Source organism: Gordonia sp. CPCC 206044 (genome assembly GCF_048537895.1).
GTDB lineage: Bacteria > Actinomycetota > Actinomycetes > Mycobacteriales > Mycobacteriaceae > Gordonia.
Map to the genome: position 1 here is coordinate 401,867 of NZ_JBCLVL010000001.1, position 168,977 is coordinate 570,843.

Genomic DNA, 168,977 nt, shown 5'->3' on the forward strand with positions numbered 1-168,977 from the left:
ATCGCGGTGCCATCGCGATCGACGATTTCATGCGCACCAACGTGGACGGCATCTACGCCATCGGCGACGTCACCGCGAAGCTGCAGCTGGCCCACGTCGCCGAGGCGCAGGGTGTGGTGGCCGCCGAGGTGATGGCCGGTGCCGAGACGATGACCCTGGGCGACTACCGGTTCATGCCGCGCGCCACCTTCTGTCAGCCGCAGGTCGCCTCGTTCGGCCTCACCGAGCAGCAGGCCAAGGACGAGGGCTACAACGTCAAGGCCACCACGTTCCCGTTCTCCGCGAACGGCAAGGCGCAGGGGCTGGCCGAGACGGCAGGCTTCGCCAAGCTGGTCACCAACGCCGACACCGACGAGCTGCTGGGTGGACATCTGGTGGGCGACAACGTCTCCGAGATGCTGCCGGAGATGACCCTGGCTCACAAGTGGGACCTCACAGCCAAGGAACTCGCACGCAACGTGCACACCCACCCGACCATGAGCGAGGCTCTCCAGGAGACGTTCCACGGCGCGATCGGGCACATGATCAACTTGTAGAGCGCGCGTAGTGTCGTGGTGGCCACGGCGCGATCGGGCACATGATCAACTTGTAGAGCGCGCGTCGTGTCGTGGTGGCCACGGCGCGATCGGGCACATGATCAACCTCTGACCGGGCGCGCCCGGCCAGACCACAGCCGCGGACCCTCCAGTCAAATCTGTGTGAAGCTTCACCAGATTTTGTCGGGAAGGTCCGCGGCTTTGTTGTGGCTTCGCCGCCGGTAGCGTTGGGGCGTGAGTACCGCCGTAGTCCGAGAGTGGACACCACCGTGGCCGCTGGACATCCGGGCCACCGTCGGGCTGCATCGTCGCGGTACCGGGGACCCCGCATTCGCGTACGGCCGCGACGGATCGGTGTGGCGGGCGGTATCCACGCCGGACGGGCCGGGAACGTTGACGATCGCCTACGACGGCACCACGGTCACCGGCCGTGCGTGGGGGCCGGGTGCGGCCTGGCTGATCGATCGGCTGCCCGACCTTCTCGGCGCCCGCGACGATCCGCAGGCGCTGACCCCGCGCGATCCGGTGGTCGAACGCCTGGTCCGGCAATCCGACGGTCTACGGCTGGGGCGAACCGACCGCGTGTGGGAGGCGTTGGTCCCGGCTATCCTGGAACAGAAGGTGGTGGGTACCGAGGCGTGGCGTGCCTGGCGATATCTGGTGCGGCGCTACGGGCAACAGGCCCCGGGCCCGGTCCCGGACACCATGAGAGTGCCACCGGCGCAAGGCGAGTGGTCCCGGATACCGACCTGGGAATGGCATCGCAGCGGCATCGAACCGGTACGGATGCGCACGATCCGCGGCGCCACCGTGATGGATGTCGAGAAGCACCCCGAGCACCTGCGCCTGTTGCGCGGCGTCGGACGATGGACCGAGGCCGAGACGAGATCGCGGGCGGTCGGTGACCCCGACGTCGTCAACGTGGGTGACTACCACATCCCGAAGATCGTCGGATACACGCTGATCGGCGAGCCCGTCGACGACGACGGCATGCTGGAGTTGCTCGAACCCTATGCGGGGCAACGACAGCGAGTCATCCGGATGATCGAGCTGTATGGCTCGTGGCCGCAGCGCCGCGGACCGCGGATGTCGGTCCGCGACTACCGATCGATCTGACGCGGCCCCGCATCGCGAGGAAGACGCATCCGACGACGAACAACACCACAGCGACGCCACCGCAGTACACCAGACCCCCACTCGGGCCCCAGGGTGGGGTGAAGGCGAGTTCCTGTCCGGTGCCGTAGATCCCGTTGAGAAACGGCATGTAGCCCTGCGCGGTGTACCCGTTCGGCAAGAGGCTGATGGCGTTCTCGATGACGTAGGTCCAGCCGAGTAATCCCACGACGGCGCCGGCGGGATGGCCGACGATGGCGGCGATGCCGATCCCGATGCCGACGGCGAAGATCGCGTACATCGGCACCGTGACGATGAACCGGATTCCCTCTGGCGACGAGATATCCACTCCGCCATACACCTTCGGGTACAAGGAGGGTAGTGCGGCCATCACGACGGTCACGAGCACGGCGCTGCATGCGGCAGCTGCCACGCCATAGGCGATCCAGCGGGACATCGCGCCGGTCCACCGACGCGGGAAGAGGAAGCGAGCGGTGTCGCCGACTCCGCCACGTTCTGCGGTGGCCTGAGCGTAGGCGGCGATCACCGCCCACACCATCACCGTGAACGTGATGACCCAGTAGACGGAGTTGGTCGTCGTCACCGAGGTGACCTGGATGCTCCCCGGCATCGAGGCGAATCGTTCGGCAACCGTCGCCACCCCGAGCGTCACGATGAGTGGGAGTACCACGGCACCCGGCACCGCAGCGAACAGCAGAATGCTGCGTACACCGCCGACACGGACCGTCTCGGCCCGCACCCCTCGCCAGACCTGTGCGATCACGGCGTGACCGCGAAACCCCGCGGTCATGCCGTGGCCTCCACGGGATGTACGGTCGCGAGATACGCGTCCTCCAGATCGGCGTGACCGCCGACGAAATCGGTCATCGGTGCATCGGCCGCGAGCCGCCCAGCGTCCATCACCATCACTCGATCACCAGTGCGCGCGACCTCGTCGAGCAGGTGGGAGGCGATCAGCAAGCTTCGCCCCTCGTCGGCCAGATCGCGGAGAAGTCCACGTAGCCAACGGATTCCGTCGATGTCGAGGCCGTTGACCGGTTCGTCGAGGATCAGGGCGGGTGCATCCCCCAACAATGCGCCCGCGATACCCAGCCGTTGACGCATCCCGAGGGAATAGTCGGCGAATCGCCGGTCGGCGACGTCGGAGAGTCCGACGAGCTCGAGTACGTCGTCGACGCGGCCGTCGTCGGTGCCACCTGCCCGCGCCAGCCAGCGGAGATGACGACGGGCGGTGTGGCCCGGATGGACGCCGTCGGCGGCGAGGTGCACCCCGATCTCGGTGAACGGACTGACAGCCGATGCGAGGTCGCGACCGTTGACACGAACGTGCCCCGACGACGGGCGCACCATGCCGCACACGGAACGCAGCAGCGTGGTCTTGCCCGCTCCGTTACGGCCCAGCAGGTAAACGAGCTCGCCGCCGGCGACGGACGCCGTCACCCCGTCGAGAACAGGTCGCCCACCGAGCGTGACGGTCAGTCCGTCGATCTCGATCACTTGTTGCAGTAGATGTTCAGCCCGACCGTCTTGACACCCTGGCACAGGGAGCTCGCCGCGAGCTTCCAGTTGCCGTCGAGCTTCTTGAACTCGATGGTCATCCGGATGGTCGGACGTCCGGCCGAACCGCTGTTGAGCGTGGCGGTGGCGCTGTTGCCCTTCTGGACGAGGGGCCCGGTCACGTCATTCCAACCCTTGGGCGCCCGGAACAGACCGAGCGAGTAGACGGTCTTGGGGACGATCACCGCGTTCATCCCGCCCTCCACGTTGGCGGCCTTCGCCTGGTCGGATGCTGGTGTCTCCACCAGGAACTCGACGATGTCGTCGAGATCGGCGAGCGTCGGGCGGTCCTTGGTGACCGTGAAGTTCGCCGGGAAGGACTGTGCCGAGGCCGGCGCGGCGACCACTGCGAGCCCGGTGACCGCAATGGCGGTGGCGAAGAGCGCGGCGACGATTCGTTGAACGCGATGCATGAGTGAGATTCCTCCTGTCTCGAGGCGGGCACGAGCGCACCCCCTTTTGACGGAATCTAATCATTTAAATTAGCTGAGGCAACCCTCACCGAGCGGCTGGGGTGGAGATCACTCCCGCATTCCGGCGCAGTGGCGACAGGCGCAGGGTGATCTCGCAGTCCCCGCCGGACGGATCCGGGAGGACGTTCACGGTGTACTGCGACGCGAGAGCGGGCGAGCCTGCGGCGAGCGCCTGCTCGATGACGCCGCGCGCGACGCCTCGTGCCACCTCGGTGTGTGTCGCTGCGAGATCGCGCAGTGGACACGAACAGATCCGCAGTTCGTGCGTCCCCAATGCGCTCATCACGCCGGACACGCGAAAACCCAATTCCGACAATGTCTCCGACGCGACCGTCACCGGGTCGGGAAGGTCTGCGGCGACGGGGACGTGTGCGTGCCGATCGGCCCAGAGGCGACCGGCCTCGGCGGCGGCATGTTCGCGCGCCTGAGTGGTGCTGCCCAACTGTTCGAGGAGGTATCCCAACAACTCGCCGACGGGGGCGGTGGCCACCGGCAGGTATCCGACCCGTGGGCGTCCGACTCCTTCGGATCGCAGGGTGACCGTTCGGACCGTTCCCTCGTCGACCATCTTGGTCAGATGAAAGCGCGCGGTGGTGACGTGTACACCCACCTGCCGCGCGATCTCGTCGGCGCTCAACGGCTCTGGTGCGGCGACCAACAGCTCGCGAATCCGGTCGCGCTGATCGCTCGCCATCACCACTCCTCGTGTGCTCAGTCGGTGGTGTCGGTGCGTTCGAGCACCAGCAACGTCACCACCGCGTCGGTCGACGCCGCCAGGGCGTGCGTCACGTCGGGTTCGACGTGGATCGCCACGCCCGGTGCGAGTCGCGTCGTCTCGCCCTCGACCGTGAAGTCCACGTCACCGCGTTGGCCGACCACCAGGATAGGTCGCGCCGTCCGATGCTCGGCCATCACCTGGCCCGCGCGGAACGAGATGCGGACTACGTTGGCGCCGGTGGTGCGGGCCAGCACCTCGATCTGCGGACGGTCTCCGGATGGCGTGGTCGGTTCGTCGAGGCCGACGATCGCCGTCCAGGAGCTCATGCGACGGTATCCGGCTTCACTGCGATCACCTCGATGGCTGCGAGATTGGCCTTGTACTTGGTGAAGGTGGCGCGCATCCCAAGAATGCGTTTGCGGGCCTCGCCATCGCGGAGAACGTTCCCGACGAAGCGCAGCGTACGGCCGAGTCCCTCGTCGGCGATGACGCGACGCGGCTCGAGCAGTGCCATCTTGGTGAAGCGGACGGTCTCGACCTCGAAACCGGCGTCGGTGAGCAACTTTCGCCACTCCAGCTCGGTCAGTGGCCGCGCGTTCACCTTGATCGAGCGGGCCAGCGACTTTCTGATCTCGGTCTTCTCCTCGTCGTCGAGGGTGTCCGGGTGGACGGCGAGTTCGTGGATGGCGTAGCGGCCGCCGGGTCGCAGTACGCGGAATGCCTCGGCCACGATCGCGGCTTTGCCCCGATCGGACTGCATGGTGAGCATCGCCTCGCCGATCGCGACGTCGACGCTGGTGTCGTCGAGTCCGGTTGCCGAGGCATCGCCGCCGACGACCCTGCCGCGTGCTCCGACCACCTTCTCGGTGAGTGTCACCGCAGCCGGATCATCGTCGACTCCGGTGTAACTGCGTGGTCCGCGTTCGAGGATCGACACTGCGGTCTTGCCGAGCCCAGGTGCGATCTCCAGGACGTCGGCACCGGCGAGGTCGGCGTCGTCGAGAAGGTGCTCGGTCAGTTCGCGTCCTCCGGGACGCAGGACGCGCTTGCCGAGTCGGGCGAGCAGCCAGTGACCGGGCATGTCCTCGGTCTTGCGTTCGGCAAAGGGCAGGGTTGTGTCGCTCGGGCGATCGTCACTCATGTCGACTCCTTATTTCGAGGATCGACATTACTCTAAATCAGGGGCGTGGTTCGCCGGTCGTCAGGACGGTTTGGTGGCGAAGACGTACTGCCCCTGGCCGGTGATCGTCTGTTCGACATGCTCGGCTCCGTCCGCGCGGAGGCGGTCGACGATCTCGTGACGGTCGAAGATGTGGTAGCCCGAGAACCCCGCGACCTGGCGTACGCCGGGCAGTGCGGACAGTTCGGTGCGCACCGACGTGAAGATCACCACCTCGCCGCCCGGCCGGGTGACGCGCAGGAGTTCGTCGACCACCGGGAGCGGGTCGGGGATCAGATACAAGGCCGCGAGACAGGTGACGACATCAAAGGTGTTGTCCGAAAACGGGATCGCATGGGCGTCGGCGCGGACATAGCTGGACCGTCGCGACTGGTTGGTGCGGGCGGCCTGGCTCAGCATGGTCGGCGAGAAGTCGATGCCGACGCAGCGGCCGTCACCGGTGAGGTTCTCGGCGAACCGCCGGGTGTAATTGCCGGGGCCGCAGGCGACGTCGAGGACGAGACGGTCGCCGGGCCGGGACAGATAGGCGGTGAGTGCGCGGTCGACATCGGCCGTCCCGGTGCCGCCGAGGCTGAACAGTCGCGTGAAGACCGGCCGCCAGAGTTGTTCGTAGACACGGGAGAACACGGGATTGCGCATCATCTGCTGGGCTATCGAGTCCATTGTTGTCCCCGGGAATCGCGGTCAGACCTGCGTGTCGCGTTGTACGCGCAGGGTGCCGATGGTGGTGGCGAGCATGTCGTACTGCCCGACCAGCAACACGAAGGCGATCAGCTGTGCGTCGTCGAGATGACGTCCCAGCGCCGCCCACGTCTCATCGGAGATGTCCTTGGTGGTGACCAACTCATCGGCGGCGAGGAGCAACGCCCGTTGCCGGTCGCCCCAGCCTGCGTCCGGGCCCTCGACGATCTGCTCGACCGTCTCCGGTCCCACGCCGGCCCGGGCGCCGAGGCGCCGATGATGATCCAACTCGTAGTCGCAGCCGCGCAGATGTGCGACCCGGATGATCACCATCTCGGTTTCCTTGCGGGACAAGGCGCCGAACGGCATCAGGCGGGCACCGAAGTGGAGCCATCCGCGGAACAGGCCTTTCGCGCGACCGAGGGTGGAGAAGATCCGGGCATCGTCGACACCGATGACGCGTGCCGCACCCCGGGCGAACAGCCAGTTGATCGGGCCGAGCTCGCCGAAACCGCCGGGAGTGACGCGAGGAGTGCTCATGACGGCCACGGTATAGTACCGACACCATGACGAGCATCACACCGCGTACGTTCACCAGTGTCGAACAACTGACCGCAGCCATCGGCGAAGATCTGGGCTCCGGAGAATGGCTCGAGATCACCCAGGATCGGGTGAACTCCTTTGCCGACGCCACCGGCGACCACCAGTGGATTCACGTCGATCCCGAGCGCGCGAAGGACGGCCCGTTCGGCGGTCCGATCGCACACGGCTACCTGACGTTGTCGCTGTTGCCGGTTCTGGCCGGCGGCATCTTCACCGTCGAAGGTCCGAAGCTCGTCATCAACTACGGCATGAACAAGGTGCGCTTTCCCAGCCCGGTGAAGGTCGGCGCCCGCATCCGTTCCAACGCGGTCATCACCTCGGTCGAGGAGACCGCCTCCGGGGTCAACATGGTCGTGAAGAACACCGTGGAGATCGAGGGCGCCGACAAACCGGCATGTGTGGCCGAGAACATCCGCGTCCTGGTCTACTGACGCGGCGGGATCGTCGGAGTCACCGGGCTGGGCACTCGTCGGGTGCCGGTATGCCGCGCAGTCTCGTGTCGAGCCAGCTGATCGCCTCGGGGTAGCCGAACAACGCGGTGGTCACGTGCTCGCCGAACACCTCGCGATAGGCGGCGTGTGCCCCCATCCGGCACTGTTCGCGGAACAGATTGCGCGCACCGGCCGCCGGAATCCACCATTCGTAGGTCCCCTGATAGATGTAGAGCGGAACCACCGACTTGCGGTCGGCCATCTTGGTGACGCGGTAGATGCGTTCGGCGACATCGGAATGAAAGGGGTCCGGATCGTCGGAGAACAGCTGCATGGGCCAGAATGTCTGCCCGGCAAGGGCGGCCGGGACCGAGCAGGCATTCTTCAGCGGTGAGGTCGCAATCCATTCGGCGAAATGGTTGGCCATGGTGAGGATCTCGGTGCGTTCGCGTGCGATGCCGAAGGTCGCTGCGTGGAAGAACCCGGTCGCCAGGTTCGCGTTCATGCTGCCGACGAGCATGCGGAAATCGGCGGGGACTCCGCCGAGGGCGGCGCCGACGACCCGGTCGGCGAGCTCCGGGGCGTACTGACTCAACAGCTTCGTCGCGCCGTTGGTGGCGATCGCTCCTCCGGAGTAACCGGTCATCGCGATCGGACTGGAAGCGAACGCCTTTCGGTCCACCTGACCGGCCGCACGGATGGCATCAAGGATCACGTGACCGGCGACGACCGGCTCGGCGTAGGCCATCCGGGGACCCTGGTGATCGGGCACCACGACCGCGTATCCGTGTGCCAGCGCGAGCTGAGTGGTCGGCGGCAGCAGGTCGGTGAGGTTGGTGGCCACCGTGAATCCGTGCGCCAGAGTGTATCCGGGGTTGCACGAGGTTCCGAGGGCGTCGATGGGCAGATTGTTGACGACGATGGGGCGTGGTGTGCGCGGCGCCGGTGCTCGGGGGACGAGGAGGGTGGCGGTGCCGAACGACGGCGCCCCGGTGGCGTCGGTGCTCCGGAACTTGAGTAGACGGGCCGACCGGATCGGGGCGGTGACCAACGGCGCCGCGGTCGCGGTGACGTCGCGGGCCGCGATGATCTGACCGGGAATCATCGACCCGAGATTCCTCGGCCATCGGTCGAACATGGGATCTCCGCTCGGGGAGGGCAGGATCGCCTCCCGGAACTCCTGGATTCGTCGGGGAAATCCCTTGGCCTGTGCGCGAAGCGGGATGTCGCGCAGATGCGGGAACGGTGCGGCGGGCACGGCGCCGTTGATGGCGTGGGGTATCTGGGACGGGATCGGCATCATGTTCGGCGGCTCTGCGGCCGCCGGTCCCGACGCCATGGCCAGCACTGCGACTGCGGCGACGACGACGGCGATGTATGAGTGTGTCCGCACCATGGCGTACTCCCTCTGGCGTGCGGAGATCCCCATTGATCACCGCACTGTCAGGAGGCTACGTCCATGTTCGGGTCGATTGTCTGGGACACGCGACCCACACGACGACCGTTACGGTACTGATACTCCGCACATATCCGGGCTCCACCCGTGTCAAGCCTGAGCGACCGATCAGCTCGTCATGTAGGGCGACACGGTGCTGCGGTGCTCGTCGATCTGCAGCGTGGCGCCGAGCGCGGGAAATGCGCGCTGCGGGCAGTTCTGACGTTCGCACACACGGCAACCCGCGCCGATCGGGGTCACCCGGGCCTGCGGTCCGATCTCCAACCCATCGGAGTAGATGACCCTGCCCGCATGCCGCAACTCGCAACCCAGTCCGATGGCGAAGGTCTTGCCGGGCTGTCCGTATCGGGCGGCACGACGTTCGATGGTGCGGGCCACCCAGAAGTACTCACGCCCGTCGGGCATCTCGGCGACCTGGGTGATGATCTTGCCCGGCGACGAGAAGGTGTCGTACACGGCCCACAGCGGGCAGGTGCCTCCGCTGGACGAGAAGTGGAAACCGGTGGCGGACTGACGTTTCGACATGTTCCCGGCGCGGTCCACCCGGACGAACGACCATGGGATGCCGCGCAGGTTGGGGCGCTGCAACGTCGAGAGGCGATGGCAGATCGTCTCGTAGGACACCGCGTAGAAGGCCGACAGGCGCTCTATGTCGTAACGGAAATCCTCTGCGGCGCCGTGGAACTGGCGATAGGGGAGGACCACAGCGGCCGCGAAGTAGTTGGCCAGGCCGAGCAGCGCCAGCGAGCGGGCCTCCTCACTGGTGAAGTTGCCGTCGTCGACGAGTTTGTCCAACAGGTCGCCGTATTCGAGATACCCGAGTTCGGCGGCCATCTTCATCGTCCGCTGACCGGCCGACAATGCGGCGGAGTACTCGAGTCTGCGTGCCTCCGGATCGAAACGGTGCAGCGTGTAGTCACCGAGATCGACGCGTCGCACGATGCGGACCCCGTGCCGGTTCTCGAGTCGGTTCGAGACCTCCCGACGGATGTCGGCCGAATGCATCCGCATCCGGTCGGTCATCTCCTCGGCCGCCACATCGAGTTCGTGGATGTAGTTGCGGCGCTGATAGAAGTAGTCCCGCACCTCCTCGTGTGGCGCGGTGATGGAACCACGCATGCTGCGATCACCACGATCGTCGGTGGCGGCGTTCAATTGGTCGGTGACGATGCGATAGCGCTGGTGCAGATTGACCATCGCCTGGGCGATCTCCGGGTGGGCCGCGACGACCGAGCTGATCGCGTGTGGGTCGACCGCGGACGGGCCGGCCTCCACGTCGTCGTCGAGCAGAACCTCGCGTAGCTCGGCCACCAGACGGACGTTGTCCTGGGAGTCGAAGAACTCCTCGTCGATCCCGAAGACCTCGGTGATCTTCGACAGGACCGCGGCCGTGAGCGGGCGCGCGTCGTGTTCGATCTGATTCAGGTACGACGGTGAGATCGACAGGCTCTGGGCCAGCGCCACCTGCGACAGGCCGCGCTCGGAGCGCAGCTGGCGGAGCCGCGAGCCGACGTAGGTCTTGGTCATGACAGCCTCCTACGGTGTCCAGGGTACGGTGACCGCGTGGGTGTCCTGGGCTTTCGCCGGCGATCGACGTGGGCGGTCACGATGGCGGTCGGCGTGCTGGTGTCCGGGCTCGCCGGGTGCGGCGCCCAGGAGCCCACAACACCCGCCGATCACGCGGCACCCGCCGATCTGATCCTCGATCCCGACGACCTGCCGTCGGGCTTTCGTCCCACCCAGTTCACCGTGTCCGATCTCGTGGCAGGCAACCGCGGTCCGATCGACGCCGCGAAGTCGGCGGAGGTCACCCCGCCGGATTGCCGCCCGACGGCCGACGCGGATCTCAACCCGCAGTTGACCGCGGCCAACTCCGCCGTCCTCGGTGCGCGGTCGTCGTCGGCATCCCTGGTCGAACTCGTCACCACCGCCCGCCGCGACATCGAGGCCGACATCCGGGTGACCACCGGGCGGTGCGCCACCACCACGACGGTGGTCGGCAGCGGCAATCTGCGGGGTGCGCGGATCGTGACGCGGTACAGCGAGGTGCCCACCCCCGGCATCGGCACGGATGACCGACGGGTCGGCCAGTCGTTGGCTCTGCGATCGATGGTCTCCACCACGCTGCCCGACGGCGCGACGAGCACCCAGGTGGGCTATGCCGGATATGCGCTCGTGGAGCGTCCGGACGGGTCCTCGGTGACCGTACAACTCACGGTGTCGGGGGATGCGTCGCCTGCGTCCCGAACCCCCACCCCGCCGGTCGAACCGATGACGAGTGCGGCGTTCGCCGATGCCTTCGGCGATGCGGTCGAAGCCGCCCACAACTGACACCGAATCGCCCTCTCGATCGGCCTCGTGGGCCGTCGATCGTGTGAAAGCCATCACCTTGCGGCCGTCGTGGCGGCCGGTTTCCTCGGCGTGCACCGGCGACCGGCGCCCGGGGTCGTCGGCGATCTGCGATGATGAAATAGCAGTACGGACGTACTTTTTGGCGCATGTGGGCGGTTCTTGCACAGTTACATCTTCGCAAAGTTGGCAAACTCTTGCTGAATCCTGGCCCGATTTTGCATGTAAAAGGGATTGGACCTGCAGCTTTTGTCTGTGGCACTCTTGTCTCAGGCACCGCCGGAGATCGTGGATTTGTTCGCACAATTTGCGTTCCGATTCCTGTGAGACGGCATTGTTTGCCAGCCACACCGGCCCGGGCGCCACCGGGTCGTAGTAGGACTACGAAAGCGAAGTAGGCAATGAGCAACGTCGGAAAGCCCCGCACAGCCGCCGAGATCCAGCAGGACTGGGACTCCAATCCCCGCTGGAACAACGTCAAGCGTGACTACACCGCCGAGCAGGTGGCCCAGCTCCAGGGCTCGGTCGTCGAGGAGAACACCCTCGCCCGCCGCGGTTCGGAGATCCTCTGGGACGGCGTCACCAAGGGTGACGGCAGCTACATCAACGCTCTGGGCGCCCTCACCGGTAACCAGGCCGTGCAGCAGGTGCGCGCCGGCCTGAAGGCCGTGTACCTCTCGGGCTGGCAGGTCGCCGGTGACGCGAACCTGTCCGGTCACACCTACCCCGACCAGTCGCTCTACCCGGCCAACTCGGTGCCGAACGTGGTGCGTCGCATCAACAACGCGCTGCTGCGCGCCGACGAGATCGCGGCCGTCGAGGGTGACGACTCCGTGGACAACTGGGTCGTGCCGATCGTCGCCGACGGCGAGGCAGGCTTCGGTGGCGCCCTCAACGTCTACGAGCTGCAGAAGGCCATGATCGCCGCGGGTGCCGCCGGTACCCACTGGGAGGATCAGCTCGCCTCGGAGAAGAAGTGCGGCCACCTCGGTGGCAAGGTGCTCATCCCGACCCAGCAGCACATCCGCACGCTGAACTCGGCTCGTCTGGCCGCTGACGTCGCCGGCGTCCCGACCGTCGTCATCGCACGTACCGATGCCGAGGCCGCCACGCTGATCACCTCCGATGTCGACGACCGCGACAAGGAGTTCGTGACCGGCGAGCGCACCGCCGAGGGCTACTACCACGTGAAGAACGGCATCGAGCCGTGCATCGCGCGTGCGAAGTCCTACGCGCCGTACGCCGACATGATCTGGATGGAGACCGGCACCCCCGATCTCGAGCTCGCCCGCAAGTTCGCCGAGGCGGTCAAGGCCGAGTACCCGGACCAGCTGCTGTCCTACAACTGCAGCCCGTCCTTCAACTGGAGCAAGCACCTCGACGATTCGACGATCGCGAAGTTCCAGAACGAGCTGGGCGCCATGGGCTTCACCTTCCAGTTCATCACCCTGGCCGGCTTCCACTCGCTCAACTACGGCATGTTCGACCTGGCTTACGGCTACGCCCGCGAGCAGATGACCGCCTTCGTCGACCTGCAGAACCGTGAGTTCAAGGCTGCCGACGAGCGTGGCTTCACCGCCGTGAAGCACCAGCGTGAGGTCGGTGCAGGCTACTTCGACAACATCGCCACCACCGTCGACCCGAACAGCTCGACCACCGCGCTGAAGGGCTCGACCGAAGAGGGCCAGTTCCACTAGGAGCAATCGTCGGCTCTCCGGAACTCTTCGGAGAACCAGCCAGGCGGCCCGCGACAACAGTTGCGGGCCGCCTCGGTATATCGGCGGGGCTGGTCCGTACCCGGCCGCGGCGACCCCGGCCTCGTCACATCTGTTGTTGCGTCGGGTTTGTGAATATCTATCGAGGAGCGCGTCATGGCCAGCGACAGGATCTCCCGGGTCGGCGTGATCGGCGCGGGGCAGATGGGCGCGGGTATCGCCGAGGTGTGTGCGCGTGCCCAGGTCGACGTGCTCGTCTACGAGTCCACGCGGGAGCTCGCCGCGGCGGGGCGAGGCCGGATCCTCGAGTCGTTGGACCGGGGTGTGTCCAGCGGCAAGCTCACCGAACGTGAACGCGAGCAGGCCGCGCTGCGCCTACGGTTCACCTGCGACCTCGGCGACTTTGCCGACCGCCAACTCGTCTGCGAGGCGATCGTCGAGGACGAAGAGGTCAAGATCGCGATCTTCCGCGAGCTCGACAAGATCGTCACCGATCCGGATGCGGTTCTCGCATCGAACACGTCGTCGATCCCGATCATGAAGCTGGGCATGGCAACTGCTGACGCCGGTCGAGTGATCGGCATGCATTTCTTCAACCCCGTACCGGTGCTGCCCCTCGTTGAGGTGGTGACCACGTTGACGACCTCACCGGCCGTCAGTGCGCGTGCCGAGGAGTTCGCGCACGACGTCCTCGGCAAACAGGTCATCCGTTCGGCTGACCGTTCCGGGTTCATCGTCAATGCCCTGCTCGTGCCGTACCTGCTGTCGGCAATTCGCATGGTGGAGAGCGGCTTTGCCACCGTCGAAGACATCGACAAGGGCATGGTGCTCGGTTGTGCGCATCCGATGGGGCCGCTGAAGCTCGCCGATCTCGTCGGCCTCGACACGGTCAAGGCCATCGCCGACAAGATGTACGAAGAGTTCAAGGAGCCCCTCTACTCGCCGCCGCCGCTGTTGCTGCGCATGGTCGAGGCCGGACGGTTGGGCAAGAAGTCGGGTCGCGGCTTCTATCGGCACGACATCGCCGCGGTCGCCGCGAGATGAGTGTCCGACCGGTGTGAGGTGACTCCCACAATCGGCGCTAGCAAGCCGCTTGCATTTGCTAGCAGAGCGTGGATACTGGGTTGTGAAAGCCATCCACGGGCCGATTTAGGAGATTGCTGTGAGTGATACAACACGCACGCTGGCCAACCCCATCTACGCTGCTGTCGGCGCCGGAGACTACGTCGTGGCACAGTTCAACGACATCATCGCGCAGCTGCGCGACCGGACCGAGAGCGTCAGCGAGAACGCGCAGACCCGGATCGAAGAGACTCGGACCCGCTTCAGTTCGCTGCCGGAAGACGTCCCGGCGAGCATCGAGGAGCTGCGGACCAAGTTCAGCGGCGACGAGCTGCGCAAGGTGTACGAGGAGTACCTCGGCACCGCCACGGAGTTCTACAACTCGCTGGCCACCCGCGGTGAGGAAACCGTCGAACGTCTTCGCGCGCAACCGCTGGTCCAGGAGAATCTCGACCGCGCGGGCAAGGTCTACAGCGACGCCGTCGACCTGACCGAGGACACCCTCGGTGTGGTGTCGTCGCAGACGCGTCTCGTCGGTGAGCGGGCTGCCAAGCTGACCGGTCTCGTCAGCGGCAAGGTCGAGGACCTGGCTGTCGACATCGAAGAGGCCGGCGCGACGATCAAGTCGGAGACCGCCGAGGCCGCCGACGAGATCGACGGCGCGGCAGGCACTGTCGAGGCCAAGGGCCGCACCGCGAACAACTCGCCTGCCAAGCGCGTCGCGGCTGCCAAGAAGGCTCCGGCCAAGAAGGCGCCCGCGAAGAAGGCGCCGGCCAAGAAGGCCACCAGCTGATCGATCAGTATTCGGGCCATCGGCCCGACGACTACAGAATCCACCTTCGCCTCGTGCGCAGGTGGATTCTGTCGTTCGGGGGTGGGTTCTCGGAGTGAGACGCGGTCACGTGGGGGTGTGAATGGTGAGCACCGCGGTCGCGCCGTCGACGCTGCGATAGGTGTGCTCGGTGTCGCTGGTCCATTGAAGTGTTTCGCCTGCCGCCGCATGTGATTCGGCGCCGACGGGGCCCGCGACGACCTCGCCCGTCACCACCAGGACCGTTTCGGTGACCCGCGGCCCGTGCGCAGGCGACGTCCGGGTACCGCCCGGGAGGACGCGAAGCCAGACGACCTCGGTCGTCGCCCCGTCCGGGTGATGCTCGACGTGCAGGATCTGAGCGTGCAGGAACTCCCCGCTGCCCTCGGTGCCCGCCTCTTCGCCGAGGAGCGCGGTGAGTGGCACACCGAGTGGTCCGGCCACCGCGTAGAGGGTGTCGAGTGTCGGGTTACGTTGTCCTGCCTCGATTTCTGACAGCGATCCCTTGCCGATGCCGGCGCGACGGGCGAGTTCGGACAAGGACAGGCCACGGTCGCCGCGGAGGGCGGCGATCCGATGGCCGACGGCGCGTCGTCGGCGGCCATCGTGGGGAGTGGGCGAAGCGCTGATGGTGTGGTCTCCTCGCGAACGGCTGCCGATGTGCGCGACGATAGCGCCGCGGTGCAGCGGTGACCAGCGGGCAGCACTCGGATGTTCTGTTCAATCGGGTGTTCTGTTTACAGAACGATAGCGCTAGGCTGTGGTCCATGTCGACCGCCACGCAGCCGGACATCGGGCAGCCACTCATCGCCGGGGTCGTCACGGCGCTCGTCGGGTTCACGTCGTCATTCGCCGTGGTCATCGCCGGTCTGCGGGCCGTCGGCGCCTCCGATGTGCAGGCGGCTTCCGGCCTGTTGGCGCTGACCGTGGTGTTCGGACTCGGGATTCTGGTGTTGTGCCTGCGCAGTCGCGCTCCGGTCACGTTGGCGTGGTCGACACCGGGGGCTGCGATGCTCGCCGGGATGGCGACGACCTACCACGCGGGTTGGCAGGCGGCGGTCGGCGCCTTCGTGGTCTGCGGTGTGCTGATCCTGGCAACCGGACTCATCCCGGCGTTGGGCGAGCTGATCGGCCGCATCCCCACCCCGATCGCGCAGGCGATGCTCGCAGGCGTGCTGCTCACCCTGTGTCTCGCGCCGATGCACTCCCTGGTCGACGAGCCGTTGTTGACGGTGCCCGTCCTGCTGGTGTGGCTGGTGGCCACACGATGGTTGACGCGCTGGGCGCTGCCGCTGGCGTTGCTGACCGCACTGGTGGTCATCGGGGTCTACGTGGGTGTGCACGGCACCGGCGGTGCGTCACTGCACTGGGCGCCGTCGCTGTCGTTCACGATGCCCCACTGGGATGTCGGTGCGGTCATCGGCATCGCGGTGCCGTTGTACATCGTGACGATGGCGTCGCAGAACATCCCGGGTGTCGCGGTGCTCTCCTCGTTCGGATACGTCACGCCGTGGCGGGCCGCGATGACGGTGACCGGTGTGGGCACCGGGGTGGCCGCGGTCTTCGGTGGGCACGCGATCAACCTGGCAGCACTGTCGGCCGCCCTGGCCGCCGGCGACGAGGCCGGGCCCGATCGGAGCCGACGATGGATCGCCGGGATGTCGGCCGGGGTCACCTACCTGGTGCTCGCATGTCTGTCCGGGGCGCTGGTGACCATCGCCGCGATCGCTCCCGGAGGTCTCGTCGAAGCCGTTGCGGGACTGGCGCTTCTGGGCACCTTCGCGGCCGCCGTGGTCGGCGCCTTCACCGCCGCCGAGACCCGGGTGCCCGCAGCGCTGACCTTCGTCGCCGCGGCCTCGGGGGTGACGTTCTTCGGGATCGGCGGCGCCTTCTGGGGGCTGGTGATCGGACTGGTGGCGCACCGGGTGATGAAGTGAGTGGTCTCGCGTCGCTGTGACATCTCGACGTTCTTCCCCCTGGTTTGTGTTCTTCCCCCGCTGGTAACCGGGGGAGGAACACAAACCGGGCGGAAGAACGGGCCCGCCCGGGGGGTCAGTCGTCGAGCTCGGCGACCCGCTTCTTCTCCGCTTCGACGTCGAAGTCGGCTGCGGGCCAGGTGAGTTCGAGGTTCTCGAGGGCCCCGATGAGCAGTTCGCACACGGCCAGTCGCGCGAACCACTTCTTGTCGGCGGGAATCAGATACCAGGGAGCGGTGTCGTTGTCGCAACGATCGAAGATGGCCTGATAGGCGTCGAGGTAGTCGTCCCAGAAGGCGCGTTCGTCGATGTCGCCGGGGTTGTACTTCCAGTGTTTGTCGGGGCGGTCGAGACGTTCGGTGAGCCGGGCCTTCTGCTCGGCCTTCGACACCACCATCGCGACCTTGATGACGGTCGTGCCCGACGCGACCAGATCGCGTTCGAACTGGTTGATCACCTCATATCGCTTTTCCCACTCCGCCTTCGGTACGAGATTGTGGACGCGAACGGGGAGGACGTCCTCGTAGTGGGAGCGGTCGAAGATGCCGATCCGTCCAATCGGCGGTAGTGCCCGGTGGATGCGCCAGAGGAAGTCGTGGTCGAGCTCCTCCGGTGTGGGTTTGCCGAATCCCTTGATGGACAGTCCCTGTGGGTCGACGAGGCCGCCGACGTGACGGACGATGCCGCCCTTGCCCGCGGTGTCCATGCCCTGCAACACCAGCAGTACCGAACGGTGGTCGCCCGCACGGCCGTTGGCGAAGAGTATCTCCTGCAGGTCGGCGAGCGCCTCACCGCGTTCGGTGAGCAGTTTCTCCCCGGCATCCTTGTCGCCGGCGAAACCCGGTGTGCTGCCGGGATCGAACTCGGCGATCGGGCCGACCCGACCCACGCGCAGGGCCTCGGCCGCCGTCGTCGTCCATCCGGAGTTCTTCTGGTGCTTGGCCATCGACGTCACACCTGCGTTGCTGGGAGCTGCGCAGGTGGGAACAGGGGCCCGCCGCCGAATGCCTCGCGATGCGAGTCCGGTGGTGTGCCATCGTTGTTGACGATGCCGTGATCACGGCCGTACTCGGCGGTCACCACCGTGGCGCCGTTGTATTCGGGCAGTGCCGGATCCTCGGCCAGCGCAGCGATCACACGACCGACGAACTCCGGATCCTCGGCACGCTGCAACGAGAACCCGGCGAACTCGTCGACGCCGAGCGACAGCAGCAGTTCGGTGCGAATCAGACCCAGCCACAACGACACCGCGGTCACACCGGTGCCGGACAACTCGTGACCCATGTCGAAGGCCATCTTGTCGAGAGCGGTCTTGCTCATGCCGTACAACACCGAATGCAGGTGCCCGCGGGAACCGAACGACGAGATCGACGCGATCAGCCCATGGCCCTGCTCGACCATCAGCTGGGCGGCATGCACCGACGCCACATAGTGTGCGCGCAACCCGACACCGATCAACGTGTCCCAGTCGTCGACGGGGCGTTCCCAGAACTTGTCGGAGAACCCGCCGAAACCCTTGGGCGCCGACCATGCGTTGTTGACCAGCAGATCGAGTCCGTCGCCCGCACGTTCGATCTCGGCGAACACCTCAGCCACCGACGCGTCGTCGGTGTGATCGCACGCCAACGCCGTCGTGCCGTCCGGGCCGCTGCCCTTGCGAGAGGTGACGTAGACCGACCATCCGGCGGCGACCAACGCCGTGGCCACACCCTTGCCCACTCCGCGACTGCCTCCGGTGACCAGGGCGGTCCGACTCATCTGTTCTCCTCGGCGTTCTCGGCCCCGGTGGATCGGGGAGGTTCGGGTGGGTCGGGCAATGCCGGAGGGGCGGCGACGAAGGCTTCGCGTGAGCCGTTGTATCCGGCAATCCCGACGATCGCGCTCCACGACAGCATGGTCAGGTAGTCGATCAGATCGGCCACCGGGATCGCGCGGTCGGTCATCCACTGGTCCACGGCCCGCTGGATTGCGCCGACAAGGGCGTTGGACCACACGGCGGCACCGGAGGCGTCGGCGTCACGTTCGGTCATCCGCAGCACGATGACCCCGGTGAGCAACTGGGCGACCAGCTTCTCCGAATCCGCGGTCGCAGCCGCCGACGATCCGCTGGTGAGCGCGAACTTGTAGAGGTTCGGTTCGTCGGCTACCGCGTTGACATAGACACCGATGACCGTGCGGGTGAGCGTGTACTCGTCGACCTCGTCACTGATCGCGTCGGTGAGGCGCGGCAGCAGCGTGGTCTCGAAGAACCGTACAGCGGTCGCCACCGACAGGTCGTTCTTGTCGGTGAAGTAGCGGTAGAGCACGGTCTTGGAGACACCGATGTGCGCGGCGATCTCGTCCATCCCGACGTCGGCGCCGACGGTGCGTACCGCGTCGATCGTGCCGTCGGTCAGCTCGGTCCGGCGGGCGAGCTTGTGCTTCTCCCAACGTTGTCTGCGTCCGTCGGGCTTGACGTCGTCGGCGTCGGCCACGGTGCTCAGCAGCGCATGCTCGATACCCCGGGTCACGCTCGCCGCGGCCGAGACGGCGGCACGTGCAGCAGCGGCGGGACTGGGGCGATTGGCCATCACCTGGCCAGCCTAGTGGGTGACGGGTAAAACTGGTCCAATGCCGTCAACAGTCATTTCGGACGTCTCGGACGGTCCCGAACATCCACCCGCGGTACCGCCGTCGCCCACCTCGCTCGGCTTCGGTGGCGACGGTTCGTCGGATGCCGCGCGGCGACGCGACCTGCGCAGGATGAAGGTCGTCGCGACCGGATTCCTGCTCGCTGCGGCGGTCGTGTACCTGTTCACCCGATACCTCGAACATCGTGACGGGGCCGACGTCGCGGCGTGGGTCGGCTATGTGCGCGCCGCCTCGGAGGCGGGAATGGTCGGCGCGCTCGCCGACTGGTTCGCGGTGACCGCGTTGTTCAAGCATCCGCTGGGTCTGCCGATCCCGCACACCGCGCTGATCCGTAAGAAGAAGGACGACATCGGCGATCAGCTCGGTGGCTTCATCGAAGAGAACTTCATGACGCCCGACGTGATCGAGGATCGAGCGACGAGCCTGGAACTGCCGCGCCGGTTGTCCACGTGGCTGGCCGATCCGGCGAATGCGCCACGGGTCTCCGACGAAGCGGCGCGACTGATCTCGCTGGCCGCCGAGATGTTGCGCGACGAGGACATCGAGCAGCTCATCGAACACGCGATCCGCTGGGCCGGCGAGCCCGAGTGGGCGCAGCCGCTCGGTCGGATCCTCGAGCAGCTCATCGCCGAGGACCGACTCGAGCCGGTGTTCCAGCTGGCGTGCGACCGTGCACACGAGTGGGCGCTGGGCAGCCAGGACCTGATCGATCGCGTGGTCGACCAAGATGTCGGGCCGTCGTGGAAACCCAAGTTCGTCAACAACCTGTTGGGCGACAAGATCTATCGCGAACTCGTCGACTTCACCTACAAGGTGCGAACCGATCCGGACCATCAGTTGCGCCGGTCGATGCACACGTTCGTCGAGCAATTCGCCGACGACCTCCAGCACGACCCGGAGATGATCGCCAAGTTCGAGGAGATCAAGCAGGAGCTGATCGGTCGTGACGAGGTCTCCAACGCCGCCTCGACGGCCTGGAAGACCGGCAAGGCGGTCATCGAACAGATGCTGTCCGATCCCAACAGCACGTTGCGGAACTCGTTGTCGGATGCGGCGATCCGTCTCGCCGTCCGCATCCGTGACGACCGTCCGTTGCAGGAGAAGATGAACGGGTGGGTGGCACGTGCGGCCCGGCACGTCGCGGCGAACTATTCGCAGGAGATCATCTCGGTCATCACCGAGACGGTCCGCGGCTGGGATGCCGACGAGACGAGCCGCAAGATCGAGCTCCAGGTGGGCCGTGACCTCCAGTTCATCCGGATCAACGGCACCGTCGTCGGTGCGTTGGCCGGGTTGGCCATCTACACGGTCTCGGTCCTGATCTTCGGATAGTTAGCGGCCTGCTTGCACTTGCTAGCGCTCCTTGTCGATACTGGTCATCAGGACTGGACGGGAGAACCATGGAACCGGACGAGCAGGAACTGCCCGAGCACGCCGAGGACGCCGACCGGCCCTCCGATGACGACGACGGGGGTTCGACCGGCGCGGTCGAGACCGTGACCAACGCCGCACAGGAAGTCGTGACGAGTGCGGCGCAGGACATCGGTGCATTCATCCGTTCCCAACGCGTCGCGGCCGAGGTGTCGTTGCGTCAGCTCGCAGAGCGGGCCGGCGTGAGCAATCCGTACCTCAGCCAGATCGAGCGCGGGCTGCGCAAGCCGTCGGCCGACGTTCTCGCGCAGATCGCCAAGGGACTGCGCCTGTCCGCAGAGGTGCTGTACGTCCGCGCGGGCATCCTCGAAGAGCGTCCGGCCAGTCCGGTTCGGGACGCGCTGCTCGCCGACGAGTCGATCAGCGAACGTCAGAAGCAGATGCTGCTCGAGATCTACGAGTCGTTCCGACGAGAGAACACCGACCGATCGAACCCCGACGCCAAGGAGTGAACCCATGCCCGACAACCCGTTGAACACGGTCCTCGCGCAGGTGTCCGCACTGCTCACCGAACTGCGCGAGCGCAGTGAGGCGGCAGGTGAACAGGCATCCTCGCGGTTGCTCGCCACGGTGGGGGAGGCGCAGGCCCGTCTCGACGAGACGCGTGAACAGGCGCAGACCCGGGTGGACGAGACCCGGGCGTCGGCCCTGTCGCTGTTCGAAGAGGCGAAGACGAAGTTGTCGGCGCTGCCGGTGGAACTGCCGACGGAGATCGATGACCTGGTGACCCGCTTCAACCCCGAGGAACTCCGCAAGGTGGCCGAGGCATATCTCGCAGTGGCCGCGGGGCTGCTCACCGCGCTGTCCGAGCGGGGCGAGGAGGTGGTCGAGAAGATCAAGGCTCAGCCGCTCGTCGGCGAGAACCTGCCGCGGCTGGAGAAGGTCTACAACGACGCGGTCGGGCTCACCGAGGATGCACTGGGAACCATCTCCGGCCAGACCAGGGCAGTCGGAGAACGGGCGGCGGCGCTGGCCGGACTGGCGTCGAGTGCCTCCGCCGAGGATGCCGCTGCCGCACGTGTGGCACCTGCCGCGAAGGCTGCTGCTCCGAAGGCCCCGGCGAAGAAGACTCCCGCGAAAAAGGCGCCCGCGAAAAAGGCGCCCGCGAAGAAGGCGCCCATCAAGAAGGCCGCTGCCAAGAAAGCGCCGGTCAAGAAGGCTGCCGCCAAGAAAGCGCCGGTGAAAAAGGCGGCTGCACAGAAGGCCCCGGTGAAGAAGGCAGCTGCACAGAAGGCCCCGGCCAAGAAGGCAGCGGCTACGAAGGCAGCGGCCACGAAGACAGCGGCCACGAAGACAGCGGCCAAGAAGGCAGCGGCGCCCACGCCGGCCAAGAAGGCACCGGCGAAGAAGACCGCAGCGAAGAAGACCGCAGCGAAGAAAGCCGCGCCCGAGCAGCCGTGAGTTCTGTCCGACTCGCGGAGATCGTCGGTGTGTCTAAGCTGGAGTCGTGGATCTTCTCAGCGTGATGGCCTACGGGCAGAACCTCATCCTGTTGCTGCTGACCCTGGTGGCCGGTGTCGCATCGGCGGTGGCTCTCGTGCATGCGGCCGTGCAGCGCTCGGATGCCTTTCCCGCCGTCGACCGGCAGAGCAAGGTCATCTGGGTGTCGATCCTGGCGGCCGCAACCCTGTTCATCTGGCTGTTCGGCGCGGTGAACTTCTTGGGGCTGATCGGCGTCGTCGCCATGCTCGTCTACCTGGTCGATGTGCGGAAGCGGGTCGACGACATCCAGGGCAAGTCCTGGTTCAGCAAGAAGGCCTGACCGTCGGCGGGTCACCTCTCAAATACACTGGCGAGGTGGCCGAGTATCGGATCAACGACCTGGCGCAGGCGTCTGGGGTCAGCGTGCGCAACATCCGGGTCTATCAGGACCGCGGGTTGTTGCCGCCGCCGATCATCCGTGGGCGGACGGGCTGGTACTCCGACGAGCACCTGGTGCGGCTGAACCTCATCTCTCGGATGCTCGAACGGGGCTACACGTTCGCCACCATCAGCGAACTGCTGCACGCCGCGCACTACGGCATGAAGGTGGAGCAGGTGCTGCGCGGCACCCCGAAGGCGGGCCGGTTCCGCAACTTCAAGCGTGCCGCCACCATCACCATCACCGAACTGCGCAAAACCCTCAACGCCAGCGATCGCACCATCGCGCTGAGCCAGAAGCTGGGACTGCTTGCCAAGGACGGCGCCCACTATGCGATTCGCAACCCCGAACTGCTCGAGGGTGCCGAGACCCTCGTGAAGGCAGGCGTCGACATCGACGTCCTGCTGGACCGATGGGTTCGGGTGCAGGACGACCTGTCCGACGTCGCGAAGAGCTTCGTGTCGATCATCACCGACAAGTACTTCGACGAGAACCTGCCGGACCTGGGGGAGGAACAGGTCTCCAAGATGGCCGAGCTGATCCAGACGGTGCGTCCGATGGCGCACGAGATCGTCGAGACGACGTTCCGCAGGGCCCTCGACACACAGATCTCGCTGGCGATCGGAGAGGCCAGCACCTACTTCGACGCATCCGGGGAGCCGAGCGCCGCGCCCGGCGCCGACGGCGGGGATGTGAGTGTCGGCGACGTCACCGACGAGACGACTTCGGTCGACCGGTCCGAATGACCCGCAGGCGAGAGGTGAAACGATGAAGAAGCGATCCGTGGCCATCGCATCGGGGGCGGTGGCCGCCGCAGGCGCGGGTGCCGTCGCAGTGGGTGTGGGAACCATCGGCGTCGGCCTGCTGCGCGACGCCTTCCGGGCCGACCGAGCCGTCGACGACGGCCCCGACGAATTGCTCTCGGTGCCGTCGATGACGCCCGACCGGATGACGGTCGACACCGTCGACGGCGCGCGACTCAACGTGGCGAGCTACGGCCCCGACGACGGCGACTCCGACATCGTGGTTCTGGCGCACGGCTGGACCTGCAACATCGCCTACTGGTATCCGCAGATCAATCATCTCGCGAAGACCCACCGGGTGGTCGCCTATGACCAGCGCGGTCACGGCGCCAGCACCCTGGGACGCACCCGCCCCACCGTGGCGATGCTAGGTCAGGATCTCGACGCGGTGTTGTCGGCGGTCGTGCCGGAAGGCAGGCGCGTCGTGCTCGCCGGTCACAGCATGGGCGGCATGACCATCCTGTCGTGGGCCGCGCAGCACCACGACCGTATCGACGGTCTCGTCTCGTCGGTCGTGCTCACCTCGACGGCTGCCAAGGCGGTCCTGCAGAATCATCTACTGATCCCGGTGGACCTGCCGCGCTACGCCAAACCGTTCGAGTCCACGGTCAGTCGACTCGTGTTGTCGTCGCCGGTTCCTTTGCCGCACACCAACAATGGTTCATGGCTCTCGCATTACATCGCGCTCGGCCCGAACGCGCGCAAGGCGCACGTCGATTTCGTCGACGAGATGATCCTCGCCTGTCCGCCCCGGTCGCGGGCCGGGCTGGGGGCCGCGATGGGCAAGCTCGACGTGACCGCCGGACTCGAGGCGTTGTCGGTGCCGACCACCGTCGTCGTCGGCACGGCCGACCGGCTCACCCCGCAGGTGCACGCCGAACAGATGGCAGATGTGTTGCGCCGCAACGGCGTTCTTCGCGACCTGGTCGTCTATGAGGGTGTCGGGCACATGTCGAGCATCGAGGCCGCGGTGCGCTACGACGAACTTCTCGACGAGGTTCTCGCCGAGGCGGCGCGGGCGCCGCATCCCGAACTCGCCGAAGACCGGGGCTGACCGACGGACGAACTGCTCGCGGCCCATGGGTCACAGCGAGCAGTTCACCAACACCGGTTCTGGATGCAACGCGACGCCGAACGCCTGCGCCACGCCGTCGCGCACGTCACGGGCCAGATCGAGGAGTTCCTCGGTGGTCGCGTCGCCCCGATTGGTCAGCGCGAGAGTGTGTTTGGTCGACAAGCGGACCGGCGAGTCGGGACCGGGATAGCCGCGGGCGTACCCGGCACGTTCGATCAGCCAACCGGCGGACAGCTTCACCCCGCCGTCTGCCGGGTAGGTCGGGACCGTGATGTCGGCGCCGACGCGGTCACGGATCCGGGCCAGCACGGCGGGCGCATCGTCGGCACCGACGATGGGGTTGGTGAAGAACGAACCGGCACTCCAGGTGTCGTGATCGTCGGGATCGAGCACCATGCCCTTGCTGCGTCGCAGCGCGAGGACATGGTCGCGTACCGCAGTCGCGTCGGCCGTCTGGCCGGGCTCGACGCCCATCGCCGACGACAGCTCCCGATACCGCAACGGCTGACTGATCCCACCATCGTTGAGCCAGAACGACACCGCGACGACGACGAAGGCGTCCCGGTGCTTGAGATTGCTCGTCCGGTAACCCAAACCGAGCTCGGCCGGCGCCACCCACCGCAGGTTGCCCGCCCGTCGGTCGAGCACCTGCACGCTGCGCAGTAGGTCGGCGACCTCGACGCCGTACGCGCCGACGTTCTGCACCGGTGTCGTGCCGGCCGCCCCGGGAATCCCCGAAAGGCATTCCAGCCCACCGAATCCGGCCTCCAGGGTGGCGGCGACCAGCTCATCCCAGTCGACTCCGGCGTCGGCGGTGACATGGGTGCGGCCGGACTCGCGGCCGGTGCCGAACTCCACCCGCGAACTCTGCACGACGACGGCGGTGCCGTCGAAACCCTCGTCGGCGATCACGAGATTGGAGCCGCCACCGATGAGCAGTGCGCGTTCGCCTGCGTCGTCGAGGGCGGTGATCTCGTCGACCAGGGTGCGCGTATCCGGGCAGCGTACAACGGCGCGTGCCGGACCGCCGAGCCGCAACGTGGTGAGGTCGGCGAGGCGGGTGTGCTGACCCGGCGACGCGGTCTGATCCAGCCCTGTGTCGGTCACCTGAGTAACCGTAGCGGCAACCACGTGCTCGGGTACTCTCCACTGCATGGCCAGTACGTTGGAGCACTCGGTGACCTACCCCTTCTCGGTGTCGAGGCTCTGGGAGATCCTGACCACCGAGCAGTATTGGCGTGATCTGTTGGAGGCCATCAACTCCAGCCACGGAAAGCTCGAGTCCTTCGAGCACACCGGAGACACGGTCACCGTGACCATGCTGCAGGGCGTCCCGGCAGAGAAGCTGCCGTCGATGGTGTCCAAGGTGCTCAACGGAGACGCGCACATCCCGCGCAGCAGTACGTTCACCCTCGCCGGGGATCGCATCACCGGCACCATCACCGCATCGGTGTCCGGTGCACCGGCCAAGGTGACGGGGACGCTGGCCGTCGCAGGCGACCCGGCCACGGCCACCTACAGTGCCGACATCGATGTCAGCGTGCCGTTCGTCGGGGGCAAGATCGAGAGTGTCCTGGGCACCGAACTCGTGTCGCTGCTCGATGCCGAACACGACGAGACCGTGACCTGGGAGGCCGCGCACCGCTGACGGTGCCGCCCGGGCGGTCCGGGGCGGGCGGTCGACACCCCATTTCGGCAGGTGGCGAATTGGGGAGCGCATGCGCGCTCACGTAGCCTGGTCGCCATGGCACGACGGCTCAGCTATTCCGCGCGATACCCACAGCCTGCGGAGAAGCTCTACCAAGCGCAGAACACCCGGCAGTACTGGGACGACATGATGGCGGGATTCCAGATGATCTCGCCCCACTGTGAGGTCGAATCCTTCGTCTCCGACGAGACCGGTATGCGGGTGGTCCTCAAGCAGACCATCGGTCGCGACCAACTCCCGCAGCTCGCCCAGACCGTCCTGATGAAGGACATGGTCATCACGCGTGAGGAGTCGTTCGGCGTCTACGACCCGGACAACACCAAGGGCACCTACACCGCGTCCATCCCGGCAGGTCCGGGCAGCCTGAACGGTTGGCAGGAACTGTTCCCGACCGACGCGGGCTGCACGATCCGCAAGACCAGCGAGGTCAAGGTCTTCATCCCGTTCGTGAACGGCAAGCTCGAACAGCTCATGCTGGTGAATCTCGTGGACCTGTTCCGAGCCGAGGCGGAGTACGCCAAGGACTGGATCGACAAGAACCTCTGACCGCGCCGTCCGGGCTGCCGAGCGAGAATCGACGATCGGGGTGAGGCGCGAACGCGGTGAGGACGCTCGGGGCGACAGCGGATCCGGTGGCAAGACCGTCGGTCGGGTCACCCGTGGCACCACCAACATCAACCGGCTGCGCCGGGTCGACCGGTGGATGGCCCGTGACCCGCGGGTCCTCGCCGCGCTGACCGCCCGACCGCGCCCCCTCGTGATCGACCTCGGCTACGGGGCCCGTCCCGACACGACCGTGGAGATGGCCGGTCGGTTACGGACGGTTGCGCCGGACCTCGAGATGGTGGGTCTGGAGATCGATCCGGCCCGCATCGTCGAGGCACGCGACGGCGTGCGCTTCGGACTCGGCGGATTCGAACTGGCCGGACTGCGTCCCCAGGTGGTGCGCGCCTTCAACGTGCTGCGCCAGTACGACGAGGACGAGGTGTGGCCCGCGTGGGGACAGATGCAGGCCCAGCTCGGTCCGGGTGGGGTCATCGTCGAGGGAACATGCGACGAGATCGGTCGTCGATGCGCGTGGGTGTTGCTGGACGCGGACGGGCCGCGCAGTCTGACGCTGAGTTGGGCACCGGAACACACATCGCGGCCATCGGAACTCGCCGAGCGACTACCCAAGGTCCTCATCCATCGCAATGTGCCCGGCGAGCGGGTACACGACCTCCTCGTCGAGGCCGATCGATGCTGGGACATGGCGGCTCCGCACGCAGCCTTCGGCCCGCGTGCCCGATGGCGTGAGACGTTGCGGCTCATGCGTGAACGTGGCGCCGATGTCGCCATCCCGCGGGGCCGCAGCACCGACAACACGCTGACCGTCGGATGGGATGTGGTGGCGCCGCGATAGGCCCGGCCGACCCTTCTTCCCCCTGCTTTCTGTTCTTCCCCCATGCGCACGCGGGGGAAGAACAGAAAGCAGGGGGAAGAAGCTCGTGACACCACACGATGTCCCCACATCCACCGATCGGACGACAGTCCGCGACCGGTGGCTACCCTGGTGCCATGCGAATCGGTATGGCGCAGATCACGTCGGGGACCGACCCCGACGACAACCTGCAGCTCGTGGAAACGGCGACCGCCGAGGCCGCCGCCGACGGCGCCGATCTGGTGGTCTTTCCGGAAGCGACCATGTGCCGCTTTGGGGTTCCGCTCGGCCCGGTGGCGCAACCGCTCGACGGCCCGTGGGCATCGGGTGTGGCGGAGGTCGCGGCTCGGCACGGGGTGAGCGTCGTCGCCGGTATGTTCACCCCCGACGGTGACCGGGTGCGCAACACACTCGTCATCGCACGCCCGGACGGCAGTCGCCTGGGCTACGACAAGATCCATCTGTACGACGCCTTCGGTTTCACCGAGTCGCGCACCGTCGCACCGGGGACCGAACCGGTCACCGTCGAGGTCGGCGACGTCACGGTCGGGGTGGCCACGTGCTACGACATCAGATTCCCCGCGTTGTTCACCGAACTGGCTTCTCGCGGCGCCGAGTTGATCGTGGTGCCTGCGTCGTGGGGAGCAGGCCCGGGCAAGGTCCATCAGTGGCAGGTGCTGGCGGCCGCGCGGGCACTGGACTCCACTGCTTTCGTCGCAGCCGTCGGCCAGGCTGTGCCCGAGGATCCGGAGGTGCGCGCGTCGTCGGCGCCGACCGGAACAGGTCACAGCCAACTCACAGATCCCTTCGGTACCGTGGTCGCCGCATATGACGAAGGCGTGCAGATCGGCGTCCACGACGTCGACATCAAGACAGCAGAAAAGGCCCGCACGACCCTGGCTGTGCTGAACAATCAGCGTCGGATTCCCGCGGGTGTCTACCCAGATGCCGAACTGAGGACCTCCCTATGAGCGACAGCGAGAAGCCCGGGCGTCCGGACCCGGAAGCCGGTGGGGAGCAGCCCGCCGGCACCGCCGACGACACGGCCCAGTTCGACGCGCCACGCACCGACGAGGCGCCACGTGCCTATTCGCAGTCACCGCGACCGGAGACGGCCCGGTTCGACGAGTTGCCGCCGACCGATCAGTACCCCGCCGGTGACGGCTTCCAACCGATCCCGCCCGGCCCGCCATCGGGTCCGCCGTCCGGTGTCGTCGCGTCGTCGCCGGCCAAGCGTGGTCGCGGCAAGATCATCGCCTTCTCGGCTCTGGCAGTGATCATCGTGGTGATCATCGGTCTGGTCGGCAGCGAGCTCTACCTGCGGAACAAGACGCAAGACTGTCTGCAGAATGCCTTCTCCGAACTCACCGGCGCCGAGACCTCGGTTTCCTTGAGTCGCAAGCCGATCCTGCTGCAGGGACTCGGCAAGGACATCCCGTTCGTCCAGGTCGACACCAAGGACCAGCCCGGACAGATGCGGTTGCACGGGCGCGCCGAGAACATCAAGGCCGACGGCGACAACTCGACGATCGGATCGCTCGTCGGGACCGGCTACGTGCCGTTCGACCGGGTGGAGACGATGAGCAAGTCGGCGGCGACGGGGGCGGACACGTCCGGCAACGGCACCGATCCCTCGGGTACCGGCCTGATGCAGGGCGCATCCATCGACTCCATCACCGGCAACGCCGCCGACGGCACGATGGAGGTGAACTCGACCGTGCAGATCGCCATCCTGCCGGTCCCGGTGTCCACCACCATCCGCCCGACCCTGAACAACGGACGCGTGCATTTCGAGGTCGTCAAGGCCAATGCGTTCATCTTCGGCATCCCGTCGGATTTCGCCCAGCAGGTCGTCGACAGTGTCACCACATCGATGTTCGGGCCGTTCTTCGACGAGGTGACCGTGAAATCCCTCAAGGTCACCGACCAGGGCGTGGACTTCGCGGTCGACGGACGTGACGTCGCACTCCAGGGACAGATGTCCGGAGACTCCGGCAACTGTTCGGTGGTGTAGCCGTCACCTGCGACGACGGACCGAACCCGAAACGGCCGGTACTCTCGGAGATGTCCGATTTGGCCAATTCGACTGGCCGGTCGTAGCGGCTCCCCAAAGTGGGTGAGACGCACCCAGACGGAGGAGAACATGGGCGCACTGATCCTGATCGCACTCGTCGTGTTGATCGTCGTCGGCATCGTCGTCGTCTCGCAACAGCGGTCCGGCGCCAACGCCGCTCGATCACTCGACGATGCGAAGGCCGATGCCCGACAGGTGATCGAGCGCCTCGGCGGGCAGGTCTTCATGCTCGTCGGCGACGGTCCGGCATCCAAACAGGCCCTCGCTGATGCGGGCGAGCGATACACGGCGGCGGGCGGACAGATCGAGCAGGCGAACTCGCCTGCGCAAGCACGTCTCGCCAAGCAGACCGCCATCGAGGGGCTCTACTACATCCGGGCGGCCCGCACGGCGATGAACCTCGATCCGGGTCCGGCCGTCCCCGAACTCGACGGACAGAAGAGTGCGGGCTCGGTCACCGAGGACCGCACCGTCGACTTCGAGGGCCGACAGGTCGAGGCATCACCCGCGCCGTCCGAACGCACCCCGAACTACTACCCGGGCGGCCGCGTCGCCGGACGTCCGGTGCCCGCGGGCTGGTACTCCGAGCCGTGGTGGAAGCCGGCCCTGGTCGCCGGTGCCTGGGGTGTCGGATCGATGTTCCTGTTCTCGGCGTTGTTCTCCGGGATGCACGGCGTCCCCTACGACGCGAACGCCTTCGAGAACGGTGCCGGTGACGGTACCGACGGCGGCGCCCTCGAGGGTGGCGACGGCGGTGGCGACGGAGGAGACGGTGGCGACTTCGGCGGCGACGGCGGAGGCGACGCCGGAGGTGGAGATGGTGGCGGCTTCTTCGACGGCGGGGGAGACGGCGGCGGCTTCTTCGACGGCGGCTTCGGCGACTTCGACTTCTAGCTGAAGACGACCGTCTTGCGGCCGTGCACCAGCACCCGGTCCTCCAGGTGCCAACGCAGCCCGCGGGAGAGCACCATCGTCTCGATGTCACGACCCTGACGCACCATGTCGGTGACCGTGTCGCTGTGATCGACACGGATGACGTCCTGCTCGATGATCGGTCCCGCGTCGAGGTCGGCGGTCACGTAGTGACACGTTGCGCCGATCAGCTTGACGCCGCGTGCAAAGGCCTGGTGATACGGGCGTGCGCCGACGAAACTCGGCAGGAAGCTGTGGTGGATGTTGATCGCCCGGCCCGCCCAGGCCTCACACAGCTGCGGCGGCAAGATCTGCATGAACCTGGCCAGCACCACGGCATCGGGTCCGTAACCCTCGACGATCCGAGACACCTCGTCGAAGGCGGCAGCCTTACGGTCCGTGGGGGATGCCGAGCCGGCAGCAGCAATCGGCCCGCTCGCTGCGCTCCCGGCGCCGGTGACATTCGGCCCGCTCGCTGCGCTCCCGGCGCCGGTGAAGGGGACGTGGTGGAATGGCACGTCGAACCGAGAGGTGAGTTCTTCCAGATCGCGATGGTTGCCGATGACCGCGGAGACGGTGGCCGGCAGCTCACCCCGATGTGCCCGACCCAGCAGGTCGACGAGACAGTGGCTCTCCTTGCTCACCAACAGCACCACCGACTTGCGCACCCCGGTGTCGGTGAGACGCCACTCGGTCTCCGGGCCGATCTCGGCGGCCACCTCGGTGGCGAACCGGGTCCGCAGTTCGTCGACGCCCATCGGCACCGACGCCGCGCGTACGGTCTGCCGGGTGAAGAACCATCCGGTGTCGGGATCGGAATGATATCCGGCCTCGGTGATCCACCCGCCGACGTCGGCGAGGAACCCGGAGATGCGGGCCACGATGCCGGTGCGGTCCGGACAGCCCAGCGTCAGCACGTACCGGCGATCGTCGGACGTGCCGGATTCGGAACGGGTCACCTCTGGAGCTGCCACCCGTCCAGTGTGCCAAGCTCGTCTGTGTGATCACGAGCGACCTGACCCGCCGCGACGTCGCGGCCATCATCGACCACACGCTGCTCAAGCCGGAGGCGACCCGCGCCGACGTCGAGGCCACCGTCGCCGAGGCCGCCGACCTGGGCGTGTACGCCGTGTGCCTGTCGCCGTCGATGCTGCCCATCCAGACCGGCGACCAGGTGACCTGTGTGGTCGCCGGCTTCCCGTCCGGCAAACATCATTCGCTGGTCAAGGCGGCGGAGGCGCGCCTGGCCGTCGACAGCGGGGCCCGCGAGATCGACATGGTCATCGACGTGGGCGCTGCCGTCGCGGGCAAGTTCGACGAGGTGTTCGCCGACGTGCTGACCGTGCGGGAGGCCATCGGCGACGCCGCCGTCTTGAAGGTCATCATCGAATCCGCGGCTCTGCTCGAGTACGCGGGACCCGACACCGTCGTCGAGGTCAGCCGCCGAGCCGCGCAGGCCGGGGCGTCGTTCGTGAAGACCTCCACCGGCTTCCACCCATCCGGCGGCGCGAGCGTCGAAGCGGTGCGGCTGATGCGTTCGGCGGTCGAGGACCGGGTCGGGGTGAAGGCCAGCGGAGGCATCCGCACCGCGGATTTCGCGGCCGAGCTCGTCGCCGCGGGGGCTACCCGGCTGGGCTTGTCGTCGTCGCGTGCGGTGCTCGACGGTTTTCCCGACTGACCGCACGACGCGCGTCGTCGAGGATCAGGTCCATGTTGATCGCGGCGCCCGCGTTGGTGCCCGCGCCCATGGACACCGACACGGTGGCGGCGAGGTCGGCGCAGTTGCCCGCGGCCCACACCCCGGGCACGTCGGTGGCGCCCATCTGCCCGGTCGGGATGAAGGTGCCACCCATCGGGTGGTCGGCGAGTGTGCCGCCGAGCCCCGTATAGATCTCGGACCGGACAACGAACCGGGGAGCCACCACCAGCGCGTCGCGCTCGATCGCCCGACCATCGGAGAGCACGACCGCGCCGAGAGCGCCGTCGACCACGTCCAAGCGCTCGACCACGCCGTCGACCACCGCGACACCCAGAGCCGAAAGTCGTTCGATCTCCTCGTCTTCGGGCGTCGGCATGGTGTTCGTGAAGAGCGTGACGTCGTCGCTGAGCTGTGCGAAGAGCATGGCTTGATGCGCCGACATCGCGCCGGTGCCCAGTACGCCGATCCGTTGTCCGCGCACCTCCCACCCATGGCAGTACGGGCAGTGCAGCACAGTCGATCCCCACAGCTCCGACACCCCGGGCACGTCCGGGAGTTCGTCGACGAGGCCGGATGCGAGGAGGAGTCGGCGTGCGTTCACCGTGTCGCCGTCGTCGAGCTCGATGACGAACAGCCCGTCGTCGTCGCGTCGGGCGTTGACCACCTCGCCCGGCCGGATGCGTGCGCCGTAACCGGCCGCCTCCGCGCGCCCCTTGGCGAGTAGTTCGAGTGGGCTGATGCCCTCGTGGCCGAGGACGTTGTGTGCACCTGCGGCGGGGGCGTTGCGCGGCTTGCCCGCATCGAGCACGACGACGCTGCGCAACGACCGCGCCAGGGTGGTCGCCGCACTGAGGCCTGCGGCGCCTCCGCCGACGATCGCGACGTCAAAGGTGTTGGTGGTCATGGTTTCACTCCGATCCAGATGATGCGGGCGGCCCGCACGGTGAGGTCTTGTCGGTGGTGCAGTGAGTTCGGGTGGTCGTCGGCGAGGAGTTCGTCGACGACGGCGAGGTCGTCGTTCGAGATGCTCTCCCTCAGGCCGTCGCGAACCCGCGCGAACCAGGTGGCCGCGTACTCGGCGGTCGCCGACGGTGGATCGGCGAGATCGGTGACGATCTGTCGGTGCTCGACCAGATCGAACCCGGCGGCGGTGATCGTGTGCCCCCAGTCGGGATACGCGTTCCAGCCCTGCTGTGCGGTCAGGTCGTGCAGACGTCCTTCGACGACACCCTCAGGTGAGTCCGGCGGCAGGAACGACGGCAGCGCCGAGATCTCGAGCACCGCGATCACGCCGCCCGGACGCAGCGCGGCGAACGTCGAGTGCAGCAACGCCTGCGGGTCGGCGAAGTGGTGCAGCGTCGAGGACGCCCATGCGATGTCGGCGCCGTCGAGGTCGCCGGGCACCGCGGTGTCCAGGTCGGCGATGCGGGTCTCGACGCGATCGGCGCAGCCCGCCGCCTGCGCGGTTCGGGACAGTCGGCCGAGGAGTTCGGGGGAGTTGTCGAGCGCGATCACGCGCGCGGTCGGGAATCGTCGGGCCAGGGCAAGGGTGCCCGCCCCGGTGCCTGCGCCCAGATCGAGGATCGTCTGCGGTGTGGCGACCCGCGCGCTGATCACGTCGATCGCCTCGTCCCGGTAATGGCCGGTGACCGCGGCGTCGAGGTCGAGGATCGTGGCCATCGCGGCGGGGTCGGGCGCGTCATGGTCGCCCTCTCTCTGGTCGCGGTGGTGGGCGTGGTGGTGCCGATGAACGGAATCTGCCATGTCTCCGACGGTAGCCAGGAAATGCGTCAGAGGCATATGATCTTGCGTATGGAGCAAGAAGTCGAAGCGGTCGTCAGGCAGCGCATCCGGGGTCTGCGGCTGGCCCGGGGCTGGACGCTCGATGCGTTGGCGGCACGCTGCTATCTGAGCCCGTCGACGCTGAGTCGGATCGAGACAGGCCATCGGCGCATCGCGCTCGATCAGTTGGTGCCCATCGCGCGAGCCCTCGACACCACACTGGATCAACTCGTCGAACCATCCAACGACGAAGACGTGGTCATCCGTCCCGAACCACAGACCGCGATCGGGTACACGATCTGGAAACTCTCCCGCGACAGCGCGCCCGGCGGTGTGACCGTGGCGAAGATGCGGGTCGGCGCAGAACTCGCCGTAGACCCGGACAACCTGCGTGTTCATCCCGGCCGGGAGTGGTTCCTGGTGCTGTCCGGGACCATCCGGCTGCACCTCGGAGAACGGATCATCACGGTCCCGACCGGTGAGGCGGCCCAGTTCTCGACGATGATCCCGCATGCGATCGCCACCGACGGTGGGCCGGCCGAGGTCATCTCGATTCTCGACCACGATGGCGAACGAGTGCACCTCGCGGACGCTTTTTCGGCGACATCACAGCAGGCAGAATGAGTTTTCCCAGCTGACTGTCGGTATCGTGGACAACGTTATGAGCGTGAACCCTTCCTTCAGTCGTCGCACGGTCCTCGCCGCGGCCGGTCTCGGTACCGTCGGCCTGGCCGTCGCGGCCTGCACCAAGGACGATTCCGTCACCGACGACGGCAAACCCGCCGAGCCCACGGTGAACGTCGTCTACACACCGTCCCTCGACTCCGACGACGCGCCCAACCCGACGGCGGAGGTCTCGGTGCGAGCCGAGAACGGGCAGCTCAACCCGGACATCAAGCTCACCAACCCGAACGGCAAGGTCGTCGCGGGCACGATGTCCGAGGACCAGAAGACCTTCACCATCACCGAACCGCTCGGCTACGGGACGAAGTACACCTGGAGCGGCAGCGCGATGGGCATGGATCGGATCGGCACGCCCGTGCAGGGTTCGTTCACCACGTTGGCCCCCGAGACCCAACTCAACGTCGTCGTGAACATCGGCGACGGCCAAGAGGTCGGGATCGCCGCGCCGATCATCCTCAAGTTCGACGGCACCGTCGAGGACAAGGAGGCGGCAGAGAAGGCGCTCACCGTGACCACCGAACCGGAGACCGAGGGTTCCTGGGCCTGGCTCGGGGAAGACAACGGGTCCCGGGTGCACTGGCGTCCGAAGGAGTACTGGACGCCGGGCACCAAGGTGCACATGACGGCGAAGCTCTACGGCGTCGATCTCGGTGGTGGAGGCTACGGCGCGGCCGACGTGACCAGCGACTTCGGCATCGGCCGCTCCCAGATCGTGAAGGCCGAGGCGTCGTCACACCAGATCAGTGTGGTGCGCGACGGCGGGGTGATCATGACCTTGCCGTGCAGCTACGGGGAGGGTGACCTCGATCGCAACGTGACACGCTCGGGCATCCACGTCGTCACCGAGAAGTACGAGGACTTCTTCATGAGCAACCCGGCGGCCGGGTACTTCAACATCCGTGAACGTTTCGCCGTGCGGATCTCCAACAACGGTGAGTTCATCCATGCCAACCCGGAAACCCTTGGGGTGCAGGGATCGTCGAATGTCACGAACGGGTGCATCAACCTGTCGCTAGAGAATGCGCAGCGGTACTACGAGACGGCGGTCTACGGCGACCCGGTGGAGGTGACCGGGACACGGATCCCGTTGTCGGAGGCCGACGGCGACATCTTCGACTGGATCTACGACTGGTCCACGTGGAAGGGGATGTCGGCGATCAAGGGCGACCCGTCGCAGGTCACCGCGCCGGCCACCCCGTCCGGTGCACCGACGTCGAACGCCCCGGCGCCCGCACCCGCCGGGTGACCACCTCGCCGGCGCGGACCCCGTCGTCGCACGTGACCCCGCGTAAACGCGGAACGCCCACGAAAATCAGTGTGTAGCAACATCCGCGCATGCACGGTGGGTCCGCGTCCACCGGTGCTAGCCGGTCTTGATGTTGCGGCGTGCCGACGCCTGATCGCGGGGTTTGACGACGATCTGGTCGAGGTTCACATGCGGCGGCCGGGATGCGACGAATCCGATCACCTCGGCGACATCTTCGGCGATCAACGGTGTCAGGCCCTGGTACACGGCATCGGCGCGTGTCTGGTCGCCCTCGAAACGGACCAGAGAGAAGTCGGTTTCGACCATGCCGGGCGCGATCTCGGTGAGCCGCACCGGTTTACCGAGCAACTCGAACCGCAGGGTGCGGTGCAGCACCCCCTGCGCGTGTTTGGCCGACGTGTATCCGGCGCCGTTGTCGTAGGCCTCGATCGCCGCGATCGAGGTGACCGTGACGATGAGCCCGTCGCCGGAGGCGATGAGGGCGGGGATGAGCGCCTTGGTGAGCCGCAACGTGCCGATCACGTTGGTCTCCCACATCCATCGCCAGTCGTCCAGGTCGGCGGTCGCGACCGGGTCCAAACCCTTTGCGCCACCGGCATTGTTCACCAGAACGTGCACCCGGTCGAGTCCGTCGACGAAGGCGGCCACGGAGTCCTCGTCGGTCACGTCGAGTTGCCGGCCTGTCCCGCCGATCTCGGCGGCGAGTTCGGCGATCCGGTCGGTACGTCGGGCGCCGAGGACCACGTGGTAGCCCTGCGCCGCCAACCGACGTGCTGTCGCGGCTCCGATACCCGAACTGGCTCCGGTGACGACTGCGACCTTCTGCTCCGCTGACCCTGACTGTCCCGTGCTGCTCATGACCTCAGCTTAGCGACGCACCCGCGTTGCTAGATTGTCTCCATGTCCTTCACCGGTGTCGTGCCCGCGGCGCTGGAGGTCGGTGCCGCTCCGGCGGCGGCCGTGCTCCAGGCGATCCGCGTGAACGGGCCCGTCACCCGCGATCACCTCGCGACCGCGACTGCGCTGTCGCCGGCCACGATCAATCGGCAGGTCACCACCTTGTCCAGGGCGGGGCTGATCGTGGAACGTCCGGACCTCGTCGACCCGGGCGGGATCGGCCGTCCGAAGAACCCGCTGACCCTCGACCGCGACAAGCTGTGCGTGGCGGGTATGCACATCGGTGCGCGCCGGACCCTGCTGGCCATCTCGGATCTGGGCGGGCGCACGTTGTACAGCCACGCCGTGCGGACCCCGCGCGAGGCTGCCGAGGTCGGGGATCTCTGCATCCAGCTGCGGGACCTGGCCGCACGTTTCAGCGGACGGCGTCTCCTGTGGGCCGGGGTGGCCGCGGGTGGTGTCGTGGACTCGTCGGGGATCATCGACCATCCGGTGCTCGCCTGGCAGCGGGTGCCGGTGGGTCCCATGCTGGCCGACGCGCTCGGTGTGCCGGTGTCGGTGTGCGAGCACGTCCAGGCGATGGCCGCGGCCGAACTGCTGCTGACGTATCCCCGCGAGTTCGAGGGGACCGGACTGTTCTTCTATGCGCGCGAGACCGTCGGCATGGCGCTGACGATCGACGGCAAGGTGCACATGCCGCGCCAGGGGGCGGGGTCGATCGGCCATCTGCCGGTGCGTGCGCCGATCCTCGCGCCCGACGGGGTCGCGACCATCCAAGAGGTGGTGGGCAGTGCACCCGCGCAACGCGCGGCGCAGCGGCACGGCATCGAGCCGCATTCGTCGGCGATCGTCGACGAGCAGGCGCAGGTGCTCGGCGCCACCGTCGCCATGATGCGTGACGTGATCAACCCGGACGCGATCGTGGTCTCCGGTGACGCATTCGCCGCACACCCGGACGGACTGGCCCCCGTCCAGGCGGCGTTCGACGCGGCGACAACCCATCGTCGTCCGCTGGAACTGAGCCCGTCCCGCTTCGGGATTCGCGTGCAGGAGAGTGCCGCGGTGGTGGTGGCACTCAGCGTGATCTACGCCGATCCACTGGCCGCCACGGACTGACGCGGCCGGGCGATCCCGTCACGGCGGGCATGGCCGCATGCCTTACGGTGGGCGCATGACCACACCTGCTCGCCATGTCGCCGCCGAACTCGAGGTCTACGTCTCGGCTGCCACCGAACTGGAGATGCAGGTCACCGTCGCGAAATCACCCGGGCTCACCATGACCGAGCAGTTGTCGCTGACCCTCGACGGTGAGCCGGTCGAGGCCGAGGAGATGGTCGGGGAATGCGGAAGTCGTATCCATCGTCTGTGGATCGAACCCGGATTGTTCGTCATCGACTACTCGGCGGACATCCACACCCCCGCCGACCCGGTTCCGGTCGGCGTCACCGACCGCTCGATGTATCTGCGCCCCAGTCGATATGCCGAATGTGACAAGTTCTTCGGGTTCGCCGCAGGGCAATTCGACACGTCGCTTCCGCCCGGCAGGTTGCTCGACGACGTGACGGCGTTCGTCGAGGACCGATTGAGTTACATTCCGGGCGCCAGCGATCCCATCGACGGCGCCACCGACACCCTGCTGGCCGGTGCCGGGGTGTGCCGCGACTACGCGCATCTCGTCGTCGCGCTGTTGCGTGGTCTGGGTATCCCGGCGCGACTTGCCGCGGTGTACGCGCCGGGCTGCGATCCGATGGATTTCCACGCCGTGGCCGAGGCGATCATCGACGACGAGTGGGTCGTCGTGGACGCGACACGACTGGCGCCCCGCCAGACCCTGGTGCGCATCGCCACCGGACGCGATGCCGCCGACACCGCCTTCCTCGACAACCACGGCGGCTCGATCAATCTCAACTACTACAAGGTGACCGCCACGGTGGACGGCGAATTGCCCACGGACACGGGAACCGAACGCGTTCGGATTCGCTGACCGGACGGGTCAGCGGTTGTGCACGTGAGAGCGTCGGGCCGCGACCAGGGACTCGAGAAGCGTTGCGACATCATCGGTGTCGTCGATGCGGTACTGCGCGATGGTGGACCCGTCGCCGACCTTGACACCCACGTCGCCGTCGCGCAGATGGGCGAATGCCTTCTCGTCGGTCACATCATCGCCCAGGTAGACCACGGTGTCGGCCCCGAACCGTTCTCGCAGCACATCGAGGGCATGGCCCTTGCTGGTCTCGATCACCGCCAGTTCGATGATCGACTTGCCCTCGGTCACCTCCACGCCGGGCAGACCCGCCGGACCGGAGCGGGCGAGCCGTAGCGCGGCCTCGGCATCGTCGGGCGTCGCGTTGCGGACGTGCAGGGTGGTGCTCGCAGGTTTCGTCTCCACCATGGCGCCGGGATGATCGGCTGCGATGGAACGCAGTTCGCCGACCAGACGATCGAGCAAGGCGCGTCGTTCGTCGGTCAACTCGGTGACGAACCCGGATTCGAATTCGCTGCCGTGGCTGCCGACCAGCACCACAGGCGGTGTGAGACCGGACAATTCGGCGAGGACCGCACGCTCTCGTCCCGAGACGACCGCGGCCATGGTGTCCGGCAGTGCGCCGAGGGCCTCGAGCGCGGTGATCGACGCGCGATCGGGTACCGCGTCTTCGGGTCGCGAGACCAGCGGCGAGATGCAGCCGTCGTAATCAGACGCGACCAACAGGCGCCGGGTGCGGGCGACATCGGGTAGGGCCGCACGTACGTCGGCCGGGATCCCGTTGGCGCTCATGTGTCCTGGCCCGACTCTCCGCGGCCGACCAGGTGCACGCCGCGGTTGGCGTCGGGTGCGGTCTGCGTCGTCGAGTCCAGGGTGCCCAGGAAACTCTCCGCCCACTTGGCCACGTCGTGTGCCAGCACCTGTCGTCGCAACGCGCGCATCCGCCGCCGACCTTCCTGCGGGGTCTGCTCCACGGCCACTTCGATGGCGTCCTTGACGCCCTCCAGGTCGTATGGGTTCGCCTGGTATGCGGTACGCAATTCGGCTGCGGCGCCGGTGAATTCGCTCAACACCAAGGCGCCACCGAGGTCGCTGCGGCAGGCGACGTACTCCTTGGCGACCAGATTCATACCGTCACGCAGCGGGGTGACGAGCATGACGTCGGCGGCGACGAAGAAGGCGATCAACTCGTCGCGCGGTATGGGGCGGTGCAGGTATTCGACGACCGGATGCCCCACCGCACCGTAGGAGCCGTTGATGTTGCCGACGAGCTGTTCGATGCCTGCGCGCATGCGGACATAGGAGTCGACACGTTCGCGGCTCGGTGTGGCCAGTTGGATCATCACCGTCTCGGACGCCTCGAGGCGGTTCTCGGCGAGGAGTTCGGAGAGCGCCTTGAGCCGGACGTCGATGCCCTTGGTGTAGTCGAGACGGTCGACGCCGAGCATGATCGTCTTCGGGTTGCCCAGCTCCGCGCGGATCTCCGCGGCCCGAGTGCGGATCTCTTTCGACTTGGATTTGGTGTCGAGGTCGCCGGAGTCGATGGAGATGGGGAAGGCGCCCACTCGCACCGTCCGGAAGCCCACCTGCACCACGCCGAAGCGAGAGCGGACGCCGATGGTGCCCTTGCTGGTGGCCTGACCGGCCAGCCGACGGGCGAGGAACAGGAAGTTCTGTGCACCACCGGGCAGGTGGAATCCGATGAGATCGGCGCCGAGCAGGCCTTCGACGATCTCGGTGCGCCACGGCATCTGCATGAACAGCTCGACCGGCGGGAACGGGATGTGCAGGAAGAACCCGATCTTCAGATCCGGTCGCAGCATGCGGAGCATCTTCGGCACCAACTGCAACTGGTAGTCCTGCACCCAGACGACGGCACCCTCGGCGGCGGCCTGCGCGGCTTTCTCCGCGAAGCGCCGGTTGACCTCGACGTAGGTGTTCCACCATTCGCGGTGGTACTCGGGCTTGACGATGACGTCGTGATAGAGCGGCCACAGGGTGGCGTTGGAGAATCCCTCGTAGTATTCGGCGATCTCGCGTGTCGACAGCGGGACCGCGAAGATCTCGATGCCGGGGATGTCGTCGGGGTTGTCGTCGGAGTCGGCGATACCCGACCAGCCGACCCACGCTCCCGTCTTCTCGCGCAGGATCGGTTCGAGAGCGGTCACCAGACCGCCGGGACTGCGCTTCCAGTGAACCGTGCCGTCCGGCAGGATCTCCTTGTCGACAGGCAGTCGATTGGCGACGACGACGAACTGCGCGTCGCCGGAAATGTGGTCGGCGGGGGTCCCGCCGTCAGGTACCTCCGCGGACTCCGCCATCTGCGTCTAGGCGTTCTCGCCCGGCGCGATCCCCAGCATCGCCAACAGCATCCGGCATTCGTCGGCGTCGGTCGCGTAAGCGGCGACGACGCGACGCGCCGAACTGGCGGTCTCGTCGGCGACTGGCTCCAGCTCGTCGTCGGTGATGTCGGTGGTCTTCGCAGGCATGTGTCCTCTTCGATTCCCGGTCGATAACCGTCGTGTGATCGTCGGCAGCGCCGCCGACGACGTGCGTGCGCAACGGCACGCGATACCTGATTCTACCTGCTTGTCGGAGCAGGCGGAGTCTCAGACCGGCGGCCTGGGCGGTCGGCGATAGATGGGCGGTCGTGCATAGGCGCGGTTGCGACGCAGCATCGACATCCAGGCGGGCCGGACGGCGAGTTGTGGTCGGCGCAGCGATCGGGCGATGAACTCGCCGAGCGTGACGCCTGCCGCCAGCGCGCCCCCGATCGCCAGCGCATTGGTCATCCAGGTGAACCCGTCGAGGGACTGCTCGTTGAGGATGCCGAACAGTCCGCGATAGACGGCGAGGCCGGGCAGCAGCGGGGTGATGCCCGCGACCGCGACGACCAGTGGTGGCGTGAGCGCACGGCGGGCGAGCAGACCACCGACGAGACCGACGACGGCGGCGGCGACCCCGTTGGAGATGACGTCGCCGATCGCCGGGACGAACGTCGCGGAGGCGACCACGGCCGCGCCGAGCGCGCCACCCATGAACGCCACCGGCAGTGCGCGGCGCTCGGCGTAACTCGCCAACGCGAACGCGCCCGCGGCCACCGCACCGGCGAGCACACGAGCCGGCAGCTCGACGGCGGGAAACGACGTGTTGGGTGTGATGGACGGGAGATCGATCCCGAATCGTGCGAGTAATCCGATCGCGATACTGACCCCACCCATGAGGCCCGCGGTCATCAGGACGAGTTCGAAGAATCGTGCTGCGCCGGTGATGGGGGCGCCGGTGATCGCATCCTGCACCGAACCGACCAGCGAGAGACCGGACAGCAAGACCACGATGCCTGCGGCGATGACGAGCGACGGCGCCAACTCGACCGGCAGGTGTTCGATGACGCCGTAGACGAGGGCGGCCGGGACGACGGCGATGAAACCGCCGACGAACTGCTGGAAGAAGACCGGGGTGCCGATCCGGTTCAGGCGCCGGTTGACCAGGATGATGATGACGGTCGTGATGAAGGCGATCACCGCGCCCAACACACCGGCGCCGAGGAGCACCGAGATGCCGGTCGCCATCAGACCCCACGCGGTGGTCGCCACCCAGTGCGGATACGGGTGGGGGGCGGTGATGATCTCGTCGACCATGCGGTGTGCGGTCGCGGGGGTGAGCGCCATGTCACGGATGCGCCGCACCAGGCGGTCGATCTGTGCCAGCCGCGTGAAGTCCAATGACCGGTAGTAGACCTGTTCCATCGTGGTGATGGGCGGCAGCGTCGCGCCGCGTCGCGCGCTGACGACGATCGTGTTGTACGTGACGTCCACGTCGACGTCCTCGAGACCGTAGATACCTGCGACGAACTCGATCTGACGTTGCGTGTCCGTCGCGGCCGTGCCCGAATCCAGTAGTACAGCACCGATTTTGGTGGCGAGATCGAGGACCTCGGTGATGGCTGCCACATCGAACCGGTCGATCGGTTTCCGTGGCGACACCATGATGCTGCCGGGCTCGATGGTGTCGATGGTCGCCTGGCTGTCACCGATCAGGCGGATGGGGTTCAAGAACCCCAATGCGCGGCCGATATACTCGCGCAAGCAGGCCTCCTTAGCTCAGTGGTAGAGCACTCGCCTTGTAAGCGAGCGGTCGTCAGTTCAATCCTGACAGGGGGCTCCACGAACGGGGCACCAATGGTGTTCTCGCCGGCGCACACTCAGCAGACGCATCGGAATCCGAGGTGTGTGGTCGCCGAGTCGTCCGACTGCGCCGACCGCGCGGCCGGTCGATACCGAAAGCAGTACTCCGGTGCACACAGGTGCGAACCGCCCTTGGTGACCCGTCTGACCTGCGGCGAGGTGGTCGCTGCCAGCAGATCGGGTCGACCGTCCGCGGTGACGCCACCGCTGTCGTCGTCGGGGCCGCGGTGGCGGGGCAGATAGACATCCGAGCAGCGCTCCCACACGTTGCCGATCAGATCGACGAGTCCGAATCCGTTGGCCGGATAGCTGCCTACCGGAGACGTCGAACCCCATCCGTCGTTGCGGTAGGGGAATCGCCCGGCCCAGACGTTGGCCATGTCGACGCCGTCCGGGCGCGGGTCGTCGCCCCACGCGAACTCGCCCTCGTCGATGCCGCCGCGGGCGGCGAACTCCCACTGCGCCTCGGTGGGCAGTCGTCGCCCGGCCCATTGCGCGTAGGCGACGGCGTCGCGGTGGGCGATCTGCACCACCGGATGGTCGGCGCGGCCGTGCAGGGTGGAATCCGGTCCCTCGGGGTGGCGCCACGACGCACCGGGCTGCCAGCGCCACCACCGACGCCAGTCGCGCAGGTCCACCGGTCCGGTCGTCGGTGTGAACACCAATGCGCCGGACACCAATTCGGCGGGGTCGGCGTCCGGGAAATCGGCCGGGTCGATCGGTTCCTCGGCAACGGTGACGTATCCGGTGTCTGCCACGAACGCGGCGAACTGGGTGTTGGTCACCGGGTGCCGTTCCATCGCGAACGCAGCGACCGTGCGCCGGTGCGCCGGTCGCTCCTCCGGGTAGTGACGGTCCGAGCCCATGCGGAACGCCCCGCCGGGTACGGAGACGAGTTCGGTGAGAGCCACCCGTCCGAGCGTAGTGATCCGATCCGACTGCCGGGTGGTGGCGAAACCCGCCACCATGGAGTCATGTCGCACGACCATCTCGTCGTCAACACCACCTACGGTCCGGTGCGCGGATCGGCGAACCCCGCGGTCGAGGTGTGGAAGGGAATCCGGTTCGCGGCACCGCCGACCGGCGATCTCCGCTGGCGCCGGGCACGACGACCGCAGCCCCACGACGACGTGGTGGACGCTCGTCGGTTCGGACCGATCAGCCCACAGGAGCGAAATCCGGGGATCCTGCTGGGCAAGGACGTGGTGATGGACGAGGATTGCCTGTTCCTCAACGTGTGGCGCCCGGTCGGCGCCGACGACACCTCATCGCTGCCGGTGATGGTCTGGCTGCACGGCGGCGCCTACGTCTTCGGATCCGGTAGTCAGCCGCTGTACGACGCCACCGAGCTCGTATCCGGCGGTGATGTGGTGGTGGTGACGCCGAACTACCGCCTCGGTGCGCTCGGATTCGCCGACCTGACCGCGTTCGACCTGCCGGGGTGCGAGACGAATCCGGCTCTGAGCGACGTGTTGATGGCGCTCGAGTGGGTGCGCGACAACATCTCCGGCTTCGGTGGTGACGTCGACAACATCACGGTGTTCGGGGAGTCCGCCGGCGGCGGATTGATCACCACGTTGCTGACGATGCCGTCGGCTCGCGGGTTGTTCCACAAGGCCATCGTGCAGAGTTCGCCCGCCACGTCGATGTACGACCATGCGCGCGCAACCCGTGTCGCACAGCGGTTCCTGACCGCGGCCGGTATCCGCGACACCGACGCGGCCCTCCTGCAGACCCTCGACGTCGAGCACATCGTCGCCGCGACGATGCAGGCGTTCAGCGATGTCCCGGCACGGAATCCCGGCACGATCGCATTCAGTCCGGTGATCGACGGTGATCTGGTGCCACAGCATCCGCTGGACGTGTTCCGTGATGGGGCGTCGCTGCCGGTGCCGTTGCTGATCGGTACCAACAAGGACGAAGCGGCGTTGTTCAAGTGGATGAAGCCGCCACTGATGCCGATCACGCCTGACGACATCGAGCGCATGTTCGCCGCGCTGATGGTCGAGTATCCGGATGTGGCACTGCCGCAACGGGCGCGGGTGACCTCGGCATACGCGGGCGCGGAACCCGAGGTGCTGGGACTCGGCGTCGCCCGTGACATCGCGTTTCGCATGCCGACCGTGTGGTCGGCCGAGGCGCACAGTCGGCACTCACCGGTGTACCTCTACCGATTCGACTGGGCGACAAGGATGTTGCGTGCTCTGCGGATCGGCGCCACGCATGCGACCGAGTTGCCGTATGTGTGGGGAAACCTCGTGGCGGGGCCCGCCGACATCACCTTTCTGTTCGGTGGACGCAAGACCGGTGACGCGATCTCCGAGCGGATGCAGCGGCGCTGGGTGGCCTTCGCGCGTGATGGCGATCCCACCGGGGAGCCTGCTCTCGACTGGCCTGCCTACGACGAGACGACCCGGGCCACCCTGCTCATCGACGCCACCGACCGGATCGTCGACGACCTCGACGGCGACATCCGGCGTGCCTGGGGCGACGACGTGCTCAGCTTCCGATGACCGGGGGCAGGAAGACAGATCGATCGTCGCTGGTGAATGCTCGATGTCGGTTCGCGAACCGAAGGATGCAGTCTGGTCTCAGTCATGTGACTTGGACCATGTCGATGCGCGCCGTCCGGGGTCGACCGCCTACATTGGGATGCTGCAGACATTCATCACGACTTCCGCGACGTGGTGCCGGGGGAACGGTCGACGACGTGGTCCGGAGAATTTTAGGAGTGAGCATGCATCGTTCGGGACGTAGCATCGGCCGTCGGGTCATCGGCGGAGCCATCATCGGAGCAGCCATGGCCGGTGGCCTGGCGATGGCGGCAGCGCCGGCCGGCGCGCAGCCGCTGCCCAAGGTCGAGCCGACCGTGGAGAACGCGGCGCCGACCCTCGACAACATCAAGCTGGCGATCGACCGTTTCGTGATCGTGAACCCGGATCTCGCTCCGGCAGGCGACATCGCGAAGAACCTGTTCCCCAAGTACTGACACCGACGTCGCCCGCGAGGGCGAGTCGGCACTGACGACAACACCCGCCGGACGTCCGGCGGGTGTTGTCGTGTCTCGGGCCGTTGCAGGCCCCTGTCGGTCCGGTGGCACGTGGCGTGTCAGTCGCACTCGTCCGGGATGTCGGTGTGCGGCAGATACATCGACCGTTGATCGGGGGTCAGCTCTGCGGTTGTCGAGCAGATCCACCGCTGTGCCGACGCCGGGTCGGTGGTCTGCAGGTGGATGGTGCCGGTCACGTCGCCGCCGGTGATGATCTGATCGTCGCGCGCCATCCGGTCGGGCAGTTGCCACGTCGTGGTGGTGTCGGTGGTCTTGATCAGCGGCACGATCGCCTGATCGTCGTCGAGATGGCCGTCGGCGTCGAGCGCGTAGGTCATCAGATGGTGCGTCGCGGTGCCGACCACGAGCCGCGTCGACGAGAGCGACAAGGTGACCGCGTGGGTGTCGGGTCGCCGGTCGATCGGGACGGCGCGACCGTCTCGGACGTCCCAGGTACGCAGGTCGCGGGAGGCGACGATCAGCGTCTCGCCGTCGGCGGTGAACAATGCCCGGGTGGCCGGCGCGGAGTCGGTGATGACCGTCACCGGGCTGCTCCCGGTGTCGAGGTCGTACAGGTAGGTGCGTTTGTCGTCCGAGGTGACGGCCAGTCGGCGCCCGTCCGGACTGAACGCCACGCTGCGGATCAGATCGCCGGGACCGGTCAGCGGTACACCGACCCGGGTCGGACGACGTGGATCGGTGGTGTCCCACAGCTGCACGGTGGTATCCGTCGCGCCGGTCGCGAGCATGTTGCCGACAGGGGCATAGGCGACGGCGTTCGTGTACCGGGTGTCCACGGCCAGTGTGGCGGCCTCGACCGGACGGTTGCGGTCGGTGACGTCCCAGATCTGTACGCGGCCACCGTTGTTGTTGGCCGTGGCGGCCTGCGTGCCGGTCGGGTTCATGGTCACCGACGGATGATCGTTGACGCGACGCTCGATCGGTGTGCGGGAACGCTGCCGCCAGCCGTCGCGCCCGTCGGTCCACACGTTGAGGGTGGTGTCGGTCCCCACGCTGGCGAGGACCCGACGATCCGCGCCGGTGGCCAGCCCGGTGACGGTGCCGCCCCGGTCGGGGATCACGGCCGGCGGCAGATGCCACAGGTCGATGGTGCCGTCCGAACGACCCGCCAGCAGACTGTCGCCGTCGGGGCCGAACGTGGTCGAGAAGGTACGCACCGAACCCTGCTCCGGCGTGCCCTGACCGCTCGACGACTGCAACGTCCACTGGGTCACCGGGGCCGCCGGGTTGACCGTGTTCCACACCATCAGCGAACCGTCGGCGCGGGCCGATGCGGTCTGGTCGCCGCGGGGACCGTACGCGATCGACCACGAGCCCGCGGTGGTGTCCGGCAGTGACCCCGACAACGGGGTGGCGTGCGCGGGATCGGCGACGTTCCACAGCTGCGCGTTGGGGCTGTCGCCGGTGACCGCGAGCGTGCGGCTGTCCGGACTGAAGGCGACCGAGTGGGTGATGCTGGGGAACCCGGTGATCGGGGGCCCGGCCGGTACCGGGTGGTCGGGGTCGGTGGTGTCCCACAGTCGCACCACGCGGTCGTCGCCCCCCGTCGCCAGCAGTCGTCCGTCGGCGCTGTAGGAGACCGTGCGCGCGGCGCGCACGTGTGCGGTGAGCACGGACGTCTCGCGAAGCGATCCGTCGTCGGCGACGGCGTAGATCGTCACCGTGCCGTCATCGGACGACGCCGCGAGGTGCCGGCCGTCCGGGGAGAATCGCACCAGGTACACGGTGCCGTGCCCGGGGGCCACCGAGATCGTCTGTCGTGGGCTGTCGGGTCTGCTGATGTCCCAGATCCGGACCGTGCCGTCGCCACTGCCGGTCGCGAGAAGTCCCCGCGTGGGATGGAACGTGGTCGAGGTCAGGTAGTTCCCGTACCCGGTCAGCGTGGCCACCGACCGGAACGAGCCGTCGTCGGTGCGCTCCCACAGGCGGGCCGTGCGATCACCGCTGGCCGATGCGAAGTGGCTCCCGTCGGCGTCGAAGCTGACGTCGTAGACCGGTCCGGTGTGCCCGGTAAGGGGACGTGACAGGGGGCTGGTGGCCGCGCCGAGCACTCGTTGGCGCACGGATTGGTCGTCGGGATAGAGGCCGTCGGCCACGAGGAGCAGGCGTGCGGCCAGCGACGGATTGGTTTGCTGCAGGCTGTCGATGTGTGAGAGCAGTGCCGCCCGCTCGGCGTTGTTGCGCTGGTGTTCGAGGTCGTGCGCCTGTCGGAAGGCGAAGACCGCGGTGATCGTCGAGACCACCGCCAGCACCACGACGACACCAATCGATGCGACGCGCACCATCCGGAGGCGACGCTGCTGGGCGAGTGCGGCGTCGAGGAAGGCCTCGTTCTCGGCCGAGAGCAGGTGCTGGTAGTTGCGCCGCAGCGTCGCGCGGTGGGAGCGGGCGGTGTCCAGCCGCGAACCGGTGTAGAGGAACGAGCGGCTGCGTCCGGCCGCCACCCACGCGGTCGTGTCGGTGTCGAGTTGCTGGCGCCACAGGTGGATGCCGGAGTCGGCGGCGATCCACTCGGCCAGCCGTGGCCACGACGTCAGCACCACGTCGTGGATCAGCATCACCGAGTCCGACGAGACGATGATCAGGCGGGCTTGCGCGAAGACGTCGATGATCCCCGACACCCGAGTGCCGAATCGATCCGCGATCGTGTCGGTGTGCAGCGGCATCCGCAGCGCGATACCGGCGGGTCCGACGTGCACCAATGCCATCAACAGGGCGCGCGCGAGGTTGTGGTCGGCGGGGTCGACCGCCGACCATGCCGCCTCGGCGGTGTCGGCGACCGCGCGGGCGATACCGCCCGTCGCGCGGTACCCCGAGATGGTCATCCGATTGCCGGAGCGTCGCGACCAGGTCGCCGCCAGGACGTGCGCCAGCAGCGGAAGCCGACCCGCCCGGTCGCCGACGGTGGAGGCGGCGTGCAGGTCGGCGATCATCACGTCGGCGAGACCGGATTCGATCCGACCGCCGGCCAGCCGGACCGGACCGGTGATGACCTCGCGCAACTGCGTGCCGGTCATCTCCGACACGATCACGCAGCGCGTCTGCCAGGCCTGCGCGAGGAGCGGGAACTCGACACACTGCCCGAAGAAGTCGGCACGGACACCGAGGACGACCACCGCTTCGTCGGCGAGCGCCGCGACCTCCTCGATGCATCCGACCACCAGATCGTCGGACAGCGAGAAGACATCCTCGAACTGGTCGAGGACGATGACGTCGGGGACGGCTGCCGTGTCGTCGGCGTCCCGGGGTGCACCGTCCTCGACCCGCACGCCCCCGGCGGTGATCCCGGCTCGGCGTGGGGTCGGCAGCCGCGGGTCGCGGGCGAGGCCCGCGTCGAGCAGTGACGACTTTCCGGAGCCGGACACCCCGGCCACGATCACCAGACGTGGCCCCGACGATGCAGCGGCGTCGAAGATCGTGTCGACGAGGGTGTGGACGAGATCGTCGCGCCCGAAGAACAGCGCACGGTCGGCGGCGGTGAGCGTGGCCAGACCCGCATACGGCCGGGCGATGGTGGTGGGCGTGGAGGAGCCCGCGCCGGCGTTGTCCGTTTCGGTCAGGTGTTGGTCCCAGAGATCCTTCCACTGGGGTATCGCCAAGACGTCCTCTTGACCGTCGGAGACGGCCCGTGCGGTGAGCCACACCAGCAACGGTTCGACCGTCGCGAAATCGCGCGGCAGATGCCGCCCGTTGCGCCAGTCACTGATCCTCTGCGCCGACACCGTGGAGCGCGCCGCAGCCGCCCGTAGCGTCGGACGCCCGGCCTGTACGAACAGGCGGGCCAACGCGTCACCGAAGTCCACTCACCATCACCGAAATTCCCCGACCGAAAAACCCCACCAATGATGCTCCGCACCGGCGCGCCGCCGCCAATCGACGTGAGCACGAACACTCGTCGGCGTCGGTGCCACGGGGCGTCCACCGGCGCCCCCATCGCGCTCGCGTCGCACCCCTGCCGACGCCGCTTCCGGCGCCGCGACGGTGCGCCGGAGGGGCTGCGGTGTCCGGTCCGGAATGTTCGATCGAACCCTGATCAGCGGGTTTTCCGCCGGTGCTCCGGTACCGGCTGGATTCGGGGCCACGGCTGGGGTGGACTGGTCCCAGCGTTCGGCGGCCGCCGAGCGCGCTGGCTGCAGCCGCGGCAGGACACGCGGGTGGTGCGACGGACACCACTTCTGTCGGGGGTACGTGTCGTACCGCGGCTGCAGCCGATCCTGTCGGTCCTCGACCGTAGGATCGCGATATGTCGCGAGTCCGCCTACATGGTTCATCCGCACTCCACGACGGTGGTTTCGCCTACAGCGCCGCGGTGGCACCGGGCCCGCTGTTGTTCACCGCCGGGATCAGTCCGCTCGACGCCGACGGTGCGATCGTCCATCCCGGCGACGTGGTCGCGCAGACACGCACATGCCTGGAGCATCTGCGCACGGTCCTCGCCGAGCGAGATGCCTCCTTCGACGACGTCGTCAAGCTCACCATCTATGTGGCCGAGCAGTTGCAGGCCGATCTCGTCGTCGCCTGGCAGACGGTCGCCGCCGAGTTCGCCGCCCCGGTCCCGCCCGCGATGTTGATGGGTGTCTCGGTGCTTGCCTACGACGGTCAGCTCGTGGAGATCGAGGCGATCGCCGCGCCGTCGGAATGACGAGGCAGCGATGACCGCCCGTCCCGCGATCTCCGATGCGCAGCGCCGGGCACGGTTGCTGCGTCGGCACCGGCTCGCCCCGCTGCACCGCGCGACCGATGTCACCGACCTCGCCGACTCGCTGGTCGGTTTTCACGCGACCACGCCGTCGACGGTGTATCTGTCCGCCTGGGCGCGGATCGACGGATTCGTCCCCGATGCGATGGACGGTGCGCTGTACCGGGACCGTTCGCTCGTCAAACAACTCGCCATGCGGCGCACGCTGTTCGTCGTGACCCGACCGGTGCTCGCCGCCGCGGTCGGTGCCGTCGGCCCGCGGGTCGCCGCATCCGAGCGCACCAACATGCTGCGCGATCTGCGCCGTAGTCCCGACTTTCCCGATCCCGAGGGCTGGATCGACACCGCGCGGGCCGCCGTCGTCGAGGATCTCGCCGACGGCGCGGCGCGGACCTCGAGCCAATTGCGTGAGCGGTTGCCGGCGCTCGACGGATTTGTGGTGCACGGCGTGGGCAAGAGCTGGGGAGGACGTGCCCCGATGGGGCCACGGGTGCTGAACATGCTCAGTGCGGCCGGTGAGATCGTGCGAGGACCCAACACGTCCGAGCAATGGGCGCTGTCGAGGCCGTCCTGGGTTCTGATGGAGCACTGGTTGGGCGAATCGCTGGCACAGATCGGTGTCGAGGACGGGCATCGCGCGATGATCGAACGTTGGCTGCGTGCCTTCGGGCCGGGGACCGAGACCGATCTGGTGTGGTGGCTGGGCTCCACCAAGCGAGCGGTCCGCGACGCGCTGGCGAACCTCGACGTCGTCGAGGTCGACCTCGACGACGGTGAGACCGGCTACGTCCTCGCCGATGATCTGGACCCCGACGACGAGGTCGAACCCTGCGGGTTCCTCCTCCCGGAACTCGATCCGACGACGATGGGCTGGAAACGACGGGACTTCTACCTCGGCGCGCACGCGGAACGGGTCTTCGACAGCAACGGCAACGGTGGTCAGACCGTCTGGTGGGATGGCCGCATCGTCGGCGGGTGGCGACAGCGAGGCGACGACGGCGTGATCGACCTGCACCTCCTGGAGCCACTGCCGCGTGCGGCACGCCGCGCTCTCGACGCCGAGGCACAGCGGCTCGGCGCGTGGTTGGGCGAGGTGCGACCCAAACCGGGTTACCCGGCGCCGTTCATGCGCGGCCTCAGATGAGACGCCCCAGGCGCGGATGACAGCGCAGGCGAGGGCGGCAGCGCCATCGTCGCAGGTCGGGATTCACAGAAAGCTCACAGCGATGCCCCAGACTCGTGGCAGTCTGTGCGGAGAGAGTGATGGCATGAGCGAAGCGGTGCGTGGCGAAGCGGCGAAATCGACAGGTGCGAAGATCCTCGTGGTCGACGACGAGGAGAACATCCGCGAACTGCTCTCGGTATCGCTGAAATTCCAGGGATACGAGGTGTCGACGGCTGAGAGCGGCCCGTCGGCCATCGACCGGTGCCGCACCTTCAAACCTGATGTGCTGATTCTCGACGTGATGATGCCGGGGATGGATGGATTCGGTCTGCTCCGGCGCCTGCGCGCCGACGGCGTGAACGCGCCCGCGCTGTTCCTGTCCGCACGCGACTCGGTGGAGGACAAGATCAACGGGCTGACCATAGGCGGCGACGACTACGTGACCAAACCGTTCTCCCTCGAGGAAGTCGTGGCCCGGCTGCAGGTGCTGCTGCGGCGCAGCGGCTTCGACGAGGAGGAGAAGCGTTCGTCGCGGATCACCTTCGCCGACATCGAGCTCGACGACGAGACACACGAGGTGTGGAAGGCGGGGGATCTCGTACAGCTCTCGCCGACGGAGTTCACGCTGCTCCGCTATTTCATGGTCAACGCGGGCACCGTCCTGTCCAAGCCACGCATCCTCGACCACGTCTGGAACTACGATTTCGGCGGTGAGGTCAACGTCGTGGAGTCCTACGTCTCCTATCTGCGTCGCAAACTCGACACGGGCGACAAACGCCTCATCCACACCCTGCGCGGCGTGGGTTATGTGATGCGCGAGCCACGCTAGTGACCGCGGCGGCGCCCGAAGTCGTGCGCAAACGCGGTGTCCCGCTGCGTTTGTCGCTGGTCGGCCTGACGCTGGTCCTGGTGGTCTTCGGGTTGCTGGCCTCGGGACTGGCGGTGACGTCGGCGATGAAACAGGATCTGATCTCGCGCACCGACGACGGTCTGATGAATGCGCTGGAGACGTGGGCGCGCCCCCGCGATCCGGGCAGCTTGCCGCAAGTTGGGCCGCCGCCGGGGCCGCGACGGCCGCCGTCGCAGTACTACTCGATGATCACCATCGGTACCGGCGACACCATCGTCAACAACGACTTCGCCGACGAACCCGACATCGACGCGCTGCCTGCCGGGTCGACCGGACCGGTCACCGTGTCGTCGGCCGACGGCGACGGACCGCAATGGCGGGTCGCGAAGGCGTCGAACCCGAACGGGGAGTCCGTCGTCGCCACGCCACTCAGCGACGTGCACGCAACCCTGTCACGGTTGATGTGGCTGCAATTCGGCATCGGCGCACTGGTGGTGGTGGCCATCGGCGTGCTGAGTTATCTCCTCGTCCGCTCGAGTCTGCGGCCGTTGCGTCGTGTCGAGGAGACCGCGCATGCCATCGCCGCAGGCAATCTCAACATGCGAGTGCGTGCGGCGCCGGAGAACACCGAGGTCGGCAGCCTGTCCAACTCGTTGAACACCATGCTGGGGCAGATCCAGCGGGCGTTCGCACGGACGGCGGCCTCCGAGCAGGAGGCGCGTGCCTCGGAGGAGAAGATGCGGCGTTTCGTCGCGGACGCCAGCCACGAACTGCGTACTCCGCTCACGTCCATCAAGGGTTTCGCCGAACTGTACAAGCAGGGTGCGGTCGGCGATGCCGGTGACGCGATGCGGCGTATCGACACCGAGGCCGGCCGCATGAGTGTCCTCGTCGAAGATCTGTTGATCTTGGCCCGGCTCGACGCCCATCGGCCCATCGCTGCCCAGCCGGTGGACGTCCTGGCGCTGGCCGCCGACGCCGTGCAGAGTGCGAGAGCTGCTGCACCGCAACGCGACATCAGCATCCACATCGGGGTGACCGACGAACCGCCCATGGTCACCGGGGATGCCATGCGCCTGCTGCAGGTGTTGCGCAATCTCGTCAACAACGCCGTCGCGCACACGCCCGAGGACGCGTCGATCACCGTCGGCGTCGACCTCGACCGGTCCGTCGGACGCGACGACGTGCTTCTCACCGTCACCGACACCGGACAAGGACTCACACCCGAGGAGGCCTCGCACGTGTTCGAGCGTTTCTATCGCGCCGAGGCGTCGCGGTACCGCGGCGACAAGAGTGGCGGCAGCGGCCTGGGTCTGTCGATCGTGGCCGCTCTGGTCAACGCCCACCACGGCACCGTGGGCGTGGATTCCGCCCCCGGCGAAGGGGCGACATTCTGGGTCCGGTTGCCGCGACGAGTCGAGTGAGTCCGGCGCGTTCGCACCGATGAATTCTGTCGACGTGGCCGGTCGGTATGAGTGAGGCGAGAGGAGATCCCCATGACCGATGCCCTGCCACCCGTCGTCGACGAACAGACCTGGCGTACCGCGCTGGCCGACCTGCGCGTTCGGGAGAAGGCCGCGACGCGCGAACTCGATGCGGTCGCCGCGCAGCGTCGCCGACTGCCGATGGTCGAGTTGCCCGACTACACGCTCGTCGGACCCGACGGTCCGATCCGGCTCGTCGACGTCTTCGACGGCCGTTCCCAACTGATCGTCTACAACCACATGTGGTCCGACGGTGCGGAGTTCCAGTGCGGTGGTTGCACCGGCTTCACGTCCCAGTTCACCCGGCTGGACTTCCTGGACAACTACGATGCCCGCTTCGTGATCGTGACCAACGGCCCGATCGACCAGGCGCTGGCCTACAAGGCCAAGGTCGGCAACCGGATGGACTGGTTCTCCTCGTCGGACAGCAGCTTCGGCGCCGACGTCGACGCCCCGCCCGGTGGGGGTTTCGCGCTCAACGTGTTCCTGCGCGACGGCGACACCGTGTACCGCACTTGGCACACCACCGGGCGCGGTGTGGAGCAACTCGGCCACACGTTCGGCCTGATCGACTCCTTGCCACGCGGTCGGCGTGAGGAATGGCAAGACCTGCCCGACGGCTGGCCGGTCACCCCGACCTACTCCGGATGGCTCGACTCGCCCGACATCGCGCGGCTCTACGGCGCTTGATCGCCGATGGTCTTGTCGCCGCGTAGGTTCCCACCGCTGATTGTTTGTGGCTGTGCAGGTTTCGCCACCGCCGATGGATTTGTCGCCGCGTGGGGTTCTCGACCGCGGATGGTTTGTGGCTGCGTGGGGTTCTCGCCCGCGGTGGGTTTGTCGCTACGTGGGTTCGTTCCCACCGCTGATCGAGTAGCCGACGAACGGAGTGAGGAGGCGTATCGAGATCAGATCAGCCGGCGCAATTGCGCGAACTCGCGGACGTCGGCCCGGAAGCGATCGAGGCTGACCAGCGTGTACATGCCGTCGATCTGGCGGTCAGCCCACAGCTGATGGATGCGTCGCAGGTCGGATTGTCTTGACTTCCAACCGATTCCGTCGATCACCGCGAGGACGAACTGACGCGGCAGCCGTACCTCGGCCATCTCCTCGATCTCGCGGACCGCGTCCGTGAGCTTGCTGCCGGTGGAGTCGAAGCCCTTTGCGGCGACGACGATGTCGGCGGTCTCGGGGTCGCCGATGATCAGATCGGCGGGCGCCGTACGTCCGTTGCGCCCGGTGAACCGCGATCGCGTCACGTAGTGCACGCCGAGGTCGTGGGCGATCGCCTCGATCTCATCCTCGATGCGGCGCCCCGAGGCGCCCGCCCGGGTGGCGGTGACGCGGGTGCCGGCGCGCGCGACCAGGATGTCGGCGAACGTGTAGGTGCGGTCGAGCTGGGTGCGCAGCATGCGGACCAGGTCGAACTCGGCGTCCAGCCAGGTGACCAGGTCCACCGGGGCCGTCTTGGCCAGGCCATGCCAGCCGGTGGTGCCGAACCTGTCGCGCAGTACGTTCTTCAGCTTCTCCTGCGACAACCCGACGGCAAGCCCGAGCACCGGGACGTCGGCCGGGTGATCGCGTACCCAGGCGGCGACTCCCGGGAGGTCTGTGTCGAGGAGCTCGCCGAGGCTGGCGGTGGCGTCGATGATCCGCTCCGCCTCCGGTGTCGATGCCGTCGGATCGACGTGAGAAGTCAAGCGCCCCAACGTCGTCAGATAGTCGTCGAACGACTCGGCATCGCCCATGGTCAGTCGCGTCCGATGAACAGGTATTCGCTCACATCGCGGCGGGTGGCCGCGGCGTGGGTGCCGAAACTGTACTTGTGATCGATGGCGATCACCTCGACCGAGGGCTTGACCTTGCCGAGCAGATCGGTGATCCGTTCGGGACCGGGCAGAGCGTTCGACGAGTACGACAGCACGATCGCCCCTGCCTGCTCGAAGTGTTCGAACGTACGGACCAGTGCGTCCTCGATGGTGTGCTTGTACGCGAACGGCGTGTACCGCTTGGTGAGTTTCTTGGTCTTGGTGTGCTCCATGATCGTCATCCCGCGCCAATACGCGCTGAGCCCCTCGAGGAAGTGATAGCGCTTGATGTAATCGTTGTCGTCGGTAGGCGGGGCGTAGGGCGGATCGAGATAGACGAGATCCGGCGGACCGTCGATCGAGCCGAGGTTCAGATCGAAGATGTCGCCGCACGTGCTGCGACTGTGATGACCGTTGCTGAACACCGTCGCGTTGTACTCGGCAGCCGACCGCAGCCGGAAATGATCGCGCAACGACATGCGCAGATCGCGTCGGCCATCGGCGTACCGAGACGAATCGGTGAACGTGAACACGCCACGCGGTTGTTTGCGGGCCGCCGACAACACGAGCGCCGAGATGGCCAGATCGCGGCGGTAGCCACGGAGACGATCGATGTGTGACCACGCCGAATCCAGGAAGGCGCGGTCCTCGGACGTGAAGTAGAGGCCGTCGAACGTGGTCTGGATGAAGTCACGGTCGTCGGCGGGCGGACCGCAGATCTCCTCGATGAGATCGGGTTCGAGACGCACACTGGAGTTCGCGACGGTGGCGCGGGTGATGATGTGTGGGAACGTCAGGAAGTCGTTGGCGAGAACCCGGAAACCCTGCGCCTTGAGCAGATACGACACCACACCCGAGCCGGAGAACGCGTCGACCGCGGTGGTTCCGCCGATCTCGGCGAAGGTGCGCTCGAGGTGCGGGATGAGCCGATACTTCGAACCCATGTAGCGCAGCCGCGGAAAACGCTGGGCGGCGGCGACCACATCTGTCGACTGCATCTCCGATCGGCTCACAGGAGAAAGGATGTCATGGGCCCCCGACAAGATCGTCGGCAACACTCTGCACGCACGTCCTAGACTTGCCTCATGTCTTCTGTCTTCACCAAGATCATCAACGGAGAACTGCCCGGACGGTTCGTGTGGCGCGATGGTCAGGCCGTCGCCTTCCTCACCATCAACCCGATCACTCCGGGACATGTGCTGGTGGTGCCGCGCAAGGAGGTCGACCACTGGGAGCAGATGGACACCGCCTCCTACACGCATCTGTCCGACGTCGCACAGAAGGTGGGTCGGGCCGTCAAGAAGGCGTTCGACGCACCGCGGATCGGCATGTTGATCGCCGGGTTCGAGGTGCCGCACGTGCATCTACACGTCTTCCCCGCGGTGAGCATGGACATCTATGACCTGTCCACCGCCGCCAAGGACCCCGACCCGGCCGAACTCGACGCCGCCGCCGAGAAGATCCGCGCCGCCCTACGCGAGACCGGCTATCAGGAGTACGTCGCCGAGGCGTGAATCACGCAGGGGTCGATTGCGGTCCGTCATCGGCGCGACGCGCCGATGACGCGACGTCTCACACCGTCCGGTGGATCAGCAGGGGCATCACCGCGCTCGCCCCTGCTTCACGCAACGCCGCCGCCGCCAGGGTGATCGGCCATCCCGACGCGTTCTCGTCCACGACGAGCAGCACGTTCGCGCCGGCCACGTCGGGCATCTCGCCCAGATGCTCACGCCAGTAGACCGCCTCGGTGGCGCCGGTGGCGTCGCGGCCGGGACCGTCACCGGCGCGCACCGGAACCGTGAGACCCGGCCGTCGGCCGACCGTGCAGAGGTGTTCGGCCACCCGTTCGGCCAGAACGGTCCCGGTCAGACGCAGGGAGGCGATCACGTCCGGTCTCACCCCGGTGTCACGCACCCACGACGACAACGTGGCCACCGCCGCGTCGCCGAGGTCGGTCACTGCGTCCGCCTCACCGCGTCGCGCGGCGGCCAGCAACTCCACCCACTCGGGGGCGTCGGCGTGCGCGAGCACTCGCCCCGGCTCGGCCGCCGACGACGCCGGAATCCGTCCCCTGGTCCCGAAAGCGCCGCCGGGCCACATCTTTCGCGGTTCGAGCAGCTGGGCCGTACGGCGTAACGAGCCCGTGATGGTGCGTACGGTTTCCGACTGGACCTGTGACGACAACGGTTCGGTGAGCTGCCCTCGACACACCGAGCAGCGCCCGCAGGGCTGTGCCTCCGGGTCGTCGAGCGATGCGGTGAGCAACTGCATCAGGCACTGTCGGCCCGCGACGTAGTCGCGCATGATGTCGGCCTCCCGACGACGCACCGCGAGTACCCCGTCGTAGTGTTCGGCGTCGAACGTCCACGCACGCCCGGTCGCCACCCAGCCGTCGGGTCCACGTTCGGTGGCACCGTCGACCGCCAACTGCTTGAGCATCAATTCCACACGGCCCCTGCGGAATCCGGTCGACGACTCGAGTTGCGGTACCGACATCGGTCCCTCCGCGTCGCCGAGGGTGTCCAGAAGTCGGCGCATCCGGTCGGGGTCGGGGATGGTCGCGGTGGCGAAGTGTTCCCAGATGGCGTCGTCGGTGCGGGCGGCCAGCAACATCACCACCGCGTCGTCGAGGGCGCGTCCGGCGCGGCCGACCTGCTGATAGTACGACACCGGCGACGGCGGCGAGCCGACGTGGACGACGAACCCGAGATCCGGCTTGTCGTAACCCATTCCCAACGCCGACGTGGCCACCAGCGCCTTGATCTCGTTGTGCAACAACGCATCCTCGAGTTGGTGGCGGCGATCGGCGTCGAGCCGGCCGGTATAGGCGGCCACCGGGAGATCGTCGCCGTGCACCGCACGGATCGCGTCGACGAGCCGATCGGCATCGGCCACCGTGAGCACATAGACGATGCCCGACCCGGGCAGATCCGGCAGATAGCGTGCCACCCACGCATACCGTTCGATGGGTGACAACCCATCGATCACGTTGAGATGCAAGGATTTGCGTGCCAGCGGACCGCGCAACACCAGCGTGCGGCCGCTCGCGCCTCCGGGCCCGCTCGTTTCGCTCCCGGCGCTGTTGTTGTGGGGCCCGCTCGCTTCGCTCCCGGCGCTGTTGCTCTGGGGCCCGCTCGCTTCGCTCCCGGCGCCCAGCTGCGCGGCGACGTCGTCGGTCACCCGGGCATTGGCTGTCGCGGTGGTGGCCAACACCGGTGTCCGCGGGTTCAGGGTCTGTAGCACGTCGGACACCCGTCGATAATCCGGACGGAAGTCGTGTCCCCAGTCCGAGATGGCATGCGCCTCGTCGATCACCAACAGACCCAACCTGCCGGCCAACGCGTCCAGTACCCGGCGGCCGAACCCTGGATTGGCCAGCCGTTCGGGAGAAACGAGCAGCACGTCGAGTTCTCCGGAGCGCAACTGCTCCTCGACCGCCGACCACTCGTCGAAATTCGACGAGTTCAACGTGGCCGCGTGCAGCCCCGCGCGTTGCGCCGCGCTCACCTGATCCCGCATCAAGGACAGGAGCGGCGACACGATCAAGGTGGGTCCGCCGCGGGCGCCGTCGGCACCGACGGTCTCTCGGATGATGGCGGTGGCCGCCCAGTAGACGGCGGATTTGCCCCACCCGGTGGCCTGCACCACCAGCACCCGAGCGGCCGGTTCGACGAGCGCCGACACGGCCGTGAGCTGATCGTCGCGCAGCCGCGCGCCGGGTCCGGCGAGGCTCTCGATCACCCGCTCGGCAGCCGAGTGCTGTTCGGGACGCAGACGTGTCATGGGGGAGGACATGCCCCGAATGTATCGGTCGACGGCGACATCGTCGGTGGACCGTCCACAGGTCCGTCGCCGGGGCGCGACTCGCCGGTCGAACAGCGACAACGCCTCACAGGAACCTGACAGCGTCGGCGCAGAGTCGGTGAAGTTTGGCGTCCGATAGTCGTACACATGACAGCAGAAGCACTCCCGACGGCGGCATCCGCCTCGGTGATCGTGGCCGACAGTTCGCAGCCGGCGCCCGTCCTCGACATCGTCGTGCCCGTGTACAACGAAGAGGTCGACATCGCGGGTTCGGTCCGCCGCCTGCGCGATCACCTGCACACGCACGTTCCCTACACCGCGCGGATCACCGTCGCCGACAATGCGAGTACGGACGCGACGCTGTCGATCGCGAGTGGACTCGTCGACGAGATCGACGGGCTGCGGGTGGTCCATCTCGACGAAAAGGGCCGAGGCCGCGCGCTGAACGCCGTATGGCGCGCCAGCGATGCGGAGATCGTCGCCTACTGCGATGTCGATCTGTCGACTGATCTCAATGCGCTGATGCCGCTGATCGCACCGCTCATCTCGGGCCATTCCGATCTCGCCATCGGCACGCGGCTGTCGCGGGCCTCGCGTGTGGTGCGTGGGCCCAAGCGGGAGTTCATCTCGCGCAGCTACAACCTGATCCTCAAGACCGCGATGCGCGCCAAGTTCTCCGACGCGCAGTGTGGCTTCAAGGCGATGCGCACCGACATCGCCCGTGAGGTCCTGCCCTACGTGGAGGACACCGGGTGGTTCTTCGACACCGAGCTGCTGGTGCTGTCCGAGCGGATCGGCCTGCGGATCGCCGAGGTCCCGGTGGACTGGATCGACGACCCCGACAGCACGGTCGACATCGTCGCCACCGCCATGGCCGATCTGAAGGGATGCGCACGGGTGGCCTACGCGCTGGGGACGGGCCGCCTGCCGATCGCCGACCTGCGCGCCGCCATCGGCCGCGACCGGGCGCCCGGACCGCACATCGACGGTGTCCCGCACGGCATGGTCGGTCAACTCGCTCGGTTCTGTGTCGTCGGTGTCGCGTCGACCATCGCCTACGCGGTCCTCTACCTGATGTTGCATGCGGTCCTCGGTGCACAGGTGTCGAACTTCGTCGCACTGGCCATCACCGCCGTGCTCAACACCGCCGCCAACCGGAAGTTCAGCTTCGGCATCTCCGGTCGTGAGGGTGCGGTCAAACACCAACTGTTCGGTCTCGGGGTCTTCGTGTTCGGCTGGGCGGTCACCGCCGGATCGCTGGTCATGTTGCACGCGTTCGCGCCCGAGGCGTCCAAACACGTCGAACTCGTCGTGCTGGTGGTCGCCAACCTCGTCGCGACGGCCACCCGCTTCGTCGGGCTGCGCTGGGTCTTCCGCGGTCATACGAACACATCGATTGCCGACGTCGCTATCGAAGGGGCCGGCGAGTGAGCACCGTCGTCGACCATCGCAGCGCCGCAGCCGTTCCGCCCGAGGCCACCGAGCCCGGGCGGAACGCCCGTGTGTGGGAACGTCTTTCGCTGGCCGCGCTGCTCATCGGCACCGGCATTGTCTACCTCGTGAACCTGTCCGCAAACGGATGGGCCAATTCCTTCTACTCCGCCGCGATCCAGGCCGGATCGCAGTCGTGGAAGGCATGGTTCTTCGGGTCGTCGGACATGGCGAACTCCATCACCGTCGACAAACCGCCCATGTCCCTGTGGATTCCGGGGATCTCGGTGCGGATCTTCGGGCTCAATTCGTGGGCGATCCTCGTGCCGCAGGCACTGATGGGTGTGGCCGCGGTCGCAGTGCTGTACGTGATCACGAAGAAATGCTTCGGGCATTGGGCAGGCATTCTCGCCGGTGTGGTTCTGGCGCTGACGCCGGTCGCCGCGTTGATGTTCCGGTTCAACAACCCCGAGGCGTTACTGATCCTGCTGATGGTCGCCGCCGTGTGGGCGATGCTCAAGGCCGTCGAGGACGGTCGGTTGCGGTGGATGATCCTGGTCGGCGTCTTCGTCGGATTCGGCTTTCTCACCAAGCAATTGCAGGTGATGCTGATCGTTCCGCCGCTGGCGATCACCTATCTGGCGTTCGGGCGACACACCTGGATCACGCGAATCGGTCATCTGCTCGCCGCGCTCGGTGCGATGATCGTGAGTGCAGGCTGGTGGATTCTCGCCGTCGAGCTCTGGCCCGCATCGTCGCGCCCCTGGATCGGTGGCTCGCAGGACAACTCCATCCTGGAACTCACCTTGGGCTACAACGGCTTCGGGCGGCTCAACGGTAACGAGACCGGCAGCGTGGTGCCCGGCGGTCCGAGTGGATACGGCGCAGGTGCAGCCGGATATCTCGGTACCGATGGCGGTCCCGGTTTCGGTGGCCCGCCCGGTGGTGGACCAGGTGGTGGCCCCGGTGGCGGTATGTGGGGACAGACGGGATGGCTCCGGATGTTCGAGCCGGCCCAGGGTGGGCAGATCGCCTGGCTGATCCCCACCGCGCTCGTGCTCGGTGTGGCAGCGCTGATCGTCATCGGCAAGGCCCGGCGTACCGACCCGAGGCGCGCGTATCTGGCCGTCTGGGGGCTGTGGTTGCTGGTCACGATGGGCGTGTTCAGCTTCATGGCCGGCATTTTCCACAGCTACTACACGGCGGCCTTGGCCCCGGCGGTTGCCGCGGTGCTCGCCGGCGGTGCGGCGGTGTGCTGGTCTGCGCGCGAACGCCTGTGGGTGCGGATCGCCCTGGCCGCGGGGGTCCTGATCGCGGCGATCTGGGGATTCGCGCTGCTCGACCGGTCACCGGATTTCGTGCCGTGGCTGCGGTGGATGGTGCTGATCGTCGGCATCGTCGGCGCCCTCGTCATGCTGGTGGCGCACCGGCCCTATCTGTCGGCCGTGGCGATGATCACCGCAGTGGCCGCCGGTCTGGCCGGTCCGATCGCCTACACGATCGACACGGTCTCGACCGCCAAGCAGGGATCGATCATCAGTGCAGGCCCACGCGTCGACGGCGAATTCGGTCCGGGCGGTGGAGGTCCCGGTGGACATCACCGGTGGCGAGGAACGCCGGGCGGTCCGGGCGGCATGCCCGGCATGGCACCGGGCGGCGCCGGTGGTGCGATGACCGCGCCGAACGGTGCGGGCGGACCCGGGGGAGCGGGCGGCGGCATGCCCGGCGGGATGGGCATGCCCGGTGGTATGGGAGAAGGCGGCCCCGGTGGTCTGCTGATGGGCTCGCGGCCGAGCGCGCAGATCGTCGCCCGGCTGCGTGCGGACGCCGACGACTTCACCTGGGTCGCCGCTGCGGTCGGTTCCAACGAGGCATCGGGTTACCAACTCGAGTCCGGATACTCGGTGATGCCGATCGGCGGGTTCAACGGCACCGACCCGTCGCCGACACTCGAGCAGTTCGAGAAGATGGTGGCCGACAAGCAGATCCACTGGTTCATCGGTGGTGGGCGTGGATTCGGCAATTCCGACGAATCGCAGCCGTCCGCCCAGATCGCGGCGTGGGTGCGGGAGAACTTCACCGCGCAGACGGTCGCCGGCACCACCCTCTACGATCTGACCGCGCCGGTGAGCTGAGGTCTGGCACCGGTCGACCCATGCACCTCACTTGTCCGGATTCACCTTCGGCTTGGGCGAAGGTGAATCCGGACAAGTGAGGTGGCTGCGCTCCGTCGTACCGTCGACGACGGGCTCGGCACCCTAGAGTTCGACTGTGACTTCCTCGATCGGACACTCACTGCGACGGATGACCGGTCGCGACCCGCACCAGGAGGGGCGCGTCGCAACCAGTCTGGAGCTGTTCTACGACCTGGTGTTCGTGGTCGCGTTCTCGACGGCGGGTACCCAGGTCGCCCATCAGCTGGCCGAAGGGCACTACCAGGTGGCCGTCTTCGGTTACCTGCTGTGCACCTTCGCCGCCATCTGGGCGTGGATCAACTTCGCCTGGTTCGCATCCGCGTTCGACACCGACGACTGGTTCTTCCGGCTGGTGACGCTGGTGCAGATGATCGGCGTGGCGATCATCGCCCTCGGCATGCCGCCGATCTTCGAATCCCTGAATCATCACGAACACGTCGACAACCGGGTACTCGTCATCGGGTACATCGTGATGCGTGTCGGCATGGTCGCGCAGTGGCTGCGGGCGGCGGCCCAGAGCGAGCGCTACCGGCGTGCATGCCTGATCTACGCGGGCATGACCCTGCTCGCACAGGTCGGGTGGGTTGCGGTGCTCATCGCCGACATGCGGCCCCTCTACACACTGTTCGCCATGATCGCGTGCGTGATCGTGGAGTTGGGCGGACCCCTGATCGGCGAGACGATCGGCGGCGGCACACCGTGGCACGCCCATCACATCGCCGAGCGCTACTCGTTGCTCACGATCATCACCTTGGGGGAGGGTGTCGTCGGCACCGTTGCCGTGCTGGGTGCCCTGATCGAGGTCGAGGGCTGGTCGGTGGAGACCGCGATACTGGGTCTCGCCGCGATGGGGGTCACCTTCGCGATGTGGTGGATGTACTTCATCGTCCCCGTCGGCGACGCCTTGCACGCCCATCGGAACAAGAGTTTCTGGTGGGGATACGGCCACATCGTCATCTTCATGGCCGCTGCCGCGGTGGGTGCCGGCCTGCACGTCAGCGCCCTCTACTTCGAGCACGAGGTGCACATCGGGCCCGGAGCCGTCGTGGGCACCCTGGCCATCCCCCTCGGCGTGTACTGCGTCGGTGTGCTCGCGATGTACAACTACCTGCTCCCGTTCGACGTCCTGAGCGCCCTGCTCGGCCTCGGTGTGATCGCCCTTCTCGCGATCGCGGTGTGGTTGGCCGCCGCGGGGGTTTCGGTGATCGTGGCGATCGTCGTCGCGTCGTGCGCCCCGGTTCTGGTGGTGGTGCTCGACGAGGTCTTCGGGGTGCCCCGGCGTGCACAGGTGCTCGCGTCGATCTGACGGGCGCGACCCCACTGTCCGCGTCAGCTCTCCGCAGCCGAATTCCGAGTGCGATCACCCGGCAAGTAATCACTTGCCAGGTGATCGGAACCTGTCTACGCTGATGGCAAGTGTTCACTTTCCTCAGGGAGGTCGTCGCGATGAAGGTCCTGCTGGCCGGATCCACCGGCGCCATCGGTCGTCCACTGACCAGGGCTCTGCGTGCGGCGGGCCACGAGGTCGTCGGTCTGACCCGAGAGCGTGAACGGGCGCGGACGCTCGTCGCGGCCGGTGTCGAACCGCTGGTCGCCGACGCGCTGGACCGCGATGCGCTGCTGGGTGCCGCGGCCGACTGCGGACTGCGCATCGATGCGGTCATCCATCAGATGACGGCGCTGAGCAAGCCGCCGGCACGACACAGCGGGATGAGCCGCACCAACGAGTTGCGGATCACCGGAACCCGCAATCTGGTGGATCTGGCGACACGGTCCGGCGCGCGACGATTCGTCACACAGAGCATCGTCTTCGGTTACGGGTACCGCGATCACGGCACCGATCTCCTGACCGAGGATGCGCCGTTCGGTCGTCCCGCGGGCGATCGGACCGACCCGCACATCGAGGCGATGGGTGTCAACGAACAGCTCGTGATCGGCAACGACGACCTCGACGGTGTGTCTCTGCGCTACGGACTCTTCTATCGCCCCGACGACGCTGCGATGCGAGACATGCTGCGCGCGAGAAAGATTCCTGTTCCACCTGGCGGCGGGGGAGAGCTGGCATGGGTGCATCTCGACGATGCGGCCGAGGCCGCGGTGGCCGCCGTCGAGCGCGGGCGCCCGGGTGCCTACAACATCGTCGACGATTCGCCGGCGACGTGGGGAGAGGTCACGACGGCGATGGCCGCGGCATATGGCGCGCCGACGCCGCGCGTCTTGCCGGGATGGCTGATCCGGATGGCCGCCCCCTATGTCGGGGCGATGGTGCTCGACACGTCGATGCGGGTGTCTGCGGCCAAGGCGCGGGAGGAGCTGGGCTGGCGGCCGATGTATCCCACTGTGCGCCAGGGTGTCCGGGCGTCAGCCGGCTGACCGGACGGCCATCGTGGCGAAGGTGGCGATGGCCTTGACGAAGCGCTCTCGCGACACTCCGGCCGGATGCTCGCCGAAGAGGTCTTCGAGGAGCCAATAGTGCGCGGTGGCGCCTTGGAGGACGGTGGCCACGGCGTCCCAGTCGGTGTCGGCGTCGCCGGTGTCGCCTGCGAGTTCGGCCAACAGGCTCGCGGTGTCCTTCTCGATCCGGCCGATCTCGTCGGTGCCGAAGCGCTGCAACAGGTCCGGAAAGGCGTCGAGCCCACGGAACAAGAGTCGATTCAGGTCGCGGTCGTGGTCCATGCGGGCGAGCCCGGCCCGGGCGGCGGTGTCGAGGTCTGCCGTCGTCGTGTCGGGTGGCCCCGGCGCGAGTTCGGGAACGGGCGGGCCGTCGGTGCGCAGCAACTTCTCGAGACCGGCCTCGAGTACCTGCCGCTTGGACCGGAAATGCTTGTACAGGCTTCCCGACCCGGGTGCGAGGCCGGCCGCCGCTTCGATCTGTGCGATAGACGTGGCGGCATAACCCTGCTCTCCGAACAGTCGCATGCCCTCGGTCAGGATGCGCTCGCGCCGTGACTCCATCAGGGGATCGCGATCGTCGAGATCGGGCGGACCGTGTCGTCGGCCGGCCGACCGGTCCTCCATCGGCACGAAGGCCGGCCGGATGTCGAGGCGAAGGGGAGTGCACACCGAGGCATACCAGGAGAGTAGAGGCCCTGAGCCGCTGGTGTGGCAAGTGGTCACTTCCCGATGCTCTCCCTGTCATTTGCCCTGTTCGTGGTCGGCGCAGGTTCGGGTCGGGCCGTCCGGTCACCGGGCGCACGCACACGCACCGCCGGGCATTAGAGTCATCACCGTGCGCGTACTCGTGATCGGCTCGGGCGGCCGCGAACATGCCCTGCTCATCGGACTGTCCAAGGACCCGTCGGTCACCGAACTCCACGCCGGCCCGGGTAACGCGGGTACGTCGTCGGTCGCGACCAATCACCCCGTCGATCTCGCCTCGTCCGACGCCGTGGTCTCGCTCGCGCAGAGCGTCGCCGCCGACCTCGTCGTGATCGGACCCGAAGTGCCGCTGGTGCTCGGGGTCGCCGACGCGCTACGTGACGCCGGGTTCGCCACCTTCGGGCCGAGCGCCGCCGCGGCACAGATCGAGGGCTCGAAGGCGTTCGCCAAGGACGTCATGGCCGCCGCGGGTGTGCGCACCGCGCACGCCGAGGTGGTCGACAATCCGGCCAAACTCGACGCCGCTCTCGACAGATTCGGGCCGACATGGGTGGTCAAGGACGACGGACTCGCCGCGGGCAAGGGTGTGGTGGTGACCACCGATCGTGCCGTCGCGCGCGATCACGCCGCCGAGTGTCTGGAGAGCGGACACCCGGTGCTCCTGGAGAGTTTCCTCGATGGTCCCGAGGTCTCGCTGTTCAGCCTCGTCGACGGCACGACAGTGGTTCCGTTGCTGCCCGCGCAGGATCACAAACGGGTGGGTGACAACGACTCCGGACCCAACACCGGTGGGATGGGCGCCTACACACCGCTGCCATGGCTGCCCGACGAGGTGACCCGGCAGATCGTCGACGAGGTCGTGACGCCCGTGGCCGCCGAACTGGCCGCTCGCGGCACCCCGTTCTCCGGTCTCCTGTATGCCGGTCTGGCGATCGGTGCAGACGGCCCCGCGGTGGTCGAGTTCAATTGCCGGTTCGGCGACCCGGAGACCCAGGCCGTCCTCGCACTGCTGAAATCCCCACTGGGACAAGCACTCAACGCGACCGCCACGGGAACGCTGGATCAGTTGCCGCCGCTCGAATGGGAGCAGGGCGCGGCGGTGACCGTCGTCGTCGCCGCGGAGAACTATCCCGGCAAGCCGAGGACGGGGGATGTCATCACCGGCGCCGACGGCGCGGGTGTCCTACACGCCGGCACGGCACGCAACGCCGACGGCCAGGTCGTGTCATCGGGTGGACGGGTGCTGGCCGTCGTCGGAACCGGGTCGGATCTCGCCGAGGCGCGCGCACAGGCCTACGAGCGCATCTCGACCGTCAAACTCCCCGGGTCGCATTTCCGGACCGACATCGGCAAGGCCGCACTCGACGGGCGCATCACGCTCTGACACCACGGTCCCGACGTCGGGCCCCCGACGCCGACGCCGGTTTCGCTCCCGCGGAGCCTCCAGGCAAACGCGTGCATTGCTTCACACAACTCTGCTTACAGGTTCCGCGGAAGGTATCGGTCCACCCGAGCCGGCGAGCGGACCGTCAGGTCAGCGCGCGAGGTTGCGGCCGAGGAACTCGACCTGGTCGGGCAGGACACTGCGCCAGTAGCGGTTGGTGTGCCCGCCCGATGAAGTGCCGAACGCGGCAGGTGGGTGCAAGCCGGCCGCCCACTGCCGGGTGTAGGTGAAGAACTGATCACTGGATCCGATGGAGATCATCAGAGGGATCTTCGCGAAGGCCGGTTGCTGTCCGAACAGGGAGTTCGCCTGGTAGTCGGCCAACGAGTCGAACGCGCGCGGCGGGAAGTTCCGCGGATCGGCCCACAGTGCGGGCGAGCTCACGGCGATCGCGGCGATTCGCGGTGAGCCGAGCAGCGCGCCGAGGCGTAGCGCTCCGTAGCCACCCATCGACCAGCCGAACAGGCCGATGCGCTCGGTGGACAGGTTGAGATCGGCGTTCGACGACAGCATCGGCAGGAACTCGTCGACGATCATCGCGGCACCGTCGGTGCCGTCGGACCGCGGATGGAAGTAGTTGCGTCCGACATCGGCGGCGGCGAGTGCGAACGGGGTACCGCCCGCCCGGACGTAGCGCTGCACGACGTTCTGCATCTCCAGCTTCGACGAGAAGATCGACTTCTCGTTCGTGTTCAGCGCGTGCAACACGACGACGACGGGCAGCGGTCCGGTCACGCCGTTCGGACGGGCGACGGCCCATCGCGTATCGCGTCCGCGCATCTTGGCCGAGACGAAACTGCCGGTGACCAGTGGGGGTCCGCCGGGGATCTGTGGTCGGGTATCCGAGGGCAGCTCGTCGTCGGCGACGCCGGACTCCAGTTTGCGTGGCCGCACCGTGGTGGGTGCGTCGTCCGAGCATGCCGCCAGTCCGCCGACCACTGCGGCACCGAGTCCGCCGGCCAGCAGCGCGCGTCGGGTCACCGGGCCACGGTTGTGGTGGCCCGGTACGTGCAGTCGCGTCGGGGAGTCGTGTTCGGGGATCATCGCTTGCCCAGATTACTGGGGCCCACGGACTGTTCGAAAACTCGCCGATGAGCCACGCCGCGGCTGTGGGCGATGCGTCGCAACGAGACTCGGCGCCACGGCGCGACGGGATGCGTGGGCTGCATCACGTGGCGTCCGCAATCGGCCGACGTCAGTTGGTGGCGCCCGCGGTCTCGGGGTGGCCCGGGCACCACTGTTCGGGCGGCACGGATGCCTTCACCTCGTCCACGTGTTCACCGCAGCCGTCCCAGGTCGTCGCACCGCATTGCCGGCATGGGGTCGCGTAACACATCTCGGTGGTCCCTTCGGTGGGCTGCCGTAGTCGGCAGCGTCGTGATCGTGGCCAGGATTCCGGCCGGGCATCGGTGACGTCGCCGGAGACCGGGACGTCGGTGACGGTCACCATGATGTCAGGACCCGCGCATCGACGTCGACGCCGTCATGGGCGGCAGCCGCGTCCCCGACGTCGACATGCTTCTCGGCACCGTTCTCGGCACCCGGGGCCTCACCGTCCCGACGTGCACGGTGTACTGCGGGACGGTCCTCGGTCGCGCACACGCGGCGCCTCGTCAATCGGTGGCGGTCATGGCGCGCAGGTCGGCGAGGCGTCGGCCGATGACCGCGGAGAGCTCCTGATCTGCGGCCTCACCCACCCAGTGGGCGAACGAGACCTTGAAGATCGCGACCCCCGTCTCGGCGGCCAGACGTGCGGCCGTGTCGTCGGCGCCGCGCCCGCGTAGTCCGTCGGCGATCGCATCGGTCAGGGACGCCATCTTGAGCAGTTCGCGTTCCTGGAGCTCGGGGTTCGCGTCGATCACCGATTGTCGGGTGCGGGAGAACGGTCGTCGGTCGGCGAAGAACTCATCGGTGGTCGTCTGCAGCGCCCGGATCACCGAGTCCAGCGGTGGGACGTCGGGGGGACAGTCGGCCAGGTGCTCGACGATCGAGGACTCCAAGAGGTGCCCGCCGTCGAACAGGACCTCGCGCTTCTCTCCGAAGTGTCGGTAGAAGGTCCGCTCGGTCACCCCGGATCGGCTTGCGATGTCGGCCACCGAGGTCTGTTCGTACCCGCGCTCGACGAACAGCGCCAGCGCCGTCTGCTGTAGGCGCTCGCGTGAACCGGTCGGCCATCGTCCCACAGGTGCAGAATACGTGATGACAGGTTCTGACATCAGGGGTATGGTCAGTGATGTCAGATCATGACATCACTCAAGGAGAAATCTATGCGGGTCTTCATCACCGGGGCATCGGGTCACGTGGCAACGGCACTCATCCCAGAACTGTTGTCGGCGGGCCATCACGTGGTCGGTCTGGCTCGATCCGATTCCGCGGCGACCGCGGTGACGGCGTTGGGCGCCGAGGTGCGTCGCGGCGATCTCGACGATCTCGATACGTTGGCCTCGGCCGCCGACGACGCGGATGCGGTCGTTCATCTGGCCTTCAAACACGATGCGATGCGCAGCGGTGATCTCGCCGCGGCCGCGGAGGCCGACCTCGCCGCGGTGCGTGCGATGACCGATGTGATGCACGGCACCGACAAGGCCTTTGTCGGGACGTCGGGCACCGCCCTGATCCCGATGATGGGTGTGACCGGGCGTCCGGGGCGCGAATCCGACCGCTTCGACTCGGGGTACCGGATCGACGCGGAGAACCTGGTCGTCGGACTGGCCGACAACGGCGTCCGCTCGTCGGTGATCCGGTTGACGCCCACCGTGCACAGCGACCTCGACCATCACGGATTCGTCCCCGCGCTCATCGGGTTCGCACGACACAACGGCTTCGCGGGCTACGTCGGGGACGGGGCGAATCGATGGCCCGCCGTGCACACCCGCGACGCTGCGCGCCTGTATCGACTGGCACTGGAATCGGCACCGACTGGATCGGTGCTGCATGCGGTCGGTGAGCCCGGGGTCGCGTTCCGCGACATCGCCGAGGCGATCGGTCGTGGACTCGGAGTGCCAGCCAAATCTGTTGCAGCCGAGGAGGCTACGAATGTGTTCGATTTCCTCGCGTCGTTCGTGACGGTGGACAACCCGACATCGTCCGAGTTCACCAGGCGGTCGCTGAACTGGACACCGGAGTATCCCGGCCTCGTCGAGGACATCGACTCCGGGCACTACTTCCGGGAGTCGGTGGGCTGACCGTCCCGAGATCTGTCACGCCGACAGGTAGGATCGTCCGATAATCGGACGAGGAGGATCGGCGTGGCCGAGGTGTCGAAGACCGCTGACCAGGCTCTCGAGGTCCTGGAGTACCTGGGGCAGCGGGATTCGCTGTCGATCGCCGAGGTCGCCCGGGAGTTGGACATGTCCCGGACCGTCGCCTACCGATTGCTCAGCACGCTCGAGCAGCGTGGCTTCGTCAAACGCAGTGACGGCGCATATCGATTGGGGCCCAAGCTGTTCGCGCTCGCTCACCACATCGAGTGGGCGGTCCGCGACACCGCTCACCCGTACATGCAGCAGATCAGCGACGATTTTCGGGAGACCGTGGTGCTGAGTCTGCGTGACGGCCGTCAGACCCTGGCCGTGCATCGTGTCGCCAACCGTGAGCAGTTCGTGCAGATCGCGTATCCGCCGGGGCAGCGGCACCTGCTCACCGACACCGTAGGCGGTCGGGTGATCCTGGCCAACCTCGAGCCCACCGAACGCGACGGGTTGTTGGGTGCGACGCCGTCGGAGATGACCTTGGGGCTCAACAAGATCCGACGGCGCGGTTTCGAGGTGTCCCGAGACGAGGAGGCCGCGGGTATGTCCGGGCTCGCGGTGCCGATCCGGTCGGTCGACGGTGTGATCGCGGCGATGATCGTGTACACCCCGAACGACCGTGCCGCGGCGGTGCGCGAACGCCGCGACGAGATCATCGCCGCGGCACAGGCCGTCGGAGCCGAACTGCGGGGTTGAGCGCGACCCAGGGCGACGTGCGTCGACGCCGACTCACTGGCTGTACAGGTCGTCGATCTGGGCAGCGTACTTGTCCGCGATCGCGTGCCGACGCAACTTCATCGTCGGCGTCAATTCGGTACTGCCGGGCTGCCATTCGTCGCCGAGCACGTGGAATCGTTTGACCTGTTCGACGCGCGACAGCTTGGCATTGCCGCGTTCGACGGCGGCCGCGATCTCGTGACGCAGGTCGTCGTGCCGGTGCAGGTCGGTGACGTCGTCGAGGTCGCGGGCATTGGCCCAGGCCCGGGTGTGGTCGGCGTCGAGCACCACGAGCGCGACGTTGTAATTGCGCCGATCCCCGACCACCACGATCTGGCCGATGAGCGGCGACTCGGCACCGATCGCGTCCTCGATGGCGACGGGGGACATGTTCTTGCCGGAGGAGTTGATGATCAATTCCTTGATCCGGCCGAGAACGTGTACGTAACCGTCGTCGTCGATGCGGCCGAGGTCTCCGGTCCGTAACCAACCGTCGTCGCTGAACGCATCCGCGGTCTGCTGCGGCAGGTTTCGGTATCCGACCATCGTGAACTCGCCGCGCAGCTGGATCTCGCCGTCCTGGATGCGGATCTCGACGCCGGGCATCGCCGGCCCCACCGAGCCGATCTTGACCGCGTCGGCCGGGTTCATCGTCCCGGCCGCGCTGCTCTCGGACAGTCCCCACAACTCACCGATGTGCAGACCGAGGGCATGGAAGAACTCCGCGACCTCTCGTGGAGTGGCGGCGGCGCCGGTGAACAGCGCGCGCACCTGGTCCAGACCCAACCGGTGGCGAAGGGGCGCAAAGTATTTGCGGTCGGCATCGTCGGCGAGGGACTGGGTCTCGGCGGGCACCGTCGTCGCGTTCTGGGTGTGGCGGACCACCGACAGCGAGGCCTCGAGGCCACGCGCGAGCTCGTCGCGATCGTCGTCGGGCAGGTCGAGGAAGGAGACCTCGATACCCGACTTCATCTTCTCCCACACGCGGGGTACGGCGAAGAACCAGCATGGGCGCACCTGTGCGACGACCGCTCCGATCTCGGCGACGTCGGGGCAGTAGGTCACCTGCAGTCCGTACATGATCGCCATGTAGTAGTGGGCGACGCGTTCGGCCATGTGTGCTGTCGGCAGCCACGAGATCACCCGGCCCGCGTCGGGTAGACGCAGGTACCCGTTGACGCATTCGCAGGACGTCAGCACGTTGTGATGGGACAGCTGAACACCTTTGGACACCCCGGTGGTGCCGGAGGTGTAGATGACGACCGCGATGTCGTCGGGACCGGTGGACGGCAATGTCGCGCCGGCGGCGAGTGCCTGCGCACCGAGGGCGAGCAACCTCGACAGGCCGATGAGTTCGACGGAGTCCCGGACGGATTCGGTGTCGTCGTCGATGACGACGAGGTGTGACAGTCGTGAGTTGGCGCCGGCCAGGATCTGGTCGACGTATCGTCGCTCCGTGATCGCCACCCGGACCGCCGAATCGGTGATCATGTGGTCGATCTGGTCGGCAGCGCTCGTGTTGTAGATGGAGAACGGGGTGGCGCCCGCGCACATCACCGCGAGGTCGGCCGCCATGAACTCAGGTCGGTTGGTGAGCAGCAGTGCCACCGAGTGACCCCGTCGCACGCCGAGACACCCGAGACCGGCGGCTGCGCGATCCACGAGGTCGCCGAGCTCGGCCCACGTCCACGACGTCGAACCGTCGCGGGACCTCGCCGCCACCCGATCGGCGCATCGGGCGGCGGTGTAGCGAAGCGCGTCGGGGATGCTCACGGTGCCGACGTCGGAGATGCACGGCGCGAGTGCCTCGTCCGGGTGGGGGATGGTCGTCGTCATCGAGCCTCCTGACAGCCTGGTGAATCAGTGTCCGAAAATCGGACAGACTCGTCCGATTATGGGGTGGCGACCCGATCGGGGTCAACAGGTTCGGACGTCGGCGTCGAAAAGCCGGAGCGTGGGAACTCGGACGCGTGGCGTCAGGCTCGCCAGAATCCTGCGTGCACCTCGCGGGCAGCGGGGATGTCGAAGGGGCCACGCACCGTCGTCGGGTGCGCGCCCCGGGCGAACACCTCCCGACACGGCAGGTCCAGCGAAGGATTCTTCGGGTCGTCGCCGGTCATCGAGCGCAGCTCCGATTCGGCCAGTGCGTAGACGACGGTGCCGATGCACGACCAATAGATGGCACCGGCGCACATCGCGCAGGGTTCGGTGCTGGTGTAGAGCGTCAACGGGCGGCGCTCGTCGGGAGCGAAGCGACGACCGGCGATTCGGACGAGGTTGGTCTCGGCGTGACCGGTCGGGTCACCGTCGGTGTCCACCGAGTTCAGCGCGGTCGCGACGACCTCTCCGTCGGGATCGACGAGCAGCGCGCCGAATGGATGGTCACCGCGGGCACGTGCGGCAGCGGCCAGATCGATTGCGTGATGCAGGAATGCCTCGTCGTCCACCCCGTCGATGGTCTCATCCCGGCGCGAACCCGGCCGGGTGATCCGACGATTCGGGCTCCGACGTGGCCTCGATGGTGGTGTGGAACTCCATCGCGTTGGCCCGGTCGTCGAAGCTGATGACGACGTTCGACGTGCCGTCGGTGACGTGGCAGGACGGGATTGTCCGGGGGCCCTGGGCATTCCAGCTCACCTGCCAGCCGCGTCGCAGCACCAGACCGTGGACCGCGAGGCGGGGGTCGGTGACCTGCAGACCGGGGAGCAGTCGCGGTGCTTTCGCGGCGAAGTCGGCGAACGACGGTTCGGGCAGTTCGAGGTCACGCAGCACGAACACGGCCCGTCCGCCGCCGGCGATGGGCGCCGAGTAGTAGGGGCTGATGCCGGTTGCCTCCACGCCTGCGGCCCCGATGACGTGTGCGAGATCCGCGGAGTACGACTCGGCCTCGGTCTCCGAGCGCAACACCGGCAGCCCGAGGCTCGATGCGCGCAGGTCGGAGATGCCGTGGCGATGTCCCAGATCGCGCAGTCGTGCGGCCTCACCGTTCGGGTCGCCGTCGGGATGGGCCCACCCCCACAGGATGGACCCGGCGTCCGGGGCGATGGTCGCGATCAACACGGTGGTCGCGGTGATCGTGGTGTCGCCGTCGCGAGAGGTGAATGCGATCTCGCCGGAACCCGTGTCGCAACCGAAGGTGTACTCCCCGAGCTCGCGTTCGAGTCGGTCGCCGAGTTCCTCCTGACGGAGCGCGGCATAGAGCGCCGCGTAGTCGGCGACGGAGTGGAGTCCTTCGAAACGCATGGTGCTCACCGTATCGGGCCGGTGAGATGAAACGGTGCCTCGTCCTATCGGTGTCGCAGAACAGGGCTCGTCGGGTTGACACCGCTTTCGCCAAAGCAACCCGTTGCAGGCAGCCGCTTTGGCAGCATGTTTCCATGACTTCGGCGGCGACCCCGAAGGGACTGCGACGACGGTCTCGACTCATCGAGGCTGCCGGTGAACTGCTCTTGGAGGGCGGGTTCGACGCGGTCCGACATCGCGCGGTCGCCGAGCGGGCTGCACTCCCGCTCGCATCGACGACCTATTACTTCGGTTCGCTCGAAGATCTCATGGCCGAGGCGGCCACCTTTGTGTGCCGGCGAGACGAGGATTGCATCGCGGCGCGACGCGACGCGTTGCCCAAACGCCGCCGGGGCGGGCACGCCACCGCGGACGCCCTCGCCGAGGTCTTCGTGGGTCCGGACACCACGATCCAGGCGCTCTCCGCCCGCTACGAGACCTTCGCCCTCGCCGCGCGCTATCCGCGACTGGGCGAGGTCGTCGCCGATCGCCGGGTGCTGTTGACGCAGATGCACTCCGACGTCTTGCACAAGTCGCATCGCAAAGCCGATCCCGCACATGTCGAACAGTTGATCGCGGTCGAGGACGGGGCGGTCGTCGGGGCCATCGGATTGCGCGCGATCACGCCGTACGCCGCAGCGCGCGATGCGCTCAACGAGGTGATCGAAGTGCTCGCACCTCGCGAGTAGGCCACCGGACCATGCGTCACCGGACCATTACAGGGGAACCGTTCACAATCCACGGGGAGGACAGATGTCGAGCAGGAGTCGTGTCGGGACAGGGGGTCGGGCGGTGCTCGCCGCGACGATCGGGTCGATGGCGGCTGCGATCGCGATGGTCGCCGGGACGGGGACCGCATCGGCCGCACCGGTCGGGACGGTCGATGCCGGCGTCCCGTTCTCGTCGGTGGTGTACGGCACCGGATGCCGGTACAACCTGACCGTGCAGGTCGACGCGTCCGGGCCGGTCACGTTCTGGGAGCGCGCTCAGGGTCATCCCGAGCGGTTCCTCGGGGCCGCGCAGGCCGACGGGGCCATCGCGACCATTCGGTGGGTTCCGCAGCGCATCGGAGATCGACTGCTGTACGCGAAGCAGAACGGTGTGACCGGCCCGACCGTCGTGATGCGGGTACACCAGGGATACGGATCGGGCTGGGCCTGCTTCGCGCTCTGAGTGCCGTTGTCACACGCCCCTCGTCCAGCGGCCGTGTGCTGCGGTAACACCGGCCCGACTACACTGTCCCCGTGCCCAAGCCTGTCATCTCCAACGTCCTGGCCGGGCGCTATGCGTCCGCCGACCTCGCCGAGATCTGGTCGCCCCGTCACAAGATCGCGCTCGAGCGCCAGCTCTGGATCGCGGTGCTCAAGGCGCAGCGCGACCTCGGGATCGACGTTCCCGACACTGCGATCGCCGACTACGAGAAGGTCGTCGACCAGATCGATCTCGAGTCCATCGCCGACCGTGAGCGGATCACACGTCACGATGTGAAGGCCCGCATCGAGGAGTTCAACGCCCTCGCCGGTCATGAGCAGATCCACAAGGGCATGACCAGCCGCGACCTCACCGAGAACGTGGAACAGCTGCAGATCCTGCGCTCGCTGGAATACGTGCACGGCCATGGCGTGGCGATGCTGGCCCGGATCACCGATCGAGCCGCGCAGTACTCGTCGGTCGTGATGGCCGGTCGCAGCCACAACGTCGCCGCGCAGGCCACCACGCTCGGCAAGCGATTCGCCAGCGCGGCCGACGAACTCATGATCGCGCTGACCAGGGTGCGTGAACTCATCGACCGGTACCCGCTGCGCGGGATCAAAGGGCCGATGGGAACGTCCCAGGACATGCTCGACCTGCTCGGTGGAGACGCCACCAAGCTCGCCGATCTCGAGGCGCGAGTGGCCGATCACCTCGGGTTCGCCCGGTCGCTGACCTCGGTCGGCCAGATCTATCCCCGTTCGCTCGACCACGACGTCGTGTCGGCGCTGGTGCAACTCGGTGCGGGCCCGTCGTCGTTGGCGCACACCATCCGGCTGATGGCGGGCCACGAACTGGTCACCGAAGGGTTCCAGCCCGGCCAGGTGGGATCGTCGGCGATGCCGCACAAGATGAACACCCGCAGCTGTGAACGGGTCAACGGCCTGCAGGTGATCCTGCGCGGATACGGCTCGATGGCCGGCGAACTCGCGGGCGCCCAGTGGAACGAGGGCGACGTCTTCTGCTCGGTGGTGCGCCGCGTGGCTCTGCCCGACGCATTCTTCGCCATCGACGGGCTCATGGAGACATTCCTGACCGTGCTCGCCGAGTTCGGTGCCTATCCTGCGGTGATCGCGAACGAGCTGGATCGTTACCTGCCGTTCCTGGCGACCACCAAGGTGCTGATGGCTGCCGTGCGCGCCGGCGTCGGTCGGGAGACCGCACACGAGGCGATCAAGGAGAACGCGGTGGCGGTCGCCTTGGCGATGCGCGAGGAGGGTCGGGAACCGGACCTGCTCGATCGCCTCGCCGCCGACGACCGTCTCCCCTTGGACCGGGTACAGCTCGACGACGCACTCTCGGACAAGACGGCGTTCGTCGGTGCCGCCGAACAGCAGGTCGCCGATGTCATCGCCGCCGCGGAGAAGATCGTGGCCCGCTATCCCGACGCCGCCGGTTACGCCCCCGCGCCGATTCTGTAGCGCACCGTCGGCGACGCGCTCCAACGGTGGCCTTCGGGCTTCTCGGGAATCGGCGGCTCACCGCTGCAGTGGTGTCGCCCGAGTGTGGTCGACCGGGCGCGGGTGTTCCGCGAGCGTCAGGACGGGTCCGCGTGTCCGAGATGCCAGTCCGGCAGCGCGACATCGCGGACCAGTTTCTTGAGCGTGACCGCGTCGGGGAAACCACCGTCGCGCTTGCGTTCCCAGACGTCGGTGCCGTCGACGTCGATGTGGAACACGCCGCCGGTCCCGGGGACGAGCGTGACCGATCCGAGTTCGGCCCCGAAGGTGTTCAGCAACTCCGACGCCATCCACGACGCACGGAGCAGCCAGTTGCACTGGGTGCAGTAGGTGATGGTGATCGCCGGCCCGCTCATGCCGGCGTCGCCTCGGCCTGGTGCCGGGTGTCGCCACCTCGGCCGAACATCGTGATCCGGGGGCGTGGTCGCTTGGTCATGAAGACAATCATCGACAACGCGGCCAGCGCTGACAACGCGCCCACAAGCAGAGCCAAGGCGGTGCGGTCGGAATTGTCGACGGTCGAGGCCACCGGGGTGTCGGTCTGCGGGGTCAGATTGGTGCTCGCCGAGTTCAGGTTGTTCGTGATGGACGAGAGCACACCGATGAGTTGCCCGACCCCGTCGGAGACCTTCTTCGCCGCCGCAACGGTGTCGGCACGGGCCGAGGCGAGCGTGCTGAGTCCGCTGTCGAGCTGGCGTGCGGCGGTGCGCGCCTGCGAGATCCCCTCGTCGACATGAGCGCCCGCGGTGCCCAACGACGAGGTGATGGTGTCGAGCTCATGCCGCAGTGAGCCCAGCGCAGCGGTCTGTTTCTGGACGTCGCGGCTCGCCGAGCGCAACGACTCGAGGCGGTTCAGCAGATCGTCGCTGCCCGGGACCTTGTTGGTCTGCACGAACGTGATCAGAGGCGTCACCAGCTCGTCCATCTGCCCGGCGGTGCGCGACAGGGTCTGCACGTCGTCGATACCGCTCGACACCGAGCTGGTCAGGCGCTCGACCTCGGCGACCGCCGACGACGTCGACGGAGCCGACCGCAGGCCGTCGACGATCTGCGTCGAGGCAGACCGTGCGGTGTCGACGGCGTCGAAGACCTCGGTCGCACTGCCCGACACCGACTTGATGGAACCGGTCGCGCTGTTCAGCGCCGATGACATGAGCGTGAACATCATCTTGGCGGAGTCGACGGATTCGCGTGCGGAGTCGACCCGTTGTGGTGAGGGATCGGCGGGTGCGGCGGCCCGGCTGGTCGGCGCGAGGAGGAACGTCGCACTGCCTGCGATCAGACCGACGGTGACGACCACCAGGAACACCGGTGCGGTGCCGAACAGTCGACGGACGGTCGGTGCCGACACCGCCCGCATCCGTCGTGCCCCTGTTCGCAACTGTCGTCTCACGTCGCCGCCCCTGTTCTGTCGTACCCGGTGACCGTTCTGTCGTGCCTGGTGACGGCCCCGGACGCTACCAGCGGAAACTGAGAGCGAGCCCAACACACCTGTGAGGATGCTGGGTGTGCACGCGCGGTGGGACACCTCCGACGGCGAGGTGCATCCGCTCCCGGTGGCCTCGACTAGGGTCGAGTCATGCGTCCTGAACTGCATTCCTACACGCACCTCGCGTCGGGGAAGGTCCGCGAGATCTACGAGATCGACGCCGACACCCTGCTGCTCGTCGCCACCGACCGGATCTCGGCCTACGACCACATCCTGAGCCCGGCGATCCCCGACAAAGGGCGCATCCTCACCGCGATGAGCTTCTTCTGGTTCGATCTGCTCGAGGTGCCCAACCATCTGGCGGGAGGGCCGACAGACGAGCGCATCCCGGCGCAGTGCGTCGGCCGGTCGATGGTGGTGCGCAAACTGCCGATGGTGCCGGTCGAATGCGTCGCCCGGGGGTACCTGACCGGATCCGGCATGATCGACTACGCGGCAACGGGATCGGTGTGCGGGGTCGCGCTGCCCAGCGGGCTCGTCGAGGCGTCGAGACTGCCCGAGCCGATCTTCACGCCGGCCACCAAGGCAGATCAGGGCGATCACGACGAGAACATCAGTTTCGAGCGGGTCGTCGAGCAGGAGGGTGCCGAGCGTGCCGAACAGTTGCGCGCAGCCACCCTCGACATCTACGGACGTGGTGCTGCGCTCGCGGCAGAGCGCGGAATCATCTTGGCCGACACCAAGTTCGAATTCGGGATTGGTGATTCCGGGGAGCTGGTCCTGGCCGACGAGGTGCTCACCCCGGACTCGTCGCGGTACTGGGAGGCGGCCTCCTACCGCGAAGGCGAGGTCCAACCCAGCTTCGACAAACAGATCGTGCGGAATTGGTTGACCGGACCGGATTCCGGCTGGGATCGCGCCGGGGACCAGACCCCGCCGGCGCTGCCCGCGGACGTCGTCGACCGCACCCGTGCCCGATACATCGAGGCCTACGAATGGATTTCGCAGAAGTCCTTCGCCGACTGGCCCGACCATGACGAGGAGAATGCGTGACCCCCGAACCGAAGACAGCCGCAGCGGATCGCACCGAGGAGGTGGCGGCCCCGGTCGCCAAGAAGGTCCATCACGAGCGGGTCCATCACGGCGACACCTTTGTCGACGACTACGAATGGCTGCGCGACAAGGACGATCCTGAGGTCGTGGCCTATCTGGAGGGGCAGAACGCCTTCACCGAGGCGCACACCGCGCAGCTCGACGGTCTGCGCAAGCAGATCTTCGGTGAGATCAAGAGCCGCACACAGGAAACCGACATGTCGGTGCCGAGCCGCCGTGGCCGGTTCTGGTATTACGCCCGTACCGAAGAGGGCAAGCAGTACGCGATCCGGTGCCGCTGTCCGATCCGTTCCGACGACGATTGGACGCCACCCGAGGTGGTCGCCGATGCGTCCCTCGACGGCGAGGAGATCCTCCTCGACGCCAACGTCGAGGCCCAGGGCCACGATTTCTTCAGTCTCGGTGCGCTCACCGTCAGCGACGACGGCGACTGGTTGGCGTTCAGCACCGACATCGTCGGCGACGAGCGATACACGTTGCGGTTCAAGAACCTTCGGACCGGCGAACTGCTGGCCGACGAGATCGCCGATACCGCGGGCGGGGCCGTGTGGTCGGCGGATGCCCGGCACGTCTTCTATCAGACCGTCGACGACGCGTGGCGGCCGGACACGGTGTGGCGCCACGACATCGGTGCGGGCACCGAGGACGTCAAGGTCTTCCACGAACCCGACGAACGGTACTGGGTCGGCATGGGGTCGACCCGTAGCGATCGATACCTGATGATCGGGGTGGGTTCGAAGATCACCTCGGAGGTGTACGTTCTCGACGCGGCCGAGCCGACCGGCGAGTTCCGCAGCGTCGCACCGCGGGTCGAAGGGGTGGAGTACAGCGTCGAGCACGCGGTCATCGGTGGCGAGGACTATTTCGTCATCGTCCACAACGAGATCCGCGACGGTGCCAAGGCGGAGAACTTCGCCATCGACATCGCCCCGGTGGACGACATGGCCGCGCGACGTGAACTCATCGCCCACGACGAGGATCGTCGGATCGAGGATCTCGACGCCTTCCGGGACTATCTGGTGTTGTCGTATCGGCGTGCCGCGCTGCCCAAGATCGCCATCGCCGATCTGCGACGGATCGACGGGATTCCCTCGCTCGCCGATTTCCATGAGGTGGAGTTCGACCAGGAACTGTTCTCGGTGGGCCTCGGCGGTAATCCGGAGTGGGTCACCCCGCGTCTGCGTATCGGATACGCGAGTTTCATCGAACCCACCGAGGTGATCGACCTCGACGTCACCACCGGGACGCGCACACTGCTGAAACGTCAACCGGTGCTCGGTGGCTACGACGCGGCCGACTACGTCCAGTCCCGCGAGTGGGCGACGGCCCAGGACGGGACGCGGATCCCGCTGTCGATCGTGCGGCGCAAGGACGCCGCCGACGGCCCGGCGCCGCTGCTGCTCTACGGATACGGCTCGTACGAGAGCAGCATAGACCCGTCGTTCTCGGTGTCGCGGCTGTCGATGCTCGACCGCGGTGTGGTGTTCGTGCTCGCGCACATCCGTGGCGGCGGTGAGATGGGCCGGTACTGGTACGAGAACGGCAAGACGCTGACCAAGAAGAACACCTTCACCGATTTCGTCGATGCCGCCAGGTATCTGGTGGATACCGGATGGACGACGCCTGCGCAGATGGTCGCCGAGGGCGGTTCGGCGGGCGGTCTGCTGATGGGTGCGGTCACCAACCTGGCGCCCGAACTGTTCAACGGGATTCTCGCGTCGGTGCCGTTCGTCGACGCCTTGACGTCGATCCTGGACCCGTCGTTGCCGCTCACGGTGATCGAATGGGACGAGTGGGGTGATCCACTGCACGACCCGGATGTGTACGCCTACATGAAGTCCTACTCGCCGTACGAGAACGTCGAGGCCAGGGCCTATCCGGCGATCCTGGCCGAGACATCGCTCAACGACACGCGTGTGCTGTTCACCGAGGCGGCCAAATGGGTTGCGCGACTTCAGGAGAAGAACACCTCGGACAACCTCGTCCTGCTCAAGACGGAGATGTCCGCGGGTCACGGGGGCGTCAGCGGACGGTACAAGCAGTGGGAAGAGGTCGCCTTCGAACTCGCCTGGATTCTGCAGCAGACCGGCGCCTGGCACCCCGAGCCTGCCGCCTGACCCACGCGACAGCAACCAAAAAACCGCCGACAGCAACCACATATACGCCGACAGCAACGGGATCTTCTCGATTCCCGTTGCTGTCGGCGTTATTTCGGTTGCTGTCGGCGGCCGTGGCGGACGCCGCGAAGCGGCGCTTCGTCAGTGCATGATGATCGGCGCGCGGTCCATGTCCTCTTCGACGAGCGGGGACTGGATCTTCTTGCGGGGCAGGAAGAACGCGGGGATCAGGGTCAGGGCGATCAGAACCGCGGCGACCACGAACGTCGACCCGAAGGCGTTGGCGGCGGCGTCGAAGAACGACTGCGGCAACGGTGCATCCTGCATCTGCGGAGGCAGGCTGTCCGGGGCCGTGTTGGACGCGATGGCGAGCATGCCCTCCGGTGCGTTCTTCAGGTTGGTCGCGAGGATGACCGCGATGACCGCGGACCCGATCGACGAGGCGGTCTGCTGGACCACGTTCACCAGCGTCGAACCGTCGGGCACCTGGGTGTTGGTCAGGGTGGCGAGAGCCGCGGACATCATCGGCATCATCGTCATACCCATGCCCAGACCCTGGACGAACAGGGCGCCGCACAAGATCCAGTACGAGGTCCCGGCTCCGAGGAACACGAAGGTGCCCATGCCGAGGAACATCAGCACGATGCCCGCGAGAACGAACTTTCCGGGGCCTATCCGGTCGGTCATGCGGCCGGCGATCGGCATGGTCAACATCGCGCCGATACCCTGCGGGGCCAGGAGCAGACCCGCGGAGAGCGTGGACTCACCACGCACACCGATGAAGTACTGCGGGAACAGCAGTGACGCACCGAAGAACGCGATCATGAAGAACGTCATCGAGATCACCGCGATCGACAGTGTGCGGTTGCGGAACAGTCGCAGGTCCAGCAGCGGCTTGTCGGCGCGCAGGGCATGCACGATGAACGCGGCGATCAGGACGGCGCCGATGATGGCGGGGATCAACACCTTGCCGGAGACGAAGGTGCCTGCCTCCGCGCTCGACGAGATCCCGTACAGGAACAGGGCCAGACCCGGTGACAGCAGGAGCAGCCCGACGAAGTCGATCGATGGTCGTGCGGTCTCCTCGTCGTCACGAAGTGCGAACCACGAGTAGACGATCGCGATGATGGCGATCGGCACGTTGATGAGGAAGACCCAGTGCCACGAGGCCTTCTCGATGAGCAGGCCGCCGAGGATGGGGCCGGCGATCGGGCCGAGCAGCATGGGGATACCCAGCACGGCCATCACCGAACCGACGCGCTCGGGTCCGGCTGCCTTGGTCAGGATCATCATGCCGATCGGCATGAGCAGGCCACCGCCGAGGCCCTGGATCACGCGGAACGCCACCAGCGCACCGATGTTCCAGGCCAGCGCACACAGCGCTGAACCGATGGCGAACAACACCAGAGACGTCAGATAGACCTTCTTGGTGCCGAAACGGGCTGCGGCCCAACTGGACAGCGGGATCACCGCGGCCAGGGCGAGGGTGTAGCCGGTCATCGTCCACGCGGCGCCTGCGGCGTCGGTGTTGAATTCCTGCTGGAAGGTGTTCTGCGCGACGGACACGACCGTGACGTCGAGGATCGACATGATCGCGCCGAGCACGACCACGCCGGCGACGACGAGGACGTGCCGGTCGAGTTTGGTGTCCGGCGACCCCGCGTGTGCGTGGGCCGGTGTTGACGAGGTCATGAACCGACTTTCTGTGAGTTGTCCGATGGCGAGCCCTCGTGTGATGCGCTGGGGGAGGCGCATACCTGGGCGAAGTAATCGACGTCGCTGTCGACGATGGGGGACAGTGCCGAACACAGTCCGTCACGGAGTCCGACCGGAAGCCCGGCCACGAAGGACCGGAGCATCTCCCGCTTGATGGTGACCTGTGACGCGACGACGTCGGCGCCCTCGGCGGTCAGCGACACCCGTTTGACCCGACGATCGGTCGGGTCCTCCCGACGATCGACGAGGCCGGTGCCGACCAGCTTGTCGACGGTGCGGCCCGCCGCGGCCAGGGACAGATTGACCTGGCCCGCGATCTCGTGCACCGACATGGACTCGGAATCCTCGCCGTGGGCGCCGAGGGCGAACAGGACACGGATCTGCGAAAACGTCAGGTCCGCTGCTGCGAGGGTGTCCATGGTCTGTCCCTTGGCGATGCAGGCGAGCCGGTCGAGGAAGCCGGTCAGCGTCGCACATGTGGTCTCGACCGAGGCGTCGTCCACCTGGGACGATTGCGGAGACGGCGACGCGGAAGAAGGCACTCAGCAAAACTAACCGACTTGCAACTATTTCGACAGCGCAAGCAATGGTGAGATCCGACATACGTCTCGCGAAATTGTGACCGACAACACGCTCGGGCGATGGGCGCGACCGGGTGCGGGCCGGCGGGAGGGTCGCTTTCGTTCAGTGTAGGCTTCCCTAACTATGCTCGACCTCGCGTCCTGTCGGACCTGCGTATCCCGCTTCGTGATCGTGATGATCGTGGTCTTGTCGTGCGTTGTGGGATCGACCCTCAGGGGATCGAGTCCGGCAGGTGCGACCCCGGCGGCCGCTACCGACGAGGTCCGTCGGACCGCGGGTGTGGAGTCACTCGTGCAACGCAACGACACCGTGTGGGAAGCCGTCGTGCACGCCCCGACGATGCACACCGACATCCCGATGCACATCCTCCGCCCGAAGGGTGCACCGTCGGGCGCGCCGATCCTCTATCTCCTCAACGGCGCCGGTGGCGGCGAAGACGGCGCCAACTGGCTGGCGCAAACCGATGTCGTGGACTTCTTCGCCGACAAGTTCGTCAATGTCGTGATCCCGGACAAGGGGATCGGCAGCTACTACACCGACTGGGTCGCCGACGATCCGGTCGTCGGCCGGCCCATGTGGCAGACGTTCCTCACCGAGGAACTGCCCGCGGTCCTCGACAACGCGCTGGGAGCCAACGGCCGCAGCGCGATCGCCGGGTTGTCGATGTCGGCGACCTCGGTGCTCAACCTGGCCATCGCCGCTCCCGAACGGTATCGGGCGGTCGCCTCCTACAGCGGGTGCGCGCAGACCAGCACGCCGGAGGGCGAGGCAGCCGTCCGCGGCATCGTCTACGTCGCGGCCGGCGCCAACGCCGACAACATGTGGGGACCGGCCGGTTCGCCGCGGTGGGCACGTAACGATCCCTACCTGCACGCGGAGAAACTCCGCGGCACCTCGCTCTACCTGTCCAGTGGCAGTGGTGTGGCCGGGCAGTACGACACCCGCGAGAACCAGGCGCCCGGCGCTCCGCCGGTGGAGAACCAGATCCTCGTGGGCGGTGCGCTCGAGGCCGCGACCCGGCACTGTACCGAGGCGATGGCGCACCGCTTGGCCGCGTTGAGGATTCCTGCGGTGGTGCACCTGCCGTCGACCGGCACACACTCGTGGCAGTACTGGCGCGACGAACTGCACCGGTCGTGGCCGACGATCGACGCCGGTCTGCGGTCATGACCGCAGAGGTCGATCACGACGTCGAGGCCAACCGCACCGGTATGCCCCGGACCGCCGTGGCGCATTGGCGTGCGATGGCCGTGGCGCGTGGTGACGCCACCGCGGTGCGATCACCAGACGGCTCGATCACCTTCTCGTCGGCGCTGTCGCACGCCGACGACCGTGCGCGTGCGATCGCGGCCGCGGTCGTAGAGCCTGGCCGGCCGGTCGCCGTGGATGTCGAGTCGGATGTGGAGTCGGTGCTGTCGGTGCTCGCGGTGTTGTGTTCCGGGCACCCGGTCATCTTTCTCGATCCGCTGCTGCCCGACGACCGACGTGAGCACATCCTGCGGATCTCCGGGGCACGTCGTTTCGCCCCCTCCGACATCGCAGCACTGCCTGCGAGCGATGCCCCGGTCGCCGAGCCGCAGCCAGGGGACCCGGCGGTGATCATCTTCACGTCGGGCTCCACGGGTGCGCCGAAGGGCGTCGTGCACGCCCAACAGGGCTGGGTGAACCAGGCGGTGGACGGACGTGAGGTCCTGGGATTCGGTCCCGGCGACCGTGAGGCAGTGCTGCTGCCGCTGAGTTTCGGTGCGGGCTTCGACTGTCTGATCATGGGGTTGCTCAACGGCGTCACCCTGCTGCTCTGGGATGTCCGCCGCCGCACCACCACCGGACTGCGGGACTGGCTGGCCGACTCCGGTGCCACCACGATGCACTGCACGCCGTCGCTGCTGCGCTCGTGGCTCCCGGAACTCGACGCCGCCGCGGCACTCGGTGACCTGCGGTTGCTCACGACCTGCGGCGAGCCGGTTCACCACGACGACGTCGAACGAACGCGGTCGACCGTGCTGCCCGACGGTGTGTTCTGCAGTTGGTCAGGTTCGTCGGAGATGGGGAACCTGGCGTTCAACCGGTTCCCACGCACTAGGGCTGTGCCGCCGGGGGCGATCCCGGTGGGTACGCCCGCATCCGACAAACACGTGCGCATCCTCGACGAGGACGGTGTCGACCTGCCTGCCGGAACCGCAGGCGAGATCGTGGTGGAATCGGCCAACCTCGCCCTGGGCTATCACGACGATCCCGAGCTCACCGCCGGCAGGTTCCGGCCGCTCGAGGACGGCCGGACGCGGCTGTACACAGGCGATCTCGGGCGTTTCGACGAATCGGGACAGTTGCATCTGCTCGGCCGTCGCGACGATGCGATCAAGGTCCGCGGCTACCTTGTGGAGCCGGTCGAGGTGGAGGCTGCGATCCGGGCGTTGCGATGGACCGTCGATGCGGTCGTCACCGCCGACAGGGAATCCGGCCGACTGACCGCACACGTCGCGGTGGATCCGGACCGGTGGCATCCCGCACCGGCCGAGATCCGGATAGCGCTGGGGAAGACCTTGGCGCCGTGGATGATTCCGCAGGATGTCATCGTCATGGCGCAGCTGCCGCGTAACGAACGGGGCAAGGTGGACCGTGCTGCGCTGCCGCCACCACCGGAGCGCACGCCCGAACCCGTCCGTGGTCCGACCGAAGCGGCTCTGCTCCACATCTGGTGTGGACTCCTCGGTCTCGACACCGTCGGCCGCAACGAGGACTTCATCTCACTCGGTGGCGATTCCCTGGCCGCAGCGCGACTGCTCACCGAGATCCGCGACCGGTGGTTGGTGGACATCGCAACGGCGGATTTCGCCGCGGCGCCGACCATCGCGGCGCTCGGGGAGCGCATGGATCGGGCACACCAGGAGCGCGCGCAGACCGCGGCGGTCCGGCCGATCACCGAATTACGTTCGGGCACGGGTGAACCGGTGTTCTTGGCGGCAGGGGCGGGCAGTCCCGCGGCCGGCCTGCTCCCGCTCGTGCGTCACCTCGACGGCGAGTTCCCGGTGTACGGACTCCAGGCGCACGGCCTGGAGAGTCGAGGTCGTGCCGATCGGTCGGTCCGGGCGGCGGCCCGACGCGCGGTGCGCGACATCGTCGCGGTGCAACCGGCCGGCCCCTACCGCTTGGCCGGCTATTCGTTCGGTGCGTTCGTCATGTTGGAAGCGGCGTCCATGCTTCGGGCACGCGGAGCGCGCTGTGAGGTCGTCGTGCTCATCGACGCACTCTTCGAGCCGGAACTGCGGGCGCGGGTCGAGAGCCTGTATGACGCGCGTGGGCTCGCTCCTCGTGGGCGCGGCGCCGTCGATGAGCCCGGCGGGGCAGCGGCGTCGGCCGGTGTGGCTGCGGGTGCCGGTGTCGGTCTCACCCACGTGCTGCCCGACCGGAGCGCGGTGGATGACGCAGCGGCACATCATCTGTCGCCGATCCGTCAGCGGATGAAGCTCCTGTGGAACCGGTGTGCGATGCAGTTCCTGGTGGCCACCGCGGGCCTGCTCCGGTTGCCCACGACCCTGCAGTGGACCGTGTTCTGGGATCTGGGCAGGCAGTTGCTCAGCCGGCATCGACCCACGCCGTACCCGGGTCGGGTCACGCTCATCATGGCCGACACCAACCCCGACGACGAGTGCCTCTGGTCCGGGCTGGCCACCGGAGAACTCGACATCGTCCGGGTGGTCGGCGACCATCACTCGATGATGCGGGCACCGCACGTGTCGGGGACCGCGGCGGTCGTCGACAGCGCGCTGCGCGACTGCGGTCAGGAAGTCCCGCGGTGACTGCGGTCGTCGCCGTCGTCGCGTCCTTCGAACCGGCACCCGAACTCGTCGATGTCGTGAAACGCGTTGTCGGCCAGGTCGAATCGGTCATCGTTGTCGACGACGGGTCGCCGTCGCTGGTCACGTCGCCCGACGGGGGAGTCCGTGCCGTGTTGGACGGTTGTGTCGCCCTGGGCGCGTCGCTCCTCGAATCGCCGTCGAACGACGGGATCGCGGCCGCGCTCAACCGGGGGGTGTCCGAAGCGCTCGCGCGTGGGGCAGACGCGGTTCTCACCCTCGATCAGGACACGTTGCTCGACGACGACTACGTCGCGCGTGTGGTGGACCATCTCGCACTGGCTACGTCGGTGGGGCTGACGCGGGTGATGTTCTCACCCAGCATGATCAACGACGACGTGGCGCCGTTCTGGTTCGCCGCACGAGGATTGACCCTCGCGTTCGAGCCTATCCAGTCGGGGCTGGTGATCACCCGTGACGTGTTCGACGCGGTGGGACTCTTCGACGAAGATCTGTTCATCGACTGCGTCGAGACGGAGTTCTACCTCCGCGCGCGAGCGCAGGGCGCGCACGCACTCATCGTGCCCGGCACCGGGATTCGGCATCGGCTCGGCCGGCCCGCACGGTGGACGCCACCGTGGCCGCTACGTCGACTGACACGGGGCGCGACGATCGAGTTCTCGGAGGACGCGCCCTTCCGGCACTACTACATCGCGCGCAATCGGTTCGTGCTCTACCGTCGCCATGCGCGCAGCGAACCACTCTGGTGCGCGGTGTCGATCGTCAAGGACGTGGTCAGCCGGGGCCGAGCGATGCTGATCGGAACCGAGCGCCGTGCTCGGGTGTACCTGACCTGTGCGGGGATCGCTGCGGCATGTCGCGGTCGGATGGGTCCGATCCCGGATCGAACGCGCCGACGCGCGGAAGGATGGTCATAGATGTTGCGTCGCAAGAACACGGTGCCGGTCGGTGAGCGCCGAGCCGACGTCGCCCGCGCTGCCCCCACGTCGGTGTCGGTGGTCATGCCGGTGCGCAACGTGGTGAGCACCATCGACCAACAGCTCGATGCCCTGGCCGCACAGACATATTCGCGTCCGTTCGAGGTGATCATCGCCGACAACGGATCGACGGACGGCCTGCGCGCCCACCTCGAGGGGCACCGCCTGGCCGACCGACTGCAGATGAGATGGGTCGACGCGTCGGCGCGCAAGGGCGGGTCGTACGCCCGCAACGTCGGTGTGGCCGCCGCAGACGGGGAGTTCATCGCGTTCTGCGACGGCGACGACCGGGTGCATCCGGAGTGGCTGGCGGAGATGGTCGTCGCCGCTCCGTGGTGCTCACTGGTCAGCGGCGCGGTGGAGACACACAGCCTCAACACCGCGCAGACGCAGAGCTGGCGGCACATGCTGCCACCCGAGATGCCCTACGAGTTCCCCGGGTTCCTGCGGGTCGCCACCGGCTGCAGCATCGGTATCTGGCGGGACATGTTCGAGAAGGTCGGCGGTTTCGACGTCACCTACGATCGTGGCGCCGAGGACGCCGACTTCTCGTTCCGCGTACAACTGGCCGGTGGAGTTCACGCGCACGCGTCGAAAAGTCTTGTCGCCTACCGGTTGCGTGACACCGAGCGGGGGATCTGGGATCAGTCGGTGATGTGTGGAGAGGGCGATGCCCGCCTCTACTCCGACTACCGTCACTACGGCATGCCGCGGCGGCCCTGGTATGCGACGGTCGACCTGATCGCCTATCTCGTCCTGCGTAACCCGCTGCTGCCGACCGCCCTGACCCGGGTGCCCACCGGCCGTTGGCTGTTCCAGGCGGGCAATTTCGTCGGCCGCATCCGGGGTAGCGTGCTGCACCGCTGTTTCTACATCTGAGGACCGTGCCGGCTCAGCTGCGAATCGTGGCAGCCGTGCGGTACCCGGCCAGGGTCGGACCGGTGAACGCGACGAGCAACAGCACCGACCACGCGAGTGTCAGTGCCAACGGCTGGCCCCACGGCACGTCGTTCGCGAACCCGCGGATGGTGTCCACCGCACAGCTGAGCGGCTGGTAGCGGACGATCGGCTGCAGCCACGCCGGATAGGCGTCGGCGGGAACGAATCCCGTGTTGAAGAACATCGCGAGATTGGTGCCGATGGCCACCCATTCCACGATGTGTGAGTCGCGGCTGCGCAACGCCAGTGCCGTCACCATCATCGAGAACGACAACCCGAAGATCACCGTGACGGCGAGGATCGCAAGCGCGCCACCGACACCGGTGTGGATTCGGAAGCCGATCACCGCACCGACCAGCAGAACGGCGCTCACCGTGACGACTATGCGCACCGCTTCGGCGGCCAACCTCCCCACCATGGCCGAGGCACGGTGTACCGGCAGCGTCCACATCTTGCTGAGCAGACCGGACATACGTTCGCGGCGCAGCCCGAGCCCGCTGATGGACGAGCCCGACATCGCGCCCACCAGAGCCACCATCGGCACCATGCCGAAGACGCTCGACGACCCCGAGTGTGCGCTGACCGAACGGTCGAGGACCAGCCAGAACAGCAACACCATGAGCGCCGGGAACAGCAGCGACTGCAAAAGGGTGGCCGGATCCTTCGCCCATTTGACCAGGATGCGTTCGGCTTGCAGTGCGGAGCAGCGGAGCAGCGCCCGGGTGGTGGACTCGGCGGCCCGCTCGTCGCGGCGCGGGAACCGCAGTCGCGCCGTGTCATCGTTCGCTTCGGTGTGTCCTGGGGCGGTCACGGGTACAACCGCCGATGGGTCTGGGTGTGATGGGCGAAGGCGACGAACGACACGGCCAGCGCGGCAAGCCAGATGAGGGCGGGAGCGGCGGTGTGCCAGGTCGGTTCGCCTGCGGCCAGTTCCCGCATGGTTCCGGCGAAATGCGAGATCGGTTGGTTGCGTGCGAACGGTTGTGCCCAGTCGGGAAATCCGGACTCCGGCACGAATCCGGTGGACAGCAGGCCGAGGACGAGTTGGGGTAGCACGAGCAACTGTGAGGTCGCCTCGGGGCCACGGGTGATCAATCCCAGGGAGTCGGCGCCGATGGCCAACACCAGACCCACGGCCAGCGCGAAAGCCACGAACCCGAGTGTGTCCAGAGGGCCGCCCGCGAACGAGAAACCCAGCAGCACACCGATGATCAGTGCGGCGGCGATGGAGATCATGGATCGGATCATCGACGTGCTCATGCGTGCGAACAGCGGGACGAGGGGGCGAACCGGCATCGAGGCGAGTCGTCGGTTCATGCCGCGCATCTTGTCCAGCGTCGCGCGCTGCGCCGCGGCGACCGCGGTGAACGCCACCGACTGCAACACGATGATGGGCATCAGGAACTGTGCGTAGTCGATGCCACGATCGGCCATGATGAGCCGCAACGGCAGATAGAAACCGAGTGCGAACACCACTGGCATCACCACGGCGATGACGAACTCGCCCTCACCGTATGCCGACCGCACCGCTCGCTCGGTCATGGTCAGCCACTGTCGGCCGAACGCCGCCCCACCGGCGGAGACGGTGGGGTCGTCGCGGTCGGGCCAGGCGACCGTCTGCGGCCCGGCGGTATCCGGCGCGGCCCCGGGAGCTGAGGCGCCGGTCGTCGTCGCGTCGTTCGATGACCGGTCCGTCGACGACGTGGTGATCGAAGACGTGGTGATCGATGACTGCCCGGCCGACGGCAAGGCATTCGACCCGGACCCGGTCGACACCGTCATGACGCCTTGTCCGGCATCGGGGTGTCTCCGGTCAGAGTGAGGAACACGTCGTCGAGTGAGGGGGTGCGCAGGCCGACGTCGGCGAGACCGATGCCGGCGCTGCGTGCCAGATCGATCACCTGTGCCATGGTGTCGACACCGTCGGGTGCGGTGAGCGTGACCGTGGCGTGCTCACCGACCGAGACGCGGCGTTGTGGTCCGAGGCCGTCGCGCAGCACCGTGCACAGGTGCGCGGCCTGTGCGGTCTCGGCGGGCACCGCCTCGCAGTACCTTCCGCCGACCTTCTGTTTGAGTTCGTCCGCGGTTCCCTCCGCCACCACCCGGCCCTTGTCGAGCACGATGATGTTGTCGCTGAGTCGATCCGCTTCTTCCAGATACTGCGTGGTGAGCAGTGTCGTGATGCCGTCGGCCTTGAGGGATTCGACCAGACCCCAGACCGCCTGGCGGCTTCGTGGATCCAGTCCGGTGGTGGGTTCGTCGAGGAACACCACCGACGGTTGCACCACCAGGCCGCAGGCGATGTCGAGGCGTCTGCGCATCCCACCGGAATAGGCGTACACGGGCCGCTTGCCGGCGTGGGTGAGGTCGAAAAGATCCAGGAGGTGCTCGGCACGTTCCCGAGCCGCCGGACGCCGCAGCCCCTGCATACGCCCGAAGAAGATCAGGTTCTCCCGCCCACCGAGTGTCTCGTCGAGGGCGGCGTACTGGCCGGTCATCGAGATGGTCGCGCGTACCGAAGCCGCATCGCTCACGACGTCGTGGCCGGCGACCGTGGCGGTACCGGAGTCCGGTGGCAGCAGGGTGCAGAGGATGTCCACCAGCGTGGTCTTTCCCGCGCCGTTGGGCCCGAGGATGCCGAGGACCGAGCCGCGGGGGACCTCGAAGGAGACACCTCGCAGGGCAGCGACCTCGCCGAAGGACTTGGTGACGTCGTCGACGCGAACGGCGGTTCCGTGATCGGCCGGAACGATGGATCGAGCGCTCATGAGGTCATCGGGCTCTCCATCGGGCGGGTACGGCGAGGTACTGAGTGGCTGTGGCGACGTTAAGGTTAGCCTGTGCTAATTTAGCGTAGCCAATCCGTGCTCGTGCGGTGCGGCGCTCACTGTAGACGATGACCGCCGGTGCGAGCGAGATCGTGCCGGGCCCCATCGGGCGCGTTGCGCCCCGCGGGTGGCCGTCGGATCGGCGAGAGTGATCCGTTCCGCCCTCGGGATCGTCGTCACCGGGTTCACCAATCCGGTGGAGGCGTGCTCGAAGCCTGGTTAGAAAAGTTGAAACACTGTGACGGTCAACGATGTTCACGCTGTTGCGCCCGATGGTGGGACTCCAGGGGAGGGGCCCGAGGACGAACTCGTCGTGCCGTTGTCGGCGGCACAGCGCAGTATCTGGTTCGCGCAACAACTCTCACCGGACACGCCGCTGTCCATCGCCCAGTACGTCGACATCGACGGTGACCTCGACACCGAGTCCCTGAGCGCAGCAGGCCGTCAGGCCGCTCGTGAGTTCGGCACGGCGATGGTCCGTCTGATCCCCGCCGAGGCATCCGACGTCGCGGCCGAACCCGTCCAGTACTTCGACGATTCGCTGCGCGACGAGACGATCCATCTGGACTTCCGCGGTCGCCGGGATCCGGTCGCCGCGGCGCATGTCTGGATGGACGACGAGTTCCGCCGACCGCTGGACCTCTTCGCGGACAGGCTGATCGAGTCCGCGACTCTTCGTGTCGCCGATCGCCGATGGTTCTGGTACACCCGCGTCCACCACATCCTGCTCGACGGCTACGGAGCATCCGAGTTCGTCGGACGAATCGTTGCGCTCTACAGCGCACGCGCGACCGGTGCGGACCCCGCGCCGTCGCGCGCGGGCACCCTGGCCGACCTCCACGCCGACGATGCCACCTATCGCTCCTCGACCCGATTCGGGCGGGACCGCCGACATTGGGCGCAGCGGCTTCGCGACCTGCCCGAGCCGGTCCGTCTGGCCGATCCGGTCGAGGGCGCCGGGACGCGGTCGCGCACGGTCGGGGACTCCCTCGACCCGGGTCTGCAGGCCGATGTCGACGCGTTCTGCGCCGAGCACTCGGTGACCGTGGCCGCGCTGGTCACCGCCACGGCGGCACTGTACGTCGCCCGAATGTCGGGCGTCGACGAGATCGCGTTGAGCCTGCCGGTGTCGGCCCGCACGAATGCACTGTTGCGCCGGTCGGGCGGGATGGTCTCCAATGTCGTACCGATCCGCGCGCGGGTCACCGCGCACACCACGATCGCCGAACTCGTCGCAGCCGTGACCGGAGAGCTGAGTGGTGCCTTGCGTCATCAGCGATACCGGTTCGAGGACATGCGCCGGGAGCTGACCGACCGGACCGCTGTCGGGAGAGGCTTTTTCGGCCCCGCCGTCAACGTGATGATGTTCCGTGACCAGGTCCGCCTCGGCGACTGCACGGGCCGCAGCTACATTCTCAGCACCGGCCCCACCGAAGACCTCGCCTTCACCGTGTACTCGGGGACCGGTGGCGTGCGCATCGATCTCGAGGCGAACGCCGCCGCCTATCCGGCCGACGACCTGGTCGCCCATCATCGCCGGTTCGTGATCCTGCTCGGCAATCTCGTCCGGGCCGGTCTGCACACGCGAGTCGCCGAACTCGACATCGTGACCGACACCGAGCGTGCTCGCTTCGTGCCGGCGCGCGGCCGACGGGCGGTCGACGCCACGCCGCTTCCGGACCTGTTGTCCCGGACGGCCCTCCGCCATCGGGAGTGCGCGGCGTTGGTGGCCGGTGACAGGTCACTGCGTTACGGAGAGCTGTGGCAGCATGTGACTCTGTTCGCGCGCGACCTGATCCGTCTGGGCGTGGGGCCGGGGACCATCGTCGCCGTGCTACTGCCCCGAGGGATCGACTCGGTGATCACCGAACTGGCGATCCTCGCGGCGGGCGGCGCCTTCGTGCCGATCGACCCCGCACTGCCCGACGAACGCATCACGCACCTGCTCACCGACAGTGGAGCGCGGCTGGGGGTGACCGGGCCGGGCGGTAGCGGCCGGTCCGACCGTCAGGTCGGCGAGAACCGCGTGCGCTGGCTGAACGTCGACGAACGGCCGACTGCTGCCCACGGTGCGGTGCATACCGAACCCGTCACGGACGCGGACCGACTGCGGCCGTTGCTCGTCGATGATCCCGCATACGTCATCTACACCTCGGGATCGACGGGCACACCCAAGGGGGTGGTGACCTCCCACCGCGGTCTGGCGTCCTTCGCCGACGAACAGATCCGACGCTACGGTGTCGGACCAGGCTCGCGGACACTGCATTTCGCCTCCCCGAGCTTCGACGCCGCGGTGCTCGAACTGCTGCTGGCCTTCGCATCCGGTGCGACGCTGGTGGTGGTGGCGCCCGATGTGTACGGCGGTACCGAACTCGCGCACGTGTTGCGCTCGGAGCGCGTCACGCATGCGTTCATCACTCCCGCGGCTCTCGCCTCGGTCCCGCCCGACGGGCTCGAGGATCTCGGGACCGTCATCGTCGGGGGCGAGGCGTGCCCGCCGGAACTCGTCGCCCGATGGTCGAGCGGGCGGCGGATGTTCAACGCATACGGACCCACCGAGACGACGGTGATGGCGACGCTGGCCGGTCCGTTGCACGCAGACAGGGCCCCGGACATCGGTACGCCGATAGCGGGGACGGCCGTGGTCGTCCTCGATCATCGCCTGCAGCCTGCGGCGATCGGAGCCACCGGCGAACTCTACATCGCCGGATCCGGTGTCGGACTCGCCTATCACCGGCGGCCGGGACTCAGCGCGGCCCGATTCGTCGCCGATCCGTTCGGCGTCCCCGGTTCCCGTATGTACCGGACCGGAGATCTCGTGCGGTGGACTGCGTCTGGCGATCTCGAATATCGGGGGAGAGCCGATCGACAGGTCAAGGTCCGTGGCTTCCGCATCGAACTGGGAGAGATCGAATCGGCCATCGCGGCCGTACCCGGCGTCGACGTCGCGATCGCGGAGGTCCACACGTCGATCGAACAGACACACGAGCAGCGGCGAGCAGGTCTCCGGCAACAGCGGATGCTCGTCGGCTATTTCACGGGCAGTGCCGACCCGGACGCCGTCCGCGAACGGGTGCGCGCCGGGCTGCCCGCACACATGGTGCCCGGCGCGATGGTACGGCTGGACACCGTCCCGCTGACCTCGTCGGGCAAGGTGGACCGTGCGGCCCTGCCCGCGCCAGACGTACACGGTGTCGCCTACGAGGCCCCTCGTTCGGATGCGGAAAGAACTGTGGCACAGGCATTCGCTGCAGCCACCGGCGTCGATCGGGTCGGGCGCGACGACGACTTCTTTGCTCTCGGGGGCAACTCGCTGAGCGCCACACAACTCGTCGCAGCCCTGGCCGCTGATCTCGGCGCCGACATCGCGGTCCGCTGGGTGTTCGAGTCTCCGACGGTGCGGGCGCTGGCGGGGCGTCTCGACGACGCGGTGACCCGAACGGTCCCGCCGCTGCGCACCGGAGGTGTCCTCGACGCCGTCCCGGTCTCCCCGCAGCAGCAGCGGATGTGGATCGTCAACCAGGTCGACACGGCTTCGCCGATGTTCAACATCCCGCTGGCAGTGCGCTTCCGTGGCGCGCTGGACGCGGCCGCGCTCGCCGCTGCGGTCGCCGACCTGGTGGAACGCCACGAAACACTGCGCACCACGTATCCCGACGGACCTCACGGGCCCACCCAGCACGTCCTGGCGGCCTCCGCGGTGGACGTCTCGGCCGTGCGGGAACCGGAGACCATCGACTCAGGCGCGGTGGAATCGCGCCTGAGGAGCCTGGCGACAACGGGTTTCGACGTCACCACCGAGGTGCCTCTGGCCGTGCGTCTGTTGCGGCTCGCCGCGGACGACCACGTCCTGGTGTGCGTCGCTCACCACATCGCCGCCGACGGATCCTCGACCGCCCCGCTGGCCCGGGACCTCGGTGTCGCCTATCACGCCCGCCGTCGGGGCACCGCTCCGGGCTGGGCGCCGCTGCCGGTGACCTATCGCGACTACACCGTCTGGCATCGCGCGATGATGGGCAGCGAAGCCGACGCAGAATCGGTGTCCGCTGTGCAGCTGGAGTATTGGCGCCGCAGGCTGTCCGGTCTGCCCGACCTGCTCGCCCTGCCCACCGATCGGCCCCGACCTGCCCGGGCCGGTGGCCGCGGTGGAGAGCTGCGCACCACCGTCGACCCGGATGCCGTTCGTGGTCTGCGCGCCGTCGCGGCCGCGACCGGGACCACGCCGTTCATGGTCGCTCACGCCGTACTGGCGGTGACCCTCTCCCGGCTCGCCGGCAGCACCGACATCGCGGTCGGCACACCGGTTGCCGGGCGAGGCCATCGAGACCTCGCCGAGCTCGTCGGCATGTTCGTGGGCACGGTCGTCCTACGCACCGAGGTCCGGCCGGAGATGACGTTCGCCGAGTTCCTCGCCGACGTGCGCGACACCGACCTCGAGGCGTTCGAGCACGCAGACATACCGTTCGACCGGCTGGTCGATCTGATGCGGCCGCGACGCTCGGGTGCCCACCACCCACTCTTCCAGGTCGGCTTCTCCTACCAGAACATCGCCGCCGCCACCGTCGTCGTCGACGGTGTGGACGTCGAGATCCTCGAGCCGTCCCTGGGCGTGGCGAAATCGGACCTGCACCTGACGATCGTCGAGGACGGCGCAGGCAGCGGCGCGATGCGCCTGCAGTGGGACTACGACCGAGACCTGTTCGACCACAGCACCATCGAACGATGGCATGACCTGTGGCTGGCCGTGCTCGCGGCCGTCGTGGACGCCGGGGACACGCCGATCGGAGACCTGGCGCGGACCGCGGGTGACGGCGCTCTCGCCGGGGCCCGCAGCGGCCGTGCCGATACCACTCTGGTGGCACTGCTCGAGTCGGCCTTCGAGCGACACCCCCATGCGCCGGCACTGCTGCCCGACGGCGACGCGGTCGCGGCGACGACGTATGCCGAGACCGCTGTGCGGGTGCATCGACTGGCACGCAGGCTGATCGAGGCCGGGATCGGGCCGGAGGTGCGGGTGGCGGTGGCCATCGCGCGGTCGACCGACCTGGTGGATGCGGTGTTGGCGGTGTTGTGTGCCGGTGGGGCCTACGTGCCGATCGATCCCGCCGCATCCGCCGAACGTAACCGGATGGTGCTCGACTCCTGCTGCCCCGCGGCCGTCCTGACCGTCGGGAACGATGTTGCGGGCCTTGATGACCTGCCGTTTCCGGTGATCGACGTGCGCGACACCGGGCCGGGCTCGGCCTGTGTCGCGGACGGGGGACCGATCGTCGATGCCGATCGGACGGCACCGCTTCGACCGGCCAACACCGCCTATGTCATCTACACCTCCGGATCCACCGGGACGCCCAAAGGCGTTGCCGTGTCACACCGTGCCATCGCCGCCCAACTGCGGTGGAAATCGCGGGCCTTCCCGGTGGATGCCGGCGACACGCTGATCCTCAAGACACCGCTCACCTTCGATCTGTCGGTGTGGGAGCTGTTCTGGCCGTTGATCAACGGTGCCCGACTCGTCCTGGCAGCGGCGGACGGACACCGCGATCCGCGTTATCTGGCAGCGCTCGTCCGGAAGTCGGGGGTCACCGCCGCCCACTTCGTGCCGTCGCTGCTCGACGCGCACCTCGACGCGACGGCCGACAGCGGTGTGCCCGCGCGCCCACTGCCCCGGATCCTGTGCATCGGTGAACCCCTGGGCCGCGCCACCGCAGAACGCGCGGCGCACACCCTGGCAGGTGAGGTCGTCAACCTCTACGGTCCGACGGAGGCGGCTGTCGGCATCACCGTCCACGAGTGGGACCGCGGGCACCGCGCTGCGGCGACCGTACCGATCGGCGTCCCGGTCGACGACTCGGCCGTCGTGGTCCTCGACGCCCGTCTGCACGAGGTGCCGATCGGCGTCGTCGGCGAGTTGTACCTGCGTGGCATCCAGCTGGCGACAGCCTACGAGGGACGCGCCGATCTCACCGCCGAACGGTTCATCGCCGATCCCGCCGGTGGGGGAGATCGCCTCTACCGCACCGGCGACGTGGGGCGGATCACCGCAGACGGCGAATTGGAGTTCCTGGGCCGCAACGACTTCCAGGTCAAGATCCGAGGTCAGCGGATCGAACTCGGCGAGATCGAGGAGGCCGCCACACGCGATCCCCGGGTGGCCGCGGCAGCTGTCACCGCACACGCCGACACCTTGGTGATCCACCTGGTACCGGTCGGAGAGGTGACACCGCAGGCGTACACCCGAGACGTCCTGCGTGAACTTCGTGACCGGCTGCCCGCCTACATGGTGCCGACCGCCGCGGTGGTGCTCGCCGAACTCCCTCGCGGAATCCACGGAAAGGTCGATCGCGCCGCGCTTCGGGCGCCTGCGCGGGTCTCGACGGGGTACGTCGGCGCGCAGACCGACACCGAGCGGACTCTGGTGGCACTGCTCGACGAGTTGCTCGACGCACCAGAGCCGATCAGCCGCACCGACGACTTCTTCGACCTCGGTGGCAATTCTCTTCTCGCCGCGCGACTCTCGGCGCGGATGACGGACACCTGGAATGTCGCACTGCCCGTTCGCGTCGTGTTCGACGCCCCGACGGTGGGCGAACTCGCGCACCGGATCGATGCCGCGACGGCCGCCGATCGTCCACCGATGGGCGTCGCGACACGGCCGAGTGTGCTGCCGCTGTCGCGCCCGCAGCGGCGCATGTGGCTGCTCGATCAGATCGAGCCCGGCACCGCCCTGTACAACCTGCCGTTCGCACTGCGAGTCGTCGGCCCCCTCGACCCTGATCGTCTGGAATCGGCGCTGCGGTATGTGCTCGATCGCCACGAGATCCTCCGCACGACGTATGCGGCCGTCGACGGTGTTCCCACCCAACGGATCCACACGACCGCGGATGCGCTGGCGCGTGCCGACATCGATCTGAGTGGGTGCGACGACGACGTCTCGGCGATCGATGCCGATGTGCCCGGCCTGGTTCTGGCAGTCGCCTCCCGCGGATTCGACCTCGCCGCCGAGATCCCTTTGCGCCTGTCGGTCATCCGCATGGGTGCCGACGTCCATGCGGTGATCGCCGTGGTCCACCACATCGCGGCCGACGGCTGGTCGGTCCGACTGCTGGTCGCCGATCTGCTGGCCGGATACGCGGGGCACACGCGGACGCAACCACGGCTCCAGTACGCCGACTACGCGGTGTGGCAGTCGGCGATGCTCGGTGACGACGGAAACGACCGCCACCCGTCCGTCGTCCGTCAGCTCGATCACTGGCGTACGACTCTCGCCGGGTTGCCCGGACCGCTGCCGTTGCCGACGGATCGCACGCGTCCGGCCCGCCCGACGCACCGCGGCGCGACCGTCGAGTTCGTGGTGGAGCCGGAGTTGGTCGGCGCTGTCGTCGAGTTCGCCCGTGCCCGCCGGGCGACGCTGTTCCATGTGGTGCACGCCGCGCTGGCCGTCGTCCTGGCACGATTGTCCGGCGCTGCCGACATCGTGGTCGGGACACCGGTCGCCGGCCGCGCGAGTGGGATGCTCGACGAGGTCGTGGGCATGTTCGTGGAGACGGTCGTCCTGCGCACGCAGGTGGACCCGGACATCACTCTGGACGAGTACATCGGGAACGTCCGAGCGGTCGACCTTGCCGCGCAGACGAACTCGGAGATCCCGTTCGACGAGATCGCCGACGAGTTCGAGCCGGATCGCGGTGGCGCCCACCACCCGGTGTTCCAGACGATGCTCGCCTTCGGCGAACCGACCCCCGACGCCCTACACGGTGGCGATCTCACCGCGACCCCGATCCCGGTCGAGATCGCGTTGGCCCGCTTCGATCTCCACCTCACCGTCGACGTGCCGGAGACGACTCCGGACGGGGAGTCGCTGCGGGCTCGGTGGACCTATGCCACCGACCTGTTCGATCACACGACGGTGACCGGATTCGCCGACATGCTGCTCCACGTACTGCGCAGCTTCGTCGCGGCATCCGACATCGCTTCCCCGCGCCTGCACGACATCGACGTGCTCACCGCCGACGATCGCCTCACGATGCTGCGACGGTGGGGGACAGCACCGCGGACGCCGACCGACCCGTGCGTTCGCACCTTGCCGGAGTTGTTGGCCGCCAACGAATCCGGTGTCGCCGACGCTGTCATCGTCGACGAGGGGTCGACGATGACGGTACCCGACTTCCACCGATGGGTGGCACGCACCGCCCGCGCCTTCATCGCCGCCGGGGTGGCGCCGGAACGTACCGTCGCGATCGCCGTGCCACGGTCGGTCGAGATGCTCGTCGCCATCCACGCGGTGGTGGTGGCGGGCGGCGCGTACGTGGCGATCGATCCGGCACAACCGGCGGCGCGTGTGGCGGCGATGATCGACATCACCGATCCGGTCCTGGTGGTGGGCGACGAGTCGATCGCCCCGAAGCTGCCGCCCCGCTACGCCGACCGCGTGATCGACCCGACCGATCGGCATCTGGGCCGAGACGACGCGGTGATCGCCGACGGCGATCGCCGTGCACCGCTGCTGCCCGCCCATCCGGCCTACATCTTGTTCACCTCGGGATCGACCGGCGTGCCCAAGGCGGTCACCGTGAGCCACGAGGCGATCGTCAACCGGCTGGACTGGATGCAGACCCGACACCCGATCGGCGCCGACGACGTGGTGTTACAGAAGACCCCGATCACCTTCGACGTGTCCGTGTGGGAGTTGTTCTGGCCGTTCGCCACCGGAGCCGATCTGGTGATCGCGTCACCGGATGCCCACCGTGATCCGATGGTGCTGGCCGAATTGATCCGCGCACACCACGTCTCGGTGATCCACTTCGTGCCCACCATGCTCGACGCATTCTTGGCGGCGGACACCTCGCCGGCCGACGTCGACTCGCTGCGGCTGGTGTTCACCAGCGGCGAGGCACTGGGCGCGGGAACTGCGGCGGCCGTGTTGGCCGGCACATCGGCAGAGTTGCACAACCTCTACGGGCCCACCGAGGCCGCCGTGGACGTCACCGCGACGCAGGTGCTGCGCGACGCCTCGGATCTGTCGATACCGATCGGACGGCCGACCGCGGGCAACCACGTCCACGTCCTCGATCACCGGCTGCGTCCGGTGGCCGCCGGTGTGGTCGGCGAACTCTACCTCGGTGGGCTGCAACTCGCCCGCGGCTACCACGGACGCGGCGATCTCACCGCGGCCCGCTTCGTCGCCTCGCCGTGGGGCGACGGTGGTCGCCTGTACCGCACCGGCGATCTGGTCAGGTGGCGTCGCCCCCGCGACCGGGAGACCGACCCGGTGCTGGAGTACCTGGGACGCAGCGACTTCCAGGTGAAGATCCGTGGACAGCGGGTCGAACTCGGCGAGATCGAGAGTGTCCTGCATGCGCATCCGGGCGTGGCCGCCGCCGTGGTGGTGGTGCACGACGACCCGCGGTCGGGAGCGCAGCTGGTGGCACACGTCGTGCCCGCCGAGACCGAGCCGGAACCGGTGGCCGCAGCCCTGCGTGCACACTGTGCACACGCCCTGCCCGATCACATGGTGCCCGCGCACGTGACGATCGTTGCGGCCCTGCCCATCACGAGCAGCGGAAAGGTCGACCGCGCAGCGTTGACTCCGCCGGCGTCGTCTCATGGCACCGGTACGGCGGCACGGACCGAGACCGAAGCGGTCGTCCTGCGAATCATCCGGGGGTACCTGGGTGAGGATTTCGGGGTCGACGACGACTTCTTCGAGGTCGGCGGCAACTCGTTGGTCGCAACCCGCGTGGTCGCCGACATCGCGCGAGAACTGGGTGTCCGGGTGCCGGTGCGCGCGGTCTTCGAGGGCCGCACAGCGTCGGCGGTCGCCGCGGCCTCCGACCGTGCGATGGCCACGCCGTCGGCTCCGGTGGCCCGGCCGTCGGAGATCCCGTTGAGTCCGGTCCAGACACAGATGTGGCTGCACAACCGGCTAGATCCGACATCGTCGGCCTACCTGATCGTTGCGCCGGTGCGCATCCCGCAGCGCCTGGACGCCGACGCGTTGCGCGCGGCGATCGGCGACGTCGTGGATCGACACGAGATCCTGCGGACGGTGTACCCGGAGGGACTCTCCGGGCCGCATCAGCAGGTGGTGCCGATGACGCGTGTGCGGCCCGGCGATCTGCTGCGGATCCTCGAGGGTGCGGACGCGCCCGGGGACGCGGCGCAGGCCGATGCGGTCGCCACGGCGATGTCGATGACCTTCGACCTGACCGTCGATCTGCCCATGCGTGTGGTGGTCCGGGAGACGGGCACCGAGACCGTTGCCGTGCTCGCCGTCCACCACGTGGCAGCAGACGGCTGGTCGCTGCGCGTACTCGCCGCGGATCTGCATCGCGCCTACACGGCCCGGCTGTCCGGTCGCGCGCCCGAGTGGGCGGCGTTGCCGCTGCAGTACGCCGATCACGTCCTCGCCCGTGCCGCGCGACTCGGGAGCGCCGACGATCCGGACTCCGAACTGTCTGCGCACCTGAGCTACTGGTCGCAGCGGTTGGCCGGCGTGCCCGCGGTGTCGGCGCCCGAACCCGATCCCCGGATCGACGAACCGTCGCGGGTACACCACCGGGCGTTGGAACCCGCGGTGGTCGAAGACATCCGTGCCCTCGCCGGACGCACACACAGCACCGTCTTCGCCGTCCTGCACGCCGCACTCGCGGTGGCGCTCGGCCGCTCGGGTGTCGGGCGTGACATCGTCATCGGTACGCCGGTGTCGGGGAGACACGAGGCAGAGGTCGCCGATCTCGTCGGCATGTTCGTCACGATGATCCCGCTGCGCACCGCCATCGACCCGACACAGGGATTCGGCAGCGCGGTGCAGAGCTCCCGCGAGGCGATCGTCGGTGCCGTCGACCACGGCGCACTCGACGTCGAGGAGATCGTCGACCGACTCGGGATCACGCGTGACGGGGCCGGCGCCCGTCACCCCCTGATCCAGGTGACACTGACCCTCGACGGTGACGAACATCCCGCCGCAGAGGCATCCGTCGTCGGTGCACCGCTGCGCCTGGACATCCCGATCGCTCGTTTCGATCTCGAGTTCACCGCCACCACGACGTCCGACGGCGGCGTGGACCTCGCCGTGGTGAATCGGCCAGAGGTCTACCGGAGCGAAACGGGGGCCGCGGTACTCGATCGGTTCGCTCGGGTGCTGCGCCAGGCCGTCGCCGATCCGGAGATACGGCCGGTCGACGGGGACCTGCTCACCGACACCGACCGGACGACGATCGCCGCCCTGAGCGGCGCTGCGCCGGCCGAACCCGTTCTGCTGCACGATATCCTCGCACACGCCGGTCATCGGCTGATCGGTCGAGACGAGGGAACTCACGGCCGGGAGCTCGGTGCGTCCGAGCTCGCGGCCCGCGCGAACCGTTTGGCGAGGGTACTCATCGCGCGCGGAGCCGGCCCCGAATCGGTGGTCGCGCTGTGCATACCGCGATCGGTGGAGTCGGTCATCGCCCTGCGAGCGGTGGCGGCGACGGGTGCCGCCTTCGTCCCCGTGGACCCGGGATACCCGGCCGACCGGATCGCCTTCATGCTGGCCGATTCCGGCGCCTCGCTCGTGGTCACCACCGTCGCGGCCCGGGATGCGATGAGCGACGTGGTACCCGAAAACGTGCACAGCACAGTACTTCTCGACGACCCGGTGCTGCGTGAACAGATGGACGCGTTGCCGCACACAGATATCCGTTCGACCGAGTTGCCTGCGGCTCGCCATGTCGACCAGCTGGCCTACCTGATCTACACCTCCGGTTCCACGGGGCGGCCCAAAGCCGTCGCGATGACCCACCGCGGCCTGTCGTCGTTCGTCGCCGAACAGCGACGGCACGGGGTGCGACCGGACAGTCGCGTCCTGCACTTCGCATCGCCGAGTTTCGATGCCGCCGTACTCGAGATCCTGTTGGCGGCTGCAGTCGGAGCGACCACCGTGATCGCGCCCACCGACATCGTGGGTGCCGACGACCTCACCGCATTCCTGCGGTCCGAGTCGATCACGCACGCCTTTCTGACACCGGCCGTCTTGGACTCGATCGACCCCGGGCCGGATGCCGACGACCCGCTGCCCCGGCTGCAGACGGTGATCGTCGGCGGCGATGCCTGCGCACCGTCGACCGCGCAGCGCTGGATCGGGTTGGGCAAGCGCTTCTTCAACGCCTACGGCCCGACCGAATCCACGATCATGGCCACCATGTCGGGCCCGCTGCACGACGTCGCGGCGGCGGTGCCGATCGGTCGCGGCATCGCGGGGGCCGACATCAGGATCCTCGACGAGACCCTGTCCGACTGCGCGGAAGGGGTGCCCGGCGAACTCCATGTCGCCGGTCCGGGATTGGCGCGTGGCTATCACGGGCGCCCCGGCCTCACCGCGGCGACCTTCGTGGCCGATCCCTACGGCCCGCCGGGCTCGCGTCGGTACCGCACCGGTGACCTCGTCCGCGCCGACCGCAGCGACTCCGAGGTCGAGCTGATCCACCTGGGCCGCACCGATCAACAGCTCAAGATCCGCGGACACCGCGTGGAAACCGGGGAGATCGAGGCGGTGCTCCGCTCGTATCCCGGTGTCGCGGCGGCGGTCGTCACCGGGCGACCGGGTGTCGACGGGACGACGGTCCTCGTGGCATACGTGGTGTCCGAGAAGGGCAGTGCACACGGAGGGTCGACACCGGATCTCACCGGACTCGACGCGCATGTGCGCGCGTCCCTTCCGGTGTACGCCGTCCCCGCCGTCACAACCGAGATCGGCTCACTGCCACTCACCCCGGCGGGCAAGGTCGACTTCCGGGCCCTGCCCACACCGGAGTTCGCCGTCGCCGGTTATGTGGCCCCCACCACCACAGACGAACTCGTCGTCACCGAGGTGTTCGCCGGGCTGCTGGGCCGGGAACGAATCGGACTGGCGGACAACTTCTTCGATGCCGGTGGGAACTCGCTGAACGCAGCTCAGGCGGTGGCGCGGATCCGTGCCGAGACCGGACGTGAGCTGTCGGTGCGCGACCTGTTCGACGCGCCCACTGCCGCGCTCCTCGTCGACCGTCTGCGTGCGGCGTCCGCGTCACACGGCCCGACGGTCGGCGACCTGCCACGGCCGGACCGGATTCCGCTGTCGCCTGCGCAGCAGCGGATGTGGTTCCTGAACCGCTACGATCCCAGTGCTCTCACCGAGAACATCCCTGTCGTGCTGCGCATCTCGGGCGATCTCGACGTGGACGCCTTCACCGCGACGATGTCGGATCTCGTCGAACGGCACGAGGTGCTTCGGACGGCCTATCCGGATGCGGGCGACGGGCCCCATCAGGTTGTTCGGCCCGCGCCCGCCGACGCGCTGCGCCTGACGCCGGTGTCGGAAGCCGACCTGCCCGAGGCGATCCGCCAGATCACGCGTACGGCCTTCGACGTCACCGCCGGCCCACCCGTGCACGCCGAACTGTTGATCATCGATTCCGTGCGCGCCGAGTACGTGTTCGTCCTCGTGGTGCACCACATCTGCGCGGACGGATTGTCGATGGTCACCCTCGCCGCCGAGCTGACCGCGGGGTATTCCGCACGGGTGCGGGGTGATGCGCCAGCGGTGTCGAACCCTGCGGTGTCGAAAACTGCGGTGCAATACGCGGACTTCGCCGTCTGGCAGCGTGCGCTGCTCGACGCCCCGGACGGACCGTCGGCGAGGCAGTTGCAGGATTGGTCCCGACGACTGCGTGGAGCGCCGCCGGTGGTCGATCTGCCGACCGACCGACCACGACCGGCCCGACCGAGCGGTCGCGGCGGACGCATCGATTTCGTCATCGACACAGATCTACGGACGAGGATCGCCGATCACGCCGCCGCACGCGGGGCGACGCCGTTCATGGTCGCTCACACGGCACTGGCGATCCTGCTGGGACGGCTGGGGGACAACCGTGACGTGGTGATCGGTACCCCTGTCGCCGGACGCGGTGAGCATCGTCTCGACGGTGTGGTGGGCATGTTCGTCAACATGCTGGCGCTGCGCACCGACATCGATCCCTCGACGACCGGTGACGCGGCTGTCGCGGCGGCCAGAGACGTGGCCCTCCACGCCTTCTCGAACACCGACGTCCCGTTCGATCGGATCGTGGAGTCGCTGGACGTGCCCCGCGGCGTCGCCCACCACCCGGTGTTCCAGGTGGCGCTGTCCTTCCAGAACATCGGACCGCTCGAGATCTCGTTGCCGGGTCTCGACGTCGAGGTGATCGACGATCATCACGAGATCGCCGAGTTCGATCTGCATCTGACCCTTGCAGACCGGTGGACCGCAGACGGGACCCCGGACGGCCTGATCGGTCAGTTGGTCTATGCCACCGACCTTTTCGACGACGACACGGCCACCGACTTCACTCAGCGATACGTCCGGATCCTGACAGGTCTACTCGACGAGCCCCACCGGCCCGTCGGAGACCTCGACCTCCTGACAGATATGGAACGTTCTCGAATCGACACCGCTGCAGCGTATCCGACACATCTATCGCATGGTCTCGCCGACGGTTTCCTCACACAGGCCCTGCGGACCCCGGATGTCGACGCCGTGGTGAGCGGCGACCGCATCCTCAGTTATCGCCAGATGGCCCAGCGGGTGACTGCGTTGGCCGTCACGTTGATGGAGCACGGAGTCGGACCGGAAGACCGCGTTGCCATCACCGCACCGCGCGGTCTGGCGCAGCTGACCGCGATGTACGCCGTGGCGATGGTGGGTGCTGCCTATGTCCCGGTCGATCCGGTTGCGCCGCAACGGGCTCGACTCATCCTGGACACCGCGGAGCCCGTACTGGTCCTCGGTGTCGGCGGTGCGGCACCCGACCATCGTCGATACCTGGATCTGGACGTGCTCGACCTCGACGCCGGCCAGGGGACGATCGGGGAGTCCCGAACCGCCGCGAGCCGTCCGGCGAACACCGCGTACGTGCTGTTCACCTCCGGATCGACGGGTGTGCCCAAGGGGGTGAGCGTCTCGCATGCCGCAGTCGGCGAACAACTGCGATGGATGCAGGAACGCCACCCGATGGGCCCGGGCGACTCCGTGCTGGTCAAGACGTCTGCCGGCTTCGACCTGTCCGTCTGGGAGTACTGGTGGCCGTTGCAGACCGGTGCTCGGGTCGTGCTGGCCGATGAAGGGGCCGAGCGTGACGGCCGCGAGTTGTCACGCGCCATGACGACCCATCGCATCACGGTGCTCCCGACGGTCCCGTCGGCGCTCGCAATGGTGCTCGATGCCGGCACTCCTCCGGAATCGCTGCGTACCGTCCTGTGCATCGGTGAGGAGCTGCCCGCCGAACTGGTGCATCGCCACCGCGACAGCGGCTCGCGTGCCGAAGTCCACAATCTGTACGGGCCCACCGAATGTGCGGTGAGTGCGACCGGTCACGAGGTGACCACCGTCGGTGACCGGATCCCGATCGGCAGACCACAACCATCGGTGACGCTCCGGGTGCTCGACAGGCGTCTGCAGCCGGTGGCCCCGGGAGTCGTCGGTGAGCTCTACCTCGGCGGTGTGCAGCTGGCACGGGGCTACCACGCCGATCCGGGTCGCACCGCGGCCTCGTTCGTCGCCGACCCGATCGACGGGACCCGGATGTACCGTACCGGTGATCTGGTGCGCTGCAACCGCAACGGCGAACTCGACTATCTGGGACGTAGCGATCATCAGCTCAAGTTCCGTGGTTTCCGGATCGAGCCCGGTGAGATCGAGGCGGCGCTGCGTCGATGCGCCGGTGTCGAGGATGCGGCGGTGACGGTGATCATGGAGGGCGGCGACGACCGGCGTCTGGTCGGCTTCGTGACGGGGGACGCTGCCCGGCCGGGTGACGTCGCCGCCGAGATCTCCACCTCGCTGCCGGGATATCTGCGGCCCGAGATCCACGTACTCGACGCCCTCCCCTACAACGACAACGGCAAGGTCGATCGTGCTCGGCTGCCCCGACCATCCCGGATGCGCAGCGTCTATCGCGCGCCGCGAACCGACACCGAGCGACGCGTCGTCGACGTGGTCGCCGAGGTCACCGGTGCCCCACGGGTCGGGCTGTCGGACAGTTTCTTCGATCTCGGTGGGAACTCGTTGTCGGCGACGCGGGTGGCGTCACGCCTGGAGGCCGATCTCGACTGCCGAATCCCGGTGCGGCTGCTCTTCGACAGTGCCGACCTGGAAGAGTTCAGCGCCCGGCTGACCGGACTGCCGACCGACGAGCGGAGCGATCCGCGCCTCACCCGGGGCACTGACGACGGCTGGACCGGACCGGCTTGCGACCGGCCGATCCCGGCCTCGGCGCCGCTGGCGCCTGCGCAGCGACGCATCTGGGAAGCCGTTCGCGCCGGCACCGGACGGGACTGGAATGTGCCGATCGCCGTGCGGTTCACCGGCGAACTGGACCTCGACGCGGTCGCGTCGGCGCTCCTGGACCTGCTCGACCGGCACGACGCTCTGCGCACCTGTCATCGTGATCGCGGAGATGGACCGGAGTTGGTGGTGCTGCCGACCTCGTCGTTGGCGGCCACGATCTGTCGCGGTCTCACACCGATGCCGATCTCCCCGGATGCGTTGTCGACGGTGTTGTCCGGGCTGGCGTGGACCGCGATGGACGTCGAGCACTGGGCGCCGATTCGGGTGCACCTGCTGGCACTGGACCGCCACACGCATGTGCTCCTGCTCGTGGCGCATCACCTCAGTGTCGACGGCCGGTCGATGGCGGTGCTCGGTCGAGACCTGATCACGGCCTTCGTCGCGCGCAACAGCGGGGTCGCACCCGTCTTGGCGCAACCGCAGGTGCGTTTCGTCGACTATGCGCGCTGGCGGACCGAGTTGCTGGGTGACCGGTCGGCCCGGACCGACGAGTTCCGGCGTCAGCTCGACCATTGGCGTCGACTGTTCGGTGCGGACGAGGCCGGACTGTCGGCGAGGGCTCAGCTGCGTACCGATGGCCGTCGTGGCGAGGTGTGGGATTCGTCAGGCGCCGCACTCGAATTCGAGATCGATCCGACCCTGCACGAGGCGATCGACACCCTCGCGCGGGATTCGTCGGTCGGCGTGTTCGCGGTGCTGCAAGCGGCGTTCGCGGTGCTCCTCGCCGACCGCGCCGGTCACCCTGATGTCCATGTCGGCACGGCCAACGCGAACCGAACCCATGTCGCTGTCGACGGTGTGATCGGCAACTTCGCCGAGGACCTGCCGATGCGACTCGACGTCACCGACACCCGGACCTTCGGCCAGGTGATGCAGCAGGTGCAGGAGCAACTGCTCGGCGGGCTCGCCAACCCGGATATCTCCGTGCCCGACCTCGTCGACGAGTTCGGACTCGTCCGTGACCCCGGCGGCTCGGCAGGCCATCCATTCTTCGCCACCACCCTCATCCTGCAACAGACGACCGTCGAGGAGGCCGCGATGTCCGAACTCGATCTCGCCGGGGTGCGGATCGCCCGAGAACCGTTGGCCAACACGGTCGCCAAGCATGAACTCGAGGTCACCGTGCTCGAACTGCGAGACGGGCAGACGCAGCAGAGACCGGCCGGTATGCGCGGCACCCTGCTCTACCCGGTCGCCCTGTTCGAGGAGGCGACGGCGGAGGAGATCGTGCGTGGACTCCTCATGGTGCTGAGGTCCGTGACCGCTGCCGCGGGTACCGCAGCCGGGCGGGCCGCCCGGTCCGTCGATGTCGCCACCCTGAGGAGGTCGCTGCGGTGACCGCATCCGTCGTGATCGCCTACCACCGGGGTCTGCCCGACCTGGAGGTCCAGCTGAATGCACTTGCACAGCAAGACCATCCAGGGGCGTTCGAGGTCATCGTCAGCGACAACGAGGGCAGCGCCGAACTCCGGCGACATGTCGACGACCACCCGTTGCGTGACCGATTGGCGCTGCGCTGGGTCGACTCGTCGGACATCGCAGGCACCTCGCACGCACGTAATGTGGGCACCCGCTGCGCTGCACACGATTTCATCGTCTATTGCGACCAGGACGACGCGGTCCATCCGGGCTGGCTTCGGGCGATGGTGACAGCAGGACGCGACGCCGATCTCGTCGGGGGACCGTTGGAGTCCGAGACCCTGAACGATCCGATCGTCGCCGCCTGGCGGGCGCTGCCGGATCCGGAACGTCCGGTGGTGCTGGGACGATTTCTGCCGATGACGTTCGGCTGCAACCTCGGAGTGCGTCGTGAGGTGTTCGACGCCGTCGGTGGATGGGACGAGTCCTATCCGACGGCCGGTAGCGACGTCGAGTTCTGTTGGCGTGTACAGGTCTCCGGTCACAGGTTCGCATTCGCCCCCGAAGCGATGGTCGCCTATAGGTACCGCACCGGAGTGCGGGAGACCTTTGCCCAGGCGGTCGACTACGGGCGCGAAGAGGCCCGCGTTGCCGAACAGTTCGGCGCTCCCGGCCGCCAGTGGTGGTGGTTCCCGATCCATGCGGGGGTGGTGGTCGCGCTGTGCCCGGTGTGGCCGTGGGCCTGGTCGCGACGACGACGCGGCGAATGGTCGTGGGTCACCGGCAATCTCGTCGGCCGCGTGTGGGGCAGTCTGCGCCACCGGGTGATCTACCTCTGATCTGATCCGAGCGACCGAACTGCTCAGGGTCGTCGGGCCGCGCTCGTGGTCGGAGTCCGGTCGGCGCGAGATCCGCTCGGCCCTGCGTCTTTGTGTGCCTGTGCACCCAGCCCGGTTCCCGATGTGTCGTCTTCGCGCAGGCACAGGTCGCGGATCACGTGATGGTAGGTCTCCAGACCGTAGGTCAGGGGAACCCCGAGCAGCGTGGATGCGATACCCACCGGGCTCAACGGGGTGGTGATGCCTGCGGCCGAGAGTAGTGGGCCCTGCAGGAGTCCGCCGATCGTGCTGAACAGATGCAGCGCCAGATGGTAGGCGTAGTAGGACGCCGTCAGCGACTTCGTGACGGTGAGGTCGGCCAGCGGAACCGTTGCCCGCGGATCACCACCGGCGTTGATGTTGTGACCGAGCCCGATCGCGATGTTCAGTGGCGCCCCACCGATGTAGGAGAGCTGTCCGCCGAGCAGCGATGCGAGTGCCTCACCCTGGGTGAAATCGGCCGTGTCGGCGGGAATCAGGTTGTGCGGGATCGGTGTCGAGCGCATCGAGCCGAGGATGCGTCGCTCCTCGGCCCGGATGCGAGCCTTGGCGGTGTCGTCGTCGACGAGTCCCTGGGCGTAGCCGGAGGTGCGCTGCACGATCCGACGCAGTGACAACGAACCGATCGGGGTGCACGTCTCGGAATCGGCTAGCGCCACCTGATCGGCGATTTCCCGGATCATCGGCGGGATGGGAATGTCATAGGCGGCGTTCGGATCCGGCATTCCGGCGCGAGATCTCTGCGCCTCGGTGATCCGCGCGACACACGAGTTCAGCAGCGACCGAGCGGTGTTCTGATACAGCTGCTGCAGCAGGTTTCGTGAGGCGAACACGAAGACCTTCAGGATCGAGTTGTAGGTGAACGAGCCGGCCAGCGCTTCGAGTCGGGTGCCCGACAGTGGACTTCCCATGTCCGGCAGCACACCGAGGCCGACCTGCAGCGGTGCGAAGACACCGGCGAAGAGGTAGAGCCAGGCCGTCTCCACCGCCTGGACCATCGTCAGATTGCCGACCGGGATCGCCTCGTTCTGCTTGCCGTCCCGAATCTTCAAGAGCGCCACGACGATCCACTGCGAGATCGGCGTGCGGTACTTCACCACGGGATCGTCGCTGTCGGCGCCCATGGCGAACGGATTGTCGGAGACGGCGAGGGTGGACACGTGCAGACGCTGCATGTCGCGGCGTGCCGCGGCCGCCTGTCGGCGTGCGGTGTCGCGGAACTGGGCGGGGATGGTGGGCAGCAGCGACTCGAAAAGGGAGTCGTAGACCACCGACAACGTGACGAAATCTCCACTGGCGCAGGTCTTGCGGCCCGCCTCGGTGCCGCTGTCGCCGAGCAGGGGTCGATTCGATCGGGCGATCCGGTCGGCTCGTTCGCGGTAGTCCTCGGGTGAGTCGGTCTCGGCGGTGGGGGACTTCGGCGTGGCCCGTGTCGTCGAGGCCGACGGTGCAGTGGTGCCCGACGGCGTGCCGGTGGCGACGGCCCCGTGCCCCGACGTGGAGGTCGCCGTGAGGGCGACGAGGGCAACCATCGCGACCGCGAGTGCCCTCGGTGTCCATCGCATCGGCGTCGATGACGCGCGTCGTGTCCCGTGCCCGGACTGCACCAGTGGATCCCCGTATCTCGACAGTGCGACGGCTTGCTCGTTCGAGCCGTTCGGCACGGAAGGTTAGCATGACCTAACCTGGTCGGCTCGCTGTGGCATCGCGCCGATCAGCGTGGGCCCAGCACTCCCCGGCGGCGTCGGTCTGCACTAACGTCGTGTGATGTGAGCAACGTCAAGGACATCCCCGTCAAGGCGCTCGACGGCAGCGCACTGAACCTCGCCGATTTCACCGGACCGTTGCTGGTCGTCAATGTCGCCAGCAAATGTGGTCTCACCCCGCAGTACACGGGTCTCGAAGAGATCGCCAAGAAGTACGAAGACCGCGGACTGACGGTCGTCGGCATGCCGTGCAACCAGTTCATGGGCCAGGAGCCGGGAAGTGCCGAGGAGATCGCCACGTTCTGCTCGACCAACTACGGCGTGACGTTCCCGCTGCTGGAGAAGGCTGACGTCAACGGCGACCACCAGCATCCGCTGTACTCGGAACTGACCAAGGCCGCCGACGCCGACGGTGAGGCGGGCGACGTGCAGTGGAACTTCGAGAAGTTCCTCGTCGGAGCCGACGGCACCGTCGTCAACCGGTTCCGTCCGCGTACCGAGCCGACGGCACCCGAGGTCATCGACGCCATCGAGAGCGTTCTCTGACGCCGGTCGGAGTGCCGCTCGCACCTCACCCGGTCGCGCCTTCGTCTCGGGGTTCTCTCCTCTGATCGGGGAGCGAACACGGGACGGGGGAGCGAACCCGATCGGGCATCGGGTCGACGCCGCGCGAAGCTCGCGGGTCCACCCGGTAAGCTGGGGCGGAGTTTCAGCGCACCAGTGAGAACGGAGCAACTGCCCATGGCGCGAGTGGTGGTCGATGTGATGCCGAAGGCCGAGATCCTCGACCCCCAGGGGCAGGCGATCGTCGGTGCCCTGGGGCGGCTCGGATTCTCCGGGGTCGCCGACGTCCGGCAGGGCAAGCGGTTCGAGATCGATGTCGACGACACGGTCGACGACGTGACGCTCGAGCGCATCGCCGAAGAACTCCTCACCAACACGGTGATCGAGAACTTCAACGTCTCCCGCGTCGCGGACTGAGGCCGACGACATGACAGCGCGTATCGGCGTCATCACGTTCCCCGGCACCCTCGACGACGTCGACGCTTCCCGGGCTGTCCGACTCTCCGGTGCCGAGCCCGTCGAGCTGTGGCACGGTGACGCCGACCTCAAGGGCGTGGACGCGGTGATCGTGCCCGGCGGTTTCTCCTACGGCGACTACCTGCGCGCCGGTGCCATCGCGCGTTTCGCGCCGGTGATGGGTACCGTCGTCGAGGCGGCGGGCAAGGGGATGCCGGTCCTCGGGATCTGCAACGGTTTCCAGGTGCTGTGCGAGGCAGGCCTGCTCCCCGGCGCCCTCACCCGCAACGATGGTCTGCATTTCATCTGCCGCGACCAGTGGCTCAAGGTGGAGTCCAACACCACCGCCTGGAGCAGCCGGTTCGAACTCGGCGCCGAGATCCTCATCCCGCTCAAGTCGGGTGAAGGACGCTATGTCGCGCCTGACCGCAAGCTCGAAGAACTCGAGGGCGAGGGCCAGATCGTGTTCTCGTACGCGGGGGACAATCCGAACGGCTCGTCGCTCGACATCGCGGGCATCTCGAGTCCGGACGGCCGTATCGTCGGCCTGATGCCACATCCCGAGCACGCCACCGAGGCACTGACCGGCCCGAGTGACGACGGCCTCGGTCTCTTCTACTCCGTCATAGATTCCGTCCTGGCCTCTGCCTGATGACGTCGCTGATCCTGGCACTGATCGGGGTCGCCATGCTCGCGCTGTGCGGGCTGGCACTCCGGCTGTGGACGCGGGTCGGCTCCATCGCGCTGCTGCTCGCGGCCATCCTCGTCGGACTCGCCTATGACAACCTCGCCATGGCGATCGGCCGATTCGTCGGCTACGGCGACGTCCTGCTGGCACTCAACGTGCCGCGCTTCTGGATTCACGCCATCGCTACGCCGCTGGTGATCATCGTGGCCGGCAATCTCGTGGAACGTCTCGGCGTCGGGCAGATCCACGGCCGCAACATCACGCTCGGCGGATGGGCACTGGTCGCGATGCTGATCCTGATCGGCATCGTCGAGGCGGCGCGTGCCCAGCTGGTGCCGGAGAACGCCGGTGACGCACTGCGATACACCGACGCCGCGACATCGGGCCCGCCGCTGCCGGCGATCATCACCGTGCTCGCGGTCATCGTCGTCGGCGTGATGGCATTTCGTTACGCGGGCTTCCCGTGGCTGTTCTTCGGCGGGCTGGTGATGCTCGTCGCGGCTGCCGTGGGCGGCGTCGTGTTCTGGATCGGCAATCTGGGCGAACTCGTACTCATGACATCGGTGATGGCCACGCTGGCCGCCGTCGCGGGGTATCGGGTGCCGTCGTTCGCTTCGCTGGGAGGAATCAGGTGACCGCACGACCGACCATGAAGACCACCGCCACGGCCGAGGGGCTCGGAGCGTTCATCGACGCTTCCCCGTCACCGTTCCACGTGTGCGCCACCGTCGCGGCCGAGCTCGCGGCAGCCGGGTACACGCGTCTGTTCGAGGATCAGGACTGGGGGCAGGCGACGGGCCGCAACTACGTGATCCGCGGCGGTTCGATCATTGCGTGGGACTCCGGCGACGACAAGGGCTTTCGTATTGTCGGCGGCCACACCGACAGCCCGAACCTGCGGCTCAAGCAACGCCCGGACAAGACGTCGGCCGGACTGGGGATGGTGGCGCTCGAACCCTACGGTGGCGCGTGGCTGAACTCGTGGCTCGACCGTGACCTCGGTCTGTCCGGACGACTGGCCTTTCGGGTCGGATCGGGCGTGGACCACGTCCTGGTGCACGTCACCGAACCGGTGTTACGGGTGCCGCAGTTGGCGATTCACCTCTCCGATGATCGCAAGGGCGTCTCGCTCGATCCGCAACGCCACGTCGACGGACTCTGGTCGCTGGACCCGGACGGCCCGGACATCCTGGACTGGGTCGCGTCCTATGCGGGGGTGGCGCCGGGTTCGGTGCTCGGCTGGGAGTTGATGACCCACGACGTCACTCCGTCGCGGCTCATCGGCGCCGAGCGTGAGTTGCTCAGCGCGCCTCGACTCGACAATCAGGGCACCTGTTACGCGGGGCTGCGGGCGCTGCTGGACGGCGCACCGTCGGCACACACCCGAATGCTGGCGCTGTTCGATCACGAGGAGGTCGGCAGCGGGTCCGAACGCGGTGCGGCATCGGACTTCCTGGGGACCATCGTCGAGCGGATCGTGTTGGCACGCGGGGGTTCGCGCGCCGACTACCTGGCCGCGATGGCCGCCAGCGTGTGTGCGTCCGGTGACATGGCCCACGCCACGCACCCGAACTATCCCGAACGACACGAACCGTCCCATCGGATCACCATCAACGGTGGCCCGGTGCTCAAGGTCAACCAGAATCTGCGCTATGCGTCGGATGCGGTGGGGGAAGCCCTGTTTGCGGTTGCCTGCGACACGGCCGGGGTGCCGATGCAGCGCTACACCCATCGTGCCGACCTGCCGTGCGGCTCGACCATCGGGCCGATCACCGCGAGCCGGACCGGCCTGACCACCATCGACGTGGGCGCCCCGCAACTCGCCATGCACAGTGCCCGCGAGCTCATGGGCGCCGCGGACGTGCCGATGTATTCGGCTGCCCTGCAGGCATTCCTGGCCGCGTCCTGATCGGTCGGCCCACCTGGCCAGTCGGCTCCGAGGCGCTGGTCGAGGTCGTGTTGATGCCTGGTGTGTGATCTCGATACGGGTCCTCGCTACGCTCGGTCCCTACTCGATCAGCGGGTGGTGGGGTTGGTCCCTACTCGAGCAGCGGGTGGTGGGTCGGTCCCTACTCGATCAGCGGGTGGTGCGGTCGGGTGGTGCGTCAGTTCGGACGCAGCACCGTGAGCGTCGTGCCCTCGCGAACCACGAGGTAGCCGTCGACGGACTGCGCCGACCCGATCACCGGGCGGGTCCAGGCGATACGCCCGGCACGCGCGTCGAATGCGGTGATCTGGTTCGGATTCGCGAACACGACGGTGTCGCCCGAGGAACCGACACACGACAGCTGGTCGATGTTGGCATCCGGATCCTCGAACGACGGCGGATCGAGGCGGCCGATGCGCTGTCCGTCGCGCAGTGTGTAGAACAGGCGTGACCGATCCTTGAGTGCCAAGGCGACCATGGTGCCGCACGGCTTCGTGTTGGCCTTGGACAGTTCGGGATCGGTGACCTGCCACAGCGCTTCGGCGCGTGCCGGATCGCGGATCTGGTATCGACCTTGGGCGGCCTGCACCTGGCCGTCGCCGGTGCCGGTGAGCACCGGGAGCGTCGACGGCCCGTCGAGGACGCGCAATCCCTCGGACACGGCGACTGGCCGATCAGCAACGGTGCCGTCGTCGATCGGGTAGGACGCGACACGTTCGTGGCCGAATTCGTTGTACTGCACGGTGATTCCGCTACCGAAGGCAGTGATCGAACACTGGCTGCAGGAGAGTCGGTCGCGCCCGGTCGCCGGGTCGACGACGAACTGTGTCCCGTCTGCGGTGGCGATCGACAGCACGTCGTCGGTGTTCGACGACACCTTCGCCGCCGAAGCGAAGGTCCGCGACCAGATCTCGCGACCCGTGGTGGTCTGCAGCGTCGCGCGGTAGCCTGCTGCGTCGATGCGCAGGAAGTCCATTCCGACCGCCGCCACCCGCTGGGTGTCGTCGAGCGCGGTGGACGACGTCGTCGACCCCGAACCGTCGATCAGATAGAAGCCGTCGGGATGATCCCCGAGTTTGATCGCGCACCCGACCTGTCCCGCCTCGTTGATCGCACACGAGCCGAGTCCGGCCAGGACCGGCGCGTCCCACGTCGGTTGCCCGTCGGAACGGTCGACGAGCAGATAGGCCCGCCCCATCCCGGACGGATAGGACAGCAGCCACTGGTCTCGCCACGTGTCGACGACCTCGATCCCGGCCGCGTCGCGATAGCCGGGCAGGGTGTCGCTCGATTGGGTCCACGCGACCTCGGGTGCGTCGTGATAGGCACGCAGTCGGCCGTCGGTGTACTCCGACGACGCGCCCGATGGTGATCCGGTCGCGAGCACGACCCCGACGATCGCGACGAGTGCGGCGACGAGAACCATGGTGACCGTGCCGATACCGAACGGGAGGCGCCGCGCGAGGCCGGTGAACGTCGAGCGGACAGACATGGCATCAGTGAATCACGTGGGCACGCGGGCATGTGTGGGCGCGGTCACGGTCCGCCGACGAAAGGCGGTCGGGGCGACACCGCGATGCCGTTTGAACGCGGTGCTGAACGCGAACGGACTGCTGTAGCCCACCTGCCGGGCCACCGACGCCAGCGATCGGGTCTCGTCGACGAGCAGATCTGCGGCGACCGACAGCCGCCAGTTGGTCAGGTAGGCCATCGGCGGCTCGCCGACGAGTTCGGTGAACCGGCGCGCCATCACCGCTCGTGACACACCGACCTGTGCAGCGAGCGCGCCGACCGTCCACGGTTGATCGATGGTGTTGTGCAGCAGTCGCAACGCCTGACCGACCACCGGGTCCGAATGCGCCCGATACCATTGCGCGCCAAGAACTTCACCGGATTCCATCGCACGTCGCAGGCCGGTGATCAACAACAGGTCGAGCAAACGGTTCAGCACGGCGTCCTGCGCTGGCGCATCCCGTTCGATCTCGGTTTCCATCACCGCCACGAGGGGGTCGTCGCCCATGCCGACCACGGTGATGCGGTCGAGTGCCTCGACGAGCCGTCGGTTCACGTCGCCGCTGCCGTAGGTGCCCACGAGCATGACGGTGTTCGCGGTGGTGACGTCGGAACAGTTACCCCACGATCGGGCACCGAAGGTCATGGTGTCGGCGACGCTGAGGGTTCCGGTGGGATCGAAGCAGTTGCCGTGGGCGTCGATGCGGGCCACCCATTCATGCGTCGGGTCGTCGGCCACCGTGTACGGCGCCGTGCCGCGCAGCAGCACGACATCGCCGCGGGAGATCCGATGACCGGTGCCGTCGTCATAGGTCACCACCGACGTTCCACGCGTCACCGCCAACACCGTCAACGGTGCGGTGTCCTCGATGCGGACCGACCACGGGTCGCGCATCACCATGCGCAGCATCGTGGGGTTCTCGGCCCGTGGACCGGTGATCAGACTGCCGAGCGCATCCATGTGTCGAACCTTACTGTCGGTCGCCGAGACGATCGCGTATGAAGTCGAGCCTCTCGACTATGGATCGTCTGTGTCCGGTGGGCTGAACTGGGACGTACAACACCGAGCGCACCACTTTCCGGAGGTCCCGTCATGAGTTCGTTCCGAGATACCGTTCTCGTTCTCGCCGTCACCACCGTCGGCCTGGCCGCGGGACTGTTCGCGGCATTCGCCTATGCGGTGATGCCCGGTCTGCGTCAGGCCGGCGCGACGTCGGCGGTCGCGGCGATGCAGCGCATCAACGTCGCCATCCTCAACCCGGTCTTCGCGCTCGTGTTCGTCGGCGCCCTCGTGTTCGGCGTCGTCGCCACCGCGCTGTGGTGGGGTGATGGCCTGCGCTGGTGGCTGGTCGCCGCGGTCGCGCTGTACGCGGTGGCCCTGCTGATCACGGCGGGTCTCAACGTGCCGCTCAACAATCGGCTCGACGCCGCAGGCGCGGTCACCGGAACACAAGCGGTCGCGGCCTGGGCCGACTTCATCGGGCCGTGGGTGCAGTGGAACATCGTGCGGGCCGTGGCCTCGACCGCCGCCTTCGTGGTGGCCCTGGTCGGGGTGCTCCAGACCCGCGGATGAGACGACCGGTACCCGGCGTCGTCCCCCGCACCCTCGGGGGACGACGTCGGGTACGTGGCCGTCGTCAGTACAACTGCCCCAGGTAGAACCGGGCTCCCTGATCGTCGGTGCAATAGGCGCTGATCCCATAGGCCTGCCGCTCGGGTTGCTCGATGATCCTGCCGCCGGACTCGACGACCCGGGCGACGGCGAGTTCGATGTCGGCGACGTTCCACATCGGCACCGTGGTGGCGTCGTCGGCGCCTCCGGCGATGCCGATCTGCGGCCGGACGTCGTCGACCTCCCAGCCGTCATCGATCCGGCCGCCGTGGAACGTCCACCCGAATGCGGCGCCGTAGAAGGCGCGGAAGCGTGCACTGTCGGGGGTGAGGACGGTCAGGTACGACATCTCTCCGACACCACGCGGGTGTTGGTCCGGACGGGGCTCGTCGGCGGCGGGCACATGCACCGAGAACGGCACGCCCTGAGCGTCCACCGCGTCGAGTACCTGTGTGCCGTCACGGGACACCTCGGTGATCTCCGATGCCTGTCCACCGGCGGCGAGGATGGACGCGCGCGGCGTCGAAGTCCTCGACCGCATACACGCAGTACACCGAGCCGGGCGTCCCGTAGCCGGGTACGTCCGAAAGGCCCAGCCGGTGACCGAGATTGGTCACCTGTCGCGTGGCCGGGTCGTACTCCCACCCGAGCACCGCGGCATAGAAGCGGGCGGCGCGGTCGAGGTCGGGGGTCTGCAGCGACATGTAGACGAGGTCGCCGGTGTGGATTCGATCCTCGGCGACACCGGACTTCGACGGTCCGGCCAACATCCACCGGTGACCGAACGGGTCGACCACGGTGCCACGGCGCTGACCGTATCCCTCGGAGGGTTCCTGGACCACCGCCGCGCCGCCACGTTCGGCCGTCGCCACTGCGGCGTCGGTGTCGTCGACGGCGAGCATCAGGCTCACCGACACCTGACCTGCGGCGGGTGCGCGCAGGCCCAGTTCGGGGAACTCGTCGGCCAGATAGATCGCACCGCCGCCGATCTCGAGTTCGGCATGTCCGATCCGGTTGTCATCCATGACGATCGGGTCGCCGCGCAGTCGGGCACCGAGATGCGTGACGTACCAGTCGATCGCGGCGCGGGCGTCGGACATGGCGAGGTAGGGGAGCGCACCCGGGCGCTCCACGACCGGTGTGGTGATGGTGTCGTGTTGAATCGTGCTGGTACTCATGACAACTCCTTGAGGAAGTGTCGCCCCGCGCTCGAGTCGGTCACGCAGTCGGTGTGCGAAATCGGCGTCGGGGGCGACCGGTTCGTTCCAGCCCGGGGTATCGGCGGCCCGCAGGACGACGAACGGATCGGGCGGTGTGACGCGGCCGCGGTTGTCGGTGCTGTTGTGCTCGCTCATGCGTGACCTCCTTTCCCGGTGCCGTGGGCAGGCCCGGCGTGGGCCTCCTTCTCCGGATAAGCCGCGCGGAACGCTCGCTTCGCGCGGGTGAGCAGCGCCTCGGTGGCCCCGACCGTCCGGTCGAGGACGGCCGCACAGTCGCCGACGGGGAGGTCGTCGACGTAGCGCAGGGTGAGCACCGCGCGATGGGTCGGCGACAGTTGCGCGAGCGTGTGGTGGGCGACCATGCGGTCGAGCAGCACGTCCCAGTCGTCGTCGGCGGGCTCCGGGATCTCCTCGACGGGTTCGGGCGTCCGTTGCATCGATCGCCAGTGGTCGGCCAGTTTGTGCCGGGCCACGCCGATCAGCCACGGTGTCGTCGGCCGGGCCGTGCCGTCGCGGCGCACCGTGTCCATCGCGGCGAGGAACGTCTCCGATGTCACGTCCTCGGCGACTCGCCGGTCGGAGCATCTGCGCAGCAGATACCCGTATACCGCCGGCAGTGCATCGTCGTACACGGCCAGCAAGGCGTCGGGTCCGCCGTCGGACGGATCCTGTTGGTCACCGCTCACGTCTTCATCGTCGTACGTGGCCGCCGGAATCCGACGCCCTCTCGACGAATTCGTCGGAACCGGTCCCGTCGCCCTTGGTTCGGTCCGGTGGACACGAGCCGGCCGGCGGGTTGGGTTCGTGCGTCAGACGTTGCTGTGCGGGCGTTGCCCGATCCTGACGATGGCATCGGCGAGTGCGTGGGGCTGGTCCATCGCCACGAAGGTCCGGGAATCGGGCACCTCGGTGAAGGTGGCCTGGTCGAAGACGCCGGCGAGACGTCGCCCCAGCGCGGGTCGAAACGCGCGATCGGCCATTCCCCACACCACCGCCACCGGCGCGCTCACCCGGGCCAGACGTGGGGTGATCGCGGCCAGTTCGTCCGGATGGATCGAGCGGACGAACGCGGCCAGGTTCGCACGGATACGGGCATCGGTGCGCAGGGGTTCGAGGATCGACCGGGTCAGGTCGGGATCCGGGTCGGTCACCAGCAGGCCGACTCCCAGCGGTGAGTGGCGCAACATTCGCACCTGCATCGGTCCGGCGATCAGCCACCGGGTCAGCCGTGGCCGGGCGAGGAGTCCGAAGACGATCGGAAACGGTTGCGGCGGAAACTGATCGAAGCAGTCGCAGTTGGTGAACACCACTCGTGCGACGAAGTTCGGATCCTGGTCAAGGGCGAACTGGCACAGTGCGCCACCGGTGTCGCAGCCGACCAGGGTGGCGCCGTCGAGGCCGAGTTCCGCGACGAACTCGCGGAGCGCGCGGGCCACGCCGCGGGGTGATCGGTCGGCGTCCTCACCCCACGGAATCCGGTGTGCTCCCAACGGGAGAGTCGGTGCGTAACTGCGGTATCCGGCATCGGCCAGCAACCGCGCGACGTCCGTCCACATGCGGTTGTCCACGCCGACCCCGTGTACGAAGACGATGGGTGGGTGCGGTGAGTCCTCGGGGCCGTCGGCGACGTACTCGACGGGCCCGGAGGGCAGTGTGATGGTGGTCGGTTCGGATGTGGCCATGGTCGCGTCCTCACGTCTGGGCGGGTGATGCCGACCGCCTCGTGACGGTCGATGTCGTCGGCGGCAGTACTGACGTGGGGTTCGGATGGGTGAGGGCGACGTTCCGCCCTCGTTCGAGATCTCCCCACGAAGGTGTGGTTATGTGGAACTCGGAAACTTACGAACACTCTGTATGAAAGTTACGTGCACGCTGTATGAAAGTCAATCGTCGTACTCAGGCCGAACGCACGGCGGCGACCCGGGCGGCGCTCGTCGCGGCCGGGCGGACGTTGTTCGGCGAACACGGGTACTCGGAGGTGGGCACCCAGGCCGTCGTCGAGGCGGCGGGTGTCACCCGCGGTGCCCTCTATCACCAGTTCGACGACAAGAAGGGGTTGTTCACCGCGGTCTTCGACGAGGTAGAACAGGCCATCACCGTGCAGATCGCGGAGCAGGTCGGTGAGCGGGCGGTCACCGACCCGATCGGGGCGTTGCGGGCGGGCGTCCGGATCTTCCTCGACCTCGTCACCGAGCCGGCCGTCCATCAGATCACCCTGGTGGACGCACCGTCGGTGCTCGGCTGGCAGGAGTGGCGCGCGCGGGGCGAACAGTTCGGTTTCGCCCTGATCGAGGCCATGGTGCAGGCCGCGATCGACCTCGACCTGGTCGAACGGCAACCCACTCGACCCATCGCACACGTGGCGATCGGCGCGCTCGACGAATCGGCTCTCTACGTGGCGGCCTCCGACGACCGGCAAACGGCGACCGATGAGGTGGTCAAGGTGCTCGACCGGATCATCGACGGAATGCTCAAGTGACGACCGGGCGGACCGCCGACGGCCGGGCGCGTCGTCAGCGTTCCAGGGACGCCCGGTCCCACTGCGCCGCGTCCGCGGCGGCGGCGTAGGTCGTCTGCAAGAAGTCGAGCAGCAGCGCGTCCGGGTCGTCGGCCTCGCGGACCGACCGGTAGGGCAGCACGAACTCGCCGAGGTCTTCGGCGAAGTACGCGGCCGCCGGGGCCACCGCGGCGGTGCGGAAACCCGACGGTTCGGGGTAGGCGTACGAGTAGAAGTTGCCTTCCGACGAGGCGTCGTCTGCCTCGCCCTGGCCCGGCCAGTAGCCGGCGCTGCTCACCTCGTGAGAATAGGCCTCCCACATGACCTCTGGGCCGCAGTTCGGTGCGCCACCGGGGTGCGGAGGTGCCGGCCGACCGGAGAATCGAGTGACGGCGAGGTCGCACGCTCCCCAGAAGAAATGACTGGGGCTGACCTTGCCGGTGAAGCGGGAGCGGAAGACGTCGAAGACGCGGTTGATCTGCACCAGTGCCAGCCAGAAACAGTGCGCGGCGTTCGGATCGTATGCGGTGTGGTCGAGATCGGCGGTGAAGCGGATGGCGTCGGGGATCTCGACGGGCATCGTCCAGATCGAGGTGGACAGGCCCAGTTCGTCGAGCACGGTCATCACGTCGCCGTAGAAGTCCGCGATCGGGCGGGGCCGCAGGCCGATCGTCCTGCGGGCGCCTGCCGTGGTGCTGAAGACGAGTTCGTGATCGACGAAATCGAACTCGATCGAGAAGCCGTCGGGATCATGCGGGATGAGACCCGTGGTCAATCCGCGCGACGACACATAGAGCACCACGTTCCACCAGTGACTCGTCGTCGGGGTGTTGGCCATGCGGATCTTGCCGACGATCTGCGTCATCAACTGCAGGGTGTCGCGAGTCTCGGACCAGTCCGCGATGCGGAGTTCGGGCCAGCGGGAATCAGATGTCATGGGCACCTCCTCGTGTTCCGATGGTGGCACCCGAGGGTCGTGAGCAGGGGCGGTTCGGACACCTCGGGCGCCGGGAGGCGGATGCGGGGTGAAAGATCGAGGTCCGATCGAGGTCCGTTCGCTCTGGGCGTATCAGATGCCGACGATCGTCGGAACAGGCGGCCTACGTGCGTCGTTGTATCGCGCAGACCCCCGCCGTGACCGTCACGGAAATGATTCCTGACCGACGTTAACTGTAGCTGCACTGAAGGCGACCACTAGAGTGGAAGCAGGCTGGTCGTCACCCAGACACCACTGGGACCGTGCTGCAGTTCACGCCACTGCGGTCACCGACGGCCGGGGCGCTAGCAATGTGAGGGAGAACAATGTTCGAACGGTTCACCGACCGCGCACGTCGTGTCGTCGTCCTGGCGCAAGAAGAAGCGCGGATGCTCAACCACAACTACATCGGCACCGAGCACATCCTCCTGGGTCTGATCCACGAGGGTGAAGGCGTGGCCGCCAAGGCACTCGAGTCGCTCGGGATCTCGCTGGAGGGTGTCCGCAGCCAGGTCGAGGAGATCATCGGCCAGGGTCAGCAGGCCCCGTCGGGACACATCCCGTTCACCCCGCGTGCCAAGAAGGTGCTCGAGCTGTCGCTGCGCGAGGCGCTGCAGCTCGGCCACAACTACATCGGCACCGAGCACATCCTCCTGGGCCTCATCCGTGAGGGTGAGGGCGTCGCCGCGCAGGTGCTGGTCAAGCTCGGCGCCGACCTCAACCGGGTGCGTCAGCAGGTCATCCAGCTGCTGTCGGGCTATCAGGGCAAGGAGCCGCAGGAGGCCGGTACCGGTGGCCGCAGCAGCGAGTCGGGCACCCCGTCCACCTCGCTGGTGCTCGACCAGTTCGGCAGAAACCTGACCGCCGCGGCCGGCGAGGGCAAACTCGACCCGGTCATCGGCCGGGAGAAGGAAATCGAGCGGGTCATGCAGGTGCTGTCCCGCCGCACCAAGAACAATCCGGTGCTGATCGGTGAGCCCGGTGTCGGCAAGACGGCCGTCGTCGAGGGGCTCGCCCAGGCGATCGTCAACGGCCAGGTGCCCGAGACGTTGAAGGACAAGCAGCTCTACACCCTCGACCTCGGGTCGCTGGTGGCGGGCAGCCGGTACCGCGGTGACTTCGAGGAACGCCTGAAGAAGGTGCTCAAGGAGATCAACACCCGCGGCGACATCATCCTGTTCATCGACGAGCTGCACACGCTGGTCGGCGCAGGTGCCGCCGAGGGCGCGATCGACGCCGCCAGCATCCTCAAGCCGAAGCTCGCCCGCGGCGAGCTGCAGACAATCGGTGCCACGACCCTCGACGAGTACCGCAAGTACATCGAGAAGGACGCCGCACTCGAGCGTCGGTTCCAGCCGGTCCAGGTCGGCGAGCCGTCGGTGGAGCACACCATCGAGATCCTCAAGGGCCTGCGCGACCGTTATGAAAGCCACCACCGCGTGTCCATCACCGACGGTGCGCTGGTGGCCGCCGCCACCTTGGCCGATCGCTACATCAACGACCGGTTCCTGCCGGACAAGGCCATCGACCTCATCGACGAGGCCGGGGCGCGGATGCGCATCCGTCGGATGACCGCGCCGCCAGACCTGCGTGAGTTCGACGACCGGATCGCCGATGCTCGCAAGGAGAAGGAATCTGCGATCGACGCGCAGGACTTCGAGAAGGCCGCCAATCTCCGCGACAAGGAGAAGCAGCTGGTCGGCGAGCGGGCCGAGCGTGAGAAGCAGTGGCGCAGCGGTGACATGGACGTCGTGGCCGAGGTCGACGACGAGCAGATCGCCGAGGTCCTGGGTAACTGGACCGGTATCCCGGTGTTCAAGCTCACCGAGGAGGAGACCACTCGTCTGCTCCGCATGGAGGAGGAGCTGCACAAGCGGATCATCGGCCAGGAGGATGCGGTCAAGGCCGTCTCCAAGGCGATCCGTCGTACCCGCGCAGGCCTGAAGGACCCGAAGCGTCCGTCCGGTTCGTTCATTTTCGCCGGCCCGTCCGGTGTCGGTAAGACGGAGCTGTCGAAGGCGCTGGCCAACTTCCTGTTCGGCGAGGACGACGCGCTCATCCAGATCGACATGGGTGAGTTCCACGACCGGTTCACCGCGTCGCGTCTGTTCGGTGCGCCTCCCGGCTACGTCGGGTACGAAGAGGGTGGGCAGCTCACCGAGAAGGTGCGTCGCAAGCCGTTCTCCGTGGTGCTGTTCGACGAGATCGAGAAGGCCCACTCGGAGATCTACAACACGCTGTTGCAGGTCCTCGAAGACGGCCGTCTCACCGACGGTCAGGGACGCACGGTCGACTTCAAGAACACGGTGCTGATCTTCACCTCGAACCTCGGTACCTCGGACATCTCCAAGGCCGTCGGACTGGGCTTCACCAGCGGTGACGACTCGACGTCGAACTACGAGCGGATGAAGCTCAAGGTCAACGACGAGCTCAAGAAGCACTTCCGGCCCGAGTTCCTCAACCGTATCGACGACGTCATCGTGTTCCACCAGCTGACGCGCGACGAGATCATCGAGATGGTCGATCTGATGATCAACCGTGTCGAGGCCCAGCTGAAGAACAAGGACATGGCGATCGAGCTCACCGACAAGGCGAAGGCGTTGTTGGCCAAGCGCGGGTTCGATCCGGTGCTCGGTGCCCGGCCGTTGCGTCGCACCATCCAGCGTGAGATCGAGGACCAGCTCTCCGAGAAGATCCTCTTCAACGAGCTGACCCCGGGTCAGATCGTGCTGGTTGATGTCGAGGGCTGGGACGGCGAGGACGACGGAGAGGATGCCAAGTTCACCTTCGTCGGTTCCGAGAAGCCGCGTGAGGTGCCCGACGCCCCCGCCGAACTGACCAAGGCGGGCGAGAGCAAGGGCGAGGCCGGCTAGGCTCCATCGCGCGAACACGACGACGGCGGCGTCACCTCTACGGTGGCGCCGCCGTTTCGTTTCTCCCGCTGGCCCTTCCCGCTGGTCGAGTCGCATCCGGGCGGCGTATCGAGACCGCCCCTTCCGCTGGTCGAGTAGCAGCCGAGGCGCCAGCCGAGGCAGCGTATCGAGACCACTCCCGATACCCCCGACCGATACCCCCGACCGATCGCTCGGTCATCGAGTAGGTTGAAGCGGTGACCTCACTTACCGAGCAGGGCGACGAACAGCCCATCATCATCGAGCGCGACGACGAGATCGCGATCATCCGACTCAATCGGCCCGATCGTCTGAACGCCTTCACCTTTCAGATGGGGGAGGACGTGCAGGCCGCTCTCGACGAGACCGACGCCGACGATTCGGTGCGGGCCGTCGTCATCACCGGTACCGGTCGCGCCTTCTGCGCCGGCGCCGATCTCGGCGGTGGGGCCTCGACCTTCGAGTTGGAATCGCACGCACCCGGTGAGATCCCGCCGGACTCGGGCGGCAGGCTGACGCTGCGCATCTTTGCATCGCTCAAGCCCGTGGTGATGGCGATCAACGGTGCCTCCGCCGGGGTCGGTGTCACCATGACGCTGCCCGCCGACGTGCGGATTGCATCGGAGGACGCGAAGTTCGGCTTCGTCTTTGCCAAGCGAGGGTTGGTGCCGGAGGCCGCATCGAGTTGGTTCCTGCCCCGACTCGTCGGGCTGCCCACCGCGTTGCAGTGGACGATGGGCGCCAAGATGGTCAGTGCCGCCGAGGCGCTCGAGCACGGGCTCGTGCAGCGCGTGGTGCCGAAGGAGGACGTCCTGTCGACAGCGATCGCGGCCGCCCGCGGGATGACCGCCGACACCGCGCCCGTGTCGGTGGCCCTGACCCGCCAGCTGTTGTGGCGGATGGCCGGCGCCGCCAGCCCGTATGAGGCCCACGCCGCGGATTCGAAAGCGATCTACTATCGCGGCACGATGGCCGACGTGGCCGAGGGCGTGACCGCGTTCCTGGAGAAGCGCGAGCCGGAGTTCACCGACCGCGTGTCGACGGACCTGCCGCACATCTTCTGACCGGGGCATCGGCGCACTCACAGGCGACCTCTGCGCACCGGGGATGCGGCACCGGGGACGCCCCGTGCCGGAGTTCCCGAGATGGTCAGGCGGGCAGCGGTTGCGCGTCGCGGGCACGCAACAGCAACGTCATCTGGCCGATCTCGTCGCCCTGTTCGCCCATCAGTGTGAGAGCCAGACGTTTCGTTGGCGCGCTCGCACGCGGGTCGTTGTGGGCGGCCTGCGACATGGTCAGTCCGCCTCGGTGATGTCGGATCATCAACTGCAGGAACAGGATCTCCGCGGCACGCCCCCGTAGGGCGGCGAGACGCGTGAGTTCGTCGACGCTCGCCATCCCCGGCATGGGCGGGCCGCCCGGGGGCGGCGAGTGGTGGTGCTGCGAGACCGACATCCACGACATCGGATGGTCCGACGTCGGGGCGGCGCCGAACCACGACAGTCGGCCGCGCATGGTCGCGGTCTCGGCGGTCTGGGCCGCGACGATGCGGTCGGCGAGCCCTCGGATCTCCGGCGCCACATCGGGCGACAGGCTGCGCGCCATCAAGATGGCCTGGTCGTGATGCGTGGACATGTCCTGGGCGAACCCGACGTCGACGACGCTCGGTGTGGGGGTGGCGTCCGGTGCGGATCTCGTGCTCTGCCATGCCATCCCGACGACGACTCCGATCGCCACCAAGAGGATCGCAACGCACGACGATGCCGCGACGAAGACGCCGCGACGATACATCGCGGTCATCCCTGGCCCAGGGTGGACGCCTGGTTCGCCGGCGGGGTGTAGGCCGCGCGACTGAGCTCCAGCGCATAGAAGCCGCCGTCCGAGCACGACGTCCAGAGTTGGCGACCGTGGAACTCCGGGGGAGACAGGCACCAATCGGTGGCCATGTCACCGCCGACGATGCGCCCGCTGCGCGGGCCGATCATCTGCTCGAGGCGGACCTTGCCGTTGGCGATGGACATGCCGAGGCTGAGGAACTCGATGGCGGGCACACCGAGCAGCGATCCCAGGACGTGTGGGGAGTTCGGCGCGCTGGCGACCGTGGCACCCGTGCGTGCGGGCGGGTTGAAGTAGGCGATCTCCTTGATCCGCTTCAGGTTCCGGATGTCGAAGACCCGGATTCCCGACGACTCCCATCCGCAGGCCAATGCGGTGGGATCGACGGGGCGATCGACCGAACAGTAGTGCGGGTTGCTGCTGAAGATCGATCCGCCCATCGACGACCGCAGATTGGTGTCGAGATTCTTCGGGAGGTTGATCTGCAGCTTGATCTGCGCCGCATACCGGGGCCGGTTCACCGAGGTGACGTCGAAGATCTTCACGCCACCGGAGCCGGCCTCGTCGGCGGTGATGATGTGCGGCCGTCCACGGTAGGTGATGGGGATGGTGTGTTGGTTGACCTGCCCGTCCGGCCACAGGTAGGCGGCGACATGTGGCACCTGGGGGTACGGGTCGCGGCGTTGGACGGCGCTCACGTCGAGCACCGTGACCCCGGCGGCGTTGGACAGATACATCCGATTGCCGTCCGGTGTGATGCCGAAGCCGTGGCCGAGGAAGCTGTGCAGCCCCTGCCAGATCACTCGCGGCGTCGTGGGATCGGAGACATCGATCGCGGTCAGGTGGCCGGGAAAGATGCCCGACGCCCAGTACGTCCGACCATCCGGCGAGAATCCGCCCTCATGCGAGTCGAACGGGAGGGGATAGGCGGTGCCGGGCCCCTTGTTCAACAGTCGCGGGTGCTCACAGTCGGAGATGTCGTAGACGGAGAAGAAGCCGCCGCCCCAGTTGAGCGGCACCGACGTCGCGGCCAACAGCTTGCGTTTGCGGTTGACCTTCAGGGTCTCCCAGGTGCCGCCCCGCATCGCCGGTTCGGCCAACGACCCGACGACCCGCGGAGCGCGCGGCCGCGATGCGTCGATCACCTGTACACCCGGTTGCGACATCACGTTGTTGCCGGGGAACAGGCTTCCGGTGTAGCTGCAGTGGTCGAAGGTGACCGACAGGATGCCGCCACCCGAACCGCGGACACCGCCGAGTTCGGCGACATTGCAGCGGTATCCGCGACGGCTTCGACCGGAGTCCCGGTCCTCGGCGCTCACGTCTCCCTGCAGTCCCGGTTCGGGCAGTGATCCCGGACCACAGGTCGCCTTCGGTACCGACACCTCCGAGATGTCCGGAAAGTAGTGGGTGGCCGCTCCTGCGGGCGCGATGGCGAGTACCGAGATGGCCGCGGTCGTGACCGCGATGACTGCTCCGAGCCGTCGACGCACCAGGCGTGGTCGGTGCCGGCGATCTCCGGACACGAAACGGTCTGACATGCGCGAATCCCCCAGGTTGTGGCCGTGTGGTGCGCTCACCCTAGACGTCGAACGTGCGCCGACTCGGCGCTTTCGGGTGAGAACGTCCGACCGGACGACATTATGTGGCGAGCACAACGCGTGGCCGACGAAGTGCCGGTGGGTGGGATGTGTGACACTTCCGTCATGGGCCGTGCCATCCTCACCCGCGTTGCGACCATCGTCGCGTCCGGTGCCGCCATCGCCGCGATCGTGATCCCGGGCATCGCGGCCACGGAGGTGGCCAGCCCACCGGCCAAGGCGCATGGGACCTCACGGACCGAGATTCCGGTCAAAGCCGGCAAAAAGTATGTCGCGCTGGGAAGTTCATACGCCGCGGGGCCGGATGTGAGCCCGATCGTCGACGTCCCGTGCCTGCGGACCGGGAACGACTATCCGCACCAGGTCGCCGCCGCGGCCCGGATGCGACTCACCGATGCCTCCTGCTCCGGCGCGACGTCGGCGAACGTCTTCACCAAACCGCAGCGTCCCGCCACGGTGCCGCAGATCGATGCGGTCACCCGCGACACCTACCTCGTCACGATCACCGTCGGCGGCAACGACATCGACTACATCGGGCGCGTCACGTCCCTGAGTTGCGGGAACATCCTGCCCGCACACGCCGGGTTCGCGAAATGTGGTCACCGCCGGCACATCCGCCCCGAACCGGGGCCCGCAGCATATGCGGCCGTCGAGAAATCGCTGACGGGATTGATCCGTGCGGTGCGTGCACGGGCACCGCACGCGAGGATCCTCGTCGTCGACTACCTGCCCGTTCTCGATGCTCGCGCAACGGTCTGTGCCAAGGTTCCGCTGACCCCGGCGGAGGCCGCTCAGACCGTCCGCGTGGCCGGCGGACTCGCACGTGCGACGGCCGCCGCGGTACGCGCCACCGGAGCCCAACTGGTCAGGGCCTCGAAAGCCGGTGCCGCGCATACGGTGTGCTCTCCGCAACCGTGGCTGTACGGTTTCAAATTCCCGGCGCCCTATCATCCCAACCCGAGTGGTAAGGCCGCGGTCGCACGGCTTGTTCTCGACGCCCTGCGGACGCCGCCGAGTCAGGTGTCCTAACCGGTAGGCGCCGAAGCCACGGGGCTCGGTATCGACGAGTGCATCGTCGGTGACCCGGGCGGCGTCACCGTCGTGTCACCCACATCGTGGACGGGCCTCTGCCGTCGCTCGGTCGCGGTTCTCGGAAATCGTTGTCGGACTACCGGGCCGAGGGGGAGTCGGCGGCCACCTCCGGCTCGACTACCGGCGGTTCGACGGCGGAGAGCTGACGGTCCGACCACTGGTGCCAGAACACCACCGCAGCCGACCACATGAGCACGATCCCGGTGCCGGCGAGCAGGTCGCCCGCGGGGATACCGAGGAACCCGCGCACGACGATCCCGATCGCCACCCCGCCCATGCCGACGAGCATGCTGCGGGTGGGATTCTGCTCGCGCCAGTCGATCGTGCTGCGGCCGGTGGTGATCAGGCTGATCGGGCTGCGCCGCAACGTCTCGGCCATGAACACGGTGAGTGCCACCGTCGCCACGAACGAGATGGTGATCAACAGTCCCGGTGACATGTCCAGATGCTTGCGGATGGTCGGTTCCAGTTCCGCGAGCGCAAGGGCGTGCGCGAGGTAGATCACGAACGAGCGGTCCGCGGCCGTGCGCATCATCCGGTCGGTCACCGAGCCGGCGCGTCGACGGTCCTGCCACAGCGTGCCCAACGCGTAGAGCATCAGGATGATCGCGATGTAGGCGAACGAGTTGTGCACCATGAACACGTTGGTGGCACGGAACACGCTCTCGCCCTGATCGACGTCGTGGACGTAGTAGACGGCGGTCCCGGCCATGACCACCGCGCCCAGCGGCAGGATCACATAGCGCCACCGCACCATGAAGCGCTGGAACGCCTCGTAATGCATGGCCGCGACGCAGCCGGCGAGGACGAAGAACTGGTAGGGGATCAGTGTCACCACCAGGTGACGCATCAGCACCTGCTGCGGGCCGTGGGTGAAGAACGGCAACGGCGGATGCACCATCACGTACATCACGGTCATCTGGAAGGCGAAGCTGACGGCGAGTAGGTATCGGTGGTACCCCCAGGTTCGTCGCAGGACCCAGAGGATCAGCGGGAACACGAGATAGATCTGCATGCTCACCGACAGGAAGTACAGGTGGTACCAGGCGTTTCCGGTGATCAGGTCGTAGACGATGCTCTTGGCGGCGAGCCAGATGCCCTCCGTGGTCGAGAAGATGTCGCGGAGACCGCCGAAACCGCCCACCTCGTAGCGCCCGTAGACCCAGTAGAACAGACTCCACACCACGAACGGCAGGCCGATCAGCTTGAATCGGCGCCGCCAGAAGGCGATCGGCCGCAGATCGCGGTTGCGGTACTGGTAGGTGAGCACGAAGCCGGTGAGCGCGAAGAATGAGTAGCGCGTGTAGCGCAAGAACAGTCCGACCCCGCCGGCGGCGACGTTGAGAGGTGTCGCGATGCCGAGGACAACGTGGTCGAGGATGACTCCGGCGAATGTCACCAAACGGACGAGGTCGACCTGATACAGATGTTTGTCACGGCGGGTCGTCGGCGGCGTCGGAACGTCGAGTTCCGATGCTGCGCTGACCTTTTCGTCCGGATTGTCGGGTTTGGGAGTTGCCGTGGCGGGTTGCTCGGTCACCATCGGCGCCTCCTCGAGTCGTTCGCGTCGTCGTGGATTTCTGACGACGCATCCAAGCCCGGGGGGACTGTACTCCTCGTTCCTGTGAAAACCGGGTGCGGGCTCCGAGGATGTCAGACGTGTTGGGTGGTATGGCGATTGGTTCGGCGGCGCCAGGCCACCACACTCAATCCGGCGGCGACGAAGCATGCGACCGCACCCACCGCCAGCCCGACGCGCGCCCCCGCGGCTTCGCAGATGGCGCCGATGATCGGACCGCCGATCGGGGTCGAACCCATGAATGCCACCGACCACAGCGCCATGACCCGACCGCGCATCTGTGGGTCGGAGTTGAGTTGTAGTGTGGCGTTTCCCGTCGACATGAACGACACACTCAACCAGCCGACGAAGAACAGAGCGATGATTGCGACGGTGAGGTTCGGCGCGACGGCGGTGATCGCGATGGTCACGCCGAAACCTGCGGCCGCGATGGTCAGCGGTCGTAATCCGGTGGTGCCTCGGGCCGCGACGAGGAGGCCACCGACCACGGCGCCGACGCCCATCGACGATGTCATGAATCCCAGGGCCTGCGGTCCGCCGCTGAAGGTGTCCTTCGCCGCGGACGCCAACGACACCTGGAACTCGTAGGCCAGCGTGCCCACGAGAGCCATCATGGCCAGCGTGATCCACAGGGTCGGGATGCCGGCCACATACCGCAATCCCTCGCGCAGTTGACCTTTGGCGCGCGCGACGGGTTTCTCGTAGACGATCGTCGCGGTGTTCATCGCGATCAGGGACACAACCACGGCCACGAAACTGGCCGCGTTGATCGCGAAACACCAGCCTGCGCCGACGGCGGCCAGGATCAGTCCGGCGACGCCTGGACCGATGGCGCGCGCGGCGTTGACCATCACCGAGTTGAGTGTGACGGCGTTGCGTATCAGCGACACCCCGACGATCTGGTGGATGAACGCTTGTCGCGCGGGGTTCTCGAAGGCGTTGTTCAGTCCGAGGAGAAGCGCCAGCACCCCGACGTGCCACACCTGAACCCAACCGCCGAGCGTGAGGACCGCGAGCACCGCGGCGAGCAGCCCCATCACCGACTGCAGCATGATCATCAGTCGCCGACGATCCACACGGTCGGCGACCACCCCGGCGTAGGGGCCCAGCAGCAGGACCGGCAGCGCCTGCAGCGCCACGATCACCCCCAGCATGGAGGCCGAGTCGCTCAAGGTGAGAACCAGCCACGCCTGCGCCGTCCCCTGCATCCATGTGCCGATCAGGGAGAGCGCCTGCCCGCCGAAGTAGAGCCGATAGTTGGCGTTGCGCAGCGAGGCGAACATGCCGCTCGGCGGCAGTTGCGGCGTGGGTGTTCCGGGGGTGTCCGCCGGTTCGGGCGGCTCAGGTGGCGGAGACGATGGCCCAGACAGTGACTCAGACGGTGACTCAGACGATGGCCGATCGCCCGTGTCGGTGAGGTCGGGCGATCGGTCGTCGGTCATCGATTCCATCGTATGCCCGGGCGGTTGCGGCCTGCCCGGACCCTGCCCCGGTGGGGTGTCCGGGGGCTCGATGAGTTCGCCGGGGGGGGGGGGCAGAGTGCGCTCACCGCACCCACGGTCAGAGTGCGCTCACCGCACCCACGCCTCCGACGGGCGTCCGCCCCAGTTCGCGAGACGTTCGGTCGGTCCGGCGTCTGGTCGTGGTTCCACGACCTGGGCGAACGGAACGTTCGCGTCGCTGCGGATGTCGGCGGTGATGAATTGGCGGGCGATCGTCAGTGTGGGTTCGACGATGGCCGGGTCGGCTTCGGAGGCCTGGCCGGTGGCGACGGCCAGGTCCCAGCAGTGCACCAGGGTCTCGTTGACGTACCCCCACAGTGCTCCGGCGCCGGGAACCTCACCCCACGGGACCTTGACCACGGTGGTGAGCCTGGAGTCGTCGGCCCAGAGGTCGATCGCTCGTCCGACGGTGCGGGCATAGGTCTCCGCGTCATGATTCTCGGCGAAGGGCGACACCGAGAACAGGTCGGCGCCCTCGCCGAGGGCGACCACTCGGTTGGCGACGCCGACGATGTGTGACGCGAGGGTGCGGACATCGAACTCGGCACACGGGGTAGGGGAGTCGAGCTGGTCGTCGGTCACCGACGACAGCAGCTGTGTCATCCAGGCGGTCGCGGCGGCGTAGACGGGGCGGGGGTCGGTCGGAGCACTCATGGCGGGGTCCTTTCGGGGTGGCGATCAACTGACGCAGACCAGTCAAACGCGAAAACACGACATCTTCTGTCATGTTTTTGAGAGAAGATCGACGGGTGCGCGCGGAACGACTCCTGGCTGTGCTGATGCTCCTGAAGAAGCACCGGCGGATGACCGCTGCAGCGTTGGCCGCCGAGCTCGAGGTGTCCGAGCGAACAATCCTTCGGGACATCGACGCGCTGTCGTTGTCCGGTGTTCCGGTGTATGCCGAGCGCGGCCGCAAGGGAGGCTTCGCCCTGGTGCCCGACTATCGCACCGACCTCACCGGTCTCACGGTCGACGAGGCGACATCGCTGTTGGCGGGCACCGGACGTCTGGACTCGCCGGCGTTTCACAGCGCGATGCGCAAGGTGGCCGCCGCATTGCCGGAGGCGCATCGCTCGCGCGCGGTGCGGGCGGCGCAGCGGGTTCTGGTGCGTCCGGAGGGTTTCGTCAGTACCCCGGAGTCGCTGGATGCACTCGCACCGGTGCAGCAGGCCGTGTTCGACGGCAGGCGTATCCGCGTGATGTACCGCAGGCGCGATGGCCCCGAGCGTGAGCGTGTGCTCGATCCGGTCGGTCTGATCGTCGCGGGCGGTGCCTGGTACCTGGTCGCGAATTCCGAAGGGGTCGAACGTGTCTACCGGGTGTCGAGGATCACCGATGTGGAGGTGATGGACACAGCGGCGGATCGTCTCGACGAGGTCGATCTCGAAGAGGTGTGGACCCGCCATCGGGAGAGGTTCCGGAGCTCGTTCGAGTCGGTCGAGGTGCTTGTCGAATGTGGCGCGGCCGATGTCGAGCGCGTCTCGACGATCACCGCGCTCGCCGCCGAGGCGGTGCTCTCGGTCGGTTCCCGCCGGCGGGTGCGACTGCAGTTCGCGGGGCGCAGGCATGCGGCCGGTGCGCTGTGGAATGTGATGGTCGAGGTCGACGCGACCATCCTCGAGCCGTCGTGGTTGCGAGACGAGGTCCTGCAGCGCGCGGAGGCCGTCCGGGATCGGCACCGGTCGGTGTGAGGCACTCGCCTGGCCCGACCGGTCAGGTCACCAGGTTCGCGATGGCCAGCGTTGCGGCCGCCAGCAGGGCCGCCGCGGGGAAGGTCGTCACCCACGCGGTGACCATGTTCCCGGCGACGCCCCAACGAACGGCCGACGTCCGTTTGGTACTGCCCACGCCCATGATCGCCGAGGAGATCACGTGTGTCGTCGACACCGGCGCACCCATGCCGACCGAGGCCACATAGAGAACTGAGGCGGCGGTCGCCTCGGCGGCGAATCCGTGGGGCGGGTCGAGTTCGATGATCTTGCGCCCCAGCGTCCGCATGATCCGCATGCCGCCGGTTGCCGTCCCCAGCGCGAGGACGGCCGCGGTGAGCAGGAGGGTCCAGATCGGGATCGAGTAGTCGTCCTGATACCCCGCGACGACGAGTGCGAGCACGATGATCCCGACGGTCTTTGCGGCGTCCTGCATGCCGTGGCCGAATGCCATGGCGGCCGCCGAGAATGTCTGTGCCCGGCGGAAGCCGCGGCTCGTGCCCGACGGAGACGATCTGCGGAACAGCCACAGGATGGTCAGCATCACCGCGGCGCCGAGGAAGAACCCGATGATCGGCGAGACCACCATCGGGATCACCACCTTGTCGATGATCCCGCCCCACAGCACCGACATCCCGCCGACGAGCGCGGCGCCGACCATGCCACCGATCAGCGCGTGTGACGACGAGGACGGCAGTCCGAGCCACCACGTGAAGAGGTTCCAGCCGATAGCGCCGACCAGCGCACATCCGACGATCAGCATCGCTTCGGGTCCCACCTCCAGGGAGATGATGCCCTCTCCGACGGTGGAGGCGACCTTGGCGCCGAAGAACGACCCGGCGAGGTTGCCGACCGCGGCCATCGCCAGGGCGGCCCGCATGGTCAGGGCGCGGGTCGACACCGACGTCGCGATGGCGTTTGCCGAATCATGGAACCCGTTGGTGAAGGTGAACACCATGGCCAGCGTGATGACCACGATCAATGCCAGCACGCTGGTGTCACGACTCCTTCAGCACGATGGACTCGACGACGTGGGCCACCTTCTCGAACGCGTCCACGGCATCCTCGAGCTCGTCCCCGATGTCCTTGAGCTTCATCACGGTCAGGGCGTCGAGTTGTCCGTCGAACAGTTCGGCGAGAAAGGTGCGGTAGATGCGGTCGCCCTGGTTCTCCAGGCCGTTGATCTCGATCCAGTACGGCTCGAGGTTCTTCATCGACGACAGACGGGGCATCGCATCCGAAGTCTGCTGGGCGCATTTGTCGAGGATGTCGATGACCTCGCGCAGGTGTGGCGGCAACTCGGTGACCCGGTACAGCGCCATCAGGTGGACCGCGGCCTCCATGTGATCCATGACGTCGTCGAGGCACGAGCCCAGCAGATAGATGTCGGACCGGTCGAACGGCGTGATGAAACTCGAGTTCAGGGTGCGGAACAGCTCGTGGGTGACCATGTCGCATTGGTGCTCGAGCTCGACCATCATCCCGGATATCTCCGGGATGTCGGGTTCGGGTTCGAGGAGCTGGCTCAATACCTTCGTCGCGTTCGCCAGCTCGGCACCCGATGACATGAACAGCTCGTAGAACTGGTTGCTCTTCGGTTTCAGACGTGAGAACACCGAGAAGAGTCCCTTTCTGGGTACTGCGTGGACCGGCCGACCGGGTCTGGTTCCCCTGCTGCTTCGTCGGGCATTGTCAGGGGAACTCGCCGACCGGCCTGCAGGCCTGTCGGGGCTCGGTGATGCGCCATGGTCACCGATCGTCTCACAGAGCGATGTGGTGGCCGCGCGCCACCGAGCATCACGGCTGCTCCCAGGGTTGCGTGTACGGGTGCGGTGGACGCTAGGTGTTGGCGCGCCCGGTGGTGGCCCGGACCACCAGTTCCGGTAGCAGAGTGGTGGTGACCCGCTCGGTGCGCTGCCGATCGAGGCGTCCGACCACGGCGTCGATCGCCTGCTCGGCCTGGGCCTTCGGCTGCTGGCTGACGGTGGTGAGGTCGATGCTGGACATCCGGGCCAGCACGCTGTCGTCGAATCCGGTGACCGAGATGTCGTCGGGGACCTCCAGCCGACCGCGGCGCAGCACGTCGAGCACGCCGACGGCCAGGCGATCGTTGGCGCACACCACGGCGGTGGGTCGGATCGGTGCGGACAGCAGTTGTTCGGCCGCCGCCATCCCGGCCTCTTCGGTGAAACCGCCCGCGTCGACGATGACGGGATCGTGGACACCGTGTCGGTGTAGGGCGCGGAGAAAACCGTTGCGACGATCGGACGCGATCACCCCCTGTCCGGCGGCGACGTGGACGATCCGCCGGTGTCCGAGTGCGACGAGGTGATCGACGACGGCCCCGATCCCCCTGCTGTCGTTCGTGCGTACGACATCGACGGACGGCACCGTTGTCCGTCGTCCGATCACCACGGTCGGCAGTTGGTCGCCGAGTCGAGAGATGGTTGCCGACTCGAGTTCTGTTCCGATGAGAAGCATTCCCTCGCAACGGAAGTCCATCAGAGTTCCGATCACGCGCTGCTCGTCGTGGGTGGGTGTCACGGCGCCGAGCACGATCTCGTATCCGGCGAGATCGGCTGCGGCGACGATGTTCTCGACCACCTCGGCGTGAAAGCTGTTGCCTATCTGCGCCACCGCGCCGATCAGGTGTGAACGACGGGCGGTCATGAGGGCGGCCGCGCGGTTCATCCGGTAGCCGAGTTCCTCGGCCGCCTCGAGGACCCGACGCCGGGTCTGCTCGCCGACACCGGGGGCCCTGCGGAACACCAGGGACACCGTTGCCTTGGACACGCCGACCTTGTCGGCGACGTCCTGCATGGTCGGCCGCGCAGATGTGTTGGCCACCTGCCCTCCTTTCGTGGACGGCCGCCAATCCCGGAAAGGGGTTGACAGGCCCTTGTGACGCGGCCCATAGTACCGGAACTAGACCGGTTTAGTAGACCGGACTAGTTCACACGGAACCGCTGGGGCGACGACACCGGCGGCACAATGGCAAAGGAGCTGGTCTCGATGGCCAACACATCTCTCGGCGTCGCCGTCATCGGCGGTGGGATGGCCGGACGCGCGCATGCTGCCGGCTATCGGATGGCGACCACCCTGTTCGGCACCGACCGGCCGGATGTGCGACTGGTGGCGATCGCGGACGCCAACGCCGCGGTCGCCGACGACACCGCGAAGCGATACGGCTACGAGCGGGCGGAGTACGACTGGCGGGCGATCGCGGCCGCCGACGACATCGACGTGGTGAGTGTGGTGGTCGCCAATCACCTACATCGCGAGATGGTCGAGGGGTTGCTCGCCGCAGGCAAGCATGTCCTGTGCGAGAAACCGTTGGCCGCATCGCGGGCCGACGCCGAGGCCATGGTCGAGGCGGCGGCCGCGGCCGACACCGTCACGGCGGTCGGCTACACCTACCGCCGTTCCCCCGCGGTCGAGCAGATCCGCCGCGAACTCGCGGCGGGCACGATCGGCGACCTGGTCCACTTCAACGGTCACTACTGGTGCGACTACGCCCTCGACCCGGGTTCGCCGATCACCTGGCGCTACCGCGGCGGTCCCGGAACGGGCGCACTCGCCGACGTCGGCAGCCATCTCGTCGACCTCGCGGAGTTCATCTGCGGTCCGATCGCCGAGATCTCCGGCGCCCGGTTCCACACGGTGATCACCGAGCGCCCCGTCCCGATCGGCACCACCTACGGACACACGAGAGCGGCCGTCTCCGACGAGATGGCGCCGGTCGAGAACGAGGACGTGGCCACCTTCACCGCGACATTCGCCGGCGGGGCCGCCGCCACCTTCTCCGCCTCTCGGGTCGCGCACGGCCTGGCCGATGGACTGGGCTTCGAGATGTTCGGGACAAGTGGTTCTGCCGCATGGGAACTGGCGCGCATCGCGGAGTTCCAGATCGCGACCGAACTCGCGCCCGTCGACGTGCCAACGGCCGGTTCGGCCCCGGAGGAGCACCGGCCGGGAGTCGTGTCACGACGGGCGGTCAACGGTCCGCGCCGTGTGACCATCGGACCCGAGCATCCCTACATCCGCGGCGGCCTCCCGATGGACGCAGGCGGAGTCGGGCACGGCAAGGCCGAACTGTTCGCCTACCAGGCGCGTGCCTTCCTCGATCAGGTCGCCGGCATCGACGAACTCGGCCCGCTGCCCGGCTTCGACGTCGGCGTGCACAGCATGCGGGTCGTCGAGGCCATCACCGAATCGGCCAGGGGTGGCGGCGCAACGGTCAAGGTCGTGTGACCGCACCTTCCCGATCGCCCCTGCGGCAACGAAAACCATTGAACGACAAGGATATGAACTCATGAAACTCGGCGTCTACACCGCGATCCTGCACTCGGTACCCCTGCGCGAGGCCCTCGAGGTCATCGGCTCCCTCGGCCTCACCGGTGCCGAGATCAATGCGGGCGGATTCCTCGGCACCCCGCATCTGCCGGTCGCCGACCTGCTCTCCGGCGAGGTCAGCGCGCGGGACTACCTCGCGACCTTCGACGGCACCGGCGTGCAGATCGCCGGACTCAACTGCAATGGCAATCCGTTGCACCCAGATCCCGAGGTCGGCCCCGACGACGCCGACGACCTGCGCAACGCGATCAGAGTCGCGGGACTGCTCGGCGTCGATCGCGTGGTCACCATGTCCGGTCTGCCCCAGGCTCATCCGGGTGGCCGGTGGCCTGCCTGGCATGTGAACACCTGGGACTCGGGATATCTCGACTCGCTCGACTACCAATGGGACGAGGTCGCCATCCCGTTCTGGACCGAGATCGACGCCCTGGCGCGGGACAACGACGTGAAGGTCGCCATCGAGATGCACCCGCAGAACCTCGTGTTCAACCCGCCGACGCTGAAACGGCTCGTCGACAAGGTCGGCGCCACCAACGTCGGCGCGGAGATGGACCCGTCTCACCTGTTCTGGCAGGGCATCGACCCGATCGCCGCGATCGAGTGGCTCGGGCCGCTCGTCCTGCACGCGGCGGCCAAGGACACCCGGATCAACGACAGCTGCCGAATCCACGGCGTCCTCGACGAGCGGTTCACTCGGATTCCACTGTCGGAGAACCCGACCGGACTCGGTGGCAAGCATGTCGTGAACCGTTGGCCGATGACTCCGCATGGGATTTCGTCGCCGTCGGACGCGGTCACGACGTGGACTTCTGGACACGATTCCTGCGGGCGCTGGAGAAGGTCGATCCCGACATGGCGGTCAACATCGAGCACGAGGACGTGGAGTTCGGTCCGCTCGAAGGTCTGCGGGTTGCCGCGGAGACGCTCAAGGCCGCCGACTCGGCAGTCCTCGTCTGACCACGACGCGATCGCGCGATGCGCTGACGCTGCGCCGCCTCGACCTGCGCACATCGTGGCTGATCGAGGCGGCGGAGAGGGGGCGTGGCGTGGTGCTATACATACTGGAAGGCGTCGTACCCCAGGTGTGACCGCTCGACGCCGGGAAGGTATGTGTCATGGGATCGCAGATCGTGCAGGGGTTGCCGTCGACGCACGGGGACCGCTACCAGCTGAACACGACCACCATCATCCGGCACGCGGCGCGCACCTACCCCGAGCGCGAGATCGTCTATCGCGCGGCGAACGGGGAGTGGGAACGCTACTCCTACGCGGATGCGTACGACCGGGTGGGGCGCGCCGCAGGCGCACTGCGGGCCATCGGGGTCGGGCCTGCCGATGTCGTCGGTGTCCTCGACTGGAACAGCAAGCGCCACTTCGAACTCTATTGGGCGATACCAGGTGTCGCGGCGGCCATGTTGCAGATGAACCTGCGCTTGGGGACCGAGGATCTCGGTTATGTCGTGGCCCATTCGCGAGCGTCGGTCATCCTGGTCGACGAAACGCTGATCCCGGTCGCGGAAGCATTGGCGCCGAACGTATCCGATGACATCACGTGGGTGATCATGACCGACCGGCCGCTGTCGGCGATCGCCACCACGCTGCCCGACGTGCGGCACTGGGAAGACCTCGTCGCCGCGGCCCAGCCGGTGACGCAATGGCCGGTGATCGACGAGAACTCCACCTACAGTGCGTGTTACACAACCGGTACCACCGGCCGGCCGAAGGGGGTCTACTACTCCCATCGCGGCATCGTCTTGCACACGATGATGCAGGTCGGGCAGCTCGGCATGAACAGCGACGACGCGGTCATGCCCATCACGCCGATGTTCCACGCGCAGACCTGGGGGCTCGTGCAGTCGGCCATCTACAGCAATGCCAAGCTCGTCTTGCCCGGCCGCTACAGCGCCGAGGACACGGCGATGCTCGTCGACGCGATGATCGACGAGCAGGTCACGGTCGCCAACGGTGCGCCGGCGATCTTCGCGCCGATGATGGATTACATCAAGACATTGGCCGCGCCCCCGGATTTCTCCCGTGCGCGGCTGCTGTCCGGGGCAAGCGAACCACCGCTGTCGTTGATGCGTGACTTCGACGAGCTCACCGGTGCCGACATCATCCACGCGTACGGGGCCACCGAGACCACTCCCATGGTCACCATCAACGGTGCGCTCAAACCTTCTCTGCGCGCATCGTTCTCGGAGGACCAGAAGTGGGACCTGAAACGTAGTCAGGGACTGCCCATCACCGGGATCGACATCCGCGTCGTCGACGCCGAGGACAACGACGTTCCGCGCGACGGGGTCAGCCAGGGGGAGGTGCTGCTGCGCGGACCGTGGATCACCGAGCGCTACCACGACCTCGACGACGATGCCGACAAGTTCGTCGACGGTTACTGGCGCAGCGGCGATGTCGGACGGATCGACGAACACGGATATCTCAAGCTGACCGATCGCATCAAGGATGTGGTCAAGAGCGGCGGAGAGTGGATCTCGTCCATCGACATGGAGAACGCACTGGTGGCGCATCCGAAGATCCGTGAGGTCGCGGTCATCGGCGTCACCCACCCGAAGTGGCAGGAGCGGCCGGTCGCGCTCGTCGTCACGGTCGACGGGTCGCACCTGCCGCTCGACGATGTCACCGCTGTGCTGACCGGAAAGTTCGCGAAATGGCAGCTCCCCGACACGGTGCTGTTCCTCGACGAACTACCCCGCACCAGCGTGGGCAAACTCGACAAGAAACGCATGCGTACCGAGTACGGCGATCTCTACCAGGAGGACAGATGACCGAGTGCCACGACCTGACCGCCACCGGAGTCGTCCACGGTGACGACCTCGTCGTCGGGCTCGAGTATCACCTCGGCAGCCACACCATCTCCGAAGACGAGCTCGTCGACTTCGCCACCGAGTGGGATCCGCAGAGTTTCCACATCGACGCCGACGCCGCTGCCGGCGGTGCCTTCGGGGGCCTGATCGCGAGCGGTATCCACACCATCGCGGTGTACCAGCGATTGTCGGTGCACGCGCAGTTCGACCGCTGGGCGGTGATCGCGGGTCGCCGCCTGACCGACGTCCGTTTCCTGTCGCCGGTACGTCCGGGCGACACGCTGACCGGCGTGAACGTCATCGACGGTCTGTCGTCCGACGACCGCAACCGCACCCTGGTCACGATGTCCTCGAGGGTCACCAATCAGAACGGTGAGGCCGTCCTCTCCCTCGTGGTCGAGGTCCTGGTACGCAGTCGCGCCCTCTGAGGTGGCCCGCCGGAGCGATCGGCACCACCGCTGTACTCCATTACTAGGATATGCAAGTATCTGTGTGGAGATTCCCGGAGGACGAGGAGCTGCAGGCATGGTGGACGAACCGTCGGTGCTGTCCGCGGTCGAGGGTGGCGTCGCGACACTGACGCTGAACCGGCCGAAATCGATCAACGCACTCGACCATCCGATGGTCACCGCGATGGATGAGTTGTTGCGTGGCTGGGCGACAGACGCGACGATCGCGGCGGTCGTCCTGGAGGGCGCGGGAGAGCGGGGACTGTGCGCCGGTGGCGACATCATCGCGATCCACCGCGACGCCGCCTCGCTCAGCGGCGACCAGGCCGCCGGTGACGCGCAGGCCGCGGCCTGTCCGTCAGCCGTGTTCTGGCGCGACGAGTACCGGCTCAACGCCGACATCGCCGGCTATCCGAAGCCGTACGTCGCGATCATGGACGGCATCGTCATGGGTGGTGGCGTCGGTATCTCGGCCCACGCCAACACCCGGATCGTCACCGACCGCACCCGGCTTGCCATGCCCGAGGTCGGAATCGGTTTCGTGCCCGACGTCGGCGGCACTCATCTGCTGGCCCGGGTGCCCGACGGTCTCGGTACCTATGCCGCGCTGAGCGCGGGCTCGTTGTCCGGCGCCGACGCCATCGCGATGGGACTCGCCGATCATTTCGTGCCCGCCGACGATCTCGACGCGTTTCGCCGGACGATCGGCGAGCGTTCGCTCGACGACGCCATCGCCGCATTCGCACAGCAGCCACCGGCGTCGGTGCTGGCCGGCGAGCGCGACTGGATCCGCGACGTGTTCGCCGCGGAGTCGGTGGTCGAGATCATCGAGGGCTGCCGTGCGGTAGGTACCGAGTTCGCGACCAAGACCGCGGCCACCATCGAGGCAAAGAGCCCCACGGCCCTGGCCGTCACGCTGCGATCGCTGCGCGACGTGCGACCCACGCTGGCGCAGACCCTGACCCGTGAGTACCGGGTGTCGTTGCGCAGCCTGCTCCATCCCGACATGGCCGAGGGGATCCGTGCCCAGGTCGTCGACAAAGACCGCAATCCCTCGTGGCAGCCCGCCCAGCACTCGGCGGTGTCCGCGGCCACCGTCGAGGGCTTCTTCGACGCATTGCCGGACGGGCTCGAGCTGGCCATCGACGTTGCACAACAGGAGGATTCCAGTGTCTGACCACGAAACGATCATCGTCGCGACCGAGGGGCGCGTCGGCATCATCACGCTGAACCGGCCCAAGGCGCTCAACGCACTGAACACCACGCTGATGACCGAGGTCGTCGCCGCGGCAACCGCATTCGATCGCGATCGGAAGATCGGTGCGATCGTCATCACCGGATCGGACCGTGCATTCGCGGCGGGCGCCGACATCAAGGAGATGTCGTCGAAGTCCTACAGTGACGTGGTCTCCGAGCAATTCTTCGGAGCCTGGGACGATCTCTCGAGACTGCGGACACCGATCGTCGCATCGGTCACCGGCTACGCACTGGGCGGCGGATGTGAGTTGGCGATGCTCTGCGACATCATCATCGCCGGCGACAACGCGGTCTTCGGACAACCGGAGATCAACCTCGGGGTGATTCCCGGAATCGGTGGCTCGCAACGCCTCACGCGGGCCGTCGGCAAGGCGAAGGCGATGGACATGGTCCTCACCGGTCGACAGATGAAGGTCGACGAGGCAGACCGGCTCGGTCTGGTGTCGCGAGTGGTGCCCGCCGACGAGGCGCTCGCCACCGCCAAGGATGTCGCCGCCACGATCGCGGCCAAGTCCTTCATCGCCGCGTCGCTGGCCAAAGACGCCGTCAACCGTGCCTTCGAAACCGGTCTCGCCGAGGGCGTCCGCGCCGAACGCGCGCTCTTCTACTCCACTTTTGCCACCGACGACCAGACCGAGGGTATGGCCGCATTCGTGGAGAAGCGCGACCCGACGTTCACTCACCGCTGACAGCAACCCATTTCCCGCCGACAGCAACCGGTATCCCGCCGACAGCAACCACCAAGTCGCCGACAGCAACCGATATCCCGGCGACAGCAACCGGTTTCGCGCCGGCAGCAACCGGTTTCGCGCCGGCAGCAACCTCTTGGGGTCCACAGACGTCCGGGCAACGGTTGCTGTCGGCGGAACTCCGGGTGCTCTCGGCGGCTGGAATGCGACGCTACGACGCGAAGATCCGTCGTAGCGCCGGTGCGACACCATGGTGATCGACGATGGGGATGCACCGTCCATGGCCGACGTCGGCAAGGTCGCGGCCCAGGTCGGCGTCGTGCTCTCCGGACGTGTCCAGCAGGACGTCGAGGCGAGGCAGCGTCGAGGCCATCGTGCGTGGGTCGGGACCCGCGTTGTGCACACAGTCGCTGAGCAACAGCACACGTGCGTCGGCGCGCGGCGCGCCACGCAGTTCGTCGGCCGCGGTGGACAGTGCGAACGCCACGTTGGTCAGCCCCTGGGCGGGCAGGGTGAGGAGTTGGTCGACAACCCGATCGGGGACGACCGGTTCACCGAGCGGGGAGATCAACGCGGCATCGGACCAGAACGCGATGACACCGACGCTGTCCCGCGACAACTCGCCGACGAGGGCGCCGACCGTCGCGGCCGCCGTCCGTACCTGTTCGCCCCTGGCCGACCCGGAGATGTCCACGACGATCATCACCGACCGATGCCGACGGACCCGCTGGCGGACGAGGATGTCGTCGTCGGTGGGTAACGGGTTGGCGGCCACCGCCTCGAGGGTGGCGTCGAGGTCGATCTCGTCGGAGTCGCCCCGCCATCGTCGGGTCACCAGCGTCCCGGTCGCCGATCGTGGTGCCCGACTGGTATGCAGTACCTGCGCCAACGCCAGTTTCCGGGCGATCTGACGGGCCCGCACACGGGCCTGCTCATCGACCGCGACTCGGTCGTCCGTCCGGTCGAGGTCACCGGCCTCGTCGGTGATCGCCGTGGTGCCCGAACCGCGATGGTGCGGGGGCCGCCGGGGGTCTCGTCCCCGATCGCCGGCCACCACCATCCCCGACCCGCCCGCGGATGCGACGAGCAGATCAGGTTCCTCGTCGAGCTGTTTCGGTTTGCGCCGCAAAGGTTTCAGGGTTCGAGGGCCGGAGGGCCGCGCCGAGGGGCGGGTGAGCGGCGAGTCGGCCTCGACCTCTCTTCAACCCGGTTCGGCCGCTGCGGGGCGCAGCAGGAAGTGGTCCTGCCAGATCTCGGTGAGAATGCCCTCCGCGGTGGTGAACGCTGTGTCGTCGAGATGAATACGGCCCGAGAGTGCCACGAGCATCGCGTCGAGGAAGGCCGACGTGTAGTCGGTGGGCAGATCGCGCGGCGGGTCCACGACGTCGGTCGCGGGCACCTCGACACCCCGCATCGCGCACAGCTGGGTGCCGACCATGGCGAGGTCGATCGCACCTCGAACACTGCTGCCCTGCCGGATGTCGTCACGACGTCGCGTCATCCTCGTGACCGCCACCGCGTCGGCCGCCATCCTGGGCGTCACCGGGTGTGCTCGGCGCGAGACGATCTCCCGTTCGGCGGCCGCATCCTGATAGTCGACGACCAGGCGGCACATGCGGTCGTGAACAGAGGTCGACAGGCGTGTGGTGCCGACGTTGTCGTACGGGTTCATCGATGCGACCACGCGAAAACTCGGGTGAGCGGCCACGACACCCACCCGTGGCACGGTGACGACGCGCTCGGCCATCGCGGTCAGCAGGGTGTCGATGGTGTCCTCGGGTGCCCGGTTGAATTCTTCCACGTAAAGGAAGCCGCCGGAACGCATGGCCTCCAGCAGCGGGCCGTCGACGAAGTTGTCGGCGCTGTAGTCCTCGCGCAGCACCCGGGACGGATTGTGGTGTCCGACAAGGCGGCTCGGCGTCAGGTCGGCATTGCCCTCGACGAGGACCAGCGGGATTCCCCACTCGGCGGTGATTGCGCGGAGCACCGTGCTCTTCGACGTCCCCGGAGGTCCCTCCAGGATCAGGTCACGACCGGCGGCCACCGTGGCGAACACCAGGTCGAGTTCGCGCTCGCGACCCACGACCTGCATCGCGATGCGACGACGGAGCGCGGCCAGATCGTCGGATGTGTCCATCCGGTCGGCGGCCTCGGTGTGATCGACGGTCGGTACGGCGGTGCCGTCGAGAAGTCCCATGTGTGTTCCTTTGCGTCGGGGAGCGGTGCGGGAGAAGTGACTACAGGCGTCCGCCGGCATCGACGACATGTGTCGTCCCGGTAACGTACCGTCCGTCGTCGGAGACCAGATAGAGAACCGCATGGGAGATGTCGATCGGCTCCACCATCGCGACCGGCAGACGGTTCATCTCGATGGCGGCTTCCTCGAAGTCGGCGCGCGTGGGGTTGTCCAGATCCGGTCGGAAGAGCTTGTAGGTGGCGTCGTTGAGGATCATGTCGGTGGCCACGGTGGTCGGATGCACGGTGTTGACCCGGATGTTCTGTGGTCCGAGTTCCTTTGCGAGTACTCGCATCAGGCCGATCAACCCGTGTTTGGCCGCCGAATAGTGGGCGATGTTCTCATTGACGGTGATTGCCGCCAACGAACTGGTCAGGACCACCGACCCTCCTCGACCGCCCTCGACGACGAAGGGAACCGCCGCCCGAACCGTCTTCCACACGCCGGTGAGGTTGATGTCGATCATCGTCTGCCAGGTCTGCTCGTCCATCTCGATCGTCGGCGCCATCGTGCTGATACCGGCGTTGGCAAGCACGATGTCGATACGGCCGAGTGCCGCGAAACCGTCGGCCGCGGCCTTCTGAAGGCCGGCGAGATCTCGGACATCGACCTCCGACGCGATGATGCGGCGGTCGAGTGCCTCCACCTGCTCGATGGTCTGCTCCATGTCGCCGGGGCGCGCGGTGTCGTAGGGCACCGTCGCGACTTGGTCGGTGACGTCGACGGCGATGATGTCGGCGCCCTCTTGTGCCAGCCGCAACGCATGACTGCGTCCCTGCCCGCGTGCGGCTCCGGTGATGAAGGCGACCTTGCCCTCGAGCTTGCCCATGGTGTGACAACTCCTCAGGTCCCGACCCTGTGATCCACGTCTCAACGGCGACGATATGTCACGGTGTGTCATAAATCCAGACCCGAATCGTGCGGTCTCCGGTGTGGGTCGTGCGACCATGAGCGCATGCGCGAGGGGAGTCGGACCGACGTGGAGTCGGCAGAAGCGGACCGCGGTGGTCGTCCGGCGAGCACCAGTGCCCGAGCACTTGCCGCGGCCGCTCAACGTCTGTTCCTCCGCGACGGTTTCGACCAGACGAGCGTCGAGGACATCGCCGCGGCGGTCGGCGTGAGCCGACGCACGTTCTTCCGGTACTTCGCCACCAAGGCCGACGTCGTCTGGGTGGAGTCCGATGCCGAGCTCGCGCATTTCCGACGGATGCTCGCCGACGCGCCGGTGTCGAGTGAACCGGCGCGCGTGGTCGCCGATGCCTTCATCTCGGCGATCGATCATGGCCGTGACGAGGACGAATGGGCCCGGCAGCGGGCCCACCTGATCGTCTATGCGCCTGCCGTGCAGGCACAGGCGAGTGTGGTTTTCCGACGCTGGCGGATGGCGATCGCGGAGTTCGTCGGGCAGCGGACCGGTGACCGGGCCGACGGCGCGCACCCGGTCGCCTTCGCACATGCGGCGATGGCGGCTTCCACCGCCGGACATGAATTGTGGCTGGCCGATCCGGAGCGGGACCTCGGCGAGTGTCTGCGCACCGCGTTCGACCTCATCCTGCCCCGCGTGGGTCGACCCGACACCGACGTCTGACGGCGCGCGCCGCACCGTCGAAACCGCGCCGGTCGTCGGCTCCGCGGCACCGGTTTCCGACTCGACCGCACGTCACAACTGCCTAACAAGCAGGCCGCTCGACTTGGGGTCGACAGGCTCACTGGATACGATTTGTGAAAATTGGTTATTAAAGTGATCAAAGGGGCAAATGGTGCGTGCGCGGATGGGGCGTCGATGCTGGGCGTGGTTCGGAGCCGGTATGGCTGCCATGCTGGCCGTCGGTGCGGGATCGTCAGCGGCGTTGGCTGCACCGCAACCGGATCCGGCGGTCTCGCGGATCGACACCGTCATCCAGGACACGAAGCAACAGGTCACCGCAGTGGTGTACTCGGCATCGATGCGCCGCATGATCCCGCTGAACATCCTGCGGCCACGCGACACCAGCAAACCGCGGCCGACGTTCTATCTGCTCAACGGCGCCGGCGGTGGCGAGGACTCGGCCACGTGGGCGGCCAAGACCGACTACGTGAAGTTCTTTGCCGACAAGAACGTGAACGTGGTGACGCCGATCGGCGGTGCGTTCTCGTACTACACGGATTGGGCCGCAGACGATCCGGTGCTGGGGCGTAACAAATGGACGACCTTTCTCACCAAAGAACTCCCGCCGCTGATCGACAAGGAGTTCAACACCACCAAGGTGAACGCGATCGCAGGCATCTCGATGGCCGGCACCTCGGTCCTCAACCTCGCCATCGCGGCGCCGCGGCTCTACCGCTCGGTGGCCGCCTACAGTGGATGTGCGCGCACGAGTGATCCGTTGGGGCAGGCCTATATTCGCATGGTCGTCGCAGACCGGGGGCAAGGCGATCTGAACAACATGTGGGGCCCGGTCGGGGGTGCGGGGTGGCGCGCCAACGATCCCTACATCAACGCCCCGAAACTGCGTGGGACCAAGGTCTACATGACCTCGGGGACCGGTCTGCCCGGCCCGTACGATCAGATGAACGCGCGGCTGGTGGAGGGAAATCCGCTCACCCTGGCCAACCAGGTGGTCCTCGGGGGCGCGATCGAGGCCGCGGTGAACGCGTGCACCCGGGACATGGCCGCGCGGATGCGGAGTCTGCGTGTGCCGATGAAGCTCATCGATCGTCCGACCGGTACGCACTCGTGGGAGTACTGGGAATCAGACCTGCGACGCACCTGGCCGATGATCGCCGGCGATCTCGCCGACCGGGCGCCCGCCCGACCGTCGGCTGCTCCCGCGGGCCGCTGAACGGACTTCTGTAGTTCCTTACCGTAGATCTTTCGGGAAGTCGGTTCCCTGTCCTATGGTGAGTGCATGATCTCCAAAGTTCCGTCGGGATATGAGGACCTCCTGGAAAGGCCCATCGTCGGAGTGCTCGGGACCGTCAGTCCGGATGGTTCCCCGAGCCTGTCGCCGATGCGCTTCAAGTGGGACGGTGCCCATCTGCGCATGAGTCACACCATCCCGCGCAAGAAGTTCGTGAGCTTGCAGGCGAATCCCAACTACGCCTTCATGATCACCGATCCGGAAGCCCCGTCACGAGCGCTCGAGGTGCGTGGTTGGCTGGTGACGGTCGAGGAGGACAACGAAGGGTCGTTCTTCGTCGAACTCGGCAATCGATACGGAGTGGCCGACACGCAGCCGCCGGCCGACGTCGCTGATCGGGTCGTCATGATCCTCGACGCCACTCGGTTCACGGTGAGGTGACGTCGCGGGCCCGTCCGGGCCCGGCTCGAGCGATCTCGTGGTTGACGCCGTTGTCGGCGCTTATTACTGTTGGGCATACGGTAATACCGTCGGGCCAGCCCTGCCCAATCCTTCTGACCGAATCGAGGAGCCGCGGATGAGTGCACCGACCATCGAGGAGGCGGCGGCCGCCGTCGCCGATCCGAACGCCTACGCCGACGATGATCGGATACACGCTGCACTCGCGCACCTGCGCAGGACGGCGCCGGTCGCCTGGGTGGAGGCGCCGGGTTACCACCCCTTCTGGGCGATCACCCGACACGAGGACATCATGGCCGTCGAACGTGCCAATGATGTGTTCACCAACTCGCCGCGCCCGGTCCTGATGACGGCGGCCGAAGAAGAGCTGCAGGCTGCCGTCCAGATCCGGACCCTCATCCACATGGATGACCCCGAGCATCGCGTCATGCGCGCCGTCGCGCTGAACTGGTTCCGGCCCAGGGCGCTCAAGGCGATGAGGTCCCGGATCGACGAATTGGCACGAATCTACGTCGACAAGCTGGCCGCCGCCGGGGGTGAGTGCGACTTCGTCCAGGAGGTCGCCGTGAATTTCCCTCTGTACGTGATCATGTCGCTCCTCGGGGTCCCCGAGGCCGACTTCCCCCGCATGCTGACGTTGACCCAGGAACTCGTCGGGTCGGCGGATACCGAGTTGGCGCGGAGCACGCCACCGGACGAGCAGATGAATGCGTTGCTGGACATGTTCGACTACTTCAGCAAGCTCGCGGCCCGACGTAGGGAACATCCCACCGACGACATGGCCTCCACCATCGCGAACGCCGTCATCGACGGCGAGCCACTCGGTGACATCGATGCGGTGTCGTACTACGCGCTGATCGCGACGGCGGGCCACGACACCACGACCTCCAGCATCTCCGGTGGGATGCGCGCGTTGATCGAGCATCCGGAGCAACGGCGCAGGCTCACCGACGATCTCGAACTGCTGCCTGCCGCGACCGAGGAGATGATCCGGTGGGTGACGCCGGTCAAGGCGTTCATGCGCACCGCGACGCAAGACACTGAAGTCGGTGGTGTTCCTGTGGCGCAGGGAGATTCACTCCTCTTGTCGTACGTGTCGGGAAACCGTGACGACGAGGCGTTCGACGAACCGTTCCGCTTCGATGTCGGTCGTGAGGTCAACAAACACGTCGCCTTCGGGTTCGGGGTGCACTTCTGCCTGGGTGCCCCGCTGGCACGGATGGAGATCAGCAGCTTCTTCAACGAGCTGCTGCCGCGACTGCGATCGATCGAACTGGCCGGGGAGCCCGAGCTCACCGCGACGACGTTCGTCGGTGGGCTCAAACATCTTCCGATCAAGTACACGATGGTGTGACGGGTGGGCGGGGTCGGCCGAACTCGACCCCGCCGCCGCGTTCGTTGCGCGGCTGTCGGCGATCTCCTATGGTCGACGAGTTCGCCGAGGTCTCGGTGACCGCGACGCTCGAGACTGTCACGGTCGAGACCGGGTGTTCAGTCCCCGATACCGGCGGGTGACGGGCTACCTGCCGGCGAACAGAGTTCCGAATCTCTTGATGTAGTCGACTGCGGCCCGGGGACCGGACCCGTCGACATGGATCACCGCCCACGTCGCGCCGCGTCTGGCCATGTCGTCGAGGAAGGCCCGGGCCGACGCCACCGATGCGGCGTCGTCGAGATCGATTGGTGGACAGACGACCTGCACATCGAATGTCTCAGAGTCGCGACCTGACTGTGCCATTCGGGTGCGCAGGATCGCGAGTTCGTCGGAGTACTGGTCGGGGGTCTCGATCGCCGTCGTCCGGATCGACGAGGTCTTGGCCGGGTCCACGATCAGCGGCATCCACACCGTCACCGTGGTCGACGACCCGACGCAGCGCGGCCCGACTGTTCCCGCCGATCCAGATCGGCGGGTGCGGTTGTTGACGGGGCGGTTGCAGTGCGACTGGACCGATGGCCTCGAAATCGTCTCCACGAACCGGCTTCTCGGGAGATCGCCAGATCGATCGCAGCGCCGCGAGCCCCTCGTCGAACAGCGTCGCGCGACGGTCGAAGTAGGCGCCGAGCGCGGTGAACTCCGAGCGGAGATATCCGGCCCCGACCCCGGCGATCACCCGGCCACCGGCCAGTATGTCCAGACTGCCGAGCGCCTTCGCGGCGAGATATGGCGTGTGAAACGGCAGCACGTAGAGATTCGTGACAAGGGGATCTCGGTGGTCGCCGCGGCCATGGAACCCAGCGCGGCGATGGGGTCGAGGGTGTTGTGTACGCCGTTGTTGCGCCACTTGAGCGATGGCGCCGGATGCTCGCTGAGGGCCACACCGTCGAAGCCCGACTCCTCGCTGCTCCGACGACGTCTCGCACGACCTCGGGACGGAGTAAATCGTCTGGCGCAGTGGGTAGTTCGCTCGGGTATTCCAGGACGAACCGGATGTTGTCGCGTGTGGTCACGGTGCTTCGGGTTCGGATGGGTCGGTGTACCTCCGGGGATGACCGTGTCTACGCGTGGGTCGACGGCACGAGAGACACCGAATGGCCAACTATTGAATTTACAATAGCTTACCGTGCGAGCGAGCGAGTGGAGTGTTCCCGCCGCTCGGTGACGAGGACTCCGCACCGATCATGCGCAGAAAAAGGCCCGTCCACGTCGAATCCGACATGGACGGGCAAGGGATACGGATCAGCTGCCGGCAGCCTTGACGTTGGTCCGTTGCGTCGACTTCGCGGCCGTCTTCTTCGCGACGGCTTTCTTCGCAGCGGTCTTCTTGACGGGGGCCTTGGTGGCCTTGCGCGGCTTGGACCCGGCGCCTTGCCGGTCGACCAATGCTGCGATGTGGTCGAGGATGCAGTTCAGGCCGTACTCGAAGTTGCGATCGTCCGGGGCGCCGCCGACGCGTCCCATCGCGGCGGCCTGGGCGAGCAGCGGGGTCTTCTCGGGTGTGATGATCAGGTTCTCGTAGTACGCCTGGGCGGTGGCATCCTCGGCTTTGCTCTTCTCGTGTAGCCGTTCGAGCACGATCGTTCCGCGGACGTGCAGCTGCACCGCCGAGTAGCTGTCGTACGCGTCCTCGAGTGGTAGTCCGGCGTCCACCAGGCCCTCGACGATCTTCTCGATCTCCTTGGCGCCCAATGCTGCGTTGCGAGGACTGAGGGACGACCGGATCAGTATCAGGTCGCACAGGATCGGGTTGGCGGCGAAGACGTCACGCATCTTGTGCGCGTGCTCGTGAAGTCGATCGCGCCAGTTGCCGGTCGCGGGCTCGAGCGCGGCGGCGAGGCCGAACCGCTCGAGGGCGCGATCGGTCATCGCGTTGAGTAGATCGTCCTTCTTGCGGAAGTACCAGTAGATGCTGGTCACGCCTACCCCGAGGTGCTTGCCGAGCAACGGCATGCTCAGGTTGTCGACACCCACATCTTCGGCGAGTTCGAAGGCGCCGTTGATGATTTCTTGAGGGTCGATGGAACCACGTTCGCGCCGTTCGCGCTTCGGTGCGTCCCCTTTGCGTGGCATTCTCGTACCACCTTTCCTCACGACTCGACTCCGACGACGCCGCGCTCGACCGCACCCGGACCTCGCCGAGGATGCCGACCGGGCACGGCGCCGTATTGCGGTCACTGTAGCGCATACCGGATCACCGCACGGGCCAGGTCCCGGCGGGTGAGACGATCGCGTCGTCTGGTGAGGTCAGGGGTCGACGGTGAGCGCAGCCGACGGGCAGCCCAGTGCTGCGGCTCGCAGATCGTCGGCCGATGCCTCGGTTGCGGCATCGGTGTCGATGTCGACGTAGCCATCGTCGTTCACCTCGAACACCGCGGGCAGGCCTGCCTCGCAGATGCCGTGGCCGACACATCGACTGGTGTCCACGGTGATGTGCATGTGGTCCCTTCTCTCGGATGTCGCCGGTCGGCGACGAACTGCCTGGACGACGGCCGTCAGCCGGTGCGGCCCGGACGACCTCCGTTCGGCCCGGTGAGGATCGCGAAGTCGACGGTCGCGGTGACCGCGAGCTTCTCCGGCCGTGTCCCGAAGATGTTGACCTGGACGATGACCGACCGGCGTCCCGAGTGCAGGACTCGCGAGCGGGCACGCGCGGCCCCTTCGGAGATCGGTCGCAGGAAACGGATGTTCATGTCGGACGTGACGACACCGGTCTCCGCGGGGCGTCCCTCGACGGCGTGTTGCCCGGCGACGATGTCGACCATCGCGGCGAGCAGACCGCCCTGGATACCACCGCGTGTGTTCACCACATGCGGTGCGACCGGTAGCTCGACCACCAGTTCTGCGCCATCGTGGTGGGCCGGGCCGTAGCCGATCTGGGCGAATGTCTCGAAGATGTCCGCCGGTCCGGTGACCGGGTTCGGTGTGGCCGGGCCGGTTTCGTGGGATTCGTCGACGGTCATGACCGCTCTGCGTGTCCGGCGGAGGCGGGGGCGCGTTCGGCGACCTCGACGGGAGTGCTCAACAGCGCTCGGAGCGCCCGGGTGTCGACTTTCCCGGTCGACCCGCGCGGCACCTCGGCATCGTCGATCAGTCGCCAGATGGTGGGAATCTTGAAGGAGCTCAGCACATTTCTCGCCTTCTCTTGGATGTACTCAGCGGTGAGGTCGCCGCGTCCGACGATCGCGGCGGCCACGCGGGTGCCCGCCTCGCCGTCGACGCGGGTGACGAACGCGTTCTCGACTCCGTCGATGGTGCGCAACGCGGTCTGTACCTCGCTCGGATACACCGTGGCCCCACTCACCTTGAACATGTCGTCGGACCTTCCGTGATAGAAGAGGAATCCGTCGTCGTCGAGGTGTCCGAGATCGCCGGTGGGGTAGTAGCCGTCCGGAGTGAAGACCTCCTCCCGGCTGCGGCCGCAGATGCCCTGCATCACGTGCGGTCCTCGAAGCTGGATCTCTCCGGTGACGCCGGTCGCGACCGGCGTGCCCGCGGTGTCGTCGACGATCCGGACCTCCATGCCGGCAAAGGGCTTTCCGCAGCTGCCCCACGCCGAGCGCGGCATGTCGGTGTCGGCCCGATACCCGCAGTAGGGGCCGAAGGACTCGGTCATCCCGAACAGGTTCGCCCGGGCACCGGGTTCGGCGCGTCGAGCTGCCGGCAACAATGCTTCGAGGCTGCCGGGACGTAGCGTCGAGAGGTTGATGCCGGTCGACTGTGCCTGCCGGGCAAGGGCAACGGCCTGATCAGGCCACCCACGGAAAAGCGTCACCTTCTCGCGATGGAGCAGGGCGAGGGTCGTCTGCGGCGCGGGGGCCTCCTCGGTCACCAGGGTGGCGCCTGCGATCAACGCCGACAGGATGCCTGCGCCGAATCCACCGACCCAGAAGAAGGGCATGGGGAGATAGAGCCGCGTGTCGGCATCGATGCACCGGGCCTCGAGGCCGGCTGCAACCGCACCGAGCGCCCCACCGTGGGAATGGATGACACCCTTGGGGATTCCGCTGCTGCCTGAGGTGAAGACGATGACCATCGGATCGCCCGGGGTGACCGAGTCGCCGAGAGCGTCCACCACGGTGCGTGTATCCGGGAAGCGCTGGGGGCGGAACACCTCGTCGAGGCCCCAGATGCGGCGCAGCGCGGGGAGTTCCGGATTGGTCATCCCGCCGGCTCGAGGTCCGGGACATCCGAGCGCGTCACCGAGGTCGTCGAGGTAACGGTGGCCCCGGAACTCGTCGACGGTGATCAGGTGGGCGACGTCGGACACGCGCAGTTGATCACGCAGTTCGCGACCGGTCAGCAGGGTGCTGAACGGCACCAGGACGGCACCTATCCGGGTGAGGGCGACGGCGATCTGCACCCACCCCGAACTGTTGGGCATGATCAGCCCGACGCGGGTACCGGGGCCGATGCCCGCGTCGACGAAGGTCGCGGCCATCGTGCGGGAGGTCACGTCGAGTTCTCGGTAGCTCACCTGCCCGGTGGGGTCGATCACCATCGGTTTGTCGGGATGTTCCTGCGCTCCACGGCGGATCAGTGCCCCGATCGTCGAGGCGGGAGATGCGGAGACGTTCATGCGTGCGTGTCACCCCCATCGAGCCGAACGCGAACCGCCGAGAGGTCGGCCTTGCCAGACGGTGTGCGTGGGATGGCGTCGACGATCTGAATCGCGGTCGGGATCTCGTACCGAGCCACTCTGCCCGACAGGTGCGCGATCAGGTCGTCGACGGTGACCACCTGTCCGGGGCGGGGTTCCACCATGGCGACGGGGGTCTCGCCCAGACGTGGGTCGGATCGCCCGACGACGCACGCACCTTCGACCGCGGGATGGCTCTCCAGCGCAGTGCGGACGTCTTCGGGGATGATCTTGAAGCCCCCGCGGATGATCGCTTGGTCGGCGCGCCCGAGAATCCAGAGGAATCCGTCGTCGTCGATTCGTGCGATGTCGGTGGTGCGGATCCACGTGGCGGCAGCGCCCAGTTGTCCCGGCTTGACCTCGAGCAGACCGGTCTGGTCTGGCCCGAGGGCGGTGCCGTCGTCATCGACCACACGCAATTGTGAACCGGGTTGCGCCCGACCCACGCTGCCGCGCTTGGACATCCAGAACTCGCGATGGTCAGCTAGTGTCCATCCGGCCACCCCGCCACCGAATTCCGTTGCTGCATAAGAGGTGAGCACCGGGATACCGAACTTCTCGGTGAACGCGTCGGCGTCGGCCGCCGACAGGGGAGCGGTGCCGGAGGTGACCGCCTTGATCGACGCGAGATCGTCGCGGGTCAGATCCGAATGCAGCACCATGCGTAGCGCCGTCGGAACCAGTGAGACCGCACGCGGCCGATGCCTGCGGACGGCGTCGGCCCAGGTGGTCAGTTCGAAGCGGGGTAACAGCATGAATCTGCGTGCCGCGACGATGCACTGGAGTATTCGGAACACACCGCCGATGTGTACGAGCGGGGCGTTCACGATGGCCACCCCGCTGCTCAGCCGCGAGGGTGGGGCGGTGTCGGTTGGACCGATCACGCTGTGGGCGAGCATGTCGTAGGTCAGGGCGACGCGTTTGGGCGGCCCGGTGGTGCCACTGGTCAACATGTGTACGGCCACGTCGGGGCGTTGGGCGCCGGACACGTGGTCGCCCTGCGACGACACCGACCTGACGCTCGGATCGGTCGTCATGTCTTCGACCGTCACCGTGGTGCAGCGCTGCGCGTCGACGTTCGTCGCCAGATCCTCTGCGGTCCCGACGATCACCGACATCTCGAGGTCGTCGACGTCGGCACGGTTGCGGACGTCTCCGCGTGCAGGGTTGATCACCACGACGCAACCGCCGGCCAACAACACGCCGAGGAAGGCGGCCACGTGAACCGGACTGTTGCGCAGCACGATACCCACCTGCGGTGCGGGACCGCCGTGTTCGCGACCGATCGATGCGATCCGGCCGGCGACGGTGGCGAGTTCTCCCCAGGTCACCGAGTCGCCGTCGAATTCCACCGCTTCGGAGTCGGGTTGCAGCGTCAGTGCTGCGGCGATCCGTGCCACCAGGCGGTGATCGATCGCGGCTTCGGCCAGGACGGTGTCGGTCATCAGCGGATCCTCGGGTTCGACGACGGTGATGTCGGGGAGGCGCAATCGCGTAGTTCTGCCGTTGCGATGGGATTGCCCAACCTGGTGTAGATCAGCCCCTGGTCCATCGCCGCCCGATAGGGCTTGTCCAATGACTCCCAGATGGCCTTCACGGTGCCCTGCGTGGCCGTCGGCGGCTTGGCGGCGATCGTCGCCGCGATCACGTGCGCTCGATCCCAGAGTTCCTCGGGGGTGGTGACCTCTGATACGAGGCCGATTCGCAGGGCGGTATCGGCGCCGACACGTTCGTCGTTGCCCATCAACGCGATCCGTAGTGTCTCGCCGAGACCGACACGTCGCATCAATCCCACCGGTTCGAGCGCCGAGACGAGCCCGGCGGTGACGTGGGAGTCGAAGAAGGTCGCCGCCGACGAACAGATCACCACATCGGACTCGTTGACGAAGTAGAGCGCCCCCGCGGTGCACATACCCGAGACGGCGCACACGACCGGCTTCCACATCTTCTGCCACTTGGGGCTCAGCAGCTCGCCGGGATCCTCGTGGTTCCAGATGTTGTCGGGTTGCCCGTACGGTGTCTTGACGTCGAGGCCTGCGCTGAATGCGCGGTCACCGGCCGCACGCAACACGACCGCGTGGACCCGGTCGTCGGCCTTGATGCGCTGCCAGGCCTGCTGCATCTCACGGCACATGGTCCGGTTGAAGGTGTTGAGCCGGGCGGGCCGGTTGAGGGTGATCGTCGCGACGCGATCGTGGGGGTCGACGTCGAGCAGTATTGTCTCGAAATCGACGGTCTTCGCGGGTTTCACGGTCATCGGCACTGCCATTCCGGTGCTCGTTTGTCCACGAACGGGCGTGGTCCCTCCAAGGCATCCTCGGTGCGCGTCACCCGTTCGCGAAACGACTCGGCGAGCATCTCGGCCTCGTGTAGCGGCAGGTCGAGTCCCTTCAGGATGGCCAGGCGAGTACCACGTACGGCCAGCGGGGCATTGGAATTGACGATCGCGGCGATCTCGTGGGCGCGGTCGAGCAATCGGTCTGGTTCGACGACCTCGCTGATCATCCCCAGCTGGAGCGCTCGTTCGGCGCCCATGCGTTCGTGTTTACCCATCAACGGCATCCGCAGCGCGACCGAACGAGGCAACACGCGAGCCAGTCGGACCACTTCGCGGCCGGCGACGAGACCGATGCTGACGTGCGGGTCGAAGAACGTCGCCGTCGAGGAGGCGATGACTATGTCCCCGGTGGTGACCCAGTCCAGCCCTGCGCCACAGCAGATCCCGTTGATCGCGACGATGACGGGCTTGGCCATGGTCCGGAACGGTGGAGTTCCCTCCTGCGGCGCTTCCCACTGATCGTAGGTGGACAGGTACGGGCGTTCGTTGACGACTTTCCCGTCGCCGGGGATCTCCTTGACGTCGGCCCCGGTGCAGAATGCCCGGCCGTTTGCGGTGACCAGAAGCAGCCAGACCTGATCGTCGTCCTCGGCCGCGGCGTAAGCGGCACGCAGTTCGGTGATCATGTGTGGGCTGCGTGCGTTGAGCGCGTCGGGTCTGTTGAGGGTGATGGTGGCGGTGTGCGCGTCCACCTCGTATTTTGATGGTGTCGTAGGACATTCTGTGTGGTTCCCTTCGGTCGGTCCGGATCGACCAGATGTGGTCAGTGGCCGCAGAACTCCGGGTCCCGACGATCTCGGAACGCTGCGAGTCCTTCTTTGAAATCGGCAGTCCGGCAGGACAGTTCCAGGCCGTGCAGTTCGGTGTCCATGGCGTCGGCGAGTACGGCGCTGTGATTGCGCCTGATGGCCTCCTTGGCGAAGCCGATCGCCACGGTGGGACCCGATGCGAGCCTCGCGACGAGATCGCCGCTCGCCGTGTCGAGGTCGGCGGTCGGCACCGCTCGATGGATGAGCCCCCAATCCTGGGCCTGTGCGGCGCCCACCTTCTCGCCGAGCAGCAGCATCCGGCGGGTCCGCGCGAGGCCGATCAGACGAGGCAGCAGCCAAGTCGATCCGGAGTCGGGACTGAATCCGCGGGTCAGGAACGGTTCCCAGAACACCGCATCGTCGGCGGCGACGGTGAAGTCGGCGGCAAGCGCCAGGTTGCAGCCCAGCCCGACTGCCCAGCCGCGGACGCTGCAGATCACCGGGAGGTGGATGTCGTGTACCAGCTCGACGACCCGATGGGCAGCATGTGGGATGCGCCGCACCAGATCTCCGCTGCGGGGGCGTTCACGGCCCGCGCTGTTGGTCGCGACCCAGTCGGCGCCACCGCAGAAGTTGCTGCCGCTGCCGGAGATGTGGACGGCGCGCAGCGTATCGTCGATCGCCGCCGAGGTGAGTTCATCGATCAGTGTCTCGACCATGGGGGCGGTCAGCGCGTTGCGCGCCCGCGGTCGATCCAGTACGAGATGCAACACCGACCCGCGTCGATCGACGTACACCCTTCCGGCCTCTGCCGCCGTGCCGCTGTCTTGGGTCACCGTTGAAACCACACCTTCCACGGGATACTGTTAGCTATACGGTAGGTAATACCGTTAATACTTTCCCAAGTTAGCAAGTATTCGCGACCAGCGGTACCGGGTGCGGCAAGAAGGGTTCACATGACACAGCGCGACCACCCCGATCTCGGCATGTCGCCTCGGTCGTCGGCAGGTTTCGGAGAGCGCCCGCTGACCCAGACCACGGCCGCTGCCGCAGTGATGCGCCGACTGACCGGTCACACGAGCACGCCACCGATGCCATGGTCGAACCGGTATTCGGGGAAGCCGGGATTGAACGCGCCGATGTCGAAGGCATGGTCGAGATACACCCGCTGCGCATCGCTGCACTCCGAGCCGATACGCGGACTCGGATCGGCCGGTGCCGAGGTCGCCAGTTCACTCTCCCGGCGCGTCAGCTGTTCGACGATGCGCAGATTGAGCAGCTTGTTCGGCCGATCCGGTTCGTAGGGGATGAACCGATTCGACCCGTCCGGTCCCCAGCGCCAACCGTGGAACGGGCACTCGATTGCAGTCGTCGATGACCTTGCCGCCGTGCCCGAGGTGGGCGCCGAGATGCTTGCAGTGCCCGGTCATCACGTGGAGTTCACCCGACTGGTCCCGATAGGCGACGAGGTCCTAACCGAAGTACCTCAACGCCGCGATTCGCCGACCGGGAACTCGGGAGACCTGCCGATGACGAACCTTCCGGTGACCTTCCAGGTGAACGGTACTTCCATGGGGCTTCTCCGTGACGGTCTCTTGTGTGCAGGCCTCGTCGCGAAGGGCTGAACGAGGCTCTGCCTGTTGCTACTGTAATACTTACGGTAGCAAAGTCCAGGGTATGTCGCCCCTTCTAGTGGAGGAGTCCTCGGTGACCACCAGTCCTGTCACAGATCAGTTCACTTTTGTCGGACGCTATGAGGACGACGAGCGGCTGGCCGACCTCGTGGGACCAGGGTGTCCCTTCGAGGTGGAGACCGTCGAGATCGACGGTGTGCCGGTGCGTTCGTTCGCTCATGCGCCTGCGACGCTCGTCGACCTCTTCGAGATGGCGGCGGCGCATGACGACAAGATCTATCTCGTCCTCGACGACGCGCGTCTGACCTACGGCGAGATCCGTCGTCAGGCCGCGGGTCTGTCACGTGCTCTGCGGGATGTCCACGGCGTCAAGCCGGGTGATCGCGTGGCGGTCGCCATGCGAAATCTCCCGGAGTTCGTGACCACGTTGTGGGCGGCCGCGTTGTCGGGCGCCATCTTCGTCCCGCTCAACGCGTGGTGGCAGGGACCCGAGCTCGCACGGGCGCTCGACGAGGCCCGGCCCTCGGTCGTCATCGCCGATTCGGAAAGGGCCGACAGGCTCAGAACAACTGGCTACGAGCTATCTCCGATGATCACCGTCGGAGCCGGGGCATCAGACGAGCATGCCTTCGACGTCCTGACGAGCCATCCGCCGCTGACCCGTGACGACTACGCGGTGCCTGCGCCCGATGATCCCAACGCCATCCTGTTCACCTCCGGGACCACGGGAAACCCGAAAGGCGTTGTCACCACACATCGGGGCACCATCGCGAACATCTGGAACATGATGTTCATGCCGGTCCGCGACATGACCCTGAACGGCGGGTTGCCCACGGCCACCGCGTCGTCGGGGCAACGTTCGGGGATTCTGACCACCCCGCTGTTCCACATCGGAGGTCTGGCCGCGGTGCTGGGGGCGGCGATATCGGGCGCGAAGACCGTTCTCTTGCGCCGATGGGATGTGGACGAGGCGATGCGGATCGTCGCCGACGAGAACGTGACCGGCCTGGGCGGCGTGCCGACCATCGCCCGAGAGATGCTGGAGCACCCCCGGATTCGGCACTTCGCGGATCAGATAGCCACCTTCACGATGGGAGCGGCGAGTGTGCCACCCGATCTGCCACGACTCGTCCATGACGTGCTCGGTGAACAGACGCAACTGTTCAACGGGTACGGATCGACGGAGACCACCTCGTCGGTGATCAGCAATGTGGGCGCGGAGTATGCGAGCCGCCGCGACAGTGTGGGACGGCTCAACATGACCGCGGAACTACGTGTGGAACGCATCGGTGGCGGATTCGTCGGGGCCGGCGAACTCGGACAGCTGTGCATCCGCTCGCCGCAGACGACTCGTGGATACTGGAACAACCCCGACGCGACGGCAGATGCCTTCGTGGACGGCTGGTTTCGCACCGGCGATCTCGGCTACATCGACGAGGCCGGTTTCGTGTACGTCGTCGACCGGGTCAAGGACGTCATCATCCGCGGTGGTGAGAACGTCTACTGCGCCGAGGTGGAAGGCGTGCTGTTCGAGCATCCGTCGGTAACCGACGTCGCCGTGGTGGGGATTGCGGACCCCACGATGGGCGAACTCGTCTGCGCGGTGGTGATCCCACGCGCCGGCGCCTGCCCCGAGCTGTCGCAGTTGCGGGAGTTCGCCGGTGCGCGCCTGGCGGCGTTCAAATGCCCGGAGGCGATGTACGTCACCGACGACGTGCCCCGTACGGCGACCGGGAAGATCGCGAAGAAAGAGCTGAAGAAAAAGGTCGACGCCGATCTCGCTGCGGTGGAACGCAGCCGGGAACCCTCGCGTGCCCCGAACCGGAGGAACTGATGAACGAAACAGACCCGACCGCATTGCTCGTCGACTCCGGTGTCGCCAGCAGGCTGACCGATGCGCCGAGCGCCGCAGCCCAGGTGGAGGCGAGTGGCTTCGACGGCTGCTGGGCGGGCGAGACCAATCACGATCCCTTCCTGGCGCTGACCCTGGCCGCCGAGCACACCTCCCGGGTGGAGATCGGCACGAACATCGCAGTTGCCTTCGCCCGCAATCCGATGTCGGTCGCACAGCTCGCATGGGATCTGCAGGACTTCTCGCAGGGCCGGTTCAATCTCGGCCTCGGCACGCAGATCAAGCCCCACATCGAGAAGCGATTCGCGATGCCGTGGAGTGACCCCGTGCCGCGGATGCGGGAGTTCCTCGAAGCGCTGCAGGCGATCTGGTCTTCGTGGCGGGACGGCACGCGGCTGCGCTTCGAGGGGCGGTACTACACGCACAAGATCATGTCGCCGCTGTTCACCCCGGACCCGTCGCCGCAGTCGTTCCCCAAGATCTTCGTCGCCGCCGTGGGCGGCTCGATGACCGAGATGTGCGGAGAGGTCGCCGACGGTATGCTGACCCACCCGTTCACCACGAAGGCATTCCAGGAGCAGGTCACCCTACCGACACTGCAACGGGGTCTCGACCGTGCGGGTCGCAGGCGCGCAGACTTCCAACTGACGTCACCGCTCTTCGTCGTGACGGGGGAAGACGAGCGGTCATGGGGAGAGGCGGCCGAGATGTGCCGCCGACAGGTCGCGTTCTACGGTTCTACGCCGGCCTATCGAAAGGTGTTGGAACTCCACGGATGGGGCGACCTGCAGACCGAACTGCGAGAGCTCTCGTTGCGCGGCGAGTGGGATCGTATGGGGGACTGCATCACCGACGAGATACTGAGCACGTTCGCCGTCGTGGCGCCGGTGGACGATCTCGCCGAGCGGCTCCGTGCGCGATGCGTCGGGGTCGTGGACCGTGTCATCCCTGCGTTCCCGAAGAGCTTGTCGGCCGAGGCGATCACGTCGATCGTCACCGACCTCAAGAACACGACGGTGACGACACGATGAAACCCTTCCGGGGAGTGATTGGCTCTCGCTCCCCGGAAGGGCTCATAGTGTCCGAGACCGCTAGGCTTTCGACCGCTGCATACCGGTCGCGGCCTTGATCTGCTGTTCCCACGCCGCGAGCTTCTGCCCGGCATCCGATTCGTGCTTGCTCAGAGCGCGGATGCTGACGTCGTGATCGACCGCGGAGGCCCGCTGGGCACCGACCGTCGCCTGCTCACGTGGGACGTGCTTGAACGGGTCGAACGAATACCAGCGCATCGCATTGAGATGCGTCATCTTGTCGATCTCGTCGTCGGGTACCTGTTCGTCGTCGAACACCCCGCCCAACTCCTCTGGCGCTCCGGGCCACATGGAGTCGCTGTGCGGGTAGTCCATCTCCCAGGAGATGTTGTCGATCCCGATCTTGTGACGAAGCTTGACTCCCAACGGATCACTGATGAAGCAGGTGAGGAAGTGCTCGCGGAAGACCTCGCTCGGAAGCTTGCCGCCGAAGTCCTGCAGCGTCCACGTCGCATGCATGTCGAAGGTCCGGTCGACCCGTTCCAGGAAGTACGGAATCCAGCCGGTCCCACCCTCGGACAGGGCGATCTTGAGATCCTTGTACTTCTTCACCGGTTTCGACCAGAGCAGGTCGGCGGCCGCCGACACGATGTTCATCGGCTGCAGAGTGATCATCACGTCCGGTGGCGAGTCGGTGGCCGGGATGGACAGCTTGCCCGACGAGCCGATGTGCACCGACAACACCGTGTCGGTGTCCACGAGCGCCTTCCACAGCGGGTCCCAGTAGTCGTCGTGGAAACTCGGGTACCCCAGGGCAGCTGGATTCTCGGTGAATGTCAGGGAGTGGACGCCCTTCGCGGCCACCCGCCGGACCTCCTGCGCGCATAACTCCGCATCCCAGATGACCGGCAACGCCATCGGTATGAAGCGCCCCGAGTAGGCGCCGCACCACTCATCGATGTGCCAGTCGTTGTAGGCCTGTACGAGAGTGAGCGAGAAGTCGGAATCCTCGGTGGCGAACGGGCGGGCGGCGAATCCCGGGAACGACGGGAAGTTCATCTGTGCGAGCACTCCGCCCGCGTTCATGTCCTTGACTCGGTCATCGACGTTGTAGCAGCCGGGCCGGATCTCCTCGAGCCCCTCGGGTTCGAGGCCGTACTCTTCCTTGGGTCGACCGGCCACGGCGTTGAGTGCCACGTTCGGGATGATCCGGTCGCGGAACTTCCACATGTCCGCACCGTTGTCCATATGGACCAGCCGGGGCGCGTCATCGGCATACTTCGCCGGCAGATGGTTGGCGAACATGTCCGGCGGCTCGATGATGTGATCGTCGACGCTGATCAGGATCATGTCGATCGACGATCCGAACGTGTACACCGGGCAGCGATCGTCCGACGCTTCGCGGCTTGTCGGCGCCGAACAGCCGATGATCCTCGGGTGTCCACGCACAGACCGAGCCGGCGAATTCTGTTGCGCCGTAGGCCCAGAGCAACGGTATCCCGTAGGTTCGCTCGAATTCCTCGCGGAGTTCGGGTTCCAACGGGCCGGAGCCGCCGGGCAGATACTCGAGCGACGCGAGGTCTTCTCTGGGCACCCCGGAATCGAGGATCATCCGCAGCAATGCCGGTTGCACGCCCGCCCGTCTGATCCGATAGGTCTTGACGGCGCGCACCCAGTCCTCGACGGAGAACTTCTCCAGCAGCACCATGCGTTTGTCGAGAAACGGGGCAGCCAACAACTGGCAGATGCCGACACTGCCGAACGGCCAGTAGACGAGTTCGGGTGGATCGCGGTGGCACCCGGTGGCACCCATCGTCATCGTGGTGACGGTGTGTCGGAGCACCTCGATCCGCAGGTGGGTGCGCTTCGGCGGACAGGTGGTCCCGCTGGACAAGATGTGCAGGCCGGCCGCGTCGCGTGTCGCGGATGCTCTCGCGAGCATTTCGGCCGAAGGCGGCGCGATCACTTCGGCCGCCAACCGTGGGTGCAGTGTGAGGGAGATGCCGAGGCAACCGGTGCGCCGGGCTGCCGCGACGGTCGGCTCCGTCCAGTCCTCACTGTCGGCGACGACGACGGCGGGTGCCAGCGTCTCGATGTCGCGCCCGATGGAGCCCGGGGACTGATACGAGTAGATCATCGTGACCGGCCGCCCGTCGGCGATCAGGCCGAGAGCTGCCGCCGCATGCGGAACCCGGTTGCGTGCCACGAGCCCGACCGTCGCGTGTCCGGGGATGCCGCATCGATCCATCTCTGCCAGGAGGGCATCGGCCAGACCGGTCACCTCGTCGCCGGAATACCATCGACGCGCGTACTCGATGAATGCACCGTCGCGGTAGGAGCGGAGATGTCGGTCCAACTCGGCGGCGAATCCGGGCGCTTCGGTCTGCGGCTCCGGCGCCTCATCTCCCATTCCCGTCCCCTCTCATGTGTCGCGTGAACGATGATACTGGAAACATTACGGTAGAAACATCTCGCTCCGGCAGGCCGCAACATCAAACTGGATGGCGTCGGCACCACTCCTCAGGTGAACGCGGACCCACCGCCCATGCGCAGACGTTGCTCGTCGGTTGCCAGGATGGTGGTGAGACACCTCGTGGCGGTGGGCGTGGGGATGGAGTAGACGT

The 168,977-nt window shown here is 67.2% G+C and carries 145 protein-coding genes, 1 tRNA gene and 3 pseudogenes (1 of these 149 cut by a window edge); 75 read left to right on the forward strand and 74 right to left on the reverse strand.

Going from position 1 to position 168,977, the window contains the following annotated elements; all coding sequences use genetic code 11:
* Both lpdA and AAFP35_RS01800 read left to right on the forward strand, forming a co-directional pair.
* Window positions 1–536: the 3' portion of a dihydrolipoyl dehydrogenase gene (lpdA, locus tag AAFP35_RS01795; protein WP_419219804.1), read on the forward strand. It extends 850 nt beyond the left edge of the window; 536 of the gene's 1,386 nt are visible here — the last part of the coding sequence; its start codon lies off the left edge, out of view; its stop codon occupies window positions 534–536.
* Window positions 537–770: 234 nt separating this feature from the next.
* Window positions 771–1,652, forward strand: coding sequence for a DNA-3-methyladenine glycosylase family protein (locus AAFP35_RS01800; protein ID WP_419219805.1), 882 nt, complete (start codon window positions 771–773; stop codon window positions 1,650–1,652).
* Here AAFP35_RS01800 and AAFP35_RS01805 read toward each other — a convergent pair.
* The 8 genes from AAFP35_RS01805 to AAFP35_RS01840 form a co-directional block, all read right to left on the reverse strand.
* The gene (locus AAFP35_RS01805) at window positions 1,570–2,460 is read right to left on the reverse strand and encodes an ABC transporter permease (RefSeq protein ID WP_419219806.1); all 891 of its coding nucleotides are present in this window, start codon (window positions 2,458–2,460) and stop codon (window positions 1,570–1,572) included. The genes AAFP35_RS01800 and AAFP35_RS01805 overlap by 83 nt on opposite strands.
* Complete coding sequence (locus AAFP35_RS01810; protein ID WP_419219807.1) at window positions 2,457–3,167, reverse strand: ABC transporter ATP-binding protein; 711 nt, start codon at window positions 3,165–3,167, stop codon at window positions 2,457–2,459. Before AAFP35_RS01810 ends, AAFP35_RS01805 begins: the two co-directional genes overlap by 4 nt.
* On the reverse strand, window positions 3,164–3,640 hold the full coding sequence (locus tag AAFP35_RS01815; RefSeq protein ID WP_419219808.1) for a hypothetical protein: 477 nt from the start codon (window positions 3,638–3,640) through the stop codon (window positions 3,164–3,166). The genes AAFP35_RS01810 and AAFP35_RS01815 overlap by 4 nt, the downstream gene beginning before the upstream one ends.
* Before the next feature lie 85 nt (window positions 3,641–3,725).
* Entirely contained in the window at window positions 3,726–4,394 is a 669-nt protein-coding gene (locus AAFP35_RS01820; RefSeq protein ID WP_419219809.1) for a helix-turn-helix transcriptional regulator, read from the reverse strand.
* 17 nt (window positions 4,395–4,411) lie between these two features.
* Entirely contained in the window at window positions 4,412–4,744 is a 333-nt protein-coding gene (locus AAFP35_RS01825) for a cupin domain-containing protein (protein ID WP_419219810.1), read from the reverse strand.
* On the reverse strand, window positions 4,741–5,559 hold the full coding sequence (locus AAFP35_RS01830; protein ID WP_419219811.1) for a class I SAM-dependent methyltransferase: 819 nt from the start codon (window positions 5,557–5,559) through the stop codon (window positions 4,741–4,743). The genes AAFP35_RS01825 and AAFP35_RS01830 overlap by 4 nt, the downstream gene beginning before the upstream one ends.
* Before the next feature lie 60 nt (window positions 5,560–5,619).
* Window positions 5,620–6,261: a class I SAM-dependent methyltransferase gene (locus tag AAFP35_RS01835; protein ID WP_419219812.1), complete on the reverse strand. Its 642-nt coding sequence runs from the start codon at window positions 6,259–6,261 to the stop codon at window positions 5,620–5,622.
* 21 nt (window positions 6,262–6,282) lie between these two features.
* Window positions 6,283–6,819, reverse strand: a complete 537-nt coding sequence (locus AAFP35_RS01840; RefSeq protein ID WP_419219813.1) for a carboxymuconolactone decarboxylase family protein — start codon at window positions 6,817–6,819, stop codon at window positions 6,283–6,285.
* A gap of 26 nt (window positions 6,820–6,845) precedes the next feature.
* Here AAFP35_RS01840 and AAFP35_RS01845 point away from each other — a divergent pair, with 26 nt between their 5' ends.
* The gene (locus AAFP35_RS01845; RefSeq protein WP_419219814.1) at window positions 6,846–7,313 is read left to right on the forward strand and encodes a MaoC family dehydratase; all 468 of its coding nucleotides are present in this window, start codon (window positions 6,846–6,848) and stop codon (window positions 7,311–7,313) included.
* A 19-nt stretch (window positions 7,314–7,332) separates the two neighbouring features.
* Here the strand turns inward: AAFP35_RS01845 and AAFP35_RS01850 are convergent, their stop codons facing one another.
* A complete protein-coding gene (locus AAFP35_RS01850) occupies window positions 7,333–8,709 on the reverse strand; it encodes a lipase family protein (RefSeq protein ID WP_419219815.1) in 1,377 nt (458 codons plus the stop codon).
* Window positions 8,710–8,877: 168 nt separating this feature from the next.
* A complete protein-coding gene (gene ramB / locus AAFP35_RS01855; protein WP_419219816.1) occupies window positions 8,878–10,296 on the reverse strand; it encodes an acetate metabolism transcriptional regulator RamB in 1,419 nt (472 codons plus the stop codon).
* 36 nt (window positions 10,297–10,332) lie between these two features.
* Between ramB and AAFP35_RS01860 the strand changes: the two genes are divergently transcribed.
* The 4 genes from AAFP35_RS01860 to AAFP35_RS01875 all read left to right on the forward strand — a co-directional run bounded on the left by AAFP35_RS01860 (window position 10,333) and on the right by AAFP35_RS01875 (window position 14,688).
* Window positions 10,333–11,100 carry a hypothetical protein gene (locus tag AAFP35_RS01860; RefSeq protein WP_419219817.1) on the forward strand — a complete coding sequence of 256 codons (768 nt, stop codon included), beginning with the start codon at window positions 10,333–10,335 and terminating at the stop codon, window positions 11,098–11,100.
* 419 nt (window positions 11,101–11,519) lie between these two features.
* Window positions 11,520–12,815: an isocitrate lyase gene (gene aceA, locus AAFP35_RS01865; protein ID WP_419219818.1), complete on the forward strand. Its 1,296-nt coding sequence runs from the start codon at window positions 11,520–11,522 to the stop codon at window positions 12,813–12,815.
* A gap of 174 nt (window positions 12,816–12,989) precedes the next feature.
* Window positions 12,990–13,877, forward strand: coding sequence for a 3-hydroxybutyryl-CoA dehydrogenase (locus tag AAFP35_RS01870; RefSeq protein WP_419219819.1), 888 nt, complete (start codon window positions 12,990–12,992; stop codon window positions 13,875–13,877).
* A 118-nt stretch (window positions 13,878–13,995) separates the two neighbouring features.
* Window positions 13,996–14,688 (forward strand): heparin-binding hemagglutinin, encoded by a 693-nt coding sequence (locus tag AAFP35_RS01875; RefSeq protein ID WP_419219820.1) that lies wholly within the window; start codon window positions 13,996–13,998, stop codon window positions 14,686–14,688.
* 105 nt (window positions 14,689–14,793) lie between these two features.
* Here AAFP35_RS01875 and AAFP35_RS01880 read toward each other — a convergent pair whose 3' ends face one another.
* Entirely contained in the window at window positions 14,794–15,336 is a 543-nt protein-coding gene (locus tag AAFP35_RS01880) for a helix-turn-helix domain-containing protein (protein ID WP_419219958.1), read from the reverse strand.
* 137 nt (window positions 15,337–15,473) lie between these two features.
* On the opposite strand from AAFP35_RS01880, the gene AAFP35_RS01885 reads away from it, so the two are divergent.
* The gene (locus AAFP35_RS01885) at window positions 15,474–16,643 is read left to right on the forward strand and encodes a benzoate/H(+) symporter BenE family transporter (protein ID WP_419219821.1); all 1,170 of its coding nucleotides are present in this window, start codon (window positions 15,474–15,476) and stop codon (window positions 16,641–16,643) included.
* A 115-nt stretch (window positions 16,644–16,758) separates the two neighbouring features.
* Here AAFP35_RS01885 and AAFP35_RS01890 read toward each other — a convergent pair whose 3' ends face one another.
* Genes AAFP35_RS01890 through AAFP35_RS01900 form a run of 3 tightly spaced genes read right to left on the reverse strand, consistent with a single transcriptional unit; the run spans window position 16,759 to window position 19,252 of the window.
* Window positions 16,759–17,628 carry a polyphosphate kinase 2 family protein gene (locus tag AAFP35_RS01890; RefSeq protein WP_419219822.1) on the reverse strand — a complete coding sequence of 290 codons (870 nt, stop codon included), beginning with the start codon at window positions 17,626–17,628 and terminating at the stop codon, window positions 16,759–16,761.
* A gap of 5 nt (window positions 17,629–17,633) precedes the next feature.
* Window positions 17,634–18,440: an SDR family NAD(P)-dependent oxidoreductase gene (locus tag AAFP35_RS01895; RefSeq protein WP_419219823.1), complete on the reverse strand. Its 807-nt coding sequence runs from the start codon at window positions 18,438–18,440 to the stop codon at window positions 17,634–17,636.
* Entirely contained in the window at window positions 18,437–19,252 is an 816-nt protein-coding gene (locus tag AAFP35_RS01900; protein WP_419219824.1) for a TetR/AcrR family transcriptional regulator, read from the reverse strand. The genes AAFP35_RS01895 and AAFP35_RS01900 overlap by 4 nt, the downstream gene beginning before the upstream one ends.
* Before the next feature lie 40 nt (window positions 19,253–19,292).
* On the opposite strand from AAFP35_RS01900, the gene AAFP35_RS01905 reads away from it, so the two are divergent.
* From AAFP35_RS01905 to AAFP35_RS01930, 6 genes are all read left to right on the forward strand, one after another.
* Entirely contained in the window at window positions 19,293–20,645 is a 1,353-nt protein-coding gene (locus AAFP35_RS01905; RefSeq protein WP_419219825.1) for a DUF445 domain-containing protein, read from the forward strand.
* Between the two features lie 68 nt (window positions 20,646–20,713).
* The gene (locus AAFP35_RS01910; protein WP_419219827.1) at window positions 20,714–21,196 is read left to right on the forward strand and encodes a helix-turn-helix domain-containing protein; all 483 of its coding nucleotides are present in this window, start codon (window positions 20,714–20,716) and stop codon (window positions 21,194–21,196) included.
* Window positions 21,197–21,200: 4 nt separating this feature from the next.
* Complete coding sequence (locus tag AAFP35_RS01915; protein ID WP_419219829.1) at window positions 21,201–22,145, forward strand: heparin-binding hemagglutinin; 945 nt, start codon at window positions 21,201–21,203, stop codon at window positions 22,143–22,145.
* 64 nt (window positions 22,146–22,209) lie between these two features.
* Window positions 22,210–22,506, forward strand: coding sequence for a DUF2516 family protein (locus tag AAFP35_RS01920; RefSeq protein WP_419219959.1), 297 nt, complete (start codon window positions 22,210–22,212; stop codon window positions 22,504–22,506).
* Window positions 22,507–22,541: 35 nt separating this feature from the next.
* On the forward strand, window positions 22,542–23,351 hold the full coding sequence (locus AAFP35_RS01925; protein WP_419219830.1) for a MerR family transcriptional regulator: 810 nt from the start codon (window positions 22,542–22,544) through the stop codon (window positions 23,349–23,351).
* Window positions 23,352–23,373: 22 nt separating this feature from the next.
* Window positions 23,374–24,462, forward strand: coding sequence for an alpha/beta fold hydrolase (locus tag AAFP35_RS01930; protein WP_419219831.1), 1,089 nt, complete (start codon window positions 23,374–23,376; stop codon window positions 24,460–24,462).
* Between the two features lie 30 nt (window positions 24,463–24,492).
* Here the strand turns inward: AAFP35_RS01930 and AAFP35_RS01935 are convergent, their stop codons facing one another.
* The gene (locus AAFP35_RS01935) at window positions 24,493–25,590 is read right to left on the reverse strand and encodes a UDP-N-acetylmuramate dehydrogenase (RefSeq protein WP_419219832.1); all 1,098 of its coding nucleotides are present in this window, start codon (window positions 25,588–25,590) and stop codon (window positions 24,493–24,495) included.
* Window positions 25,591–25,636: 46 nt separating this feature from the next.
* Here AAFP35_RS01935 and AAFP35_RS01940 point away from each other — a divergent pair, with 46 nt between their 5' ends.
* The 6 genes from AAFP35_RS01940 (at window position 25,637) to AAFP35_RS01965 (ending at window position 30,579) form a co-directional block, all read left to right on the forward strand.
* A complete protein-coding gene (locus tag AAFP35_RS01940) occupies window positions 25,637–26,131 on the forward strand; it encodes a DUF2505 domain-containing protein (RefSeq protein WP_419219833.1) in 495 nt (164 codons plus the stop codon).
* Between the two features lie 96 nt (window positions 26,132–26,227).
* Complete coding sequence (locus tag AAFP35_RS01945; protein WP_419219834.1) at window positions 26,228–26,737, forward strand: DUF2505 domain-containing protein; 510 nt, start codon at window positions 26,228–26,230, stop codon at window positions 26,735–26,737.
* 157 nt (window positions 26,738–26,894) lie between these two features.
* Window positions 26,895–27,593, forward strand: a complete 699-nt coding sequence (locus AAFP35_RS01950; RefSeq protein ID WP_419219961.1) for a class I SAM-dependent methyltransferase — start codon at window positions 26,895–26,897, stop codon at window positions 27,591–27,593.
* 155 nt (window positions 27,594–27,748) lie between these two features.
* Window positions 27,749–28,582 (forward strand): carbon-nitrogen hydrolase family protein, encoded by an 834-nt coding sequence (locus tag AAFP35_RS01955; RefSeq protein WP_419219835.1) that lies wholly within the window; start codon window positions 27,749–27,751, stop codon window positions 28,580–28,582.
* Window positions 28,579–29,625 (forward strand): LmeA family phospholipid-binding protein, encoded by a 1,047-nt coding sequence (locus tag AAFP35_RS01960; protein ID WP_419219836.1) that lies wholly within the window; start codon window positions 28,579–28,581, stop codon window positions 29,623–29,625. The genes AAFP35_RS01955 and AAFP35_RS01960 overlap by 4 nt, the downstream gene beginning before the upstream one ends.
* 129 nt (window positions 29,626–29,754) lie before the next feature.
* Window positions 29,755–30,579 (forward strand): DUF1542 domain-containing protein, encoded by an 825-nt coding sequence (locus tag AAFP35_RS01965; RefSeq protein ID WP_419219837.1) that lies wholly within the window; start codon window positions 29,755–29,757, stop codon window positions 30,577–30,579.
* Here the strand turns inward: AAFP35_RS01965 and AAFP35_RS01970 are convergent.
* The gene (locus AAFP35_RS01970) at window positions 30,576–31,571 is read right to left on the reverse strand and encodes a formyltetrahydrofolate deformylase (protein ID WP_419219838.1); all 996 of its coding nucleotides are present in this window, start codon (window positions 31,569–31,571) and stop codon (window positions 30,576–30,578) included. The two genes, AAFP35_RS01965 and AAFP35_RS01970, sit on opposite strands and share 4 nt — an antisense overlap.
* Before the next feature lie 26 nt (window positions 31,572–31,597).
* Here AAFP35_RS01970 and deoC point away from each other — a divergent pair, with 26 nt between their 5' ends.
* Window positions 31,598–32,275, forward strand: a complete 678-nt coding sequence (deoC, locus tag AAFP35_RS01975) for a deoxyribose-phosphate aldolase (RefSeq protein WP_419219839.1) — start codon at window positions 31,598–31,600, stop codon at window positions 32,273–32,275.
* On the opposite strand, the gene AAFP35_RS01980 is transcribed toward deoC, so the two are convergent.
* Window positions 32,220–33,200 (reverse strand): NAD(P)/FAD-dependent oxidoreductase, encoded by a 981-nt coding sequence (locus AAFP35_RS01980; protein ID WP_419219840.1) that lies wholly within the window; start codon window positions 33,198–33,200, stop codon window positions 32,220–32,222. The genes deoC and AAFP35_RS01980 overlap by 56 nt on opposite strands.
* Window positions 33,197–34,060 (reverse strand): class I SAM-dependent methyltransferase, encoded by an 864-nt coding sequence (locus AAFP35_RS01985; protein ID WP_419219841.1) that lies wholly within the window; start codon window positions 34,058–34,060, stop codon window positions 33,197–33,199. The genes AAFP35_RS01980 and AAFP35_RS01985 overlap by 4 nt, the downstream gene beginning before the upstream one ends.
* Before the next feature lie 48 nt (window positions 34,061–34,108).
* On the opposite strand from AAFP35_RS01985, the gene AAFP35_RS01990 reads away from it, so the two are divergent.
* A complete protein-coding gene (locus AAFP35_RS01990; protein ID WP_419219842.1) occupies window positions 34,109–34,702 on the forward strand; it encodes a helix-turn-helix domain-containing protein in 594 nt (197 codons plus the stop codon).
* A 37-nt stretch (window positions 34,703–34,739) separates the two neighbouring features.
* Complete coding sequence (locus AAFP35_RS01995) at window positions 34,740–36,008, forward strand: Ig-like domain-containing protein (protein ID WP_419219843.1); 1,269 nt, start codon at window positions 34,740–34,742, stop codon at window positions 36,006–36,008.
* 117 nt (window positions 36,009–36,125) lie between these two features.
* Here the strand turns inward: AAFP35_RS01995 and AAFP35_RS02000 are convergent, their stop codons facing one another.
* Complete coding sequence (locus AAFP35_RS02000; protein WP_419219844.1) at window positions 36,126–36,887, reverse strand: SDR family NAD(P)-dependent oxidoreductase; 762 nt, start codon at window positions 36,885–36,887, stop codon at window positions 36,126–36,128.
* A gap of 42 nt (window positions 36,888–36,929) precedes the next feature.
* Here AAFP35_RS02000 and AAFP35_RS02005 point away from each other — a divergent pair, with 42 nt between their 5' ends.
* Window positions 36,930–38,042 carry an ROK family protein gene (locus AAFP35_RS02005; RefSeq protein ID WP_419219845.1) on the forward strand — a complete coding sequence of 371 codons (1,113 nt, stop codon included), beginning with the start codon at window positions 36,930–36,932 and terminating at the stop codon, window positions 38,040–38,042.
* A 55-nt stretch (window positions 38,043–38,097) separates the two neighbouring features.
* Window positions 38,098–38,910: a transglutaminase-like domain-containing protein gene (locus tag AAFP35_RS02010; protein ID WP_419219846.1), complete on the forward strand. Its 813-nt coding sequence runs from the start codon at window positions 38,098–38,100 to the stop codon at window positions 38,908–38,910.
* A gap of 9 nt (window positions 38,911–38,919) precedes the next feature.
* Here AAFP35_RS02010 and otsB read toward each other — a convergent pair whose 3' ends face one another.
* From otsB to AAFP35_RS02030, 4 genes are all read right to left on the reverse strand, one after another.
* A complete protein-coding gene (gene otsB, locus AAFP35_RS02015) occupies window positions 38,920–39,702 on the reverse strand; it encodes a trehalose-phosphatase (RefSeq protein ID WP_419219848.1) in 783 nt (260 codons plus the stop codon).
* Window positions 39,699–41,231: an alpha,alpha-trehalose-phosphate synthase (UDP-forming) gene (locus AAFP35_RS02020; RefSeq protein ID WP_419219849.1), complete on the reverse strand. Its 1,533-nt coding sequence runs from the start codon at window positions 41,229–41,231 to the stop codon at window positions 39,699–39,701. The genes otsB and AAFP35_RS02020 overlap by 4 nt, the downstream gene beginning before the upstream one ends.
* A 6-nt stretch (window positions 41,232–41,237) precedes the next feature.
* On the reverse strand, window positions 41,238–41,399 hold the full coding sequence (locus AAFP35_RS02025) for a hypothetical protein (protein WP_419219850.1): 162 nt from the start codon (window positions 41,397–41,399) through the stop codon (window positions 41,238–41,240).
* A gap of 120 nt (window positions 41,400–41,519) precedes the next feature.
* The gene (locus tag AAFP35_RS02030; protein ID WP_419219851.1) at window positions 41,520–42,998 is read right to left on the reverse strand and encodes a threonine/serine ThrE exporter family protein; all 1,479 of its coding nucleotides are present in this window, start codon (window positions 42,996–42,998) and stop codon (window positions 41,520–41,522) included.
* A 4-nt stretch (window positions 42,999–43,002) separates the two neighbouring features.
* Between AAFP35_RS02030 and AAFP35_RS02035 the strand changes: the two genes are divergently transcribed.
* Window positions 43,003–43,077 (forward strand) — tRNA-Thr (locus AAFP35_RS02035).
* A gap of 37 nt (window positions 43,078–43,114) precedes the next feature.
* Here the strand turns inward: AAFP35_RS02035 and AAFP35_RS02040 are convergent.
* Window positions 43,115–43,963, reverse strand: a complete 849-nt coding sequence (locus tag AAFP35_RS02040) for a formylglycine-generating enzyme family protein (RefSeq protein WP_419219962.1) — start codon at window positions 43,961–43,963, stop codon at window positions 43,115–43,117.
* A gap of 108 nt (window positions 43,964–44,071) precedes the next feature.
* On the opposite strand from AAFP35_RS02040, the gene AAFP35_RS02045 reads away from it, so the two are divergent.
* On the forward strand, window positions 44,072–45,610 hold the full coding sequence (locus tag AAFP35_RS02045; protein WP_419219852.1) for a carboxylesterase/lipase family protein: 1,539 nt from the start codon (window positions 44,072–44,074) through the stop codon (window positions 45,608–45,610).
* A gap of 218 nt (window positions 45,611–45,828) precedes the next feature.
* Window positions 45,829–46,086: a hypothetical protein gene (locus tag AAFP35_RS02050; protein WP_419219853.1), complete on the forward strand. Its 258-nt coding sequence runs from the start codon at window positions 45,829–45,831 to the stop codon at window positions 46,084–46,086.
* A gap of 119 nt (window positions 46,087–46,205) precedes the next feature.
* Here AAFP35_RS02050 and AAFP35_RS02055 read toward each other — a convergent pair whose 3' ends face one another.
* The gene (locus tag AAFP35_RS02055) at window positions 46,206–49,970 is read right to left on the reverse strand and encodes an NACHT and WD repeat domain-containing protein (protein WP_419219854.1); all 3,765 of its coding nucleotides are present in this window, start codon (window positions 49,968–49,970) and stop codon (window positions 46,206–46,208) included.
* A 440-nt stretch (window positions 49,971–50,410) separates the two neighbouring features.
* Between AAFP35_RS02055 and AAFP35_RS02060 the strand changes: the two genes are divergently transcribed.
* The 5 genes from AAFP35_RS02060 (at window position 50,411) to AAFP35_RS02080 (ending at window position 55,055) form a co-directional block, all read left to right on the forward strand.
* Window positions 50,411–50,809, forward strand: a complete 399-nt coding sequence (locus tag AAFP35_RS02060) for a RidA family protein (RefSeq protein ID WP_419219855.1) — start codon at window positions 50,411–50,413, stop codon at window positions 50,807–50,809.
* Window positions 50,810–50,819: 10 nt separating this feature from the next.
* Entirely contained in the window at window positions 50,820–52,010 is a 1,191-nt protein-coding gene (locus tag AAFP35_RS02065) for a winged helix DNA-binding domain-containing protein (RefSeq protein ID WP_419219856.1), read from the forward strand.
* Between the two features lie 124 nt (window positions 52,011–52,134).
* Window positions 52,135–52,860 carry a response regulator transcription factor gene (locus tag AAFP35_RS02070; protein WP_419219857.1) on the forward strand — a complete coding sequence of 242 codons (726 nt, stop codon included), beginning with the start codon at window positions 52,135–52,137 and terminating at the stop codon, window positions 52,858–52,860.
* Window positions 52,860–54,305: a sensor histidine kinase gene (locus tag AAFP35_RS02075; protein ID WP_419219858.1), complete on the forward strand. Its 1,446-nt coding sequence runs from the start codon at window positions 52,860–52,862 to the stop codon at window positions 54,303–54,305. Before AAFP35_RS02070 ends, AAFP35_RS02075 begins: the two co-directional genes overlap by 1 nt.
* 72 nt (window positions 54,306–54,377) lie before the next feature.
* Window positions 54,378–55,055: a DUF899 family protein gene (locus AAFP35_RS02080; RefSeq protein ID WP_419219859.1), complete on the forward strand. Its 678-nt coding sequence runs from the start codon at window positions 54,378–54,380 to the stop codon at window positions 55,053–55,055.
* Between the two features lie 218 nt (window positions 55,056–55,273).
* On the opposite strand, the gene AAFP35_RS02085 is transcribed toward AAFP35_RS02080, so the two are convergent.
* Together AAFP35_RS02085 and AAFP35_RS02090 are read right to left on the reverse strand one after the other, a co-directional pair.
* Complete coding sequence (locus AAFP35_RS02085) at window positions 55,274–56,113, reverse strand: hypothetical protein (protein ID WP_419219860.1); 840 nt, start codon at window positions 56,111–56,113, stop codon at window positions 55,274–55,276.
* Window positions 56,114–56,115: 2 nt separating this feature from the next.
* Window positions 56,116–57,171 carry a DNA adenine methylase gene (locus tag AAFP35_RS02090; RefSeq protein WP_419219963.1) on the reverse strand — a complete coding sequence of 352 codons (1,056 nt, stop codon included), beginning with the start codon at window positions 57,169–57,171 and terminating at the stop codon, window positions 56,116–56,118.
* 87 nt (window positions 57,172–57,258) lie between these two features.
* Here AAFP35_RS02090 and AAFP35_RS02095 point away from each other — a divergent pair, with 87 nt between their 5' ends.
* Complete coding sequence (locus AAFP35_RS02095; RefSeq protein WP_419219861.1) at window positions 57,259–57,687, forward strand: HIT family protein; 429 nt, start codon at window positions 57,259–57,261, stop codon at window positions 57,685–57,687.
* Between the two features lie 58 nt (window positions 57,688–57,745).
* On the opposite strand, the gene AAFP35_RS02100 is transcribed toward AAFP35_RS02095, so the two are convergent.
* Window positions 57,746–59,968, reverse strand: a complete 2,223-nt coding sequence (locus AAFP35_RS02100; protein ID WP_419219862.1) for a DEAD/DEAH box helicase — start codon at window positions 59,966–59,968, stop codon at window positions 57,746–57,748.
* A gap of 156 nt (window positions 59,969–60,124) precedes the next feature.
* On the opposite strand from AAFP35_RS02100, the gene AAFP35_RS02105 reads away from it, so the two are divergent.
* The 4 genes from AAFP35_RS02105 to AAFP35_RS02120 all read left to right on the forward strand — a co-directional run bounded on the left by AAFP35_RS02105 (window position 60,125) and on the right by AAFP35_RS02120 (window position 65,976).
* Window positions 60,125–61,408 (forward strand): glycosyltransferase, encoded by a 1,284-nt coding sequence (locus AAFP35_RS02105; protein ID WP_419219863.1) that lies wholly within the window; start codon window positions 60,125–60,127, stop codon window positions 61,406–61,408.
* Window positions 61,405–63,543, forward strand: coding sequence for an ArnT family glycosyltransferase (locus tag AAFP35_RS02110; protein ID WP_419219864.1), 2,139 nt, complete (start codon window positions 61,405–61,407; stop codon window positions 63,541–63,543). Before AAFP35_RS02105 ends, AAFP35_RS02110 begins: the two co-directional genes overlap by 4 nt.
* A 169-nt stretch (window positions 63,544–63,712) precedes the next feature.
* On the forward strand, window positions 63,713–64,909 hold the full coding sequence (locus AAFP35_RS02115; RefSeq protein ID WP_419219964.1) for a low temperature requirement protein A: 1,197 nt from the start codon (window positions 63,713–63,715) through the stop codon (window positions 64,907–64,909).
* 110 nt (window positions 64,910–65,019) lie between these two features.
* A complete protein-coding gene (locus AAFP35_RS02120) occupies window positions 65,020–65,976 on the forward strand; it encodes an NAD-dependent epimerase/dehydratase family protein (RefSeq protein WP_419219865.1) in 957 nt (318 codons plus the stop codon).
* On the opposite strand, the gene AAFP35_RS02125 is transcribed toward AAFP35_RS02120, so the two are convergent.
* Window positions 65,965–66,666, reverse strand: a complete 702-nt coding sequence (locus tag AAFP35_RS02125; RefSeq protein ID WP_419219866.1) for a TetR/AcrR family transcriptional regulator — start codon at window positions 66,664–66,666, stop codon at window positions 65,965–65,967. The genes AAFP35_RS02120 and AAFP35_RS02125 overlap by 12 nt on opposite strands.
* 166 nt (window positions 66,667–66,832) lie before the next feature.
* On the opposite strand from AAFP35_RS02125, the gene purD reads away from it, so the two are divergent.
* The gene (gene purD, locus AAFP35_RS02130) at window positions 66,833–68,086 is read left to right on the forward strand and encodes a phosphoribosylamine--glycine ligase (RefSeq protein ID WP_419219867.1); all 1,254 of its coding nucleotides are present in this window, start codon (window positions 66,833–66,835) and stop codon (window positions 68,084–68,086) included.
* 150 nt (window positions 68,087–68,236) lie between these two features.
* Here purD and AAFP35_RS02135 read toward each other — a convergent pair whose 3' ends face one another.
* The 4 genes from AAFP35_RS02135 to AAFP35_RS02150 all read right to left on the reverse strand — a co-directional run bounded on the left by AAFP35_RS02135 (window position 68,237) and on the right by AAFP35_RS02150 (window position 70,362).
* Window positions 68,237–69,190, reverse strand: coding sequence for an alpha/beta hydrolase (locus tag AAFP35_RS02135; RefSeq protein ID WP_419219868.1), 954 nt, complete (start codon window positions 69,188–69,190; stop codon window positions 68,237–68,239).
* A 151-nt stretch (window positions 69,191–69,341) separates the two neighbouring features.
* A complete protein-coding gene (locus AAFP35_RS02140) occupies window positions 69,342–69,596 on the reverse strand; it encodes a hypothetical protein (protein WP_419219869.1) in 255 nt (84 codons plus the stop codon).
* Window positions 69,590–69,748 (reverse strand): hypothetical protein, encoded by a 159-nt coding sequence (locus AAFP35_RS02145; RefSeq protein ID WP_419219870.1) that lies wholly within the window; start codon window positions 69,746–69,748, stop codon window positions 69,590–69,592. The genes AAFP35_RS02140 and AAFP35_RS02145 overlap by 7 nt, the downstream gene beginning before the upstream one ends.
* An 11-nt stretch (window positions 69,749–69,759) precedes the next feature.
* The gene (locus AAFP35_RS02150) at window positions 69,760–70,362 is read right to left on the reverse strand and encodes a TetR/AcrR family transcriptional regulator (protein ID WP_419219871.1); all 603 of its coding nucleotides are present in this window, start codon (window positions 70,360–70,362) and stop codon (window positions 69,760–69,762) included.
* 51 nt (window positions 70,363–70,413) lie between these two features.
* Here AAFP35_RS02150 and AAFP35_RS02155 point away from each other — a divergent pair, with 51 nt between their 5' ends.
* Together AAFP35_RS02155 and AAFP35_RS02160 are read left to right on the forward strand one after the other, a co-directional pair.
* A complete protein-coding gene (locus AAFP35_RS02155) occupies window positions 70,414–71,331 on the forward strand; it encodes an SDR family oxidoreductase (RefSeq protein ID WP_419219965.1) in 918 nt (305 codons plus the stop codon).
* 63 nt (window positions 71,332–71,394) lie between these two features.
* Complete coding sequence (locus tag AAFP35_RS02160) at window positions 71,395–72,093, forward strand: IclR family transcriptional regulator (RefSeq protein WP_419219872.1); 699 nt, start codon at window positions 71,395–71,397, stop codon at window positions 72,091–72,093.
* A 33-nt stretch (window positions 72,094–72,126) separates the two neighbouring features.
* Here AAFP35_RS02160 and AAFP35_RS02165 read toward each other — a convergent pair whose 3' ends face one another.
* The 3 genes from AAFP35_RS02165 to AAFP35_RS02175 form a co-directional block, all read right to left on the reverse strand.
* Window positions 72,127–73,950: an AMP-dependent synthetase/ligase gene (locus tag AAFP35_RS02165; protein WP_419219873.1), complete on the reverse strand. Its 1,824-nt coding sequence runs from the start codon at window positions 73,948–73,950 to the stop codon at window positions 72,127–72,129.
* A gap of 140 nt (window positions 73,951–74,090) precedes the next feature.
* Window positions 74,091–74,561, reverse strand: coding sequence for a nucleoside deaminase (locus AAFP35_RS02170; protein ID WP_419219874.1), 471 nt, complete (start codon window positions 74,559–74,561; stop codon window positions 74,091–74,093).
* Between the two features lie 13 nt (window positions 74,562–74,574).
* A complete protein-coding gene (locus tag AAFP35_RS02175; protein WP_419219875.1) occupies window positions 74,575–75,357 on the reverse strand; it encodes a DUF6882 domain-containing protein in 783 nt (260 codons plus the stop codon).
* 134 nt (window positions 75,358–75,491) lie between these two features.
* On the opposite strand from AAFP35_RS02175, the gene AAFP35_RS02180 reads away from it, so the two are divergent.
* The 3 genes from AAFP35_RS02180 (at window position 75,492) to purB (ending at window position 78,068) form a co-directional block, all read left to right on the forward strand.
* Window positions 75,492–76,085, forward strand: a complete 594-nt coding sequence (locus tag AAFP35_RS02180) for a TetR/AcrR family transcriptional regulator (RefSeq protein WP_419219876.1) — start codon at window positions 75,492–75,494, stop codon at window positions 76,083–76,085.
* A 64-nt stretch (window positions 76,086–76,149) separates the two neighbouring features.
* A complete protein-coding gene (locus tag AAFP35_RS02185) occupies window positions 76,150–76,569 on the forward strand; it encodes a hypothetical protein (RefSeq protein ID WP_419219877.1) in 420 nt (139 codons plus the stop codon).
* Window positions 76,570–76,640: 71 nt separating this feature from the next.
* Window positions 76,641–78,068, forward strand: coding sequence for an adenylosuccinate lyase (gene purB / locus AAFP35_RS02190; protein ID WP_419219878.1), 1,428 nt, complete (start codon window positions 76,641–76,643; stop codon window positions 78,066–78,068).
* Between the two features lie 116 nt (window positions 78,069–78,184).
* Here purB and AAFP35_RS02195 read toward each other — a convergent pair whose 3' ends face one another.
* Together AAFP35_RS02195 and AAFP35_RS02200 are read right to left on the reverse strand one after the other, a co-directional pair.
* Window positions 78,185–78,463, reverse strand: coding sequence for a SelT/SelW/SelH family protein (locus AAFP35_RS02195; RefSeq protein WP_419219879.1), 279 nt, complete (start codon window positions 78,461–78,463; stop codon window positions 78,185–78,187).
* Window positions 78,460–79,458, reverse strand: coding sequence for a hypothetical protein (locus AAFP35_RS02200; protein WP_419219880.1), 999 nt, complete (start codon window positions 79,456–79,458; stop codon window positions 78,460–78,462). The genes AAFP35_RS02195 and AAFP35_RS02200 overlap by 4 nt, the downstream gene beginning before the upstream one ends.
* Window positions 79,459–79,686: 228 nt before the next feature.
* Here AAFP35_RS02200 and AAFP35_RS02205 point away from each other — a divergent pair, with 228 nt between their 5' ends.
* Window positions 79,687–80,589 (forward strand): phosphoribosylaminoimidazolesuccinocarboxamide synthase, encoded by a 903-nt coding sequence (locus tag AAFP35_RS02205; protein WP_419219881.1) that lies wholly within the window; start codon window positions 79,687–79,689, stop codon window positions 80,587–80,589.
* A complete protein-coding gene (locus tag AAFP35_RS02210; protein ID WP_419219882.1) occupies window positions 80,586–82,766 on the forward strand; it encodes a S9 family peptidase in 2,181 nt (726 codons plus the stop codon). The genes AAFP35_RS02205 and AAFP35_RS02210 overlap by 4 nt, the downstream gene beginning before the upstream one ends.
* 141 nt (window positions 82,767–82,907) lie before the next feature.
* Here AAFP35_RS02210 and AAFP35_RS02215 read toward each other — a convergent pair whose 3' ends face one another.
* Window positions 82,908–84,458, reverse strand: coding sequence for a DHA2 family efflux MFS transporter permease subunit (locus AAFP35_RS02215; RefSeq protein WP_419219883.1), 1,551 nt, complete (start codon window positions 84,456–84,458; stop codon window positions 82,908–82,910).
* The gene (locus AAFP35_RS02220) at window positions 84,455–85,024 is read right to left on the reverse strand and encodes a MarR family winged helix-turn-helix transcriptional regulator (protein WP_419219884.1); all 570 of its coding nucleotides are present in this window, start codon (window positions 85,022–85,024) and stop codon (window positions 84,455–84,457) included. The genes AAFP35_RS02215 and AAFP35_RS02220 overlap by 4 nt, the downstream gene beginning before the upstream one ends.
* Window positions 85,025–85,238: 214 nt before the next feature.
* On the opposite strand from AAFP35_RS02220, the gene AAFP35_RS02225 reads away from it, so the two are divergent.
* Genes AAFP35_RS02225 through AAFP35_RS02240 form a run of 4 tightly spaced genes read left to right on the forward strand, consistent with a single transcriptional unit; the run spans window position 85,239 to window position 90,738 of the window.
* Window positions 85,239–86,234, forward strand: a complete 996-nt coding sequence (locus AAFP35_RS02225) for an alpha/beta hydrolase (RefSeq protein WP_419219966.1) — start codon at window positions 85,239–85,241, stop codon at window positions 86,232–86,234.
* On the forward strand, window positions 86,231–88,864 hold the full coding sequence (locus AAFP35_RS02230) for an AMP-binding protein (protein ID WP_419219885.1): 2,634 nt from the start codon (window positions 86,231–86,233) through the stop codon (window positions 88,862–88,864). The genes AAFP35_RS02225 and AAFP35_RS02230 overlap by 4 nt, the downstream gene beginning before the upstream one ends.
* Window positions 88,861–89,799, forward strand: coding sequence for a glycosyltransferase (locus AAFP35_RS02235; RefSeq protein ID WP_419219886.1), 939 nt, complete (start codon window positions 88,861–88,863; stop codon window positions 89,797–89,799). Before AAFP35_RS02230 ends, AAFP35_RS02235 begins: the two co-directional genes overlap by 4 nt.
* Window positions 89,800–90,738, forward strand: coding sequence for a glycosyltransferase (locus AAFP35_RS02240; protein WP_419219887.1), 939 nt, complete (start codon window positions 89,800–89,802; stop codon window positions 90,736–90,738). It abuts the gene before it with no gap.
* 13 nt (window positions 90,739–90,751) lie between these two features.
* On the opposite strand, the gene AAFP35_RS02245 is transcribed toward AAFP35_RS02240, so the two are convergent.
* From AAFP35_RS02245 to AAFP35_RS02255, 3 genes are read right to left on the reverse strand one after another with little or no spacing between them, the layout of a single operon-like run.
* Window positions 90,752–91,609: an ABC transporter permease gene (locus AAFP35_RS02245; protein WP_419219888.1), complete on the reverse strand. Its 858-nt coding sequence runs from the start codon at window positions 91,607–91,609 to the stop codon at window positions 90,752–90,754.
* Complete coding sequence (locus AAFP35_RS02250; protein ID WP_419219889.1) at window positions 91,606–92,580, reverse strand: ABC transporter permease; 975 nt, start codon at window positions 92,578–92,580, stop codon at window positions 91,606–91,608. The genes AAFP35_RS02245 and AAFP35_RS02250 overlap by 4 nt, the downstream gene beginning before the upstream one ends.
* The gene (locus tag AAFP35_RS02255; RefSeq protein ID WP_419219890.1) at window positions 92,577–93,566 is read right to left on the reverse strand and encodes an ATP-binding cassette domain-containing protein; all 990 of its coding nucleotides are present in this window, start codon (window positions 93,564–93,566) and stop codon (window positions 92,577–92,579) included. The genes AAFP35_RS02250 and AAFP35_RS02255 overlap by 4 nt, the downstream gene beginning before the upstream one ends.
* Before the next feature lie 298 nt (window positions 93,567–93,864).
* Between AAFP35_RS02255 and AAFP35_RS02260 the strand changes: the two genes are divergently transcribed.
* A complete protein-coding gene (locus tag AAFP35_RS02260; protein WP_419219891.1) occupies window positions 93,865–111,303 on the forward strand; it encodes an amino acid adenylation domain-containing protein in 17,439 nt (5,812 codons plus the stop codon).
* Window positions 111,300–112,163 (forward strand): glycosyltransferase family 2 protein, encoded by an 864-nt coding sequence (locus AAFP35_RS02265; protein WP_419219892.1) that lies wholly within the window; start codon window positions 111,300–111,302, stop codon window positions 112,161–112,163. The genes AAFP35_RS02260 and AAFP35_RS02265 overlap by 4 nt, the downstream gene beginning before the upstream one ends.
* Before the next feature lie 23 nt (window positions 112,164–112,186).
* On the opposite strand, the gene AAFP35_RS02270 is transcribed toward AAFP35_RS02265, so the two are convergent.
* Complete coding sequence (locus AAFP35_RS02270; RefSeq protein ID WP_419219893.1) at window positions 112,187–113,866, reverse strand: hypothetical protein; 1,680 nt, start codon at window positions 113,864–113,866, stop codon at window positions 112,187–112,189.
* A gap of 105 nt (window positions 113,867–113,971) precedes the next feature.
* Here AAFP35_RS02270 and AAFP35_RS02275 point away from each other — a divergent pair, with 105 nt between their 5' ends.
* From AAFP35_RS02275 to AAFP35_RS02295, 5 genes are all read left to right on the forward strand, one after another.
* A complete protein-coding gene (locus AAFP35_RS02275) occupies window positions 113,972–114,454 on the forward strand; it encodes a glutathione peroxidase (protein ID WP_419219894.1) in 483 nt (160 codons plus the stop codon).
* Window positions 114,455–114,649: 195 nt separating this feature from the next.
* Window positions 114,650–114,889, forward strand: a complete 240-nt coding sequence (purS, locus tag AAFP35_RS02280; protein WP_419219895.1) for a phosphoribosylformylglycinamidine synthase subunit PurS — start codon at window positions 114,650–114,652, stop codon at window positions 114,887–114,889.
* A gap of 10 nt (window positions 114,890–114,899) precedes the next feature.
* Entirely contained in the window at window positions 114,900–115,580 is a 681-nt protein-coding gene (gene purQ / locus AAFP35_RS02285; RefSeq protein WP_419219896.1) for a phosphoribosylformylglycinamidine synthase subunit PurQ, read from the forward strand.
* Window positions 115,580–116,251, forward strand: coding sequence for a hypothetical protein (locus tag AAFP35_RS02290; protein WP_419219897.1), 672 nt, complete (start codon window positions 115,580–115,582; stop codon window positions 116,249–116,251). Before purQ ends, AAFP35_RS02290 begins: the two co-directional genes overlap by 1 nt.
* 14 nt (window positions 116,252–116,265) lie before the next feature.
* Entirely contained in the window at window positions 116,266–117,525 is a 1,260-nt protein-coding gene (locus tag AAFP35_RS02295; RefSeq protein ID WP_419219967.1) for a M18 family aminopeptidase, read from the forward strand.
* A 196-nt stretch (window positions 117,526–117,721) separates the two neighbouring features.
* Here AAFP35_RS02295 and AAFP35_RS02300 read toward each other — a convergent pair whose 3' ends face one another.
* Both AAFP35_RS02300 and AAFP35_RS02305 read right to left on the reverse strand, forming a co-directional pair.
* Window positions 117,722–119,035 (reverse strand): hypothetical protein, encoded by a 1,314-nt coding sequence (locus AAFP35_RS02300; protein ID WP_419219899.1) that lies wholly within the window; start codon window positions 119,033–119,035, stop codon window positions 117,722–117,724.
* Between the two features lie 12 nt (window positions 119,036–119,047).
* A complete protein-coding gene (locus AAFP35_RS02305) occupies window positions 119,048–120,016 on the reverse strand; it encodes an AraC family transcriptional regulator (protein ID WP_419219900.1) in 969 nt (322 codons plus the stop codon).
* A gap of 132 nt (window positions 120,017–120,148) precedes the next feature.
* On the opposite strand from AAFP35_RS02305, the gene AAFP35_RS02310 reads away from it, so the two are divergent.
* Entirely contained in the window at window positions 120,149–120,628 is a 480-nt protein-coding gene (locus AAFP35_RS02310; protein ID WP_419219901.1) for a DUF1772 domain-containing protein, read from the forward strand.
* Window positions 120,629–120,692: 64 nt separating this feature from the next.
* On the opposite strand, the pseudogene AAFP35_RS02315 reads toward AAFP35_RS02310, so the two are convergent.
* The 3 genes and pseudogenes from AAFP35_RS02315 to AAFP35_RS02325 all read right to left on the reverse strand — a co-directional run bounded on the left by AAFP35_RS02315 (window position 120,693) and on the right by AAFP35_RS02325 (window position 123,569).
* Window positions 120,693–122,022, reverse strand: a pseudogene (locus tag AAFP35_RS02315) (VOC family protein).
* The gene (locus AAFP35_RS02320; protein ID WP_419219902.1) at window positions 122,019–122,573 is read right to left on the reverse strand and encodes an RNA polymerase sigma factor; all 555 of its coding nucleotides are present in this window, start codon (window positions 122,571–122,573) and stop codon (window positions 122,019–122,021) included. The pseudogene AAFP35_RS02315 and the gene AAFP35_RS02320 overlap by 4 nt, the downstream one beginning before the upstream one ends.
* 123 nt (window positions 122,574–122,696) lie before the next feature.
* Window positions 122,697–123,569 (reverse strand): alpha/beta fold hydrolase, encoded by an 873-nt coding sequence (locus AAFP35_RS02325; protein WP_419219903.1) that lies wholly within the window; start codon window positions 123,567–123,569, stop codon window positions 122,697–122,699.
* Between the two features lie 194 nt (window positions 123,570–123,763).
* On the opposite strand from AAFP35_RS02325, the gene AAFP35_RS02330 reads away from it, so the two are divergent.
* Entirely contained in the window at window positions 123,764–124,366 is a 603-nt protein-coding gene (locus AAFP35_RS02330; protein WP_419219904.1) for a TetR/AcrR family transcriptional regulator, read from the forward strand.
* 34 nt (window positions 124,367–124,400) lie between these two features.
* On the opposite strand, the gene AAFP35_RS02335 is transcribed toward AAFP35_RS02330, so the two are convergent.
* Entirely contained in the window at window positions 124,401–125,321 is a 921-nt protein-coding gene (locus tag AAFP35_RS02335) for a DUF5996 family protein (protein ID WP_419219905.1), read from the reverse strand.
* Window positions 125,322–125,686: 365 nt separating this feature from the next.
* On the opposite strand from AAFP35_RS02335, the gene AAFP35_RS02340 reads away from it, so the two are divergent.
* Window positions 125,687–128,233: an ATP-dependent Clp protease ATP-binding subunit gene (locus AAFP35_RS02340; RefSeq protein WP_419219906.1), complete on the forward strand. Its 2,547-nt coding sequence runs from the start codon at window positions 125,687–125,689 to the stop codon at window positions 128,231–128,233.
* 236 nt (window positions 128,234–128,469) lie between these two features.
* Window positions 128,470–129,315: an enoyl-CoA hydratase-related protein gene (locus AAFP35_RS02345; protein ID WP_419219907.1), complete on the forward strand. Its 846-nt coding sequence runs from the start codon at window positions 128,470–128,472 to the stop codon at window positions 129,313–129,315.
* Between the two features lie 85 nt (window positions 129,316–129,400).
* Here AAFP35_RS02345 and AAFP35_RS02350 read toward each other — a convergent pair whose 3' ends face one another.
* Both AAFP35_RS02350 and AAFP35_RS02355 read right to left on the reverse strand, forming a co-directional pair.
* Window positions 129,401–130,042, reverse strand: coding sequence for a DUF305 domain-containing protein (locus AAFP35_RS02350; protein WP_419219968.1), 642 nt, complete (start codon window positions 130,040–130,042; stop codon window positions 129,401–129,403).
* A gap of 5 nt (window positions 130,043–130,047) precedes the next feature.
* Complete coding sequence (locus AAFP35_RS02355; protein ID WP_419219908.1) at window positions 130,048–131,628, reverse strand: LVIVD repeat-containing protein; 1,581 nt, start codon at window positions 131,626–131,628, stop codon at window positions 130,048–130,050.
* Between the two features lie 165 nt (window positions 131,629–131,793).
* On the opposite strand from AAFP35_RS02355, the gene AAFP35_RS02360 reads away from it, so the two are divergent.
* On the forward strand, window positions 131,794–132,717 hold the full coding sequence (locus AAFP35_RS02360) for an SGNH/GDSL hydrolase family protein (RefSeq protein ID WP_419219909.1): 924 nt from the start codon (window positions 131,794–131,796) through the stop codon (window positions 132,715–132,717).
* Between the two features lie 139 nt (window positions 132,718–132,856).
* On the opposite strand, the gene AAFP35_RS02365 is transcribed toward AAFP35_RS02360, so the two are convergent.
* The 3 genes from AAFP35_RS02365 to AAFP35_RS02375 form a co-directional block, all read right to left on the reverse strand.
* The gene (locus tag AAFP35_RS02365; RefSeq protein ID WP_419219910.1) at window positions 132,857–134,323 is read right to left on the reverse strand and encodes an acyltransferase; all 1,467 of its coding nucleotides are present in this window, start codon (window positions 134,321–134,323) and stop codon (window positions 132,857–132,859) included.
* A 110-nt stretch (window positions 134,324–134,433) separates the two neighbouring features.
* The gene (locus AAFP35_RS02370) at window positions 134,434–135,801 is read right to left on the reverse strand and encodes an MFS transporter (RefSeq protein ID WP_419219911.1); all 1,368 of its coding nucleotides are present in this window, start codon (window positions 135,799–135,801) and stop codon (window positions 134,434–134,436) included.
* 129 nt (window positions 135,802–135,930) lie between these two features.
* A complete protein-coding gene (locus AAFP35_RS02375) occupies window positions 135,931–136,515 on the reverse strand; it encodes a TIGR03086 family metal-binding protein (RefSeq protein WP_419219912.1) in 585 nt (194 codons plus the stop codon).
* Window positions 136,516–136,610: 95 nt separating this feature from the next.
* On the opposite strand from AAFP35_RS02375, the gene AAFP35_RS02380 reads away from it, so the two are divergent.
* Window positions 136,611–137,552: a helix-turn-helix transcriptional regulator gene (locus AAFP35_RS02380; protein WP_419219913.1), complete on the forward strand. Its 942-nt coding sequence runs from the start codon at window positions 136,611–136,613 to the stop codon at window positions 137,550–137,552.
* Window positions 137,553–137,574: 22 nt separating this feature from the next.
* On the opposite strand, the gene AAFP35_RS02385 is transcribed toward AAFP35_RS02380, so the two are convergent.
* From AAFP35_RS02385 to AAFP35_RS02395, 3 genes are all read right to left on the reverse strand, one after another.
* Window positions 137,575–138,561: an anion permease gene (locus AAFP35_RS02385; RefSeq protein ID WP_419219914.1), complete on the reverse strand. Its 987-nt coding sequence runs from the start codon at window positions 138,559–138,561 to the stop codon at window positions 137,575–137,577.
* A 7-nt stretch (window positions 138,562–138,568) separates the two neighbouring features.
* A complete protein-coding gene (locus AAFP35_RS02390; RefSeq protein ID WP_419219915.1) occupies window positions 138,569–139,186 on the reverse strand; it encodes a DUF47 domain-containing protein in 618 nt (205 codons plus the stop codon).
* Between the two features lie 223 nt (window positions 139,187–139,409).
* Window positions 139,410–140,417: a LacI family DNA-binding transcriptional regulator gene (locus AAFP35_RS02395; RefSeq protein WP_419219916.1), complete on the reverse strand. Its 1,008-nt coding sequence runs from the start codon at window positions 140,415–140,417 to the stop codon at window positions 139,410–139,412.
* Window positions 140,418–140,582: 165 nt separating this feature from the next.
* On the opposite strand from AAFP35_RS02395, the gene AAFP35_RS02400 reads away from it, so the two are divergent.
* The 6 genes and pseudogenes from AAFP35_RS02400 (at window position 140,583) to AAFP35_RS02425 (ending at window position 147,140) form a co-directional block, all read left to right on the forward strand.
* Complete coding sequence (locus AAFP35_RS02400) at window positions 140,583–141,821, forward strand: Gfo/Idh/MocA family protein (protein WP_419219917.1); 1,239 nt, start codon at window positions 140,583–140,585, stop codon at window positions 141,819–141,821.
* A gap of 61 nt (window positions 141,822–141,882) precedes the next feature.
* A pseudogene (locus tag AAFP35_RS02405) lies at window positions 141,883–142,880 on the forward strand (sugar phosphate isomerase/epimerase family protein).
* Between the two features lie 158 nt (window positions 142,881–143,038).
* Window positions 143,039–144,706 carry a long-chain-fatty-acid--CoA ligase gene (locus AAFP35_RS02410; protein WP_419219918.1) on the forward strand — a complete coding sequence of 556 codons (1,668 nt, stop codon included), beginning with the start codon at window positions 143,039–143,041 and terminating at the stop codon, window positions 144,704–144,706.
* Window positions 144,703–145,173, forward strand: coding sequence for a MaoC/PaaZ C-terminal domain-containing protein (locus AAFP35_RS02415; RefSeq protein ID WP_419219920.1), 471 nt, complete (start codon window positions 144,703–144,705; stop codon window positions 145,171–145,173). The genes AAFP35_RS02410 and AAFP35_RS02415 overlap by 4 nt, the downstream gene beginning before the upstream one ends.
* A gap of 97 nt (window positions 145,174–145,270) precedes the next feature.
* The gene (locus AAFP35_RS02420; protein ID WP_419219921.1) at window positions 145,271–146,371 is read left to right on the forward strand and encodes an enoyl-CoA hydratase/isomerase family protein; all 1,101 of its coding nucleotides are present in this window, start codon (window positions 145,271–145,273) and stop codon (window positions 146,369–146,371) included.
* A complete protein-coding gene (locus AAFP35_RS02425) occupies window positions 146,364–147,140 on the forward strand; it encodes an enoyl-CoA hydratase (protein WP_419219922.1) in 777 nt (258 codons plus the stop codon). The genes AAFP35_RS02420 and AAFP35_RS02425 overlap by 8 nt, the downstream gene beginning before the upstream one ends.
* A 211-nt stretch (window positions 147,141–147,351) precedes the next feature.
* Here AAFP35_RS02425 and AAFP35_RS02430 read toward each other — a convergent pair whose 3' ends face one another.
* The 3 genes from AAFP35_RS02430 to AAFP35_RS02440 all read right to left on the reverse strand — a co-directional run bounded on the left by AAFP35_RS02430 (window position 147,352) and on the right by AAFP35_RS02440 (window position 150,205).
* Window positions 147,352–148,278: a vWA domain-containing protein gene (locus AAFP35_RS02430; RefSeq protein WP_419219969.1), complete on the reverse strand. Its 927-nt coding sequence runs from the start codon at window positions 148,276–148,278 to the stop codon at window positions 147,352–147,354.
* A 63-nt stretch (window positions 148,279–148,341) separates the two neighbouring features.
* Window positions 148,342–149,277 carry an AAA family ATPase gene (locus AAFP35_RS02435; protein ID WP_419219970.1) on the reverse strand — a complete coding sequence of 312 codons (936 nt, stop codon included), beginning with the start codon at window positions 149,275–149,277 and terminating at the stop codon, window positions 148,342–148,344.
* A 100-nt stretch (window positions 149,278–149,377) separates the two neighbouring features.
* Entirely contained in the window at window positions 149,378–150,205 is an 828-nt protein-coding gene (locus tag AAFP35_RS02440; RefSeq protein WP_419219923.1) for a mycofactocin-coupled SDR family oxidoreductase, read from the reverse strand.
* Between the two features lie 126 nt (window positions 150,206–150,331).
* On the opposite strand from AAFP35_RS02440, the gene AAFP35_RS02445 reads away from it, so the two are divergent.
* The 4 genes from AAFP35_RS02445 (at window position 150,332) to AAFP35_RS02460 (ending at window position 154,029) form a co-directional block, all read left to right on the forward strand.
* Window positions 150,332–150,964 carry a TetR family transcriptional regulator gene (locus AAFP35_RS02445; protein WP_419219924.1) on the forward strand — a complete coding sequence of 211 codons (633 nt, stop codon included), beginning with the start codon at window positions 150,332–150,334 and terminating at the stop codon, window positions 150,962–150,964.
* Window positions 150,965–151,184: 220 nt separating this feature from the next.
* The gene (locus AAFP35_RS02450) at window positions 151,185–152,198 is read left to right on the forward strand and encodes an alpha/beta hydrolase (RefSeq protein ID WP_419219925.1); all 1,014 of its coding nucleotides are present in this window, start codon (window positions 151,185–151,187) and stop codon (window positions 152,196–152,198) included.
* A gap of 66 nt (window positions 152,199–152,264) precedes the next feature.
* Window positions 152,265–152,657, forward strand: coding sequence for a pyridoxamine 5'-phosphate oxidase family protein (locus tag AAFP35_RS02455; RefSeq protein ID WP_419219926.1), 393 nt, complete (start codon window positions 152,265–152,267; stop codon window positions 152,655–152,657).
* 136 nt (window positions 152,658–152,793) lie between these two features.
* Window positions 152,794–154,029: a cytochrome P450 gene (locus AAFP35_RS02460; protein WP_419219927.1), complete on the forward strand. Its 1,236-nt coding sequence runs from the start codon at window positions 152,794–152,796 to the stop codon at window positions 154,027–154,029.
* A gap of 165 nt (window positions 154,030–154,194) precedes the next feature.
* Here the strand turns inward: AAFP35_RS02460 and AAFP35_RS02465 are convergent, their stop codons facing one another.
* The 11 genes and pseudogenes from AAFP35_RS02465 to AAFP35_RS02515 all read right to left on the reverse strand — a co-directional run.
* Window positions 154,195–154,377 (reverse strand): hypothetical protein, encoded by a 183-nt coding sequence (locus AAFP35_RS02465; RefSeq protein ID WP_419219928.1) that lies wholly within the window; start codon window positions 154,375–154,377, stop codon window positions 154,195–154,197.
* A 10-nt stretch (window positions 154,378–154,387) separates the two neighbouring features.
* Complete coding sequence (locus AAFP35_RS02470; RefSeq protein WP_419219929.1) at window positions 154,388–154,957, reverse strand: LLM class flavin-dependent oxidoreductase; 570 nt, start codon at window positions 154,955–154,957, stop codon at window positions 154,388–154,390.
* Window positions 154,958–155,352: 395 nt separating this feature from the next.
* Window positions 155,353–156,183 (reverse strand): TetR/AcrR family transcriptional regulator, encoded by an 831-nt coding sequence (locus AAFP35_RS02475; RefSeq protein ID WP_419219930.1) that lies wholly within the window; start codon window positions 156,181–156,183, stop codon window positions 155,353–155,355.
* 174 nt (window positions 156,184–156,357) lie between these two features.
* The gene (locus AAFP35_RS02480; RefSeq protein WP_419219931.1) at window positions 156,358–156,549 is read right to left on the reverse strand and encodes a ferredoxin; all 192 of its coding nucleotides are present in this window, start codon (window positions 156,547–156,549) and stop codon (window positions 156,358–156,360) included.
* Between the two features lie 56 nt (window positions 156,550–156,605).
* Window positions 156,606–157,073 carry a PaaI family thioesterase gene (locus tag AAFP35_RS02485; protein ID WP_419219932.1) on the reverse strand — a complete coding sequence of 156 codons (468 nt, stop codon included), beginning with the start codon at window positions 157,071–157,073 and terminating at the stop codon, window positions 156,606–156,608.
* Window positions 157,070–158,689 carry a class I adenylate-forming enzyme family protein gene (locus tag AAFP35_RS02490; RefSeq protein ID WP_419219933.1) on the reverse strand — a complete coding sequence of 540 codons (1,620 nt, stop codon included), beginning with the start codon at window positions 158,687–158,689 and terminating at the stop codon, window positions 157,070–157,072. The genes AAFP35_RS02485 and AAFP35_RS02490 overlap by 4 nt, the downstream gene beginning before the upstream one ends.
* On the reverse strand, window positions 158,686–160,194 hold the full coding sequence (locus tag AAFP35_RS02495; protein ID WP_419219934.1) for a class I adenylate-forming enzyme family protein: 1,509 nt from the start codon (window positions 160,192–160,194) through the stop codon (window positions 158,686–158,688). The genes AAFP35_RS02490 and AAFP35_RS02495 overlap by 4 nt, the downstream gene beginning before the upstream one ends.
* The gene (locus AAFP35_RS02500) at window positions 160,194–161,018 is read right to left on the reverse strand and encodes an enoyl-CoA hydratase/isomerase family protein (protein WP_419219935.1); all 825 of its coding nucleotides are present in this window, start codon (window positions 161,016–161,018) and stop codon (window positions 160,194–160,196) included. The genes AAFP35_RS02495 and AAFP35_RS02500 overlap by 1 nt, the downstream gene beginning before the upstream one ends.
* The gene (locus AAFP35_RS02505; protein ID WP_419219936.1) at window positions 161,003–161,779 is read right to left on the reverse strand and encodes an enoyl-CoA hydratase/isomerase family protein; all 777 of its coding nucleotides are present in this window, start codon (window positions 161,777–161,779) and stop codon (window positions 161,003–161,005) included. The genes AAFP35_RS02500 and AAFP35_RS02505 overlap by 16 nt, the downstream gene beginning before the upstream one ends.
* Before the next feature lie 71 nt (window positions 161,780–161,850).
* Window positions 161,851–162,672: an enoyl-CoA hydratase/isomerase family protein gene (locus AAFP35_RS02510; RefSeq protein WP_419219937.1), complete on the reverse strand. Its 822-nt coding sequence runs from the start codon at window positions 162,670–162,672 to the stop codon at window positions 161,851–161,853.
* 436 nt (window positions 162,673–163,108) lie between these two features.
* Window positions 163,109–163,409: pseudogene (locus AAFP35_RS02515) on the reverse strand (Rieske 2Fe-2S domain-containing protein); the annotation flags it as partial.
* A 134-nt stretch (window positions 163,410–163,543) separates the two neighbouring features.
* Between AAFP35_RS02515 and AAFP35_RS02520 the strand changes: the two are divergent.
* Window positions 163,544–165,304, forward strand: coding sequence for a class I adenylate-forming enzyme family protein (locus AAFP35_RS02520; RefSeq protein ID WP_419219938.1), 1,761 nt, complete (start codon window positions 163,544–163,546; stop codon window positions 165,302–165,304).
* Complete coding sequence (locus tag AAFP35_RS02525) at window positions 165,304–166,353, forward strand: LLM class F420-dependent oxidoreductase (protein WP_419219939.1); 1,050 nt, start codon at window positions 165,304–165,306, stop codon at window positions 166,351–166,353. Before AAFP35_RS02520 ends, AAFP35_RS02525 begins: the two co-directional genes overlap by 1 nt.
* A gap of 60 nt (window positions 166,354–166,413) precedes the next feature.
* Here the strand turns inward: AAFP35_RS02525 and AAFP35_RS02530 are convergent, their stop codons facing one another.
* Complete coding sequence (locus tag AAFP35_RS02530) at window positions 166,414–167,703, reverse strand: amidohydrolase family protein (protein ID WP_419219940.1); 1,290 nt, start codon at window positions 167,701–167,703, stop codon at window positions 166,414–166,416.
* The gene (locus AAFP35_RS02535; RefSeq protein WP_419219941.1) at window positions 167,621–168,763 is read right to left on the reverse strand and encodes an AMP-binding protein; all 1,143 of its coding nucleotides are present in this window, start codon (window positions 168,761–168,763) and stop codon (window positions 167,621–167,623) included. The genes AAFP35_RS02530 and AAFP35_RS02535 overlap by 83 nt, the downstream gene beginning before the upstream one ends.
* Window positions 168,764–168,977: the final 214 nt, after the last annotated feature.

Bases quoted from the DNA above. Each gene is read 5' to 3' on its own strand.
- AAFP35_RS02370 (WP_419219911.1), bottom strand. From the start codon at position 135,801: ATGACCGACGACCGATCGCCCGACCTCACCGACACGGGCGATCGGCCA.
- AAFP35_RS01805 (WP_419219806.1), bottom strand. From the start codon at position 2,460: ATGACCGCGGGGTTTCGCGGTCACGCCGTGATCGCACAGGTCTGGCGA.
- AAFP35_RS02365 (WP_419219910.1), bottom strand. From the start codon at position 134,323: ATGGTGACCGAGCAACCCGCCACGGCAACTCCCAAACCCGACAATCCG.
- AAFP35_RS02225 (WP_419219966.1), top strand. From the start codon at position 85,239: ATGATCGTGGTCTTGTCGTGCGTTGTGGGATCGACCCTCAGGGGATCG.
- AAFP35_RS02250 (WP_419219889.1), bottom strand. From the start codon at position 92,580: ATGACGGTGTCGACCGGGTCCGGGTCGAATGCCTTGCCGTCGGCCGGG.
- AAFP35_RS02000 (WP_419219844.1), bottom strand. From the start codon at position 36,887: ATGAGCAGCACGGGACAGTCAGGGTCAGCGGAGCAGAAGGTCGCAGTC.
- AAFP35_RS02435 (WP_419219970.1), bottom strand. From the start codon at position 149,277: ATGGACACATCCGACGATCTGGCCGCGCTCCGTCGTCGCATCGCGATG.
- AAFP35_RS01920 (WP_419219959.1), top strand. From the start codon at position 22,210: ATGGCCTACGGGCAGAACCTCATCCTGTTGCTGCTGACCCTGGTGGCC.
- AAFP35_RS01955 (WP_419219835.1), top strand. From the start codon at position 27,749: ATGCGAATCGGTATGGCGCAGATCACGTCGGGGACCGACCCCGACGAC.
- AAFP35_RS02355 (WP_419219908.1), bottom strand. From the start codon at position 131,628: ATGTCAGACCGTTTCGTGTCCGGAGATCGCCGGCACCGACCACGCCTG.
- AAFP35_RS02330 (WP_419219904.1), top strand. From the start codon at position 123,764: ATGAAAGTCAATCGTCGTACTCAGGCCGAACGCACGGCGGCGACCCGG.
- AAFP35_RS02485 (WP_419219932.1), bottom strand. From the start codon at position 157,073: ATGACCGTCGACGAATCCCACGAAACCGGCCCGGCCACACCGAACCCG.
- AAFP35_RS02500 (WP_419219935.1), bottom strand. From the start codon at position 161,018: ATGGCAGTGCCGATGACCGTGAAACCCGCGAAGACCGTCGATTTCGAG.
- AAFP35_RS01845 (WP_419219814.1), top strand. From the start codon at position 6,846: ATGACGAGCATCACACCGCGTACGTTCACCAGTGTCGAACAACTGACC.
- AAFP35_RS01825 (WP_419219810.1), bottom strand. From the start codon at position 4,744: ATGAGCTCCTGGACGGCGATCGTCGGCCTCGACGAACCGACCACGCCA.
- AAFP35_RS02005 (WP_419219845.1), top strand. From the start codon at position 36,930: ATGTCCTTCACCGGTGTCGTGCCCGCGGCGCTGGAGGTCGGTGCCGCT.
- AAFP35_RS02525 (WP_419219939.1), top strand. From the start codon at position 165,304: ATGAACGAAACAGACCCGACCGCATTGCTCGTCGACTCCGGTGTCGCC.
- AAFP35_RS01840 (WP_419219813.1), bottom strand. From the start codon at position 6,819: ATGAGCACTCCTCGCGTCACTCCCGGCGGTTTCGGCGAGCTCGGCCCG.
- AAFP35_RS01885 (WP_419219821.1), top strand. From the start codon at position 15,474: ATGTCGACCGCCACGCAGCCGGACATCGGGCAGCCACTCATCGCCGGG.
- AAFP35_RS02495 (WP_419219934.1), bottom strand. From the start codon at position 160,194: ATGACCGACACCGTCCTGGCCGAAGCCGCGATCGATCACCGCCTGGTG.
- AAFP35_RS01835 (WP_419219812.1), bottom strand. From the start codon at position 6,261: ATGGACTCGATAGCCCAGCAGATGATGCGCAATCCCGTGTTCTCCCGT.
- AAFP35_RS01910 (WP_419219827.1), top strand. From the start codon at position 20,714: ATGGAACCGGACGAGCAGGAACTGCCCGAGCACGCCGAGGACGCCGAC.
- AAFP35_RS01820 (WP_419219809.1), bottom strand. From the start codon at position 4,394: ATGGCGAGCGATCAGCGCGACCGGATTCGCGAGCTGTTGGTCGCCGCA.
- AAFP35_RS02060 (WP_419219855.1), top strand. From the start codon at position 50,411: ATGTCGCGAGTCCGCCTACATGGTTCATCCGCACTCCACGACGGTGGT.
- AAFP35_RS02400 (WP_419219917.1), top strand. From the start codon at position 140,583: ATGGCCAACACATCTCTCGGCGTCGCCGTCATCGGCGGTGGGATGGCC.
- AAFP35_RS02325 (WP_419219903.1), bottom strand. From the start codon at position 123,569: ATGGCCACATCCGAACCGACCACCATCACACTGCCCTCCGGGCCCGTC.
- AAFP35_RS02255 (WP_419219890.1), bottom strand. From the start codon at position 93,566: ATGAGCGCTCGATCCATCGTTCCGGCCGATCACGGAACCGCCGTTCGC.
- AAFP35_RS01960 (WP_419219836.1), top strand. From the start codon at position 28,579: ATGAGCGACAGCGAGAAGCCCGGGCGTCCGGACCCGGAAGCCGGTGGG.
- AAFP35_RS02040 (WP_419219962.1), bottom strand. From the start codon at position 43,963: ATGGGCTCGGACCGTCACTACCCGGAGGAGCGACCGGCGCACCGGCGC.
- AAFP35_RS01915 (WP_419219829.1), top strand. From the start codon at position 21,201: ATGCCCGACAACCCGTTGAACACGGTCCTCGCGCAGGTGTCCGCACTG.
- AAFP35_RS01940 (WP_419219833.1), top strand. From the start codon at position 25,637: ATGGCCAGTACGTTGGAGCACTCGGTGACCTACCCCTTCTCGGTGTCG.
- AAFP35_RS02215 (WP_419219883.1), bottom strand. From the start codon at position 84,458: ATGACCTCGTCAACACCGGCCCACGCACACGCGGGGTCGCCGGACACC.
- AAFP35_RS02070 (WP_419219857.1), top strand. From the start codon at position 52,135: ATGAGCGAAGCGGTGCGTGGCGAAGCGGCGAAATCGACAGGTGCGAAG.
- AAFP35_RS02195 (WP_419219879.1), bottom strand. From the start codon at position 78,463: ATGAGCGGGCCGGCGATCACCATCACCTACTGCACCCAGTGCAACTGG.
- AAFP35_RS02290 (WP_419219897.1), top strand. From the start codon at position 115,580: ATGACGTCGCTGATCCTGGCACTGATCGGGGTCGCCATGCTCGCGCTG.
- AAFP35_RS02065 (WP_419219856.1), top strand. From the start codon at position 50,820: ATGACCGCCCGTCCCGCGATCTCCGATGCGCAGCGCCGGGCACGGTTG.
- AAFP35_RS02025 (WP_419219850.1), bottom strand. From the start codon at position 41,399: ATGCCTGCGAAGACCACCGACATCACCGACGACGAGCTGGAGCCAGTC.
- AAFP35_RS02180 (WP_419219876.1), top strand. From the start codon at position 75,492: ATGACTTCGGCGGCGACCCCGAAGGGACTGCGACGACGGTCTCGACTC.
- AAFP35_RS02165 (WP_419219873.1), bottom strand. From the start codon at position 73,950: ATGACGACGACCATCCCCCACCCGGACGAGGCACTCGCGCCGTGCATC.
- AAFP35_RS02340 (WP_419219906.1), top strand. From the start codon at position 125,687: ATGTTCGAACGGTTCACCGACCGCGCACGTCGTGTCGTCGTCCTGGCG.
- AAFP35_RS02010 (WP_419219846.1), top strand. From the start codon at position 38,098: ATGACCACACCTGCTCGCCATGTCGCCGCCGAACTCGAGGTCTACGTC.
- aceA (WP_419219818.1), top strand. From the start codon at position 11,520: ATGAGCAACGTCGGAAAGCCCCGCACAGCCGCCGAGATCCAGCAGGAC.
- AAFP35_RS01895 (WP_419219823.1), bottom strand. From the start codon at position 18,440: ATGAGTCGGACCGCCCTGGTCACCGGAGGCAGTCGCGGAGTGGGCAAG.
- AAFP35_RS02135 (WP_419219868.1), bottom strand. From the start codon at position 69,190: ATGATCCCCGAACACGACTCCCCGACGCGACTGCACGTACCGGGCCAC.
- purQ (WP_419219896.1), top strand. From the start codon at position 114,900: ATGACAGCGCGTATCGGCGTCATCACGTTCCCCGGCACCCTCGACGAC.
- AAFP35_RS02420 (WP_419219921.1), top strand. From the start codon at position 145,271: ATGGTGGACGAACCGTCGGTGCTGTCCGCGGTCGAGGGTGGCGTCGCG.
- AAFP35_RS01950 (WP_419219961.1), top strand. From the start codon at position 26,895: ATGGCCCGTGACCCGCGGGTCCTCGCCGCGCTGACCGCCCGACCGCGC.
- AAFP35_RS02185 (WP_419219877.1), top strand. From the start codon at position 76,150: ATGTCGAGCAGGAGTCGTGTCGGGACAGGGGGTCGGGCGGTGCTCGCC.
- AAFP35_RS02530 (WP_419219940.1), bottom strand. From the start codon at position 167,703: ATGATCCTGATCAGCGTCGACGATCACATCATCGAGCCGCCGGACATG.
- AAFP35_RS02140 (WP_419219869.1), bottom strand. From the start codon at position 69,596: ATGGTGACCGTCACCGACGTCCCGGTCTCCGGCGACGTCACCGATGCC.
- AAFP35_RS02445 (WP_419219924.1), top strand. From the start codon at position 150,332: ATGCGCGAGGGGAGTCGGACCGACGTGGAGTCGGCAGAAGCGGACCGC.
- AAFP35_RS01890 (WP_419219822.1), bottom strand. From the start codon at position 17,628: ATGGCCAAGCACCAGAAGAACTCCGGATGGACGACGACGGCGGCCGAG.
- AAFP35_RS02490 (WP_419219933.1), bottom strand. From the start codon at position 158,689: ATGAACGTCTCCGCATCTCCCGCCTCGACGATCGGGGCACTGATCCGC.
- AAFP35_RS02335 (WP_419219905.1), bottom strand. From the start codon at position 125,321: ATGACATCTGATTCCCGCTGGCCCGAACTCCGCATCGCGGACTGGTCC.
- AAFP35_RS01985 (WP_419219841.1), bottom strand. From the start codon at position 34,060: ATGGCAGATTCCGTTCATCGGCACCACCACGCCCACCACCGCGACCAG.
- AAFP35_RS02460 (WP_419219927.1), top strand. From the start codon at position 152,794: ATGAGTGCACCGACCATCGAGGAGGCGGCGGCCGCCGTCGCCGATCCG.
- AAFP35_RS01815 (WP_419219808.1), bottom strand. From the start codon at position 3,640: ATGCATCGCGTTCAACGAATCGTCGCCGCGCTCTTCGCCACCGCCATT.
- AAFP35_RS02100 (WP_419219862.1), bottom strand. From the start codon at position 59,968: ATGTCCTCCCCCATGACACGTCTGCGTCCCGAACAGCACTCGGCTGCC.
- AAFP35_RS02360 (WP_419219909.1), top strand. From the start codon at position 131,794: ATGGGCCGTGCCATCCTCACCCGCGTTGCGACCATCGTCGCGTCCGGT.
- ramB (WP_419219816.1), bottom strand. From the start codon at position 10,296: ATGACCAAGACCTACGTCGGCTCGCGGCTCCGCCAGCTGCGCTCCGAG.
- AAFP35_RS01945 (WP_419219834.1), top strand. From the start codon at position 26,228: ATGGCACGACGGCTCAGCTATTCCGCGCGATACCCACAGCCTGCGGAG.
- AAFP35_RS02535 (WP_419219941.1), bottom strand. From the start codon at position 168,763: ATGGGAGATGAGGCGCCGGAGCCGCAGACCGAAGCGCCCGGATTCGCC.
- purS (WP_419219895.1), top strand. From the start codon at position 114,650: ATGGCGCGAGTGGTGGTCGATGTGATGCCGAAGGCCGAGATCCTCGAC.
- AAFP35_RS01830 (WP_419219811.1), bottom strand. From the start codon at position 5,559: ATGAGTGACGATCGCCCGAGCGACACAACCCTGCCCTTTGCCGAACGC.
- AAFP35_RS02230 (WP_419219885.1), top strand. From the start codon at position 86,231: ATGACCGCAGAGGTCGATCACGACGTCGAGGCCAACCGCACCGGTATG.
- AAFP35_RS02240 (WP_419219887.1), top strand. From the start codon at position 89,800: ATGTTGCGTCGCAAGAACACGGTGCCGGTCGGTGAGCGCCGAGCCGAC.
- AAFP35_RS02020 (WP_419219849.1), bottom strand. From the start codon at position 41,231: ATGGCGGAGTCCGCGGAGGTACCTGACGGCGGGACCCCCGCCGACCAC.
- AAFP35_RS02095 (WP_419219861.1), top strand. From the start codon at position 57,259: ATGTCTTCTGTCTTCACCAAGATCATCAACGGAGAACTGCCCGGACGG.
- AAFP35_RS01870 (WP_419219819.1), top strand. From the start codon at position 12,990: ATGGCCAGCGACAGGATCTCCCGGGTCGGCGTGATCGGCGCGGGGCAG.
- otsB (WP_419219848.1), bottom strand. From the start codon at position 39,702: ATGAGCGCCAACGGGATCCCGGCCGACGTACGTGCGGCCCTACCCGAT.
- AAFP35_RS02080 (WP_419219859.1), top strand. From the start codon at position 54,378: ATGACCGATGCCCTGCCACCCGTCGTCGACGAACAGACCTGGCGTACC.
- AAFP35_RS02450 (WP_419219925.1), top strand. From the start codon at position 151,185: ATGGCTGCCATGCTGGCCGTCGGTGCGGGATCGTCAGCGGCGTTGGCT.
- AAFP35_RS02175 (WP_419219875.1), bottom strand. From the start codon at position 75,357: ATGCGTTTCGAAGGACTCCACTCCGTCGCCGACTACGCGGCGCTCTAT.
- AAFP35_RS02410 (WP_419219918.1), top strand. From the start codon at position 143,039: ATGGGATCGCAGATCGTGCAGGGGTTGCCGTCGACGCACGGGGACCGC.
- AAFP35_RS02480 (WP_419219931.1), bottom strand. From the start codon at position 156,549: ATGCACATCACCGTGGACACCAGTCGATGTGTCGGCCACGGCATCTGC.
- AAFP35_RS01995 (WP_419219843.1), top strand. From the start codon at position 34,740: ATGAGCGTGAACCCTTCCTTCAGTCGTCGCACGGTCCTCGCCGCGGCC.
- AAFP35_RS02455 (WP_419219926.1), top strand. From the start codon at position 152,265: ATGATCTCCAAAGTTCCGTCGGGATATGAGGACCTCCTGGAAAGGCCC.
- AAFP35_RS02105 (WP_419219863.1), top strand. From the start codon at position 60,125: ATGACAGCAGAAGCACTCCCGACGGCGGCATCCGCCTCGGTGATCGTG.
- AAFP35_RS02475 (WP_419219930.1), bottom strand. From the start codon at position 156,183: ATGCCACGCAAAGGGGACGCACCGAAGCGCGAACGGCGCGAACGTGGT.
- AAFP35_RS01850 (WP_419219815.1), bottom strand. From the start codon at position 8,709: ATGGTGCGGACACACTCATACATCGCCGTCGTCGTCGCCGCAGTCGCA.
- AAFP35_RS01900 (WP_419219824.1), bottom strand. From the start codon at position 19,252: ATGGCCAATCGCCCCAGTCCCGCCGCTGCTGCACGTGCCGCCGTCTCG.
- AAFP35_RS02090 (WP_419219963.1), bottom strand. From the start codon at position 57,171: ATGCAGTCGACAGATGTGGTCGCCGCCGCCCAGCGTTTTCCGCGGCTG.
- AAFP35_RS02375 (WP_419219912.1), bottom strand. From the start codon at position 136,515: ATGAGTGCTCCGACCGACCCCCGCCCCGTCTACGCCGCCGCGACCGCC.
- AAFP35_RS02205 (WP_419219881.1), top strand. From the start codon at position 79,687: ATGCGTCCTGAACTGCATTCCTACACGCACCTCGCGTCGGGGAAGGTC.
- AAFP35_RS02300 (WP_419219899.1), bottom strand. From the start codon at position 119,035: ATGTCTGTCCGCTCGACGTTCACCGGCCTCGCGCGGCGCCTCCCGTTC.
- AAFP35_RS02415 (WP_419219920.1), top strand. From the start codon at position 144,703: ATGACCGAGTGCCACGACCTGACCGCCACCGGAGTCGTCCACGGTGAC.
- AAFP35_RS01980 (WP_419219840.1), bottom strand. From the start codon at position 33,200: ATGACCACCAACACCTTTGACGTCGCGATCGTCGGCGGAGGCGCCGCA.
- AAFP35_RS02115 (WP_419219964.1), top strand. From the start codon at position 63,713: ATGACCGGTCGCGACCCGCACCAGGAGGGGCGCGTCGCAACCAGTCTG.
- AAFP35_RS02305 (WP_419219900.1), bottom strand. From the start codon at position 120,016: ATGGATGCGCTCGGCAGTCTGATCACCGGTCCACGGGCCGAGAACCCC.
- AAFP35_RS02295 (WP_419219967.1), top strand. From the start codon at position 116,266: ATGAAGACCACCGCCACGGCCGAGGGGCTCGGAGCGTTCATCGACGCT.
- AAFP35_RS01930 (WP_419219831.1), top strand. From the start codon at position 23,374: ATGAAGAAGCGATCCGTGGCCATCGCATCGGGGGCGGTGGCCGCCGCA.
- AAFP35_RS02155 (WP_419219965.1), top strand. From the start codon at position 70,414: ATGCGGGTCTTCATCACCGGGGCATCGGGTCACGTGGCAACGGCACTC.
- AAFP35_RS02350 (WP_419219968.1), bottom strand. From the start codon at position 130,042: ATGTATCGTCGCGGCGTCTTCGTCGCGGCATCGTCGTGCGTTGCGATC.
- AAFP35_RS02440 (WP_419219923.1), bottom strand. From the start codon at position 150,205: ATGGGCAAGCTCGAGGGCAAGGTCGCCTTCATCACCGGAGCCGCACGC.
- AAFP35_RS01905 (WP_419219825.1), top strand. From the start codon at position 19,293: ATGCCGTCAACAGTCATTTCGGACGTCTCGGACGGTCCCGAACATCCA.
- AAFP35_RS02310 (WP_419219901.1), top strand. From the start codon at position 120,149: ATGAGTTCGTTCCGAGATACCGTTCTCGTTCTCGCCGTCACCACCGTC.
- AAFP35_RS02085 (WP_419219860.1), bottom strand. From the start codon at position 56,113: ATGGGCGATGCCGAGTCGTTCGACGACTATCTGACGACGTTGGGGCGC.
- AAFP35_RS02045 (WP_419219852.1), top strand. From the start codon at position 44,072: ATGTCGCACGACCATCTCGTCGTCAACACCACCTACGGTCCGGTGCGC.
- AAFP35_RS01965 (WP_419219837.1), top strand. From the start codon at position 29,755: ATGGGCGCACTGATCCTGATCGCACTCGTCGTGTTGATCGTCGTCGGC.
- AAFP35_RS02150 (WP_419219871.1), bottom strand. From the start codon at position 70,362: ATGTCAGAACCTGTCATCACGTATTCTGCACCTGTGGGACGATGGCCG.
- AAFP35_RS01990 (WP_419219842.1), top strand. From the start codon at position 34,109: ATGGAGCAAGAAGTCGAAGCGGTCGTCAGGCAGCGCATCCGGGGTCTG.